The organism is Erythrobacter sp. A6_0, assembly GCF_017744235.1.
Taxonomy (GTDB): domain Bacteria; phylum Pseudomonadota; class Alphaproteobacteria; order Sphingomonadales; family Sphingomonadaceae; genus Qipengyuania.
Genome location: NZ_JAGHQR010000001.1, coordinates 221,211 through 449,753, shown reverse-complemented (window position 1 = coordinate 449,753; position 228,543 = coordinate 221,211). Strand labels below are relative to the sequence as shown.

Annotated in this window: 224 protein-coding genes and 1 riboswitch (2 of these 225 running past the window's edge); of the genes, 103 read left to right on the top strand and 121 right to left on the bottom strand. The window is 63.6% G+C overall.

The genetic code is table 11. The annotated features are described in order from the left end of the window. A protein-coding gene (locus tag J7347_RS02295) for a TetR/AcrR family transcriptional regulator (protein ID WP_209160672.1) crosses the window boundary here: on the bottom strand, positions 1–513 show its 5' portion. The gene continues 75 nt to the left of window position 1, outside the view; only the first 513 of its 588 coding nucleotides appear in the window; it begins with the start codon at positions 511–513; its stop codon lies beyond the left edge, outside the window. A gap of 102 nt (positions 514–615) precedes the next feature. Here J7347_RS02295 and J7347_RS02290 point away from each other — a divergent pair, with 102 nt between their 5' ends. Continuing rightward, a complete protein-coding gene (locus J7347_RS02290; RefSeq protein ID WP_209160671.1) occupies positions 616–3,558 on the top strand; it encodes a DUF2339 domain-containing protein in 2,943 nt (980 codons plus the stop codon). Positions 3,559–3,715: 157 nt separating this feature from the next. On the opposite strand, the gene J7347_RS02285 is transcribed toward J7347_RS02290, so the two are convergent. Beyond that, entirely contained in the window at positions 3,716–6,601 is a 2,886-nt protein-coding gene (locus J7347_RS02285; RefSeq protein WP_209160670.1) for an insulinase family protein, read from the bottom strand. A gap of 271 nt (positions 6,602–6,872) precedes the next feature. Here J7347_RS02285 and J7347_RS02280 point away from each other — a divergent pair, with 271 nt between their 5' ends. The 4 genes from J7347_RS02280 to J7347_RS02265 all read left to right on the top strand — a co-directional run bounded on the left by J7347_RS02280 (position 6,873) and on the right by J7347_RS02265 (position 11,898). Continuing rightward, complete coding sequence (locus tag J7347_RS02280) at positions 6,873–8,816, top strand: winged helix-turn-helix domain-containing protein (RefSeq protein WP_209160669.1); 1,944 nt, start codon at positions 6,873–6,875, stop codon at positions 8,814–8,816. A 59-nt stretch (positions 8,817–8,875) separates the two neighbouring features. Then, positions 8,876–9,142, top strand: a complete 267-nt coding sequence (locus J7347_RS02275) for an isochorismatase family protein (RefSeq protein ID WP_348521538.1) — start codon at positions 8,876–8,878, stop codon at positions 9,140–9,142. A 166-nt stretch (positions 9,143–9,308) separates the two neighbouring features. Next, complete coding sequence (locus J7347_RS02270; RefSeq protein WP_209160667.1) at positions 9,309–11,159, top strand: ABC-F family ATP-binding cassette domain-containing protein; 1,851 nt, start codon at positions 9,309–9,311, stop codon at positions 11,157–11,159. Between the two features lie 196 nt (positions 11,160–11,355). Further along, entirely contained in the window at positions 11,356–11,898 is a 543-nt protein-coding gene (locus J7347_RS02265) for a pseudouridine synthase (protein ID WP_209160666.1), read from the top strand. A gap of 12 nt (positions 11,899–11,910) precedes the next feature. Here the strand turns inward: J7347_RS02265 and J7347_RS02260 are convergent, their stop codons facing one another. Then, positions 11,911–13,059 (bottom strand): cupin domain-containing protein, encoded by a 1,149-nt coding sequence (locus J7347_RS02260; protein WP_209160665.1) that lies wholly within the window; start codon positions 13,057–13,059, stop codon positions 11,911–11,913. A 151-nt stretch (positions 13,060–13,210) separates the two neighbouring features. Here J7347_RS02260 and asd point away from each other — a divergent pair, with 151 nt between their 5' ends. Continuing rightward, positions 13,211–14,062 carry an archaetidylserine decarboxylase gene (gene asd, locus J7347_RS02255; protein WP_209160664.1) on the top strand — a complete coding sequence of 284 codons (852 nt, stop codon included), beginning with the start codon at positions 13,211–13,213 and terminating at the stop codon, positions 14,060–14,062. 12 nt (positions 14,063–14,074) lie between these two features. Here asd and J7347_RS02250 read toward each other — a convergent pair whose 3' ends face one another. Then, entirely contained in the window at positions 14,075–17,668 is a 3,594-nt protein-coding gene (locus tag J7347_RS02250; RefSeq protein WP_209160663.1) for a CHASE domain-containing protein, read from the bottom strand. Between the two features lie 284 nt (positions 17,669–17,952). Here J7347_RS02250 and J7347_RS02245 point away from each other — a divergent pair, with 284 nt between their 5' ends. After that, positions 17,953–19,671, top strand: a complete 1,719-nt coding sequence (locus J7347_RS02245) for a DEAD/DEAH box helicase (RefSeq protein ID WP_209160662.1) — start codon at positions 17,953–17,955, stop codon at positions 19,669–19,671. Positions 19,672–19,679: 8 nt separating this feature from the next. On the opposite strand, the gene J7347_RS02240 is transcribed toward J7347_RS02245, so the two are convergent. Continuing rightward, positions 19,680–19,949: a hypothetical protein gene (locus J7347_RS02240; protein ID WP_067685163.1), complete on the bottom strand. Its 270-nt coding sequence runs from the start codon at positions 19,947–19,949 to the stop codon at positions 19,680–19,682. A 73-nt stretch (positions 19,950–20,022) separates the two neighbouring features. Here J7347_RS02240 and J7347_RS02235 point away from each other — a divergent pair, with 73 nt between their 5' ends. Further along, positions 20,023–21,378 carry an MATE family efflux transporter gene (locus J7347_RS02235; RefSeq protein ID WP_209160661.1) on the top strand — a complete coding sequence of 452 codons (1,356 nt, stop codon included), beginning with the start codon at positions 20,023–20,025 and terminating at the stop codon, positions 21,376–21,378. Between the two features lie 3 nt (positions 21,379–21,381). Here J7347_RS02235 and J7347_RS02230 read toward each other — a convergent pair whose 3' ends face one another. Beyond that, the gene (locus tag J7347_RS02230) at positions 21,382–22,755 is read right to left on the bottom strand and encodes a M28 family peptidase (protein ID WP_209160660.1); all 1,374 of its coding nucleotides are present in this window, start codon (positions 22,753–22,755) and stop codon (positions 21,382–21,384) included. Positions 22,756–22,875: 120 nt separating this feature from the next. Between J7347_RS02230 and ettA the strand changes: the two genes are divergently transcribed. Together ettA and J7347_RS02220 are read left to right on the top strand one after the other, a co-directional pair. After that, entirely contained in the window at positions 22,876–24,549 is a 1,674-nt protein-coding gene (gene ettA / locus J7347_RS02225; RefSeq protein ID WP_067685071.1) for an energy-dependent translational throttle protein EttA, read from the top strand. Between the two features lie 247 nt (positions 24,550–24,796). Beyond that, entirely contained in the window at positions 24,797–25,234 is a 438-nt protein-coding gene (locus tag J7347_RS02220) for an FKBP-type peptidyl-prolyl cis-trans isomerase (protein ID WP_209160659.1), read from the top strand. Between the two features lie 82 nt (positions 25,235–25,316). On the opposite strand, the gene J7347_RS02215 is transcribed toward J7347_RS02220, so the two are convergent. After that, positions 25,317–25,886 carry a flavin-binding protein gene (locus J7347_RS02215; protein WP_209160658.1) on the bottom strand — a complete coding sequence of 190 codons (570 nt, stop codon included), beginning with the start codon at positions 25,884–25,886 and terminating at the stop codon, positions 25,317–25,319. A 197-nt stretch (positions 25,887–26,083) separates the two neighbouring features. On the opposite strand from J7347_RS02215, the gene J7347_RS02210 reads away from it, so the two are divergent. Then, the gene (locus J7347_RS02210) at positions 26,084–27,091 is read left to right on the top strand and encodes an RcnB family protein (RefSeq protein ID WP_209160657.1); all 1,008 of its coding nucleotides are present in this window, start codon (positions 26,084–26,086) and stop codon (positions 27,089–27,091) included. A gap of 95 nt (positions 27,092–27,186) precedes the next feature. On the opposite strand, the gene J7347_RS02205 is transcribed toward J7347_RS02210, so the two are convergent. Beyond that, the gene (locus J7347_RS02205; protein WP_067685077.1) at positions 27,187–27,738 is read right to left on the bottom strand and encodes a cytochrome b; all 552 of its coding nucleotides are present in this window, start codon (positions 27,736–27,738) and stop codon (positions 27,187–27,189) included. A 107-nt stretch (positions 27,739–27,845) separates the two neighbouring features. Here J7347_RS02205 and J7347_RS02200 point away from each other — a divergent pair, with 107 nt between their 5' ends. Continuing rightward, positions 27,846–28,535 (top strand): 2OG-Fe(II) oxygenase, encoded by a 690-nt coding sequence (locus tag J7347_RS02200; RefSeq protein ID WP_209160656.1) that lies wholly within the window; start codon positions 27,846–27,848, stop codon positions 28,533–28,535. A 30-nt stretch (positions 28,536–28,565) separates the two neighbouring features. Here the strand turns inward: J7347_RS02200 and J7347_RS02195 are convergent, their stop codons facing one another. Continuing rightward, complete coding sequence (locus tag J7347_RS02195) at positions 28,566–29,639, bottom strand: PAS domain-containing protein (RefSeq protein ID WP_209160655.1); 1,074 nt, start codon at positions 29,637–29,639, stop codon at positions 28,566–28,568. 24 nt (positions 29,640–29,663) lie between these two features. Then, positions 29,664–31,295: a lysine--tRNA ligase gene (locus J7347_RS02190; RefSeq protein ID WP_209160654.1), complete on the bottom strand. Its 1,632-nt coding sequence runs from the start codon at positions 31,293–31,295 to the stop codon at positions 29,664–29,666. 332 nt (positions 31,296–31,627) lie between these two features. Here J7347_RS02190 and J7347_RS02185 point away from each other — a divergent pair, with 332 nt between their 5' ends. Beyond that, positions 31,628–34,363, top strand: coding sequence for an ATP-dependent DNA helicase (locus tag J7347_RS02185; protein WP_209160653.1), 2,736 nt, complete (start codon positions 31,628–31,630; stop codon positions 34,361–34,363). Next, a complete protein-coding gene (locus J7347_RS02180; protein ID WP_209160652.1) occupies positions 34,360–34,881 on the top strand; it encodes a histidine phosphatase family protein in 522 nt (173 codons plus the stop codon). Before J7347_RS02185 ends, J7347_RS02180 begins: the two co-directional genes overlap by 4 nt. Here J7347_RS02180 and soxR read toward each other — a convergent pair. Then, positions 34,878–35,315, bottom strand: a complete 438-nt coding sequence (soxR, locus tag J7347_RS02175) for a redox-sensitive transcriptional activator SoxR (RefSeq protein WP_067685087.1) — start codon at positions 35,313–35,315, stop codon at positions 34,878–34,880. The genes J7347_RS02180 and soxR overlap by 4 nt on opposite strands. Positions 35,316–35,453: 138 nt before the next feature. Between soxR and J7347_RS02170 the strand changes: the two genes are divergently transcribed. Next, a complete protein-coding gene (locus tag J7347_RS02170) occupies positions 35,454–35,843 on the top strand; it encodes a VOC family protein (RefSeq protein ID WP_209160651.1) in 390 nt (129 codons plus the stop codon). On the opposite strand, the gene J7347_RS02165 is transcribed toward J7347_RS02170, so the two are convergent. Then, positions 35,834–36,178, bottom strand: a complete 345-nt coding sequence (locus J7347_RS02165) for a metalloregulator ArsR/SmtB family transcription factor (protein ID WP_067685092.1) — start codon at positions 36,176–36,178, stop codon at positions 35,834–35,836. The two genes, J7347_RS02170 and J7347_RS02165, sit on opposite strands and share 10 nt — an antisense overlap. A gap of 132 nt (positions 36,179–36,310) precedes the next feature. Between J7347_RS02165 and J7347_RS02160 the strand changes: the two genes are divergently transcribed. Beyond that, a complete protein-coding gene (locus J7347_RS02160; protein WP_209160650.1) occupies positions 36,311–37,384 on the top strand; it encodes a succinylglutamate desuccinylase/aspartoacylase family protein in 1,074 nt (357 codons plus the stop codon). Here J7347_RS02160 and dapA read toward each other — a convergent pair. Further along, positions 37,381–38,262: a 4-hydroxy-tetrahydrodipicolinate synthase gene (gene dapA / locus J7347_RS02155; RefSeq protein WP_067680460.1), complete on the bottom strand. Its 882-nt coding sequence runs from the start codon at positions 38,260–38,262 to the stop codon at positions 37,381–37,383. The two genes, J7347_RS02160 and dapA, sit on opposite strands and share 4 nt — an antisense overlap. Positions 38,263–38,357: 95 nt before the next feature. On the opposite strand from dapA, the gene J7347_RS02150 reads away from it, so the two are divergent. The 3 genes from J7347_RS02150 to J7347_RS02140 are packed head-to-tail and all read left to right on the top strand — an operon-like array spanning position 38,358 to position 41,336. Next, on the top strand, positions 38,358–40,313 hold the full coding sequence (locus J7347_RS02150) for a lytic transglycosylase domain-containing protein (protein ID WP_209160649.1): 1,956 nt from the start codon (positions 38,358–38,360) through the stop codon (positions 40,311–40,313). 20 nt (positions 40,314–40,333) lie between these two features. Next, positions 40,334–40,849 (top strand): GreA/GreB family elongation factor, encoded by a 516-nt coding sequence (locus tag J7347_RS02145; protein ID WP_209160648.1) that lies wholly within the window; start codon positions 40,334–40,336, stop codon positions 40,847–40,849. Then, complete coding sequence (locus J7347_RS02140; protein ID WP_209160647.1) at positions 40,842–41,336, top strand: hypothetical protein; 495 nt, start codon at positions 40,842–40,844, stop codon at positions 41,334–41,336. Before J7347_RS02145 ends, J7347_RS02140 begins: the two co-directional genes overlap by 8 nt. A gap of 63 nt (positions 41,337–41,399) precedes the next feature. On the opposite strand, the gene J7347_RS02135 is transcribed toward J7347_RS02140, so the two are convergent. Beyond that, entirely contained in the window at positions 41,400–42,065 is a 666-nt protein-coding gene (locus J7347_RS02135) for a porin family protein (RefSeq protein WP_209160646.1), read from the bottom strand. A gap of 278 nt (positions 42,066–42,343) precedes the next feature. Here J7347_RS02135 and rlmN point away from each other — a divergent pair, with 278 nt between their 5' ends. The 11 genes from rlmN to J7347_RS02080 all read left to right on the top strand — a co-directional run bounded on the left by rlmN (position 42,344) and on the right by J7347_RS02080 (position 51,121). Beyond that, positions 42,344–43,591 carry a 23S rRNA (adenine(2503)-C(2))-methyltransferase RlmN gene (gene rlmN, locus J7347_RS02130; protein ID WP_209160645.1) on the top strand — a complete coding sequence of 416 codons (1,248 nt, stop codon included), beginning with the start codon at positions 42,344–42,346 and terminating at the stop codon, positions 43,589–43,591. 4 nt (positions 43,592–43,595) lie between these two features. Then, complete coding sequence (locus J7347_RS02125) at positions 43,596–44,609, top strand: septation protein IspZ (protein WP_209160644.1); 1,014 nt, start codon at positions 43,596–43,598, stop codon at positions 44,607–44,609. 2 nt (positions 44,610–44,611) lie between these two features. Then, complete coding sequence (locus J7347_RS02120; RefSeq protein ID WP_209161190.1) at positions 44,612–45,217, top strand: class I SAM-dependent methyltransferase; 606 nt, start codon at positions 44,612–44,614, stop codon at positions 45,215–45,217. After that, positions 45,214–45,864, top strand: a complete 651-nt coding sequence (locus J7347_RS02115) for an MOSC domain-containing protein (RefSeq protein WP_209160643.1) — start codon at positions 45,214–45,216, stop codon at positions 45,862–45,864. The genes J7347_RS02120 and J7347_RS02115 overlap by 4 nt, the downstream gene beginning before the upstream one ends. Positions 45,865–45,995: 131 nt before the next feature. Beyond that, the gene (locus J7347_RS02110; RefSeq protein ID WP_067680433.1) at positions 45,996–46,406 is read left to right on the top strand and encodes a glycine zipper 2TM domain-containing protein; all 411 of its coding nucleotides are present in this window, start codon (positions 45,996–45,998) and stop codon (positions 46,404–46,406) included. A gap of 132 nt (positions 46,407–46,538) precedes the next feature. Beyond that, on the top strand, positions 46,539–47,300 hold the full coding sequence (locus tag J7347_RS02105; protein WP_245173764.1) for an SDR family oxidoreductase: 762 nt from the start codon (positions 46,539–46,541) through the stop codon (positions 47,298–47,300). Then, positions 47,297–47,974, top strand: coding sequence for a cytochrome b/b6 domain-containing protein (locus J7347_RS02100; protein WP_209160641.1), 678 nt, complete (start codon positions 47,297–47,299; stop codon positions 47,972–47,974). The genes J7347_RS02105 and J7347_RS02100 overlap by 4 nt, the downstream gene beginning before the upstream one ends. After that, the gene (locus J7347_RS02095) at positions 47,971–48,708 is read left to right on the top strand and encodes a molybdopterin-binding protein (protein WP_067680425.1); all 738 of its coding nucleotides are present in this window, start codon (positions 47,971–47,973) and stop codon (positions 48,706–48,708) included. The genes J7347_RS02100 and J7347_RS02095 overlap by 4 nt, the downstream gene beginning before the upstream one ends. Positions 48,709–48,797: 89 nt before the next feature. Next, positions 48,798–49,061 carry a DksA/TraR family C4-type zinc finger protein gene (locus J7347_RS02090; protein ID WP_067680422.1) on the top strand — a complete coding sequence of 88 codons (264 nt, stop codon included), beginning with the start codon at positions 48,798–48,800 and terminating at the stop codon, positions 49,059–49,061. A 148-nt stretch (positions 49,062–49,209) separates the two neighbouring features. After that, positions 49,210–50,442: an argininosuccinate synthase gene (locus J7347_RS02085; RefSeq protein ID WP_209160640.1), complete on the top strand. Its 1,233-nt coding sequence runs from the start codon at positions 49,210–49,212 to the stop codon at positions 50,440–50,442. 178 nt (positions 50,443–50,620) lie between these two features. Then, positions 50,621–51,121 (top strand): septal ring lytic transglycosylase RlpA family protein, encoded by a 501-nt coding sequence (locus J7347_RS02080; RefSeq protein ID WP_209160639.1) that lies wholly within the window; start codon positions 50,621–50,623, stop codon positions 51,119–51,121. Here the strand turns inward: J7347_RS02080 and J7347_RS02075 are convergent. Continuing rightward, positions 51,045–52,037, bottom strand: a complete 993-nt coding sequence (locus J7347_RS02075) for a hypothetical protein (protein WP_209160638.1) — start codon at positions 52,035–52,037, stop codon at positions 51,045–51,047. The two genes, J7347_RS02080 and J7347_RS02075, sit on opposite strands and share 77 nt — an antisense overlap. Before the next feature lie 19 nt (positions 52,038–52,056). Then, the gene (locus tag J7347_RS02070; protein WP_209160637.1) at positions 52,057–52,563 is read right to left on the bottom strand and encodes a hypothetical protein; all 507 of its coding nucleotides are present in this window, start codon (positions 52,561–52,563) and stop codon (positions 52,057–52,059) included. A 390-nt stretch (positions 52,564–52,953) separates the two neighbouring features. Between J7347_RS02070 and J7347_RS02065 the strand changes: the two genes are divergently transcribed. Next, positions 52,954–55,482: a hypothetical protein gene (locus tag J7347_RS02065; protein ID WP_209160636.1), complete on the top strand. Its 2,529-nt coding sequence runs from the start codon at positions 52,954–52,956 to the stop codon at positions 55,480–55,482. A 26-nt stretch (positions 55,483–55,508) separates the two neighbouring features. On the opposite strand, the gene uvrA is transcribed toward J7347_RS02065, so the two are convergent. Then, positions 55,509–58,427: an excinuclease ABC subunit UvrA gene (gene uvrA, locus J7347_RS02060; RefSeq protein ID WP_209160635.1), complete on the bottom strand. Its 2,919-nt coding sequence runs from the start codon at positions 58,425–58,427 to the stop codon at positions 55,509–55,511. Between the two features lie 245 nt (positions 58,428–58,672). Between uvrA and J7347_RS02055 the strand changes: the two genes are divergently transcribed. Beyond that, positions 58,673–59,854, top strand: a complete 1,182-nt coding sequence (locus J7347_RS02055; RefSeq protein WP_209160634.1) for a GGDEF domain-containing protein — start codon at positions 58,673–58,675, stop codon at positions 59,852–59,854. A 21-nt stretch (positions 59,855–59,875) separates the two neighbouring features. On the opposite strand, the gene J7347_RS02050 is transcribed toward J7347_RS02055, so the two are convergent. Further along, positions 59,876–60,898 carry a hypothetical protein gene (locus J7347_RS02050; RefSeq protein WP_209160633.1) on the bottom strand — a complete coding sequence of 341 codons (1,023 nt, stop codon included), beginning with the start codon at positions 60,896–60,898 and terminating at the stop codon, positions 59,876–59,878. A 223-nt stretch (positions 60,899–61,121) separates the two neighbouring features. Between J7347_RS02050 and J7347_RS02045 the strand changes: the two genes are divergently transcribed. From J7347_RS02045 to J7347_RS02025, 5 genes are all read left to right on the top strand, one after another. Then, the gene (locus J7347_RS02045; protein ID WP_245173763.1) at positions 61,122–62,033 is read left to right on the top strand and encodes a lysozyme; all 912 of its coding nucleotides are present in this window, start codon (positions 61,122–61,124) and stop codon (positions 62,031–62,033) included. A gap of 8 nt (positions 62,034–62,041) precedes the next feature. Continuing rightward, the gene (gene thpR, locus J7347_RS02040; RefSeq protein ID WP_209160632.1) at positions 62,042–62,581 is read left to right on the top strand and encodes an RNA 2',3'-cyclic phosphodiesterase; all 540 of its coding nucleotides are present in this window, start codon (positions 62,042–62,044) and stop codon (positions 62,579–62,581) included. A gap of 28 nt (positions 62,582–62,609) precedes the next feature. Next, the gene (locus J7347_RS02035; RefSeq protein ID WP_209160631.1) at positions 62,610–63,266 is read left to right on the top strand and encodes a hypothetical protein; all 657 of its coding nucleotides are present in this window, start codon (positions 62,610–62,612) and stop codon (positions 63,264–63,266) included. Positions 63,267–63,395: 129 nt separating this feature from the next. Continuing rightward, a complete protein-coding gene (locus J7347_RS02030; RefSeq protein WP_209160630.1) occupies positions 63,396–65,669 on the top strand; it encodes a M3 family metallopeptidase in 2,274 nt (757 codons plus the stop codon). A 245-nt stretch (positions 65,670–65,914) separates the two neighbouring features. After that, the gene (locus tag J7347_RS02025) at positions 65,915–67,063 is read left to right on the top strand and encodes a S8 family serine peptidase (RefSeq protein ID WP_209160629.1); all 1,149 of its coding nucleotides are present in this window, start codon (positions 65,915–65,917) and stop codon (positions 67,061–67,063) included. Positions 67,064–67,119: 56 nt separating this feature from the next. On the opposite strand, the gene J7347_RS02020 is transcribed toward J7347_RS02025, so the two are convergent. From J7347_RS02020 to J7347_RS02000, 5 genes are read right to left on the bottom strand one after another with little or no spacing between them, the layout of a single operon-like run. After that, on the bottom strand, positions 67,120–67,425 hold the full coding sequence (locus J7347_RS02020; RefSeq protein WP_245173762.1) for a GCN5-related N-acetyltransferase: 306 nt from the start codon (positions 67,423–67,425) through the stop codon (positions 67,120–67,122). 44 nt (positions 67,426–67,469) lie between these two features. Continuing rightward, positions 67,470–68,195, bottom strand: a complete 726-nt coding sequence (locus J7347_RS02015) for an ABC transporter ATP-binding protein (RefSeq protein ID WP_209160628.1) — start codon at positions 68,193–68,195, stop codon at positions 67,470–67,472. Further along, positions 68,192–69,157 carry an iron ABC transporter permease gene (locus J7347_RS02010; RefSeq protein ID WP_209160627.1) on the bottom strand — a complete coding sequence of 322 codons (966 nt, stop codon included), beginning with the start codon at positions 69,155–69,157 and terminating at the stop codon, positions 68,192–68,194. The genes J7347_RS02015 and J7347_RS02010 overlap by 4 nt, the downstream gene beginning before the upstream one ends. Then, positions 69,154–69,966 carry an ABC transporter substrate-binding protein gene (locus J7347_RS02005; protein ID WP_348521537.1) on the bottom strand — a complete coding sequence of 271 codons (813 nt, stop codon included), beginning with the start codon at positions 69,964–69,966 and terminating at the stop codon, positions 69,154–69,156. The genes J7347_RS02010 and J7347_RS02005 overlap by 4 nt, the downstream gene beginning before the upstream one ends. Further along, a complete protein-coding gene (locus J7347_RS02000) occupies positions 69,963–71,936 on the bottom strand; it encodes a TonB-dependent receptor (RefSeq protein ID WP_209160626.1) in 1,974 nt (657 codons plus the stop codon). The genes J7347_RS02005 and J7347_RS02000 overlap by 4 nt, the downstream gene beginning before the upstream one ends. Before the next feature lie 104 nt (positions 71,937–72,040). Beyond that, a riboswitch (cobalamin riboswitch) is annotated at positions 72,041–72,231 on the bottom strand. Between the two features lie 121 nt (positions 72,232–72,352). Here J7347_RS02000 and J7347_RS01995 point away from each other — a divergent pair. The 9 genes from J7347_RS01995 (at position 72,353) to J7347_RS01955 (ending at position 83,782) form a co-directional block, all read left to right on the top strand. Then, positions 72,353–73,576: a cell wall hydrolase gene (locus J7347_RS01995; protein ID WP_348521536.1), complete on the top strand. Its 1,224-nt coding sequence runs from the start codon at positions 72,353–72,355 to the stop codon at positions 73,574–73,576. Between the two features lie 753 nt (positions 73,577–74,329). Next, a complete protein-coding gene (mdh, locus tag J7347_RS01990; protein WP_067680531.1) occupies positions 74,330–75,292 on the top strand; it encodes a malate dehydrogenase in 963 nt (320 codons plus the stop codon). A gap of 110 nt (positions 75,293–75,402) precedes the next feature. Next, a complete protein-coding gene (gene sucD, locus J7347_RS01985; RefSeq protein ID WP_067680528.1) occupies positions 75,403–76,293 on the top strand; it encodes a succinate--CoA ligase subunit alpha in 891 nt (296 codons plus the stop codon). Between the two features lie 79 nt (positions 76,294–76,372). Beyond that, on the top strand, positions 76,373–79,225 hold the full coding sequence (locus tag J7347_RS01980) for a 2-oxoglutarate dehydrogenase E1 component (RefSeq protein WP_209160625.1): 2,853 nt from the start codon (positions 76,373–76,375) through the stop codon (positions 79,223–79,225). Between the two features lie 12 nt (positions 79,226–79,237). After that, positions 79,238–80,497 carry a 2-oxoglutarate dehydrogenase complex dihydrolipoyllysine-residue succinyltransferase gene (odhB, locus tag J7347_RS01975; protein ID WP_209160624.1) on the top strand — a complete coding sequence of 420 codons (1,260 nt, stop codon included), beginning with the start codon at positions 79,238–79,240 and terminating at the stop codon, positions 80,495–80,497. Between the two features lie 5 nt (positions 80,498–80,502). Beyond that, on the top strand, positions 80,503–80,853 hold the full coding sequence (locus J7347_RS01970) for a hypothetical protein (RefSeq protein ID WP_067680519.1): 351 nt from the start codon (positions 80,503–80,505) through the stop codon (positions 80,851–80,853). Further along, positions 80,853–82,271, top strand: coding sequence for a dihydrolipoyl dehydrogenase (gene lpdA, locus J7347_RS01965; RefSeq protein WP_209160623.1), 1,419 nt, complete (start codon positions 80,853–80,855; stop codon positions 82,269–82,271). Before J7347_RS01970 ends, lpdA begins: the two co-directional genes overlap by 1 nt. A 169-nt stretch (positions 82,272–82,440) precedes the next feature. Next, positions 82,441–83,148 (top strand): PepSY domain-containing protein, encoded by a 708-nt coding sequence (locus J7347_RS01960; RefSeq protein ID WP_209160622.1) that lies wholly within the window; start codon positions 82,441–82,443, stop codon positions 83,146–83,148. Positions 83,149–83,152: 4 nt separating this feature from the next. Beyond that, the gene (locus J7347_RS01955; RefSeq protein ID WP_067680510.1) at positions 83,153–83,782 is read left to right on the top strand and encodes a trimeric intracellular cation channel family protein; all 630 of its coding nucleotides are present in this window, start codon (positions 83,153–83,155) and stop codon (positions 83,780–83,782) included. 27 nt (positions 83,783–83,809) lie between these two features. On the opposite strand, the gene J7347_RS01950 is transcribed toward J7347_RS01955, so the two are convergent. The 13 genes from J7347_RS01950 to rplO form a co-directional block, all read right to left on the bottom strand. After that, entirely contained in the window at positions 83,810–84,595 is a 786-nt protein-coding gene (locus tag J7347_RS01950) for a hypothetical protein (RefSeq protein ID WP_209160621.1), read from the bottom strand. Positions 84,596–84,729: 134 nt separating this feature from the next. Beyond that, complete coding sequence (locus tag J7347_RS01945) at positions 84,730–85,293, bottom strand: hypothetical protein (protein WP_209160620.1); 564 nt, start codon at positions 85,291–85,293, stop codon at positions 84,730–84,732. Positions 85,294–85,464: 171 nt separating this feature from the next. Further along, entirely contained in the window at positions 85,465–87,570 is a 2,106-nt protein-coding gene (locus J7347_RS01940; RefSeq protein WP_245173822.1) for a prolyl oligopeptidase family serine peptidase, read from the bottom strand. Positions 87,571–87,675: 105 nt separating this feature from the next. Then, positions 87,676–89,061, bottom strand: coding sequence for a serine hydrolase (locus J7347_RS01935; protein ID WP_209160619.1), 1,386 nt, complete (start codon positions 89,059–89,061; stop codon positions 87,676–87,678). An 86-nt stretch (positions 89,062–89,147) separates the two neighbouring features. Further along, complete coding sequence (gene rplQ / locus J7347_RS01930; RefSeq protein WP_209160618.1) at positions 89,148–89,570, bottom strand: 50S ribosomal protein L17; 423 nt, start codon at positions 89,568–89,570, stop codon at positions 89,148–89,150. An 80-nt stretch (positions 89,571–89,650) separates the two neighbouring features. Continuing rightward, positions 89,651–90,706 (bottom strand): DNA-directed RNA polymerase subunit alpha, encoded by a 1,056-nt coding sequence (locus J7347_RS01925; RefSeq protein WP_209160617.1) that lies wholly within the window; start codon positions 90,704–90,706, stop codon positions 89,651–89,653. Positions 90,707–90,819: 113 nt separating this feature from the next. Then, the gene (rpsK, locus tag J7347_RS01920; RefSeq protein WP_067680150.1) at positions 90,820–91,209 is read right to left on the bottom strand and encodes a 30S ribosomal protein S11; all 390 of its coding nucleotides are present in this window, start codon (positions 91,207–91,209) and stop codon (positions 90,820–90,822) included. Between the two features lie 60 nt (positions 91,210–91,269). Then, positions 91,270–91,638 carry a 30S ribosomal protein S13 gene (rpsM, locus tag J7347_RS01915; RefSeq protein ID WP_067680153.1) on the bottom strand — a complete coding sequence of 123 codons (369 nt, stop codon included), beginning with the start codon at positions 91,636–91,638 and terminating at the stop codon, positions 91,270–91,272. 307 nt (positions 91,639–91,945) lie between these two features. Further along, entirely contained in the window at positions 91,946–93,316 is a 1,371-nt protein-coding gene (gdhA, locus tag J7347_RS01910) for an NADP-specific glutamate dehydrogenase (protein WP_209160616.1), read from the bottom strand. An 81-nt stretch (positions 93,317–93,397) separates the two neighbouring features. Continuing rightward, positions 93,398–94,069 carry an SRPBCC family protein gene (locus tag J7347_RS01905; RefSeq protein WP_245173761.1) on the bottom strand — a complete coding sequence of 224 codons (672 nt, stop codon included), beginning with the start codon at positions 94,067–94,069 and terminating at the stop codon, positions 93,398–93,400. Between the two features lie 65 nt (positions 94,070–94,134). After that, a complete protein-coding gene (locus J7347_RS01900; protein WP_209160614.1) occupies positions 94,135–94,779 on the bottom strand; it encodes an adenylate kinase in 645 nt (214 codons plus the stop codon). Positions 94,780–94,827: 48 nt separating this feature from the next. Beyond that, complete coding sequence (gene secY, locus J7347_RS01895) at positions 94,828–96,192, bottom strand: preprotein translocase subunit SecY (protein WP_067680165.1); 1,365 nt, start codon at positions 96,190–96,192, stop codon at positions 94,828–94,830. Positions 96,193–96,296: 104 nt separating this feature from the next. Next, complete coding sequence (gene rplO, locus J7347_RS01890; protein ID WP_067680168.1) at positions 96,297–96,821, bottom strand: 50S ribosomal protein L15; 525 nt, start codon at positions 96,819–96,821, stop codon at positions 96,297–96,299. Positions 96,822–97,016: 195 nt separating this feature from the next. Between rplO and J7347_RS01885 the strand changes: the two genes are divergently transcribed. Next, the gene (locus tag J7347_RS01885) at positions 97,017–98,516 is read left to right on the top strand and encodes a glycosyltransferase family 39 protein (RefSeq protein WP_209160613.1); all 1,500 of its coding nucleotides are present in this window, start codon (positions 97,017–97,019) and stop codon (positions 98,514–98,516) included. Positions 98,517–98,643: 127 nt separating this feature from the next. On the opposite strand, the gene rpmD is transcribed toward J7347_RS01885, so the two are convergent. The 25 genes from rpmD to J7347_RS01755 form a co-directional block, all read right to left on the bottom strand. Next, entirely contained in the window at positions 98,644–98,829 is a 186-nt protein-coding gene (gene rpmD, locus J7347_RS01880) for a 50S ribosomal protein L30 (protein ID WP_067680174.1), read from the bottom strand. 5 nt (positions 98,830–98,834) lie between these two features. Beyond that, positions 98,835–99,671 carry a 30S ribosomal protein S5 gene (gene rpsE / locus J7347_RS13225; RefSeq protein WP_348521570.1) on the bottom strand — a complete coding sequence of 279 codons (837 nt, stop codon included), beginning with the start codon at positions 99,669–99,671 and terminating at the stop codon, positions 98,835–98,837. Then, positions 99,671–100,015, bottom strand: a complete 345-nt coding sequence (gene rplR, locus J7347_RS01870) for a 50S ribosomal protein L18 (RefSeq protein WP_067680177.1) — start codon at positions 100,013–100,015, stop codon at positions 99,671–99,673. Before rplR ends, rpsE begins: the two co-directional genes overlap by 1 nt. Position 100,016: 1 nt before the next feature. Continuing rightward, a complete protein-coding gene (gene rplF, locus J7347_RS01865; RefSeq protein ID WP_067680180.1) occupies positions 100,017–100,550 on the bottom strand; it encodes a 50S ribosomal protein L6 in 534 nt (177 codons plus the stop codon). Continuing rightward, entirely contained in the window at positions 100,550–100,945 is a 396-nt protein-coding gene (gene rpsH, locus J7347_RS01860) for a 30S ribosomal protein S8 (protein WP_067680183.1), read from the bottom strand. Before rpsH ends, rplF begins: the two co-directional genes overlap by 1 nt. 11 nt (positions 100,946–100,956) lie before the next feature. Beyond that, the gene (gene rpsN, locus J7347_RS01855; protein ID WP_067680186.1) at positions 100,957–101,262 is read right to left on the bottom strand and encodes a 30S ribosomal protein S14; all 306 of its coding nucleotides are present in this window, start codon (positions 101,260–101,262) and stop codon (positions 100,957–100,959) included. 26 nt (positions 101,263–101,288) lie between these two features. After that, positions 101,289–101,882, bottom strand: coding sequence for a 50S ribosomal protein L5 (gene rplE, locus J7347_RS01850; protein ID WP_067680189.1), 594 nt, complete (start codon positions 101,880–101,882; stop codon positions 101,289–101,291). Continuing rightward, positions 101,875–102,195, bottom strand: coding sequence for a 50S ribosomal protein L24 (gene rplX, locus J7347_RS01845; RefSeq protein WP_160659882.1), 321 nt, complete (start codon positions 102,193–102,195; stop codon positions 101,875–101,877). Before rplX ends, rplE begins: the two co-directional genes overlap by 8 nt. Further along, positions 102,195–102,563 carry a 50S ribosomal protein L14 gene (gene rplN, locus J7347_RS01840; protein ID WP_067680194.1) on the bottom strand — a complete coding sequence of 123 codons (369 nt, stop codon included), beginning with the start codon at positions 102,561–102,563 and terminating at the stop codon, positions 102,195–102,197. Before rplN ends, rplX begins: the two co-directional genes overlap by 1 nt. A 56-nt stretch (positions 102,564–102,619) precedes the next feature. Continuing rightward, entirely contained in the window at positions 102,620–102,910 is a 291-nt protein-coding gene (rpsQ, locus tag J7347_RS01835) for a 30S ribosomal protein S17 (protein ID WP_067680197.1), read from the bottom strand. Positions 102,911–102,920: 10 nt separating this feature from the next. Further along, entirely contained in the window at positions 102,921–103,130 is a 210-nt protein-coding gene (gene rpmC / locus J7347_RS01830) for a 50S ribosomal protein L29 (RefSeq protein ID WP_067680200.1), read from the bottom strand. Next, positions 103,127–103,564, bottom strand: a complete 438-nt coding sequence (gene rplP / locus J7347_RS01825) for a 50S ribosomal protein L16 (protein ID WP_209160612.1) — start codon at positions 103,562–103,564, stop codon at positions 103,127–103,129. The genes rpmC and rplP overlap by 4 nt, the downstream gene beginning before the upstream one ends. Before the next feature lie 22 nt (positions 103,565–103,586). Further along, the gene (gene rpsC / locus J7347_RS01820; RefSeq protein WP_209160611.1) at positions 103,587–104,282 is read right to left on the bottom strand and encodes a 30S ribosomal protein S3; all 696 of its coding nucleotides are present in this window, start codon (positions 104,280–104,282) and stop codon (positions 103,587–103,589) included. 1 nt (position 104,283) lies between these two features. Next, positions 104,284–104,661: a 50S ribosomal protein L22 gene (rplV, locus tag J7347_RS01815; protein WP_067681480.1), complete on the bottom strand. Its 378-nt coding sequence runs from the start codon at positions 104,659–104,661 to the stop codon at positions 104,284–104,286. Further along, entirely contained in the window at positions 104,661–104,936 is a 276-nt protein-coding gene (gene rpsS / locus J7347_RS01810; protein ID WP_160659878.1) for a 30S ribosomal protein S19, read from the bottom strand. The genes rplV and rpsS overlap by 1 nt, the downstream gene beginning before the upstream one ends. Positions 104,937–104,942: 6 nt before the next feature. Continuing rightward, a complete protein-coding gene (gene rplB / locus J7347_RS01805; protein ID WP_067678691.1) occupies positions 104,943–105,779 on the bottom strand; it encodes a 50S ribosomal protein L2 in 837 nt (278 codons plus the stop codon). A 4-nt stretch (positions 105,780–105,783) separates the two neighbouring features. Further along, the gene (locus J7347_RS01800; RefSeq protein WP_067678694.1) at positions 105,784–106,101 is read right to left on the bottom strand and encodes a 50S ribosomal protein L23; all 318 of its coding nucleotides are present in this window, start codon (positions 106,099–106,101) and stop codon (positions 105,784–105,786) included. Then, positions 106,094–106,717 carry a 50S ribosomal protein L4 gene (gene rplD / locus J7347_RS01795; protein ID WP_067678697.1) on the bottom strand — a complete coding sequence of 208 codons (624 nt, stop codon included), beginning with the start codon at positions 106,715–106,717 and terminating at the stop codon, positions 106,094–106,096. The genes J7347_RS01800 and rplD overlap by 8 nt, the downstream gene beginning before the upstream one ends. A gap of 3 nt (positions 106,718–106,720) precedes the next feature. Beyond that, entirely contained in the window at positions 106,721–107,602 is an 882-nt protein-coding gene (rplC, locus tag J7347_RS01790; protein ID WP_067678700.1) for a 50S ribosomal protein L3, read from the bottom strand. Positions 107,603–107,848: 246 nt separating this feature from the next. After that, on the bottom strand, positions 107,849–108,160 hold the full coding sequence (gene rpsJ, locus J7347_RS01785; RefSeq protein ID WP_061924928.1) for a 30S ribosomal protein S10: 312 nt from the start codon (positions 108,158–108,160) through the stop codon (positions 107,849–107,851). 358 nt (positions 108,161–108,518) lie between these two features. Further along, positions 108,519–109,694 (bottom strand): elongation factor Tu, encoded by a 1,176-nt coding sequence (tuf, locus tag J7347_RS01780; RefSeq protein ID WP_067678703.1) that lies wholly within the window; start codon positions 109,692–109,694, stop codon positions 108,519–108,521. A gap of 125 nt (positions 109,695–109,819) precedes the next feature. Then, positions 109,820–111,955, bottom strand: a complete 2,136-nt coding sequence (gene fusA, locus J7347_RS01775; RefSeq protein WP_067678706.1) for an elongation factor G — start codon at positions 111,953–111,955, stop codon at positions 109,820–109,822. A gap of 121 nt (positions 111,956–112,076) precedes the next feature. Further along, positions 112,077–112,547 (bottom strand): 30S ribosomal protein S7, encoded by a 471-nt coding sequence (gene rpsG, locus J7347_RS01770; protein WP_067678709.1) that lies wholly within the window; start codon positions 112,545–112,547, stop codon positions 112,077–112,079. Positions 112,548–112,701: 154 nt separating this feature from the next. Further along, positions 112,702–113,073, bottom strand: coding sequence for a 30S ribosomal protein S12 (gene rpsL / locus J7347_RS01765; RefSeq protein ID WP_019831557.1), 372 nt, complete (start codon positions 113,071–113,073; stop codon positions 112,702–112,704). Between the two features lie 1,168 nt (positions 113,074–114,241). Beyond that, positions 114,242–115,591: an AAA family ATPase gene (locus tag J7347_RS01755; RefSeq protein WP_209160609.1), complete on the bottom strand. Its 1,350-nt coding sequence runs from the start codon at positions 115,589–115,591 to the stop codon at positions 114,242–114,244. A gap of 326 nt (positions 115,592–115,917) precedes the next feature. Between J7347_RS01755 and J7347_RS01750 the strand changes: the two genes are divergently transcribed. Then, positions 115,918–116,775 carry a hypothetical protein gene (locus tag J7347_RS01750; protein WP_209160608.1) on the top strand — a complete coding sequence of 286 codons (858 nt, stop codon included), beginning with the start codon at positions 115,918–115,920 and terminating at the stop codon, positions 116,773–116,775. A 394-nt stretch (positions 116,776–117,169) separates the two neighbouring features. Here J7347_RS01750 and J7347_RS01745 read toward each other — a convergent pair whose 3' ends face one another. Beyond that, on the bottom strand, positions 117,170–117,967 hold the full coding sequence (locus tag J7347_RS01745) for a LysR family transcriptional regulator (protein ID WP_209160607.1): 798 nt from the start codon (positions 117,965–117,967) through the stop codon (positions 117,170–117,172). Positions 117,968–118,091: 124 nt separating this feature from the next. On the opposite strand from J7347_RS01745, the gene J7347_RS01740 reads away from it, so the two are divergent. Together J7347_RS01740 and J7347_RS01735 are read left to right on the top strand one after the other, a co-directional pair. After that, positions 118,092–120,314, top strand: a complete 2,223-nt coding sequence (locus J7347_RS01740) for an RNA degradosome polyphosphate kinase (RefSeq protein ID WP_245173759.1) — start codon at positions 118,092–118,094, stop codon at positions 120,312–120,314. Then, positions 120,311–121,867, top strand: a complete 1,557-nt coding sequence (locus tag J7347_RS01735) for a Ppx/GppA family phosphatase (protein ID WP_348521535.1) — start codon at positions 120,311–120,313, stop codon at positions 121,865–121,867. Before J7347_RS01740 ends, J7347_RS01735 begins: the two co-directional genes overlap by 4 nt. A 10-nt stretch (positions 121,868–121,877) precedes the next feature. Here the strand turns inward: J7347_RS01735 and apaG are convergent, their stop codons facing one another. After that, positions 121,878–122,276, bottom strand: coding sequence for a Co2+/Mg2+ efflux protein ApaG (gene apaG, locus J7347_RS01730; protein WP_067678718.1), 399 nt, complete (start codon positions 122,274–122,276; stop codon positions 121,878–121,880). An 81-nt stretch (positions 122,277–122,357) separates the two neighbouring features. On the opposite strand from apaG, the gene J7347_RS01725 reads away from it, so the two are divergent. Together J7347_RS01725 and J7347_RS01720 are read left to right on the top strand one after the other, a co-directional pair. Further along, the gene (locus J7347_RS01725) at positions 122,358–122,675 is read left to right on the top strand and encodes an excalibur calcium-binding domain-containing protein (RefSeq protein WP_156501934.1); all 318 of its coding nucleotides are present in this window, start codon (positions 122,358–122,360) and stop codon (positions 122,673–122,675) included. 127 nt (positions 122,676–122,802) lie between these two features. Next, positions 122,803–123,228, top strand: coding sequence for a DUF6628 family protein (locus tag J7347_RS01720; RefSeq protein ID WP_067678721.1), 426 nt, complete (start codon positions 122,803–122,805; stop codon positions 123,226–123,228). A 7-nt stretch (positions 123,229–123,235) separates the two neighbouring features. Here the strand turns inward: J7347_RS01720 and J7347_RS01715 are convergent, their stop codons facing one another. Beyond that, a complete protein-coding gene (locus J7347_RS01715) occupies positions 123,236–124,441 on the bottom strand; it encodes an aminotransferase class I/II-fold pyridoxal phosphate-dependent enzyme (protein WP_209160606.1) in 1,206 nt (401 codons plus the stop codon). A 126-nt stretch (positions 124,442–124,567) separates the two neighbouring features. Next, the gene (locus J7347_RS01710; RefSeq protein ID WP_209160605.1) at positions 124,568–124,777 is read right to left on the bottom strand and encodes a hypothetical protein; all 210 of its coding nucleotides are present in this window, start codon (positions 124,775–124,777) and stop codon (positions 124,568–124,570) included. Between the two features lie 243 nt (positions 124,778–125,020). Between J7347_RS01710 and J7347_RS01705 the strand changes: the two genes are divergently transcribed. Further along, entirely contained in the window at positions 125,021–126,307 is a 1,287-nt protein-coding gene (locus tag J7347_RS01705; protein ID WP_209160604.1) for a phospholipid carrier-dependent glycosyltransferase, read from the top strand. 4 nt (positions 126,308–126,311) lie between these two features. Here J7347_RS01705 and J7347_RS01700 read toward each other — a convergent pair whose 3' ends face one another. The 6 genes from J7347_RS01700 to gorA form a co-directional block, all read right to left on the bottom strand. Then, positions 126,312–127,451, bottom strand: coding sequence for a glycosyltransferase family 2 protein (locus tag J7347_RS01700; RefSeq protein WP_245173758.1), 1,140 nt, complete (start codon positions 127,449–127,451; stop codon positions 126,312–126,314). Between the two features lie 31 nt (positions 127,452–127,482). Then, entirely contained in the window at positions 127,483–128,550 is a 1,068-nt protein-coding gene (leuB, locus tag J7347_RS01695; protein WP_209160602.1) for a 3-isopropylmalate dehydrogenase, read from the bottom strand. Continuing rightward, positions 128,547–129,155: a recombination protein O N-terminal domain-containing protein gene (locus J7347_RS01690; RefSeq protein ID WP_067678739.1), complete on the bottom strand. Its 609-nt coding sequence runs from the start codon at positions 129,153–129,155 to the stop codon at positions 128,547–128,549. The genes leuB and J7347_RS01690 overlap by 4 nt, the downstream gene beginning before the upstream one ends. A gap of 26 nt (positions 129,156–129,181) precedes the next feature. After that, on the bottom strand, positions 129,182–129,427 hold the full coding sequence (locus J7347_RS01685; RefSeq protein ID WP_067678742.1) for an accessory factor UbiK family protein: 246 nt from the start codon (positions 129,425–129,427) through the stop codon (positions 129,182–129,184). 43 nt (positions 129,428–129,470) lie between these two features. Then, positions 129,471–130,025, bottom strand: coding sequence for a TspO/MBR family protein (locus J7347_RS01680; RefSeq protein WP_209160601.1), 555 nt, complete (start codon positions 130,023–130,025; stop codon positions 129,471–129,473). A gap of 84 nt (positions 130,026–130,109) precedes the next feature. Next, entirely contained in the window at positions 130,110–131,477 is a 1,368-nt protein-coding gene (gorA, locus tag J7347_RS01675; protein ID WP_209160600.1) for a glutathione-disulfide reductase, read from the bottom strand. 191 nt (positions 131,478–131,668) lie between these two features. On the opposite strand from gorA, the gene J7347_RS01670 reads away from it, so the two are divergent. After that, positions 131,669–132,763 carry a mechanosensitive ion channel family protein gene (locus J7347_RS01670; protein WP_209160599.1) on the top strand — a complete coding sequence of 365 codons (1,095 nt, stop codon included), beginning with the start codon at positions 131,669–131,671 and terminating at the stop codon, positions 132,761–132,763. A 3-nt stretch (positions 132,764–132,766) separates the two neighbouring features. On the opposite strand, the gene J7347_RS01665 is transcribed toward J7347_RS01670, so the two are convergent. The 4 genes from J7347_RS01665 to pgi all read right to left on the bottom strand — a co-directional run bounded on the left by J7347_RS01665 (position 132,767) and on the right by pgi (position 137,589). Continuing rightward, on the bottom strand, positions 132,767–134,173 hold the full coding sequence (locus J7347_RS01665) for a DEAD/DEAH box helicase (protein ID WP_209160598.1): 1,407 nt from the start codon (positions 134,171–134,173) through the stop codon (positions 132,767–132,769). 202 nt (positions 134,174–134,375) lie between these two features. Then, the gene (locus J7347_RS01660; protein ID WP_348521569.1) at positions 134,376–135,044 is read right to left on the bottom strand and encodes a CDP-alcohol phosphatidyltransferase family protein; all 669 of its coding nucleotides are present in this window, start codon (positions 135,042–135,044) and stop codon (positions 134,376–134,378) included. A gap of 74 nt (positions 135,045–135,118) precedes the next feature. Then, complete coding sequence (locus J7347_RS01655) at positions 135,119–136,009, bottom strand: DUF4886 domain-containing protein (RefSeq protein ID WP_067680691.1); 891 nt, start codon at positions 136,007–136,009, stop codon at positions 135,119–135,121. Next, complete coding sequence (gene pgi / locus J7347_RS01650) at positions 136,006–137,589, bottom strand: glucose-6-phosphate isomerase (RefSeq protein WP_067680693.1); 1,584 nt, start codon at positions 137,587–137,589, stop codon at positions 136,006–136,008. The genes J7347_RS01655 and pgi overlap by 4 nt, the downstream gene beginning before the upstream one ends. 78 nt (positions 137,590–137,667) lie before the next feature. Here pgi and lepB point away from each other — a divergent pair, with 78 nt between their 5' ends. The 3 genes from lepB to era are packed head-to-tail and all read left to right on the top strand — an operon-like array spanning position 137,668 to position 140,124. Continuing rightward, positions 137,668–138,516 carry a signal peptidase I gene (gene lepB / locus J7347_RS01645; RefSeq protein WP_209160597.1) on the top strand — a complete coding sequence of 283 codons (849 nt, stop codon included), beginning with the start codon at positions 137,668–137,670 and terminating at the stop codon, positions 138,514–138,516. A gap of 10 nt (positions 138,517–138,526) precedes the next feature. After that, positions 138,527–139,198 (top strand): ribonuclease III, encoded by a 672-nt coding sequence (gene rnc, locus J7347_RS01640; protein ID WP_209160596.1) that lies wholly within the window; start codon positions 138,527–138,529, stop codon positions 139,196–139,198. After that, positions 139,195–140,124 carry a GTPase Era gene (gene era, locus J7347_RS01635; protein WP_209160595.1) on the top strand — a complete coding sequence of 310 codons (930 nt, stop codon included), beginning with the start codon at positions 139,195–139,197 and terminating at the stop codon, positions 140,122–140,124. The genes rnc and era overlap by 4 nt, the downstream gene beginning before the upstream one ends. A 26-nt stretch (positions 140,125–140,150) precedes the next feature. Here the strand turns inward: era and J7347_RS01630 are convergent, their stop codons facing one another. The 5 genes from J7347_RS01630 to plsY form a co-directional block, all read right to left on the bottom strand. Beyond that, positions 140,151–140,813, bottom strand: coding sequence for a hypothetical protein (locus J7347_RS01630; RefSeq protein ID WP_156502024.1), 663 nt, complete (start codon positions 140,811–140,813; stop codon positions 140,151–140,153). Positions 140,814–140,948: 135 nt separating this feature from the next. Beyond that, positions 140,949–141,131: a hypothetical protein gene (locus J7347_RS01625; RefSeq protein WP_067680709.1), complete on the bottom strand. Its 183-nt coding sequence runs from the start codon at positions 141,129–141,131 to the stop codon at positions 140,949–140,951. Beyond that, the gene (gene topA / locus J7347_RS01620; RefSeq protein WP_209160594.1) at positions 141,131–143,740 is read right to left on the bottom strand and encodes a type I DNA topoisomerase; all 2,610 of its coding nucleotides are present in this window, start codon (positions 143,738–143,740) and stop codon (positions 141,131–141,133) included. The genes J7347_RS01625 and topA overlap by 1 nt, the downstream gene beginning before the upstream one ends. A gap of 125 nt (positions 143,741–143,865) precedes the next feature. Beyond that, positions 143,866–144,954, bottom strand: a complete 1,089-nt coding sequence (gene dprA, locus J7347_RS01615) for a DNA-processing protein DprA (RefSeq protein ID WP_067680715.1) — start codon at positions 144,952–144,954, stop codon at positions 143,866–143,868. Continuing rightward, on the bottom strand, positions 144,951–145,535 hold the full coding sequence (gene plsY, locus J7347_RS01610; protein ID WP_209160593.1) for a glycerol-3-phosphate 1-O-acyltransferase PlsY: 585 nt from the start codon (positions 145,533–145,535) through the stop codon (positions 144,951–144,953). Before plsY ends, dprA begins: the two co-directional genes overlap by 4 nt. A 120-nt stretch (positions 145,536–145,655) precedes the next feature. Here plsY and murI point away from each other — a divergent pair, with 120 nt between their 5' ends. The 5 genes from murI (at position 145,656) to J7347_RS01585 (ending at position 150,600) form a co-directional block, all read left to right on the top strand. Further along, positions 145,656–146,459, top strand: coding sequence for a glutamate racemase (gene murI, locus J7347_RS01605; protein ID WP_245173757.1), 804 nt, complete (start codon positions 145,656–145,658; stop codon positions 146,457–146,459). Between the two features lie 127 nt (positions 146,460–146,586). Then, the gene (gene hemA, locus J7347_RS01600) at positions 146,587–147,807 is read left to right on the top strand and encodes a 5-aminolevulinate synthase (RefSeq protein ID WP_067680724.1); all 1,221 of its coding nucleotides are present in this window, start codon (positions 146,587–146,589) and stop codon (positions 147,805–147,807) included. Positions 147,808–147,844: 37 nt separating this feature from the next. Beyond that, positions 147,845–149,065 carry a cell wall hydrolase gene (locus J7347_RS01595; protein ID WP_209160592.1) on the top strand — a complete coding sequence of 407 codons (1,221 nt, stop codon included), beginning with the start codon at positions 147,845–147,847 and terminating at the stop codon, positions 149,063–149,065. Between the two features lie 59 nt (positions 149,066–149,124). Further along, on the top strand, positions 149,125–149,823 hold the full coding sequence (locus J7347_RS01590; RefSeq protein ID WP_209160591.1) for a nitroreductase: 699 nt from the start codon (positions 149,125–149,127) through the stop codon (positions 149,821–149,823). Between the two features lie 6 nt (positions 149,824–149,829). Beyond that, a complete protein-coding gene (locus J7347_RS01585; protein ID WP_209160590.1) occupies positions 149,830–150,600 on the top strand; it encodes a hypothetical protein in 771 nt (256 codons plus the stop codon). Positions 150,601–150,603: 3 nt separating this feature from the next. Here J7347_RS01585 and J7347_RS01580 read toward each other — a convergent pair whose 3' ends face one another. The 5 genes from J7347_RS01580 to J7347_RS01560 all read right to left on the bottom strand — a co-directional run bounded on the left by J7347_RS01580 (position 150,604) and on the right by J7347_RS01560 (position 155,786). Then, the gene (locus tag J7347_RS01580; RefSeq protein WP_209160589.1) at positions 150,604–151,206 is read right to left on the bottom strand and encodes an SOS response-associated peptidase family protein; all 603 of its coding nucleotides are present in this window, start codon (positions 151,204–151,206) and stop codon (positions 150,604–150,606) included. Between the two features lie 93 nt (positions 151,207–151,299). Then, complete coding sequence (locus J7347_RS01575) at positions 151,300–152,502, bottom strand: type III PLP-dependent enzyme (RefSeq protein WP_209160588.1); 1,203 nt, start codon at positions 152,500–152,502, stop codon at positions 151,300–151,302. A 156-nt stretch (positions 152,503–152,658) separates the two neighbouring features. Next, positions 152,659–153,831, bottom strand: coding sequence for a carboxynorspermidine decarboxylase (locus tag J7347_RS01570; protein WP_067680746.1), 1,173 nt, complete (start codon positions 153,829–153,831; stop codon positions 152,659–152,661). Further along, on the bottom strand, positions 153,831–154,571 hold the full coding sequence (locus tag J7347_RS01565; RefSeq protein WP_209160587.1) for a class I SAM-dependent methyltransferase: 741 nt from the start codon (positions 154,569–154,571) through the stop codon (positions 153,831–153,833). The genes J7347_RS01570 and J7347_RS01565 overlap by 1 nt, the downstream gene beginning before the upstream one ends. 3 nt (positions 154,572–154,574) lie before the next feature. After that, positions 154,575–155,786 (bottom strand): saccharopine dehydrogenase family protein, encoded by a 1,212-nt coding sequence (locus J7347_RS01560; RefSeq protein WP_209160586.1) that lies wholly within the window; start codon positions 155,784–155,786, stop codon positions 154,575–154,577. 61 nt (positions 155,787–155,847) lie between these two features. On the opposite strand from J7347_RS01560, the gene J7347_RS01555 reads away from it, so the two are divergent. Continuing rightward, positions 155,848–156,831 (top strand): threonine/serine dehydratase, encoded by a 984-nt coding sequence (locus J7347_RS01555; RefSeq protein WP_209160585.1) that lies wholly within the window; start codon positions 155,848–155,850, stop codon positions 156,829–156,831. A 48-nt stretch (positions 156,832–156,879) separates the two neighbouring features. Further along, positions 156,880–157,323 carry an MAPEG family protein gene (locus tag J7347_RS01550; protein WP_209160584.1) on the top strand — a complete coding sequence of 148 codons (444 nt, stop codon included), beginning with the start codon at positions 156,880–156,882 and terminating at the stop codon, positions 157,321–157,323. A gap of 2 nt (positions 157,324–157,325) precedes the next feature. On the opposite strand, the gene trxB is transcribed toward J7347_RS01550, so the two are convergent. From trxB to J7347_RS01515, 7 genes are all read right to left on the bottom strand, one after another. Next, entirely contained in the window at positions 157,326–158,312 is a 987-nt protein-coding gene (trxB, locus tag J7347_RS01545; RefSeq protein ID WP_209160583.1) for a thioredoxin-disulfide reductase, read from the bottom strand. Between the two features lie 66 nt (positions 158,313–158,378). Continuing rightward, positions 158,379–159,161 carry a tyrosine-protein phosphatase gene (locus J7347_RS01540; RefSeq protein WP_209160582.1) on the bottom strand — a complete coding sequence of 261 codons (783 nt, stop codon included), beginning with the start codon at positions 159,159–159,161 and terminating at the stop codon, positions 158,379–158,381. A 46-nt stretch (positions 159,162–159,207) separates the two neighbouring features. Then, positions 159,208–159,876 (bottom strand): TIGR02281 family clan AA aspartic protease, encoded by a 669-nt coding sequence (locus tag J7347_RS01535; protein WP_209160581.1) that lies wholly within the window; start codon positions 159,874–159,876, stop codon positions 159,208–159,210. Positions 159,877–159,951: 75 nt separating this feature from the next. Beyond that, the gene (egtD, locus tag J7347_RS01530) at positions 159,952–160,950 is read right to left on the bottom strand and encodes an L-histidine N(alpha)-methyltransferase (RefSeq protein ID WP_067680774.1); all 999 of its coding nucleotides are present in this window, start codon (positions 160,948–160,950) and stop codon (positions 159,952–159,954) included. Beyond that, positions 160,950–162,233, bottom strand: a complete 1,284-nt coding sequence (gene egtB, locus J7347_RS01525; RefSeq protein ID WP_209160580.1) for an ergothioneine biosynthesis protein EgtB — start codon at positions 162,231–162,233, stop codon at positions 160,950–160,952. The genes egtD and egtB overlap by 1 nt, the downstream gene beginning before the upstream one ends. Positions 162,234–162,353: 120 nt before the next feature. After that, positions 162,354–163,724, bottom strand: coding sequence for a 3-deoxy-7-phosphoheptulonate synthase class II (locus tag J7347_RS01520; protein WP_067680778.1), 1,371 nt, complete (start codon positions 163,722–163,724; stop codon positions 162,354–162,356). Positions 163,725–163,830: 106 nt separating this feature from the next. Continuing rightward, positions 163,831–166,785 (bottom strand): M16 family metallopeptidase, encoded by a 2,955-nt coding sequence (locus tag J7347_RS01515; protein ID WP_209160579.1) that lies wholly within the window; start codon positions 166,783–166,785, stop codon positions 163,831–163,833. 132 nt (positions 166,786–166,917) lie between these two features. On the opposite strand from J7347_RS01515, the gene J7347_RS01510 reads away from it, so the two are divergent. From J7347_RS01510 to J7347_RS01480, 7 genes are all read left to right on the top strand, one after another. Next, entirely contained in the window at positions 166,918–167,505 is a 588-nt protein-coding gene (locus J7347_RS01510; protein ID WP_067680783.1) for a NifU family protein, read from the top strand. A gap of 31 nt (positions 167,506–167,536) precedes the next feature. Then, complete coding sequence (locus J7347_RS01505) at positions 167,537–168,145, top strand: malonic semialdehyde reductase (RefSeq protein ID WP_067680785.1); 609 nt, start codon at positions 167,537–167,539, stop codon at positions 168,143–168,145. A gap of 55 nt (positions 168,146–168,200) precedes the next feature. Beyond that, the gene (tsaB, locus tag J7347_RS01500) at positions 168,201–168,845 is read left to right on the top strand and encodes a tRNA (adenosine(37)-N6)-threonylcarbamoyltransferase complex dimerization subunit type 1 TsaB (protein WP_067680786.1); all 645 of its coding nucleotides are present in this window, start codon (positions 168,201–168,203) and stop codon (positions 168,843–168,845) included. After that, on the top strand, positions 168,842–169,300 hold the full coding sequence (locus J7347_RS01495; RefSeq protein WP_348521534.1) for a GNAT family N-acetyltransferase: 459 nt from the start codon (positions 168,842–168,844) through the stop codon (positions 169,298–169,300). The genes tsaB and J7347_RS01495 overlap by 4 nt, the downstream gene beginning before the upstream one ends. A 118-nt stretch (positions 169,301–169,418) precedes the next feature. Further along, the gene (locus J7347_RS01490) at positions 169,419–169,859 is read left to right on the top strand and encodes a MucR family transcriptional regulator (RefSeq protein ID WP_067680788.1); all 441 of its coding nucleotides are present in this window, start codon (positions 169,419–169,421) and stop codon (positions 169,857–169,859) included. Between the two features lie 77 nt (positions 169,860–169,936). Continuing rightward, positions 169,937–170,362, top strand: coding sequence for a Fur family transcriptional regulator (locus J7347_RS01485; protein WP_067680791.1), 426 nt, complete (start codon positions 169,937–169,939; stop codon positions 170,360–170,362). 74 nt (positions 170,363–170,436) lie between these two features. Then, positions 170,437–171,279: a lysophospholipid acyltransferase family protein gene (locus J7347_RS01480; RefSeq protein WP_209161171.1), complete on the top strand. Its 843-nt coding sequence runs from the start codon at positions 170,437–170,439 to the stop codon at positions 171,277–171,279. Here J7347_RS01480 and J7347_RS01475 read toward each other — a convergent pair. From J7347_RS01475 to J7347_RS01455, 5 genes are all read right to left on the bottom strand, one after another. Continuing rightward, on the bottom strand, positions 171,276–172,160 hold the full coding sequence (locus tag J7347_RS01475) for a LysR substrate-binding domain-containing protein (RefSeq protein ID WP_082851354.1): 885 nt from the start codon (positions 172,158–172,160) through the stop codon (positions 171,276–171,278). The two genes, J7347_RS01480 and J7347_RS01475, sit on opposite strands and share 4 nt — an antisense overlap. 62 nt (positions 172,161–172,222) lie before the next feature. Beyond that, positions 172,223–173,152: a hemolysin family protein gene (locus J7347_RS01470; protein ID WP_209160578.1), complete on the bottom strand. Its 930-nt coding sequence runs from the start codon at positions 173,150–173,152 to the stop codon at positions 172,223–172,225. 23 nt (positions 173,153–173,175) lie between these two features. Beyond that, the gene (ybeY, locus tag J7347_RS01465; RefSeq protein WP_067680803.1) at positions 173,176–173,667 is read right to left on the bottom strand and encodes an rRNA maturation RNase YbeY; all 492 of its coding nucleotides are present in this window, start codon (positions 173,665–173,667) and stop codon (positions 173,176–173,178) included. Continuing rightward, on the bottom strand, positions 173,667–174,722 hold the full coding sequence (locus J7347_RS01460) for a PhoH family protein (RefSeq protein ID WP_233999293.1): 1,056 nt from the start codon (positions 174,720–174,722) through the stop codon (positions 173,667–173,669). The genes ybeY and J7347_RS01460 overlap by 1 nt, the downstream gene beginning before the upstream one ends. Positions 174,723–174,801: 79 nt before the next feature. After that, on the bottom strand, positions 174,802–175,527 hold the full coding sequence (locus tag J7347_RS01455; protein ID WP_209160577.1) for a transporter: 726 nt from the start codon (positions 175,525–175,527) through the stop codon (positions 174,802–174,804). Between the two features lie 425 nt (positions 175,528–175,952). Between J7347_RS01455 and J7347_RS01450 the strand changes: the two genes are divergently transcribed. The 4 genes from J7347_RS01450 (at position 175,953) to J7347_RS01435 (ending at position 180,068) form a co-directional block, all read left to right on the top strand. Continuing rightward, positions 175,953–176,888: a hypothetical protein gene (locus J7347_RS01450; protein WP_209160576.1), complete on the top strand. Its 936-nt coding sequence runs from the start codon at positions 175,953–175,955 to the stop codon at positions 176,886–176,888. A 148-nt stretch (positions 176,889–177,036) separates the two neighbouring features. Then, positions 177,037–177,957 carry a hypothetical protein gene (locus tag J7347_RS01445; protein ID WP_209160575.1) on the top strand — a complete coding sequence of 307 codons (921 nt, stop codon included), beginning with the start codon at positions 177,037–177,039 and terminating at the stop codon, positions 177,955–177,957. Between the two features lie 89 nt (positions 177,958–178,046). After that, positions 178,047–178,946 carry a hypothetical protein gene (locus J7347_RS01440; protein WP_209160574.1) on the top strand — a complete coding sequence of 300 codons (900 nt, stop codon included), beginning with the start codon at positions 178,047–178,049 and terminating at the stop codon, positions 178,944–178,946. A 147-nt stretch (positions 178,947–179,093) separates the two neighbouring features. Beyond that, positions 179,094–180,068 (top strand): hypothetical protein, encoded by a 975-nt coding sequence (locus tag J7347_RS01435; RefSeq protein WP_209160573.1) that lies wholly within the window; start codon positions 179,094–179,096, stop codon positions 180,066–180,068. Positions 180,069–180,079: 11 nt separating this feature from the next. Here J7347_RS01435 and miaB read toward each other — a convergent pair whose 3' ends face one another. Then, entirely contained in the window at positions 180,080–181,429 is a 1,350-nt protein-coding gene (gene miaB, locus J7347_RS01430; protein ID WP_209160572.1) for a tRNA (N6-isopentenyl adenosine(37)-C2)-methylthiotransferase MiaB, read from the bottom strand. A gap of 88 nt (positions 181,430–181,517) precedes the next feature. Then, positions 181,518–181,979: a peptidylprolyl isomerase gene (locus tag J7347_RS01425; RefSeq protein ID WP_067680821.1), complete on the bottom strand. Its 462-nt coding sequence runs from the start codon at positions 181,977–181,979 to the stop codon at positions 181,518–181,520. Between the two features lie 103 nt (positions 181,980–182,082). Here J7347_RS01425 and mgtE point away from each other — a divergent pair, with 103 nt between their 5' ends. The 3 genes from mgtE to J7347_RS01410 are packed head-to-tail and all read left to right on the top strand — an operon-like array spanning position 182,083 to position 184,246. Continuing rightward, positions 182,083–183,528 carry a magnesium transporter gene (gene mgtE / locus J7347_RS01420; RefSeq protein WP_209160571.1) on the top strand — a complete coding sequence of 482 codons (1,446 nt, stop codon included), beginning with the start codon at positions 182,083–182,085 and terminating at the stop codon, positions 183,526–183,528. A 31-nt stretch (positions 183,529–183,559) separates the two neighbouring features. Continuing rightward, positions 183,560–183,949, top strand: coding sequence for a DUF1489 family protein (locus J7347_RS01415; RefSeq protein ID WP_209160570.1), 390 nt, complete (start codon positions 183,560–183,562; stop codon positions 183,947–183,949). A gap of 51 nt (positions 183,950–184,000) precedes the next feature. After that, on the top strand, positions 184,001–184,246 hold the full coding sequence (locus J7347_RS01410) for a hypothetical protein (RefSeq protein WP_067680827.1): 246 nt from the start codon (positions 184,001–184,003) through the stop codon (positions 184,244–184,246). A gap of 58 nt (positions 184,247–184,304) precedes the next feature. Here J7347_RS01410 and J7347_RS01405 read toward each other — a convergent pair whose 3' ends face one another. The 3 genes from J7347_RS01405 to J7347_RS01395 are packed head-to-tail and all read right to left on the bottom strand — an operon-like array spanning position 184,305 to position 187,185. Continuing rightward, positions 184,305–184,988 carry a DsbA family oxidoreductase gene (locus tag J7347_RS01405; RefSeq protein ID WP_209160569.1) on the bottom strand — a complete coding sequence of 228 codons (684 nt, stop codon included), beginning with the start codon at positions 184,986–184,988 and terminating at the stop codon, positions 184,305–184,307. Beyond that, on the bottom strand, positions 184,985–185,869 hold the full coding sequence (gene nudC / locus J7347_RS01400) for an NAD(+) diphosphatase (RefSeq protein ID WP_348521568.1): 885 nt from the start codon (positions 185,867–185,869) through the stop codon (positions 184,985–184,987). The genes J7347_RS01405 and nudC overlap by 4 nt, the downstream gene beginning before the upstream one ends. Next, complete coding sequence (locus J7347_RS01395; RefSeq protein ID WP_209160568.1) at positions 185,869–187,185, bottom strand: serine hydrolase domain-containing protein; 1,317 nt, start codon at positions 187,183–187,185, stop codon at positions 185,869–185,871. Before J7347_RS01395 ends, nudC begins: the two co-directional genes overlap by 1 nt. Positions 187,186–187,319: 134 nt before the next feature. Between J7347_RS01395 and J7347_RS01390 the strand changes: the two genes are divergently transcribed. Then, positions 187,320–187,541: a hypothetical protein gene (locus tag J7347_RS01390; protein ID WP_067680842.1), complete on the top strand. Its 222-nt coding sequence runs from the start codon at positions 187,320–187,322 to the stop codon at positions 187,539–187,541. Between the two features lie 22 nt (positions 187,542–187,563). Here the strand turns inward: J7347_RS01390 and J7347_RS01385 are convergent, their stop codons facing one another. After that, complete coding sequence (locus J7347_RS01385; protein ID WP_209160567.1) at positions 187,564–188,574, bottom strand: A/G-specific adenine glycosylase; 1,011 nt, start codon at positions 188,572–188,574, stop codon at positions 187,564–187,566. Positions 188,575–188,603: 29 nt separating this feature from the next. Between J7347_RS01385 and J7347_RS01380 the strand changes: the two genes are divergently transcribed. The 5 genes from J7347_RS01380 (at position 188,604) to J7347_RS01360 (ending at position 195,211) form a co-directional block, all read left to right on the top strand. Further along, the gene (locus J7347_RS01380) at positions 188,604–189,158 is read left to right on the top strand and encodes a DUF721 domain-containing protein (protein ID WP_209160566.1); all 555 of its coding nucleotides are present in this window, start codon (positions 188,604–188,606) and stop codon (positions 189,156–189,158) included. 17 nt (positions 189,159–189,175) lie between these two features. After that, positions 189,176–189,880 (top strand): thioredoxin domain-containing protein, encoded by a 705-nt coding sequence (locus J7347_RS01375; protein ID WP_209160565.1) that lies wholly within the window; start codon positions 189,176–189,178, stop codon positions 189,878–189,880. Positions 189,881–189,962: 82 nt separating this feature from the next. Beyond that, the gene (locus J7347_RS01370) at positions 189,963–190,724 is read left to right on the top strand and encodes a thioredoxin domain-containing protein (RefSeq protein ID WP_067678283.1); all 762 of its coding nucleotides are present in this window, start codon (positions 189,963–189,965) and stop codon (positions 190,722–190,724) included. Positions 190,725–190,733: 9 nt separating this feature from the next. Continuing rightward, complete coding sequence (locus J7347_RS01365) at positions 190,734–194,177, top strand: AAA family ATPase (protein ID WP_209160564.1); 3,444 nt, start codon at positions 190,734–190,736, stop codon at positions 194,175–194,177. A gap of 176 nt (positions 194,178–194,353) precedes the next feature. Continuing rightward, entirely contained in the window at positions 194,354–195,211 is an 858-nt protein-coding gene (locus J7347_RS01360; RefSeq protein ID WP_209160563.1) for an OmpA family protein, read from the top strand. Between the two features lie 103 nt (positions 195,212–195,314). On the opposite strand, the gene J7347_RS01355 is transcribed toward J7347_RS01360, so the two are convergent. The 5 genes from J7347_RS01355 to rpmF form a co-directional block, all read right to left on the bottom strand. Then, positions 195,315–195,719: a MerR family transcriptional regulator gene (locus J7347_RS01355; protein WP_067678435.1), complete on the bottom strand. Its 405-nt coding sequence runs from the start codon at positions 195,717–195,719 to the stop codon at positions 195,315–195,317. Positions 195,720–195,741: 22 nt separating this feature from the next. Beyond that, positions 195,742–196,038: an integration host factor subunit alpha gene (locus tag J7347_RS01350; RefSeq protein ID WP_067678438.1), complete on the bottom strand. Its 297-nt coding sequence runs from the start codon at positions 196,036–196,038 to the stop codon at positions 195,742–195,744. 104 nt (positions 196,039–196,142) lie between these two features. Further along, complete coding sequence (locus J7347_RS01345) at positions 196,143–197,108, bottom strand: beta-ketoacyl-ACP synthase III (protein ID WP_348521533.1); 966 nt, start codon at positions 197,106–197,108, stop codon at positions 196,143–196,145. Next, positions 197,105–198,154: a phosphate acyltransferase PlsX gene (plsX, locus tag J7347_RS01340; protein WP_067678446.1), complete on the bottom strand. Its 1,050-nt coding sequence runs from the start codon at positions 198,152–198,154 to the stop codon at positions 197,105–197,107. Before plsX ends, J7347_RS01345 begins: the two co-directional genes overlap by 4 nt. Before the next feature lie 22 nt (positions 198,155–198,176). Then, a complete protein-coding gene (rpmF, locus tag J7347_RS01335) occupies positions 198,177–198,356 on the bottom strand; it encodes a 50S ribosomal protein L32 (RefSeq protein WP_067678449.1) in 180 nt (59 codons plus the stop codon). Between the two features lie 199 nt (positions 198,357–198,555). Here rpmF and J7347_RS01330 point away from each other — a divergent pair, with 199 nt between their 5' ends. Then, a complete protein-coding gene (locus tag J7347_RS01330; RefSeq protein ID WP_209160562.1) occupies positions 198,556–198,954 on the top strand; it encodes an MAPEG family protein in 399 nt (132 codons plus the stop codon). A gap of 4 nt (positions 198,955–198,958) precedes the next feature. Here the strand turns inward: J7347_RS01330 and J7347_RS01325 are convergent, their stop codons facing one another. The 4 genes from J7347_RS01325 to J7347_RS01310 form a co-directional block, all read right to left on the bottom strand. Further along, positions 198,959–199,600 carry an MBL fold metallo-hydrolase gene (locus tag J7347_RS01325; protein WP_067678588.1) on the bottom strand — a complete coding sequence of 214 codons (642 nt, stop codon included), beginning with the start codon at positions 199,598–199,600 and terminating at the stop codon, positions 198,959–198,961. 96 nt (positions 199,601–199,696) lie between these two features. Next, on the bottom strand, positions 199,697–199,984 hold the full coding sequence (locus tag J7347_RS01320; protein ID WP_067678451.1) for a hypothetical protein: 288 nt from the start codon (positions 199,982–199,984) through the stop codon (positions 199,697–199,699). A 96-nt stretch (positions 199,985–200,080) separates the two neighbouring features. Further along, a complete protein-coding gene (locus J7347_RS01315) occupies positions 200,081–200,467 on the bottom strand; it encodes a hypothetical protein (RefSeq protein ID WP_067678455.1) in 387 nt (128 codons plus the stop codon). Between the two features lie 107 nt (positions 200,468–200,574). Beyond that, positions 200,575–201,273 carry a LexA family transcriptional regulator gene (locus tag J7347_RS01310; protein WP_067678458.1) on the bottom strand — a complete coding sequence of 233 codons (699 nt, stop codon included), beginning with the start codon at positions 201,271–201,273 and terminating at the stop codon, positions 200,575–200,577. A gap of 126 nt (positions 201,274–201,399) precedes the next feature. On the opposite strand from J7347_RS01310, the gene J7347_RS01305 reads away from it, so the two are divergent. Both J7347_RS01305 and J7347_RS01300 read left to right on the top strand, forming a co-directional pair. Then, complete coding sequence (locus J7347_RS01305; RefSeq protein ID WP_067678461.1) at positions 201,400–201,585, top strand: hypothetical protein; 186 nt, start codon at positions 201,400–201,402, stop codon at positions 201,583–201,585. Beyond that, positions 201,578–201,946, top strand: a complete 369-nt coding sequence (locus J7347_RS01300; protein ID WP_233999170.1) for a hypothetical protein — start codon at positions 201,578–201,580, stop codon at positions 201,944–201,946. The genes J7347_RS01305 and J7347_RS01300 overlap by 8 nt, the downstream gene beginning before the upstream one ends. Before the next feature lie 43 nt (positions 201,947–201,989). On the opposite strand, the gene J7347_RS01295 is transcribed toward J7347_RS01300, so the two are convergent. The 3 genes from J7347_RS01295 to cysS all read right to left on the bottom strand — a co-directional run bounded on the left by J7347_RS01295 (position 201,990) and on the right by cysS (position 205,885). Next, complete coding sequence (locus J7347_RS01295) at positions 201,990–203,423, bottom strand: aldehyde dehydrogenase family protein (RefSeq protein ID WP_067678466.1); 1,434 nt, start codon at positions 203,421–203,423, stop codon at positions 201,990–201,992. Between the two features lie 63 nt (positions 203,424–203,486). Further along, positions 203,487–204,425, bottom strand: a complete 939-nt coding sequence (locus tag J7347_RS01290; RefSeq protein WP_209160561.1) for a D-2-hydroxyacid dehydrogenase — start codon at positions 204,423–204,425, stop codon at positions 203,487–203,489. After that, positions 204,422–205,885 carry a cysteine--tRNA ligase gene (gene cysS / locus J7347_RS01285; protein ID WP_209161168.1) on the bottom strand — a complete coding sequence of 488 codons (1,464 nt, stop codon included), beginning with the start codon at positions 205,883–205,885 and terminating at the stop codon, positions 204,422–204,424. The genes J7347_RS01290 and cysS overlap by 4 nt, the downstream gene beginning before the upstream one ends. A gap of 10 nt (positions 205,886–205,895) precedes the next feature. Between cysS and J7347_RS01280 the strand changes: the two genes are divergently transcribed. Next, positions 205,896–206,588, top strand: coding sequence for a DUF998 domain-containing protein (locus tag J7347_RS01280; protein ID WP_245173756.1), 693 nt, complete (start codon positions 205,896–205,898; stop codon positions 206,586–206,588). Here the strand turns inward: J7347_RS01280 and J7347_RS01275 are convergent. Genes J7347_RS01275 through fsa form a run of 3 tightly spaced genes read right to left on the bottom strand, consistent with a single transcriptional unit; the run spans position 206,585 to position 209,752 of the window. Beyond that, positions 206,585–207,262 (bottom strand): nitroreductase, encoded by a 678-nt coding sequence (locus tag J7347_RS01275; RefSeq protein WP_209160560.1) that lies wholly within the window; start codon positions 207,260–207,262, stop codon positions 206,585–206,587. The two genes, J7347_RS01280 and J7347_RS01275, sit on opposite strands and share 4 nt — an antisense overlap. Continuing rightward, the gene (cobT, locus tag J7347_RS01270; protein ID WP_209160559.1) at positions 207,259–209,088 is read right to left on the bottom strand and encodes a cobaltochelatase subunit CobT; all 1,830 of its coding nucleotides are present in this window, start codon (positions 209,086–209,088) and stop codon (positions 207,259–207,261) included. The genes J7347_RS01275 and cobT overlap by 4 nt, the downstream gene beginning before the upstream one ends. A gap of 10 nt (positions 209,089–209,098) precedes the next feature. Beyond that, positions 209,099–209,752: a fructose-6-phosphate aldolase gene (gene fsa / locus J7347_RS01265; protein ID WP_067678477.1), complete on the bottom strand. Its 654-nt coding sequence runs from the start codon at positions 209,750–209,752 to the stop codon at positions 209,099–209,101. 103 nt (positions 209,753–209,855) lie between these two features. Between fsa and J7347_RS01260 the strand changes: the two genes are divergently transcribed. Beyond that, positions 209,856–210,503, top strand: coding sequence for a DUF2490 domain-containing protein (locus tag J7347_RS01260; protein ID WP_348521532.1), 648 nt, complete (start codon positions 209,856–209,858; stop codon positions 210,501–210,503). 4 nt (positions 210,504–210,507) lie between these two features. Here the strand turns inward: J7347_RS01260 and J7347_RS01255 are convergent, their stop codons facing one another. Continuing rightward, positions 210,508–211,266, bottom strand: coding sequence for a DUF4197 domain-containing protein (locus tag J7347_RS01255; protein ID WP_209160558.1), 759 nt, complete (start codon positions 211,264–211,266; stop codon positions 210,508–210,510). A 65-nt stretch (positions 211,267–211,331) separates the two neighbouring features. Between J7347_RS01255 and J7347_RS01250 the strand changes: the two genes are divergently transcribed. The 4 genes from J7347_RS01250 to J7347_RS01235 all read left to right on the top strand — a co-directional run bounded on the left by J7347_RS01250 (position 211,332) and on the right by J7347_RS01235 (position 218,314). After that, positions 211,332–213,497: a primosomal protein N' gene (locus J7347_RS01250; RefSeq protein WP_209160557.1), complete on the top strand. Its 2,166-nt coding sequence runs from the start codon at positions 211,332–211,334 to the stop codon at positions 213,495–213,497. A gap of 99 nt (positions 213,498–213,596) precedes the next feature. Beyond that, entirely contained in the window at positions 213,597–215,156 is a 1,560-nt protein-coding gene (locus J7347_RS01245) for a hypothetical protein (protein WP_209160556.1), read from the top strand. A 44-nt stretch (positions 215,157–215,200) separates the two neighbouring features. Further along, on the top strand, positions 215,201–216,775 hold the full coding sequence (locus tag J7347_RS01240; RefSeq protein WP_209160555.1) for a cryptochrome/photolyase family protein: 1,575 nt from the start codon (positions 215,201–215,203) through the stop codon (positions 216,773–216,775). Between the two features lie 159 nt (positions 216,776–216,934). Then, positions 216,935–218,314, top strand: coding sequence for an NAD-dependent succinate-semialdehyde dehydrogenase (locus tag J7347_RS01235; protein WP_209160554.1), 1,380 nt, complete (start codon positions 216,935–216,937; stop codon positions 218,312–218,314). A gap of 155 nt (positions 218,315–218,469) precedes the next feature. Here J7347_RS01235 and ada read toward each other — a convergent pair whose 3' ends face one another. Further along, positions 218,470–219,528, bottom strand: coding sequence for a bifunctional DNA-binding transcriptional regulator/O6-methylguanine-DNA methyltransferase Ada (gene ada, locus J7347_RS01230; protein WP_067678491.1), 1,059 nt, complete (start codon positions 219,526–219,528; stop codon positions 218,470–218,472). An 83-nt stretch (positions 219,529–219,611) separates the two neighbouring features. Between ada and J7347_RS01225 the strand changes: the two genes are divergently transcribed. Next, positions 219,612–221,204 carry a serine protease gene (locus tag J7347_RS01225; RefSeq protein WP_209160553.1) on the top strand — a complete coding sequence of 531 codons (1,593 nt, stop codon included), beginning with the start codon at positions 219,612–219,614 and terminating at the stop codon, positions 221,202–221,204. Between the two features lie 7 nt (positions 221,205–221,211). Here J7347_RS01225 and J7347_RS01220 read toward each other — a convergent pair whose 3' ends face one another. Next, the gene (locus tag J7347_RS01220) at positions 221,212–222,051 is read right to left on the bottom strand and encodes a TauD/TfdA family dioxygenase (RefSeq protein WP_209160552.1); all 840 of its coding nucleotides are present in this window, start codon (positions 222,049–222,051) and stop codon (positions 221,212–221,214) included. A 206-nt stretch (positions 222,052–222,257) separates the two neighbouring features. On the opposite strand from J7347_RS01220, the gene J7347_RS01215 reads away from it, so the two are divergent. From J7347_RS01215 to J7347_RS01175, 9 genes are all read left to right on the top strand, one after another. Next, on the top strand, positions 222,258–222,812 hold the full coding sequence (locus J7347_RS01215; protein WP_209160551.1) for a F0F1 ATP synthase subunit delta: 555 nt from the start codon (positions 222,258–222,260) through the stop codon (positions 222,810–222,812). Between the two features lie 12 nt (positions 222,813–222,824). Beyond that, positions 222,825–224,354 (top strand): F0F1 ATP synthase subunit alpha, encoded by a 1,530-nt coding sequence (gene atpA / locus J7347_RS01210; RefSeq protein WP_209160550.1) that lies wholly within the window; start codon positions 222,825–222,827, stop codon positions 224,352–224,354. Positions 224,355–224,361: 7 nt separating this feature from the next. Further along, entirely contained in the window at positions 224,362–224,655 is a 294-nt protein-coding gene (locus tag J7347_RS01205) for a putative quinol monooxygenase (RefSeq protein WP_067678500.1), read from the top strand. A gap of 9 nt (positions 224,656–224,664) precedes the next feature. After that, entirely contained in the window at positions 224,665–225,540 is an 876-nt protein-coding gene (locus tag J7347_RS01200) for a F0F1 ATP synthase subunit gamma (protein WP_067678502.1), read from the top strand. Continuing rightward, a complete protein-coding gene (locus J7347_RS01195) occupies positions 225,537–225,935 on the top strand; it encodes a hypothetical protein (RefSeq protein WP_209160549.1) in 399 nt (132 codons plus the stop codon). Before J7347_RS01200 ends, J7347_RS01195 begins: the two co-directional genes overlap by 4 nt. A 43-nt stretch (positions 225,936–225,978) precedes the next feature. Next, positions 225,979–226,317 (top strand): hypothetical protein, encoded by a 339-nt coding sequence (locus tag J7347_RS01190; RefSeq protein ID WP_348521531.1) that lies wholly within the window; start codon positions 225,979–225,981, stop codon positions 226,315–226,317. 44 nt (positions 226,318–226,361) lie between these two features. Next, entirely contained in the window at positions 226,362–227,819 is a 1,458-nt protein-coding gene (gene atpD / locus J7347_RS01185; RefSeq protein WP_067678508.1) for a F0F1 ATP synthase subunit beta, read from the top strand. A gap of 138 nt (positions 227,820–227,957) precedes the next feature. Then, on the top strand, positions 227,958–228,215 hold the full coding sequence (locus J7347_RS01180) for an ATP synthase F1 subunit epsilon (protein WP_209160548.1): 258 nt from the start codon (positions 227,958–227,960) through the stop codon (positions 228,213–228,215). A 59-nt stretch (positions 228,216–228,274) separates the two neighbouring features. Beyond that, positions 228,275–228,543, top strand: the beginning of a protein-coding gene (locus tag J7347_RS01175; RefSeq protein WP_209160547.1) for a glycosyltransferase family 39 protein. 1,201 nt of this gene lie beyond the right edge of the window; the window shows 269 of its 1,470 coding nt (coding positions 1–269); it begins with the start codon at positions 228,275–228,277; the stop codon falls past the right edge of the window.

Below are 228,543 nucleotides of genomic sequence, written 5' to 3'. Positions count from 1 at the left end.
TGCGAAAGTTCCGCTGACGACGTAGCTGCAATGGCCATGCACCGTGGCGATCAGCGAGCGGGCGAAGCGATCGGCGCCAGGCATGTCGGGATCTGGCAACGCAGCGCGCACTTCGTTTTCCACGATAGCCGTCAGCACTGCCCGCTCGTCTTGGTCGTGCTCGCTCAGCTCCTCGCCCAGCCGGTGATCGTAGATCGCCGACCACAGGTTCGGATGGGCCAGGGCGAAATCGAAATAGCCTTCGACCAGCGCCTTGATCCGGTCGTCAGGCGCCCCTTCGAGGCGAGCGCGCAAATGGTCTGCCCAAAGCGAGAAGGTGTGCGAGTTGATCGCTGCAATCAATTGGTCGAGCGAGCCGAAGACGTTGTAGATCGTGCCGACCGAATATCCGGCGCGCTTGGCGGCTTCGCGACCCGAGAACTTTGCCAGCCCCTGCTCGGCCATAAGTGCAGACCCGTGCGCAATCAGCAATGCGCGCAGCTCATCACGCGTATGATCCGAACGGCGTCCCATCAGCGCCTCCTACCACGTAATTGAACGCTGTCTAATTTTTTAATTGAACAGTGTTCATTTGTCGGATACCCACCTTTGAACCAAGGTCGAGAGGATGGTGCGATGGAGTTCCTGCTGCTTCTGACGATTGCCGGCGCGGTGGCCTGGCTGTGGAACCGCATCGTCACACTCGAACGCCGGGTCGTCGAGCTCGAAGGCCTTGCGCGTGTTTATACCCCCGAACGGCAGGCAGCGGCCGAAAAACGGCCGGAATCGCGCCGTGCGCCATTCGAAGCGGAGGAGGCTGCTCCACCGCTTTCGCCTCTTGCGTCCCCCCTGCCGAAATCTGGCCCGGCACCCGAGCCGGTTCAGGCCGAACCAGCGGATGAACACTTTGAAGAACCCTTCGAAGAGGGAGGCCATCGGTGGCGCACCACCTTGGACTTCGAGGAAATATTCGGTCGGCTCCTGCCGATCTGGGGCGGTGGGATCGCGCTTGCCATCGCGGGATTCTTCCTCGTGCGCTGGTCGATCGAGATGGGCCTGCTCAACGAATATGTGCGGGTCGGCCTAGGCTTCCTTTTCGGTTCGGCGCTGCTCGCTGCGGCCGAACTGGCCTATCGCTTCGAAAACAGAATCGGTGACGAGCGCGTGCGCCAGGCGCTGGCTGGGGCCGGCCTCGCTACGCTCTACGCCAGTTTCTATCTTGCCGGCACGTATTATGGACTGATCGGCCCGGCGCTGGCCTTTGCCGGCCTCGCGGGTGTGACCGCGATCGCCGTGCTGCTCTCCTTCCGCTTCGGCCTACCAAGCGCCGTGCTTGGTTTGGTTGGCGGCTTCGCCGCACCTGCTCTTGCCGGCAGCACGGATCCCGACCTGCCGCTGCTGGCGACCTACCTCGCGCTGGTCACTGGCGGCTTGACGGTCACCGGGCAGCGCCAGAGCCGCCCCTGGCTTGGTCTTGCCGCACTGGCATTCGGCCTCGGCTGGGGCGCGCTCATGCTCGTCTCCGGGCCGCTCGACGATGCCTCGGTGCTGGCCGTCGGTGGATACCTGGTGGTGATCGGCGCATTACTCCCGTCGATGATGGGCGTGGGGCTGTTTGGACAGATCGGTCGCATCGCAGCCGCGGGTCTCGCCACTTTGCAGATTGCCGCGCTGGTGGACCAATCGGGATACAGCCTCCTGGCTTGGGGCTGTTATCTGCTGCTGGGTGCCGCCATCGCGGTGCTCGGCATGAAGTGGGAACGCCTGCGCGAAGCAGGAGCCATGGCAGCCGCACTTAGCGCCTGCCTGCTGGCTGCCTGGCCTGACCCGGCACACACATGGTTCGCCGCCATTGCCGCCGCGACGGTGCTGCTCTTCGCCGCAATTCCCCTGTTGCACGTCTGGCAGGGTAAAGCCCGGCCTGTCGATTGGGAGCAGCTTGCCCTTTTCCCGATCGCGCTGATCGTCGCTTCCTGCATCCAATTCGGTGTCGAGGTGGTTTACGACCAGGACGGCCTGCTGGCCCTGGCGGCAGCGGCGCTGGCGCTCTTGCCTGCGCTGGCCGCGTGGAACGCCTGGCCTCCGCGCGACGAGCATATCGCACAAGGACCGGCTGGCGCGCTCGCCTCTGCGTTCGTGCTGTCCATGCTCGGTGGATTGCTGGCCGTGCTCCAAACCGGTGCGCCCCTGGTCACTGCGGTGCTCGCCGTTCCTGCCTTCCTTCTATTGCGCGAACGGTCTGCAGAGCCTGTCGCACGCATTCTGCAATGGGCCGTTGCGCTGTCGGGACTGACATTGCTCGCAGTGACCAGTCCCTATCAAGAAATAAGCTCATTCCTCGGTGCCGGTGACGTCGCGCCCGTTTGGTTCTCGTCCCTGCGTTGGCTCGCCGCCCTGCTTCCTTTCGGTCTGCTGCTGAACGTGGAGACAGACAAGCACCCGCGGCGTGTCGCACAGTTCTTCTCCGCTGTGCTGGGTTATGGCGCGATGGCGATGCTATTCTCTGGAGAATGGATGGCACTTGCTATTGCCGCCGCCGTGCTCGGCTTTGCCTGGCGCATGGGGCATTTCGGCACCCTGCTCACCACGCTCCTGTTCATTGGCGCGTGCTGGGCCGCCGAGCCGCTGCTGATGTGGAGCGTGGCGGGTGTCGAAGCACTTTTGGGCGATCCCTTCTTGCTGGCCGACTTGCCCCCGCTGCCCGATACGCTCCGCTACGTTGCGCCGCTTGTCATCGCGCTGGCTGGAGCGATGCTGCTCAGCGGCAAGGTGTTCGCGACCTATCGCAAGACCGGCTTTGCGATTGCTTTCGCGCTTGTTGCAATGGTGGTGCACACCGCTTTCAAGGAGGTATTTGCCATCGGCGATCTCGCTCGCTTTGCCGAGCTGGGATTGTCCGAACGCACTGCCTGGCAGGCTCTCCTTGCGCTGGCCGCGATCGGTATCGCGGCCGCGCCCCAATTGTTTGCTCAGCAAGTCACGTTGGCGCGCGGCTTCGCTGTAGCCGCCCTGGCGCATTTTGGGATCTTCACACTCCTCCTTCACAATCCGCTTTGGGCCGAGCAGGCCGTGGGCGATTGGCCGATCGCGAACCTGCTGCTCCCATCCTACGGCATCGCTATCGGGTTAACCCTATGGCTGCGCGGCCAACTTGTTGGAAATCAGCTGAATTTGCGACCGATATTCGACGGAACGGCGATGGTGCTGATCGCCCTCTTGGCTCTGTCCGAATTGCGCCATGTCTTCGCCGGGACGGTCCTGATCGACCCTCCGGTGGTACCGCAGGAGGACCTGCTACGCTCGATCCTCGCCATCGCGATCGCGCTGGGGTTTCTCGGCTGGGGCGCCTGGGCCAAGCAGCGCAGCTGGCGCATCGGCTCGCTCGTTTTGATGCTCGGCGCGGTGTCGAAAGTGTTCTTCCTCGATGCCGACGGGCTTGAAGGACTGGCGCGTATCGCCTCCTTCTTTGCGCTGGGCATATGTCTCATCGGCATTGGCTGGTTCTATACCAGGCAGTTGATCGTGGCTGAGGGCGCAGATGCTGGTGATCAAGCCGTCCGGACTCCGCCTGCCGCGTGACCGTTGGTCGCCGAGGCAGGCGGAGCGGTGGAGGCAGTCGGGCGGCCGGTCCGCCAATTACATCCTTTTTTCTTCAACTCACCGATGCGTATTCCAAACAGTCTCGGCGGGGGCAAATATCTCGTTAGCGCCCCCGCCTGGACTGCATCCTTGAACCCTAGTTTGCACCGGTTTCCGGGATGACCCGGATCTCGACGCCGGGATTGTCCGCAAGATACTTCTGCGCTGCGGACCGGATGTCTGCCGGAGTGATCGATTCCAGTACGGCCAAGCGATTGCGCCTGCGATCCAACACCTCCCCATCGCTCTGGGCCATTGCAACCAGCCCCAGCCAATCGGAATTTTGGGTGGAAGCCCGCTCATAGTGCTCACGGATCGGGTTGCGGGCGCGTTCGAGAAGGTCGTTCGACACGACCGCACTGCTCAGTTCGCTGGCAATCGACCGAATAACCCTTGCGGTATCGTCCATCGACTGGATCGGTACGGTAGCAAAAGCGGTAAGATGACCGAAACCGTCGAATGTGCGCTGCGCGTAGCTGAAGGCTTCGGGCGAATAGGTCGCACCCTGTTCCTCGCGCAGCGTTTCCGTCAGCCGCAAACCCATCGTCGCAGCGAGGAGGTCGCGCGCGATATCATCGTGCAAGTCCGCCGCGTCATCGGTTTGCCAACTCACGGCAAGTGCGCCCTGATCGGCTGCGCCTTTATGCGTCAGGATCTTCGGCGATCGGTCCGCAACAAATGTAAGCGGCATCATGCCGGCCGTCTGTTCCGAACGCACTTCGCGCGCAGGGAGCGTGCCGAGCGTGCTCGCCACCGCCGCGATCGCCGCATCCTCATCGAAATCGCCCACCAGCCCGAGTGACACCGGCCCTTCGCTCAACTGCGATGCCACAGCGGCTTGCAGATCGCCGAGAGCGATATCTGCGAGACGCGATGCGTCGGGCATGCCAAGCCGAGTGTCACCTCCGCTCAGGACAGCGTTCATCGCGTTGACGAATACCTGCACGGGCGAGGAGGTGATATTCTCGACAAGCACCGGCGCTACGCCTGCCCATTGTGCCTGCGTTTCGGCGCGAAACGCGGTCGCCGTCAGACGAGCGGCCAGCAGATCGAGTTGCAGCTTGAGATCGTCGGGCGTGGTCTCGCCGGACGCGACGAGCGCGCCATTGGAGGGTGTGAGGCCCAACGACACGGCCCGGCCGGCAAGCACGCGCCGCAATTCGTCGGGATCGTGTGCTTCCAGTCCATCGACCTGCATCGCGATGGGCAACATCTCCTTCAGACCAGGCTGGTCGGAGGGAAAAGCAGACAGGCCGCTTCCCACGCGCATGGAAAAATCGACCTTGTTCGGTTCGAATTCGGTCCGTTTGAGGTTGAGCTGGAGACCGTTTTCGAAGCGGATTGTGCGAATGCCGAGATCGTCGATCCGGTCGTCCGCAACCACCTTGCCGGGCGCTCCCCAATCGGAATAGGCGAATTCGACCGCTTCGGCTTCGACCGGCGCAGCAACCGCGATTTTCGAACTTTCGCTCAGCGCCGTCGCGATCGTCGCCGGACCGCCTTCAATCGGTGACTTGGTGGAGATGTGGATCACGCTGGGTCCGCCGGCCCATACTTCACTGAAAGCGGAGCTGACGGCTTGCGGCGTCAAGGTCGGCGCGATCGCGTTGTAGAGCGCAAGGTTCGTCTCAGGCGACGTCGGAATGCTGTTGGCCAGGCTGTCCCTGACGAGTGATTCCGCGATCCCGGCATTGGTGCGGCCGGAAGCCTGCGCCGCAGCATTGGCCAGAGCGGTTTCGATATTCGATTTGGCCTCGGCGATTTCGCTTGCGGTGAAGCCATATCGATCGGCCCGACGCAATTCCTGCTCTGCCAGCGCAAGCGTATCGCGCCATTGGCCATCTTTGGCGACGACCGTGAGGCCGAAGGACCGGGCGCTGCGGAACAGGGATTGCTCCGATGCCTGCCCGCCGAGGGTCGGCGCATCTGCCGACCGGGATAGGGCGCTGATCCGATTGGAGAGCGCAATCGATGCGATCAGTCGCAGGAATTGCGCGCGCGTGTCCGCAACGGTGTTTTGCGCGGGCTCCCACGCGCTCAGGCGTTTCAGTTCGATAACCTCGGGGATCGCCGGATCGACGAAATTCGCAATCGTCGGCTGCGTCTCATCGCGCACCGGACCGGCATAGGTTTCGCGAGCTTCGCCCTTGCCTTTCCAATCGCCGAAGAGCGCGCGGATCTTTTTCTCCATATCGTCGACATCAAAGTCACCGACCACCGCCAGAGTGGAGCGCTCGGGGCGATAATATCCTTCGTAGAAGGCGCGCAGCTCCTGCGCGGATATGGCGCGGATGCGTTCGACATCGGCGCTGATCCTCTCGCCGATCCGCGACCCCGGAAGCGCAGCCTCAAAATAGCTCGCAGAGCGGCGGCGCTGCGGGTTGTTGCGCACCTGTGCCTCGCTCAGAAGGATGCCGCGCTCGCGCTCCACCGCTTCGGGCGCGATCGTCATCTCGCCTGCCATTTCGCGAATGACCATCAGGCCGGTGTCGACAGTCGCCTCATCGGTATTCGGCAGGGCGAGCTTGTAGGTCGTGTAGTCCAGCGAAGTTTCCGCATTGGTATCCGCCCCGAAGGCCAAGCCGAGACGCTCGAGCATCGGCAGCAGCTTTCCTTCGGGAATGTTGGTCGTGCCGTTGAAGGCCATGTGCTCGATAAAGTGAGCTGCACCGTTTTCCGCGTCGGTTTCATCGCGGTTGCCGACATTCACCGTGAAGCGGATTGCCGCTTCGCCTGAAGGGTTTGCATTTCGCTTCAGGGCATAGCGCATACCATTGGCGAGGACTCCGAACCGAATGCTGGCATCGGCCTCGATCTCCTGGCCGACAATGCCCCAGGCAGCGCTTTGCGCGGACCGGCTGGCTGACGCGCCTTCTTGCCGATGCGTCGACTGCGCCCATGCTGGAGAGAGTGCCGTCGAGGCGAGCCCGAGCGCCAGGGCGGTGGTGGATACGGAGCGAAATGTCTTTAGAAGGTGGTTCATGATCGTAGTCCTCTGCCGGAATTCATGCGTCAGGCGCGGCGCTGTCACCGATGGGAAAGCTCCCATTTTGGTCTTCAGCGCCGCTGACGTTCCCACTGGTTAGCCAGCAAGGCGCAGGACATCTTGAGCGAACGCTGGAAATTCGCGACCCCAGAATGTTTCCATAATCGGTCGCGCAATTCTGCGGGTTTCGCTGGTTTCCAGCATTGCCGATGAGTATACATAGCGATGCAGGTCGGGCGCTGTTACGACCGGTGAAGGGTCAATCACGATGGCAACCGAAGAAACGAAGCAGGCTGTGGCGTTCGGGGACTATGTCCTCGATCCTGCGGACGAGCGGTTGATCGGGCCGACCGGTCCTGTCCACATCGGTCACAAAGCTTTTCGTGTGCTGCAGGAGCTTTCAGCCCGTCGCGGCCTTCTGACGACCAAGGAAGCACTTCTCGATAAGGTCTGGGACGGCGCAGCCGTATCGGAATCCGCGCTTACCAGTGTCGTGAAGGAATTGCGCAGGGCTCTGGGCGACACGGCGCGCAATTCGAGCTTCATCGAGAGTGTCTACGGCCGCGGATATCGCTTCCTGCCCGAAGTCTCGCTTACGGATAGCGTGCCCGCAATACAGGCCGCCGAGGATCTCTCCGATACAGCTGCTGGCAGCGACGGTAAGAGCGGAAAGGAAGTCACCGCCAAGTCGCCGACCGGGGGTTTCTTCACGCGTTTGGTGAAGCCTTGGAAGATCGTGGCCGGGGCCGTTTCGACCGCGGCGGGAGTGGTGGCCCTGACTTCGTTTTTCTTAAATCTCGACAGCACGCCGGCGATGGCGACCGAAGCCACCGTCCGCCTCACTGACTTCAGCGCCCAGTCACCCGAAATGCCGAGTGGCGTCATTCCCTCGATCCGCGACGAGATCAGTGCCGCTTTCAGCGAGGACTATCAGAGCAAGGTTGCCTTGATCGTTGCGGACGAGGCGCAGGATAGCGACCATCCCGGTTTCTTCGTGACAGGCGGCGTGCGTCGCCAAGGTGACGATCTGATCGCAATCGTTCGCCTGCAGGATGAAAACTCGCAAAAAGTAATCTGGTCGCACACTTTCACCCATCCGGTCGATGACGCGGCAAGGCTACCGCGTCGCGTCGCGATCAGCACCGCGCTTCTCGTTCGATGCACCTTGGGAGCAACCGGCGCCGCCAGCCTGCCCACTGATGCCTTGGAAGCCTGGGCTTCGGTTTGTTCGAACGGCGGACTGATCGAGCGAGACTTCGACCGTGCTCTTCTGGAATTGCAGCGCGTCACCACTCTGGCGCCAGACTTTGCCGAAGGCTGGACGGTTCTTGGAAGCTTCAAACGGGCCGAGGCTTACGCCAATCCCGATGAATTCGATGCTCTCATAGCCGAGGCGAAGAGGCTCAACGAAAAGGCGCTTACGCTCGATCCGGACAACGGGACGGCCCTGCTCAAAGCGGCGGATCTCCTCGATCCCGACGAGCTTGTCGGACGCGAGCGACAGATTCGCAAGGCCGTTGCCGCGCGTCCGCTCGATTGCATGTGCGAAGAACTTTCGCTGGGTTCCTTTCTTCTGCTGCATGGACGGGTGGACGAGGCCCAAAAGCACCTGAAAAGAGCCACTGCAGCGGGCCCGATTTTTCCATCGGCCTTCAGCATGTCCGGTTACTACAATGCGCTGAAGGGCAATCGCGCCGCCGTGGAAGCCGATCTCCAGACCTTGCGCGACCTGCGGACGGGAGACGAAGACAGCACGGCTGGTCAGCGCCTGATGATCTCGACACTTGCCGGGGAGTATGCGCGCGCGGCGGACCTGATCGCTGCATCGGAAAAGGCGAGAGATCGACCTTTGGCACAGGCATGGCTCGCCGGTTACAAAGCCATGCTTGACGGTAGCCAAACAGACCGCGCGAAAGCCGCACAAAGAATCGTCGAAGCATCGGCTGGACCCGATACTTATCACGACATCTCGGTCATCCTGTTGGAACGCTTGGGCGCCCCGGATGCGGCGCTGGCCCTGATCAAGAGTGTCGCGTCGACATCGACTTCACGCGCGCGCGCAGGCATGGCCTTCGTTTCCAACCGAACCCGCGCCCTTCCGGGATATGAACCATTGGCTCGGAAATTGGGACTGGTCTCCTATTGGCAGGAAACAAAGCCTCCAGACTTTTGCGACGAGGCCAATGCCCCTGCCCTTTGCGCGAAGATTTAGATGAAGCTTTTGGTTGCAGCAGATGAGGAGCGGGCCATCCCTGGCCTGAACCACACGCCGTGATTTCCGCCATGCGCGACGGCTACGAAGTCTATTTCGTTTCCGACGCCTCGGGCGGTCTCAGCCCGGAAGCCCACGAGCGGGCGTGCCAGCGCATGATCCAGGCGGGCGCGATATTGATGAGCTGGTTCGCAGTCGCTGCGGAATGGACGCCCGACAACACCGCACCTGAATACCAGAACATGTACCCGATCACACTTGCGCACGGAGGCGGTGTCGGCTGGGCTGTCGAATACATTCTCGCCAATTTGCCTAAATCCGAGTGAGGGCCGATTGGCGGCGAGGACGCAAGGCAAGTGAGAGGCACGCCTCATAGGAAATCTCCCCGGCCTTGTGATATGCCAGCGATCGCCTTCAGGACTTCGGCCGATCAGCCAGCCGACTGCTTACCTGTTGGGGTCTTCGACGCTCCCTGCTAGGGGCCGCGCCCACATGATCAAGATCGACAATCTCACCGTCCGCCTCGGCGGCCGCCCCATTCTGCAGGACGCGTCTGCTGCGATCCCGAGCGGGAGCCGGATCGGGCTGATCGGTCGCAACGGGGCCGGAAAATCGACGCTGATGAAGGCGTTGATCGGCGAGATCGAGCCGGACAACGGCTCGATCGAAATGCCGCGGCGCGCGCGCGTCGGGTATATCGCGCAGGAAGCGCCGAGCGGATCGACCACCCCGTTCGAGGCGGTTCTGGCCGGGGATACGGAGCGTGCCAGCCTGCTCGAAGAAGCGGAAACCTGCAGCGACATGGATCGGCTGGGCGACGTCCACGACCGGCTGCTGGCGATCGATGCCTACGCGGCCCCATCGCGCGCCGCGATCATCCTGACCGGTCTGGGGTTCGACGAAGAGATGCAGGCGCGTCCGATCGATACGTTCTCGGGCGGCTGGAAGATGCGCGTGGCGCTGGGTGCCCTGCTGCTGTCCAATCCCGACATCCTGTTTCTGGACGAACCTTCGAACCACCTCGATCTGGAAGCCACGCTCTGGCTGGAAAGCTTCCTCAAGGCGTATCAGGGCACGCTGGTCATCATCAGCCACGAACGCGACCTGCTGAATAAGGTGGTCACTGCGATTCTGCATCTGCAGGACGGCAGACTGACAGTCTATCCCGGCGGCTACGACGCGTTCGAGAAGCAGCGCGCCGAACGCGCCGCGCAGCTGGCGGCGGCAAAGGCCTCGCAGGATGCCCAGCGCGCACGGCTGGAGGACTATGTCGCGCGCAACAGCGCCCGCGCCTCCACTGCCAAGCAGGCTCAGTCGCGCGCCAAGATGCTGGCCAAGATGCAGCCCATCGCGGCGCTGATGGAAGATCCGAGCCTCAGCTTCGACTTCCCAAGCCCCGACGAAATGCGCCCTCCCCTCATCACGCTCAATCTTGCGGCGGTGGGGTATGACGAGAAACCCATTCTCCAGCGGCTGAACCTGCGGATCGACCCGGATGACCGGATCGCGCTGCTGGGGCGCAACGGCAACGGCAAGACCACGCTTGCTCGGCTTCTGGCCGGACAACTCGCGCCGATGGACGGGGAGATGAACGTCTCGGGCCGGATGCGGGTGGGCTATTTCACGCAGTACCAGGTCGAGGAATTGTCCTCCGATGGCACTCCGCTCGATCACATGACCCGCGCGATGGACGGCGCTTCCCCCGGAGCGGTTCGTGCGCAACTCGGGCGGTTCGGGTTCTCCGGCCACCGCGCGACGGCCAAAATCGCCACGCTTTCGGGTGGCGAGCGCGCGCGTCTGGCGCTGGCTCTTATCACACGCGACGCGCCGCATCTTCTCATCCTCGACGAGCCGACCAACCACCTCGACGTGGATGCGCGCGAGGCGCTGGTGCAGGCGCTGAACGATTTCGACGGCGCCGTCATCCTGATCAGCCACGATCGGCACATGGTCGAACTAACCGCCGATCGGCTGGTGCTCGTCGATGACGGGCTGGCCAAGGATTACGCCGGGAGCATGGAGGATTATATCGACTTCGTGCTTGGCCGGAACCAGCCCAAGGAGCCGGGCAGCGCGAAGCCGAAGAAGGACAAGCGCGGCTCCGCCAAGGATCGAGAGGCCCTGCGCCTTGCCCGCAGCAATGCGAGCGCATCGGAAAAGGAAGTGACGCGGCTTCAGGACAGACTCGCAAAGCTCGACCGGGCGCTGGCCGATCCTGATGGCCCTTCCGGCACATCGCCTGCCGATCTGATGCGCGATCGGGCCAAAGTCGCTGAGAAGCTCGAAGAGGCCGAACTTCAATGGCTCGACGCGCAGGAAAGCCTCGAAAAGGCCGGGGCCTGATCGCAATGCGAACCCGGCTCAGCGTGTGCCCGCGCAAAAGGCGGTTCGGCAGCGAAAGAGAGGCGCTGACCGCGGCGATCGAAGCGCCGCTGGACCTGCGCTATTATCGCTGCGATCGCTGCCGCGCATTCCACCTTACGAGCCGCCGCAAGGGCAAACGCTTGCTTCGCCCGCCTCCGGCAGAAGGCCTCGCCCCATGAGCGGCATCATCCTGTTCAACAAGCCTTACGGCGTACTCTCGCAATTCACCGACGAGCGTCAGGGCACCCCTCGTCCCACGCTGGCCGATTTCATCGACGCACCGGGCTTTTATCCTGCAGGTCGGCTGGATTTCGACAGCGAGGGATTGATGGTGCTGTGCGACGATGGGCGCACACAGGCGCGCATCGCCGATCCGCGCTTCAAGCTTCCCAAGACCTATCTTGCGCAGGTCGAAGGCGAGCCCGACGAGATGGCGCTGGAGGCTTTGCGCAAGGGCGTGAAGCTGAAGGAAGGGCTCACGCGGCCGGCCATGGCGGACTCCATCGCCGATCCGGCCCTCTGGCCGCGCGATCCGCCCATTCGCGTGCGCAAGACCATACCCGACAGCTGGCTGCGCCTGACCATCACGGAAGGCCGCAACCGGCAGGTCCGGCGCATGACAGCGGCGGTCGGCCATCCCACGCTCAGGCTGGTCCGCTGGTCGGTGGGAGAATGGACGCTGGACGCATTGGCCCCCGGAGCATGGCGGCGGGTCTGATCGTGCCGCCGGTCAGTCGACATTATCCGGGGCGAGACAGCCGCGATTGACCAGATCGACGATCAGCTCGGCCACTTGCGGATCGGCCATCGTCTCCTCTGCCAGACAGAATCGCGTTTCCGCACAGAGCCGTTCCGCAACTCTCGCAGCGACACCCTGACACAGGCAGCCGCGGCCATCGACGAACAGCATCACGGCATCGTCGCTCTGGCGAATAAACGAAAACCGGCTTGCCGGATTGCGCTGGAACGCAGTGTCGCTCTGTACGAGATCGCCGACGGAAACCGGCTCCTCTGGCGACCAGTCGATCCGCTCGTCCTTGGGCGTCGTGACATAGGCGCCGATCCATGCCGCAAATGCGTCCCTGTCCGCCATCGCGCTGACCACCATGTCGTGCAGCCGCCCGACCGCTTCCGGTGAAATCTCGCCCGGATTGGCATCGGCGGCGAGCGCGGCATCGGTATACCGGTCGTCCTCCTGCAGCGTATCGAGCACGTGATCCGCGAAAGCCGACACCAGATCGCCGCGCGAGGGGGCGCGAAAACCGATCGAATAGGTCATGCAATCGTCGCCGACCGCCACCCCATCATGCGCGAAGCCCGGCGGCACGTAGAGAATATCGCCGGGATCGAGCACCCATTCCTCCTCCGGTTCGAAGTCCGCAAGCAGCCGCAGCCCGTCATGCGGCAGCAAAGGCGCGCTGTCGTCGCACCGTTTGCCGACACGCCAGCGCCGTCGGCCCAGCCCCTGGACGAGGAACACATCGTATTGATCGAAATGCGGCCCCACCCCGCCGCCATCCGAAGCATAGCTCACCATGACGTCGTCGATCCGCCAATCGGGAATGAAGCGGAACGGTTCGATCAGTTCGGCCACCTGGGGCACGTGATGGTCGACAGCCTGGACGAGCAGCGTCCAGGGACAATCGCCCAATCGGGCGAAGCGGTCCGGCGCGAGGGGGCCCTCTTCCAATTCCCATCGACCAGGCGCGGAATGCCGTACGAGGCGGGATTCGACCTCCGCCTCGCATGCGAGACCCGCCAGCTCGTCCGGTTCGAGCGGGTTGGACCAATCGGTCCAAGCCTCTCGGATAAGCAGCGGGCGCCCTTGCCAGGTCTCGTCGAGGAAACGCTGCGGATCGAAAGCAAGGGGGGATTCCATTTCAGGCGCGCTAGCACGGCCTGATTTCCAGGTCACTCCGGCGAAATGGCAGCGCGCGACTTTCCCCCGTCGAGACGGTGTGTCAATTGCCGCGCAGCCAGCCGCAGCAGACGCTTCGGCACATCATTCCGGGTTTTGCGTTGAACAGTCCATGCGTGATCGTCTTTTCATCCTGTCCCAGCATCTCCTTCCCAAACAATGGCTGACCCGGCTTGCGGGGCGCGTTGCGAATGCGCGGCGCGGTCGGTCGACGACTGCGCTGATCCGCTGGTTCGTCGCCCGATACGGCGTGGATATGAGCGAAGCCGAGAATCCCGATCTCGCGAGCTATCAATCCTTCAACGACTTCTTCACGCGCCCCCTTAAGTCCGGCGCCCGCCCCCTGGCCGATGCGGCTTTCGTGTCGCCGGTCGATGGCGCGATCAGCCGGTTGGGCGATATCGAGGATCACCAAATCCTTCAGGCGAAGGGCCATCATTTCACGACCACCCAGCTGATCGGCGGCGACGCAGAACTGGCCGAGTGCTTTCGACATGGGCGCTTCGCCAATCTATACCTCTCTCCGCGCGATTATCATCGCATCCACATGCCGTGCTCCGGCCGGTTGGAACGGATGATCTACGTGCCGGGATCGCTGTTTTCCGTAAATCCGGTGACGGCACGCGGCGTCCCCGGATTGTTCGCGCGCAATGAACGGACCGTGTGCGTATTTCGCTCCGAAACGCATGGGCGGTTTGTGATGGTCCTGGTGGGGGCCACGATCGTCGGCAGCATGGAGACAGTGTGGCACGGCGTCATCAACCCGAAACGGACGGGCAAGGTCGCGCAATGGGATTACGCGGATCGCGAGATCGTCCTCGATCAGGGCGAGGAAATGGGGCGGTTCCGCCTTGGTTCGACCGTCATCATGCTATTCGAAAAGGACACGATCGCGTTCAATCGGGACTGGAAGCCGGAATGCGGCGTTCGGCTGGGCGAAAAGATGGGTGAGAGTATTACCTAACGGCGTTTCCTGTCAGGCCGCCAGTGCCGCACTTTCGCGTTCAATCTTTTCGGCGATGATATCGATCATCGCGCGCATTTCTGGTTCCTGCTTGCAGGCCAACAAGGCCTTTTCCGTTTCGAGGCATTGTCTGCCGAGTTCTTCCGCGCCGAAATGCGCAGCGGTTCCGGCAATCTGGTGCAGCAGACCGCCGATTTCGGCGCGTGCGGCATCATCGATCGTTTCGTCGTCGCGCGCCGCAGCGATCGCTTTCAGGGTCATGGTCAGGCGATCCGCAAACATCTTGCGCAGTCGCGGACTGGTATTTTCTGTTTTGGCTGCGGCGGGCGGCTGGCCGCCCCCTCCTTGCGATGCCCCTGTCCATTGGCCGATCGCTTTCATCAGATCCTTCATCCGCAGCGGCTTCGCCAGATGGCCCTGCATTCCGGCGGCGCGGCATTGGCGGATATCGTCGGCATAGGCGTTGGCGGTCACCGCAATAATCGGAAGCTTCCCCGGAGAGACGCCCGCCTCGCGGATCGCCGTCGTAGCGCCAATCCCGTCGAGTACCGGCATCTGCATATCCATCAGCACCAAGTCGAACGGCTCGCCCTTTTTCTCGGCCATTCGGACCATGGCAATCGCCTCGCGGCCGTTTTCGGCCAGCTCGCAGGTATGGCCGCCCTTTTCGACCATCGCGCGCGTCAGTTCTTGATTCACCGGATTGTCTTCCGCCACGAGAATCCTGAGCGCGGTGGACGCGGCAGGCTCAGCTTCGGGCTGCGCGGGGACTTCGGCGACGTCTGGCTGGTCCGCGTCGGCCACCGAGATCGGCAGGTCCAGAATGAAGGACGATCCCCTGCCGACCTCGCTTTCGGCGCGCAATTCCCCGCCCATGAGCCGCGCGAGCCGGGCGCTGATCGGCAGGCCCAGACCCGTCCCGCCGAAGCGGCGTGCGATCGTCTCGTCGGCCTGCGTGAATTTCTCGAACACGCTGTCCAGCCGGTCTGCGGGAATCCCGATACCCGTGTCGCGCACAGTGATCCGAAGCGACCGGCCCTCGCCGCTTTCGTCGGGCAGGACCGCCAGGCCCAAAGCCACTCCGCCCTGTTCGGTGAACTTCACTGCATTGCCGAGCAGGTTCAGCACAATCTGGCGAAGACGCATCTTGTCGATCACCACCCTTGGGGGAAGAAGCGGGTCGATATCGAGGTCGAGACTGATCCGCTTGGCTTGCGAAGCCGGTTCCATCAGCCGAAGGCAGCTGCGCATTGTGTGGCGTAGATCGGTCGGCTCGCCGTTAACGCTCATCTGGTTCGCTTCGATCTTGGCGAAATCGAGCAGATCGTTGAGCAGGCGCAGCATCGCATTGCCCGAATCCGCGACCATTCCCAGGCGGCGGCGCTGGGCCGGATCCTCCGCTTCGCTCAGAGCAAGTTCGGTAAAGCCGATGACCCCGTTCATCGGCGTGCGGATTTCGTGGCTCATATTGGCGAGGAAGCTGGTCTTCGCCTCGTCGGCGGCGCGGGCGCGATCACGCGCTTCTGTAAGGTGCCGGCGCATCTGAACCTCCTCGGTTCGATCGATAATCACGCCGAACAGGGTCTTGGCCGCAGGCTTCGGGACACCCGCTATCGCTGCAGAATTCCCCTCGCCCCCTGCATGTCCGATCACTTCGACGTGCCGGATGCTGTCGTCGGCCTTCACCAGTCGCGCGGCAAACCGAAAGCCCGATCCGTTCATGGAAGCATCGGCAATCGCCTGTTCCACGATCGGGCGGTCTTCGGGATGGTAAAGCTCGATCGCGTGGTCGAGCCCGGGCGGCGTCTCCCCTTCGATGCCGTGCAGGCGATAGACCTCGTCCGACCATTTCACGGTCCGTGTTTCAAGATCGACATGCCAGTGACCGACATGCGCCGTCGCCTCGGCAAGATTGAGCATGCGATTGCGTTCGGCCACTTCGGCGGTGGCCTCTTCCACCTTGCGGACCACCAGCGCCTCGCGCCGGGAAAAGGATATCAGCAGGACCCCGAGCAGGATCGTCATCATGACGCCCGCCAGCAGGACGACGAGCGGTTCGTTGGACGTGACACGCTCTTCGAAGGCGGGGAGCGAGCGCCAACGCAGCGTGATGGGCTCGTTCGCCATCTCGATCGTGCGTACGATTTCGAAGTGCGACGTGCGCGTCTCGTCTACATTGTTCGCATACATGAGATCGGCTTCGTCCGTGCCGCTTCCGAAGAAGACTTCGAGCGAGAAGTCGCTTCCCTGTCGCGGCGTAAGTTCGGCGAGAAAATCCGCCGCGATCAAAGGCGAATAGGACCAGCGCCGACCATATTCGGGATCGTCTTCCGCGATCGGACGCATCAGCAGAAAACCGACGCCGTGTCCTGAATCCTGTACCAGCGCGATCGGACGCGTGATGGTCGCTTCGCCGGTCGCTTCGGACAAGGCAATGGCTTCGCGCCGCCCTTCCTCAAAAGACAGATCGAGGCCGAGGGCGGCGAGATTGTCTTCCAGCGGTTCGATGCGATCGATGATGAAATGGTGTTCCCGTACCAGCTTGGGATGGACTTCGAACCGATTGCCGAATTCGCGCCCGAACTCGGCACGGAAATCATCCATCTTGTCGGCGCCGACATGGCGGAAGATGCCGAGGCCGCGCATGCCTGGATAGGACTGATCGAGATCGATACGGCTTACATAATCGTTCCATTCTGCCGGCGAAACATGGTCGCTCAGCGCCGCGAAGGCACCTGCGGCCTCTATCGCGCGCGAGTAATTTCCAAGACGGTAGGCAAGAGCCTGTTCCGTATCCGTCGCCAGAGCGGCAAAGCTCGCCTCGGACTGGACGTATTGATTTTCCGCAGCATGGCGCGTGGCGTAAAAGGTCAGGAGCAGCGTGGTGGTCAGACACGCGGCGATCAGCGCGCTCGGCCCGCGCAGCGGCGATCCACGCCACAGGATCCTGACCGGGGACAGGCGCGAAAAGAGCAGGATCGGAACGACGAAGGCGATGCCCAGCATATCGCCGAAAGCCCAAGTCGACCAGTTTTCTAACAGATTTTCCGGCCTGACAATTCCGGCCGCCCATAATGCTCCGACACCGATCGTGCCCGATATCAGGCAGGGGGTGACAAGGGCACCGATCAACGCCGACAGCTGGCGCACTTCGCGCGCGTCGATGTCCGGACAGAGGCGTCGCATCAGCGCACAGCCTGCCAGCGCCTGAAGGGCCGCACCGATGCCGACAGTCGCCGCGATCGCGAGCGGAATCATGGCCTCGCTTACCGTGCCGACGCCTTCGAACCCCTGCAGCATATTGATCGCTGCAGACCCCATCCAGACGCCGATCCACATGCGCGGACCGCGCAGCATCAGCGCCGCCAGCGCCACGCCGGATGCCGGCCAGACGAGCGTCGCATAACCGGGCGGCACGGCCAGCGAGAGCCCGATATACCCGGCCATGAAATAGCAGACGGCGAGCAGCATCGCATCGAGCAGCCAGCGAAGGCGAGCGATCGGTCCCAAGCCAAACCTGCGTTCCGCAAGTGCGTGCGGACGCACGCTTTCGAGCGCGACAGGGCCCGGTGCGTTTTCGTCCGGCACGAGTTCGGAATGGATCACATTAACCACCTAAGCACTTCGCAACACACCGGATCGAGTGATGGAAGGCCTACGTGGCGCAGGTAAAGATATCGCGAATGGGCAAAACCGCGCGCGATCGGGCACAGATCCCTGGAGTGCGAACGAATGGCGAGCAAAATAGAGCGCGCATTTCGGCGCGCGATCGGCTAAGGGGGCTGCAAGCTCGTGCGCCCGCAGGCGCTCGCTCCCCGCTCCCATCAGCGAATCACCGTCTCCGCTCCCGGCCGCAGCGCCGCGCGCGCCGCCTGAAAGTTCCTCCCCCCATGCCGTTTCCCGAATCCCCCGCCCCGCTCGCCCAGGCTCTCACTGCCCGCGGTTACGATACGCCCACTTCTGTCCAGCAGGCCGTGCTGGAGCCCGAAGCGCATGGCCGCGACCTCGTCGTCTCCGCGCAGACCGGTTCGGGCAAGACGGTCGCCTTCGGGCTCGCTTTCGCCGATCAGGTGCTCGGCGATGATGGCCAGCTCCTGTCGCGCGGCGCGCCCTCGGCCCTCGTGATTGCGCCGACGCGCGAGCTGGCGCTACAGGTCAGCAAGGAACTGCACTGGCTGTACGAAAAGACCGGCGCGCGGATCGCGTCCTGCGTCGGCGGTATGAACCCGCAGGCCGAACGCCGCGCGCTGAAGGCGGGCGCCACCATCGTGGTCGGCACGCCCGGCCGCCTGCGCGATCATATCGAACGCGGCGCGCTCGACCTGTCCGGCCTTGCAGTCGTGGTGCTCGACGAAGCGGACGAGATGCTCGACATGGGCTTTCGCGAAGAGCTCGAATACATCCTCGAAGCGACGCCCGATGGCCGACGCGTGCTGATGTTCTCGGCCACCATGCCGCGGCCGATCGAAGCGCTAGCCCGCCGCTATCAGCGCGATGCGCTGCGCATCGCTACCGGGGGCAAGGATCGCGGACATGGCGATATTGCCTATCAGGCCGTCGCCATTCCCCCGTCCGCGACCGAGAACGCGGTGGTCAACCTGCTGCGCTTCCACGAGGCGGAAACGGCGATCCTGTTCTGCGCCACGCGCGAACGCGTGCGGCAATTGCACAGCGCGCTTCAGGATCGCGGCTTCGGCGTGGTCGCTCTTTCCGGCGAACATTCCCAGTCGGAGCGCAATCAGGCGCTCCAGACGCTTCGTGACGGACGCGCGCGGGTCTGCGTCGCCACCGATGTCGCGGCGCGCGGTATCGATTTGCCCACGCTCACGCTCGTCATCCATGTCGATCTGCCGCGCGATGCGGAAACCCTGCAGCACCGCTCGGGCCGCACCGGGCGCGCGGGTCGCAAGGGGACGGCGGTGATGGTGGTGCCGTTCAACCAGCGCCGCCGCACCGAAAGCATGCTGCGCCATGCGGGTATCGAAACCGCGTGGATCGACGTGCCCGACCGCAAGGCCGTGCTCGCGCAGGATCGCTCGCGCATGCTCGAATCCCTGATGCAGCCGATCGATAACGACACGGTGGACGGGGCCGACCGCGAACTCGCCGATACGCTGCTGGCCGAACGCAGCCCGCAGGACATCGCGCTGATGCTGGTGCAGGCCCATCGCGCGAAGATGCCGCAGCCCGAAGAGTTTTCCGCGCAGACGATCGATGCCCATCGCGCCGCGCAGAAGGAAAGGCATCGCGCCGGGTTCGAGGATACGGTCTGGTTCCGGCTCGACGTGGGCCGCCGCCGCAATGCCGATCCGCGCTGGATCCTGCCTATCCTGTGCAAGCGCGGCGGTATCACTCGTAACGAGATCGGCGCGATCCGCATCGCGCAGAACGAAACGCATTTCCAGATCCCCCGCGCCGTCGCCGACAGCTTCGCGAAGACTGCGGCCCAGACTGCCGGGCAGGATGAAAAGGGCGGCGAATTTACGATCGAGCGCGCGCCGGAGGGACCGCGCGTCCAGGCGCGAGAGAATGGCCGCAAGAAGCGGCATAAGGATTTTCACGCCAAGCCGTCCAACCGGCACGACGCTAAGCGCAAGCGCAAAGCATAAGAGGGCGGTCAATCCTCCGGAACGGTGCTCGCCTGTGCCATCAAGTCCATAAGGTTGCGCGCGGCCTCCCGATCCTCTTCGTGCTCGAACGCAACGTCGAGATCGGGGGCCGCATCGAACATGTGCAGTAGCGTCCAAAGCGCGAAGCGCCGCCCGCGATCCTTTTCCAATCCGAAATCGACTCGCATTCGCTCGACTCCGGCGCGGGTGGCATCTGGTTCGATCGCGGCGAGGTCGCGCGTTCCGAAATAGTTCTGCATGAGGTCGGCTAGGTCCATCATCATGCGCTAGCCGACCGGGGCGACGATGCAAGCGCTTGCCCCAAGCCGTCGCGCCCCGCATGCAACCGCGATGCAGTCCCGTTCCAGTCCCATCGCATCCCGCATAGATAGCCGCGCCATCTGGGCGATCGCCCTGCCCGCAATGGTCACGAACGTCGCCACCGCGCTCATCGGCGTGGGCGATATGTGGATCGTGGGCCGATTGGGCGACGCGCCGACGCAAGGTGCGGTCGATATCGGCGCGCGGCTGTTTGCCACGCTGTTCGTCGTCATGAACTTCCTCAAGACCGGCACGACCGGCCTCGTTGCACAGGCCGGGACGCGCGGCGCGGGCAGTGCCGGCGGCGAGGCGCAGGCCGCCTTGTTGCTGCGGGGACTGGCAGTCGGGACTGGCATCGCGCTGGTTCTGCTGATCGCGAAACCGATCCTGCTTCCCTGGCTGCTCGATGTCCTGGGCGCAGAAGGCAGGGTGCTGGAAGCCGCACGAATCTACGCCGATATCCGCTATTGGAGCGCGCCCGCCGTGATGGCGAATTTCGCCTTGGTCGGCTTTCTCGTCGGACAGCGGCGGATGCGCGCGGTGCTTGTTTTCGAGGTCGCTTACAATCTCCTCAACCTCGCGCTCGGCCTGTGGCTGGCGCTCGGCCTCGACTGGGGCATTGCGGGGATCGGCTGGTCGAGCTTCGTGGCCGAATACGCCAAGCTGCTGGCAGTCTCTCTGTTTGTCATGCGCGGGGAGACGGTGCGCGCGATACGGGCCGCCGCCCGGAACGCCGCGATCCTCTCGCCTGCGAAATTGCGCCCCTTCCTTTCGGTCAATCGCGACCTGTTCCTGCGCACGGTGGTGCTGATGATCGCGCTCGCCGCGCTCACCCGGCTCAGCGCCGAGCGCGGCCCGGTGGTGCTGGCGGCAAACGGGATTTTCCACCAGCTCTTCTTGCTGATGGCGCTGCTGCTGGACGGGTTCGAGAATGCCGCACAGGTCCTGAACGGAGAGCGGCGCGGGGCCGACGACCGGGCAGGCTTCACCGGCTATATGCGCGCGATCCTATGGCGCGGCTTCGCGCTCGCTGCGGGAGTATCGATCGCTCTGGCGCTGTTTGCCGGGCCGCTGATCGACACCTTCGCCGCAACGCCCGCCGTGGCCGAAACCGGGCGGTCCTATGCGCTTTGGCTCACGATCATGCCGTTTGCAGGCGTCGCGGCCTTCGTGTTCGACGGCGTATTCGTCGGGGCGAGCTGGACGCGCGCCCTGCTCGTTTCCATGATCGGCGCAGCGGCGGTCTATGCGGCGTCGCTATGGCTGACGTGGCCGCTGGGCAACGACGGGCTGTGGCTGTCCTTCGTCCTGTTCCTGGCGCTCAGAGCGGTGTTCCAGATGATGCTGGTGCCCCGCCTGTTGCGCCAGGAATTCGGAAGCGATTGAACCTCAGCGCGGCAGGATCGCGCCCGGCTCGTTCGCCAGAATGCCGACCACCTGCGTCCATACCGCCACGTTCTGGCGCAGCTGGACCGGGTCGATCTTGTCCAGCGTGTCGTCGGGCGTGTGATGCAGGTCGAAATAGCGTGTGCCGTCCTGCTGCAGATCGATGATCGCGGTCTTCTGGTCGCGGGCGATGTCGATATCCGCGCCGCCGGTAGCCACCAGCGCGCCATTGGCAACGCCGAAGCGCGCAACCGCGCTGGCGATCCGGGCGTGCAGCGTCGGATTGGCTTCGCGGAAATTGCTTTCGAACCGCCAGATGCGGTCCGCGCCGAAATCGCTTTCCAGCCCGACCGCGATCGGCTCGTCGATATGGGCTGCGCTATAGGCTTTCGAGCCCCACAGGCCGGTTTCCTCCGCTCCCGCCATCAGCACGCGAATGGTGCGCAGCGGCTGCGCGCCCGAAGCCGCATGCTTCGCCGCTGCCGCGACAATACCGCACCCCGCCGCATCGTCGAATGCGCCGGGGCTGTTCCACCAGCTGTCGAGATGACAGGCGACGAGGACAGGCGGCAGTGACGGATCGCGTCCGACGATCTCGCCGACGACATTGCCGCTGGTCGTCATGCCCAGATTGCGCGGCGTCAATGTCAATTTCATGCGAATGGGCGTGCCCTGCGCCCGATCGAACATGCGCTCCAGATTGGCAGCGTCCGGCAGGCTTAGTGCGCCCGCTGGCGTCGGTGCGACTCCGTCGGGAAAGCTGGTGCCACCGGTATGCGGATTGCGGTGATAATCGGTCCCCACAGCCTTGATCACCGTCGCGATCGCGCCCTTGCTCGCCGCGATCCCGGCGCCGACCCAGCGAGCGGGGCCTGCGAAGCCGTATTGCGAGCCGTCCTGCGTCGGCGTCATCGCGTGGCTGATATAGGCGATCTTGCCTGCAAGGCTGCCATCGGGCGCGGCGCGCAGGGCGTCGACATTCTCGAATTCGACCACTTCGGCCTCTATTCCCTCAGGCCCGGTGGAGGCGCTGTTGCCGAGCGGCTGGATCACCAGCGGCTGGGGGAAAGGGCTCAGAATCTCGGCCTTATGGGTATCGCCCGGGATCCAGGTCTCCATTCGGAAAGGTTCGTCCGCGACGTTCGTGAAGCCATTGCGCGTCAACCACGCCATCGCCCAATCGCGTCCGCGCTTTTCGGCTTCGGTCCCCGCCTGACGTGGGCCGACCTCGGTGGTGACGCCTTCCACGAAGTCCCAGGCATAGCGGTCCTCAGTCAGCGCGGCATCGGCAGCCGAGGCGACAGGATCGCTTTGCGCCATAACGGGCGCGGCGACGGTGGACAGGAGGGCGGCGGCGAGGATGGATGGTCTGATCATGTGCGCTGAGCTATCGTTCTCGCCCCGCCCTGCCAAGCGTCAAACTTGCCCCCTCCCCCGCCAGCCCCTATCTGGCGCGCATATTTTTCCCGAATCTCAAGATCTGAAGGAACGCCGCCCGTGTCCGCCCAATACGCCTATGTCATGAAGAACATGACCAAGACCTTCCCCGGTGCCCAGAAGCCGGTGCTGTCGAACATCAATCTGCAATTCTACCAGGGCGCCAAGATCGGCATCGTCGGCCCCAATGGCGCGGGTAAATCGACGCTGATCAAGATCATGGCCGGGATCGACAAGGATTACACCGGCGAAGCCTGGGCAGGCGAGAACATCACCGTCGGCTATCTGGAGCAGGAGCCGGAGCTCGACGAGAGCAAAACCGTGCTCGAAAACGTCAAGGACGGCGCGCGCGACACCGCCGACATGGTCGAACGCTTCAACCAGATCGGCATGGAAATGGGCGAGGAAGACGCCGATTTCGACGCGCTCAGCACCGAGATGTCCGACCTTCAGGACAAGATCGACGCGGTCGATGGCTGGACGCTCGACAACCAGCTCGAAGTTGCGATGGAAGCGCTGCGCTGCCCTCCGGGCGACTGGCCGGTCACCGATCTTTCGGGCGGTGAGAAGCGCCGCGTGGCGCTCACCCGCCTGCTGATCCAGAAGCCGTCGATCCTGCTGCTGGACGAGCCGACCAACCACCTCGATGCCGAAAGCGTCCAGTGGCTGGAAAACCACCTCAAGGAATATGCCGGCGCGGTGCTGATGATCACCCACGACCGCTACTTCCTCGACAATGTGGTGGGCTGGATCCTCGAACTCGATCGCGGATCGTACTACCCCTACGAAGGCAATTATTCGACCTATCTGGAAAAGAAGGCCAAGCGCCTCGAACAGGAAAGCCGCGAGGAATCGGGCCGTTCAAAGGCGCTCAGCCGCGAACTCGAATGGATCCGGCAGACGCCCAGCGCGCGCCAGACCAAGTCCAAGGCGCGTATCCGCAAGTTCGAAGAGCTTCAGGACAGCCAGAACGATCGCAAGCCCGGCAAGGCGCAGATCGTCATCCAGGTGCCCGAGCGCCTGGGCGGCAAGGTGATCGAGGCGAACAACATCTCCAAGGCCTATGGCGACAAACTGTTGTTCGAAAACCTCTCCTTCATGCTGCCGCCGGGCGGCATCGTCGGCGTGATCGGGCCGAACGGCGCAGGTAAATCGACGCTGTTCAAGATCCTGACTGGCAAGGAAGAGCCCGATAGCGGCACGGTCGAAATCGGTTCGACCGTCCATCTCGGCTATGTCGACCAGAGCCGAGATCATCTCAATCCGTCGAACAATGTCTGGGAGGAAATTTCGGACGGGCTCGATTACATGAAAGTCAACGGCCACGACACCAGCACCCGCGCCTATGTCGGGGCGTTCAACTTCAAGGGCCAGGACCAGCAGAAGAACGTCGGCAAGCTGTCCGGCGGCGAACGCAACCGCGTCCACATGGCCAAGATGCTGAAGGAAGGCGGCAACGTCCTGCTGCTGGACGAGCCGACCAACGATCTCGATGTCGAAACCTTGGGCGCTCTCGAAGAAGCGATCGAGAACTTCGCTGGCTGCGCCGTGGTCATTTCGCACGACCGCTTCTTCCTCGATCGCCTGGCGACCCACATCCTCGCCTTCGAAGGCGATAGCCATGTGGAATGGTTCGAAGGCAATTTCGAAGCCTACGAAGAAGACAAGCGCCGCCGCCTCGGCGATGCGGCGGATCGGCCTACGCGACTGGCTTACAAGAAGCTGACGCGCTGAATTGAAGAGGGCGGACGGTTTGTCCGCCCTTTTTCTTTGCAAGCCTGCGATTTGCGGCATCGCTGGCTTCGTTGCGATTACGCCGTCGTCACCTATCTCCAATTTGCCATCGCGCTACTTCGTTTGACACATCGCGGTATGGTTCCCACATTGGAGAGGACGCGCTCGATACGCGGGCGCATTTCCCGACGGCGCGCTTGGGCTCGCTCCCGCAGCGTCGCGAACACGAAATCCCAAAAGGATATTCATGACCACTCCCACAAACGGCGACACCGTGACCATCGATTACGTCCTCAAGCGGGGCGACGGCCAGGAGGTCGGCAACACCGCGCAGAGCGGGCCGCAGGACGTGCAACTTGGCGCCGGTCAGATCTTTCCGCAGATCGAAGCTGCGCTTACCAGCATGACGGTGGGCGACGAGGAAAGCGTCTCGATCCCCTGCGACAATGCCTTCGGCGAGCGTCAGGAAGCGCTGGTCGTCGATATTCCGCGCGAAAACCTGCCGCCCGAGCCTGCGCCCCAGCCGGGCATGGCCTTGCAGGCGCAGCAGCAGGATGGCTCGCCGATCACGCTCTATGTCGTCGAAGTCGGTGACACGACGGTCAAGGCCGACGGCAACCACCCGCTCGCGGGCGAGGATCTGACCTTCGACATCACTCTGCGCGACATCAAGCAGGCCGCGTGATGCACGAGCGGCGGGCGATCGGATAGACGATCGCCCGCCGCATCGATTTTCAAGGCCGCGTGACGCGGTCGGGAAGCCAGCGCTACGGCGCCACCCATCGGCCTTCGCCGCGCAGGAATTGCGCGCGCACATGGCCGTCATTCGACAGATAAAACCAGTCCGCTTCCTCGACCGTCAGGAGCAGAACGGCGAAATTCGCGCGCGCAGGTTCGAGTTCTTCATCGCTAGGCTCGACGCCTTCGAATTGTGCGGGCAATCCACTGGTCGGTTCATCCGAAACGGCACCCGGACCCGCCCCCAGATAGCAGCGACGGGCGAAATTGGTCGCCTCCTCCCATGCCGTGTCCGCAGTCGGGCCGTAATGCTCGATCCGCCCGATCCCGCGACACCGGATCTGGACCTTCGCGTCTTTATCGTAGAACAGCGCACCCACCGGCGCCCCTTCGCCGATCGCCGCCACTTTCGGCGCGCGCGCATCGGTGTTGAAGCGCAAAATCCAGTTTTCCTCGTCAAACGCGCGCAGGACCATGATGCGCGCATCAGCATCCGCAGTGGCGATAGCGGGGAGATGGAAGGCCGAGCGACGATCGGACGCGCCCTCCTTCAACCGCTTGGCAATATCCTTGCGAACGTCATCGAGAGTGTCGAACATGGTCCCGGTGAGACAGCGTCGCGGCGCTGCTGTCAATCGCGAGATCGTTCAGGCAAGAGCACTCCAACATGAACAAAGCACCGCCCGAGCGGTTCAGTTTCGCGTCATGGCCCAAGCTCTATTCCTGCGGTATCGCTTAGGCGTTCAATCGAGCCGCAATGGTGGGGCGGCTTTCCAAGGGGAAGGACGATAGCTCCATGACGAACAATTTCTTGAAAGGCAGCGCATTGGGCGCCCTGGCAGCGGCGCTGGGATTGACGGCGCTGCCCGCTGCGGCTGCACCCACCGTCGATTTCGACGCGCCGATGACCGCCATCGATGTCGGCACGGGGAACGATGATGCGAAGCTGGCGCAGGATCGTGACCAACACCAGCGCTCACGCGGTGAGCGTGGCGAGCGTCGGCAAGTGTTTCGCCAGCAGCGCCCTTCCGCGCCCGATGCGGCGGTAGCGCCTCCACGAGCGCAGCGTGCGCAGGAAACGCGGCGTGCCGAACGGACCGAGCGTGCGCAAAGGTCGGAGCGGCGCGACGCCAATAGCGGCAATGTCTTCCGCCGTGCGAACGAGGCTCTGCGCGAACAGGCACAGGCCGACAGGGACCGCCGCGAGGCGCGTCGGGAACGTCGCGAGGACTGGCGCGAAGATCGGCGCGAACGCCGGGAAGATGCGCGCGAACGGCGGCAGGACCGCCGGGAGGATTGGCGCGAACGCCGTGCCGACCGCCGCGAGACCTGGCGCGACAATCGCCGCGATGCCTATCGCGATCAGCGCAATTACCGCGACCAGCGCGACCAGCGGAACTGGCGTCAAGACCGCTATCGCGACCAGCGCCAGGCCTATCGCGGCGGCCATTACGGTCGTTATTACGATGGACGTCGTTGGAACGATTATCGCGTCTGGAACCGCTCCGACTGGCGGCGCAATCAGCGCTATGACTGGCACCGCTATCGCGCGGCCAATCGCAGCCTGTTCAATATCGGGCGGTATTATTCGCCCTATCGCAATCACCGATACAATCGGCTTTCGATCGGCATCACGCTCGGGAGCGGGTTCTATTCGAACCGCTACACCATCAACGATCCGTGGCGCTATCGCCTGCCCGAAGTCTACGGCCCATATCGCTGGGTACGCTATTACGACGACGTGCTGCTGGTCGATATCTACAGCGGTGAAGTGGTCGACGCGATCTACGACTTCTTCTGGTAAATCGGTTTGCTTTGTCCGGCGGCTTTGAGAGTGGTCCGCCGGACATCTGGCCCCCGCAGCGCAAATTGCGTTCGCGGGGGCTTTTTATGTCAGCGTCAGACCTTGCCGAAGGGCAGCATCCGGAAGATGCCGCCATTCTTATCGAAGAAGGTGTGCTTCAACGCGCCCAGAATATGCAGGCCGATCAGATAGATGAAAATCGATCCGCCGGTTGCATGGGCCGAGAAGATCGCGCTGCCCAAGGATTTGTTCTCGCCCAGCGGGAGCGGCGGAATCGTGAACAGGCCGAACATGTCGATGCTGCGTCCGGTCAGCGAGTTGGCGATCCATGCCCCCAAGGGGAGAGCGATCAGCAGGACGTAGAAAACAACGTGCACCGTGCGTGCAAGAACCTTTTCCCATTTTGCGAGATCCGACGGCAAGGGCGGCACGGGGTGCGTCCAGCGCCATATCAACCGACCGAGCGTAAGCACCAGAATGAGAATGCCAAGCGCCTTGTGATTGGCAAAGATAGCGCCCTTCGCCGCCCCTTCGGCGTGGTGCGCCGCTTCGGCGATCCGCCAGTTCACGATGACCGCCACTGCAATCGTCCAGTGGAAAATCATGGCGCCCACGGAATAGCGGCGGGCGTTTCGAGTGTCGGACATACCTATCTCCCAAAGGCCCAGCGGGCCGATCGTCGTGGGATACCGCGTTTCGCCATTGCTTCAAGCGGCTCCTTGCAGCAGGCCCGTGGTTTGCTAAACCGGCACGCATGGCTTCCAGCGCGACTTACGACACTGCCGCCCTCCCCAATCCCGATCGCGCTGCACTGAAGCGCGTGGGTGCCGCAGTTCGGGCACGCCTGGCGAAGGACAGCGGGCTTTACAAATTCCCCACCGAGGAAGCGGAAATCTTCGCGCTCGGCGGGTTCCTGTCCCCTTCGGAATGCGAACGCCTGATTGCGATGATCGATGCGATCGCCAAGCCGAGCCAGCTGCACGACCAGGATTATGCCAAGGGCTTTCGCACATCCTATTCAGGCGATCTCGATCCGGCCCACGCCTTCGTCAAAAGCGTCTCGCGCCGGATAGACGACCTGTTGGGGATCGATCCGCGGTTCGGGGAATCGATCCAGGGCCAGCGGTATCTGCCGGGCCAGGAATTCAAACCGCACAATGACTGGTTCTATACCGACCAGCCCTATTGGAAATTCGAAAGCGAACGCGGCGGGCAGCGCAGCTGGACCGCCATGGCGTTTCTCAACAAGGTGGAAGAAGGCGGACACACTTATTTTTCCGAGATAGGCTCCGCAATCGAACCGGAGCCGGGCGTCCTGCTGATCTGGAACAACGCCCTACCCGACGGAACGCCCAACGAAGCGACGCTGCACGCCGGAACACCGGTGCTCAAGGGCGAGAAATACGTGCTGACGAAATGGTATCGTACCCGCGAATGGACCTGACCGCCCAGCCCCGATAGCCGGCGCGCACGGTCAGTCCGTGCTTTTGCGCGGCACCCGGAGCGTGGCGCGCAGGCCGCCTGGCTCCAGGCTGCTGTCGACCGATCCACCGATCCCGCCCAGCACACCTTTCATCAGCCGGGTTCCGGTACCCTGGCTGATCGCGTCGCGGCCCCCTTCGGCCATGCCGATATCTTCTCCCAACCGCTCGATCCAGTGGATCACGACCATATCGTCCTCGATTTCCCAGTCGATGTGGACACGGCCGTCGCCGCGCGACAAGGCGCCGTATTTGAGCGCATTGGTCGCCAGTTCGTGCAGGCTGAGACCCATTGGGGTGACGTGCTTGCGCGGTAATTCAATCGTCTCGCCCGCGATGTCGATCCGGTCGGCATTGGAGCTGCGATAAGGCTTCATGATCGCTTCGACGAGCGTGCGAAGATCGGAGCTGTCGGTTTCGAGCCCGCCGCCCGATAGCGAGACACGGTGCGCCGCCGCCAGCGCTTCGACGCGGCGCTGGATCTTTTCCGACAGCTCTTCGACCTCCTCGGCCCCGCGCGCGGACAGGCGCACGATCGCGGTCAGCACCGCGAAGAGGTTGTCGGTGCGATGCCGCAATTCGTCCGCCACGCGGTCGCTCTCGACGATGGTCTCGCGCGCGGCCAGCAATTCGGAAATGTCCCATTGCGACCCGAAGAAATATTCGAGTTCGCCGTCCGCATTGTAGATCGGGCCGATATGCACGGCGTTCCAGAAAGCGGTGCCGTCCTTGCGATAATTCAGAATGTCGACGACCGTATAGACCTGCCGGTCCACCGCTTCCCTCAACCGGGCGATCGAGGATTGCTGGGTCTTCTCGCCCTGCAGGAACCGGCAATTGCGTCCGATGATCTCGTCGATAGGGTAGCCGGTCAGTTCGACGAAGGCTTCGTTGCAATAGACGATCGGGCAATCGGGCTGATGGGGATCGGAAATGCATTGCGCCATCCGCGTCTGCGCGGTGGTCTGGAGGAACAATTGGTCGGCACCCAGGCGCAAAGAGGCCAGACGCGAGGGATGCCCCGCATCGTTGCGTTGCCGTTTTATCGAATTGCTACCATCCGCCAAATTGCGAATCCCTTCCGCCCGCGCTCAATCCTCGAGCGCATCCTTTATCAAAGCACGCGTGTTGTCGATCCCGTAAAGCGCGACGAAGCTTCCCATACGCGGGCCTTGGTCACTGCCCAATAACGTTTGATATAATGCCTTGAACCAGTCGCGTAGGGATTCGAAGCCGAGGCTCTCGTCCTTGCCGATTTCATAGATCGCGGTCTGGATGTCTTCGGCCGAAGTTCCGTCTGCCATCGCAGCCAGCTCTTCGTCCAGGCGGCGAAGGGCAGAGGCCTCGTTCGCCTCGGGCTTGCGGCGCTGGAGCGACGGGGCGACGAAATCGCGGTTATAAGCGAGCGCCTTGTCCACCAGCGCATCGAGATCGGGATGGGCCGCAGGGTCGGGATCGGCGATGTAATTGCCGAGATAGGACCACACCTGATCCCGATCCGCCTGCGCGCCGAGCACGCCGACGAGATTCAGCAACAGCGCGAACGTAACCGGCAGGCTGTCCCCCGCGCCGGGCGCTTCGCTGCCTTCGAACCCGCCATTCGCGCGCGCCAGATGCCAGACCGGATTGCCGAGCTGCTTGTCCAGATCCTGCTCCGCCAATCGCTCGCGGAACTGCCAGTAATCGTCCACTGCGCGCGGGATGACGCCGCCGTGCAATTGCTTGGCGCTCTTAGGATTGGGGAAGATGTAAAAGCCGAGCGATTCCTCGCTGCCATATTCGAGCCATTGCTCGATCGTCAGCCCGTTGCCCTTGGACTTGGAGATCTTCTCTCCCTTCTCGTCCAGGAAAAGCTCGTAGATCAGCCCGTCCGGCTTCCTGCCGCCGAGGACCTGCGCGATCTTGCCCGACTGGACGCCGGTATCGGTCAGATCCTTGCCGTACATCTCGTAATCGACGCCCAGCGCCACCCAGCGCATGGCGAAATCGACCTTCCACTGGAGCTTGGCCATGCCGCCCAGCGCGGATTGTTCGACTTCCGTCCCATCCTCGTCGGTGAAGCGGATCGTTCCGGCTTCGGCATCGATCACCTGCACCGGCACTTGCAGCACCCGGCCCGTGTTCGGGCTGATCGGCATGATCGGCGAATAGGTCGCCGCGCGCTCTGCCCGCAAGGTCGGCAGCATGATGTCGAGGATCGCCTGATCCTTCGCGAGCACCGTCTTCAACGCCTCGTCGAACGCACCGGAATTGTAACGGTCCGACGAAGCGACGAATTCGTAATCGAAGCCGAACCGGTCGAGGAATTCGCGCAGCATCGCATTGTTGTGCGCGGCAAAACTTTCATGCGCGGTATCGAAGGGATTGGGCACGCGGCTGAGCGGCAGGTGTAGATTGTCCTCCAGCAATTGCCGGTTGGGCACATTGTCCGGCACCTTGCGCAGGCCGTCCATATCGTCCGAAAAGGCGACGAGGCGCGTCTTGCCGTCTTCCGGCTTCGCCCCGATCAGCGCTTCGAATGCGCGGCGCACCAGCGTGGTGCGCAGCACTTCCTGAAACGTCCCGATATGCGGCAGGCCGCTGGGGCCGTATCCGGTTTCGAAAAGGACCGGCGATCCGTCCGGCTTCGTGCCATCGGGATAGCGCTTCAAAAGCCGTTGCGCTTCCTGAAAGGGCCAAGCCTTGGAGGAACGAGCGGCGGACATCAAATCGGTCATGGTCATAAGCGGGGCTTTCGCGGATGGACTGCGGTGTTGCAAGTGCGAAGCGCGCCGATCGGGGGCGGCACGTTGACACGCTTGGCGGTTGTAGGGCGAAGCAAACGCTTCGTTTTTCTCTTAACATTCAGCGGCCTGCCATCCGCACCTGCCAAACCGCTGTGGCCTTCGGATTTCGAAAGGTCACGCCGCGCCGCAACCACGCTCGCGGGACGTAAAGCACGGGGCATTGCGCGGTGGCGGTTCACTCCCCCGGATCTGGCAAATTCCGCGCCTGTAGGAAACCGGTTTCGCGCGCCTCTGTTTACTTTTCGTTCCCGGCTTGGAATAGCGCTCCGGTGAGCGAGCCCCTGCCCCTCCCCGCGATCCATGCCAGCCACGCAGGCACGTGGTTGCGCGATTCCAACGGCAGCACGCGCGGCTGCTCCAAGGGCGAGGCGGTGATGGCCGCCGCCGACACGCCGCTGCTGCTGCTGAACGCCCCGTTGGTGGCCAATCGCCTCGGCTATCCCGACCTGTCGGGCCTCGATCTTCTGGAGCTGTTCGCCTTCGTGCGCCCGGCCCGTTTCTGTGTGCCCACGCCGAAGGGGCTGGCCGAAGCGCTCGACCTCGCCGTGCCGGACAGCGACGATGAAGTGCCGCTGCTGCTGCAACGCGCCGCGGCGCGGATGATGGAGATCTGCGAAAGCACCGACTGGGCCGAGCGTGACGTAGCATGGTCGACCCTGCAATCGCTGGCGCGCCTGCGCTGGCCCTGGGCGCAGGTGCTGGCTCCACACGTCAGAAAGCCCGAGCGCGCGGAAAAATGGCTGTTCTCGCGCCTGCCCGAATGGGAAGAAGCGCCCGAGCGCGCACAGCCGCAACAGGTCGCGCTCGACGAGCTGGCGGTCGAAGGCCATCTGGAACGCCTGACCGGCGAAGGCGCGGAAAAGCGCGAGGGCCAACGCCTGTTCGCGCGCGGCGCGGGCAGCGTGTTCGCCCCGCGCGCGCAGGACAAGCGGCCGCATGTCCTGCTGGCACAGGCAGGCACCGGGATCGGCAAGACGCTGGGCTATCTCGCCCCCGCCTCCCTCTGGGCGGAACGGTCCGGCGGCACGGTCTGGGTATCGACCTATACCAAGAATCTGCAGCGCCAGTTGCGGCGCGAAAGCACCCGCGCTTGGCCCGAACGGCGCGCCGACGGATCGCGCCCGGTCGTGGTCCGCAAGGGGCGCGAGAATTATCTCTGCCTGCTCAATCTGGAAGACGCGCTGCAAGGCGGCTTTTCCGGCCGCCCCGCCATTCTGGCGCAGCTGGTCGCCCGCTGGGCCGCCTATTCGCAGGATGGCGACATGATCGGCGGCGACCTGCCCGGCTGGCTCGGCACCCTGTTCCGCAAGCGCGGGATCGCGGCGCTGACCGACCAGCGCGGCGAATGCGTCTATGCCGGGTGCCCGCATTACCGCAAATGCTTCATCGAACGCAGCGCACGGGCAAGCGCGCAGGCCGATCTCGTCATCGCCAATCACGCGCTGGTCATGGTCAACGCCGCGCGCGGGCGCGATCATGCGCAGCGCCCCACCCGCATCGTCTTCGACGAGGGGCATCATGTTTTCGATGCCGCCGATTCGACCTTTTCCGCCGCGCTGACCGGGCAGGAGACGATAGAGCTGAGGCGCTGGATCGTCGGCCCCGAACGCGGCAATCGCGGACGGCGGCGGGGCCTCGCTGCGCGCCTCGCCGATATTGCGAGCTATGACGAGGCCGGCGGCGAAGCAATCAAGGCTGCCGTCGCGGCAGCGCAGGATCTGCCTTCCGACGGCTGGCTCGCCCGGCTGGCGGATGGCACGCCGATGGGGCCGCTCGAAGCCCTGCTCGCCCAGGTTCGCGCCACCACCTATGCCCGCGACGAGAGCGGGCAGGAAGCGGGCTACGGGATCGAGACCGAGACCGCCTCGCTTCCCGGCGAACTGGTCGAGGCGGCGGGCACGGCGGCGCAGGCGCTTGCTGCCATCCGTACCCCGCTGATGAAACTGGCCGGGCGATTGGAAGCGGTGATGGCCGACGCGCCCGACTGGCTCGACGGACAAGGCCGTGCGCGCATCGAAGGGGCGCGCCATTCGCTCGCCTGGCGGATCGATCTGCTGGCCGCGTGGGAAGCGCTGCTGTCGCGTCTCGGCGGCCCGGCGGACGCGGATTTTGTCGACTGGCTGGCGGTCGATCGCAACGATGCGCGCGAATTCGATATCGGCCTGCACCGGCACTGGGTCGATCCGATGAAGCCCTTCGCCCACACCGTTCTGGAGCCTGCGCATGGCGTGATGCTAACCAGTGCCACGCTGACCGATCGGGGCGAGGAAGGGCCGGACTGGCCGCACGCGGTCGCGCGCAGCGGTGCCACCCATCTCGAAATCGCGCCGCGCACCAGCCAGTCGGACAGTCCGTTCGATTATGCGAACCGTGCCGAAGTGCTGATCGTGACCGACATCAGGCGCGGCGATATCGCGGGCCTTGCGGGCGCCTATGCGCGGCTGATCGAAGCGTCGGATGGCGGCGTGCTGGGCCTGTTCACGGCGATCCGGCGGATGCGGGCGGTGCATGGGCGCATCGCGGACCGGTTGGCGCGCGCGGGCCTGCCGCTCTATGCCCAGCATGTCGATCCGATCGATACCGGCACGCTGACCGATATTTTCCGCGACGATCCGCGCGCCAGCCTGCTGGGCACGGACGCGCTGCGCGATGGAGTGGACGTGCCGGGGCGCAGCTTGCGCTGCGTCGTCATGGAAAGCGTGCCCTGGCCGCGCCCGACCATTCTCCACCGCGCCCGCCGCGCCGCCGCGGCGGATGAACCGGGCGGCGCGAAGGGGCATGACGATCGCATCATCCGCGCCCGGCTTGCCCAGGCTTTCGGGCGGCTGATCCGCACGCGCGAGGATGCGGGCCACTTCGTCGTCCTCTCCTCCGCCTTCCCCTCGCGCTTCCTCTCCGCCTTCCCCGACGGCACGCCCGTCATCCGCCTGACGCTTGCGGAAGCTTTACAGCGCGTCGCCCACGGTGTTCATGCCGTCACGGGTAGCGAAACGGAGAGCGCGTGAAGATTCTCGGCCTGATGCGGCATGCGAAATCGGACTGGAACGATGGCGACACGCGCGATTTCGATCGCGGGTTGAACGCGCGCGGTCGCAAGGGCGCGCGGCTGATGGGCGATCATATTCGCAATCACGGGATCAAGTGGGACACGCTCATCGCCAGCCCCGCCCAGCGGGTCAAGACCACGCTGGAAGAGGCTTTGCCCGATCGGGAGCCCAATTGGGACCGCCGCCTGTATCTGGCCGGGACCGACACGATAATGGACGTGCTGCACGAAGCGACCGGCAAGGCCGTGCTGATCGCAGCCCACAATCCCGGCCTTGGCGACATGGTCCTTGAACTGGTCGCGCCGGCGCACGAAAACGCGCTGTTCGACGAGGCGAAGGTCAAATTCCCGACCGCGAGTTACGCCGTGTTCGAACTGGATATCGACGATTGGGCGGAGCTTGGGCCGGAATGCGGCAAGCTGGTCCACTTCGCGCGGCCCCGCGATCTCGACCCCGAACTGGGGCCGGAGAGCTAGCGCAGGATCCGGGGCCCCGCCCCGCTTTCGCCCGCCACGTCCTGCGGATTGTAGATCTGGCAGGTCTTGAGGCTCAGGCAGCCGCAGCCGATACACCCGTCGAGATTGTCGCGCATCGCCTGCAATTGCGCGATGCGCTCGTCCAGCCCGCCACGGATCGCTTCGCTGATCTTCCACCAGTCGAAACTGCTGGGTGTGCGGCCCTTGGGCAGCGCGCGCAGATGCTCGCCGATCTCTTCGAGCGAGAGGCCGAGCTTCTGGACGATCAGGATGAAGCTCAAGCGCCTGATATCGCTGCGCAAAAAGCGGCGTTGATTGCCGCCGGTGCGCATCGGTTCGATCAGCCCCTTGTCCTCGTAAAAACGGATCGCCGAGACGCTGAGCCCCGTGCGGCGGGCGAGTTCGCCTATGGTGAGTGTATCGTTCGGTCCCATCGATCACAGTCATAGCGACGTTGCAGCTTGACCTCAAGAGAACTTGAGGTTGCATCAATGCGGGCACCGGACCTGCCGCAAGGGAAGCTTGCCTCACTGTCGAAGCGGGCGCACGCGGCGGTTCGGATGGAGATTTCCATGCCCGATCAAGCCCCTGTTTCGGCCCGGCTCGAACACGTCAATATCTCGTCGCGCGACCCGGACCGGCTCGCCGATCTGATCGCCCGGATCACCGGATGGACCCGCCGATGGGAAGGCCCGGCCATGGCTGGCGGGCGCACCATCCGTCTCGGCGATGCGCAGGCCTATCTCGCCATCTATACCAATCCGGGCGTCGCCGCCGGGTTCGGCAAGGGAGCGCCGATGAACCACATCGGCATCGCGGTCAGCGATCTCGATGCGGCGGAAAAACTGGTGAAGGAGGCCGGTCTTCGTCCCTTCAATAAAGGCCAGTACGATCCAGGTCCGCGCAGCTTCTATTTCCTCGACTGGGACGGGATCGAATTCGAGGTGGTCAGCTATGAATGAGCCGCAGCTTCGCGAGCCGATGTTCTCCCACCCTGCCCGTAGGCGCCCTGAAACCCCGCCATCGAACCGAGCGGCACATCTTCGAACCGGCCCAGCCACCGGCGCGCCATCTTCGCCAGCGGGATCGGGTTGAGATAATGCCGCTTGCAGCGCCCGTCGCGCTCGGAAGCGACCAGTTCGGCCGCTTCCAGCACGGCGAGGTGCTTGGCTACCGCCTGGCGCGTCATCGGCAGGTCCTCAGAAAGGTCCGACAAAGTCATCCCGCCCCGCTCGCTCAAGCGATCGAGCAGCAGCCGCCGCGTGGGGTCGGACAGGGCGGAAAACGTGTCGGTCATGCGCGGCAGGCTATTGCGTGCCCGGCGAGTCGCGCAAGCTGATGGTCGACGTGCAGGCCGATTTGTCCACGATCGGGATTCCCGGCGCTTTTTCGCTTGCGCGCGACGGCCCCGGTGCCCCTAGAACGCTGCATGAGTTCCGACGACACGCCCGCCCCCTTCGCCATCCACGATCGCAGCATCGCACCGGGCACGGCGGAAATCCTCACGATTCCCGTCAGCCAGCAGGTCACCGGCCTCGATTCCTCGCTCGCTCTCAAAGTGCTGCACGGGGCGAAGCGCGGGCCTTGTGTCTTCGTGAGCGCGGGCATCCATGGCGACGAGATCGTGGGTGCCGCCATCGTCCAGCGCCTGCTCGACCACCTGATGCCGGAAACCCTGTCGGGCACGGTAATTCTGGCGCCCGCCGTCAATATCTACGGCTTCGCCGCGCACAGCCGCTATCTGCCCGACCGGCGCGATCTCAACCGCAGCTTTCCGGGGAACGAAGGCGGCAGCCTCGCCGCGCAGCTTGCGCATTGTTTCCTCACCAATGTGATCGAACGCTGCACGCTCGGCATCGATATGCACACCGCTGCGGTCCATCGTTACAATCTGCCGCAGATCCGGATCGCATCGGGCAGTCCCTATCTCGTCGAACTGGCGATGGCCTTCGGCGCGCCGATCATCGTCGAAAGCCCGTTGCGGCCCGGCTCGATGCGGGCGCTCGCCGCCGAGCGCGAAGTGCCCATGCTCCTCCTCGAAGCGGGCGAGGCGCTACGCTTCGATCGCTATTCGATCGGTGTCGGCGCCGCGGGCGTGCTGCGCGTGCTCGCCCATATCGGCATGATCACGGCGAGCGACGGGCTGGAGAATGTCGCAGTCCCGATGCGCGCCAATCGCTCCACCTGGGTACGCGCACCGCGCGGCGGCGTGTCGCGCCGGGTACGCAAATCGGGCGATATCGTGCGGCAGGGCAATCTGCTGGCCGTGGTCGGCGGCTTGTTCGGCGAGGACGGGATCGAACTCGTCAGCCCGATCGATGGCGTGATCATCGGCCACGCGACGCTGCCCGTGGTCAATCAGGGCGATGCGCTGTTCCACATCGCCGAAATCGACTCGCTCGACCATGTCGGCGAAAACGCGCACTCCATCGTCGAGGCGATGGCCGTCAGCGATCCACCCTTCGCACCCGCGCCGATCCTCGACGAGGACGAATTGCTCTAGATCAGCCCTGCAATCTCCAGCGCCTCGTCCACCGCCTTGCGGCTGGCCTCGCTCGCGCGGCACAGCGGCAGGCGGACTTCGTCGGAGAACCAGTCGTGCACGCGGCTCAATGCGTATTTCGCCGGCGCGGGGCTGGCGTCGGAAAACATCGCGTAATGCAGCGGGAACAGGCGGTCGTTCAGTTCGCGCGCCTTGGCCAGCTCGTTCGCGGCGATCGCCTCGTGGAATTCGGCGCACAGCGCAGGCGCGACATTGGCCGTCACCGAGATACAGCCCGATCCGCCCGCCGCCGCATGGGGCAGCCACAATTCGTCATTGCCCGATAGCTGGCAGAAATCCTTCGACAGGCCCATGCGATGATCGGCCACGCGCGACAGGTCGCCGCTCGCATCCTTGATCGCCACGATCCGGTCGGGGAACATGCGGACCAGCTCCACCACCGTCTCGTCCTCGATATCGGTCACGGTGCGTCCGGGCACATTGTAGAGCACGATCGGCAGATCGCTGTGTTCGGCGAGATAGCTGAAATGCGCGATCAGCCCGGCCTGGCTGGGGCGGTTGTAATAGGGGGCCACGCACAGGCCCGCCGCCGCCCCGGCCTTCCTCGCGAACTGCATGTGGAGCAGCGCGTTCTTGGTATCGTTACTGCCGCAGCCCGCGATCACCGGCACGCGGCCCGCCGCCTGTTCGATGCAGACTTCGATCACCCGGTGATGCTCCGCATTCGACAGCGTCGATGCCTCGCCCGTGGTGCCGCAGGGGACGAGGCCCTTGCTGCCATTCTCGATCTGCCAGTCGATCAGCTTGCGATAAGCGACCTCATCGAACGTCCCGTCGCGAAAAGGAGTCGCCAGAGCGGGAATCGAACCTGTGAACATTTACCCGTATCCTGCGTTAGGGGCATGACAATGCGAGCGAATTCGCCGCATCGACGCGATTTCATTCAGCGCCTGATAATGAGCGGGGGGACACTATGTCCAGCATGGTACTCAAAACAGTTTTCAAGACCGCAATTCTCGCCGGCACCGCTCTGGCAGCCCCTTCGATCGCAACCGCGCAGGACGGATCGAGCTGGGATCGCGCGCGCAGCAATCTCGTCGCCGAACAGCCGGGCCGGATGGCGCCCGCGATCGAGCGATGGGAATATCTGATCGGTCAAGACGGGTTGCCGTTTTCGACCTATGCCAATTTCATCACGACCTATGAGGGATTTCCCCAACAGGACCGGTTGCAGCGCCGCGCGGAAGCCGCGCTCGATCGCGATCCAGTGTCGCCGGAAGAGCTTGTGGCCTTTTTCGACCGCAATCCGCCGATCACCAACAGTGCGAAGGCTCGCTATGCCCTGGCGCTGGGGACGCAGAATCGGCCCGAAGCCTATGACGTGGCACGCGCGGCATGGCGTGGCGGCACGATGAGCGGCACGTCGGAGGCCTATATCCAGGGTCTTTACGGTACGCGCTTCTCCGCCGAGGATCAGGATGCGCGCATGGACGCGCTGCTGTGGCAGGGCGACAGCGAAGGTGCCGCGCGCCAGACGGTCCGCGTCTCGCCGCAAAATCGCGGCCTCGCGATGGCGCGCCTGTCGCTGCTGCAGGGCTCGATGCCGGACACCTCCGCCCTCGCCCCGAATATCGCGCGCAGCGATCCGGGCTATGTCTACAATCTCGTGCGCCACTATCGCACTTCGCGCCAGCTTCCGCAGGCCGTGGCCCTGCTGACCAGCCGTCCGAGCTTCGAGGAACCCGCGTTCGATTCCGAAGCGATGATCGGCGAAATGCTGAGCGTCGCGCGCGGTGCCAGCTCGGGCCAGGCGGCGGAGATCGCCGGATCGGTCGACGATCTGTTCGCGCCGGGCTTCGATGTCAGCACGGGTAGCTATCGCCTGCGCGACGATTACACGTCGCTGATGTGGCTCGGCGGCACGTCCGCGCTGTGGGATCTGGGCGACGGACGCCGCGCCGCGCCGCTCTTCTACCGTTACGGCGCCGCCGCACAGACGCCGCAGACGCGGTCCAAGGGGTTCTACTGGGCCGGTCTCGCCGCGAAGCGCGCCGGAATGGCGGACGAGGCGAACCGCTATTACGAAATGGCGGCGGAATATCCGGACCGGTTTTACGGCCAGCTCGCGCTAAAGGAACTGGGCCGCCCCGTGCCGAAGCTCGCCGCCGACAATCTGACCGTGCCCAGCCCGGAAGCGCGCCAGGCCTTCGCCTCGCGCCCGATCGTCGCGGCGGTGCGCGAAGTGGCGCGCGATGCGCCGTGGCGCACCGGCATCCAGTTCTATCGCGAGCTCGCTCAATCGGCGGACACGCTGGAAGAACACCAGATGGTCGCCGACCTCGCTCGCGAGATCGGTCGCCGCGATCTGGCCGTGAACGTCGCCGAAGCCGCCGGGGCCGACGGGCACGACGAATTCGTGACGCAGGGCTTCCCGGTCCTGCCGCTGCCGCCGGGCGCTGAATTCACGCTGGTGCACGCCATTGCGCGACAGGAAAGCCAGTTCGCCCAGAACGCGATCAGCCATGCGGGTGCGCGTGGCCTGATGCAGCTGATGCCGCCCACTGCGCGCGAAGAAGCGCAGAAGGCCGGCATGACCTACATGACATCCTCGCTGATCGACGATGCGAGTTACAACATCCGCCTCGGCTCGAACCACATCACCCGGCTCGTCAGCTATTACGACGGCAGCTATCCGCTGGCCTTCGCGGCCTACAATGCGGGGCCCGGCAATGTGAACAAGTGGCTGCGCGCGAACGGCGATCCGCGCACCGGATCGATCAGCTGGGTCGAATGGATCGAGAAGATCCCGTTCTTCGAAACCAAGAACTACGTCCAGCGCGTGATCGAAAACGCCGCCGTCTACGAACAGCTCTATCCCGAGCGGACGGCCTATGGCCGCGCACGCTCGGCAGGTGACTTCCTGCGCTGATATCGGATAGGAGGCGGGCAATGCCTGCCTCCTCTTCGCCATCGAACCCGGGCGCTCCCCCGCGCAAGACCAATCCGATCAGCCCGGCGGGTTATGCCGCGCTGAAGGCGCGCTACGATCACCTGCTCGGCACCGAACGCCCCGCCATCGCGGAGATCGTGAACTGGGCCGCGGGCAATGGCGATCGCAGCGAGAACGGGGACTATCTCTACGGTCGCAAGCGCATGCGCGAAATCGATCGCGAGCTGGGCCATCTTGCGCGTCGGATGAAGGCGGCGCGCGTCATCGAACCGCACGAACAGGTCGATCGCTCGCGCGCATTCTTCGGCGCGACGGTCACGCTGGCCGACGAGGATGACGAACGCCGCACCGTGACGCTGGTGGGCGATGACGAGCAGGATGCGGGGACCGGCAGGATCGGATGGACCAGCCCTCTGGCGCGCGCCTTGCGCGGTGCGGCGATCGGCGATCTGCGCACCGTTCGCCTGCCGGGCGGCGCCAAGGAATGGGAAGTGATGGAGATCGCTTATGATTAGGCTGGCGGTTCTTTTCCTGCTGGCGGTCGCCGCGCCGCTCCAGGCCAAGCAGAGCCTCGGCGTTTTCGGCGATTGGGGCGCATTTCGCGACGCGCTTCGCTCTGAGGGCGGCCCGCGCTGCTATGCCATCGCCATGCCCGCCCCGAGCCGCCTGCAGCGCGATCACGAACCCTATGCCACGATCGCCAGCTGGCCGCGCCGCAATATCCGGGGCCAGGTCCATCTGCGCCTGTCGCGCACTATCCGCGCCAACGCCGCCATCACCCTGATCGTCGGCGGCAAGAGATTCGCGCTGAGCGGAAGCGGGGCGGACGCCTGGGCGCAGGATCGCGGCGGGGATGCCGCCATCGTCGCCGCCATGCGTTCCGCGGGCAGTATGACGGTCTCTTCCACCGATACGAGCGGGCGGCGTTTTTCGAACACCTACACGCTCGACGGCGCATCTTCTGCCATGGACGCCGCCACCATCGCCTGCGCCCGGCGCTAGACACGAAAAGGCCGGAGGCGCACGATGCGCCCCCGGCCCGTTTTTTCGTCGATCAGGCTGCGATCAGAAACGCAGACCGTAACCCACCATCACCTGGTGACGGTCGAGGTCGATCTCGCCCAGATCCTGGTCGGGCGTGTCGCCTTCGAAGTCCAGCTCGGCATCGCTGTAGTTCGAATAGCGGTATTCGATCTTGGCGAAGCTGTTGCCGCTCAGCGCGTATTCCGCACCGGCGCCGATCCGGAAGCCGTCGGTGTCGATCTTGGCGCGATATTCGTCACCGTCGAACGAGCTTTCGATGTTGTAGCGAGCGTTGGTGTAGCCGCCCTTACCGTAGATCAGGAGATCCGGCGCCGCGAGGAAACCGGCACGCGCACCGACATAGATGTCGCGGCCCGTCTCGACGTTACCGAGGCCGAAGCCTTCGAAATCGCCATCGGTGAATTCGGTCTTCGCGGTGGAATCGCTCAGTTCAGCTTCGACACCGAGGACCACGCCGCCGGCATTGAAATCGTAACCGGCGCCGATGCCGTAATTGAAGCCGTCGATCGACTGATCGTCATCTTCGTTCACGTCGTTATCCGCATCGCTGCCCGCTGTGCTGACGTCGTAACCGGCGAGGCCTTCGACGCGGAAGCCGGTGAAGGGATCGTCGGCGCTCTGCGCCATGGCGGGGGCTGCAACCGCAAAGGTGGATGCGGCGGCGAGGAGGACAGTAATCTTCTTCATTGGTATTCTCCGTTATTCGCACGACCCTCGGCATCGGTTGTCATCCGGTGCGTCGCGTCGGGCACGGTAGGGAAACGGCGGTCGGAGCCGTGTGGTTTCATTAACGTCACACAACATGAAAGTGTTGCAGATTTGAAACATTCTTGCGGCCAGATTAACGGTGTCCGACCCGTCGCGTCGCCCCGCCAGCGCTAGTCGCCGACTTACCGAGCCACCTTGCACCCCTCGCCTGCCGCCGCTTTCAAATTGGTCCGGACATCGCTATATGCGCGGTTCCCATGGCCGATACGAACCTCATGAGCATCCCCGGGCAAGTGGACCCGGTTCCCGTCGCACGCGACATCACCCCGCGTGCCGATGGCCGCACCGATCTGCTCGGCCTGCCGCGCGAGCGGATCCGCGACCTGTTCGCCGAAGCCGGGCTCGACGCGAAACAGGCGAAGCTGCGCGCCAAGCAGGTGTTCCACTGGCTCTATCTCCGCGGCGTCACCGATTTCGACGCGATGACCGATATCGCCAAGACGATGCGCCCCTGGCTCGCGGAACGCTTCGTGATCGGGCGGCCCGACGTGGTCGAGGCGCAGCATTCCACCGACGGCACGCGCAAATGGCTGCTCAAGACCGATGACGGCCACGAATTCGAAATGGTCTTCATCCCCGATGCGGATCGCGGAACGCTGTGCGTTTCCAGCCAAGTCGGCTGCACGCTCAATTGCCGCTTCTGTCATACGGGCACGATGCGCCTGGTCCGCAATCTGACGCCGGGCGAAATCGTCGGCCAGGTCATGCTGGCGCGCGATGCGCTGGGCGAATGGCCCAAGGGAGCGATGGACGATCTGGGCGAGGAGAGCGAGAGCGCCTACACGTCGGACGGACGCCTACTCACCAATATCGTGATGATGGGCATGGGCGAGCCGCTCTATAATTTCGACAATGTCCGCGATGCGCTGCGGATCGTGATGGATGGCGACGGGCTTGCCCTGTCGAAGCGCCGGATCACTCTGTCGACCAGCGGCGTGGTGCCGATGATGGCGCGCTGCGGCGAGGAAATCGGCGTCAATCTGGCCGTATCGCTCCACGCGGTCACCAAGGATGTCCGCGACGAGATCGTGCCGATCAACAAGAAATACGGTATCGAGGAATTGCTGCAGGCCTGCGCCGATTATCCCGGTGCGTCGAATGCGCGGCGCATCACGTTCGAATACGTAATGCTGAAGGACAAGAATGACAGCGACGAGGATGCACGCGAGCTCGTCCGCCTGCTGCGCCAGTACGACCTGCCCGCCAAGGTGAACCTGATCCCCTTCAATCCCTGGGGCGGCGCGCCTTACGAATGTTCGACCCCGGAACGGATCAAGCGGTTTTCGAACATCGTCTTCGAAGGCGGCATCAGCGCACCCGTCCGCACCCCGCGCGGCCGCGACATCGATGCTGCCTGCGGCCAGCTGAAGACCACCGCGGAAAAGAAAAGCCGCGCGCAACGTGATCGCGAGGCGGCGGAAAAAGCGCAGACCGTCGAGGCTTGATCGCATGACCGATAAGGGGGGCGGGCTGACGATGTGGCGCTATCGCCGTCGCTTCAAGCTCGCTGGCCAGTCCGGCCGCGTCACCCTTCGCTCGCGCACGGACGGGCTATTCAGCACGCTCGAACTGGAAGGGCGACCGATCGCCGAGGACTGGACCCCCGCGATTGGGCCCGGCGCGATAAGAAATCACCTGCTGGAAACCACGCTGCCCGATGGATCGGCGCTGGCGGTCGAAGCGGGCTATATCAGCTCGCTCAATATGGGAATCGCGGTTCGCCAGGACGGCCGCCTGGTCCATGAAAGCCACCCCGGACGTGCCATCGCCTATCCGGAAAAATATCGCGAACAGATGGCCGCCTTTACAGACGGGTCGATGCGCGATGCGTTCAAACAAAACGCGACAGGCGGCGCGCATTCCGACATCGATTTCGGCGCGTTCAAACGAAATCGCATCCCGCTCGCCGTCGATATCATCCTGGGACTGCTCTTCTTCGTCATTGCCAAATACACCGACCTGACGACCGCCGCCATCATCGGGGCGGGTCTCGGTCTGGTGCTGCTCGTCGCACAGAGGATCACGAAGATCGACCTGCTCGGCGGGCTGGCGCTGTTCGGGATCGCATTGATGCTTGCATCGGCAGGTCTTGCCCTGCTGTTCCAGTCGGACGACGCGGTGAAATACCGCACCACAGTGATCGGCCTGATCAGTGCCGGCCTGTTCCTGGCGGACGGATTGCGCGGCGGAAACGGTCTGGCGATCCGGCTGAGGAACTATCTCCCCTATCGCGGTATCGATGCCGGGCGGCTGGGGATCGGCATGGGACTGATGGGCGCGGTCATGGCCGCCCTCAATCTCCTCGTCGCCCTCTACACCTCGACCGATGTCTGGCTGTTCTACAGCACTTTCGCCGATTTCGTGGTGTCGATGGGCCTGATCCTGCTGGTCTTTCAGTATGCGCAAGGCAAAATCTGGCGCGATGCCTATCCGCCATACCGGCAGCCGGAACCGGCGGAGTGACGATGGGCGGAGGCGATCCCGCCACGCTCGCTTTCTATCAGGCGCAGGCACCGCGCTACACGCTGAGCTTCGGCCAGGCGCCCAGCCGTCATCTCGATCCCTTTCTCGACCGGTTGGAACCGGGTGCCCGCATACTAGAATTGGGCTGCGGCGGCGGGCGCGACGGGGCGCGGATCGTCGAACGCGGCTTCGATCTGGACGCGACCGACGGGGTTCCCGCAATGGTGCGAAAGGCGAACGAACGCTTCGACCTCGGCGCGCGGGTAATGCGCTTCGACGAACTGGATGCGGTTTCGGCGTATGATGCGGTATGGGCGCATGCCTGCCTGCTCCATGTTCCGCGCACGGACCTGCCCGGCGTGCTCGCCGCGATTAGGACCGCGTTGAAGCCGGGGGGCTGGCATTACGCCAGCTACAAGCTCGGCTCCGGCGAAGGGCGCTGCCTGCTCGGTCGGCTGCATAATTTTCCCGACGCCGCATGGATCGAAGCCGCCTATCGCGATGCGGGCTTCGCAATCGTCGCCAGCGATATGTTTCGCGGCGAAGGCGCCGATGGCACCGTTCGCGATTGGATCGCGCTCACGGTCAGGGTAGAAGATCGCTCATGAGCATTCCTACCCTGACCGCGATCTGCATCGGCCAGCCCAAACCTTTTCGCGGGGAAGAGAGCAGCGCGATCGACAAGCATCCGGTCGAAGGCCGCGTCGCGATCGGTCGGCTCGGCGTGGCGGGCGATGCGGTGGCGGATCACAAGCATCATGGTGGGCCCGAAATGGCGGTGCACCATTACCCGCACGATCACTATCCGATGTGGCGCGATGTTCTGGGCGGTCACAAGCTTTTGGAGCGACCCGCAGCGTTCGGCGAAAACATCGTCGCCACCGGATGGACCGAGGACGCGGTTCACATCGGCGATCGGTTTCGCATCGGCACCGCGCTCCTCGAAATCAGCCAGCCGCGCCAGCCCTGCTGGAAGATCGAACACCGCTTCGGTCGCAAGGGAATGATCAACCAGATCCCCAAGACCCATGCCTGCGGATGGTATTATCGCGTGCTGGAAGAAGGCGAGGCCGCAGCGGGCGACGCGATCGAGCGTGTGGGGCGCGGCCACGAGGAGTGGAGCGTCGCACAGGTCTTCGCTGCGCTGTTCGACCCTGCCGCATCGACCATGCCGGACGATCTGCGCGCTATCGTCGGGCTGGAACGACTCTGCCCGCAATGGCGCGAAAAGGCGCGCGAATTGCTGGAGGTGTGACGTCTCGTCACTAAAATCCTCACGGCCTGTCGCGAATTTTCGAAGACAACGCTGCGTTCACCTGAGGTTGTGGCCGAACTCGCAAACGTCCGCACTGTAATTGACAAGACCGCAGTCGTGAGGACGTGACTATGAAAAAACTCGCTCTGGCTTTTGCCGCTTCGACCATGGCCGTGACTGGCATCGGAACCGCCGCACCGGCGCTCGCCGATCCGCCGTCCTGGGCGCCCGCCCACGGCAAGCGCGCCAAGGATCGCGCCGCCTATTCGCGCTATGACAATTCGCGCTATGACCGCCGAGGCTATTACGTGCAGCCGCAGCGCATCACGCGTTCCGACCGCATGTGGCGCGGCGATGACGGGCGCTATTATTGCAAGCGCGACAATGGCACGACCGGCCTCGTGATCGGCGCGGGCGTAGGCGCGCTGGCCGGACACGAACTGGCGGGCCGTGGCGACCGGACGCTGGGCGCGATCCTGGGCGGCGCGGTCGGCGCGCTGATCGGACGCGAAATCGACCGTGGGAGCCTCAGCTGCCGCTGATCGATTTTCGACATTGCAAGCAAGAGAAAGGCGCGTCGTCCCTCCTCGTTATAGCAGGAGGGAGACGCGCCTTTTCTTTATCCGCCGTCCCGCTATGGTCGCCTGAAGATGGCCGATAGAGACAGACCAAGCATGCTCGTGACCGGCGGCGCCAAACGCATCGGCGCCGCGATCGCCCGCCGCTTCGGCGAGGCCGGCTGGCACGTCGTCATCCATTATGGCCAGTCCGAAGATGCCGCCGAAAAACTCGCTGCCGACCTCCCCAGTGCCGAGACCGTGACCTGCGATCTCGAAGATGGTGACGCCTCGGTCGCGATGGTCGAAAATCTCGCCAAGCGCCTCAGTGATTGGCGCGTGTTGGTGAACTGCGCCAGCGTGTTCGAGCCGGACGATGTGAAAGCCCTCGATCCCGAAACAGGCCGCCGCACCATGCAGATCAACGCCCGCACTCCGACGCGGATGGCGCAGGCCTTTCTCAATCACGCGAAGGCGGCTGGTGGGCGCCGCGCGATCCACGTCCTCGACCAGAAATTGCGCAATCCCAATCCCGATTTTTTCAGCTATACGATGAGCAAGCACGCGCTCGGCTCCACCGTCGCCATGTTGACCAAGGGCCGCGATCTGGCGGGCTGGCGAACGGAGGATCGGATCTACGGCCTGGCGCCCGGCGCCATCTTAGCCAGTCACGATCAGGACGAGGAAGAGACCGAAATCAGCCACCGCCTCAATCTGCTCGGCCGCAAGACGGGGAAGGACGAGATCGCCGATGCTGCCCTGTTCCTTTCCAACGGCTGGCTCGCCAGCGGACAGACGCTGTTTGTCGATAGCGGGCAGCATCTGTGCGATCAGGATCGCGACGTGATCTATCTGGCGCGCGAAAAGGCGGCGTCATGACCAAACCGGCCAAGCGCCACGCACTGACCACTCGCATCTGGCACTGGGGCAACCTCGTCGCCGTGGTGGTCCTCTTCATGTCGGGCCTCACCATTTCGAACGCGCACCGCTATCTCTATTGGGGCGAGTGGGGGTTCGAGGCGAAAGACGCCTGGCTCGCCGTGCCGCGCTTTCCCGACTGGATGACGATCCCCGGATATTACAGCCTCGCGGTGGCGCGCGACTGGCATATCCTCGCCGCGTGGTTGTTCGCACTGACGCTTCTGTTCGGCTGGGTCGCGATGCTTCTGAACCGCCACTTCAAGCGCGACATCGCCACCAATCGCGAAGAATGGCGTCCTGCCAACATCAAGGCCGACATCGCCGCGCATCTCAGGCTCGATTTCGATCACGGCAAGGGCAAGTACAATTTCCTCCAGAAGATCACCTACGGCCTCGTGCTCGGCGTGATCCTGCCGGGAATGGTGCTCACCGGGATCGCGATCAGTCCGGGCATGGAGCCGACGTTCGGCTGGATGGTCGATCTGATGGGCGGGCGGCAATCGGCGCGCAGTTTCCATTTCATCTTCGCCGCGCTCCTCTTCGGCTTCTTCGTGGTTCACGTCCTGCTGGTGATCCTGTCCGGCCCGATCTGGCAATTGCGCAGCATGATTACAGGCAGGGATACGCGATGAAACGCCGCAACTTCCTCGTCGCGGCGGGCGCGGCATTCCTCGCCGGGTGCAACAAGATCGCGGACAGCGCGCCGGGTGCGAAGCTGCTTTCCGCTGCTGAGAGCTGGCACAAGGCCGCGCATCGCTTCCTGCGTGATCGCGAGGCGCTGGTGCCTGAATATCCGCGCAGTGCGATCAGCCCCTACTTCCGCGGCAATGGTTCGATCGATCCTACGAACGGCGACTATCAGGCACAAGCCGCGGCCGGGTTCGCCGATTGGCGGCTGGAGGTTCGCGGCCTCGTCGAAAACCCGCTCAGCCTGACGCTCGACAATATCCGCCGCCTGCCGCAGCGCACGCAAGTGACGCGCCACGATTGCGTCGAAGGGTGGAGCGCGATCGGCGAGTGGACAGGGCCGCAGCTCTCCCTCCTGCTCGACGCCGCGAAGCTGCGGCCCGAAGCGCGCTATATCGTCTTCCGCTGTGCCGACGAGCTGTCGGGCGCGCGCTATTACGAAAGCGTCGATCTGATCGATGCGTATCACCCCCAGACCATCATCGCCCATCGCCTCAATGGCGAGGCGCTTCCGATCAAGAACGGTGCGCCGCTGCGCATGCGGATCGAGCGGCAATTGGGCTATAAGCACGCCAAATATCTGACCGCGATCGAGGCGGTGGCGAGCCTGGACGATCTCTACGGCGGCAATGGCGGATATTGGGAAGATCGCGGCTATCAATGGTATGCCGGGATCTGAGGCGGAGCTCTGAGGGAAGAGGCGCGGCTTGCATTTAGCTGTGCGCGACCCCACCTTACACCTTCGCAACCAATTGAAAGGACGCGGGAATGGCCGGTGGATGGGCGCGCGATGGCGCGGTGCAGGATCAGATCGACGACACCGTGTCCGATGCGGTCAGCGCCGCGCGTGCGCGCATGCCCAGCGGCGAGAGCGAGCGCTGGTGCGTGGAATGCGGCGAGGAAATCCCCGAAAAGCGCCGCATCGCCCTTGCCGGTGTTAAGCGCTGCGTCGAATGCCAGTCCGGCCAAGATGCCTCGGCCCGCAGCAGCGGCTTCAACCGGCGCGGCAGCAAGGACAGCCAGCTGCGCTGAAGCTGGCGCCCCCGGCTTACCGCGCCTATCCGCGCCTTCACCAAAACCATTTTCCCACCTGTACGTCACGGTGCTAGCACCCGCGCGACTCGCGAGAGCCCCGCTCTTCGCATCCCGCAATTCCCGCGCAATCCCACAGGTGCCACCCATGTCCGATATCAAGAAGGTCGTCCTCGCTTATTCGGGCGGTCTCGACACGTCCGTGATCGCCAAGTGGCTCAAGGTCGAACGCGGGCTCGAAGTCGTCACCTTCACTGCCGATCTCGGCCAGGGCGAGGAGATCGAGCCCGCGCGCGAAAAGGCACGGGCGATGGGCATTCCGGACAAGCACATCTTCATCGAGGATCTGCGCGAGGAATTCGTGCGCGATTTCGTCTTCCCGATGATGCGCGCCAATGCCCGCTACGAAGGCGATTACCTGCTCGGCACCAGCATCGCGCGGCCGCTGATCTCCAAGCGTCTGGTCGAAATTGCGCGCGAGACCGGGGCCGATGCGATCGCTCACGGCGCCACCGGCAAGGGCAACGATCAGGTCCGCTTCGAACTCAGCGCCTATGCGCTCGCACCCGACATCAAGGTGATCGCCCCGTGGCGCGAATGGAACCTCACCAGCCGCACTGCCCTGATTGCCTGGGCGGAACAGCACCAGATCCAGGTGCCCAAGGACAAGCGCGGCGAAAGCCCGTTTTCGACCGATGCGAACCTCCTCCACACCTCGTCCGAAGGCAAGGTGCTGGAAGACCCGTGGGAAGAAACGCCGGATTACGTCTATTCGCGCACCGACCATCCCGAGGATGCGCCCGATACGCCCGAATACATCACCATCGATTTCAAAAAGGGTGACGGGACCGCGCTGAACGGTGAGAAAATGAGCCCCGCCGAGCTGCTCACCGCGCTCAACGATCTGGGTCGCAAGCATGGGATCGGGCGGCTCGATCTGGTCGAGAACCGCTTCGTCGGTATGAAATCGCGCGGGATGTACGAAACGCCGGGTGGAGAAATCTACTCCCGTGCCCATCGCGGGATCGAACAGATCACGCTCGATCGCGGCGCCGCGCATCTTAAGGATGAGCTGATGCCGCGCTATGCGGAGCTGATCTATAACGGGTTGTGGTTCAGCCCCGAGCGGCTGATGCTGCAGGCGGCGATCGATCTCAGCCAGGAAAAGGTCGACGGCACGGTGCGGCTGAAGCTTTACAAGGGGCAGGCGATGGTGGTCGGCCGCAAATCGCCGCACTCGCTCTATTCCGAAGCGCATGTCACCTTCGAGGACGATGCCGGCGCCTACGATCAGAAGGACGCGGAAGGCTTCATCAAGCTTAACGCGCTGCGTCTGCGCCTGCTCGCACAGCGGGACGGAGGGCCTGAAACCGCCTCCTGAGGAGCGCGCGATCGCAGTGCCCGCAATCGATTCGTTCGGAGAAAAAAGGCCTCGCGCGGGGCTTGCCGCGCTTGAACCACGACGAAGTGTGGCAAGATCGGGGCAGGTTCCGCTCGCGTAAACGACTCCCGCGTTCCACTCGGCTATCAGGCTGAGCGAAACAACGGAGGACACTTAAATGTCCAAACGCGTATTTCGTTCCTTTGCCCTGGCCGCAATTATCGCCAGCCCCGCCACCGCCGCCACGCCTGCCGAGCGTGTGAGCGAGGCGCATTTCGCCGCCACCTTCACCGCGCATGCCGCCCTGCCCCAGATGGCCGCTCCCGCACCGGGCGCGGTCGATCTCGACACGTTCGATCCGCCGATCGAGGAAGCGCAGGTCGCGCGCGTCATCGGTAGCGGCACGGCATCCTATTACGGCGCGAAGTTCCAGGGCCGCCGCACCGCCAGCGGTGAAAAGTTCGACATGCACGCGATGACCGCGGCGCACCGCACCCTGCCCTTCGGCACGCTGGTCGAAGTGACCAATCCGCGCAACGGCAAGTCCGTGACCGTCCGCATCAACGATCGCGGACCCTTCCACGGCAACCGCATTCTCGACGTCAGCCGCGCCGCTGCGACCGAGCTTGGGCTGATCCAGCGCGGCAGCGGGACGGTGGAGCTCGCCCTGCTGGACTGACCGCGGGGTTGACACTTGCGGCACGGTTCCGGCCCGCCGCCTCCCTTTCCTTATCGCCCGCTCCATTCAGCGCCGCCCCATCCGGCGCCGCCCCATCTAGCGCGGCATCGACCAGCGCGTGGCCCGCTTCGGCCGCCCGGTCCCATGCCTCGCCCGCGCGGGCAGAGGCGCTGTCCACCCCGTCTTCGCCCATATCCTCGCCCGCATCCCCGGCCCATAGTGCTTCGCCCGCCGCGTGGCGCATCACCTCCTCGCGCGTCGGCGGCAAGGTTCCGAGCGATGCCCGCTCCGCCGTGGAGCGCGCCTCCACCGTCTCCTCCATCAGCGCGTCCGCCTCCTGCCCCAGATGCGCGGCGAGCAGCGCGTCGAACCGCGCCGCGGCGTGGACGGCGCGCGGATTGGCCTCCGCAAACCGGTCGAGCCGCGCCATATGGGCGAGCAGCAGGCGCGCATCGATCCGCCGCCAGGTGGCGACCAGCTCGCCCCGCACCAGCACCGGCTGCGGCACGCCGTCGAGCGCATAGGACGCCAGCTCGCCCCCCGCATGCGCGCGCGCCTCCACCAGCGCCGCGTCCCACAATTGCGCGAAATCGGGATAGCGCCGCCGCGCGCGATAGGCGGTTTCGCGGCTGACCCCGACCCGCGCCGCACTGGCGCGGACATTGCCGCTGGTGGCCAGCGCATCGAGGAAGCGCGCACGGGCGGACGCATCGAACTTGGCCGCCGGAGGCGCGCTCACCGTGGCCCAGCGTGCCGGCATCCCGTCCCCCTCCTCATCCGGCAAAAGTTTTGAAGGGGGCTCGGAATAGGGCGCGCAATAGGGATCGGGCGCTTCGAGCGCGTAGGCGAGCGGCGGATCGCCGGGCTGCCATCCGGCGGGAAAGGCGGATGCGCGCGACCCGCCAGCCCCACCCATCCCGCCGCGAAAGCCCGCCTCATACTCCACCTCGCAAAAGGGTCGCGCCTGCTGCGCCGGATCGAGCGCGGAAGTATGGGAGGGCAGTTCTGCAGGCAATCCGCCATTTGATGCACGGGGCCGGGCGGCGGGCAGACTCGGCGCGCCGCCGCCATCCGGGGCCGCCTCCCACCCCCGCCCCCGCCGGATGCTTCAACCCGCGCGAGAGCCAGTCCTGCGTCGGCACGCCATGCCGGGGCCTGTCATCCTGGCCGTAGTCCTGCGCCTCCACCTCGCTGTCGGGGGAGGCGCCGGAGGGAAGCTCCGCAAGCGCGCCCTCCTCCACCTCCGGATATCGCCAGCGGACGAAGTTCGGATTGTCGGGATCGACCTCCTCGTACGGGCCATAGAGCGCTTCCAGGACGAGATCGTCCACCACATCGCCCACATCGGGCACCCCACCCACCGCCGCGACCATCCGCAGATAGCGCTGCGCGGCAGCGGGATTGTCGGCGAGGATCTTCGGCATTTCGGGTGTGTCGGCCATGGTTCCATGCTCCGTGTGAGGAAAGGAACCGAGGCAGGTATGCCATTTGGGGGGCTGTAGGACAGGGGTTTTACCGTCGTGAGTATGCGAGCATACTAATGGTAGGGGATATCAGAACCTCTGCCTGCCCCGCCTTGAATGCCAATGCGCCATCCAACCTCGTCGAAAAGGGAAGAAAAAAAGCTCGCCTAACTACTGACCGTAGAGACCGGGATTGAGCTAGAAGCCAGCTCTTTGTCAGGCCAAAATCAACCAGTGTAGGCGCATTCTTAGCCTTGAAAATTCCACGTTACCGCATTGTTGATTGGTCCGACAATCTATGTAGAAAAGGCATGTGAACTTCAATAATCGCCGGCATGTCGAACTGTTTGGCGAGATAGGAGAAAATCTTTGCCCAGCCTACAGAGAATTGCCCTCTACGTTTTGTTCGACTCAATCGAAAACGACCTAGTAGAATCCTTACGTGCGATCCCGCCGGATGAATTGAATCTTACTGACAATGAGATGCAAAAGGCAAAAAGTATTCTTATTCGTAGGCTGGAGGGCAATCTTGACCCCGATGACCCCTTTGATCTCGTCTATGGACTAGACTTAGGGCAGAAATACGATATCCTTCTTCGAAATTCTTCTAATCTTCGAGAGGATTATGTTCCTTATCTGAAATCTATAAGAGATGATATTGGACAGGCTTTGCCGGTCAGAAATGCGATAATGCATGGCCGCCCACTTACAATAGACGAGTACAGCTTGGGGTTTTCTTTCGCTCAAGATTTGCTTCGTCGACCGGGGTTCTGGCCAATCCTCTCCAGATCTTATTCCGAATACAATCAAAATCCAGAACGCGTATGGTCTAAGTCAATCAGTCTTTTGGATGACCCAACCGATTTTGGTGTTCTCCACAATCTGCCTATTCCAGACTATGAGGATACTGGATTTTTAAAACGCCCCGATCTCGAGCGAGAATTAAAACAGAGGATACTGGGTCGATATCCTGTAATTACTGTTCAAGGCGACGGCGGAAATGGCAAGACAGCTTTGACACTTCAGACGGTTTGGAATCTCGTCGAATCCGACGATCACACCTTCGATTTAGTACTTTGGTACTCTGCAAAGACATCATCCTTGACATCCAAAGGGATTCAAGAAATCGAATCGGCGTACGTTGATTCATTATCTATAGTAAGCGAAATAGCGACGTATGGAGACGAGGCAATTGACCCGTTTTCTGGTCTTATGAAGCTTTTGGCTGAGAACAAAATTTTGCTAATTATTGACAACCTTGAAACGGTGACAGGTCCACATATCGAAAAGCTCGTCCAAAATGTACCTGGTGAAAGCAAACTGGTTCTTACCTCGCGCGTACCAATTTCCGGCGATCTACCCATATCGGTTGCAGAGTTTTCGGAGGCTGAGGGTCTCCGGTACCTTCGGTCCCTAATTAGAGCACATAGTCTCAAGAGTATTGAGGCGAAGTCGAATGCCGATTTGCGCTCCATTGCCCGTAGACTAGCTTGCAAACCATTGCTTTTGAAATGGTTTGCGTTGGGTGTTAAAAGCGGCGCATCTCCAGAGAGAATTCTGGCAGACCCTAAAGATGCTGTTCAGTTTTGCTTAGAAAACGTCATGAATCGCCTTTCAGACAGTGCCAGAGATGTCGTCGACATTTTGGCATCGATTTCGGACGGCCTATCACCTTCAGTTATCGTCGCCATCGGAGAGCACAATCCACAGAGGACTGAAGACGGCCTTGCGGAACTATCTCGCTATACCTTGGTCGATGTTAAAGACCTGCCGAATTCGGAGCGGGTTTTCCGATTGCGTCCTTTCGTCAGAACGTACGTAATAAGGATTTTGAAGCCAGACCGAGATCTTTTGAGTACTTACCTGAAGAAATACCAAAAGATAAAAGCGAACTTTGAATCTAGTCGAGCTAAACAAAAATTTAACAAATACGAGCCGACCAACTTAGTTGTTAGAACTCACGGCGAGTCAGTTGCTGCGGAGCGAATTCGTCGGCTAGTTAAAAAGCTTCACAGGGGCGCTTGGTCTGATGTTGAAGAAGGAATATCAGCACTTAAACTAACCGATCCAGGTTATTTCGAAGTTTACAGATTCGAAGCATTCGCGGCATTCACTTGGTCGGATATACCCCGATCAGTTGATGCCTATGAGGCCGCGCTTGAGTATGGCGAAAGTCAGCCTCAACTTCACTTCTTTTTCGCTGGAATGCTTGCGAGGTCAGACGACACTGAAAGAGCTGCCATCGAGTTTGCTAAAGCGCTAGAAATTGACCCAGAGGCTTCGCCCGTATTGAGAGAAGCTGCACGTTGTGAAATGCGCCGCACCAACTTTGACATCGCTGAAAACTATCTTGTCAGAGCTGAAGAATTATCCGGCGACTCTATGAAAGAAGCGATTTTAATTATTGACCTTTGGATCCAGTATTTTCAGCGCCGCATTGACTATTTTGTAAGAAACAGCGCAATGCTTCGCGCTAATGAACTCTGCGGAAAGATGCTGGATTACCTTAAAGAATCGGATCTTCGATTTTTTGACAACGTAATTGTGGATCATGTTCTTAAAATAGAACCGTCAGTTAGAACACTCCGCCTTGAGTCGCGTATTGATAATACTAGCGCTGTAGAACTTGCCGCATGGATCGATAAAAATATCGTTCACGCTAATGAATTCGGCTTGGAGGATGGCGTGTTTATTGGGAGTTTGAAGGCTCGTGGACGAAGGGAAAGCTTTGGCTTTCTTCTGGACAGCACCGGCAGAGAGTTTTTCATTGCCGCCGCTAATACTAGTCCGGACGTCTGGATCTGGTTGAATGAAAACAAACCCGTCGAATTTTCGGTACGAACCAAGAGCGATGGTCGGAAAGAAGCATTTAATGTCACGAAGGTAGAACGTGCTTGAGCTTTTTACCTTTTGGGCGTTCGCTGTCACCGCGTACTTTTCGCTAGCATGGTTTTGAGATAGGCACCCGTAAAACTCCGCTCCTCACGCGCAACCTCTTCCGGCGTGCCTTCGGCCACGATCTCGCCTCCGCGCACGCCGCCGCCCGGCCCCAGGTCGAGCAGATAATCCGCCGTCTTGATGACATCCAGATTGTGCTCGATCACCACCACGGAATTGCCCTGGTCCACCAGCCGGTGCAGCACTTCGAGGAGCTTGCGCACATCCTCGAAATGCAGCCCGGTGGTCGGCTCGTCGAGGATGTAGAGCGTCTGTCCGGTGCTGCGGCGGGACAGTTCCTTGGCGAGCTTCACCCGCTGCGCCTCGCCGCCCGATAGCGTGGTCGCCTGCTGGCCGACCTTGACGTAGCCCAGCCCCACCTCGTTCAGCATGTGCATTTTATCGCGGATTGGGGGGACGTTTTCGAAGAAGGTTTCCGCATCCTCCACCGTCATGTCGAGCACGTCGGCGATGGAGTGGCCCTTGAACTTCACCTCCAGCGTTTCGCGGTTGTAGCGCTTGCCGTCGCATTCCTCGCAGGTGACGTAGACGTCGGGCAGGAAGTGCATCTCGATCTTGATCAGGCCGTCGCCTTGGCACGCTTCGCACCGGCCACCCTTGACGTTGAAGCTGAAGCGGCCCGGCTTGTAGCCGCGCGCCTGCGCTTCGGGGAGGCCGGCGAACCAGTCGCGGATCTGGGTGAAGGCGCCGGTATAGGTGGCGGGGTTCGATCGCGGCGTGCGGCCGATCGGGGACTGGTCGATCTCGATCACCTTGTCGCAATGGTCGAGGCCGGTGACCTTGTCGTGCGCGCCCGCCACGATGCGCGCGCCGTTCAAGGTGCGCGCGGCGGCGGCGTAGAGCGTGTCGATGGTGAAGCTCGACTTGCCGGAGCCCGATACGCCGGTGACGCAGGTGAAGGTGCCGAGCGGGATCGAGGCGGTGACGTCGTTCAGATTGTTCGCGCGGGCGCCATGGACGGTGATTTGCTTGCCATTGCCCTTGCGGCGTTCCCCGGGCACCGCGATCTCGCGCCGCCCGGTAAGGTAGTCTGCGGTGAGCGATTTCTTGGATTTGAGCACCTGCTTCAGCGTGCCTTCGGCCACCACCTCGCCCCCGCGCACGCCTGCGCCGGGGCCGAGATCGACGACGTAGTCCGCGGCGCGGATCGCATCCTCGTCATGCTCCACCACGATCACCGTGTTGCCGAGATCGCGCAGGCGCTTGAGGGTTTCCAGCAGCCGGTCGTTGTCGCGCTGGTGCAGGCCGATGCTGGGCTCGTCGAGCACGTAGAGCACGCCCGACAGCCCGCTGCCGATCTGAGAAGCGAGGCGGATGCGCTGGCTCTCCCCGCCCGACAGCGTGCCGCTGGTCCGGTCGAGATTCAGGTAATCGAGCCCGACATTGTCGAGGAAGCCCAGACGCTCGTTGATTTCCTTGAGGATGGCCTTGGCGATCTGCGACTGCTGGTCGTTCAGATGCTCGGGCAGGCCGAGGAACCAGGCCTTGGCATCGGCGACGCTCATCTTGGTGGGGGTGGCGATGTCCGTCACTCCCGAAGGCCCCGGGATCTTCACCGCCAGCGCCTTTTCGTTGAGGCGCTTGCCGTTGCAGGTCTCGCACGGCTGCGCGGTCTGGAACTTGGACAGCTCCTCGCGCATCCAGGCGCTTTCGGTCTGGAGCAGGCGGCGGTTCAGATTGCCGATCACGCCTTCGAAGGCCTTCTTGACCGTGTAGCTCTTGCGCCCGTCCTTGAAGGTGAGCGGGATGGCGCGCCCCTTGGTCCCGAACAGAATGATGTCGCGGATTTCCTTGTCGAAATCCTCCCACGGGGTTTCGAGGCTGAACTCGTATTCCTTCGCAAGGCTGGCGAGCACCTGCATGTAATAGGGCGATGGCGGGTTGGACTTCGCCCACGGCACCACCGCGCCCTTCTTCAGGGTCAAAGCCTCGTTAGGAACGACAAGCTGCGGATCGAACAATTGCTTCTCGCCGATCCCGTCGCAGGTCGGGCAGGCACCCTGCGGCGCGTTGAAGCTGAACAGGCGCGGCTCGACCTCTTCGATGGTGAAACCGCTGACCGGACAGGCGAATTTTTCGGAGAAGACGATGCGATTGGCGGGCAGGCCCGCACCCTTCATCGCACCCCCACCCTCACCTTCATTCTCGCGCCCCGGCACCACGCCATCGGCCAGGTCGACATAGGCCAGCCCGTCGGCGAGCCGCAGCGCCTGTTCGAAACTGTCGGCGAGCCGCGTTTCGATGCCCTCCTTCACCGCCAGGCGATCGACCACGACTTCGACGTCGTGCTTGAATTTCTTGTCGAGCGCGGGTGCTTCCTCGATCGGGTACATCTCGCCGTCGATGCGCACGCGGGTGAAGCCCGCCTTCTGCCATTCGGCAAGCTCGCGGCGGTATTCGCCCTTGCGCCCGCGCACCACCGGGGCGAGCAGATAGAGCCGCGTGCCTTCGGGCAGGGCCATCACACGATCGACCATGTTCGACACCGTCTGTGCCTCGATCGGGAGGCCGGTGGCGGGCGAATAGGGCACCCCGACACGCGCCCACAACAGGCGCATGTAATCGTAGATCTCTGTCACGGTCGCCACGGTCGAGCGCGGATTGCGGCTCGTCGTCTTCTGTTCGATCGAGATCGCCGGAGACAGCCCGTCGATATGTTCGACATCGGGCTTCTGCATCATTTCGAGGAATTGCCGCGCATAGGCGCTGAGCGATTCCACATAGCGCCGCTGACCTTCCGCATAGATCGTATCGAAGGCGAGGCTGGACTTGCCCGAGCCCGAAAGTCCGGTGATCACGATCAGCGCATCGCGCGGCAGATCGATGTCCACACCCTTGAGATTGTGTTCGCGCGCACCGCGCACGGAGATTTTGGTAAGAGCCATGGGTCGGGCGTGTTCCGCAAATGTTCGTTATCGTCAAGGCGAGGCTTAGCGCGCGTCGAAAACCCTAACGGTCGAGCGGCTCGCATCGGTCCCATCTGGGTAGGATCGCGGTGAATTTAAGGGTGTTGCGCAATTTGCGAACGTACCGTTAACCTTTATTGCCTTAGGATCGTCTCGTTTCCGCCAAAAAAAGAGCGACCTCGGTCCGGGTGTAAACGAAGAGCAAATCGCGGAGGGAGACCGGGATGGCAGACGAAGCGCAGACTTTGCCGAATGGCACCTCCACCGATCAATCGGTGCCAATCAGCGAGCGCGCGGTCCGGCGTCAGAAACTGAGCCTGGTGCTCGAAATCGAGAAAAAAGCGCAGATCGCCAATGCGGTATGCTGGCTGATGATGGTCTTCGCGGTCTTCCAGCTCGACGATCCGAACGCCTTCGCAATCCCGCTCTTGAGCCGTTTCATCGCCAGCCCGCTTACCCATTTCAGTTTCAAGCGCGCCCGCGCCACTCTGGCGGCGGGCGGCACGGGGTCGGAAGCGATCCGTCCGGTCGCCGTCGCGCTTGTCGTGGGCGGTGCCAGCTGGGCAAGCATGCTCCCTCCCCTGTTCGACGTATCGCTGAACCACCCTGCGGCGCTGTTGATTTTCGGCGCGCTGGTGGCCGGGATCACGATCATCGTCAGCATGCTGGCCCCGGTCCCGATCCTGGCCTTGACCTTTGCGGTTGGATTTCAGGTGACTGCCACGGCGCTGTTGTTTCTCGACCCGCCGGATAGCCACGATTGGGGCAGCCTGATGGCGATCGACGCGCTGTTCCTGGTCTTTCTCGCTTATGCCTTTGCCGCCACCAATCGCCAGGAAGAAACCGCGCGGACGCTGGTGACGAACCGTATGCTGACGCAGCGCCTGGAAGCATCGCTACGCGAGGTCGAGCAATTGGCGTATCGCGATCACCTCACCGGCCTTATGAACCGCCGCTCGTTCTTCCGTTTCGCCGAAAAGCTCGATCCCGACCGGACACGACATGTGCTGACGATCGATCTCGACCACTTCAAGGCGATCAACGACACGTTCGGTCATGCGACCGGCGATCTGGTCTTGGAACGGGTGGGTGCGGCCTTGCGCGACGTGGTATCGGGGCTGGACGGCGACGACCATTGCGCGGCGCGGACCGGAGGCGAGGAATTCGTCATGATCCTGGACATCGACGACATGGAACGGACCGCCAGCGTGGCCGAGCAGATCCGCTTCGCGATTGCGGGCCTGTCCGCCGGAATGCCCCATGCCGAGCTTAAGACCTCGGCCTCGATCGGTGTCGGGGAATGGGCAGCCCGCGACGATCTCGACGAAGTCCTCGCGCGCGCCGACAGGGCAACCTATCGCGCCAAGGCGGCGGGCCGCAATCGCGTGGAGCGCGCGGCTGCCTGAGGTGGTCGCCAGGATGGCGAGCTAGAACAGCGTCTGGGGGCGCGGCACGTCCAGCCCGGCCTGCTGCGCGATCATGCCGATCCACTGGCCGACCTGCGCGATCTCCTCTTCGGTGACGGCACTGCGCGAGCGGGCCGCATCCGCCGCTTCCTTCGCGGCGAAATCCTCACCCGATTTCGCGTGGCTGGTAAAGAGCTTGCCGGTGGCGATTGTCTCGGCGGTGCCCTCTTCCATTGCGATTCCCAAATGCTTGGACACGGCGCTGAGCGTGCGTGCCTTCTCCCTGCCGAACACATCGCCATCCAGCACGGCCAGCCGCTCTCCGAAACGCTGCTGCTGGAGGGCAAACCAGCGTTGCGCCAGAAACCAGGCGAGCGCCGCCGCCTGAAGATCGGTCATCGCGAATTGTTCGCGCCCGTCCATGCCCAGATCCATGCCGGCATAGGATTGCATTTCGAGATAGAGAAGCCGCCCCCAGCGCCGCCCCATCATGCCCTTGCGGATGACTGCCGCCAGGAAAGATGGCAGCGGATTGGTCATCAGCACAGCGCGCGCCTGCGGCAGAGCGGTCAGTATCGCCGGGATCAGCGCATTGGCATGATTGGTCGGCTTGACCACCACGGCGCTTTCGCCGGGAAAGCTGCGGGCCAGCAGTTTCAGCACCGGCGCGAGCAGCGCCGCGCCCGGCCGGCCCGGTTCCACACCCGCCCCCGCCAGAGCGGCCAGGATATGCGGTTCGTTCAGGCTCGCCATCGCACCCGGTCGATCTAGCGCGCGCGCCAGCAGGGTCGACCGGCAAAAGGCGGTGTGGAAGATGAAATGGATCGGGCCGGTTTCGGGCTGCATTGCCGCGACACGGTCGAGCGCAAGCCATGCCTCGCCTTGCGGACCGCTCGGCTCGCGATCGGCGAGAAACCCCGCATCGCCGAGGGATGATCGTTCCAGTTTGAGGAACTGCATCCGGTTCTGCGTCCAGTCGATCCGGTGCGGGATCCAGCTCGGATCGCGAGCGATTTCGGCGGCTTCGAGGGCGGGATTGCTCATATCGGCCTGCCTAGCGCGGCTGAAACGGCGCGCAAGAGTGCTTTCGAAGCCGCTCACCCCCGAAGCGTGGTCGAACAACGGTGAAGCGAGGACCTTCGACCCCTTTCACCCGTTGATCAGGTATACAGGGGGCCTAATGTTCGTGCCGAGCGACGAAACCGTCGCATCAGCCGTTCGTATCTAGGCTCCCGAACTCAGAACGTTTTCGGAGCACCCCAAGCCCATGTCCGCCATTCCCAGCCATAGCGCGCCCGACAGGCAAAAGCCATCGCGCACGCCGTCCGATTCCGCCGATCGGGTCCGCCGGATGCTACAGGATCTCGACATGCCGCTCGACGGTCTGCCGACGAACCGCGTGCCCGAAGCGGACAGACGTTTCGCCGCCGCGCGGCGCGAACGCGAACGCCGGATCGAACAACAGCAGCGCAACGATCTGTCCCGCGCCCGGCGCGCGGCCAGCAAGGTCTTCGGCGTGAAGCCAAGCAAGTCCTCGCGCAAAGCCGCGACGGCCATGTTGACCGCAGGCGCCGTCGGTCTTGCCGCATTCACCAATCCGTTCGGGCCAAGCCGCCCCTTCGGCGGCACGGCCGATACGCACGAAGTGTTCGAAGACCCGACCCAGTCGCGGCTCGCCGCGCACAAGATCGGGACCAGTGCCGAATTCAAGCGCGCGCTGATCGAAGAAGAGGGCGTGCGGTACATCGTCTATCGCGATGTCGCAGGCTACCCCACGGTCGGCGTCGGTCATCTGATCGACCCCCAGGACGGCTTGCGGGTCGGCGACCGCGTATCGAAGCAGCAGATCCTCGAATTTCTCGAAATCGATCTGGCCGACGCGGAGCGCCATGTGCGCGAACTCGTCGGAGACCTGCCGCTTTATCAGCACGAATTCGATGCGCTGGTCGATCTCGTCTACAATGTGGGTCCGGGCAATGTCGCCGAAGACGAAAGCCCCCGCCTCAACGCTGCCATTCAGGCGCGTGACTACGATGCAATTGCGGCCGAGCTGAATTACACCCACGCCGCCGGACAAGTCGCGCGCGGTCTGGAGTTCCGGTCCGAGCGCCGGGAAAAGATGTTCAGCGAGGCGTCCTATGAGGATCCGCGCGAAAGCGCCGCCCGCTCCACCGTCTGAGGCAATTCGTGAGCCATCGCCTCTTCGTCGGCATCCGGCCCCCTCCCCCGATCCGCGACATGCTGATCGACCGGATGGAAGCGCTGGACGGCGCGCGCTGGCAGGATGACGACCAATTGCATGTCACTCTGCGCTTCGTCGGCGAAGTGGATGCGCGCCAGGCCGACGATCTGGTCGCAGCGCTGGCGAGCGTTCACGGCGATCCCTTCCCGCTCTCGCTGGCCGGGATCGGGCATTTCGAGCGCAAGGGCCGGGCGCATACTTTATGGGCCGGTCTCGGCGAGAGCGAGGCGTTGCGACAATTGCAGAGCCGGGTCGAAATGGCCTGCCGCCGAGCCGGGCTTGCTCCCGAAACGCGAAAGTTCGCACCGCACATCACCATCGCGCGCCTCAACGGCGGCACAGCGCCGATCGGCCCCTGGATCTCTGAGCATGGCGATCTCGCCAGCCAACCCTGGATCGTCGATGGATTTACTCTGTTCGAAAGTCACCTAAGTGCCGCCGGCGCACTCTACGAACCCGTCAGGCGTTATGCTCTGACCCGCTGAAACCCCTCCTGCGATTGCTACCGTCCCGATGCCGAAATATCTGCTCCTTCTTCTTTCCACTTTCGCCATGGCCTGCTCGCCCGTTCCCGACGGGGAGAATGCCGAACATGCGATGGCGATGCGTGCGCAATCGGGGGGCGGCGCCGATGCTTCGCTACTCGATGCCATGAACGAGGAGCCGGAAGACTGCCTGCTGATGGTCTGGTCGAACCAGCAAAGCCGCGACATCGAATTCGATCGCGCCAACGATCTGGTCGATGGCGGCGCGATCTCCTGTGCGACCAATACCAGCGCCAGCCAGTTCCAGGCCGCGATCGATGCGCTGCGCGCCGCGGCCCGCTCGGGCGACAAGGCGCGCATGCTCGAACAATTAGGCCTGCCGCTGCTCTATATCGACCGCGATGGCGAGCAGGTCGAACTGGACGACGACCAGATCGACGCGCTTTACGACGAGGTGTTCGACGCCCGCCTGATCGGCGCGATCGAACGCCTCGATCTGTCGAGAATGACCGTGGTCCCGGAACGCGGCGGGTTCTTCGAGCTGGGATCGATCTGGCTGGTGGTGGACAAGGCTGGCGGACGCCCCCGGCTCGTCACCGTCAATCGCCAGGCGCTGGACGAGGCGGCAGGCGCGGCGCGGCGCAAGGCGCAGGACCGCCAGGGCGAACCCGTCCCCGATTTGTGAACCGCTCCGCTCGTCCGCACGCTTGCAATCGCCATCAATCCGCTGTTCAAGCGCGATCAGATACAAACGTAACCATCCTCGCCTCCGCGATCCGCGCCGGGGCGCCCTATTCGAGTTGGAGAGATATGTATGAAGGCCCAGATCCTGGCCACCACCGCCGCAGCAGCCATGCTGGCCGGTTGCAGCACGACCATGACCGATAGCGCGATGGCCCCGGCGGGCGATGCCGCGATGGCGAATGCGGACATCCCCGAAGGCACCGGCTATTTCGCTTCCGACAGCACCCTGCCCTTCCTCGCCCCCGATTTCAGCGCGATCTCGGAAGACGATTACATTCACGCCTTCACGCAGGGCATGGCGATCCAGAAGGCCGAAGTGCAGGCCATCATCGACAATCCCGCTGCGCCGACTTTCGCGAACACCATCGTCGCGCTCGAAAAGTCGGGCCGCATGCTTGACCGCGTCGGCAACGTTTTCTTCGCGCTGACGGGCTCCAACACCACCGATCGCCTGACCGAGATCGAGACCGAGATCAGCCCCAAGCTGACTGCGCATTACGACAGCATCACGCTGAACCCCGCGCTGTTCCAGCGGGTGAAGGCGGTCTACGACAATCGCGCGGCGATGGCGATGACGGTCGAGGACGCCAAGCTGCTTGAAAACACCTATGATGGCATGGTCCATGCCGGCGCTTTGCTGACCGATGCGCAGCGCGAACAGGTCAAGTCGATCAACTCGCAGCTTTCGACGCTCACCACCGATTTCTCGCAGCGGGCGCGCAACGCCATGGCGGATCAGCCGGTGATCTTCGACACCCGCGCGGAACTGGCCGGCCTCAGCGAGGGCGACATCACCGCCGCCGCCAATCTCGCCACGGAAAAGGGCTATGACGGCAAGTTCGCCATCGCGCTCCAGAACACGACGCAGCAGCCGCTGCTCCCTGCGATGGAAAACCGTGCCGCGCGCGAAGAGCTGTTCAACGCCAGCTATCACCGCGCCGACGGCACCACCGATATCGATACGCGCATGCTGATCGCCCAGATCGCGGAATTGCGCGCGCAGAAGGCCGCCCTGTTCGGCGAGCCCGACTGGGCGAGCTACGCGATGTGGGACCGGATGGCGGAAACGCCCAAGACCGCGCTCGACTTCATGGAACAGATGGTCCCCGCCCTGGCCGCAACGCAGCGGCGCGAGGCGGCGATGCTGAACACGGCGATCGCGGCCGATGGCGGTGACTACACCGTAAAGCCGTGGGACTGGTATCGCTACGCCAACAAGATCAAGGCGGAGCAGTACGATCTCGATGAAGACGCGGTCATGGAATATTTCCAGATCGACAAGGTGCTGGAAGATGGCGTGTTCTACATGGCCAACCAGCTTTACGGCCTGAACTTCGAGCGCCGGACGGACCTGCCGGTCTACCACCCCGACGTGTCGGTCTACACCGTGTTCGATCGTGACGGATCGGAACTCGGCCTGTTCTATTTCGACCCGTATCAGCGCCCCTCCAAGCGCGGCGGCGCGTGGATGAGCAATTTCGTCGAACAGAGCGATCTGTGGGGCACCAAGCCGGTGATCTACAACGTGCTGAATATTCCCAAGGCGCCGGAAGGCGAGCCGCAGCTGGTCAGCTTCGACTGGGTGAACACCGCCTTCCACGAATTCGGCCACGCGCTGCACGGCTTCTTCGCCGATCAGCGTTACGAGAGCCTGTCGGGCACCGCCACGGCGCGCGACTTCGTGGAATATCCCAGCCAGGTCCATGAAATGTGGGCCACCTGGCCGAGCGTGCTGTCGAACTATGCCAAGCACTACAAGACCGGCGAGACCATCCCTGCCGAAATGATCGAGAAGATCGAAGCGGCATCGAAGTTCAACCAGGGCTACGATTTCGGGGAGACGGTGGAAGCCGCGCTGCTCGATATGAAGTGGAGCGCGCTGACCCCGCAAGAGGCCGCCGCGCTCGACACGCCCGAAAAGGTCGATGCGTTCGAGCGTCGTTCGCTTGAGGAACTGGGTCTCGAAATCGATCTGGTGCCGCCGCGCTATCGCAGCACCTATTTCAACCACATCTTCAGCGGGCCGACCGGTTATTCGGCGGGCTATTACAGCTATCTGTGGACCGAAATGCTGGATCGCGACAGCCGCAAGTGGTTCCGCGAGAATGGCGGTCTTACGCGCGAGAATGGCGATCACTATCGCGACACCGTGCTGAGCCGTGGCGGGACAATGGATTATTTCCAGATGTTCCAGAACTTCGCCGGGCGCCAGCCGGACGTAACGCCGATGCTCGAAGCGCGCGGATTGATACCGGGTGACGAGGCGGCGGACAGCGAAGTCGCCGATGACGGCCCCGCCACGGTCGGCGATGCAGGCGGCGCGGGCGGCGACGTCGTGCGCTAAGCCGTCATTAACAATTCAAATGGGAAAGGGCGGGCTTCGGTCCGCCCTTTTCGTTTGATAGCGAATGATTTGGACAGAATATTTTGCCATGGTGATCAATTCGATTGACAACTATCGCCGACCGTAATTTTGCGACATCAAACGTATAAACTGTTTTAACTTTGCGAATAATTGATTTGGAGCAGACCGCTCCTCACGGTACCAATCCCATAACGGGTAAAAGCCCGTTTCTTGGGAGAGTACTGATGAGAAAATACCTGCTTGCGGCGGCTGTCATCGCCGGCGTCCCCGTCGCGATCGTGGCGCAAAGCGCGCAGCTCCAGCCCGGTGAAGAACCGACAAAGGCCGTCTCCGTCGCCGATACGGGCGGCAAAAAGATTCCCAACACCTGGATCTGCGTGCTCAAGCCCGGCGCGGCCAGCGGCAATCCCGCCGCGCAGGCGGCCCGGTCCGCCAATGTCGGTGGCGGGCGCGTAACGCACGTCTTCGAAGGTGCCTTCGAAGGGTTCACCCTGCGCATTCCCGATCGCGCCATCGCCAAGGTCCAGGCGAACAACCCCAACATCTCCTATTGCGAACAGGATCAGGTGATGGCGATCGCAAGCGAGGGAAAGGCCTCGATCGCAGCGGTTTCGGCGCAGGGCGATACGCTGCCCTGGGGCGTGTCGCGCGTGGGCGGCGGCAGCGGGTCGAACTTCCGGCGGGCCTGGGTAATCGATAGCGGCATCGCCAGCCATCCCGATCTCAATATCGACACCAGCCGTTCGCGCAGCTTCGTCTCCGGCCTCGGCTATACCGACACCAACGGCCACGGAACGCACGTCGCAGGCACCATCGCGGCGCGCGCCAATGGCGGCGGCGTCGTGGGCGTGGCGCCCGGCGCACCGGTCGTCTCGCTGCGCGTCTTCGACGGCAGCGGCAGCGGCTCGAACTCGGCGGTGCTGTCGGCGGTCAATCACGTCTACAATTACGGATCGGCAGGCGATGTCGTGAATATGAGCCTTGGCGGCGGGATCAGCACCACGCTCGACAATGCCGTCCTGCGCGCGTCCAATCGCGGGATCTATTTCGCGCTTGCCGCCGGGAACGAAAGCCAGAATGCGAACAATGTCTCGCCGGGCCGCGTCAATGGCAGCTATATCTGGACGGTATCGGCCTTCGACATCAACGACCGGTTCGCCAGTTTCTCGAACTTCGCGAACCCGCCGATCGACGTGTCGGAGCCGGGTGTCGAGATCGTTTCCACCTATCTCAACGGCAGCTACGCAACCCTTTCGGGAACGTCGATGGCCACGCCGCATCTCGCCGGGCTGATCCTCCAGCGTTCGGTCCGCAATGGTGGGCGCGTGACGGGGGACCGGGACAACAATCCCGACATCATCGGCATCAGATAAGCCGAACCTCGGATAAAAGCGGCCGGGTCTCCCTCGGGGGATCCGGCCGTTTCGCGTCAGCGCCCCGGCTCTCCCTTGCCCCGCCAGGCGAGGGAATTGCGGTTCAGATCGGCAAGGTCTTCTGTCCCGGCGATCGCGCCTTCGCCCAAAGCCATGGCGCGTTCGAGCAGCTCGTCCGATGCGTTGCGATAGGCGGGCGCGGGGATTTCGAGGTCCCATTTATCGCCGACCGCATTGTCCAGCAGGATACGCTGGAAGCAGTGGTCCTCGAAGACCGGCCAGCCGCGCTGGCGAGCGAGGTCCGGCATGCGATCGCGGGTCAGGGCGAACCAGCGCCGGGCGGTGTTTTCTGATGCCATCATCGCCTAACGCTCGATCGGCGAACGGGTGCCAAGCACCCGCAAGATCAGGCGGAAAAGGCGAGCCGCCCGGCCTCCCCCACCCATTCTCCGCTGACACCGAAGACGCGGGCGATGGCTTGGGGCGACAGCGCCTCGGCAGGCGGTCCGTCCTCGACGATCCTTCCCCGGTCCATCACGATCACCCGGTCGGCATGATTTCGCGCGATCGCAAGATCGTGGAGGACCAGTGCGACGCCGCGCCCCTGCCGCGCCTGCTCCACGAGATGGCGGACGAGCACGCGTTGATGCGAAAGGTCGAGCGCAGCGAGCGGTTCATCGGCGAGGATCCAGTCTGGCTCGCCCGCCAGCACACGCGCCAATAGAACGCGCGCGGCCTCCCCGCCCGACAGGGTCTGCGCGCGGCGATGGACAAAATCTTCGAGATCGAGCGCCTTCAGCGCCGCCTCGACCGGGGCCTGCGCGCGATCGCCATGCGGCATCCGTCCCAGCTCCACCAGGCGCCGCACCGGCACGTCCCAAGCGATCTCTGGCGCCTGCGGCAGATAGCCGATCCGTTGGGCGCGCTTTCTGGGGGGCAGGCTCGTCAGCGAGGCGTCGTCCATCAGCACCTCTCCCGCATCGGGTCCGAGCAGACCCGCCAGCGCCTCGAGCAGGCTTGACTTGCCCGCCCCGTTCGGTCCGCAGATTGCCGTGATCGTGCCGGGTTCGAGCGACAGGGTGACGCCCGAGAGCCGCCCGTCCAGCGTGAGATTGCGCGCGGCGAGCGTCATCCCATCGCTCCCGGCAGGCCGCGCCGCATGCGCAGCAGCAGCGCGAGGAAGAAGGGCGCGCCAAGCAGGCTCAGCGCGATGCCCAGCCTCAGTTCGGTAACCAGCGGGAGGATGCGGACCACGCTGTCCGCCACCAGCACCAGCAGCGCACCCGCCAGCGCGCTCGGCAGCAGCAGCGAGGACGGGCGCCGGTCGGTCAGCGGACGCACGAGATGCGGTACGATCAAGCCGACGAAGCCGATGATCCCCGCCACCGCTACGCTCGCGCCCACTGTCAGCGCCACGCCGACGATCAGCAGCCATAGCAGCCGGTTGGGATCGACGCCGAGCGAGCGGGCGACGGCGTGTCCCAAGGTCAGCGCGTCGAGCGCCGGTCCGGCTCGCCAGAGCACCGCGATGCCGAGCGCGACCAAGGGCGCGGCGATCCAGACTTCGCGCCAGCCGCGATCGGTCAGCGCACCGTTCAACCACAGCACGATCTCGCTCATCGCGAAGGCATTGGGCGCGAGGCTGATGGCCAGCGCAGTGAGCGCTCCGGCCAGGCTCGCGACCATCAGCCCGGCCAGCGTAAACAGGGCGATCCCACCAGTGCGACCAGCGATCAGCGCGAGCAATGCCATCGCCCCGCCTGCGCCCACCAGCGCGAAAGCGGGCAGCAAATAGGGCGAAACGGTATAGCCTAACCACAGCGCCGCCACTGCGCCCAGAGCCGCGCCCGGCGCGATGCCGAACAGGCCCGGATCGGCCAGCGGATTGCGCAGATAGCCCTGCATCGCCGCTCCCGATGCGCCCAGCCCTGCGCCGACTACGATGGCAAGCACGCCGCGCGGCAAGCGCAGTTCGGCAAGGATGAGCGCGGCGTTGGGCGTGCTCGCCGGATCGATCCAGACTCGCCCCGCAAGCAGCGAGAGCGGTAATGCGATGGCCACCAGCGCCGCCAGGATCAACGTGGCGCGCGTCACGACGCGGCGCTCCTGCGCAAGGCGCGCATTCTCGCCATCGCACGCGGGATCGTCGGCCCGCCGCAATAGACCAGGTTCGGATCGAGCCGGGCGACCTGCGTTTCCGACAAGGCAGCAAGCGCGGGATGATGTTGCGACCGTTCGCTGCCGGCCACCAGCAGCAATTCGGGCGGATCGGCCAGCACGTTCTCGAGCGGGAGGAAATCGGCCTGGGCAAGTCCGCGCGTGCGCGCTCCGTTGGCGAGACCCGCGCGCGCCATCAGATCGGTGATCAGCGTCGCCTCGCCCGGAACGATGCCGCCCGATTGCCACAGCACGGTATCGACCGGCGCGGCTTTGCTCGGCGCGGCGGATTTTGCGATGCGCGAGACCAGCGCTTCGCCAGCATCGACATTGCCGGCCAAAGCCGCCAGCTGCCGCACCTGCGCCACGCTATCCTCGACGCTCGCGACGCTGCCGACCGTCTCGACCCTGATAGCGAGATCGGTCAGCGCCGCTCGCGTGGCGGGTGCGATGAAGCTGCTGGCGACCACCACGTCCGGATCGAGCGCCAGAACTTCCTCCACCGTGCCCCCGGTCGCGCGATAGCGGCGCGCGTCATCGGCGTTCATCGAGTTGGCGCGCGGATCCTTGCTGTAATGCGATATCGCCAGCAACTGACCCGGCTCCGCGACCTCCGCCAGAATGGCATCGGCGCAGGGGTTCAGGCTGACGATACTGGGCCGGCCGTTATTAACGGGGCCGGGCGGCGCCACCGGCGCCGAGCATCCGCCCAGCGCCAGCACCGCTCCGGCCAGCCAGCGGATCACATCCGCGTCCTCACTCCGACGAAGGCTCCCCGCCCCGCCTGGGCATAGCCCCTCGCGGTCTGGTAGTTCTCGTCGAACACGTTCTCGACCCGCCCGAACAATTCGACGCCGGTCGTCACCGGTACCGAAGCGCGCAGGTCGAACACCGTGTATCCGTCCAGTTCCACGCTGTTCGACGCATTGTCGAAACTGTCGCCGACCAGCCGCAGATCGGCGCCGAAGCTCGCACCGAAAGGCGCGGTGTAATCGGCGAAGATCGTCGCGGCATGGCGCGGGCGGCGGGCAAGCTCGTTACCGCTCGCGCGATCTTCGGTATCGATCAGGCTGTAGAGGCCGGAGATGCGCAAGCCTTCCGTCACGATCGCGCTGCCTTCGACCTCGATCCCCTGCGCGCGGGCGCGATCGGTGTTCTCGTAATAGCCGAACGGACGCGAGGCGCAGATCGGCGCGGGGTTCTGGAAGCAGGAGGCGAAGCCGATCAGATCCTCGCTGTCGCGCCGGAAACCCGTCACTGCAAAATAAAGCGGCGCATTGCGATCGCCCAATGCGATGCCGAGATCGTAGCTGGTGCTGCGTTCGGGCTGCAGATCCTCGTTCCCGAAATCGGAGAACAGCTGGAACAGGGTCGGCGCCTTGAAGCCTTCGCCCACGCTGCCCCGGACACGCCAGCCGCCGCCGAGGGCATAGCTGATGTCACCGCCGAAGCTCACTTCGCTGCCGAACAATTCGTGATCGTCGACGCGCGCACCGGCATGCGCGGCCAGCCCGCCCAGCACCCAGCCCGCCTGAAGATAGCCGCCGGTGATCGAAACGTCCGCACCCGCATCGCTGTCGGTCGCATAGCTCGACCAGTATTGTTCGCCCCCGAAGGCCAGCGTCAGGCCGCCGATCGCGCGATATTCGCCGCGCACCTGCAGGCTGTCGGTATGGCCGTCGCTTGCAAAGCTGGGGCCGGTGACGGGGTTGTCGTTGCTGCGCTCGGTATCGGACAGGCCGTAGGATCCCCGCAGGGTCAGAGCCTGCCCGTAATAGGTCGCGCCGATCGCGCCCGAATATTGCCGCGTGTGCTGGGTGTCGAGCGTATCGCCGAGGGCGAAGGTCGGCGGCGCGAACCCGTCGATCTCGAGGTCGCTTTCGGCATAGCGGGCATTGGCGAAGAGTTCGACCGCATCGGTGACGTCGAAGAAGGCGCTGCCTCCGAGGCCGAACTGGTTCACGCCGTCCTTCTCGGTGCCGTTCGCGGCCGCCGAAAAACCGTCCGTGCGCAATGCCGATCCGGTCAGGCCGACGAAATAGCGATCCCCTTCGAGCCCGCCCGAAACGGACGATGTCAGCGTGTCGCGCGCGCCGTATTCGAGCGAGGTGGAAAGGCCGGACGTGCCGCGCGTCGATACGTTCAACACACCGCCCAGCGCATCCGCGCCCCAGATCGTGCTGTTGGCCCCGCGCGTCAGGTCGAGGCCGGACGTGTTGGTCGCGAGCAGCGTGCCGAAATCGAACCCGCTGCCGGGCGAGGCTTGGTCGGCCACCCGCACTCCGTCGATCAGGACGAGCAATTGCTCGGACGCCGCGCCGCGCACATTGAGGCCGGTAAAGCTGCCGATCGGCCCGTTGCGCACGAAGGTGACGCCGGGAAGCCGCGCAAAGACGCGGGTCAGGTCCGCGCCCTGGATCTGCACAAGCTCGTCGCGCCCGATCACGGTCACCGACTGACCGGTGTTCTCCGGATCGAGCGAGAAGCCCGTGGCGGTCACGGTGATCAGATCGGGGCTCGTCTCTCGCTCTGCGAACACGATTTCGCGGCGCTGTTCGGGCGGCACGGGGGCAGTGCCATCCTGCCCGGCGATGATCTCCGCCAGAGCGTCTTCGCCCGCATCGTTATCGGGCTGCGCTTGCTGGGCCGAAGCGGGGGCTGCGGCAAACGACAGGGAAAGACAGGAAACGGACAGGGAAAACAGAAATTTACGCATGATACCTCCGAAAATGAACGAATGCCGCTCATCACGGAGGGAGCGCCGCGTCCCATCGGGATCGCGCGGCTCTCGCCCGTCTGCCATCGGTACACCCCGCCCGCGGCCGAACGACACGCATGGGCAGGTCTCCTGGCTCCCGGATCGTCGCTTTCCCGCCGCCTTCCCGTGTCTTACGACGCAGTGGCATATGGCGGGATCGCTCCCCGGTCACAGTTGCGGGGGCAGCCGGGGCATTGGACCCCGTTCCCTCTTAGGCCGGCGCGAACCGGCAACCCATGACGCTGGCGGCGCCCTTAGGCGCGGCGCGGAGTGCTGGCAAGCGCCGCTGGCATTCCTTCCTGTCCATGCTTACTTCCTGTGCCGCTTGCGCATTAGTGCTAAGGCAAGATTTGCGCTGCTAAGGCGGCGGATCGGTGGATAAGGACACACGCAATCCCATGACCGGGCTCGAGACCGCAAAGCGATCACGGGGCACTGCCGCGCAGGAGCGCAGGCGGGGCCACCTTGGTCGTGGGCGCGGTCGTGCGCGCGTGGGAGCTACGGAGGAACCGGGCCCTACCGAAGACAAGCCGATCTCGCGCCGCCGGATCGCGGCTGTCAGCGCGCTGCTGGTCGCTGTCGCAGTGCCCGCGCTGGCGCAACCGATATCCTGGGATACGCTGGCGAAACGGGCATTCGGGATCGACCGGGGGGCCACCGCGATCACGCCGATGCCGTTCGAGCGTCCCGGATACAGCTTCCCGGGCTCCGCCTTCTACTATCTCGAAGAAGCGCCGCGCCTCGCGCTCGATTTCGACGAATTGCGCGAGACCGGCGACCGGGAAGGCACGGTGCAATTCGCCGCCAGCCGCCTGCCCGCCGATGCCAGCGCCGCCGCCCCGCCCGCCTTCCAGTCCGCCGGATCGGGCATCGACAAGGCGCGCGCGCTGCAATGCCTGTCCATGGCGGTCTATTACGAAGCGGCGAGCGAGAGCTATGCGGGCCAGCAGGCGGTGGCCCAGGTGGTCCTCAACCGCGTGGCCCACCCCGCTTATCCGGCAAGCGTGTGCGGTGTCGTGTTTCAGGGGTCGGAGCGGCACACGGGCTGCCAGTTCAGCTTCACCTGCGACGGTAGCCTGAAGCGGCGCCCCGCCGCACGGCCCTGGGCGGTGGCGCAATCGGTCGCGCTGGCGGCCCTGTCCGGTCAGGTCTTCGCCCCCGTCGGCACGGCGACCCATTACCACACCCATGCGGTCAATCCCTATTGGGCGAGCAGCCTCGACATGATCGGATCGATCGGGGCGCACCGCTTCTACCGCTGGAAGGGGCGCGCGGGCCTCGCCGATGCGTTCTCGATGAGCTATCGCGGCGGCGAACCGCTTGCCGCGCCGAAACCGCGCCTTGCGGGCGATCCCGATCCGATGGTCCCGAGCGAACTGGATCGCGAGCTGGCGGGGTCTCCGCCGGCCACGCCGCCTACAGTCGCCGGACGCACCCTGTCCGAACCGCCCTCCCCCGCCGAAGCCTTTGCTCCGCCGCGCGGGGCCGGGCCGGTCGAAACCGAGCAGCCGAAAGTGGACGACAATCTGCCCAGTGGTGGCACGGTGAAGCCCGAATATGCGCGCAGCGGCCAGTGGATCCGCAAGCCCGGCAGCTGACCGGGAATTTTCCCCGATCGCAGTGGTTTACGCCTTGGAAACCCTGCCACGGAACGGATGATTAGCGCTCCTGTCCCCATACGCGGCGAGCCCCAAAGGGAGGTCGCACATCCAAATATCCAATCCTTTCGCCGCCGCACGTTTCAACTGCCGATCGCCGCTGTTGCGCCCTTGCGCCTCCGGCTCTCGCCGGAGAGCGGCCAACGATAACGGTTCGGCCTCTCCCGAACCGGACGCGCGCTCGGACCGACTGCTGGCGGCGGCCCTCCACTGTTTGTCGGAGCATGGCCTGCGCGCTGCCCGGGAAGCCTCCGACCGAGCAGAGCATGCGTTCCGCAATGGCGACCGCACCAGCTGCGATTGGTGGCTCGGCATCTGCCGGATGCTCGACCGGCGGCTGGCGACCGACTTGGCGCACAGGCTCGAAGCGCGTTCTGCCGGGTAGTCCTCACTGGACGGGAACCGCTCGCGAGCCTCCGCGTAGAAATAGCGCTGCCGTAGCGGCGCGCTCATCCCCGAGCATAAATCAGAGCCTTTATTGCGATTGCGAACCAATCGCAAAGATAGTTCTGAGGCACAGATCGTTAGCGGTTGCAATCGCCGTTTCCACGGCCTAGGTCGCAGGGCGAATTGCCGAGCGCGATGCCTTTGCGGGATGCGGGGTTGCGCCGGTTCGATCGACCGCTCCGGCAAGCATGCCGGATGATCGATCGAAGGCAGGCCGGTCCCGCGTTTTTACAAGGACGGACATAGATGGCCCGCAAGAAGATCGCCCTTATCGGTTCCGGCATGATCGGCGGCACGCTCGCCCATTTGGCCGCGAAGAAGGAAATGGGCGATATCGTCCTGTTCGACATCGCCGAAGGGATGCCGCAGGGCAAGGCGCTCGACCTCAGCCAGTGCGGCCCGGTCGAAGGCTTCGATGCCAAGATCACCGGCACGAACGACTATGCCGACATCGCCGGTGCCGACGTCGTGATCGTCACCGCGGGCGTGCCGCGCAAGCCCGGCATGAGCCGCGACGATCTGCTCGGCATCAATCTGAAAGTGATGAAGGCCGTCGGCGAAGGCATAAAGAACAACTGCCCCGACGCATTCGTGATCTGCATCACCAACCCGCTCGACGCGATGGTCTGGGCGCTGCGCGAATTTTCCGGCCTGCCGCACAACAAGGTCGTCGGCATGGCCGGCGTGCTCGACAGCGCGCGCTTCGCCACCTTCCTCGCCTGGGAATTCGACGTGTCGGTGAAGGATGTGAACGCATTCGTCCTCGGCGGCCACGGCGACACCATGGTCCCCGTCACCAGCTACACCACGATCAACGGCATTCCGGTTAAGGACTTCGCCAAGATCAAGGGTGTTTCGGAAAGCCGCATCGACGAGATCGTCGATCGCACTCGCAAGGGCGGCGGCGAGATCGTCGGCCTGCTCGGCAACGGCTCCGCCTATTACGCCCCGGCCACCAGCGCGATCGCGATGGCCGAAGCCTATCTCGGCGATCAGAAGCGCATCCTCCCCTGTGCCAGCTATGTCGAAGGCAAATACGGCCTCGACGGCCTTTATGTCGGCGTGCCAACCATGATCGGCGCAGGCGGTACCGAAGACGTGATCGAGATCGAGCTTTCGGACGAAGAGAAGTCCAACCTCAAGGTCAGCACCGACGCGGTCGAGGAACTGCTCGAAGCCTGCAAGGGCCTGGACGAGAGCCTGAAGTAACCACTCGCAAGATTATCCGTCGCCCCAGCGCAAGCTGGGGCCTCGTGCCGGAAGGCGCGACCTAGCAGAGGGAGATCCCAGCATTTGCTGGGATGACGAAAGGACCAACGATGAGCATCCTCGTAGACAAGAACACCAAGGTCATTACTCAGGGGATGACCGGAAACACCGGCACCTTCCACACGCAGCAGGCGCTCGATTACGGGACGCAGATGGTTGCGGGTGTGACGCCCGGTAAGGGCGGCACCGATCATATCGGCCTGCCGCAGTTCAACACCGTCAAGGAAGCCAAGGCCGAAACCGGCGCGACCGCATCGTGCATCTACGTGCCGCCGCCCTTCGCCGCCGACGCGATCCTCGAGGCGATCGACGCCGAGATGGACCTGATCGTCGCGATCACCGAAGGGATTCCGGTGCTCGACATGGTCAAGGTGAAGGCGGCGCTGACGGGTTCCAAGTCGCGCCTCATCGGCCCGAACTGCCCCGGCGTCCTCACGCCCGGCGAATGCAAGATCGGCATCATGCCCGGCTCGATCTTCCAAAAGGGCAGCGTCGGCGTGGTCTCGCGCTCGGGTACGCTGACCTATGAAGCCGTGCATCAGACCACGATGGTCGGCTTGGGCCAGACCACGGCGGTCGGCATCGGCGGCGACCCGGTCAACGGCACGAACTTCATCGACGTGCTCGATCTCTTCCTCGACGACGACGACACCAAGTCGATCATCATGATCGGCGAGATCGGCGGCAGCGCGGAAGAAGAAGCCGCTGCCTTCATCAAGGAACAGCGCGCCAAGGGCCGTTACAAGCCGATGGTCGGCTTCATCGCGGGCCGCACGGCGCCTCCGGGCCGCCGCATGGGCCATGCCGGTGCCATCGTTTCGGGCGGCCAGGGCGGCGCGGACGACAAGATCGCAGCGATGGAAGATGCGGGCATCCGCGTCAGCCCCTCGCCCAGCGAGCTCGGCACCACGCTCGACGCGATGCTCAAAGAGCTGGCGTAAGCGCGACTGAACGATAACTGGCGGTTCGGGGGGGCCGTCTACTCCACCCGGGCATTGGTGGTGTGAGAGGCGAGTGACAATGGGTAACGAGAACCAGTCCTTCATCCCCGAACTGAGCGATCAGGAAGGGCCGCAACCCGGCCCGAGCTGGGCCAATCCGAACTGGCTGTCCGAAGTGGCCGACAGCGGCGCGGATCTGGTCCAGGCGCTCGATCCCACACAGATGAAGCTCGCGGTCCAGCAGGCCGCGAAGGCGGCGGGCAAGCCGGTGGACGACAAGGCGCTCGAAAAGGCGTCGGACGATTCCAACCGCGCCATGATGCTCGTGCGCAGCTTCCGTGTGCGTGGGCATCTGGCCGCCAATCTCGATCCGCTCGGCCTTTCGCATCGCGAATTGCCGGACGATTTGACGCTCGCCTGGCACGGGTTCGAAGGGCAGGAAGATCTCGAAGTCTTCGTCGGCGGCGTGCTCGGCTTCGGCTGGGTCACCGTGGGCGATCTCTATGATCGGCTGCGTGAAGTCTATTGCGGCGATGTCGGCCTCGAATACATGCACATCGCCGATGTGGAGGAGCGCCGCTTTCTCCAAGACCGCATCGAATCTCCCGGCGAAACGATCCAGTTCACCGACGAAGGCAAGCGCGCCATCCTGGCCGCCGTGATCCGCGGCGAGGAGTTCGAGAAGTTCCTCGCCAAGAAATATGTCGGGACCAAGCGTTTCGGGCTCGATGGCGGGGAATCGATGATTCCGGCATTGGAAGCCGTCATCAAATATGGCGGCCAGTCGGGCGTGCGCGAGATCATTTACGGCATGGCGCATCGCGGCCGGCTGAACGTGCTCGCGAACGTGATGGCCAAGCCTTACAAGGTCATCTTCCACGAATTTTCGGGCGGAAGCGCCAATCCCGACGATGTCGGCGGTTCAGGCGATGTGAAATACCACCTCGGCACCAGCACCGATCGTGAATTCGACGGAATTTCGGTGCACATGTCGCTGGTCCCCAACCCTTCCCATCTCGAAGCGGTCAATCCGGTCGTGCTCGGCAAGGCGCGCGCGCAGCAGGCCATTCGCGACGATTTGAAGAAGCACGAGCAGGTCCTGCCCGTGCTGATCCACGGCGATGCCGCCTTTGCCGGCCAGGGCATCGTGTGGGAATGCTTCGGCCTGTCGGGTGTGCGCGGCTACAATACCGGCGGCTGCATCCACTTCATCATCAACAACCAGATCGGCTTCACGACCAGCCCCCAATTCGCGCGGTCGAGCCCCTACCCCTCGGACGTCGCCAAGGGCGTCCAGGCGCCGATCCTGCACGTCAATGGCGACGATCCCGAAGCGGTGACTTTCGCCTGCAAGCTGGCGATCGAATACCGCCACACTTTCGGACGCGATATCGTGATCGACATGTGGTGCTATCGCCGCTTCGGCCACAACGAGGGCGACGAGCCGAGCTTCACCCAGCCGCTGATGTACAAGGAAATCCGCCAGCATCCCAAGGTCAGCGAGCTCTACAGCACGCGCCTCAAGGACGAAGGCGTGATCGACAGCGGCTACGCCGACGAACTGCGGGGCGAGTTCACCGACCGGCTGGAAGACGATTTCGCCACCGCCAAGGATTACGAGCCCAACGAGGCGGACTGGTTCGGCGGACGCTGGGCGGGCCTCAACAAGCCGGTCGATCCCGAAACCGCGCGCCGCAATGTCGAGACCGCGATCGAGAAGAAGCTGTTCGACAGTCTCGGCCGCACGCTCACCACGGTGCCCGACGATCTGACGATCCACAAGACGCTGGGCCGCGTCCTCAAGGCCAAGGAGGAGATGTTCTCCAGCGGCGAAGGATTCGACTGGGCCACCGCAGAAGCGCTCGCTTTCGGCAGCCTCGTCACCGAAGGATATGGCGTGCGCCTGTCGGGCCAGGATTCGGGGCGCGGCACGTTCAGCCAGCGGCACGCCATCTGGGTCGATCAGGAAAACGAGGAGAAATACGTTCCCCTCGCCACGCTGCCGCACGGCAAGTTCGAAGTCTATGACTCGATCCTGTCCGAATACGGCGTGCTCGGCTTCGAATACGGCTTCGCCATGGCGGACCCCAAGACGCTGACGATGTGGGAAGCGCAGTTCGGCGATTTCGCCAATGGCGCCCAGATCATGATCGATCAGTTCATCGCCAGCGGCGAGGTCAAGTGGCTGCGCGCCAACGGCCTCGTGATGCTGTTGCCGCACGGTTATGAAGGACAGGGGCCGGAACACAGCTCCGCGCGTCTCGAACGCTTCCTGCAGCTGTGCGCGAACGACAATATCCAGGTCTGCAACATCACCAGCCCGGCGAATTACTTCCATGTGCTGCGTCGCCAGATGCTGCGATCGTTCCGCAAGCCGCTCGTCATCATGACGCCCAAGAGCCTGCTGCGCCATCCGCTCGCCAAGAGCGAAGCGCGCGAATTCACCGGCGAGACGCATTTCATGCGGATCAAGTCCGACATGACCGAAATCGCGGACGAGAAGGTCAAGCGCCTCGTCCTGTGTTCTGGCAAGGTCGCCTACGATCTGATGCAGAAGCGCGACGAAGAAGGCCTCGAAGACGTCTCGATCGTTCGGATCGAGCAGCTCTATCCCTTCCCCGGCGAACCGCTGGCGACCCGCCTCGGCCGGATGCCAAACCTCGAAGAGGTGATCTGGTGCCAGGAAGAGCCGAAGAACAACGGCGCCTGGTTCTTCGTCGATCGCCTGATCGAAGACGCGCTGACCGCGTCCGGCCATCAGGGCAAGCGCCCGATCTACGCCGGGCGCGAAGTCGCCGCATCGCCTGCCACGGGCCTCGCCAAGAGGCACGAGGAACAGCAGCGCTGCCTCGTCTCGATGGCATTGGGCCTCAACGATGGCGGCGCCGCGCTTCGCGACAAATCTCAAGACACTTCCAGCAACAAGGCCTGAGGACCGATACGCATGTCCAAGGAAATCACTGTCCCCACCCTGGGTGAATCGGTCACCGAAGGCACGATCGGCGAATGGCTGAAGAAGCCCGGCGACGCGGTCGCGGTCGATGAACCGATCGCCAGCCTCGAGACCGATAAGGTCGCGGTCGAGGTGCCTTCCCCCGTCGCGGGTGTGATGGGCGAATTGAAGGCCGAAGTCGGCGAGACGGTCGAAGTCGGCGCGGTAATCGCGGTCATCGAAGAAGGGGGCGCGCCCGCCGCCAAGGGCGAGGAAGCGGGCCGCGCGAAGGAAGAACGCGAGGAAGGCCAGCAGGAACGCTCCGGTGACACGCCGAAGACGCAGGCGAAGGATGCGCCTTTGGATGCGGTCAAGGCGCTGAACCCGGCAGTGCGCCGCGCCGTGCTCGAACACGGGCTCGATCCGTCGACCATCAAGGGCACGGGCCGCGATGGCCGACTGACCAAGGAAGACGTCGAAGCCGCGGCGAAGGCCAAGAAGAGCGGATCGGACACGATTGCCGACGACGCGCCAGCGCAGGCCGCGACCTCTTCGGCTCCCGCTTCCGGCGAACGCCAGGAAGAGCGGGTCAAGATGACCCGGATGCGCCAGACGATCGCCAAGCGGCTCAAGGGCGCGCAGGACAATGCCGCGCTGCTCACCACTTTCAACGATTGCGACATGAGCGCGGTCATCGAAGCGCGCGAGAAGTACAAGGACCTCTTCGCCAAGAAGCACGATATCAAGCTCGGCTTCATGGGCTTCTTCGCCAAGGCGGCCTGCCTGGCCTTGAAGGATGTGCCCGCCGCCAACGCCTATATCGAGGGCGACGAGATCGTCTATCACGATTACGTCGATATCTCGGTGGCGGTCAGCGCGCCCAACGGCCTGGTCGTCCCGGTCATCCGCGATGCGCAGGAAAAGGGCTTCGCACGCATCGAGAAGGACATCGCGGACTTCGGAAAGCGCGCCAAGGACGGCACGCTCACGATGGACGACATGAAGGGCGGCACCTTCACCATCTCGAATGGCGGCGTGTTCGGATCGCTGATGTCGACGCCTATCATCAACCCGCCGCAGAGCGCCGTGCTGGGCCTGCACCGGATCGAGGACCGTCCGGTCGTCGTGAATGGCGAGATCGTGATCCGCCCGATGATGTATCTCGCGCTCAGCTACGATCACCGCCTGATCGACGGGCGCGAGGCCGTGACCGCGCTCAAGATCATCAAGGAAGCGATCGAGGATCCGACCCGGATGCTCATCGACCTGTGATATCCATGGCCGGTAATCGCATTCTCTCCAGGCTCGGCCTCCTTGCCCTGCCCCTCGCTCTCGCTGCCTGCGGCGAGGCGGGCGTCGGCGCAGGCGAGTCCGGGACGGAAGGCAGCGGCGGCCTGACCGCACAGTTGAAGGCGCGTTGCGTCGAGCAGGTCGAAGGCATGGGCGCGGGCGATTACACCGCGGTCAGCGAGCAGATCTGCGATTGCGCCAGCCGCCGGGCCCAATCCGAATTGAGCGTCGTCGATCTCGCCCAGGGCGATACAAGCGCGCTCGAAACCATCATGACGCAATGCGCCGACGAGGCACTCGGTATCGGCGCCACCACGACTAACGAGGCAGACATCTGATGAGCGATACCCAGTACGATTACGACGTTCTTGTCATCGGAGCGGGCCCGGGCGGATACGTCGCCGCGATCCGCGCCGCGCAATTGGGCCTCAAGACCGCGTGTGCGGAAAGCCGCGAGACGCTGGGCGGCACCTGCCTCAATGTCGGCTGCATCCCTTCGAAGGCGATGCTACATGCCAGCGAGTTCTTCGATGCCGCCGCGAACGGCGCGATGGCCGACATGGGCATCGAAGTCAGCCCCAAGCTCGACCTAGAAAAAATGCACGGCCAGCGCCGCGACGCGGTCAAGGGCCTCACCGGCGGGATCGAATTCCTGTTCAAGAAGAACAAGGTCGACTGGAAAAAGGGCCGCGCCACCTTTCAGGACGCGCACACTGTCAAAGTCGGCGAAGAGACCGTCACGGCGAAGGACGTGATCATCGCCACCGGCTCCTCGGTAACGCCGCTGCCCGGCGTGGAAATCGATAACGACAAGGGCGTCGTGGTCGACAGCACCGGGGCGCTGGAGCTTCACAAGGTCCCGCAGAAGATGGTCGTCATCGGCGGCGGCGTGATTGGGCTCGAAATGGGCTCGGTCTGGAACCGCCTGGGTGCCGAAGTTGTGGTCGTCGAATTCCTCGACCAGCTGCTCCCCGGCATGGATGGCGAAGTCCGCAAGGAAGCGGGCAAGATCTTCAAGAAGCAGGGCATGGAACTGCGCCTCGCGACCAAGGTTACCGGCGTCGAAGTAAAGGGCGACAAGGCCGTGCTGACGCTGGAGCCTGCCGCTGGCGGCGACAGCGAAACGCTGGAGGCCAATTGCGTGCTCGTTTCGATCGGGCGGCGTCCCAATACGGACGGGCTCGGCCTCGAAAACATCGGCATCGAAACCAATAAGCGTGGCCAGATCGAAGTCGATCACGATTTCCGCACGCCCGTCGACGGCGTTTGGGCCATCGGTGACGTCGCGCCCGGCCCCATGCTCGCCCACAAGGCCGAGGATGAAGGCATTGCCTGTGCCGAGAACATTGCGGGCCATACCGGCATCGTGAATCACGATCTCATTCCGGGCGTAGTCTACACCCTGCCCGAATTCGCCGGTGTCGGCCTGACATCCGAAGAAGCGATCGAGCAGGCGGGTGGCGACAAGTCCAAGGTCAAGATCGGCAAATTTCCGATGATGGCCAACAGCCGCGCCAAGACCAATCACGAGCCCGACGGCTTCGTGAAAGTCATCGCCGATGCAGAAACCGACCGCGTGCTGGGCGTCTGGGCGATCGCCACCGTGGCGGGCACGATGATCGCACAGGCGACGCAGGCCATGGAATTCGGCGCGACCAGCGAAGATATCGCCTATACCTGCCACGCGCACCCGACCCATTCGGAAGCGATGAAGGAAGCGGCGATGGCGGTTCAGGGCAAGCCCATCCACATCTGATCGGTTTAGGCGCATGCGCGGCAGCGATTTTCTGCAACGCATGCGCTTTTCGTCCGCGCTACCCTTTCCGTCTCAACGGATATGACGCAGTGCCGCTGCTCGGCTTCGGGCTTGCGTTCGCGGCTCTGGCCCGCTTTGGGGCGCGCGTGAAACAGAAGGGATTCGCGCCATGAGACGTCTCGCCCGTTGGCATATCTGGCTCGGCTGGCTGATCGGCCTGCCGCTCGTCATGTGGACCGTGACCGGCCTCGTCATGGTCGCGCGCCCGATCGAAACCGTGCGCGGTACCCATTTGCGCGCGGATACGTCCCAGATCGACAAGAGCCTGCCCGCGCAGTTCGCGCTCCCCGCAGCGCTCGACCTGAGCGGACGCACGATCGAGCGGATCGAGATCGCCGCGCCCGACGGCGTTCCCCTCGTATGGGCGACGCAGGCCGACGGCAGCGTCCAGCGCTACGATGCGCGGACCGGGCGCGCCCTGCCCCGCCTTTCCATGCGCGAGGCACAAGGCATCGCGGTTGCGGGCACCACGATCCCCGGCGTTCAAGCCGGATCTCCGCCTCCGGCGCGCTTCTTCGAAGCCGATGACGTACCCTTCGATTTCCGCCGCCCCATGCCGGTGTGGCAGGTGGCGATGCCGGACGGGACGCACGTCTATGTCGGCGCCGACACGGCCCGGATCGAAGCAGTGCGGACGCGCTGGTGGCGGCTGTTCGATTTCGTCTGGAGCCTCCACATCATGGATCTGGAGACGCGCGAGGATACCAGCCATCCCATCCTGATCCTGTTCGCCGCGCTCGGCGCGATCGGATCGGTCATCGGCTGCGTGCTGCTGTTCAGGCGGCGCAAGGCGCGAATCAAGGTTCCGCGTGGCTGACACGATGGACCAAATCATCCTCACGCCCCTGCTCGACTGGCTCGACATCGCCGGTGTCGCGATCTTCGCGCTTACCGGCGCGCTAGTCGCTGCCAAGGAGAAGCAGACCTTCGTCACCATGGCGTTCTTCGCGCTCGTCACCGGCGTCGGCGGCGGGACGGTGCGCGACCTGCTGATCGGGGCCCCGGTGTTCTGGATCGACCATCCGCTGGTGGCGTCCGCCTGTCTCGCCACGGCTCTGCTGACATGGTTCACACCCACGCGCTGGTGGGAGGGACGCCTGCTCGACCTTGCCGACGGATTGGGATTGACCGCCTATGCCGTGCTCGGGGCCGCCAAGGCGATGAGCTATGGCGTCCCGCCGATCCCGGCGGTGCTGATGGGCGTGGTGACGGGGACGGTCGGCGGCATCATCCGCGACGTAATCGCAGGCCGCCCGTCGATCATCATGCGGCCCGAACTTTACGTTACGGCAGCCGCCCTGTCGGCGACGCTGGCCGTGATCGGCGAGATGCTGAACCTGCCGCGCGTGCCGGTGTGGATCATTGCAAGCGCGGCCGGCTATGCCCTTCGCGCGGCGGCGATCCAGTGGCAGCTGGCCCTGCCCGCCTATCGCGATCGCGGCGAGGAATAGGCGGCGCGCCGCAAAGGCGCGAAAGCGTCAGTCGCCGTAATCGGGGTCGCCCGGCAGCGGACCGCCGGGATAGGACGGAACCGGGCCGTCGGGCGGCGGGCTCTGCAAGACGGGATCGGCATTCGATACGACGGCATAGCCCCCGCGCGCCTCGATATCGGCCCGCGCGGCACGATAGCGATCATCGTCCAACTGATTGTCCGGCCCGGAATAGGCGCGCGCTTCGTATCCGGTGGCTTCATAGCCGGTTCCGTAGGGTCTCGCGCTCGCGCCGTAGTCCACGGCATCGATCCGCCCATCCGCGCCGATCGAGCAGGTGAAGCCCTGCCCGTCGAACAGGCGACCGCTTACCGTCCAGCCTGCTGCGGTACGATCCACGCTGTCGACCGCTTCCACCCGCGCATCGCGTTCGATGGCGGATACGCACATAGATGCGGCGCGGTCGATCCCAGTCACGTCCGGATCGCGATAGGGATAGTCGCGATCCCGATTGTCGCGGTAATCGCGATTGCGATAGCGCTCGTTGCGGTTGGAATCCTTTACCGCATTGGCGACTGCGGCGATCCCGCCGAGGATCAGCACACCGGCAATCACGTCGCCCGCATCCACGCGATTGCGGCGATGGCGATAGCGGTAGGGATCGTAATAACGCCCGTAATAGGCCGTGCTCTCCGCATCAGGGGACCAGTTGGCGGAGGCGGCGACGGCGGATGAACCGAACGCGGGCGCCATGTCCGCCGCGCTAGCCGGACTGGCGGAAAGCGAAAGCGCGGCAATCAGCGCCGCACCGCAAGCTGTCTTCGATTTCATCATCGTGCCGTTGCCCTAACCTCTTCGCGCCCCACAGCGCGCATTTCGAAATGCAAATGCTTGTGCGAATGGGCGGTTCGGGCTGGATAATGCCTGAACCGCCTCGCTCGCGCCATAGGTGTCAAGTCCGCGCCGGATCAGCGCAGTCCGCGGATGCCGCTATAGTCGATGTCGACCACTCGCCCGCGCGAAACGTCGCATTTGAACTTACCTTCGTCACCACGACGATAATTGCGACGGTCGTAACGATCATAGCGACCGTAGCCACGCTGCCCATCGACGACCAGACGGCCCTTAACCTCGTAACCGTACCGTTCGCGATCGACATCGCGGATCTCGGTCACATTGGCGTAGCGATAGCCATAGCGGCGCACATCGCGCTGGACGGCGGCGGCGCAAAGCTGAACTGCGCGCTGGCCGTTGTCATACCCGCGATTGTAACGGCGGTCGTACCGGTCGTCATACTGGCGATCGTAATCGTAGCCATAGCCGCGCGTGCGATAGCGATCGTCGTAACGATCCTTCTTGGCGGCCGAAGCGACGGCGGCGATCCCACCGATGATGAGTGCACCCGCGATGACGTCGCCCGCATCGATGCCGCGATCGCGCTCGCGATACTGGGCGGCGGCGGGGGTAGCGGCGGTCAGGGCCATCGCACCGGCGACGGCGCTGCCGACCAGGGCTTTGGTAACGGTCTGCATCGGGGAGCTCCTCATGCTCGGCCGCTGCACAACTGCCTCGGCTTCACATAAGGTTCTAGGCGACCGGCCGTGAGGCGAGCCTGAATTTCGCTGTCAGCCAGCGTTCAGTTAAAGCGCGATGTTTCTGAACGATCGAGGAGGAAGGGCCGAACCCTCCCTCCCCGACATCAATCAGTTCGCCGGAGGCACTTCGAGACCGGTGTGATAGGCGAGGAAGGCGAGAATATCGCCGTATTCGTCGATCACCTTGTCGGTCGGCTTGCCCGAACCGTGGCCCGCGCGGGTTTCGATGCGGATCAGATGCGGTTCGTCGCCAGCGTCGGCGGCCTGCAGGGCAGCGGTGTATTTGAAACTGTGCCCCGGCACCACGCGGTCGTCCGTATCGGCGGTCGTCACGAGCATCGCCGGATAATCCACGCCGGAACGGATGTTGTGATAGGGCGAATAGGCACGCAGCACGGCGAAATCGTCCTCGCGATCGGGATAGCCGTAATCGTCGACCCAGTACCGGCCCGCCGTCCAGCGATCGAAGCGCAGCATGTCCATCACGCCGACCGCCGCATTGGCGGCGTCGACCAGATCGGGACGCTGATTGGTCACCGCGCCGACGAGCAGTCCGCCATTGGAACCACCCTGGATCGCGAGCCCCTCGGGCGTCGTATACCCCTCCGCCTTCAGATACTCACCCGCCGCAATGAAATCGTCGAACACGTTCTGCTTGTTGGCGAGACGTCCTGCATCGTGCCATTCCTTGCCGTATTCGCCCCCGCCCCGGATGTTGGCGAGCGCGAAAGTGCCGCCCGCCTTCAGCCATGCAAGGCGCGTGGCGGCAAAGCTCGGCGTCAGCGAGATATTGAACCCGCCATAGCCATAAAGCAGCGTCGGCGCGGGGCCGGTCGAATCCTTGCCCCGCACGATGAACATCGGCACCCGCGTTCCATCCTTGGAGGAATAGAACACCTGCTCCACCCGGTAATCGTCGGGCGAAAAAGCGACTTCGGGCTCGGCGAAGACCTGGGTCTCGCCGCTATCCACGTCGAGGCGATAGATCGCGCCGGGCTGGTTGAAGCTGGTGAAGCTGTAGAAGGTTTCGCTGTCGCCCGGCTCCCCGCCGAAGCCCGCGATCGAGCCTATGCCGGGCAGGTCGAGTTCGCCGGTGCGACTGCCGTCGAGGTCATAATAGACCGCGCGGCTGCTCGCATCCTTCATGAATTCGACCACCAGGCGATCTCCGATGATGGAAGCGCCGGAGATGGGATTGTCGCCCTCAGGGATCACTTCTTCCCACGTCAGCGTAGGCTCGGTCAGATCGGCGCGCACGATCCGATAGCGCGGCGCGTCCTTGTTGGTCATGAAATAGACCGTGTCGCCCGTCGATGCGATCGGGCTCCATTCGTTTTCGAACCCGGTCACGATATCGCGCGTCTGCCAGCTGCCGTCGCTGCGGTTCGCAAGGTCGATCACGCGCAATTCGTTGCGATTGTCGGTCCCGGTGGAGGAATAGATGAAGGCCCAGCGCCCGTCATCGGTCACGCCCAGGCCGTGGCCCTGTTCCTTGAACTGCGGCGTTTCGTAGACCAGCTCGTCCTCGCTCTGCGGCGTGCCGAGGCGATGGAAATAGACTTTCTGATTGTAATTGAGCGACTGGAAATCCTGGCCTTCTTCCGTTTCGGGGAAGCGCGAATAGAAGAAGCCTTCATCGCCGACCCAGGAAATGCCGGTGAACTTGGCCCAGCGGATCTCGTCGCTCATTTCCTCGCCGGTCGCCACATCGAGAACCTTGATGGTGCGCCAGTCGCTGCCGCCATCCTGAATGGCATAGGCGAGATAATCGCCCGATTTGGACGGTGCGGTATCCGCGAGCGCGGTGGCATTGTCCGCCGACCACTCGTTGGGATCGATCAGCAAGCGCCCTTCGCCATTCCACCCGTCGCGCACGAAATACTGCGACTGATTCATCAGGCCGGAATTGTAACTGTAGAAATAGCGGTCCCCCGCCTTGGTCGGGATGCCATAGCGTTCGTAATCGATCAGCTTGGCAAGCTCGGCCTTGAACCAGTCTGTGCCCGGAAGCTGTTCGAGATAGGCATCGGTAACGACATTCTGCGCCTCGACCCAGTTCGCCACTTCGCTGTCGCTGCGCACGTCGTTTTCCAGCCAGCGATAGGGATCGGCGATCTGCTGGCCGAAAATGGTCTCGACCGTGTCAGTGGCGCGGGTTTCGGGATAGTCGGACATGGTCTGGGCAACTCCGGGCGTCGCGGCGAGCGCGACCATGGCGGCACCGGCCATAGCGGCGGCAGTGATACGGTTCATGCGGATGGATCCTCTCCGTGGAAAAATCGTGTTTTCAATGTAGGTCGCGGGCGTTCGCGTTCAACGTCAATCCAGCGCCGCCAGCACGTCGCGCGTAAAGGCGGCAATGTCGAAGCGTGCGCCCACCGGATCTTCTCCGCGGCGCACGATCACGACGTTTCGGCTTGGCACGATGACGACATATTGGCCGCGATTGCCGAAAGCCGCGAAAGTGTCTGCGGGCACGCCCTCGGACCGGTTCATCAGCCAGAACCCGGCGCCATAGCCGAACGGCCCATCGGGCTGCGGCCCGCTGGGCGCTGCGACGTAGTCCACCCAGCCCTCAGGCAGAATGCGCGTGCCATCGGGCAACACCCCTCCGTCGAGATAGAGCTGACCGAATTTCGCCAGATCGCGCGCGGTCGACCAGACCTGGCTCGAAAAGATGTAGTCGCCCGCCCAATCCGTTTCGGCCACGGTATGCTCCATGCCGATCCGCGCGAACAGATCGGCAGGCGAATGATCGGCAAAGGTCGGCTCGATAGCTCGCACGGCGGCCAGCGTGTCGTTATTGGCATAGCGATAGACGGTGCCCGGCCGATCCAGCAGAGGCAAGGCGAGCGCAGATTCCTTTACGGTAGCGCCTCCGAAATAGAGCGGATCGGTGCGATTGCCCGGCGTATCGGAATACCGGCCAGAAGCCATCCGCAAGAGCTGGTCCACCGTGATACGCGCGCGCGGATCGTTCGCTGACAGGCCCAGCCCGGCTTCCGCCTGCACATCCGCTTCGCCCCGTTCCACCGCCGCACCGATGATCGTCGCGGCAAGGCTCTTCGCAACCGACCAGGTTCGCTGCGGGATCAGAGGTCCGAAATCCTGGGCATAGGCTTCCGAAACCGGAGAGCCGTTGCGCATGACGACCACAGCGGTCGTGCGCGTACCCTGCCCATAGCGCGCCTCCATCCCGGTTTCGGCCAGGTCGTCACCCGCCATCGGCTGAGCCGTCAACGCGCGACCCAGATCGTGGAGTTCGGGCTCGCCGATATCGAGCGCGGTGCCGACATCCATCCCTATAGGCGCGAGGCGGCAGCCATCCGCCCCCGTGTTTACAGCGAAGCGCGGTGCGAACCCTTCCGCCCACTCGACCGCGAAGGCAGCCAGAGCGCCCCGTGCCGGCGCACCATCGCTCGAGACTGATTGTATGCGGATCGGCCTTGCACGCATCTCTGCGACCAGGCTGTCGAGCGGCGCCTGAATGCCGGTCAATTCCCAGCGCTCGACGCTTTCCACGCTGCGTGTCGCGCCGTTGCGCTCCGCTCCGGCAATGGCACCGCAAAGGAACAGCGCCTTATAGCCTGCAGCCAGAGCCCGGTCGTAGCGCGCATCGAGCCGCTCCTGCGAGACGGTCTGAGCAAGCGCAGCGGTCGGAAGAAAGGCGCAGAGCGCGGCGGCGGCGAGAAGCGAGCGGAGCATGCCGCCTCTTGTGCCAGAGCCCGCCCAAAAGAAAAGGGCCGGAAGGCATCCCTCCCGACCCTTCGGTCTCGTGATGCGAAAAGCGCTTACGCGTCTTCGTATTCTTCTTCGTCGTTCATGACGGGGCCGCTGTCCTGACCCTTGGCGTCGACGTCGCGGTCGACGAATTCGATGATCGCCATCTGCGCCGCGTCGCTGCCGCGATAGCCGGCCTTGATGACGCGCGTATAGCCGCCCTCACGATCGGCAAAGCGCTCGGCCAGAACGTCGAACAGCTTCTTGAGCTGGGTCTCGTCGCCGAGACGGCTCATGGCGAGGCGACGATTGGACAGGCCGCCGCGCTTGGCGAGCGTGATCAGCTTTTCGATATAGGGGCGCAGTTCCTTCGCCTTGGGGGCGGTAGTCAGGATCTGCTCGTGCTTGATCAGCGCAGCCGACATGTTGCGGAACAGGGCGGTGCGGTGGCCCGACTTGCGGCCGAGCTTACGCTGGCGAATACCGTGACGCATACTTCATTCCTTCGTTCGTTAGAGGCCCGTTCTAGGTAGCCCATAGCTGGCGGCGCTCAGGGTGCGCCGCCGGAACCCGTTCAGCCCAGAAGTTCCTGTTCGAGCTTCTTGGCCATTTCCTCGATATTCTCCGGCGGCCATCCAGGGATGTCCATGCCGAGGCGCAGGCCCATGCTGGACAGCACTTCCTTGATTTCGTTCAAGGACTTGCGGCCGAAGTTCGGAGTGCGCAGCATCTCGGCTTCGGTCTTCTGGACCAGATCGCCGATATAGATGATGTTGTCGTTCTTGAGGCAGTTGGCCGAACGCACGCTGAGTTCCAACTCGTCCACCTTCTTGAGAAGGTAGCGATTGAGCTGGTTGGTGTCGCTTTCCTGCGGCTCAGCGGCCTGGCCGATCATCGCGGAGGACGGCTGCGGAATGCCTTCCTCGAAGTGGACAAACAGCGTGAGCTGGTCCTGCAGGATGCGCGCGGCATAGGCCACCGCGTCTTCCGGCGTGACGGTGCCATCGGTTTCGACGGTCAGCGAGAGCTTGTCGTAATCGAGTTCCTGCCCGACGCGGGCGTTCTCGACCTTGTAGCTCACCTGGCGAACCGGCGAATACAGGCTGTCGACCGGGATCAGGCCGATCGGCGCATCGGCCGGACGGTTGGCGACGGCGGGCGAATAGCCCTTACCGGCGTCCGCGGTCAGTTCCATGTTCAGCGTCGCGCCTTCGTCGAGATGACACAGGACCAGGTCCTTGTTCATCACTTCGATGTCGCCCGAAACGGCGATGTCGCCTGCCTTGACCTCGCCCGGGCCGGTCGCGGAAAGCTGCAGGCGCTTGAGCCCTTCGCCTTCCATCTTCAGCGCGATCTGCTTCACGTTGAGGACGATGTCGGTGACATCCTCGCGCACACCGGCAAGCGAGGAGAATTCGTGCAGCACGTTCTCGATCTTGATCGAGGTGATCGCCGCACCCTGCAGCGAGGAGAGCAGCACGCGGCGCAGCGCGTTGCCGAGCGTGAGGCCGAAGCCCCGCTCGAGCGGTTCGGCGACGAAGGTGGCCTTGCGCTTCTTGTCGCTGCCTTCCTTGATCTCGAGAGTGTTGGGTTTTTTCAGTTCCTGCCAGTTCTTGTTATTGACGGACATGGATATCCCCTGGTTCGAATACGGACGGGACCGGCGCTCTGGGCAGAGAGCGTCCGGTCCGTGAATGTGGTGTCGGCGGCCCTAACGAGAAAGGGCCGCCAGGCAGGCACGGATCAGACGCGACGGCGCTTGGAAGGCCGCACACCGTTGTGCGGGATCGGCGTGACGTCGCGGATCGAAGTGATCGTGAAGCCCACTGCAGCAAGACCGCGCAGCGCGCTCTCGCGGCCCGAACCCGGGCCCTTCACTTCGACTTCCAGCGTGCGGACGCCGTGTTCGGCGGCCTTCTTGCCGGCATCGTCGGCGGCAACCTGGGCCGCATAGGGAGTCGATTTGCGGCTGCCCTTGAAGCCCATCATCCCCGCGCTGGACCAGCTGATCGCATTGCCCTGAGCATCGGTGATGGTGATCATCGTGTTGTTGAAGCTGGCGTTGATGTGCGCGACGCCGCTCGTGATATTCTTCTTGTCGCGCCGCCTGATCCGGCCGGGTTCGCGTGCCATGGTCTTGGTATCCTTATATCAAACTCAAGAAGGGAAAAGCGTATTGGGAAAACCCGACGCTTACTTCTTCTTGCCGGCGATCGGCTTGGCCTTGCCCTTGCGGGTGCGGGCGTTGGTGTGGGTACGCTGACCGCGCACGGGCAGGCCCGCACGATGGCGCAGACCGCGATAGGAACGCAGGTCCATCAGGCGCTTGATGTTCATCGCGGTTTCGCGGCGAAGGTCGCCTTCGACCCGATGTTCCTCGTCGATCGTCTCGCGGATACGCAGCACTTCCTCGTCGGTGAGGTCCTGCACACGGCGCGAATGGTCGATGCCGAGCTTGTCGGCGATCTCGACGGCCGTGGTCCGGCCGATACCGTGGATATAGGTGAGCGCGATGATCACGCGCTTGTTGGTGGGGATGTTCACCCCGGCAATACGAGCCACTTACTTCTCCATGCTCCACAGGGACTTACGACCGTCGGGCCAACCCTATCTCATCGCTCAATACATTCGCCTGACGGACGGCACCAAAGCCGAAAGTGCGGATGCAGCACCTTTTAACACAAAGCCGCTACGTGCCGGACCGATCCGTGATTGTCGAATGAACCGCGCGCTTAGGGCGATTCGCCCACGGCGTCAACCGCCAGCCTCGCGCAACACCGCGCGACCGCCATATGGGCGGCGCGGGCGTGTGTTCAAGACTTTCTATAGCGCCGGGATCGAGGCGCGTCAAAACCCGCGCCGCGAGCGATCACATAACGCCGAAGGCCAGCATCGCAGAGGCGACCTTTTCGAAGGCGGCGATATTGGCGCCGCGCGCGTAATCGACCTTGCCGTCCTCCCCTTCGCCATGTTCGGCGCATTTATCGTGGATTTCCGCCATCAGATCGGTGAGTTGACTGTCGAGCTTTTCATGGTTCCAGCTCACGCGCTCGGCATTCTGACTCATTTCTAGACCCGAAACCGCGACCCCACCCGCATTCGCCGCCTTTGCGGGCGCGAACAGAATGCCGGCATCGCGGATGGCGCGCCCGGCGGCATGGGTCGTCGGCATGTTGGCTCCTTCGACCACCGCCATGACGCCGTTCTTCACGAGCGCCTTCGCATCGTCCTCGTCGATCTCGTTCTGCGTGGCGCAGGGCATGGCGATGTCGCACTCGACATGCCAGGGACGCGCCCCGTCGCCGTGATATTCGGCGTCCGGATATTCCTCGACATACTCCTTGATCCGCCCGCGCCGCTCCTGCTTCAGTTCCATAACCCAGTCGAGCTTGTCCTGATCGATCCCGTCTGGATCGTGAATGAAGCCGTCCGAATCCGACAGGGTGAGCACCTTGGCGCCGACATCGATCAATTTCTGCGCCGCGTGCAGCGCGACATTGCCCGCACCCGAAAGGACGACCGATTTGCCCTCGATCGTATCTCCGGCATGGTCGAGCATCCGACGCAGGAAATACACCGCGCCGAATCCTGTCGCCTCGGGTCGCAGTTCCGATCCGCCCCATTCCAGCCCCTTGCCCGTGATCGCGCCTTCCCAACGGTTCACGATGCGCTTGTACTGACCGAACAGGAAGCCGATCTCGCGCGATCCGACGCCGATATCGCCTGCGGGCACGTCGGTATGCGGTCCGATATGGCGATAGAGTTCCGTCATGAAGCTCTGGCAAAAGCGCATGATCTCCTCGTCGGACTTGCCCTTTGGATCGAAGCTCGATCCGCCCTTCCCTCCGCCCAGCGGCAGTCCGGTGAGCGCGTTCTTGAAGGTCTGTTCGAAGGCGAGAAATTTGAGCACGCTTTCGGTTACGCCCGGATGGAAGCGCAGACCGCCCTTGTAGGGGCCGATCGAATTGTTGTTCTGGACGCGCCACCCGCGCTCGACGCGAACCTGGCGGTCGTCATCCTCCCAGCAGACGCGGAAGCTGACCACGCGATCGGGTTCGGTCAGACGGCGCAGGATCTGCGCGTCGGAATATTCCTGTTTGTCGCCGATATGGTCGAACACGTCGCGCGCTACTTCGCCGACGGCCTGGACGAATTCGTCCTGCCCCGGATTGCGTTCGCGCAATTCGTCCATGAAGCTTTCGAAATCCGACGCTGCGTCGGATCGCTCGGTATTCGGCATGATTCAATCCCTCCGGTCTCGGGGACTAAATCCATGCTAGCCGCGCATCGTTCCCCCCGAACCGCCCGCTGGTAGGCGGCTTCAATCCTCGTCGGTGAGGGATTCGAATTCTTCGTCGAAAGTGGACGCTTCAGGTTCGTCGGCAGTCGCCTCTTGCGGAGCGGACGTTTCGGACGGCACCGACCGCGTGTCGTCACCCAGAGGGCCAAGATGCGCTTGCAGTCCCGTGAGCTGCTGGCTCATCACCTGGTCGACCGCGGCGGCGATCACCGGTATCTCGAAGCGCATCGGGCCACCAACATTGTATTCCCACAGCACGCGCGTACCGCCGGGTATTTCCTTCAACGTGATGGTGAGTACGCCTTCCGCCGGTTCGCCCTGAAGCGGGCCGAGGCCACCGCGCAGGCGCAGCACTTTGAGCGGAAATGCCTGGACCACAATGGCATGGCGCGCACTGCCGTTCATCGCCGATGCGTCGCCCGCATCGTCACCGGGAATCGTTTCGCAGAAGCATCCGCCCGCTTGCGGCGTCAGCGTCAGATTGCCGGCGTCGCCCGACCAGGTGTGCTCGTCGGTCCACCACTCGCCCGGCTTGGTCAGCGCCAGCCAGACCGTCATCGGCGGCGCCGCGATCTGCGCGGTGTCGCGCGTGACGAAGCCGTTGGGTGAGGTCGAAACCACTTCGGCCCGCGCCGAAACGCTCGTCATCGCAGCCAGCAGCCCGGCCATGGCAAAAGCGGTAATCGGTCGCATCGTGATCATTCCCCCGTTTGTCGCTCGTCATAACCCGGCGACCCGAGGGTGGAAAGACGCCGTATTCAGCCCAGGATCGAATCGATCGCGTGGGTGACGTCCTCGATGCTGGCCATCCCGTCGACACGACTAACGATCCCGCGCGCCTCGTAGCCCGGAAGGATCGGTGCGGTTTCCGAACGATAGACCTGCATGCGATGACGCACGGTTTCCTCGTTATCGTCGGGACGGCGCTTGAATTCGGTGCTGCCGCACTTGTCGCACACACCTTCGGTCTTGGGCTGGTTGAACGTGTCGTGATAGCCCGCGCCGCACTCGGCACAGGTGAACCGACCGGTGATACGCTCGACCAGGGCATCCTCGTCGACGCCCAGTTCGATCACATGGTCGAGCTTGCGCCCATGCCGTTCGAGGATTTCATCGAGCATGCGCGCCTGCGGTTCGGTGCGCGGATAGCCGTCGAAGATCGCGCCGGTCTCGCTGCCCATCGCGGTCAGTTCCGCATCGATCAACTCGCTGACGATATCGTCCGAAACGAGCTCGCCCTTGTCCATGATCGCCTTGGCCTTGATGCCCACCGGTGTTCCGGCGCTGACCGCCCCGCGCAACATGTCTCCGGTCGAGAGCTGGCGCATGCCGTGATGCTCGACCAGGCGATGCGCCTGCGTGCCTTTGCCCGCGCCCGGAGGGCCAAGAAGGATGATGTCCATCGTTCGAAAGTCCCCTTTGCCCGAAATCCTTATCTTCGGGCGCGTAGCCTAGCGCATCCGGCCTTTCAACTTGGCCTTTTTGATGAGGTCGCCATACTGGTGGGCCAGCAGGTGCGACTGGATCTGGCTGATCGTATCGACCGTGACGTTCACGACGATCAGCAGGCTGGTCCCGCCAAGGAACAGCGGAATGCCCGTCTGCGCGATCATATATTCCGGAATGACGCAGACCAGCGCGAGATAGATCGCGCCCACCACGGTGATGCGCGTCAGCACGTAATCGAGATATTGCTCGGTCCGCTTGCCCGGACGGATGCCGGGAATGAAGCCGCCGTTCTTCTTCAGGTTTTCCGCCGTCTCTTCGGGGTTGAATACCACCGCGGTGTAGAAGAAGCAGAAGAAGACGATGCCCGCCGCATACAGCGTCATGTAGATCGGCTGTCCGTGCTGGAGATATTGCAGCAGCGTTTGCAGCCAGGCGCCCGTCGTGCTGTTCGTATCGAGCGAATTGCCCGCGAACTGCGTGATGGTGAGCGGCAGCAGCAGCAACGAACTGGCGAAGATCGGCGGAATGACGCCCGCCGTGTTGAGCTTCAGCGGCAAATGGCTGCGATCGGCCTGCATCATGCCGCGCTGGGTCGCGCGCTTGGGATACTGGATCAGCAGACGCCGCTGCGCCCGCTCCACGAAGCTGATCACCAGAATCAGAATCACGATCATAGCGATGAAGCCGACGATGATCACCGGCGAGATCGAACCGGTACGCCCGCCTTCGAACAGGTTCGCGGCGAAACTCGGAAACTGGGCGACGATGCCCGCCATGATGATCAGGGAAACGCCGTTGCCGATGCCGCGACTGGTGATCTGTTCGCCCAGCCAGAGCAGGAACATCGTCCCGCCGACGAGGCTGATCACCGCACCGATCCGGAACATGTAGCCGGGATCGACCACTGCCTGGATACCGCTCTGCGCACCGTAGCTTTCGAGGCCTGCGGCCAGGAACCAACCTTGCACCGTGCACAACAGCACCGTGCCGTAGCGGGTGTACTGATTCAGCTTCTGGCGACCGGTCGTGCCTTCCTTCTTCAGCGCGGCAAGCGAAGGATGCAGCGCCGCAGCGAGCTGGATCACGATCGAGGCGGTGATGTACGGCATCACGCCCAAGGCGATCAGGCTCATCCGTTCGAGGCTGCCGCCGGTGAACATGTTGAACATGTCGAGGATGCCGCCGCGCGCCGTATCGGCGAGCGATTGCAACACCAGCGGGTTCACACCCGGCAGCGGAACGAAGCTCAGAAAGCGGAAGACGACCAGGGCACCGATGGTGAACCAGATTCGCTGGCGCAGTTCGGTTGCCTTGGAGAAATTGGCGAGGCTTAGATTGCTCGCGATATTATCGGCGCGTGATGCCATCTCGAAAAGTCGATCCTAGCTTGGTGCCGGCCCCTCCCGGCGATGGAGGGGTAGATAGGGTGGGGTTCGCCCAATGTCGAACCCCCGCCCCATGATTTTCCCGCTTACTTGGCCTTCTTGGCCTTGTTCGCTTCGGTACGGGCAGCCTTCTTCTCGTGCTCGGGCTGCGCTGCGGCGATCACTTCGACCTTGCCGCCGGCCTTTTCGACCGCTTCGATCGCGCCCTTGGACGCACCGGCAACCTTGAAAGTGACCTTGGCAGTCAGTTCGCCCTTGCCGAGCAGACGCACGCCATCCTTGCCGCCACGGGCGAGGCCAGCGGCCTTCAGCGTTTCGTGATCGAGCGTGGTCTTGGCGTCGAGCTTGCCCGCGTCGATGAACTTCTGGACCATGCCCAGGTTCACTTCGGCGAAATCCTTGCCGAACGGATTGTTGAAGCCGCGCTTAGGCAGACGCATGTGAAGCGGCATCTGGCCGCCTTCGAAGCCCTTGATGGCGACGCCCGAACGGCTCTTCTGACCCTTCTGGCCACGGCCGCCGGTCTTGCCCTTGCCCGAGCCGATGCCACGGCCGACGCGCATGCGCTCTTTACGGGCGCCGGGATTGTCGCGAATTTCATTCAGTTTCATAGTGCACTCGCTTTCGCTTTCTAGGCCCCCTGAAGGGGTGCGCGCTGTTGGAAGGGGCGGCCCCTATCCAAAACCGAAGCGATTGTCACCCCCTGTCTGCGAGTTTGCGAATTCCGTCGCGATGCATGGTTAACCGTTCCCCAATGTCTCGGATGTAGGGCGCTAAGTGAAGCGCGACGGTGATCGGGATATAGAATGCTCAATTTCAGTCTACCCGCTGCGAATCTGCGGATCGAGCGTTCCGGCAGGCTGTCGCTGGCATCGGGTCATGCGTGGCGGCTGGGCGTGTGCATTCTTATTGCGCTCGGCCTTCGCATGGCCACCTTCGGCAATCCCAATCTCTTCGTCGACGAGGCCTTCTATTTCGCCGCCGGGATAGAGATGACGCAGGGCGCCCTACCCTTCGTCGACATATGGGACCGCAAGCCGTTCGGGCATTTCGCCCTTTACTGGGCGATGGCCGCGATCTCCTACGATCCGATCGTCTACCAGATCGTTGCGGCAATCTTCGCCGGCTTCACAGCTTCCTTGATCTGGGAAATGGCTAGAAGGGAATTCGGCTCGCGCGCAGGCTGCACAGCTGCGATTCTCTATCTGTGCGCGCTTCCCATGTTCGGGGGATATGGCGGGCAAAGCCCCGTCTTCTACAATGCTTTGGTGGCGACGGCGGCCTGGATCGTCCAACGCCACTCCGATAAATCGAGCGAAGCCGGCTCGGCAGCCTATCTGGTCCTCGCCATGGGCCTTGGCGGCCTGGCCCTTACCATCAAACAGACGGCCGTATTCGAAGTCGCCGCGTTCGGACTGTGGGCCAGCTGGAAGCTCTTCAGAGAGTCGGGAAGCGCACAGCGCACGGTCAAATGGATGGCTGTCTGGATCGCGATCGGCGCTGCGCCGACTCTCGCCATCGCAGGCTTTTACGCGGCGTCAGGTCATTGGAGCGAATTCTGGCAGGCGATGGTCCTCTCCAATCTCTCGAAATCATACGAGGCGTCGAACTCTCTCTTCGGAGCGGCGATTATGGGGATTCTTATCACCCCGCTCATCGCTCTGGCTTTCTTCGGGATGCGCAAAGCACCATCTTCGGACATGAAGGCGTTCATTCTGGTCTGGCTGGCGGCGGCGGTACTGGGGCTGCTCGCAGTGCCGAACTTCCATCTGCATTACGCGCTCCCGCTTCTGGTGCCGCTATCGCTCGCATCGGCGCCGATCCTTGCGCGGCCAGTCGCGGGATCGATCGGGCTGGTTCTTGTGCTGACGATCAGCTTCGCTATCCACTCTCCGCTAGATTTCGACCGTACGGAGCATACGAGCGTGTCGATGGACCGTCTGGCCGACGCGATCCGGAAGCATGACGATGGCCGATCCATGGTGATCTTCGACGGTCCGCCGATGCTCTATCATCTGGCAGGCCATCATTCGCCGACCCCCCTCGCCTTCCCGCCCCATCTCAGCCACGGAGCGGAGCGCAATGTCAGCCATCTCGATACCGAACAGGAAGTCCGACGCCTGTTGGCACAACGCCCCGGCGTGATCGTCGACGTGGCCGATTTCAAGCATAGGCCGCCCAACGCGGAGACGGTCGCGCTGATCAACGCTTACACCAAAGCGAATTGCCGCCTGGTCGAACGTCGGATCGTGCAGGACCGAACGGTCGATTTCACGGTGCAGATCCATGGAGACTGCGCCGCCTGATCGAGCATGCGTGGCGGTAAGGACATCCTCTCCAGACAAACGAAAACGGCGAAGAAGCCGCCAAGCTTCTCCGCCGTTATCGAATGTGTAGCAACCGAACAGGCAATCGCCTGAACTCGGGCGCGTGTCAGTCCACGATCGTGACCAGATGCGGAACCTTGGCAATTGCACCGCGCACCTCGGGGGTGTCCTGGCGCGTCACGGTCTTGTGCATCTTGTTGAGACCCAGCCCGATCAGAATCTTGCGCTGGCTCTCGGGCCGGCGCATCGGCGAACCGATCTGCTTGATAGTGATGGTCTTTTTATCTGCCATCTGACTTACTCCGCCATGGCCGCGGCGTCGGCTTGCGCCTCAGCCTCGGTCGATCCGCCACGACCCAGCAGGTCGGCGACCTTCTTGCCGCGACGCTGCGCCACCGACTTCGGCGACGTCTGGTCCTGCAGCGCATCGAAGGTGGCGCGGATCATGTTGTAGGGATTGGACGTGCCGACCGACTTGGTCACCACGTCGGCAACGCCGAGGCTCTCGAATACGGCACGCATAGGACCACCGGCGATGATACCGGTACCCGCGGGCGCCGTGCGGACGGTGACCTTGCCTGCACCGAACCGGCCATTGCCGTCATGGTGCAGCGTGCGGCCGTCCTTCAGCGGAACGCGGATCATGTGCTTGCGCGCAGCGGCAGTCGCCTTGCTGATCGCTTCCGGCACTTCGCGGGCCTTGCCCTTGCCGAAGCCGACGCGGCCCGAACCGTCACCCACCACGACCAGTGCGGCGAAGCCGAAACGCTTACCACCCTTCACGGTCTTGGAGACGCGGTTGATGTGGACCAGCTTCTCGATGATGCCGTCGTCTTCTTCCTCGCGACGTCCACCACGACGATCGTCGCGACCACGGCCACGGCCACGGCCGCCACCATCGCGTCCGCCACGGCCGCCACGCTGACGCGGCTGACCTTCCGCACCCTGAGCCGGCGACTGGTTGTCGGCAGCTTCAGACGGCGTATCGGCCACTGCGGGCTTTTCATTGGTCACGGCATGCTCGGTCTCGGCAGTCGCGACACCGGCATCGGCCTTGGCTTTCGCGACTTCGGGAGTCTCCGCCACGGCGGGAGCCGAATTGTCTTCGGGGGTCTTGTTCTCGTCGGCCATAATCAGAACTCCAGCCCGCCTTCGCGGGCGGCATCGGCCAGCGCCTTGACGCGGCCATGGAACAGGAAGCCACCGCGATCGAACACGACGGTGGTCACGCCGGCCTTCTTGGCGGCGGCGGCGATGTCCTTGCCAACCTGCTGCGCGGCATCGACATTGGCACCCGAGCCCGAAGCCCCCAGCGTGGAAGCTGCGGCGACGGTCTTGCCGGCGGCATCGTCGATGATCTGCGCATAGATATGCTTGCCGGTGCGATGCACCGACAGACGCGGCTTGCCACCGGAGCGGCTGCGAAGCGCCGTGCGAACACGGCGGCGGCGGCGTTCGAAGAGGGAAAGCTTGGCCATCTTACTTCTTCTTCCCTTCCTTGCGGAAGATATACTCGCCCTGGTACTTGATACCCTTGCCCTTATAGGGTTCGGGCTTGCGCCAGCGGCGGATTTCTGCGGCGAACTGGCCGACCTTCTGCTTGTCGATACCCGACACGATCACGGTCGTCTGGTCCGGGGTCTGCACGTCGAGGCCTTCAGGCACATCGAGATCGACGTCATGCGAATAGCCGAGCTGAAGCTTCAGCTTCTTGCCCTGCGTGGACGCACGATAACCGACACCGGAAATCTGCAGCGTCTTGGAAAAACCTTCCGTGACGCCTTCGACCAGGTTCGACACCATGGTGCGCTGCATACCCCAGAAGGCGCGGGCCTTCTGCGTGTCGTTGGCAGGCTGAACCGAGATGCCCTCATCTTCGACCTTGTAGTCGATGAGGTCGGACAGACCCATGGTGAGAGTGCCCTTGGGCCCCTTCACCGACAGCGTCTTGCCATCGATATTGGCGGTGACCCCGCTGGGGATCGCCACCGGACGTTTGCCGATGCGGCTCATCAGAACACCTCCGCCAGCACTTCGCCGCCGACGTTTTCGCTGCGCGCTTCGTTGTCAGAAAGCACGCCGCGCGGCGTCGAGACGATGGTGATACCGAGGCCGTTGCGCACGTTCGGGAGTTCTTTCGAACCCGAATAGACGCGGCGGCCCGGCTTGGAGACGCGAGCGACGTGCTTGATCGCAGGTTCGCCCTCGAAATACTTCAGTTCGATCCGCAGCGCCTTGTGCTTGCCGCTGTCGTCTTCGCTGTAGCCACGGATGTAGCCTTCACGCTGGAGCACTTCCAGGACGTTCGCGCGCAGCTTGCTCGCGGGCGAGAGGACGCTGTCCTTCTTCGCCTGCTGGCCGTTGCGGATGCGGGTGAGCATGTCACCCAGGGGATCGGTCAATGCCATGGTCTAGATCCTCACCAGCTCGACTTGGTCAGGCCGGGGATCAGGCCCTTATTGCCCAGATCCCGCAGCTCGATGCGGTTGATGCCGAACTTGCGGTAATAGCCGCGCGGGCGGCCGGTGGTGGAGCAGCGGTTGCGCACACGCGTGGGATTCGCGTTACGCGGCAATTCCGCCATCTTCAGGCGCGCCATCAGCCGATCGCTTTCGTCGGCCGACTTGTCGTCCGCGATTGCCTTCAGCTTCTCGTACTTGGCAGCGTACTGCTTGACGAGCTTCTTGCGCTTCTCGTTCTTATTGATCGAACTCAGTTTCGCCATTGGACTTAAGTTCCTCTCTTAGCGGCTCACGCCGCTTCCTTCTCTTGCGACGCACCCTCGGCCTGCTCGGCCGGGAACGGGAAACCGAACAGACGCAGCAGCTCGCGCGCTTCGTCGTCGGTCTTCGCCGTGGTGGTCACGATGATATCCATGCCACGGACCTTTTCGATCCGGTCGTAGCTGATCTCGGGGAACACGATCTGTTCCTTCATGCCCATCGCATAATTGCCACGCCCGTCGAAACTCTTCGGATTGACGCCGCGGAAGTCGCGGATGCGGGGCATTGCGATGGTGACCAGACGGTCCATGAATTCGTACATGCGATCGCGGCGCAGGGTAACCTTCGCACCGATCGGCATGCCTTCGCGCAGCTTGAACTGGGCGATCGACTTCTTGGCCTTGGTGATGACCGGCTTCTGACCGGCGATCAGCGCCATTTCCTCGGCGGCCGTCTGAACTTTCTTCTTGTCCTGGCTCGCTTCGCCCACGCCCATGTTGAGCGTGACCTTTTCGATCCTAGGCACTTCGAGGCGGTTCTTGTAACCGAACTTCTCGGTCATCGCCTTGACGATTTCGTCCTCGTACTTCTTCTTGAAGCGCGGCGTGTAGCTATCAGCCATCGATTGTCTCCCCGGACTTCACGGCGACGCGCACCTTCTTGCCGTCCTTCTCTTCGAAACGGACGCGAGTGGGCTTGCCGTCCTTCGGATCGGCCAGCGCGACCTTGGAGATATGCATCGGAGCCGGAAAACGGTCGATGCCACCCTGCGGGTTCTGCTGGTTCGGCTTGCGGTGACGGGTGGCGACGTTCACACCTTCGACAACGATCTTACCATCCTTGGGCATGACCTTCTCGACCGTGCCCGTCTGGCCCTTGTCCTTGCCGGACAGGACGACGACGGTGTCACCCTTCTTGATCTTGGCGGCGGCCATTACAGCACCTCCGGAGCGAGCGAGATGATCTTCATGAACCCGCGGCCGCGCAGTTCGCGCACCACCGGGCCGAAGATACGGGTGCCGATCGGCTCTTCGCTCTTGTTCACGAGCACGGCGGCATTGCTGTCGAAGCGGATCACGCTGCCGTCGGGACGGCGCACGTCCTTTTTCGTACGCACGATGACGGCGCGATGAACATCGCCCTTCTTCACCTTCGCGCGCGGCTGGGCTTCCTTCACGGAAACCACGATCACGTCCCCAACACTCGCGGTGCGGCGCTTCGAGCCGCCCAGTACCTTGATGCACTGGACACGCTTGGCGCCGCTATTGTCCGCGACGTCGAGATTGGATTGCATCTGGATCATCGATCCGGTTCCTTCTCTTGGCTTGCCGGGACAGGTGCCCGGCAGTTCCGATTACGTCAATTTCCTGCGGCTTCGACTTCGAGGTCGGCCTCGACAGCCTGCGTGCCGCCCGCCGTCACCCGGTCCTTGACCTGCCAGGTCTTGGTCTTCGAGATCGGCTTGGTCTCTTCGATGCGCACGACGTCGCCGAGCGTGTACTCGTTCTGCTCGTCATGGGCGTGATACTTCTTCGAACGGCGGATGATCTTCCCGTACAGCGGGTGCTTCACCTTACGCTCTACGAGCACGGTCACGGTCTTGTCGGTCTTGTCCGAGGTAACCGTGCCGATCAGGATACGCTTTGGCATAATCTGTTCCTTAAGCCTTGGCAGCCGCGGTGCGGGCGCGCTCGCCCTGCAGCGTCTTGATCGTAGCGATCGAACGGCGCACTTCGCGGATGCGGGCCGGCTTTTCCAGCTGGTTGGTCGCCGCCTGGAAGCGCAGGTTGAACTGCTCGCGCTTGAGCGAGGTCAGCTCTTCGGCGAGCTGATCGTCCGACTTCTGGCGGAGGTCTTCGGTCTTGCTCATGCTTCGCCTCCCAGGTGCGAGGTGTCGCCGAGCCGGGCAACGACCTTGGTCTTCACGGGCAGCTTCATCGCAGCACGCTCGAACGCTTCGGCGGCAAGCGGACCCGCAACGCCATCAAGTTCGAACAGGATGCGACCCGGCTTCACGCGGGCTGCCCAGTATTCGATCGACCCCTTGCCCTTACCCTGACGGACTTCGGCGGGCTTCTTCGAAACCGGCACGTCCGGGAAGACGCGGATCCAGAGACGACCCTGACGCTTGATGTGACGCGTGATCGCGCGGCGAGCCGCTTCGATCTGACGCGCGGTGATCCGCTCGGGCTCCAGCGCCTTCAGGCCGTACGACCCGAAATTCAGCACGGTGCCGCCCTTGGCGTTGCCGTGGATACGGCCCTTGAACGCCTTGCGGTACTTGGTTTTCTTCGGTTGCAGCATGGTTCTTTCCTATGTCCTGCAATCAGCGCGCGGGGCGCACGCCCGAGGTCTGCGATTCCATCATCAGACGGTCGTGCGCAGTCGGATCGTGGCCGAGGATCTCGCCCTTGAAGACCCACACCTTGATGCCGATGATGCCATAGGCGGTAAGCGCCTCGGCTTCGGCATAGTCGATGTTGGCCCGCAGTGTGTGGAGCGGCACGCGGCCTTCGCGATACTGTTCGACACGCGCAATTTCAGCGCCGCCGAGACGGCCGCCGCACACGATCTTGATGCCTTCGGCACCCAGGCGCATAGCGGACTGGATCGCACGCTTCATCGCCCGGCGGAACGCCACGCGGCGGATCAGCTGATCGGCGATACCCTGAGCGACGAGCTTGGCGTCGACTTCCGGCTTGCGGATTTCGACGATGTTCAGCTTCACTTCGCTTTCGGTCATCGACGCGAGCTTGGTGCGCAGCTTTTCGATGTCCGCGCCCTTCTTGCCGATGATGACGCCGGGACGCGCAGCATAGATCGAGATGCGACACAGCTTGGCCGGACGCTCGATCACCACCTTGGAGATCGCGGCCTGCGGCAGCGTGCTCACGATGTGCTTGCGGATCTCGATGTCCTCGCTGAGCAGCTTGGCATAGTCGCGCCCTTCGGCGTACCAGCGGCTGTCCCAGGTGCGGTTGATCTGCAGACGCAGACCGATCGGATTGCTCTTATGACCCATCTTACGCCTCTTCCTGCTCGCGAACCACGATCCGAAGCCGGCTGAACGGCTTCAGGATGCGGGTGGACTTGCCACGGCCGCGCGTGTGGAAACGCTTCATGGTAATCGACTTGCCGACCGAAGCTTCCGCAACGACCAGGGCATCGACATCCAGATCGTGATTGTTCTCCGCATTGGCGATCGCCGAAGCGAGCACCTTGCTGGCATCGCGAGCCATCGCCTTCTTGGAGAAAGCGAGGATGTTCAGGGCCTCTTCGGCCTTCTTGCCGCGGATCAGACCGGCGACGAGGTTCAACTTCTGCGCCGAACCACGGATCGTGGTGCCGACGGCCAGAGCCTCGTTCTCGCCGACGCGGCGGGGTGCCTTCTGCTTGCTCATCAGCGCTTGCCCTTCTTGTCGGCGGCGTGACCCGGGAAGGTGCGCGTGGGCGCGAATTCACCGAGCTTGTGGCCGACCATCTCTTCCGAAACGGAGACCGGGATGAACTTGTGGCCATTGTAGACGTTGAACGTCAGGCCGACGAATTGCGGGAGGATCGTGCTGCGCCGCGACCAGGTCTTGATCGGCTTGGTGCTGCTCGCATCCTGCGCGGTTTCTGCCTTCTTGAGAAGGCTGAGTTCCACGAACGGACCCTTCCAGACGGAACGTGCCATGTGCGCTTACCTCTTCTTCTTCGCGTGGCGCGAACGGATGATCATCTTGTCCGTCTGCTTGTTGTTGCGCGTACGGGCGCCCTTGGTGGGCTTGCCCCACGGAGTGACCGGGTGACGACCGCCCGAAGTCCGGCCTTCACCACCACCATGCGGGTGGTCGACCGGGTTCTTGGCGACACCGCGCGTCAGCGGCTTGACGCCCATCCAGCGACGGCGACCGGCCTTGCCCAGGTTCTGGTTCTGGTTGTCCGGGTTCGACACGGCGCCAACGGTGCCCATGCAGTCGGCGCGCAGGTAACGCTGCTCGCCGCTGTTGAGACGCACGATGACCATGCCGCGATCGCGACCGACCAGCTGAACGTAGGCCCCGGCGGAACGAGCGATCTGCCCGCCCTTGCCCGGCTTCATCTCCACATTGTGGCAGATCGTGCCGACCGGCATCTGACCCAGAAGCATGGCATTGCCAGGCTTGGTATCGGTCTTCTCACCAGCCACGACCTTGTCGCCGACAGCGAGACGCTGCGGAGCGATAATGTAGGCCTGCTCGCCATCGGCGTAGCTCACGAGAGCGATAAAGGCGGTGCGGTTGGGATCGTATTCGATCCGCTCGACAGTGCCTTCGACGTCCCACTTGCGACGCTTGAAGTCGATGAAGCGGTACTTCTGCTTGTGACCGCCACCCATGCCGCGCGAGGTCTTGTGACCTTTGTTGTTGCGGCCGCCCGTCTTGCGCTTGCCTTCCGTGAGCGACTTGACCGGCTTGCCTTTATACAGGCCGGACTTGTCGACGAGGATGAGGCCGCGGCGCGCGGGGCTCGTCGGATTGTAATTCTTCAGTGCCATGGGATCAGCTCACACCTTCCGTGATGTCGATCATCGACCCTTCCGCGAGGGTAACGATCGCCTTCTTCACGTCGTTGCGCTTGTAGGGCTTGCCCTTCCAGCGCTTGGTCTTGCCCTTCACGTTGATCGTGTTGACAGCGACGACCTTGGCCTTCTGGCCGGAGTAGATCGCTTCCACCGCTTCCTTGATCTGCGGCTTGGTGGCGCCGCCCGCAACCTTGAACACAACCGCGTTATGTTCCGAAGCCATGGTCGACTTCTCGGTGATGTGCGGCGAGAGGATCACGTCGTAGTGACGTGCATCGATGTCCTGCTTAGCCATTGAAACGGGCCTCCAGCTTTTCGACCGCGTCCTTGGTAAGGACCAGCGTGTCGTGCTTCAGGATGTCGTAAACGTTGGCACCCATGGCCGGCAGCACGTTGATGCCCGGCAGGTTGCGTGCGGCCTTCTTGAAACCGTCGTTCACTGCGTCGCCATCGACGAACAGGACCTTGCCGTTCCAGCCATTGCTGTCGAACTGGGCCTTGAGCGCCTTGGTCTTCGCATCGCTCAGCTCGAGGCTGTCGACGACGATGAGGCCGTCTTTCGCCTTGCTGGACAGAGCCATCTTCAGGCCAAGCGCACGAACCTTTTTGTTCAGCGACTGGTTGAAGTCACGCTTGCGCGCACCATGGGCCTTGCCGCCGCCGATGAAGATCGGAGCGCCGCGATCGCCGTGACGAGCGCCGCCCGAACCCTTCTGGGGGCCGAACTTCTTGCCGGTGCGCGCCACGTCCGAACGCTCGCGCGTCGGGCGGGCAGTACCGCGGCGGTTTTCGAGCTGCCACGTCACGACGCGATGCAGGATGTCGGCGCGCGGCTCGACCCCGAACACGTCGTCGTTGAGCTCGACGTCGCCAGCGGCCTTGCCGTCGATTTTCTGGACCTTCACCTTCACGGATCAGCCCTCCTTGTTCTCGCCGGCGTCCTTGTCGACGCTCGGCGTGGTGCTGTTGTCTTCGGCGGCGCCGATATCGGCATCCGCACCCGCATCCTGCTGCTGCAGAAGCTTTTCCTGCTGCTCGGCGGAGACCTCGGGGTTCACGCTGCTTTCGGCAGCGCTCTCGATGAGACCGGCATCCGCTTCCTGGTGCTCGAACTCGTCGCGATTGCGATACATCACGCCCGGGAACGGAAGGTCTTCATGCTTCACCTTCACGGCGTCGCGAACGAGCATCCAGCTGTTCTTCGCGCCGGGCACCGAGCCCTTGACGAAGAGCAGGCCGCGATCGGCGTCGGTGCGCACGATTTCGAGGTTCTGCTGGGTGCGCTGACGGTCGCCCATGTGGCCGGCCATCTTCTTGCCCTTGAACACGCGGCCCGGATCCTGGCGGTTACCCGTCGAACCGTGCGAACGGTGGCTGAGCGAGACGCCGTGCGTGGCACGAAGACCACCGAAGCCCCAACGCTTCATGGCGCCGGCGAAGCCCTTGCCCTGCGTGTGACCGGTGATGTCGACCTTCTGGCCTGCGATGAAATGTTCGGCGGAGATGCGTGCACCGACCGGCAGAAGCCCGTCTTCGCTCTCAACGCGGAATTCCGCGACCTTCATCTTCAGGCCGACATCCGCCTTGGCGAAGGCTTCGCGCTGCGGCTTGTTGACGTTCTTTTGCTTGGCTTCACCCGCGCCGAGCTGGACAGCGAAATAGCCATCACGGTCGCCCGTGCGGTGAGCGGTAACCTGGCAGTTCTCAAGAGCGAGAACGGTCACGGGAACGTGACGTCCATCCTCCTGGAACAGGCGGGTCATCCCGACTTTCTTTGCGATCACGCCGGTGCGCATCGTCAAAACTCCTTCACAGAGGCACATCGGCGAAATCCGAAGTGCGTGTCAGCCCGTTTTTCGATGCGTCGCCCCGTCCGGGCTGAACTGCCCTCCCCTAGGGAAGAGCGAGACGGGGGACGCAGGCCCGGATGAAATCCGGCGGTATCCCGATGTCTTGTCTAGCCTCGCGGCGAGACGGGCCTTCGGGGGCCCTTAACTATCCGGTGCGCTTAGCGTCCTTCCGGCAGGACGGAAACCCCTCGCTTAGGCGAGCTTGATTTCGACGTTCACGCCCGCAGCAAGGTCGAGCTTCATCAGCGCGTCGACCGTCTGGGCGTTCGGCTGCACAATGTCCAGCAGCCGCTTATAGGTGCGCACCTCGAACTGCTCGCGCGACTTCTTGTCGATGTGCGGGCCGCGGTTCACGGTGAACTTCTCGATACGCGTCGGCATGGGAATGGGCCCGCGAATCAGAGCACCCGTGCGACGTGCGGTTTCTGCGATTTCGCCAGTCGCCTGGTCGAGAACGCGGTGATCGAACGCCTTGAGGCGGATGCGGATGTTCTGAGCTTCCATTACCTATACCGATGCGAAAGAGCCAAGGGACTTTCCCGAAGTGTCCGGGTTATCCCCAAAAACAAAGGCCTGCCTCGCTTTAGCCCGGTTTCCCGGAACGGGCGGCCTCGTGAAATTGGTGCAGCAAGGGACGAATCCCCTGCTGGAGGCGCGCATATACGGGGAAGGCGGTTGGCTGACAACCCCCTAATCCGGTCGATTTTCGACCCAGACGTCTCGATGCGACGAACCGTGCCGCTCGCCAGTCTGGGATCGCAAATCGCGCCTCCATAAAACGAGGCCCGGCCTCCCTGACGGGAAACCGGGCCCACGTTTCTAAGCTTACAGCCCCTCTAACGGGAGGAAGCCGCTAGCGCGCTTACTTCGTGATGTTGGCCACGACGCCCGAGCCGACGGTACGGCCGCCTTCGCGGATTGCGAAACGCAGACCTTCGTCCATGGCGATCGGTGCGATCAGCTTGACCGAGATGGTCACGTTGTCGCCCGGCATCACCATTTCGGTGCCTTCGGGAAGGATCACTTCGCCGGTCACGTCGGTGGTGCGGAAGTAGAACTGCGGGCGGTAGTTGGCGAAGAACGGCGTGTGACGGCCACCTTCATCCTTCGACAGCACGTAAACTTCGGCGCTGAATTCGGTGTGCGGCGTAACCGAACCCGGCTTCGCGAGGACCTGGCCACGCTCGACGGCTTCACGGCCGACACCACGGATCAGGGCGCCGATGTTGTCGCCGGCTTCACCGCGATCGAGCAGCTTGCGGAACATTTCCACGCCGGTGACGGTGGTCTTCTGCGTGTCCTTGATGCCGACGATTTCAACTTCGTCGCCAACGTTCACAACGCCGGTTTCGACACGGCCGGTGACGACGGTACCGCGACCCGAGATCGAGAACACGTCTTCGATCGGCATCAGGAAGCTCTGATCGACCGGGCGTTCCGGCTGCGGGATGTAGCTGTCGACAGCGTCCATCAGTTCCTTGATCGACTTTTCGCCGATTTCTTCGTCGCGGCCTTCGAGAGCGGCCAGAGCCGAACCCTTGACGACGGGGATTTCGTCACCGTCGAAGCCGTATTCGCTCAGCAGTTCGCGAACTTCGAGTTCGACCAGCTCGAGCAGTTCCTCGTCGTCGACCTGGTCGACCTTGTTGAGGTACACGACGAGCTGCGGCACGCCGACCTGGCGAGCGAGCAGGATGTGCTCACGCGTCTGCGGCATGGGGCCGTCGGCGGCGTTCACGACCAAGATCGCGCCGTCCATCTGGGCAGCACCGGTAATCATGTTCTTCACGTAGTCGGCGTGGCCCGGGCAGTCGACGTGCGCGTAGTGACGCGCGTCGGTTTCGTATTCCACGTGCGCGGTCGAGATGGTGATACCACGCTCACGCTCTTCGGGGGCCTTGTCGATGTTGGCGAAATCGACGGCCGAACCCTGGACCTTGGTGATCGCGGCGGTCAGCGTGGTCTTGCCGTGGTCGACGTGACCGATGGTGCCGATGTTGCAGTGCGGCTTGTTCCGCTCGAATTTTTCCTTCGCCATTGTACTCTTAACCTCTGTCTAAGATTGAATCTCTGCGGGGGAGAGAGACGGCACCCGCCGAAACAGGCGCCGCCCCTAGCTGTATCGCTCGCCTTAAGCAAGCTACTCGTTTACCCCATTCGCCGTCAGGCGAGCTTTTCCTTAACTTCCGCCGCCACGTTGGCGGGGACTTCGTCGTAGTGGCTGAACTGCATCGAGTACTGCGCACGGCCTTGCGTGAACGAGCGCAGTTCGTTGACGTAGCCGAACATGTTCGCGAGCGGCACGTTCGCCTCGACCGCCTGCGCGTTACCGCGGCTGTCGGTGCCCTGGATCTGCCCACGACGGCTGTTCAGATCGCCGATGACGTCGCCGAGATAGTCCTCGGGGGTCACGACTTCCACCTTCATGATCGGTTCCAGCAGCTTGATGCCGGCCTTCTGGGCCACTTCGCGCATCGCACCGCGACCGGCGATTTCGAACGCGATCGCGCTCGAGTCAACGTCGTGGTACTTACCATCGACCAGCCGGATCGCGAAGTCGATGATCGGGAAGCCGACCAGATGGCCGCTTTCGGCCTGCTCGCGCATGCCCTTCTCGATCGCCGGGATGTATTCGCGCGGAATGTTACCGCCCTTGATCTGGTCGTCGAAGGTGACGCCCTCGCCGCGCTCACCGGGGGTGACCACGACCTTGACCTCACCAAACTGACCCGAACCACCCGACTGCTTCTTGTGGGTGTAGGTCACTTCGACTTCGCGGCCGAGATATTCGCGATACGCCACCTGCGGTGCGCCGACATTGGCTTCGACCTTGAACTCGCGCTTCATGCGATCGACGAGGATGTCGAGGTGAAGCTCGCCCATGCCCTTGATGATCGTCTGGCCCGATTCGTGGTCGGTGCTGACGCGGAAGCTGGGATCCTCGGCGGCCAGACGATTGAGCGCGACGCCCATCTTTTCCTGGTCGGCCTTGGTCTTCGGTTCCACCGAAAGCTCGATCACGGGGTCCGGGAACTCCATGCGCTCGAGAATGATCGGCTTGGCCGGGTCGCACAGCGTGTCGCCCGTGGTCGTGTCCTTCATGCCCGCCAGCGCAACGATGTCGCCAGCGAATGCTTCTTCGATGTCCTCGCGGTTGTTGGAATGCATCAGCAACATGCGGCCGACCTTTTCCTTCTTGTCCTTCACCGAGTTCAGAACCGAACCCTTGGAAAGCTTGCCGGAATAGATGCGCGTGAAGGTGAGCGAGCCGACGAACGGATCGTTCATGATCTTGAACGCGAGGGCCGAGAACGGCTCGTCATCGCTCGACGGACGGGTTTCTTCCACGTCGCTGTCGGGCAGGACGCCCTTAATCGCCGGAACGTCGAGCGGCGACGGCATGTAGTCGACAACCGCGTCGAGCAGGGGCTGGACGCCCTTGTTCTTGAAGGCCGAGCCACACAGCACGGGAACGAACGCGCGCGCCATGGTGCCTTTGCGAATCAGCTTCTTGAGCGTTGCGGCGTCGGGCGCCTCACCGCTTTCAAGATAGGCTTCCATCGCGTCGTCGTCCTGCTCGACCGCCATCTCGACCAGCTGCTCACGATATTCCGCAGCCTTGTCGGCGAGGTCTTCGGGGATGTCGACGAATTCGTACTTGGCGCCGAGGTCTTCGGCCTGCCAAACGATGCCGCGCATATTGACGAGGTCGACAACGCCCTTGAGGTCGCTTTCGGCACCGATCGGAAGATAAAGCACGAGCGGCGTAGCACCAAGACGATCGACGATCGACTTCACGCAGTAATAAAAGTCCGCACCAGTGCGATCCAACTTATTAATGAAGCACATCCGGGGCACGCCGTACTTATCGGCCTGGCGCCATACTGTTTCGGACTGCGGCTCTACTCCGGCGACACCGTCGAATACTGCGACAGCACCGTCGAGTACGCGCAGCGAGCGTTCGACTTCGATGGTGAAGTCGACGTGGCCGGGGGTGTCGATGATGTTGATGCGGTGCTTGGGCTGGTCGGCGCGCAGCGCTTCAGGGTCCGAGCGCGGGTCCATGGTCGCGTCTTCGGCGGTCCAGAACGTGGTCGTCGCGGCGGACGTGATGGTGATGCCGCGCTCCTGCTCTTGCTCCATCCAGTCCATGGTCGCAGCGCCGTCATGCACTTCGCCGATCTTGTAGGACTTGCCGGTGTAATAGAGGATGCGTTCGGTCGTGGTGGTCTTGCCGGCATCGATGTGGGCCATGATGCCGATATTGCGATAGCGCTCCAGCGGATAGTCGCGGGCCATGTGGAATTCCTCGTGAATGCGAGAGGGTGGTCGGGGGACGAGCGAGCTCTGCCCCTATGTAGGATTTAATGTGACAGGTTGAAGGCCGGGACGCACCGCCCCGGCCTTCAAACCGAACGCTCTACCAGCGGTAGTGCGAGAACGCGCGGTTCGCGTCGGCCATGCGGTGGGTATCTTCCCGCTTCTTGACCGCGTTGCCGCGATTGTTGGCCGCATCCATCAACTCGCCCGACAGGCGTGCCGACATGGTGGTTTCCGGGCGACCGCGCGCGGCGGTGATCAGCCAGCGGATGGCGAGAGCCTGGGCACGCTCGGGGCGCACTTCGACCGGGACCTGATAGGTCGCACCGCCGACGCGGCGCGAACGCACCTCGACCTGCGGCTTGATGTTGTCGAGCGCGGCATGGAACAGCTCGACCGGATTGGCCTTGGCCTTCGTTTCCACCACGTCGAGCGCGGTGTAGACGATGCCTTCGGCGACGGCCTTCTTACCGTCCAGCATGAGGTTGTTCATGAACTTCGACAGGACCTGATCCCCGAACTTGGGATCCGGCAGGATTTCGCGCTTCTCTGGGCGACGACGACGTGACATATTTCTAACTCCTTCGGAGTGGCCGCTCACCTCACCAAATTTCTTGGCGTGAGCGTCCTGCGGCACCAGCCCACTTCCCCTCCCGGCCACCCAGAGACTACCGCGAAGGGCAGCTGGGAGGGGGAGCGGTCCAGAGCCGGACCCGCGCTAAACCTTACTTCGGACGCTTGGCGCCGTACTTGGAACGGCTCTGCTTGCGGTCCTTGACACCTTGCGTGTCGAGCACGCCGCGAAGGACGTGGTAGCGCACGCCGGGAAGGTCGCGCACACGGCCGCCGCGGATCAGCACGACGCTGTGTTCCTGGAGGTTGTGGCCTTCGCCGGGGATGTAGGAGATGACTTCGCGCTGGTTGGTCAGGCGCACCTTGGCCACCTTGCGCAGAGCCGAGTTCGGCTTCTTCGGAGTCGTCGTATAGACGCGCGTGCAGACGCCGCGCTTCTGCGGGTTCTGCTCCATCGCAGGGACCTTGGACTTGGCCTTCTGCGGTTCGCGGCCCTTGCGGACCAGCTGGTTGATTGTCGGCATGTGAGTTCTTTCTCTTCACCTGATGATCCGAGCGCGCGCATCTGCGCGCTCGGGGCGCCCCTTCCGGGCGGGAGTCGAAGACGGCGCGAAGCGCCAAAACCGGCTCCCATACCCATCGCGGGCTGGTGACAACTAGCGGACGGGGTCGGATTGTTCGGCTTAGTCCGTCATCCCAGCGAAAGCTGGGATCGCTCTCCACCCAGCGCGTTGCGAGGCAGTCAAAGCGTCCAGCCTTCGCTGGAATGACGACTAAGCTGAAACGCTCCACCCCCGGCCCACACGGCCACCGGGTTACTCTGACGGCTGCCCCGAGCCCCTCCCCGTCGTCGCCCGGTTAAAAACCGGGATCGCGTCGAGGCCTGGAACCCAATAGAAAAGAGCCACGCCGCACCTGGCGACTGGCCCCCGGGACATGACCGGCAATGTTCAGCTCTATCTGACCGGCGTTGGACGAGTCCTACACCGGATGGAGGCGCGCTTAGCGGGGGATGGGGGTTGGGTCAAGGGTGCGGGGGCTATCTAAGGAACCCATGAGTCTGCATTGTGGAACGCAGCTCGGCTTCGAAATTCCGATAAGACCGCGCTCTTCGTAGCTCAGATAATCTCTGAGTCTGAGCGATAAGAGGCAAAAGGCGGCCAGGGCGGATCTTCCGACGACCAGATGCCTCCACAATGGCGGCGGATAGCGCTGCTTTTGGGTCCGTGAGTGACTCAGCTTGTCGAGGTGTTTGGGGAAGTCCAAGATCAGTTGCGGGCCCCCGATAACCAAGGACAGAGCAAATCGCCGCTGGATCTGTTAACGCCCACGCCTCCGTTTCATGTTGTGGGCAAATACGCACCGCACGACTTGCTTCGAAATCGCATTTTCTCGCGGCGGCGTCGATATATGCATCACATCTCGAACTAAGCGTCGAAGCGAGATTTCTTCCACCGCAATCGGCATGCACGAACATAATATCAAAAGCTTCTTTACCGTCGCAGATCTCTTGCCCGACATATTCTACATCGCGGGACCGCACGCCCGCCCTAAAAGCCGGGTAGTCGCCAATAACAATCGGCAGTCGGCCACCATGCGAACGAGCGAGATCGTCTAAAATTCGTGGGATTAATACACGGAAATAGGTATCGTCCGCATTTCCTTCATAGAACGCTGCCCACGCGAGATACATCAAGCGTGACCTTGCCTACGCTTTAAAATACGATCAATTTCGCTTCTCGTTAAAATTCTTTCGGGATCTAATTCCAAAGTTCCGTCGACAACACCGCTCCGCATTCTTGTCCGGTGAGTCGACGCTCCGTCTGTCGCTACCACCCTCACAGTGTCTGAAACGATGACTTCTTGATCATCAAGCGACCTCAACACCGCCGGAGAATGGGTGTTTATGAGTATTTGAAAAGGCGGATGCCCTTGGCCCTCAGGGTAAGTTGCATCGCGAAGAAGGTCTATTAATGATTCTACTCGTCCTTCGTGCACACCGTTTTCCGGCTCCTCAAAACATAATACGCCAAATTTAAAGGGGTCGTCGACAATAGCCAATAAGGCCAAAAGGCGCAGCGTGCCATCTGAGATGACTCTAGAGCTCCACTCTACACCATCCGACATTCGGATCGAAAAATCGTACTCTTTAACGTCGCGGCTATCCTTAATTTCAACTTTACTGACAGAAGAAATCAGAGATGATAAATCCATCGAAATATCATTGAGGCATCCATCAGGCTGAATATCAGAGGAGGTTGCATCCTTCAAATAAGCAAGGACTGCCGCGAGATTTGACGCATCAGGTCGCAACTTTTTCTCTTCGAAAATATCACTTGGCTTACGCGCAGAATTCGGATTTATTTCAAGAAAGTTGATCGAAGAAAGTAGTTCTTTGAGAGCGAAAAGATGAGGAAACTCCGCATTGGACACAGCCGAAAGTGCAGTCCGCGTCGACTCGCCTGCAGAGATTTTCAGCGGCCGACCTCTTCTGGAGGTTCCAGTTTCTGTTACGCCATCTTGTCGAACCTCAATAACCTTCATACCACCTTCTGAAATTGTATTCATGAAGGGATTTTTCCGGTATGAGTAATTATATGAGCCTTCAATAACGTAATCTAGAGTTTCATTCTTTTTGTGAATTTGCTCGCATTTCTCACTGAGTAGGCGAATTCCAGAAAGTCGCGAATGGCTATCTTTTTTCAATCCCAAAGCAACTTCGTATCTAATTCTTTGCGCTGATATGTAAAAAGAAGTGCCGAAAGGGTCTAATCCTTCGCGCGGAAGGATAACCTCTATAGCAAGTTTCATCGTGTCAACGGAGCCATTGGTCGTAATGCGGAAAAGCTCTAGGGGCTCTCCTCGGAGCGCTTGCATCGCTGATCTTATGTCATCCTGTGCGAGGGCAGAGAGGAAACGGAGAGCATCGAACAAATTTGATTTGCCGCTCGCGTTCGGCCCAACCACCGCTGAAAAAGGGCGAAAATTCAATTCGAATTTATCAAAGCTTTTGAAGCCGTCGATCTCAATGCGGGTGATCATAGGGCTTCCATAACCTCAACCGGTAAGTCTGGAAAGTGATCACCTCAGCTTCAATTCAATCTCGAAATACCATTTTCCTACACGGGAAAAATCTGCAAACTGAGCGTGGTCATGCTTGGCCACACCCCTCCCCGCTTCGCCCCAGAGACCTTTTTTAGCCCTGCCGAGGGAGTCGTTTGTTTAGCCACTCAAGCGCCGGGCGGCGGACATCCGTCCGCCTTGGCTTCCTCCGCGCGTAGCGCTCCGGGCGGCCAGTCGGCCTTGCGGTCCGCTGGTCGCGGACCGGGCTTTTCCTACCCCTATGACCTGGGACCGGAGACGGGCGCGTGAGCGCCCGCAAGCGCACAGCGCGCCCCGCAGGTGCCGCGGCGCGTAGCGGCGCGAACAGCACCGAGGACGAGCTCGCGGAGGCGGGCTTGAAAGACAAAAATTCCCGCAAGCGCACGGCGCGCCCCGCAGGTGCCGCGTCGCAAAGCGGCGCGAACAGCACCGAGGACGAGCCCACGGAGGTGGGCTCGAAACGCAAGGGCACCACCCGTCTCACCCCCACCCGCGCCATTGCGCGGCAGGCGACCTCCGCCGTCGCTTTCGTCGGGCCGGAGCCGGGGGCGGACGATCCGTTGCTCGGCTTTGCGCCCTTCATCCACAAGCAACCGCGCCGCAATTCGATCACGCCCGACAAGCAGCGCGCCTTCATCGCCCATCTCGCCGCCACCGGCATCGTCAGCAAGGCGGCGCGGCATATCGGGCGGAGCATGGAGGCGCTTTACAAGCTGCGCGCCCGGCCCGGCGCGGAAGGCTTCGCCAATGCCTGGGACGCGGCGGTGGAGCGCGGGGTCGACCATCTCGAACACAGCGCCCTCGCCCGCGCGATCGAGGGCACGCCGGTCTGGAAGGCCATGCCCGATGGCGGGATGATGAGCTACGGCACCAAGCATAACGAGGCGCTGGTGATGTTCTTCCTGCGCAATCGCCGCCCGGACAAATACGCGGCGCACGTCACCGCCGGCCATCCCTTGTACGAACGCATCCGGGCCGAAATCCTAGAGGAAATGTCCGGCGCAATCCGCCACCGCGCGGAGCTGGACGAGCTGCTGGCGCGAGCCAGAAGCGAAGGGCGCAAGGAGGGGCGTGCGGAGGGGTTGGCGTTGGCTTCGGGGGACCGGGCCGAGAGCGCGGACTAGGTCTCGGGGACCAGGCCGAGAGCGCGGGTGCCAAGAGCTGGCGTTGAGGTTTTTGTTTTCCGCACGCCATCCGGCGCGCGATGTCCTCGCGCCTAGCGGCGCTGCGGGCGGCCGGTCGGCCTTGCGGTCGGCTGGTCGCCGACCGAGCGTTTCTTGTTTTCCGCACGCCATCCGGCGCGCGATGTCCTCGCGCCTGACGGCGCTGCGGGCGGGCGGTCGCCCTTGCGGTCGGCTGGTCGCCGACCGAGCTCCGCCGCAAAGTCTCTAGGCCGGGAATGGCCCAGTCCGCGACCAGCGGACCGCAAGCGCACGGCGCGCCCCGCAGGTGCCCCGGAGCAAAGCGGAGGGAACAGCACCGAGGACGAACCCGCGGAGGCGGGTTCGAAACACAAACTCAACTACTCAAAAAATCCACCAGGCTCTTCACCTTGCGCGTCCGCCATTGCGGCGTGGGCGCGACCAGCCAGTAGGCCCGGCGGCCCGGCTCCGGCCCGGCGAGCGCTTCCAGACGGCCATCCTCGACCGCATCCTTCACCAGCAATTCGGGCAGCATCGCCCGGCCCAGCCCGGCCAGCGCGCTCGACAGGGCTTGCCCTGCGTTCGAGACGGTGATCGCGGCGCTCTCGCCTTCCGGCAGGGCCACGCCCCAGTCGATCCAGCGGTCCGGCGCGCCGCCATGCGCTTCGGCGCGGGCCACGGTCATCCGCGCGGCGGGGGCGAGTTCCACGCCCTCCAGATCGCCCGGCCCGTCCACCAGCCGGATCGCGCAGTCGAGATTGGCTTCGGTGAAGTCGGCATGCTCGTCCGCGACGAAGGTAAAGCGCGTCTCCGGCTTGTCGGCGCCGAATTCCGCCAGCCGGGGCGCGAGCCACTGGGCGTAGAATTCGCGCGGGACGGCGATGGTGAAGCTGTCGCTCGCCTGCCCCGCCTGCATCGCGCTGACGCTTTCTTCGAATTTCAGGAACCCTTCGCGCAAGGGATCGAGCCCGGCGGCGCCTTCCGCCGTCAGCTCCAGCCCCTTGCTGGTGCGGCGGAACAGGACCGTGCCGAGATGGTCCTCCAGCGCTCTGATCTGCTGGCCGACGGCGGCGGGCGTCACCGCCAGCTCGTCCGCGGCGCGGGTGAAGGAGAGGTGCCGGGCGGCCGCGTCGTAGACGCGCAGGGCGTTCAGGGGCAGATGGGTGCGCTTCATGATGGAAATGGCGAATAGGCAGAGCGGCGCGCTCGCGCAATATGCGAGCATTTCCAAGCGAACGGTTTGACAGGGCGATACCTCTGCCACATTTCCGTAGCACAGCGCCTCTAGCGCCGAGCAGATGGACGATACGCCGATGAACGCCTCCGACCCCGTCGACACCTCGGACACCGCTTCGGCGACGCCCGTGACGCTGGACGAGGCGGCGGAACGTTACACCAACCGCGAATTGTCCTGGCTGAGCTTCAACCGCCGCGTGCTGGCAGAGGCCGAGAACCCGGCCTATCCGCTGCTCGAACGCCTGCGCTTCCTGTCGATCTCCGCCAGCAATCTCGACGAATTCACCATGGTGCGCATCGCGGGGCTGGAAGGGCAGATGACTCGCGGGATCGATACGCATGCGATCGACGGGCGCACTCCGCGCCAGCAATTGACCGCGATCCGCGAACAGGTGCTGAGGCTGGAGCATCGCCAGCAGCGCAGCCTGCTCGCCTTGCGCGATCTGCTGGCGGAGACAGGCATCCTGATCGCCGATACCGACCAGCTCGACGAAGAGCAGGCAAAATGGGCGGAAGAGTACTTCACCACTGATATCCTGCCGCTGATCACGCCGCAGGCCATCGATCCGAGCCACCCCTTCCCCTTCGTGCAGACCATGGGGCTGGGCCTGATCTTTCGCCTGAAGCGCGGCAAGCGCAAGGCGGATCTGATGGAGATGGTGCTGATCCCCAGCGGCGCGCCGCGCTTCGTGCGCGTGCCGGGAGACAAGGCGGTCTATATCGCGATCGAGAAGCTGGTGACGCGCTTTGCCACCCTGCTCTTTCCCGGTTTCAAAATCCTGGGCGACGGGGTTTTCCGCGTCCTGAGGGATAGCGACATCGAGGTCGAGGAAGAGGCCGAGGATCTCGTCCGCTATTTCCGCACCGCGATCCAGCGCCGCCGCCGCGGCCGCGCTGTCCTTCTCGAACTGGACGACGAGTGCGACGACAAGGCGGAAGCGCTGCTGCGCGAACAGTTCGACGTCGATGCCGCCATGATCGTGAAGACAGAAGGGATGCTCGGCCTGCGCAATCTCGATGCGATCTGCGACGAGCCGCGCCCCGATCTCAAATTCTCGCCCTTCAGCCCGCGCTATCCCGAGCGCATTCTGGAGCATGACGGCGATTGCTTTTCCGCCATCCGCGAGAAGGACATCGTCATCCATCACCCCTTCGAAAGCTTCGATGTGGTGGTCGACTTCCTCGCTCAGGCGGCGAACGATCCCAATGTCGTCTCGATCAAGCAGACGCTCTATCGCGCGGGCGACCAGTCCCCGGTGATCGCCGCGCTGGTCGAGGCGGCACAGAACGGCAAGGCCGTGACCGCCGTGGTCGAATTGAAGGCCCGCTTCGACGAGGAGCGCAATATCCGCTGGGCGAGCGAGCTGGAGCGCGCGGGCGTGCAGGTGATCTACGGCTTCACAGAGTTGAAGACCCACGCCAAGGTCAGCCTGGTGGTCCGCCGCGAAGAGGATGGGTATCGCACGTACTGCCATTTCGGCACGGGCAATTATCACCCGATCAACGCCAAGATCTATACCGACCTCAGCTTCTTTACCGCCGATCCGGCCCTGGGCCGCGATGCCGCGCGGCTGTTCAATTTCGTCACCGGCTATATCGAGCCCGAAAAGCTCGAAGCGCTGTCGATATCGCCCGGCGGCATCCGCGAAAAACTCTACGAACTGATCGATGCGGAAATCGCCGCCGCGCGCGCAGGTGAGCCGTCCGGCATCTGGGTCAAGCTCAACGCGATCACCAATCGCGGGATGATCGACAAGCTCTACGAAGCCAGCGCAGCGGGCGTGGAAATCCGCATGGTGGTGCGCGGCATCTGTTCGCTGAAGGCGGGGATTCCCGGCCTGTCAGAAAACATCCAGGTCAAATCGATCATCGGGCGCTTTCTGGAACATGGCCGCATCTGGGCCTTCGCCAATGGCAAGACGCTGCCCAGTCGTCAGGCCAAAGTCTATATCACCAGCGCCGACGCGATGAGCCGCAATCTCGATCGGCGGGTGGAGGTGATGGTGCCCATCACCAACAAGACTGTGCACGATCAGGTGCTGGGCCAGGTCATGCTGGCCAACATCCTCGACACCGAACAGAGCTGGGAATTGCATGCCGACGGCCAGTACGAGCGCATGGGATCGGACGATGCCGACACTGATGGGGTGGAAGCGGAAGGCTTCAACTGCCATCGCTATTTCATGAGCAATCCTTCCCTATCCGGTCGCGGCCAGGCGCTGGAAGCCGATGCCGTGCCACGCCTGCGGCTGGGCCAGCATCCCGAGCAGGAGGCCGCATCGTGAGCGAAGCGTTTGGCACACGGCGCGAGAAGCGCATCGTCCACCTGCCGCGCGCAGTGATCGACATCGGATCGAACACGGTGCGTATGGTCATCTACGAAGGATCGCCTCGCGCACCGCGCACCGTCTGGAACGAGAAAGTGGCCGCACGGCTCGGGCGCGATCTGTCGGAAACGGGGCGGATACCCGAAGAGGCCAGCGACGAAGCGCTCGGCGCACTCGCCCGCTATGCGCGCATCCTCGAAGATCTCGGCGTCACGGATATACAGACCGTTGCCACGGCGGCGGCGCGCGATGCGGAAAACGGGCCGGAATTTCTTGCCGCCGTCGCCGCACTCGGCCTCGAACCGCGCCTGCTGACGGGCGAGGAGGAGGCACGCATCAGCGCGACCGGCGCGATCGGCGCCTTCCCCGGCGCGCGCGGAGTGGTGGCGGATCTTGGCGGCGGAAGCCTCGAACTGGTCTCGATCGTGGATGGCGAATGCCATCAGGCGTCCAGCCTGCCGCTCGGCACTCTGCGCCTTCCCGCGCTCGACCGGTCCGACAAGAAGGGTTTCGCCAAGCGCGTGCGCGCGCAGCTCGATCGGGTCGGCTGGGCGGCGGCGCATCCCGGACCGCTCTATATGGTCGGCGGTACATGGCGGGCCTTTGCCGCCTACGCGATGATGCGGCGCGATTATCCCTTGAGCGATCCGCACGGCTTCCGGCTCGACGTGGAAGAGGCCGATACCCTGGCGCAGCGGCTGATTTCCGCCGATCCCGAAAAGCTGGCTCAATGCCCCGGCATCAGCCAGATGCGCGCCGAATATCTGCCCGACGCCGCGGCCCTGCTGCGCCCGCTGCTCAAATCGCTGGAGCCGGACGAGCTGGTCTTTTCCAGCTGGGGCATTCGCGAAGGGCTGCTGTTCGACCGGCTCGATCCCGTCCAGCGCGCCAAGGATCCCTTGATTGCGGGCGTCAGCGAATTCGCCACAATGCTGGGCGCAGCGATCACCGATGCAGCTTTGGTCGCAGGCTGGAGCGTCGATCTGGCGGGCGATGGCGGACGGTCCGACGGATCTGCGAATACCGAGCGCCTGCGGCTGGTCGCAGCGCAATTGTCCGATGCCTTGCAGCGGGTCGAGCCCAATCTGCGACTGTCGCACGCCATCGCCTGGGCGCTCGACAAGCGCTGGATCGACTGCACGCCGCGCGAACGCGCCCAGATCTGCGCGGCGCTCCATGCCAGCATCGGGCGGACCGATTATCCCGAGCGACTGCTGGCACTGGCCGATCGCGATACCTTGCATGAAGCCGTGACCTGGGGGCTCGGCTTTCGGCTGGCGCGCAAGCTCGGCGGCGGATCGCGCCCCGCGCTCGCGGCGTCACGCCTGCAGTGCAAGAAAAAGCGACTTGTGCTGCGGATCGACCCGTCGCGTGCCGAACTCGCCCATTATCCGGTCACGCGCGACTTCGAGAATTTGGCCGCCTGGCTCGGCCTCGAAGCGAAGCTGAAGATCGCGCCGACCGACACCGATCCGGAAGACGATTCCGAGGCGGACGCGCCCGGAATCTAGTCCCCGTGCCTCAATGCGTCGTCGCGGGCGCAGCGAGCGGGAAGAAGGGGATGCGCACCTCCATCGGCGATCCGTCCTGACGGTGAAAGGTGTAGAAACCTTCCATCGACCCGTGCGGCGTTTCGAGCGGGCAGCCCGACACGTAATCGTGCGACTGGCCGGGCGCGAGCGTGGGCTCTTCGCCGACCACTCCGTCGCCATCGACGATGCTGATCCGCCCTTCGCCATCGGTGATCCGCCAGTGTCGGCGCCTGAGCGTCACGGTCTCGTCCGATCCGTTCTCGATCCGGATGTGATAGACCCAGAACCACTTGCCGACCTCGGGCCGCGATTGTTCGGGCATATAATTGACCGAGACCCTCACGGTGATGTCGTGCGTGATGGCGGCATGGGGGAAGAGAAATTTCATCGCGCTTCAGAATAGGCATAGACGCGCCGAGGGCAAGGGCGGGCAGGGAATTGGCAAGAAACATGGCCTAGGGCTCGGCCGATGCGAAGGACATTCCTCACACTGCTGGCCCTTGCCGGGGCAGCGGCCACTCTCCCCTGGGCCGGACCGGCCATCGCCCATCCCGGCGGGCTGAACGGCGAAGGCTGCCACAACAATCGCAAGACGGGCGGCTATCACTGCCATCGCAGCGGGCGCGCGTCACAGCCGGTTGCCACCGCGCAATCGATCGACGGGCGCGTCTATTACGCCAATTGCGCCGCCGTGCGAGCCGCCGGAAAGGCGCCGCTGCGGCGCGGCGATCCCGGCTATCGCGCCGGTCTGGACCGCGACGATGACGGGATCGCCTGCGAGGTCTGATTACGACAAGCCGCGGGATTGGCTGCAAGCAGAACTGGCTTGGGAATAACTGCCTCCTGCGTCCGATCACCTGTTGCGAATGATTTGCATTTGCATATTATGGTGGGACCGAAACAAGGAGGATTCGATGTCCAACGCCGCTCCCACCCCTGCTCCCGCGCCCGGTCGGCCCGAAACCGCCCTGGTGCTGCCGATGCCGGAGAACCGCGGCAGGCGCGTCGCGATGGTGCTGATTCGCCGCATGGTCGGCTGCGGATTGCGCGACGCCTCGGCGGCGCTGCTCGCTCTCGATACGTTCGGATCGGGCTTCCAGCGCCCGCTGACGCTTGCGCGCAGTCTCGTAGTCGAACTCGCGGGCAGCTCGCGCCGCAAGATCCGCCTCGCCCCCTGCTGCGCGCCGGGCATGACGCGCGACGAGGGTCTGATTCTGGCCATGATCGATGGCGAAGGCCTCGCCGCGCATGCCGCGCTGACAGACGATGCGCCCTGCAACCGCGCGTGGTCGACCGCCGCCGCGCTTGGCGCAGCGCTCGACGATTGCTGCCCGGCCTGACCGGGAGTTACAGCCCCGCCGTGTCGAGCGCGCGGTCGAGATCCTCGATCAGATCCTCGACATCCTCCAGCCCGACATTGATCCGTAGCAGGCCCTCGCTAACGCCCATTTCGTCACGCGCTTCGGCCGTCATCCCGGCATGGGTCGTGCTGGCGGGGTGACACATGAGGCTGCGCGAATCGCCGATATTGTTGGACAGGTCGATGAGCTGGAGCGCGTCGAGCACGGCGAAGGCAGTTTCGCGACTGCCGACATCGAAGGCGAAAACCGGCCCGGTCGCGGCCATCTGCCGCATGGCGAGCGCGTGGCGCGGATGGCTGGAAAGGCCGGGGTGGCGCATTTCAAGCTTGCGCCCCTCGATCGCCTTGCCGAGCGTGACGGCATTCTCGCTCTGCCGGTGGGCGCGCAGGCTGAGCGTTTCGAGTCCCTTCAAGACCACCCAGGCGTTGAACGGCGCGATATTGGGCCCCGTATTGCGCTGGAACGGCAGCAGCACCTCGTCGATCCATTCCTTCGATCCGCACACCGCGCCCGCCAGCACCCGGCCCTGCCCATCCATCAGCTTGGTGGCCGAATACGCGACCACGTCCGCGCCGAAATCCATCGGTTTCTGCAAGGCGCTGGTGGCAAAGGCGTTGTCGACCACGGTCACGATGCCGCGATCCTTCGCAAGGCGGCACACGTAATCCATATCCACGATATCGAGCGTCGGATTGGCGGGCGTTTCGAAAAAGAAGACCTTGGTGTTGGGCCTGATCGCCCTTTCCCACGCATCGTTATCGGCGCTGTCGACCACTGTCGTCTCGATCCCGAAACGGGGCAGCAGGCTGTCGAGTAGCCAGCGACACGAACCGAAGGCAGCGCGTGCGCCGACGACATGGTCGCCCGCCGACAGCTGGCACAGAAGCGCAGTCGACATCGCCGCCATCCCGCTCGCCTGCGCGCGGCAGGCTTCCGCCCCTTCGAGCAGCGCGATCCGCTCTTCCAGCATCGCAACGGTCGGATTCTGGAGGCGCGAATAGGTCATGCCCTCGGCCTCGCCAGCGAAGCGATCGGCCACGGTCTGGGCATCGTCGTACGTATAGCCGGACGTCAGGAACAGCGCCTCGCTGGTCTCGCCATGCTCTGACCGCCAGGTGCCGCCGCGGACGGCCTGTGTGGCGGGGCGCCAAGTCTGCGTGATCGAGCGGTCGGTTCCGGTGGTCTTTTTCATGCCTGCACGCTTAGGCAAGGGTGCCGCAGCTCGCAACAAAGCTGACGGGGCGCGCGATAAAAAGGGCGCAGCAAAAAGGGGCGGGAAGTCGCCTTCCCGCCCCTTTTTATTCATATCGTGGAGGCCTCAGGGGCTGACCGCTTCGTCCTCATTGTCATCATTGGCGATGAGGATGACGGTGACCAGGGCGGCTGCGACGCCGACCAGCAGGAGGCCGCGGTTCGCACCGCCGATTTCCGATTCGCTGTCCACCGGAGCGGACATGCGATCGGCAGCGGCAAGCGGAGCCGCGATCATGGCGGCTGCGGCTGCGCCGAGTGCAAGAGCACGTTTCATAACAAATTCTCCATTTCTTCGATCATCGAAGGCGACCGGGCGATTGCGACTTTTTCCACCAAACAGGCCCGAAAGTTCGGTAGGTTTCCGATAGCATAGCATGATGCCGACGCAACACCGGGCCTGATTGCGCGATCCGGGCGCTTCGCACAATGGCTGTGGCGGGAACGCAACTGTGGCGGGCAGGATCCAGGGCAAGCACCGGACTTGTCAAGCGCGCGAGCCGACCGTACCGGGCCCGGAATGAAATCAGCGCGCACTGCATCGCAGGATCCCATCGGCTGGTGCGCGCTGCTGGCAATCGCATTCCTGGCCCTGTGCTGCGTGCGGCTGACAATCCCCGGCATCGCCTATTTCGACGAGGTCCATTACGTCCCCGCCCTGCGCGAGTGGCTGTCGCTCGGCGAGTTCACCAATCGCGAACATCCGCCTTTCGCCAAGCAATTGCTGGCCTTGAGCGTCCTGGTTTTCGGCGACACTCCCCTGGGCTGGCGCGCCCTTCCGGTGGTGGCCGGTGCGGCCGCACTGTTCGCTTCCATGCGCGCGTTGTGGTTCGCCACGCTGAGCCGGTTCGCCACGCTCGCCTATGGCGTCCTGCTCGCGACCGGTTTCCTGCTGTTCGTGAATGCGCGCATCGCGATGCTCGACATTTTCTATCTCGCCTTCCTCGCGCTCGCCTTCTGGCAGAGCGTAGCCGCCATGCGCGAGCCGGAGACAGGCCGCCGCCGCCTCGCAATCGCAGGCGTAATGCTGGGCCTCGCTATGGCGTCGAAATGGAACGCGCTGGTTCTCGCGCCCGTGCCCGGTCTCGTCTTCCTGGCCCTGCGCTGGGCGGCGGGGCGGCGGCGTCTGTTCCTCAGCCGTCGCGGCCTGCCGGTGCCGGGGATCACGCTGGTCGAAGCCGCATTCTGGCTCGGCCTGCTCCCGCTGATGGTATACGCCGCGACCTATCTGCCAGCCTATCTCTTCAGTGAGGGCGCAATCGGCAGCGCGGGCGCACCTGCCAACATTCTCGACCTGCACCGTACCATGCTGACAATGCAGGAAAACGTGGTGAAGCCCCATCCCTACCAATCGGTGTGGTGGCAATGGGTGCTGAACTGGCGGGCGATCTGGTATCTCTACGAACCGGTCGATGGCGCCTATCGCGGTATTCTGCTGATCGGCAATCCACTGACCATGCTGCTGGGCCTGCCCGCGCTCGTCTGGTGCCTTTGGCGCGGTCTGGCAAAGCGCGATCCCGCCGCGCTGTCGGTCGCGCTGCTCTATCTGCTCACGCTCGGCTTCTGGATCGTGGCAGCCAAGCCCATCCAGTTCTATTACCATTATCTGTTGCCGAGTATGTTCCTGCTGGCTGCGCTGGCGCTGGCGCTCGACGCGCTGTGGCAGAGCGGCAGGCGCTGGCTGGCATTGGGTCCGCTCGCGATCAGCGCGGCGCTGTTCGCCTGGTTCTACCCGATCCTGTCCGCCGCCCCGCTCGATGGGAAAATGGCGTTTCTCGAATACACCTGGCTGAAAAGCTGGCAGTAGACGCTTAGAAGCGGCCCCAGACGAAGCGGCTCGACAGGGCATAATTCCAGACCGACCCGATCCCGATCCCGACCAAAGCGGCCGCGATTTCGTGAAGTCCGCGATCGTGCAGCGTGGTCGCCACCGCGACATTCGCGAAGGCGCCGATCGAACAGGCGGCGATGAAGCTGACCCAGCCCCAGAACACTGCCTTCGATTCGGTCAGGCGCCGGTCGCGATAGGTCAGGAAATTGTTGAGCCAGAAATTGAACGTCATCGCGCCGAACGTCGCCACGGCCTGGCCGATGCTGAACTGGGTGCCCGCAGCGAGGAACAGATACAGCAGAGCCATGTGGACGACCACGCCGATCAGGCCGACCGTTCCGAACAGGGCAAACCGGGTAGGTATCACGCGTCCGAAGCTCTTATCGTAAAGCCCGGCGAGGAAATCGAACGCGATCGCGCGATCGAGCTTGCTTTCGCCGGAGCGGCGGGCGGAAAAGTTCATCGGGAAATCCTTGACGCGCAGAGCCTCTTCGCTGGTGGCGAGCAGGTCGAGCAATATCTTGAAGCCGATCGCCGACAGTTTCGGCGCGAGTTTGCGGGCAGTGGCGGTTTCGAGCAGGAAATACCCGCTCATCGGATCGCTGAGATCCACGCCCGTCAGCTTGCGGGCCAGCGTGTTGGCCACACCCGACAGCTTTTCGCGGTCCGGGCGGTTCCATTCGGCCATGCTGGCCCCTTCGGCGAAGCGGCTGGCGACGGCGACATCGGCCTCGCCCGCCTTGACCGCGGCCAGCATCGGCACGAGCAGCTTGGGATCGTGCTGGTGATCGGCGTCCATCACCGCGGCATAGGGTGCGGCGGTGGCGCAGAAACCTTCGATCGCCGCGCTCGACAGGCCGCGCCTGCCGATCCGTTCGATCACGCGAATGCGCGGGTCGGACAGAGCCAGGCGGCGCGCCTCGTCGGACGTGCCGTCGGAAGAGTGGTCGTCCACCACCACGACTTCCCAGCCCACCGGGCCGAGCGCGTCGGCGATCCGGTCCATCAGGGGCGCGAGATTGTCGCGTTCGTTGAATGTCGGCAGCACGATGGCGAGTTCGAGCGGCGCTGCCACCGACTGGCTCACTATCGTCTCTTCGGAAAGGGTCGAAGGCGTCATGTCCATGCCATGTTCGCCTAAGCCGCAATTCTCAAGATATGGTTTCCAGCGCCCTAATAACGGCATCGCAGATTGCTTCGGTCGAGGCAGTGCCACCCAGATCCGCTCCGTGCACACCGTCCTTCAGCACCTGTGCCACCGCGCGTTCCACCCGGCCCGCATCCGCCTCGCGCCCCAGCGAATGGCGCAGCAGCATGGCGAGGCTGAGGATCGCGGCGAGCGGGTTGGACTTGCCCTCACCAGCAATGTCCGGCGCGCTGCCATGGATGGGCTCATACAGGCCGAACGTGCCGTGTTCTGTCGTGCGTTCGCCGAGGGAGGCGCTGGGCAGGAGCCCGATCGAACCGACGCAGGCGCTCGCCTGATCGGACAGGATATCGCCGAACAGGTTTCCGGTCAGGATCACGTCGAACCGGCCGGGGCTCTTGACGAGCTGCATCGCGGCATTGTCGACATACATGTGGTCGAGCGTGACATCGGGATAGTCGCGCGCGACATCGATCACCGTTTCGCGCCAGATGCGGCTGGTTTCGAGCACGTTGGCCTTATCCACGCTGGTCAGGCGCTTGCGGCGCGACTGCGCGGCACGGAAACCAGTATGGGCGATGCGGCGCACTTCGGCTTCGTTGTAGGACATGGAATCCCACCCTTCGCGCCCGCCATCGCTGTCGCGCTCGCCCTTGGCACCGAAATAGACATCGCCGTTCAACTCGCGGACCACCAGCAGATCGATCCCGCGCGCGAGCTGCGGCTTCAGGGGCGACAGATCCTCCAGCCCCGGCCAGCCCGCCGCCGGGCGCAGATTGGCGAACAGGCCGAGTTCGGCGCGTAGGCCCAGGATCGCCTGTTCCGGGCGGTGTTCGCGCGGCAGATCGTCGCATGCCGGATCGCCGACCGCGCCGAACAGGACCGCATCGGCGGCGCGCGCCATCTCCAGCGTTTCAGGCGGAAGCGGATGGCCGTGGCGCTTATAGGCGATGCCGCCCACATCGCCTTCGAACAATACCAGGCCGGGCAGCGCCAGCGTGTCGAGCACGCGCAGCGCCGCTGCGGTCACTTCTGGGCCGATCCCGTCGCCGGGCAAAACTGCGATCTTCATGCCAAAATCCTCGCCAACCGGTCGCGCAATTGTCTGCGAGCGGCCATAACATCGGCGCGCATGTCGGCAATCAGATAGGTCGCGATCGGGCCCTCCAGCCGGTCGAGAATTTCGAGGCCCCGGCCTAGATCGGCTATCTCGGGCCGGGTCGTGGCGCTTCCGCCATAGCCCGCCTCGCGCAGCAGCAGGGTCTCGTATCCGATCAGCGCTTCGACCCAGCCGCGCGCCGACGGGGCATGGCAGACCGCGTCGAGCAGCGCGCCGAGCGCGGCGTGGAGTGCGGGATAGGGATTGCGTTCGGGCAGGGTCGCGGCCGTCACCGCACAGGCCCAGGCGATGGCGGCGGATGGCAGCGGCTCGCTCAACCACGGGCCGCGGCTGACGGAAAGTTCCAGCCGCGCGAACGGCAATTGGCTGTCCGATTTGGCGCGGATTTCCGCCGCGACGATATTGCCGGGTATCACCACCGGGCGCAGCTGGCGCCCGCGCCCGCCCGCCACATAGGCCGCGACCACGCCCGCTTCGTGCGTGAACAGTCGCGCGATCACCGCCGTCTCGCCATGCGGGCGCGCAGCGATCACGATAGCGGGAGCGGACAGGTGCATGGGCAGCCCCTAGTCCGGGGCGAAAGTCACGAAGACTTGGCTTCCAGGGCTGCGACGCGCGCGGCGAGATCGTCGGCCTGTTCGCGCGCCTTGGCGGCCATCGCCTTGACCGCGTCGAATTCCTCGCGCGTCACGAAATCCATGCCGCCGAACGCTTCGCGCGCCCGTTCGCGCGCGGTCTCGCGCGCCTCGCGGGTCATTCCGGCAAAGGTTCCGGCCGCCGAATTGGCGAGCTTGACGAAATCGGCGATCAGCGGGTTCTGGCTCTGCATGACGCCTATCTAGGCGCAGCGCGGCCCGGCTTCAATTGCCGATTCAGGTGCCGATCCGCACCCGCTCCACCGGAGCATCGGGAAGGCCGCCGTCGAGATCGGGATTGAGCTGAAGAAACTGCCAGTTCAGCACGAAGGCGAACAGCACCCAGGCGAGATAGGGCAGCAACAGAACGCCCGCCAGAACGCGGATCTTCCAGAACAGCACGATGGTGGCGATCAACGTTGCGATCACGAGGCCCAGCACCACGAGCCCGCCGGTCATCTCCTGCATTCCGAAGAAAACCGGCGTCCAGGCGAGATTGCAGAGGAAATGCACCGCGAACACGACCAGCGCGATCGTGCGTCCGCGCGCCCCCCACGCCGCGCAGATCAGCGCCAGCGACAGGCCGACCATGACGTAGAGGATCGACCACACAATCCCGAACGTGGCAGGCGGCGGATAGATCGCGGGCTTGTCTAACGTCTGGAACCACAAGGAATCCGGCCCGCCAGCCTGACCGGCGAGGAAACCCAGCAACACGATAAGCGGCACGGTAAACAGCGCCCAGCGAATGAAACTGGCGCGCAATTGTCCGCGCGAGGCAAGCATGGTCATTACGGTTCTCGTCCCCCGATACCGATTCGCGACACCGCCCGCTTGTGGCGGGTCGCGCATCGCTTGCCAATCACAGAGCGCAGATCACCGCATCAGCACCAGTTCTTCCGCCATGGTCGGGTGGATCGCAACGGTGGCGTCGAAATCGGCCTTGGTCAGCCCGGCCTTCACCGCGATCGCGGCGGCCTGCATCATTTCGGGCGCCTCGGGCGCGATCATGTGGATGCCCACGATTTTGCCGTTCTCTCCATCGCAGATCATCTTCATCAGGCTGCGTTCGTTGCGGCCTGCCAGCACGTTCTTCATCGGGCGGAAATCGCTGAGATAGACCTTCACGCTGCCGAGCTGGTTCTTCGCTTCGCCCTCGGTCATGCCGACCGCCGCGATCGGCGGATGGCTGAAGACGGCGCTGGGAATGCAGCTGTGGTCTACGGCCACCGGATCGCCCTTGCCGAAAACGGTATCGGCAAAGGCCTGGCCTTCGCGGATGGCGACAGGCGTCAGCTGAACGCGATCGGTCACGTCGCCCACCGCATAGATGTGATCGACATTGGTCTTGCTGAAGCGATCGACCTTGATTTCGCCCGAATCGCCCAGCTCGACGCCCGCATTTTCCAGGCCGAGCCCCTTGATGTTCGGCACGCGGCCGACCGCGAACATCACGAGATCGGCCTTCTCCTCGTCGCAATCCGACAATTTGACGAAATAGCCACCCTCGTCGCACGGCTTGATATATTCGAACGTGGTGTTGAAGCGGAACTTGATCCCCTTCATCGTGCTGATCTGCAACAGGCGATCGCGCACCGCCTCGTCATATTGGCGCAGCAGCACCTCGCCGCGATTGACGATGTGAACGTCGCAGCCGAACTCGTTGAAAATACCTGCGAACTCGTTGGCGATATAGCCCCCCCCCGCAATGATGATCTTCTTGGGCAATTCGTCGAGATGGAACGCCTCGTTCGAACTGATCGCGTGTTCGGCACCCTGGCATTCGGGCATGCGCGGATGCGCGCCGGTGGCGATCAGGATATGTTTGGCCGTCACGGTCTTGCCGCTGGCCAGCGTGATCTCGTGCGGGCCGGTGATCTCGGCGCGTTCCTTGAAGATCGTGACGTCGTGATTTTCGAGCGTGTCGGTATAAGCCCCCTCGATCCGGGTCACATCGTCGAGCACATTGTCCCGCAGGGTCTTCCAGTCGAACTTGCGCTCGCCGATTTCCCAGCCGAACCGCTGGCAATCTTCCAGATCCTCGGCGAAATGCGCGCCGTAGACGAGCATCTTCTTGGGCACGCAGCCACGGATCACGCAGGTTCCGCCCACCCGGTGCTCCTCCGCGATCGCAACCTTCGCACCATGCGCGGCGGATACCCGGCTGGCGCGCACGCCCCCCGATCCGGCACCGATGGTGAAAAGGTCGTAATCGTATTCGTTCGTCTCGCTGTTCGCGGCCATCGGGTGCTCCAATCGGGGGGGAGAAAGAGAATGAGCGGGCGATATGGAGGCCGCTGGCGCGATTGCCAACCGCGAGAGCCATCGAAGTTTGGCGGGAAACGGGCGGGAACCGCGCGCCGCGCTCAGCCATTGGTCGGGTATCCCCCGGGAGGGATGCTGCACCGATCACGTCCTTCCGAACGGGAGACAGCATGAAAGACCCCATTACCGATCGCGTTGTCCAGACCGCCGGGCTTCTGCCCTACCCCTGGAACCTCGTCGCCTATGCCACCATCGCGATCCTTGCCGCGCTGGCCGTGCACTGGATCGCCTTCACCATCCTGCGCCGGCTGGCGCGCCGATCGCACAGCGAATCGGACACTGTGCTGGTGCGCCGCCTCGCCCGTCCGACCCGCTATGCGCTGATCGGATTGGCGCTGGTGATGACGGCGCGCGAGATACCCGCTTTCGACACGATCTGGCAGAAGGTCGCCGGCTTCGTGATGCCGGCGCTGGTCGGCTGGATCGCGCTTTCGATCCTTCACGCGCTGGTGGAAGCGATGAAGCTGCGCGCGGACATCACCGTGGCGGACAATCTCGCCGCCAGGCGCCGCCGCACCAAGCTGACGATGCTGAACCGCATCGCCACTTTCCTGATCGTGTTCGTGACGGTGGGGCTGGTACTGCTGTCGATACCCGGCGTGCGCGATGTCGGGCTGACGCTGGTCGCCTCGGCGGGTCTCGCGGGTCTAGCGGTGGGCGCTGCGGCCCAGCCCGCGCTCAAGAACCTCATCGCGGGCGTCCAGATGGCGCTGACCGAACCGATCAATATCGACGATGTCGTCATCATCGAAGGCGAATGGGGCTGGATCGAGGATATCCGCACGACTTACGTGGTGGTGAAGATCTGGGACGAGCGGCGCCTGATCGTGCCGACCACCCATTTCCTCGAAGGCGCGTTCCAGAACTGGACCAAGAAGACCTCGCAGCTTCTCGGCACAGTGTTCCTCTATCTCGATCCCGCGACCAGGATCGGGCCGATCCGCGCGGAATTCGAACGGCAGGTGCGCGTCAATCCGCGTTGGGACCAGCGCGTACAGGTAACGCAGGTGACCGAAACCAAGCGTGACGCGATCGAGGTCCGCCTGCTGATGAGCGCGAAGGATTCGCCCACCCTGTTCGACCTGCGCTGCGATATTCGCGAAGGAATGCTGGAATTCCTGGCGGACAATCAGCCCGAAGCCTTCGCCAAGCTGCGGATCGTCTCGCCCGAGCCTGAAGAGCGGGACGCCGAAGCGCCCCGCTGAAGATCAGCCGCGCGGGGCCCCGCCGCCACCACCACCGCCACCGCTCCTGCGGCGACGATTGCGGTTTCCACCGGACTGGCCGGACCCTTGGCCCTGACCACCCGATCCGCCACTCTGGCCCGAACCCTGCGGACGGCCCTTGCGTGCCGGATGCTTGGCCTTGCGCTGCTTGGCGGCATCGCCGGTGGGCGTGACGCGCGGGCGGGCCATGCGCTGCTGCTTGGGCGCGGGCTTGGTCGGGCCGACACCTTCGACCACGGCGCGGAAATTGTCGGGCAGCGGCAGACGCTCGAATTCGGCATCGGTCGTCTTGCGGATATCCTTGAGATAACTCCGCTCGTCCTCGGCACAGAAAGCGATCGCGATCCCGTCCGCCCCGGCGCGCGCGGTGCGCCCGATGCGGTGGACATATTGTTCGGGCACGTTGGGCAGCTCGTAATTGATCACGTGGCTGACGCCGGGAATATCGATCCCGCGCGCCGCCACGTCGGTCGCGATCAGCACCGGCGTCTTGGCGCGCTTGAACTCGTCGAGCGCGCGTTCGCGCTGCGGCTGGCTCTTATTGCCGTGGATCGCATTGGCCTGGATACCGGTCTGCGCCAGCTTCTTCACCACGCGGTCGCAGCCATGCTTGGTGCGCGCGAAGATCAGCACGCGCTCGATCTTGCCCGGCACCTGATGGCGGCCCGACAGGATCAGTTCGAGCAGGCTCTGCTTCTCGTCCTGCTGGACCATGAAGAGATATTGCTCGATCCGCTCGGCGGTCGTGCTTTCCGGCGTCACGCTGACCTGGACCGGGTCCTTGCAATAGGCGCCGACCAGTTCCTTGATCTGCTTCGGCATGGTGGCGCTGAAGAACAGCGTCTGGCGCTCTTTCGGCGCGAGCTGGTGGATCTTGCGCAGCGCGTGGATGAAGCCGAGGTCCAGCATCTGGTCCGCTTCGTCCAGCACCAGCACTTCGACGCCGTTCAGATTGAACGCCTTCTGATCGATCAGGTCGAGCAGGCGGCCCGGCGTCGCGACGAGAATATCGGTGCCGCGATGCAGCTTGTTCCGGTCCTTGTTGACCGAAGTGCCGCCGACGATGGAATGGACCTTGAGGCCCGCCAGCGCGCCGTAATCCTTGGCGCTCTGGGCGATCTGCCCGGCCAGTTCGCGCGTCGGGGCGAGCACCAGCATGCGGCAGGATTTGAACGGAGTCTGCTTGTCCGCATCGCGCAGCCGATCGATGCTGGGAAGCATGAAGGCGGCGGTCTTGCCGGTGCCGGTCTGCGCGATGCCGAGCAGGTCGCGGCCCGAAAGGACGGGCGGGATCGCCTGCGCCTGAATCGGCGTCGGCGTGGTGTAACCCTTGAGGTCGAGGGCCTGGAGAACCGGCTGAGAGAGGCCGAGATCGGAAAACTGTGTCATGAAAACTCGCATGAAATGCGGCGCGCGCGGAAAATGGGCGCACGGTCGCGGGGTTTGGAAACCACCCGCGTGAAAAGGGGAGTCTGGGAATTTCCGAGGCGCGGCCGGGGCGCCGGCTATCTCGCCCTGCGCCGCTTCACGCTGGCTAGCGCGCTTCGGTGACCGCCAAGTGGGCGCGCCCGCGCCTAAAGTCAAGCACGGCTCAACTGCGCCCGCGCCATTCCGCGTTGCGCGCGGGCTCTTCCACCGCCAATCGCCGCGCAGTCACGAGGGTCTGATGGACGAACAGGACGATCATGATCGTGCCCGCAGACGCGGTAAAAATATCGAAGCCGGAAATCCGCCCGAACCAGCCCTGCCCTTCGCTGCCGAACGTCATCATCGCCAGCGTGAAGCCGATCAACAGGAAGCGCAGCTCGGTTGGCCCGGCGGCAAGGTAGGACAGTTTCATCTCGCTCAGCACCCGAACGCGCAGGAAGGCGTGGATCGAGAGTAGGAGATAGCCCGCCAGCGCGACGAGTGCCGCTTCCAGTTCGACGTAAGGCGACAGGCCGATCCCCGCGAGCACCAGCAGCGTCGCCAGTCCGTCGCAGCTATGGTCGAGGAAATAGCCGTAGCGCGGGCGTTCGATCTTGCGGAAGCGCGCCAGGCTCCCATCCGTGGAATCGCCGAACCATTGCACCGCATAGCCCGCGATGGCGAGGAACAGCCAATTTTCGCCCAGATTGCTGAGCAGATAGCCCGCGAAGACGAGCACCGCCCCCACCATGCCGAGGAAGGTCATCATGTCGGGCGTAACCCAGCCCGGCAGGCGGGCGCAGATCGCGTTCAGCAGCTTCCTCTCGCTGCGCGCCAGCACGTTTTCCTGAATCCGAACGGGCGGCGGCGCGGCGGGTGCCTGCTCGCCGGTATTGGAGCCGCTGTTTCCTTCGTCGGGTCCTTGAGTCACTCGGCCATGCCCACCTGGGCTGCCGCGATGCGCTGCAAGGCTTCGGCCACCTTGCCTTCGATCCCGAGTTCGTGAGCGGCGCGCTCGCTCCCGCCGAATTGACGCACATCGTAGCCGGTCACTTGCGCGAACACCGTCAGCGCTTCGAGATATGACCCTTCCGCGCTGGCATGGTAGTGATCGTAGCTCCACAGATCGATCGTGTCGTAATCGCGCCCGTCATAGGGGTTGGGATCGGCGATTCCCGCTGCCATCGCGGCATTCCACGCTTCGCCCACGGGTATCACCGCATCGATATCCTCGCTCGCCGCGTCGACCGCGTCCAGTTCGCGCCTTAGGTCGAGCGCCATGGTCTCCACCGGCTTTCCATACCAGTGGCCGTTCGGCTTGTAGGTCTGGTCGGCGCGGCTCCAGGTCGACATCAGATAAACGCGCACGTCGGGCTTCGCGGCAGTAAACAAAGCGGCGAGCGCGGGGGCATCGCGGCGCGTGTCGGTGGCATCGAGCGGACGTTCGGGATTCAGCGTCGAATATTGCTGCATCACCACCACGTCCCAGCCCTGATCGATCGCCTCGCGCTTTTCGTTGAGGTGGAAATCGAGCGTCGTGCCGCCGCGCAATTCGTGGTGGACCGACCATTCCATGCCCGCCTGCTCGGCGAATTTGGCGAACAGAGCGGGGATGCCGCCGACGCGATCTTCGGGCTTTTCGGCGTTCAGATCCTCGACGCTGTCGGGGCGATATCGCAGCACCGCACTGTTCGCGCCCTGCGTGAAGCTGTTGCCGATGAACAGGATGCGGTCGGGCCCATGGGCCGCGAGCGGCGCGGCGAGCGCCCCCGTGACGAAAGCCGCGACAGACAGGGCCAAACGGGCGGCGCGGTTCATTGTGCCATCCCTGCCGCGTCAAGCAGGGCTTCGGTGCTGGCGTCGAAACTTTCCCCGCCGCGCTCGATTGCCTTGGCCATGCTCTTGCCCAGCTCCACGCCGAACTGGTCGAACGGATTGATCCCCATCAACACGGCATTGGCGAAGGTGCGGTGTTCGTGGAACGCGATCAGCGCGCCCAGGCTCGCCGCGTCGAGATCGTCGGCCAGCATGGTGGCGCTCGGCCGGTCGCCGGGGAAATGGCGCGCGGGATTGTCGCCCGGATCGCCTTTCATCAAGGCGGCCCCTTGCGCGAAGCAATTCATCAGCAGGATTCGGTGATGCGCCGGGTCGAGCGCATCGCCCGGCGCGATGCTGGCGATGAAATCGACCGGGATCAGATGTGTGCCCTGATGCAGCAATTGGAACACCGCATGCTGCGCATCGGTGCCCACGCCGCCCCAGGTGATCGGCGCAGTCGGCTCGTTCACCGGTTGCATGTCGGTTGTGACCCGCTTGCCGTTCGATTCCATTTCGAGCTGCTGGAGATAGTCGGGAAACAGGCCGAACCGCTCGTCATAGGCAAAGACGGCGCGGGTCTGGCAGCCCCGGACGCGGGCGTAATACCGATCGGCGAAAGCGGCGAGGAGCGGGAGATTGGCCCGCCCTTCCTGTTCGGCGAAATGCCGGTCGACCGCCTGCGCACCTGCCAGCATCGCTTCGAAATCGTCCCATCCCACCGCGATCGCGACCGGAAAGCCGATCGAGGACCACAGCGAATAGCGCCCGCCGACGCTTTCCATGAAGGGCAGCACCCGCGTCTCGTCGACACCCCATTCGACTGCCTTTTCCGGGCTCGCCGTCAGTGCGACCACTCTGCCCGAAGGATCGGCGACGCCATTATCCTTGAGCCACGTGAGCGCGCTCTGCGCATTGGTCATGGTCTCGATGGTGGTGAAGGTCTTGCTGGCCACCGCGATCATGGTCGTCGCCGGATCGCAGGCTTCGAACGCCGCTTCCAGCGCCACGCCGTCGATATTCGAGACGACATGGACGTCCACCAGCGGGAAGTCGCGGGCCAGTGCGTCGATGGCGAGCGCGGGGCCCAGCGCGCTACCGCCGATGCCGATATGGATCAGGTGCTTCACCTCGCCCAGAGCACCCTGGTGGATCGCTTCGACCAGCATTCGCATCCGGTCGTGGAGCGCCGCGGCCTCCTCCACATCCGCATCCGCCCCGGTCCCGCGTTCCGCAGTGTGGGTTACGGCGCGGTTTTCGGTGACGTTGATCCGCTCGCCCGCCAGCAGCGCCGCCCGCCGCCCGGCGAAATCGCAAGCCTTGGCGAGATCTTCGAATGCATCGAGAAGCGCGCTGTCGAGATGCGTCTTCGACCAGTCGAACAGGATGCCGCCCGCCGATTCCTCTTTGCCCCAGCCGATCCGGCCCGACAGCATGGCGACTCGCTCCGCCCCGGCCGGTTCGTCCGCGCCCTCTCCCCCGTCGCGCTTGCTACTGAAAAGCTCGCCCAGCGTGGGGCGCGGCAGCGCTTCGATACGCGTCCAGATATCGACAGCGGCGGCATGGTCGGGTGCGGCGGACATATGCGAAAATCCTTTCGTGGCGATCCGCCTGCGCCTAGGGATCGCTGCGATGATCGACAAGCCCGAAGCCTGGCCGGAATGACAACGAGTGCCAAGCTCGAACCGTCGGATGCCCGGCGCGACGGGGACCAGGCGGACGGCCGATCCGAGAAGGACGAAAGCTGGGGGAGTTTTATCGCCTTCGTGCTCAAGCTGGTATTGGCGGTCATCCTCTTCCGCACGCTGTTGTTCGCGCCCTTCACCATCCCCAGCGAAAGCATGCTGCCTTTGCTGCGGAACGGCGATTACATCGTGGCGGCGAAATGGCCCTATGGCTATTCGCGCCTGTCGTTGCCCTTCGATGCGCCCTTCTTGAAAGGTCGCATCTTCGCGCGCCTGCCGGAACGCGGCGACGTCGTGATTTTCAAGCATCCCTATGACGAGGTAGATTACATCAAGCGGGTGATCGGCCTGCCCGGCGATATTGTGGAACTGCGCGGCGGGCGTCTGCTGCTGAATGGTGCGCCCGTGCCGCAGGACGGGGCGGCGCCGCTCGCAATTCCGCTGTCCGCGAATACGGGCTGCCACCCCGCGGCGCACGAACGGACGACGCAGGAAGGCCCGGTCTGCGACTATCCCAGCACGATCGAAACCCTACCCAACGGTCGCTCCTATCGCGTGCTCGACCTGGGCTATGGGCCGGCGGACGATTTCGGCCCCATCGCAATTCCCGATGGCCGTCTGTTCGTAATGGGCGACAACCGCGACAATTCGCAGGATAGCCGCTATGCCGCGCAACCCGGCGGCGGAGTCGGTCTGGTGCCTGCGGATCGGCTCGTGGGACGCGCGAGCATGATCCTTTTTTCCACCGATGGCAGCGCCGAATGGGTCAAACCCTGGACCTGGTTCACCGCCGCGCGGTGGGACCGCATCGGAAAAACCCTATGAGGCCACGATTATGAGCGAATTGACGCCCGAAGCGAGGCAGTGGCTGGAAGCGACCGGCTATACGGTCACCGATCAGGCCCTGTGGCAGGCCGCGCTCACCCATGGCAGCATGGGAGAAAAGCGCGATTACGAACGGCTGGAATTTCTGGGCGACCGGGTACTGGGCCTCGCCATTGCGGACTGGCTGTTCGAACGCAGCGAAGCGCCCGAAGGCAAGCTGTCCCAGCGCCTCAATGCTCTCGTCAGCCGCGCCATGTGCGCCGAGATCGCGCGCGGCATCGGCCTTGCGCCGCATGTCCGCATCTCGAAACAGGCCATGGCCGATGGCGGGCGCGACAGCGACAACATTCTGGGCGACGTAATGGAATCGCTGCTGGGCGCGCATTTCATCGAACACGGCTTTGCCGCAACGCGCGATCTCGTGCACCAATTGTGGCGGCCCGCGCTGGAAAGCGGCGCGGGCAAGGCCAAGCATCCCAAGAGCGCGCTGCAGGAATGGGCAGCGGGCAATCAACGCAAGCCGCCCGAATATGAAGTCGTCGACCGGTCGGGCCCCGATCACGCGGCGAAATTCACCGTCCGGGTCAAGGTCCACAAGGTCGGCGAGGCGCAAGGCACCGCCGGCAGCAAGGGCGAGGCGGAAAAGGCGGCGGCGAAAAAATTCATGGAGAAATACGGGTGAGCGACAATCAAATCAAAGGCGGCCAGACCAAATGCGGCGTCGTCGCCGTGATCGGCGCGCCGAATGCGGGCAAGTCCACGCTGGTGAACCAGCTGGTCGGCCAGAAAGTGGCGATCACCAGCGCCAAGGCACAGACCACGCGCGCCCGCATGATGGGCATCGCGCTGCACCCCGATACCGATCCCGACACGCAGATGATCCTCGTCGACACGCCCGGCATCTTCGCTCCCAAAAGGCGCCTCGACCGCGCAATGGTGAGCGCGGCCTGGGAAGGCGCGGAAGCGGCGGACGCGGTGCTGCTGATGGTCGATCCGATCAAGCAGCGCAGGCACGAACTGGAACCGCTGATCGAACAGATTGCCGGTCGGCCCGAACGCAAGATCCTGGTTCTGAACAAGGTGGACCGGGCGAAGAAAGAGCCGCTGCTCGCCCTGGCGCAGGAGCTGGGCGAAAAGGTAGACTTTGCCGAAATCTACTTCGTCTCCGCCCTGACGGGCGATGGCGTCGCGGAGATGAAAGCCGCCCTCGCCGCGCTGATGCCGGAAGCGCCGTGGATGTATCCCGAAGACCAGGTCAGCGATGCGAGCGAGCGCCTGCTGGCCTGCGAGATCACGCGCGAACAGCTCTACAAGCAGCTGCATGAGGAACTGCCTTATGACAGCGCAGTGCGGCCCGAGAAATATGTCGAGCGCCAGGACGGCAGCGTCGAAATCCACCAGCAGATCGTCGTCATGCGCGACAACCAGCGCGCAATCGTCCTCGGCAAGGGCGGCAGCCGCATCAAGGAAATCGGACAGGCCGCGCGCGAAGAGCTAAGCGACTTGCTGGGCCGCAAGGTCCACCTCTTCCTGCACGTGAAGACCGACGAGCGCTGGAGCGAGGACAAGGAGATGTTCGAGGAGATGGGGCTGGACTGGGTGCGGTGAAGGATTTTCCTTCACTACTCGAACGGTCACTGCGCTTGTGACGTAAACCTCGCGCTCAGGTTAGTGACATACGGCACCGCCTGTCCGCTCTGAGAGGTCATCACGCCGAAATTACCATCCTCGATCCGGGAACAGACAATTTTTTTCAGCACCTCGGCAATTTCAGGCGAGCCGTCGCATTCGGCGACGTTACCCTGATCGTCGACCGCCACGACAAGAGAAAGGTTGTACGGGCCATCGGAACCCTCAGGAAATTTGTTCAAAACAATTTCGACATCGGGAGACGTTGTAGCGTTTCTGACTTCCCTCTCGTTCTTTTGACCGTGACTGACGATTTTCAACATGGTTATCAGACGTCCGAAGGTCGGCTCGTCCTCATGATTTTTTGCCGGAACCAATTTTACCTGCTCGTAACTCGCGCAGACTTCATCGACCTTGTTTATCTCTCCGGCGAAAAGCGAGGAGGAGCACTTGTAGATCTTCCCGCTAGGATCGACCCACAGATCCACGGTGACGGCAAAGGCCGAAACGCGATCAGCGCTGGCCGATAATGGTCCTGAGGTGAGCATGTTGAGCGATCTTCGGTCGAATGAAGGCGCCGTAGTCTCTGCCAAAGATGGTGATGCAACGAATCCGAGCACACCCATCATGAGAAGAAGCATTTTTCTCCTTGGCATTTTGCGCCGCATAGCAGTGACTCCTCCCTTTCGGGGTTTTTCCGAATTCGAATCCTCAAGATTTTTAAATCGCGATTTTGAGACTGTCTACAGCGACCTTGCTCATCAGATTTGAGCGTCGCCTCATTAAGAGAACCGACAAACTGCTTACCGCTTCTTCAAAATTTCGATCTTGTTCTTCTTCGCGAAATCCTTGGTCGACTCCTCGCTCCGCCCGATTGCCTTGGCGATTTCCTTGAGGCCCTTGCCCTTGCCGGCCAGCATGCGCAGCTGGCCTGCCTCTTCGGCTTTCCAGGGCTGTTTGTGGCGTTCGAAAAACTCCTTCGCCATCACTCGGCCTCCGTCTTCTTAGGCGCCGCCTTCTTCTTCGCGGCAGGCTTCGTGGCGGCGGCTTTCTTCGCCGGAGCCTTCTTCGCAGCGGCTTTCTTCGCCGGAGCCTTCTTCTTCGCCGGAGCCTTGCGCTTCTTTTTCGCCGGGCCCTTGGCCGCTCGCGCGTCGATAAGTTCGATCGCCTGCGCTTCGGTCACGTCCTCGGGCTTCATGTCCTTGGGGATCGTCGCATTTGTCGTCCCGTCGGTGACATAGGGACCGTAGCGGCCCGGCATCACCTTCATTTCGCCGCCGCTGGTCGGATGTTCGCCCAACGTCTTGATCGGTTCCGCCTTGGCGCGTCCGCCGCCGCGATTGGCCGACTGGGCGAGGATATCGACCGCCCGGTTCATGCCGACTTCGAACACTTCGCGCGTGTTCGACAGCTTGCCGTATTTGCCATCGTGCCTGAGATACGGCCCGTAACGCCCTATCGCGGCTTCGATATCTTTGCCGGTTTCGGGATGCTGGCCGACGATGCGCGGCAGGTTCAGCAGCTTGATCGCCCATTCGAGATCGAAATCGTCGAGATCCTTGGGAATGCTCGCGCGCTTGGCTTCCTTGCCCTCGCCGAGCTGGACATACGGCCCGAAGCGTCCACTCTTGCGCTCGACCGGCAGACCGGTCTCCGGGTCCTCGCCCATCACGCCGTCATCGGCAGGATCCTCGCCATCCGCGCCCGGCTGGGCGAAGCGGCGCGTGTATTTGCAGTCGGGATAATTGGCGCAGGCGACGAACGCGCCATAGCGCCCGCCGCGAAGCGCCAAGCGCCCGCCATCGCGCCCCTCCTGTTCGCATAACGGGCAGAAGCGCGGATCCTTGCCATCGGCGCGTTCGGGGAAGAGGAAGTCGGAAAGATATTCGTCCAGCACCTCGGTGACTTCGGACGGCTTCTTCTCCATCACCTCTTCGGTTTTGGGCTTGAAGTCTTTCCAGAAGGCTTCGAGCAATGTCTTCCAGGCCTCGTTCCCGGCACTCACCTCGTCGAGCTCGTCCTCCATCCCGGCGGTGAATTCGTAGGCGACGTAGGTCGGGAAGAACCGCTCGAGAAATGCCGTCAGCAATCGGCCCGATTCCTCTGCGAAGAAACGGTTTTTCTCCATCCGGACATAGGCGCGATCGCGCAGGGTCTGGATGGTGCTGGCATAGGTGGAGGGCCGTCCGATGCCGAGTTCTTCCAGGCGTTTCACCAGCGAGGCTTCGGAAAAGCGCGGCGGCGGCTGGGTGAAATGCTGGTTCGCCTCGACCGCGCTCTTGCTCGGCGCATCGCCCTTGCGAAGGACGGGGAGCAGGCCCTCGTCCTCGTCGTCGTCGTCGGTATCGTCCCTACCTTCTTGATAAACTGCGAAATATCCGGGGAATTTGACCACCTGGCCGGTCGCGCGCAGCTCGTGCTGGCCGGTCGCATCGCGCAGCGTCACGGTGGTGCGCTCCAAAAGCGCGGTCGCCATCTGGCTCGCCATGGCGCGCTTGAAGATCAGGTCGTAAAGCTTGGCCTCGTCGCCCGATCCGGCGCGGTCCTTGCGGAAATCGGTCGGCCGGATCGCTTCGTGCGCTTCCTGAGCATTCTTCGCCTTGGTGCTGTAAAAACGCGGTTTTTCCGGACGGTAATCGTCGCTGAACCGCTCCACGATGGCATCGCGCGCAGCCATGATGGCGCTCATGTCCATCTGCACGCCGTCGGTCCGCATATAGGTGATCGCGCCCGCCTCGTAGAGCGACTGGGCCAGTCGCATCGTGTGGCTGGCGGAGAAGCCGAGCTTGCGGGCTGCTTCCTGCTGCAGGGTGGATGTTGTGAAGGGAGGCGCGGGATTGCGCTTCAGCGGCTTGGTCTCGACCTCTTCGACCGTGAAGCGCCCTTCCTCGACCGCCTTCCTGGCGGCCATCGCGCTGCCCTCTTCGCCGAGCGTCAGCTTCTCGAGCTTCTTGCCGTCATACCGGACCAGCCGGGCATCGAAGGCGGTGCCGTCATGCTGGAGCTTGGCGAGCACGCTCCAATATTCGTCGGGCCGGAAGGCTTCGATCTCGCGCTCGCGCTCGCACACCAGGCGCAGGGCGACCGACTGGACGCGGCCCGCGCTCTTGGCGCCCGGCAGGCGCCGCCAGAGGACGGGCGAGAGCGTGAAGCCGTAAAGATAATCGAGCGCGCGGCGCGCCAGATAGGCGTCGATCAAGGGCTGGTCGAGCTCGCGCGGGGATTTCATCGCCTCTGTCACCGCGCCTTTGGTGATCGCGTTGAAAGTCACGCGGTCGACCTTGGTCGGCAGGGCCTTGCGGTTCCTCAGCAGCTCGCGGACATGCCAGCTGATCGCCTCCCCCTCGCGATCGGGGTCGGTGGCGAGGACGAGGCGATCGGCCTTCTTGGCGGCGTCCGCGATTTCCTTGAAGCGGCTCTGCTTGTCGCGATAGAGTTCCCAGTCCATCGCGAAATCCTCGTCAGGTCGCACGCTGCCATCCTTGGGCGGCAGATCGCGGACATGGCCGTAACTGGCGAGAACCTTGAAGTCCTTGCCGAGATATTTCTCGATGGTTTTGGCTTTCGCCGGTGATTCAACGATGACGAGTTGCATGGATGTGAGAGCCGTCCCTTAGGTGTGCCTATACGTGCACGTGTGCGTATACGCGCGAAAATGGGGATCGGGTGAGAGCGGCGTCAAGCGGGATAGTTATCCAGCGAGAAAAGATGGCGCGGCGCTTACCTGAGCGAGACCCGCCCTGCGGCGTGCCGCTCCAGCCTTCCGGCGATTTCCAGTTCCAGCAGCGCCAATTGCACCGCCGCCGCGCCTGCGCCCGACTGGCGGATCAGCTCGTCCACCGAAACGGGTGCGGTCGTGAGCAGGGCGGCGATGTCAGCCGGTTCCGCTTCCGCCAGCTCTTCGGGTGCGTGATCGAACGTGCCCACCGGCTCGCGGAAGGTCGATCGCGGGCTTCCGTCGAAGCCGCTCAGCAGTTCCACGACATCCTCGGGCGAATTGACCAGCACCGCGCCTTCGCGGATCAGATGGTTGCAGCCGTGGCTGCGCGGCTCCAGCGGGCTGCCGGGGATCGCCATGACCTCGCGCCCCGCCTCGCCCGCCAGCCGCGCGGTGATGAGGCTGCCGGATTTCACTGCCGCTTCGACGACGAGCGTCCCCGAGGCGAGCCCGGCGATGATGCGGTTGCGGCTGGGGAAATGGCTGCCGCGCGGTTCGGTGCCGGGTGGCTGTTCGGCGATCAGCAGACCTTCGCTCGCGATCCGGTCCTGCAAGTCCCGATGCTGCGGCGGATAGGCGATATCGATCCCGCTGGCGATCACGCCGATGGTCTGTGGAAACGCGCCTTCATGCGCCGCGCCGTCGATCCCGCGTGCCAAACCCGAAACCACCGTGAAGCCCGCTTCCGCCAACCCTTGCGAGAAATCGCGCGCCAGCTTCACCGCCGCCGCACTGGCATTGCGCGCGCCGACCACGGCGACGCAGGGCCGCGCGGCCAGAGCGAGATCGCCGCGAAAGGTCAGGATCGGCGGCGCTCCGTCGATTTCGCGCAGCGGAGCGGGGTAATCCGGCCGATCGTGAAACAAGTATTTCGCGCCCGCCCGGCGCACCGCCTCGACCTCGCGCTCCACCTTTTCGCGTGGCACCGCGCTGTAGGAACCGCCGCCGCTTCTGCCGATCGTCGGCAGGGCTTCCAGCGCCGTCTCGGCATCGCCGTATCGCGCCAGCAATTGAGCGTAGCTGACCGGGCCGATGCGCGGGGACCGCAGCAGGCGAATGCGCGCAAACGCCTCGGCCTGGGTCAATGTCACGTCTTGCCGCCCACCTTCGGCTCTTCACCCTTCAACAGCCGGGCGATATTGGCGCGGTGGAGATAGATCACCAGCACGGCGATCGCGGCAAGCACCGGGAAGAATTGCGGATAGCCGAACAGCGGCGCCGCCGCCGCAGCCGCCACCACCGCGCATAGTCCGGCGAGCGAGGAGATGCGGAACGCGGCCAGTACGCCCAGCCAAACCGCTGCGTAGACCAGCCCGATGGGCCAGGCGAGGCCGAAGCTGACACCCGCATTGGTCGCCACGCCCTTGCCCCCCTTGAAGCCGAGCCAGACGGGATAGCAATGGCCGATCACCGCCGCACCGGCGGCGAACGCCATCGCCACCTCGCCCCAGATCGCGCCCGCCAGCGCGACCGGCACGAATCCCTTCGCCAGATCGAGCAGCAAAGTCGCCGCCGCCACTTTCTTGTTGCCGGTGCGCAGCACGTTGGTGGCGCCGATATTGCCACTGCCCTGCTGGCGCACATCGCCGAGCCCGGCAGCTTTCGTCAGCAGCAGGCCGAAGGGTATCGATCCGATAAGATAGCCGAGCAGCGCGGCGAGAATATTGTCCACCTGGAACTCCGTTCGTCCCCACCTCGTGACCGCGAAGGCGGTTGTCGGGGGACCGCTTTTTTGTCTAGCGCAGGGTCTACGGTGAAGGACGGTCCTTCGGCAAGCAGAGGACGAACGGTTTTGGAAGAAAGCGCAGGCCCCGCCCCCATCCTGCTGTTCGATTCGGGCGTCGGCGGACTGACCGTGCTCGCCGAACTGCGCGCGCTGATGCCGCAGGCGCCGGTGATCTATGCCGCCGATATCGCAGGCCTGCCCTACGGCGCGAAGACCGAAGCGGAGATCGCCGCGCGCGTCTCCGGCCTGCTGGGCCGCATGGCCGAACGCTTCCAACCGCGCCTCATCTGCATCGCCTGCAACACCGCCAGCACGATTGCGCTCGGCATGGTGCGCGATGCGCTGGAAACGCCGATCGTAGGCACCGTGCCTGCGATCAAGCCCGCCGCCGCCATGACGAAAACCGGCACGATCGGCCTGCTGGGCACCGAAGCGACCGTGCGCCAGCGCTATGTCGACGACCTCGAGCGCGAATTCGCCAAGGGCAAGACGCTGCTGCGATACGGCGCAAACGATCTGGTTGCGCTGGGCGAGGCCAAATTGCGCGGCGACACGGTCAGCGTCGATGCGGTGGCGGACGCAGCCAAGGGGCTGGTGCTTCAGGAAAACGGCCAGGATCTCGACACGGTCGTGCTGGCCTGCACCCATTTCCCCCTGCTCGAGCCCGAGCTGCGCGAGGCGTTTGGGCCCGAAGTGCGGTTCATCCACGGGGCGGACGGTATCGCGCGGCGGATCGCCAGCCTGGTCGAGGGCCAGGCGTTCGAGCGCGCAAAGCCGGATTTCGCCGTCACGACCGGACCGGCGGATGATTTCGACCGCCTGGCCCCTGCGTTCGCACGGCACGGGATCGAGCATCTGGTGCAGTTCTAGCGGCGCAAGCGCCCGCAGGCCCTTGCGAATCGTTCGCAAAGATCGCGGTGGCGAAAGCGCGCTTTAAGGATTAGATGGCGAGCCTATGACGGCCGCTCGAAAGGCGGCGTGGATAGCGGTGTTACGCGTGAATTACGGACACATCTTCGACCAGGCGATCGATCGGCTCCATTCCGAGGGCCGCTATCGCGTCTTCATCGACATCATGCGCAACAAGGGCGCGTTCCCCAATGCGCGCTGCTTCCACGGGCATAACGGCCCCAAGCCGATCACCGTGTGGTGTTCCAACGATTACCTCGCCATGGGCCAGCATCCCAAGGTGATCGAAGCCATGGAAGAAGCGCTGCACGATGTCGGTGCGGGTTCGGGCGGCACGCGCAATATCGGCGGCAACACGCATTTGCACGTCGCGCTCGAACGGGAACTGGCCGATCTCCACGGCAAGGAAGGCGCGCTGCTGTTCACCAGCGGCTACGTCTCGAACGATGCCACCTTGTCCACGCTCGCCAAGCTGCTGCCGGGCTGCGTGATCTTCTCCGACGAGCTGAACCATGCCAGCATGATCGCCGGCATCCGCAATTCGGGCTGCGAGAAGCGGGTGTTCCGCCACAACGATCTCGATCACCTCGAACAGCTTCTCGCTGCCGAAGACGCGGACGTGCCCAAGCTGATCGCATTCGAAAGCGTCTATTCGATGGATGGCGACGTCGCGCCGATCCACGAAATCTGCGACCTTGCCGAAAAATACAATGCGCTGACCTATATCGACGAGGTTCACGCGGTCGGCATGTACGGCCCGCGCGGCGGCGGCATTTCGGAACGGGACGAAGCGGCGCACCGCATCGACATTATCGAAGGCACGCTGGGCAAGGCGTTCGGCGTGATGGGCGGCTATATCGCCGCCGACACCCGCGTGATCGACTGCATCCGCAGCTATGCGCCGGGCTTCATCTTCACCACTTCGCTGTCTCCGGTGCTGGTCGCCGGCGTGCTGGCGGCGGTGAGGCATCTGAAAAGTTCGAGCGAGGAACGCGATGCGCAGCAGGCCAATGCCGCCATGCTGAAGGCGATCCTGCGCGAACGCGGCCTGCCGGTAATGGATTCGACCACCCATATCGTCCCGCTGATGGTGGGCGATCCGGTGCGTGCCAAGAAGATCAGCGACATCCTGCTCGCCGAATACGGCGTCTACGTGCAGCCGATCAATTTCCCCACCGTGCCGCGCGGGACGGAGCGTCTGCGCTTCACCCCCGGCCCGGCCCATACGGTCGAAATGATGCACGAACTGGGCGATGCGCTAGTCGAGATCTGGGACCGCATGGAACTGGAACTGCGCCAGGCGGCGTGACAGCCCGCGCCGTTCGCAAGCCTGGCGGCGGCAGACGATGACAGCACCGTCCTCTTCCGCCTCGCGCTGGCGCGATAACGCTCCGCTCTATGCGATCGGGGCGCTTCTGATCGCAGTGTTCGCAGCTCTGGCTATCTGGAGAGCGGGTTCGCCCGCACCGCCCGCTGAAGTTGAGCGCCCAATCGCAGCGTCCCCAAGAACCGGCGCTCCGCCTGCGCTCGACGCCCTGCCCGCCGATGCCGACGATGCGGCAGTGGTCTGGTCGCGGCTCGGGCCGGAGGAAGCGCGGGCGCGCAATGCGTCCGTGCCGCTGGCGGCGGGCGGTGTCGGAACCGCGCGTCCCTTCGCCTTCACCGGCAACGGCGTCGACCGCGAACGCGCGACCGGGTGCCTCGCACTGGCGGCATTGGCCGAAGCGGGCCAGGGGGATTCGGACCAGCGCGCCGTCATGCAGGTGGTGCTCAACCGCGTACGCCACCCCGCCTTCGCGAACACCGTCTGCGGCGTCGTCTTCGAAGGATCGGAGCGCGCGACCGGGTGCCAGTTCAGCTTCACCTGCGACGGATCGCTCGCGCGGACCTATCCCGCCGCCGCGATGCAGTCCGCCCGCCGCCGCGCCATCGAAGCGCTAGGGGGTTATGTCCACGCGCCCGTCGGCAATGCGACCCACTACCACGCCGATTACGTCTGGCCGTGGTGGAGCCCCCGCCTCGACAAGGTCGCCGTCGAAGGCCCGCATATCTTCTATCGCTGGCGCGGCTTCTGGGGCACGCCCCAGGCGCTGAGCGCGCGCTATCGCGGGAGCGAACCCGACCCGCTCGGCCTCGAAGCCACCGCCGAAGCGGTCGAGCGCCCCACCCTCCCCACCCGCAGTTTCGCCGAGGACGGCGCGGCGATGCGCACGATTACTGCAGGCGCGCAAGATAGCCCCCGTGTGATCGAACGCCGCGAGGACAGGCCGCTCCCCAGCTCCGGCGATCCGCGCGTTCACTTCGTGCTGGTCGCCCGCTCGGACGATCCCGCCGCCCTCATCGAACGCGCCCGCGCGCTGTGCCCGGGCGAGGGTTTTTGCCAGGTCTATGGCTGGACCGAGAGCGAGGCCATTCCCGATGCGCTCCCGCTGTCGGATCGGGCGCGCCGAAATCTGCGTTTCAGCTTCCTGCCAGCCCGGTCCGGCAATGGAGAAGCGATCTTTTTCGATTGTCAGCTTTTCCCCACTCCATCGCAGGGTCGTTGCATGCCGCGTGCACGGCCATGATGGCGCGCGGGTGCCGTAAGGGATTTGGCGGCGCGGCCAGCGGCGGCTAGAGAACGGCCATGAGCGGAAACCCGAACCAGACCTACGCCGACATCGTCACCTCCCGCCGATCGATCCGCGGCTATCTCGAAAAGCCCGTGCCGCGCGATCTGATCGAGGAAATCCTGGCGCTCGCCATGCGCTCACCCACCTCGATGAACACGCAGCCGTGGCATTTCCACGTCATCACCGGCGAACCGCTCGACCGGATCCGCAAGGGCAATACCGAGCGCATCCTTGCGGGCGAGCCCGACAGCCGGGAGTTCCGCCGGGGAGAGCCCTTCGCAGGCGTCCATCGCGAGCGGCAGATCGGCGTAGCCAAGCAATTGTTCGGCGCGATGGGGATCGAGCGTGACGACAAGGATGCGCGGCAGGACTGGGTGCTGCGCGGCTTTCGCCAGTTCGATGCGCCGGTCTGCGTGATCGTGACCTACGACCGCGAGCTGAGCGGCAGCGACGACACCGCCTTCGATTGCGGCGCGGTCACCACCGCGCTCGTCAACGCGGCCTGGTCGCGCGGGCTCGGCTGCGTGATCAATTCGCAGGGCATCATGCAAAGCCCGGTCGTGCGGGAACATGCAGGCATACCGGACGACCAAGTAATCATGAAAGCGGTCGCCATGGGCTGGCCGGACGAGGATTTCCCCGCCAACGCGGTTGTCAGCGAACGCAAACCCGTGGACGAAGCGGCACGCTTCGTGGGCTTCGAAGAAGGATAAGGCGCGATGGCCGAAACGATCGAACAATTGGCGGATGGGTTCTGGCGCATTGCCGGTGAAATGAAGATCGGCGGTGTGGTCGATTTCGGCACCCACGCGTCGCTGGTGCGGCTCGCCAACGGCAATTTCGTGTTCCTCGACAGCTATACGCTGCCGCCCGACCTGCATCGCGAGGTCATGGGATTGACGAAGGGCGCGACGATCGAAGCGATCCTCAATCTCCATCCCTTTCACACGCTCCATTGCGAATGGATGCACGCGGCGTTTCCGGGCGCGGCGCTCTATGGCACGGCGCGGCATCTCGAACGGTTTCCCGAACTGCCCTGGCAAGAGACGCTGTGCGAGGACGCGGCCTTGGCGGAGCGGTACGGAGCCGATTTCGCCTTCTCTACGCCCGAAGGCGTGCCGCTCGTGTGCTCGGACGAGAGCGTCCATTTCTCGTCGGTCCTCGCCCTCCACCGCGCGAGCGGGACGCTGCATGTCGACGACACGCTGGTCTATCTCGACAAGGGCCCGCCGCTTTCCCTGCTGCCGATGAACCGGCGGCTCGGCTTCCATCCGACACTCGAGAAGGCGCTTCATGCCGAGGCCGGGGCGGCCGACCAATTCCGCGAATGGGCGATCGCGCTGGGTATCGATTGGGCCGATACGCGCCGCATCGCCGCTGCGCACAACGCCGTGCTTGAGCTGGACAGCGGGGAATTTCCCGAACTGATCGGAACGGCACTTGGGCGGATCAAACCGGTGCTCGACGCGCATCGCCGCACCTACGGATAAGATTTACCGCTTGGTCCACGCCTCGTCGGTTCGGTCCATCGTCAGTTCGCGGCGCCACGGTACGCACAGTCCCCGCGCCGCTTGGGGCGATGCATCGGTCCACTGCGCCCAGTCTTCTTTCGCCAGCAGCACCGGCATGCGATCATGGCATTCGGCGGCCAGTCCGGCGGCGTCGGTCATGACCATTGAATATACCTCGCCCCATTCGTCGCTCGATCGCCAGAGTCCCGCCACCGCGATAATCTCCGCATCGGGTCGCGCGAACCATGTGCGGGTCTTGCCGCCCTTGGGCCCCTCCGCTTCCGCCCAGGCGGTGAGCGGGATCAGGCAGCGCCGTTCTTCGAAGCTGTAGCGCCAGAAGAAGCTGTCGAGCTTGTCCGCCCGCGTGTTGTTGACCGGGCGGGGTTTCAGCGTCTGACCGGCCTTGCCCTTCATCTTCAGGGGGAAGCCCCAATTCATCGTGCGAACGCGTCCCTCGGCGACGACAAGCCCCGGATAGCCGGGATAGACCTCGCTGCCGAAATTCGCGCCGCCGACAGCGTCCACAGCGTCGAACCAAAGCGCGACCTCATCGACATTCCTGGTCATGCGATAAAGATTGCACATGACCCGACCCTGCCGCGCGGCGCGCTCTACCGCAAGCTCACCACGCCTTTGTGCGTGCTCTACCGCAAGCTCACCACGCCTTTTGCGCGCGCTCTACCGCAAGCTCACCACGTTATCGCTCGCCACGCGCGTGCGGCTGCCGTCGTAAAGGCTGGCCATGGGCTCGTCCTCGACCACCACGTGCCGCGTCGCGCCGAAGCCGTTGAAATCGGTCTTCATCGCCGCGCCATAGGCGCCGAGCATGCCGATCTCGATATAATCGCCCGCCTGGATGTCGGACGGCAGCGGGAACGGGCCCTGCATGTAATCCGCATCGTCGCAGGTCGGGCCGTAGAAGGCGAAGTCCATTTCGGGCTTGATGAGATCGTCTTCCAGCGCGCGGACCGGGAATTTCCACGCCACATGCGCGGCATCGAACAGCGCGCCATAGGCACCGTCGTTGATGTACAATTCCTCGCCCCGGCGTTTTTCGACGCGCACGATCAGGCTGCTGTATTCCGCACACAGCGCACGACCGGGCTCGCACCACAATTCGGCGTTGTAGGCGATGGGGAGCGCATAGAAGTGCTGGTGGATCAACGCGAAATAGTCTTCAAGCGGGGGCGGTTCGAGCCCCGGATAGACGCTCGGAAACCCGCCGCCGACATCGATCATGTCGATCACGACCGAAGCCTCGGCAATCGCGGCGCGCGTGCGGTCGAGCGCCTGCACATACGCGAAGGGCGTCATCGCCTGGCTGCCGACATGGAAGCACACGCCCAGCCAGTCCGCATATTGCCGCGCCTCGCGCAGCAGGGTCGGCGCTTCGGTTAGGTCGCAGCCGAATTTCGATGCGAGGCTCAATTCGGAATATTCGCTGGAGACGCGCAGACGGATGCAGAGGCGCAGGTCGCGCGCCGCCGTGCCGTCTTCCGTGCGGGTCGCCGCGACGATCTTCGCCAGCTCTTCGGAGGAATCGAGGCTGAACGTGCGGACGCCGTGTACGAAATACGCTTCGCGGATTGCACCGGGGGCCTTGATCGGGTGCATGAAGCACAGCACCGCATCGGGCAGCAGACCGCGGACCAGCCGCACTTCGGCGATCGAGGCGACGTCGTAATGCGTCACGCCATTGTCCCACAATACGCGAATGAGATCGGGCGAGGGATTCGCCTTCACCGCATAGAGCGACTTGCCGGGAAACTTTTCGACGAAGAACCGCGCCGCCCGCGCCGCTGCATGCGGCCGGTTGAGAATGACGGGCTCGTCCGGCGAAAAGGCGCGAACTACAGACCGGGCGTCAGGAAAATGCTGCAATTCAAGGGACCCCCAAAACGGTTAGGTTTCAGACAAGGCTGCCTTGCGGTTCGAGTCCCCTTGGGGCAGCGGAGCGGCGCTTCTAGGGACTGCGCCATGAACTGCAAGTGAAATCCGCGATGCGGCAACTCGCAGGAGTGCAGGGATTCAACGCTGTCAGGAAAGACGGTTCCGAAATTCCTCGTAGCCGAATTCGCGCACCAGTTCGAGCTGGTCGCTTTCGCTGTCCCATAGCCAGATCGACGGGAGCGGCACCCCGTTGAACGTGTTGGTCTTCACCATCGAATAATGCGCCTGGTCGAGGAAGGCGACCCGCTGGCCCGGTTGGTTGGGAACGGGCAGCGAATAATCGCCGATCACGTCGCCTGCGAGGCAGGACGGTCCGCCAAGCCTGACGGGAGCCTCGCCCGGCTGTTCGCCCAGCATCGCGGGGCGGTACGGCGCTTCGATCACGTCGGGCATGTGGCAGGTGGCCGACACGTCGAGAATCGCGAAGGGCACTTCGTTCGTGCCATTATCGAGAATGGTGCCGACGAGGATACCGGCATCGAGCGCCACGGCCTCGCCCGGTTCGAGATAGATCTCGGCCCCCGAATCCTCCTTCGCATCCTTCAGGAATTCGACCAATTCGTCGCGCTGGTAATCGGCGCGGGTAATGTGGTGGCCGCCGCCCATATTGATCCATTTGAGCTGCCCGAACCACGGCTCGATCGCGTCGAACACCTTGTCCCAGGTCCGGTGCAGCGGCTCGAAATCCTGCTCGCACAGATTGTGGAAATGGATCCCGTCGATCCCCTCCATCATTTCGGGCGTCAATTGGTCGATCGGGAAACCGAGGCGGCTGCCCGGGCTAGACGGGTCGTAGCGCGGCACCTCCCCGGTGGGAACCTGCGGGTTGATACGCAGGCCGACATCGAAATCCTGCCCCGCCGCACGCGCATTTTCGAGGATCAGCGTGGCGCGCTCGATCTGCTGCGGCGAATTGAAGATGACGTGATCGGACAGGCGGATGACCTCGTCGAGGTCTTCGGGCTTGTAGGCCGCGCAATAGGTGCTGATCTCGCCATCGTAGAATTCGGACGCCAGCCGCGCTTCGTACAATCCGGAGGTGCAGACCCCGTCGAGATATTCGCCGACGATCGGCGCGGCGGAGAACATGCTGAACGCCTTCAGAGCGGACAGCATCTTGATATCCGCCGCATCGCGAATATCCGCCAGCACCTGACAATTCGCGCGCAGCTTCGCCGCGTCGACGACGAAAGCGGGGCTGTCGACGCGGTTCAGATCGAATTGGGCGAAAGCCCCCGGATCGCCGGCTCTTGTTTCCATCAGTCTTTGTACCCCCACACCCCGAACATCAGATCGGCGAGATAAATCCCCTCAATTGATTGCTCTTTCTCAAGCCGTTCGAGCAATTCTTCGTACTCCTGGCGGGATAACAGCGATGCTGCGTCGATCCGCGATTTCGACATTCGCAACATATCCGCAAGCGGATACGGATTGTCGGGAGTATGGGTTAACACTGCGGTGCGCGCATTGCGCCGGGTCAAACCCGCCTCGTCGAACATTTCGAAAAGCTTAGGCCCCAGCCGGGTCTGCGCTCCTTCATGTTCCAGCATGGCTTGAGCAAGGTCTCTGCCACGATCAAAGGCAGGATGATCGTGGTTGCCGGAATAACGAAACGCGAAGTCGTGTTCGTGTGCGATGAAAACGCCGCCGGGCTTCAGGTGCTCGGATAACGCTTTCACCGCTTCCAGCGGATTCGGGAGGTACATCAGCACTCGCCGCCCGAACATCGCATCATATCTACCGAGGTCTTCAGGCAAGGCAGTAAGATCTATCTGGCGGAACTTCACATTTGCAACGCCCCTCGCCTCGGCCTCAGCTCTCGCATTTTCGATCGATTCGGGGCCGCTATCGACGCCCGTCACCGAACCTTCGGAGCCGACGATCTTTGCCAGTTCGAAGGTGACAGCCCCCGCACCACAACCGAAATCGAGAACGGCTGCGCCTTTCTTTATCCCGATAGATCGAAGAATCCGACGCGTGAAATCACCGCTAATGTCCACCGATTAGAAATCCACCGGCCCGTCGAGCTCCTTGACCTGCCAGGGCAGACCGTGATCGTTGAGCATGTCCATGAAGGGATCGGGGTCCATCTGCTCCATGTTGAAGACGCCATCGCCTTCCCATGTGCCCTGCACCATCATGGCCGAGCCGATCATCGCGGGCACACCGGTGGTATAGCTGACCGCCTGATTGCCGGTTTCCTCGTAAGCCTTTTCGTGGCTGCAGATATTGTTGATGTAGAAGGTCTTCTCGCCCGAACCGTCCAGCGCCTCGCCGGTGGCGATGACGCCGATATTGGTATTGCCCTTGGTCGTCTCGCCCAGCGTTTCGGGCTTGGGCAGCACGGCGGCGAGGAACTGGAGCGGGATGATCTCCTTGCCCTGATACTTGACCGGATCGATCCGCGTCATGCCGACATTCTGCAGCACGGTCAGATGCTTGATATATTCATCGCCGAACGTCATCCAGAAGCGCGCGCGCTCCAATTCCGGATTGAACTTGGCGAGGCTTTCAAGCTCCTCGTGATACATCATGTACATGTTCTTCTTGCCGACCGCCTCGAAGTCGAACTCGACCTTCTTAGCCATGGCGGGCGTCTCGACGAATTCGCCGTTTTCCCAGTGGCGGGCAGGCGCGGTCACTTCGCGGATATTGATCTCGGGATTGAAATTGGTGGCGAAGGCCTGGCCGTGATCGCCGCCATTGCAGTCCAGAATGTCGAGCTGGCGGATGCTCTTCAGCTTATGCTTCTTGAGCCACATGGTGAAGACGCTGGTGACCCCCGGATCAAAGCCCGACCCGAGCAAGGCCATCAGCCCCGCTTCCTTGAAACGGTCGTGATAGGCCCACTGCCAGTGATATTCGAACTTGGCCTCGTCCTTGGGCTCGTAATTCGCCGTATCGAGATAATCGACGCCCGCCTCGAGGCAAGCATCCATGATCGGCAGGTCCTGATAAGGAAGCGCCAGATTGACGACGAGGCTGGGTTCGATCTTGCGGATCAGATTGACCATCGCCGGGACTTCTTCGGCGTCGATCTCATAGGTCGCGACATCGACGCCGGTGCGCTCTTTCACGCTCTTTGCAATGCTGTCGCATTTCGATTTCGTGCGGCTTGCAAGGTGGATGTCCGAAAAGATGCTCGCGTTCATCGCCATCTTGTGGACGCACACGCTGCTGACGCCGCCCGCGCCGATTACCAGGACTTTCGACATTTTGCGCTTCTCCGTATTCGAATCTTGCCGGCTCCCTAGCGAAATGCGCTAGGTGCGCCAAATGATCCAAAGCGAAGATTTGCCCGTCGCCCCCGTTTCCGAGCAGATGCCGACCCGTGTCGGCGTGCTGGCCGCCGCACGCTCGATCGCCGAAATTCTTCCGCCGACGCCTCTGCTTCCCATCGAAATCGGCGGCATTCGCTGCCATGTTAAGGCGGAGAGCCTGCAACCGATCGGCGCTTTCAAGATCCGCGGCGGGTGGTGGCGGCTCGCCAATCTTTCCAGCGAAGAACGAGCGCGTGGCGTGGTCGCGGTGTCGAGCGGCAATCATGCGCAGGGCGTCGCCTGGGCGGCGCGGCGGTTGGGGATCAAGGCCACAATCGTGATGCCACGCAACGCGCCCCAGGTGAAACTGGACGCGACGCGCGCTCTGGGCGCCGAGATCGTGTTGTACGAGCGCCCCGGCGAGGACCGTGACGAGGTTGCAGCCCGACTGGTCGAGAAGAGCGGCGCGACGCTGGTCCATGCTTTCGGGGATCCGTGGGTGATCGAAGGCCAAGGCAGCGCGGGCATAGAGATCGCGTCGCAGCTCAGTCGGATGCCCGACCGCATCCTCGTATGTTGCGGCGGCGGCGGCCTTGCGGCGGGGCTGTCGCTCGCCTGCCCCGACAGCGCGATCCATATCGTCGAGCCTGAAGGCTGGGACATGGTCGGACAAGCACTGGAAGCAGGCGAGATCGTGCGCGTGGGCGACAGTCCGCCCTCCACCATCTGCGACGCGCTCCAGCCCGATGCGACCAAACCGATCAATCTCGCGGTCCTGAAGGATCGCGCGGAACCGGGCGTGACGGTGACCGATGCCGAAATCCGCGCAGCGCAGCGGTTCGCCTTTTCCAATCTCAATCTTGTCGTCGAACCCGGCGGCGCGGCGGCGCTGGCAGCGGCGCTCGTGGGGAAAGTGCCACTGAGCGAGGATACGGTGATCATGGTCACCGGCGGCAATTGCGACCCGGCGCGGTTCGCCGAAACTCTCACCAGCGATTGACAGCCCTTCGCGTGGCCCTAGTTTCGCGCGCAACAGGGAGGAAATTCAATGCAGGCTCAAATGCTCGCACCCGCCGCCGTGCTGGTCGCTTGGTCGCTGGTCATGCTGTTCTGGATGGCGTTCACGCGTCTGCCGGCGATGTCCAAGGGCGGCGGATTGAAAAACGCCAAGCCCGGCGGGCGTGGGCAGGATCTCGAAGGCGTGATTCCGGACAAGATCAATTGGAAGGCGCATAATTACGCCCATCTGATGGAACAGCCGACGATCTTCTACGCTGCCGTGGTCATCATCGCGATCATGGGCCCCGGCGCGCTCGATCCGGTGTTCGCCTGGATTTATGTCGCGATCAGAGTCGTGCATTCGATCTGGCAGGCAACCGTCAATATCGTCTCGGTGCGTTTCCTGCTGTTCCTGCTCTCGACGCTGGCGCTGATCTGCCTCGCCTGGCGCGCGGTGGCGCTGACGCTGTTCGCGGACCCCACGCTGCTCTAGCGCTACTCCGCCGCTTCGACCTCTTCCACATGACCGTCGAGCTCGATTTCGAGCCCGGCGAGGAAGCGTTCGGCGTCGAGGGCCGCCATGCAGCCGGTGCCCGCCGCGGTGACGGCCTGGCGATAGGTGTGGTCCATCACGTCTCCGCAGGCGAACACGCCGGGGATTTCGGTGCGCGGCGTGCCGGGTTCGACGACGACATAGCCGCCATCGTCGAGCGGCAGCTTGCCCTTCACCAACTCGGTCGCAGGGGCATGGCCGATCGCGACGAAGGCGCCGTCCACCTTCAGGTCGCTGCTCGACCCATCGACCGTGTCGCGCAGGGCCAGATGCGTGAGCCCGCCTGCCAGCGGATCGCCTTCGAAGCTCTCGACCGCCTTGTTCCACATCACCGTGATCTTCGGATGCTTCAGCAGCCGGTCCTGCAGGATCTTCTCGGCCCGCAATTCGTCGCGGCGGTGGATCAGCGTCACGTCGTCGGAATGATTGGTGAGGTAAAGCGCTTCCTCGACAGCGGTGTTGCCCCCGCCGATCACCGCCACTTTCTTGCCGCGATAGAAGAACCCGTCACACGTCGCGCAGGCCGACACGCCCTTGCCGCCCAGTTCCTGTTCACCCGGAACGCCCAGCCATTTCGCCTGCGCGCCCGTAGCGATCACCAGCGCATCGCCGATATATTCGTCCCCGCTGTCGCCGATTGCGCGAAAAGGGCTGCCGTTTTCGAGATCGATCTCGACGATCGTGTCCCACAGCATCCGCGTGCCGACATGTTCGGCCTGCGCCTTCATCTCTTCCATCAGCCAGGGGCCCTGCACCACGTCGCGAAAGCCGGGATAATTCTCGACATCGGTGGTGATCGTCAGCTGTCCACCGGGCTGGAGGCCCTGGACCACGATCGGCTCCATCATAGCCCGCGCGCCATAGATCGCGGCGGAATAACCCGCCGGGCCGGAACCGATGATGAGGAGCTTGGTGCGATGGGTAGCCATGGAAAATCTCTTACGAAAGTCTGTCGGAATGTCTCGGCCGCTATATGGGAAGCGGGGCCGCGCTTGTCACGTCAGGTAGCGTTCTCGAAGCGCTTCGCGCAATGCATCGTCCACACCTATCTCGGCTTCGAGCCAGGCGTCGAGCGATCCGTATGACTCGGTCACGATCGCACGGAAGCGGTCGAGATAGTCGCCATGCACTTCCAGAAGCGCGCGAATGCCCTCCTCGTCCAGCGTACGCCCAAGGCGCGCCTCGATCCCCGGTACGGACTGGCGGCGCAGAACATCGATGGTCGGTGCGTCGTTGGTGCGCAGGAATTCGGCGCGCTGGTCCGCCTCGCTAACGCCGAGAATGTGCAGGACCAGCGTCGCCGCGATGCCGGTGCGGTCCTTGCCAGCGAAACAGTGGACGAGGCTCGCCCCGTCGCGCTCCACCAGCGCGCGCAGATACCGAGCAAACATGGTCTGCATCGCCGGATTGACGGGCATGCGGGTATAAACCGCCAGCATGCGCTCGCGCGCGAATTCGGCAGTGGTGGTCTCGGGCGTGATGTCCATATGCGGCGGGCTGGAACTGGTCTCGCCTTCGTAGAACAGGACGTCGCCGTCCCACCCCTCGACCCGACGGCAGGGATTGCGCGCGCGTTCGCCCTCCCCCCGCAAATCGATCACGGTGCGGATGTCGAGCGCATCGATGGCGGCGAGATCGGCGTCGCTCGCCTCGACATGCTGACCGGAACGGTAGAGCAGGCCGGTGCGGACCTGTCTGCCGTCTGCTCCGAGCCAGCCGCCGAAATCGCGGAAATTGTGGATGCCTTCGGTGATGAGAAAGGGATCGGGATTCTGCATGGGTAGCGCGTGGCAGGTCGAAGCCGCGCGGACAAGCGCAGCGCGCCTATTCGCCCTCGCCGCGATCCTCTTCGTCCGGAACCAGGATCAGCGTGTTGTCCTCCACCCGCCAACTGGAAAGGCGCGACAAAACGTTCATTCCCAGCACATTGGTGCGGCCCAGATTGGGCGCGATCACCACGTCGATCCCGCGAGCCTCGACATTGCCGAAGCTTAGGGATTCGGCGCTGGAGATGGAGGCGTTGATCGGGCCGTTGGCAGTGGTGATCCGCACCGGAATGCCGCCCCGGCGCGCCTCCAGCCCCGCAGCGGCCGCGACGTCCTGCGACACGGCGGTCACCGTCGCGCCGGTGTCGACGAGGAAGTTTGCGGGCACGCCGTTCAATTCGGCTTCCAGCCAGAAATGTCCGTCGGGCGAAAGCGGCACGCGCGTCTCCCCTCCCGCGACCACCTGTTGGGGCAGGCCGAGTTCGGGCACGGCGATGTCGAGGCGCGGATCCATGCGGGAAAGCTGCAGGACGACCGTCACCAGCACTCCGACGAGAGCGAAAGTCGACGCAGTGCGGACGAGGCGCCCGCCCGGCACGCGATTACGCACCAGCATCGACCCGATCCACCCGCCGACCATCGCGGCGAGCGCGATCATCAGCAGCTCGAAACGCGGGATGGCGCGCACGATCTCGGCAAGGGCATCGAAAGCGGCGGAAAAATCCATGTCCAATTCCTAGCCCATAATGCCTGCCGAAACTCTGAACGAAGCCCCCGTGATCACGGCGTAATAACGGCGCGATCAGGGCGCGTTGCGCGGCTCGGTCGCCTCGGCGAGGATCAGCGAGAAGCGCTTCTTGCTGTCGCGCCAGCGCTTGCGCGGCGACCAGCCTGCCGCCTGCAACAGGAGATGCGAGCTGCGCCGGGTGAATTTGTGGCTGTTCTCGGTGTGGATGCTCTCGCCCTCGGCCATCTGAAACGACCTGCCGGAAACTTCGAACGCGATGTCGCGGGTGGCGACAAGGTGCATCTCGACCCGCGCCATCCGGTCGTTCCAGCGCGCTTCGTGGCGCATGGCGTCGAGCGGGATCGTCCCGCCGAGTTCGCGATTGATCCGGCGCGCAAGATTGTAGTTGAATTCCGCCGTCACGCCGCCCGCATCGTCGTAGGCGGCTTCGAGCACATCCGGATCCTTCACCAGATCCATCCCGATCAGCAGCATGGGCTGAACCCCGTGATCGGCCTGCAAGGTCGCCCGCATCGAGCGCAGCAGATCGACCGCAGTGCGCGGGACCATGTTGCCGATGGTCGATCCGGGGAAAAAGCCGAGCTTGGGCAGGCTATGCACCGCGCGCGGAAGATCGACCTCGCGCATGAAATCGGCTTCTATCGGATACACCGGCAGACCCGGAAACTTGGCCGAGAGATCGTCCGCCGCCTGGCGCAGGAAATCGCCCGAGATATCGAGCGGGACGTAAGCCGCCGGGTTGATCGCGTTGAGCAGTAGCGGCGTCTTGACCGAGCTGCCCGATCCGAATTCCACCACAGCCCGATCCTTGCCGATCGCTTCGGCGAATTCCGCGCCGCGCCGGGTCAGGATCTCGGTTTCGGCGCGGGTCGGGTAATATTCGGGGATTTGGGTGATATCCTCGAACAATTGCGAGCCGGCTTCGTCGTAGAGCCAGCGGGCGGGTATCGCCTTCTGGTCGTAGCCCAGCCCGTCCAGCACGTCCGCGCGGAAAGCCCGGTCGACTCCCTGTTCGTCCAGATCGACGAGCGCGATGCCCCCTTCGCTTGCCATCAGATATCCTTTGCGAGCCTTAGGCCGGTGAATTGCCAGCGTTGATGCGGGTAGAAGAAATTGCGGTAGGAACTGCGCGAATGCCCCCGCGCGGTCGCGCAGCTCGCCCCCTTGAGGACGAACTGACCGCTCATGAACTTGCCGTTATATTCGCCCACCGCGCCTTCGGCAGGCTGGAAACGTGGATAGGGCAGATAGCCCGATCGCGTGAATTGCCAGCAATCGCCGAACAGATTGGTGCCGCCAACGGGAAGCGGCGGCGCGGCGCAATCCAGCTGATTGCCACCTGCTGGATCGTGCGAGGCCGTTTCGCCTTCCTGACCACGCGCAACCGCTTCCCATTCGAACTCGGTCGGCAGGCGATGGCCCGCCCAGCTCGCATAGGCATCGGCTTCGTAATAGCTGATATGCGTGACAGGCGCGTTCGGGTCGCGCTCTTGCCAGCCGGAATGGGTGAAGTGGCGATCCCCTTTCCAATATGACGGCGCGCGAACGCCGTTTTCGTTGACCCAGCCCCACCCGTCCGACAGCCAGAGCGCGGCGGTCTCGTATCCGCCATCGGCGATGAAATCCGCCCATTCGCCGTTCGTTACGAGCCGATCGGCCAGAGCGAAGGGTTCGAGCAGAACGCGGTGGACCGGGCCTTCATTGTCGAAGGCAAATCCGCCCGTCTGATGGCCGATCTTGGCGATTCCGCCGGGATGGCTGTGCCAGCCCAGATCGGATGCACCCGTTTCCGGCCCTGCACCATCGCTCGGCCACATCGCCGGGCCCAGCGGGTTCTGGAACAGGGCGTGCTTGATATCGGTCAGCAGCAATTCCTGGTGCTGCTGTTCGTGCGCGATGCCGAGGCGGATCAGCGGCTCGTGCTCGGGGTTTTCCAGCAGAACGTCCATCGCCTGCGTGACATGCGCGCGATAGGCGAGGATCTCGTCCAGCGTCGGGCGCGAAAGCATTCCGCGGGAAAAGCGCGCGATCCGCTCGCCTTCGGCCTCGTAATAGCTGTTGTGGATGAAGGGCCAGCGTTCGTCGAACAGAGTGTAGCCGGGCCCATGTTCGCGCAGCAGAAAGGTTTCCCAGAACCAGGTCGTGTGCGCCAGATGCCATTTGGCGGGCGAGGCATCTTCCATCGACTGGATCGTCGCGTCCGCATCGCTCAGCGGCTCGACCAAAGCCTCGCTCAGCGCGCGTGTGCTGGCGAAAGCGCTGCCCAGTTCAGGCGCGCTATCAGGCGCATGGGCGCCCCGGTTATCCGGTTGGGAACGGGTCTGGATATGGGCCATGCTCGTGCCCCCTTCGCATATCTGCGCCCGCAGGATTCGCACAGGCCGCCACCTACATGGCGAACGGAACCCGAACGCGAAAGGGAAAGCACGGATTTTCTTCGCAAACCTTAACCTAGATTAAGCGGCGGCGCGGCGCTCCGCCTCCTCCTCGTTCAACATCTCTGCAAGCAGGAAGGCGAGTTCGAGCGATTGCGCCGCATTCAGGCGCGGATCGCAATGGGTGTGATAGCGATCGCCCAGCGCATCGTCGGTGATGGCGACCGCGCCGCCGACGCATTCGGTCACGTCCTGACCGGTCATCTCGACATGGATGCCGCCAGGATGCGTCCCTTCCGCGCGGTGGACCGCGAAGAAATCCCTCGCTTCGCGCAAAATGCGGTCGAAAGGCCGGGTCTTGTAGCCGCTTTCCGACTTGACGACATTGCCGTGCATCGGATCGCAGCTCCACACCACCGGGTGCCCTTCCCGCTTGGCGGCACGCACCAGCGGGGGAAGGCCCGCTTCGACCTTCTCGTGCCCGAAGCGCGCGATCAAAGTGATCCGCCCCGCCTCGCGATTGGGGTTCAGTGTGTCGAGCAGGCGGAGCATCGCATCGGGCTCAAGGCTCGGCCCGCATTTCATGCCGAGCGGATTACCGATCCCGCGGGCAAATTCGATATGAGCGCTACCGTCGAAGCGCGTGCGATCGCCGATCCAGACCATATGCGCGCTGGTATCGTACCAGTCGCCGGTCAGGCTGTCGCGCCGCGTCAGTGCCTGCTCGTAAGGGAGCAGCAGCGCCTCGTGGCTGGTGTAGAAGCTGGTGCGCTGCAATTGCGGCATGGTTTCGGGGTCGATCCCACACGCTTCCATGAAGTCGAGCGCTTCGCCGATGCGGTCGGCCACGTCCTTGAACTTGTCCGCCCACGGGCTGCGGCCCATGAAATCGAGCGTCCACTGGTGGACCTGCCGCAGATTGGCGTAGCCCCCGCCTGCGAAAGCGCGCAGCAGATTCAACGTGGCGGCGGCCTGCGAACAGGCGCGCACCATGCGCTGGGGATCGGGCGCGCGACTGGCTGCGTCGAATTCGATGCCGTTGATATTGTCACCGAAATAGCTGGCCAGCGTAATGCCGTCCTGCGTTTCGGTCTGCGCGCTGCGCGGCTTGGCGAACTGGCCCGCCATCCGGCCGACCTTCACCACCGGGCGCTTGCTGGCAAAGGTCAGGACGACCGCCATCTGCAACAGCACGCGGAAGGTATCGCGGATATTGTTGGGGTGGAATTCGGCGAAGCTTTCGGCGCAATCTCCGCCCTGCAACAGGAACGCCCGCCCTGCCGCGACCTCGGCCAAGTCCGCCTTGAGCGCGCGCGCTTCTCCGGCGAACACGAGCGGCGGGTGCGAGGCCAGCGCCTCTTCCGCTGCTGCCAGCGCGGCGGCATCCTCGTACACGGGCAGATGCCGCGCTTCGGCCTGCTTCCAGCTATCGGGGCTCCACGCCTCTGTCATCGTATCGTCCCTCACATCAGGTTTGGCCTATTACGCAAGACCAGTGCACCCCGTGGCGCAAACAGGTTTTGCTTGGCCAGCCCAAAAGCCCGATTGCCGTGATCGGTTATCGGCCCTTCGGACGCGAGGCGAGCGCCTGTCCCTCGGGGATCACCGCCAACCGCCAGCCTTCGCGCCCACCGAAATATTTCTGCGCCAGCGCCTGCATCGCCTGGGGGGTGGTGCGCGAAAAATCGTTTAGGAGCGATCGAAGCAGCGCGATCCGCCTTGGATCCTGCGTGCCGCCTTCCAATTGGAACAGCCAGAACAGATTTCCGGTCGAAGCGCGCGAGATATACTGACGCAGCGGCTCGGTAACGCGCTCGAGTTCGTCCGCGCTCGGCGGAGCCGTCGAAAGATCGCGCGCGATCCGGTCTGCCTCTTCGAAGAAGATCGGCACGTCCTTGGGCTGCAACTGAGCGAGCGCGCTGATCCGTCCGCCCCCGTCGATGTCATTCGGCCATTCGCTGCGCACATTTGGCGCATAACTGGCACCGGCACGCTCGCGCATCGCATCGAGCAGGCGGTTGTTGAACACTTGGACGAGGATTTCGAGCTGGCGCGATTCCCGCAGGTCCGTCACGCCGCCCCCGCTCGGCCAGGCGATCACCGCCGCCGCCTGATTGGCATCGCCGCGATGATACAGCACTTCGGTCTCGCCCGCTTCGGGAAAACCGGGAATGCGCGCAGTGACGTCCGGCGACAGCGCACTGCGCGGTTCCAGCGCGCCGAAGCTCTTCGCCAAAGCCTCGACCGCCGCGTCGCGTTCGAAATCGCCGAAGACCAGCACTTCGATCGGACCCTGCGCAAGGATAGGCTCCCAGAACGCGCGGAAGCCTTCCGGCGTCGCCGCTTCCAAAGCCGCCAGATCGGGCGTCGCATAGCGCGGATCGCCATCGCGGATCAGACTGTCGAGATCGCGACCCAGAACGCCTGCCGGGCTGGTCGCATAGCTTTCGTAAGCCAGCCGCGCCGCCGCCTTGGCGCGCAGGACCGGGTTCGGATCCCAGCGCGGCATCGCCAGCTTCGCGGCAAACAGGTAAAGCTGATCCGCAAGATCCTCCGCACGGGTCTGCGCGAAGAAGGTGAAGCCGCCCTCGTCGATACCGAAATCGAAGCCCATCTTGCGGCCCGTCGAGATGCGATCGAGTTCGTCCTGGCCGAGTTCGCCGACACCCGAACCGACAAGCGCCATCTGGCCGAGCCTGGCATAGACCGCATCTTCCGGCCCCACGGCACGATATCCGCCGCCGAAGCGAACCTTTACCGCCACGCGGCCCGGTTCCGCGTCGTTCGACCACAGGATCGTCTTGACCCCGTTCGCGAAGTCGACCCGCTCGATATCGAGCACGCCGATCGGCTGCGCGGAAGCGACCTCGCCCGGCTCGCCGATGGCGGGCTGATCCGCGAAGGATATCTCGCTTGTCGTGACGCGGGCGCTCGCATCCGGCTCAACCGGCGCGGACAGCGCGGCGCGCAACGCGGCGGCGTCCGCTTCGCCGGAGGCGGGCGTGGTATAGGAAGCGCGGATCACTGCGCCATCGAACAAGGCGCGAGTGTGATCGAGGATCTGTTCGGGCGTAATCGTATCCTTCATGCCGCGGAACACCGTCAGCACGGTTTCGGGCGCGGCGACCGCTTCGCGAATGTCGACGGCCTGAACGATATCGTCGGCAAGTCTGCCACCGGCGAGCACGGCACGTTCTTCCACCGAGCTGACGAAGACCTGCTCGAATTCGGCGATTTCGCGCGCCAGCTCTTCCTCGCTCGGCGGGGTGGCGAGGGCATCGGCGATGACCGCGCGTACATCGGTCAGCGCGCCGCGCCAATCCTCACCGATCGGCGCGAAACTGACGAAGGTCGCATCTGTCGAACGGCTGACATCGTCCTGCTGAACCTGGGCGTAAAGATAGCTGCCTCCGCCTCGTGCTCGCGCTTCGAGCCGCCGATTGATGAGCTGTTGCGCCAGCGAATCGCGCAGCAGGCCCTGATTATAGGCAATCGTGTCCTGCACCGGACGCCAGGGCCGCAGGACCGCATACGTGAAGGACCGCGGCAGATCGGATTCGACCGTTACCGAGGTCTCGCCCACCGGATTGGCCGGATCGGCTCCTACGGGCGCGACCGGATCGCCGAAATCGGGAGCAGCCACGGCCTTGCCGCTGCCCTTCCATTCGCCGAACCACTTCTCGATTTCGGCGGCGAGGATCTGCGGATCCATGTCGCCCACCGCCACAATCACGGTGTTCTCGGGCCGATACCAGCGCTTGTAGAAGTTAGACACGCTGCGACCGCGCGCCGCGCTCAAGGTTTCCAGCGTTCCGATCGGGCTGCGCGTGGCAAGGCGTTGTCCGGCGAACAGTGTCTTGCGCGTCGCATCGCCGCTGCGCTGCGCTGCGCCGCCCCGCTCCCGCATTTCGGCGAGCACGATCGGCACTTCGGCGCGCACATTCGCATCGCTCAGGACAGGCGCGCGCACCATGCCCGACAGCAGTTTCATGCTCTCGTCGAGCTTCGCCGCATCGATATTGGGGAGGTCGAGCTTGTAGACGGTGTGGGTCGGCGTGGTTTCGGCATTGGTATCGCTGCCGAAGGTCGCGCCAAGCCGCTGCCATGTCGGGATCGCCTGGGCCGGCCCCAGATATTTGCTTTCGCGGAACAGCATGTGTTCGAGCAGATGGGCATAGCCCCGCTCCTTGTCGCTTTCATGAAGCGAACCGGCATCGATACGAACGCGAATCGAGACCTGATCGGGCGGCACGCCGTTGCGGCGCACCGCGTAGCGCAGGCCGTTCTTCATCTTGCCGAACAGCCATTCGGGATCGCGCGGCACATCGCTGCCCTCGTAGATCCACGGCGTCTCGTCTCCGGTCTGAAGCGCAATCGGATCGTGAAGCGCGACCGCACCGCTCGCAGGCGCAGTTGCCACGGCGGATGGCTGCGCCGCCGCATGCGGAACGGCGAGAGCGGAAAGAGGGGCGAGAAAGGCGAGGCGCCGGAATGCGCGCGCGATGAATGTCATGTTGCCTCTATAGGGATTGCGGCGCTGAAGCGCGAGTGAATGCCCGATAATTCCGATAGAGCGCGCGCGAATTGTCCCTTGCCAGCCAGCTCCGCCTTGTAGGCGCTCCGCCTCCTGCCTATCTCGACAGCCATGTTCATAGAGACCGAAACCACGCCCAATCCCGCCAGCCTCAAATTCCTTCCCGGTCGCCCGGTGATGGATAACGGCACGCGCGAATTCTCCGATCCCGAAGCCGCCGAAGCGAGCCCGCTGGCCCAGGCAATCTTCGATACCGGCGACGTGGTGAACGTGTTTTTCGGCAGCGATTTTATCACCGTCACCGCCGCACCCGGCGTCGACTGGACGGACCTGAAGCCGATGGTCCTGTCGATCCTGCTCGACCATTTCGTCAGCGAAGCGCCGTTGTTCGTGGCAGCGCCCGGCACGGCCGGGGGCTTCTCGGTCCCTCCCGAAGAGGAGGCGATGCTGGTCGAGGACGATCCCGTTAATGCCGACATCGTGGCCCAGATCAACGAACTTCTCGAAACCCGTGTCCGCCCTGCGGTCGCCGGCGATGGCGGAGACATTCGCTATCGCGGATTCAAGGACGGGATCGTCTATCTGACCATGCAGGGCGCCTGTGCCGGCTGCCCGTCTTCCACAGCGACGCTCAAGCACGGGATCGAGGGGCTCTTGAAGCACTACGTTCCCGAGGTCGAAGAAGTTCGCGCCGCCTGAGCGCACCATCCTCCAGTTACGAGGTTCATCCATGCCCAAGCAGTTTCACGATACGCATTTGTCCGACGATGCGCTCGACCAGATTTTTCGCGAAGCGCGCAGCTATAATGGCTGGCTCGACAAGGACGTGTCGGACGAACAGCTTCACGCGATTTATGAATTGATGAAGATGGGGCCGACCTCTGCCAATATGCAGCCCGCGCGGATCGTCTGGGTCAAGTCGGACGAAGCGAAGGCGAAGCTTGTCGAATGCGTGTCCGACGGCAACAAGGACAAGGTGAAGGCTGCGCCCGTCACCGCGCTGGTCGGCTACGATATCGACTTTCACGAGGAACTGCCCTGGCTGTTTCCGCACACCGACGCCAAGAGCTGGTTCGAAGGTGACGAGGAAGGGCGCAAGGAAGGCGCCTTCCGCAATTCCGCGCTGCAGGGGGCCTATCTGATTATCGCCGCCCGCGCACTCGGCCTCGATACCGGCCCGATGTCCGGCTTCGATGTCGAGGCAGTCGAAAAGGCGTTCTTCGCCGACGATCCGAAGCATAAGGTCAATTTCATCTGCTCGATCGGCTATGGCGATGCGGAGAGCATTTTCGAGCGCAGTCCGCGCCCGGATTTCGACAAATTCACGCGTATAGCCTGACCGGTCTCGCGACGGTGCCTTGAAGCCTGCCCCCGGCTGAGGCATCGCGCATTCGATGCAAACCGATAAGCGATTACTGGCGATCGAATGCGCGACCGAAGCGTGTTCGGTCGCCCTTTTCGAAGATGATGGCATGCAACTGCTCGATCATCGCCACGAAACGATCGGGCGCGGCCATGCCGAGCGCCTGATACCGCTGATTGCCGAATTGCCGGATCGGGGCCGCGCGGCGCGCATTCTCGTCTCGCTCGGCCCCGGCAGCTTTACCGGAACCCGGATCGGCCTCGCCGCCGCGCGCTCGCTTGCGATCGCCTGGGGTGCCGAAGTGTTCGGATATCCGACGCTGGCACTGATCGCTGCGATGGCCAGGAGCTTTGACGAAAAGCGCGATATTCTCGTCGCGATGACCGGCGGGCATGGGGAGATCTTCGTCCAGCCCTTCGCCGCCAGCGGAGAGCCGATCGAGAGCCATTCTTCGCTGGCTCCCGAAGCTGCAGCGGCCCGGTTCGACATCGATCTGGTCGCGGGAGCGAAAGCATCCATGCTGGTCGAACAGCGCGGCTTCGGCGAAGCGCACGACATCCTTCCCGATGCGCGGTACGCAAACGCGCTGCCGCAAGCACTGTTCACCGACAGGCTCGCCCCGATCTACGGCAGAGCACCCGACGCGAAACTCCCGCAAGGGAAGCTTCGCTCGTGACCACGCTCGATCAGATCATGGCAGTCATGGACGAAGCGTTCGAGCCGCATTGGGGCGAAGCCTGGACTCGCTCACAAGTCGCCAATTCTCTCGCCATGCCGCACACCTATGCGCTGATTATCGACAGCACAGGCAGCCTCACCCTTACGGCGGGCGTACGGGAGCCTGCGGGTTTCGCGCTTATTCGCCGTGCGCCGGGAGAGGAGGAATTGCTGCTTATCGGAGTGCGCCCCCGGTTTCGCCAGCACGGTCTTGGCCGAAAGCTTCTCGAAGCCTTTTTCAGCCAGGCCCGCCAGTCCGGTGCCGATCGCGTGTTTCTGGAAATGCGGGCGAACAATCCGGCGCGCAGTCTCTATGCAGCACTCGGCTTCGAACAGATCGGACGCCGTCCCGATTATTACCGACTGGGCGACGGATCGCGCATCGATGCGATAACTTTCGGCAAAAGCGTCTGATTTTGGGACTTTAATCGTTCCTTTAGGTAAAAGGCTACAGTTTTTGTGTCGAAACCGGTTGTTCGACTGGACATTCACTATATCGAGGGTCTAGGGGCCCAAAAAAAGGAGAAAATCCATGGAAGATTTCCAGACCGACATGTCGGAAACGCTCATCACTCTCACGTCGGACATCGTTGCGGCACATGTTGCCAACAACAATGTCGAAGTCGCCGACGTCCCTACGCTGATCGAAACCGTCTATTCCGCTCTTTCGGGCCTCGGCGGCGAAAAGCAGCAGGAAGAAGAACGCCCTGAGCCGGCGGTGTCCGTCCGCGCTTCGGTCAAGCCCGATTACATCGTCTGCCTAGAAGACGGTAAGAAGCTGAAGATGCTCAAGCGCTATCTTCGCACCAATTACGACATGTCGCCGGAAGAATACCGCCAGCGCTGGGATCTTCCGTCCGACTATCCGATGGTCGCTCCGAACTACGCTGAAAAGCGCCGCGAACTCGCCAAGCAGATCGGTCTCGGCCGCAAGCCCGGCCAAAAGCGCGGCCGCAAGAAGAAAGTCGACTGATCATACAGGTCTTCGACTTGAGCCAAACGCCCCGCCCCCCTATGGGTTCGGGGCGTTTTGTTTAGCCGGAGCCAGTCTTGCCGCATCGGATCGATCTCGAACAGCTTTGCGCCGACAAAGGTCTGCGCATCACCGAACAGCGCCGCGTCATCGCGCGCGTCCTGTCCGACGCGGATGACCATCCCGATGTCGAGATGGTGCATGAACGCGCGAACAAGATCGATCCGGGCATTTCGATCGCCACCGTCTATCGCACGGTGCGCTTGTTCGAAGAGGCCGGCATTCTCGACCGGCACGATTTCGGTGACGGCCGCTCGCGCTACGAAGCTGCGCCCGAAGCGCATCACGACCATCTGATCGATGTCGAGACGGGCAAAGTGGTCGAATTCGTCGATCCCGAACTCGAAGCCCTACAGAAACAGATCGCGGAAAAGCTGGGATACCGCCTCGTCGATCACCGTATGGAGCTTTACGGCGTTCGTCTGGAACGCGACGAGAAGTGAGCGAGGCGCCGGTGGATAGACCGGCTTTGAGCGATCGGGCCCGCCGCCGGGCGGAGAAATACGGGCGCAAGCGCATGGCCGCGATGCGCGGCGAAACGGTGCCCCTGACCGTACCCAGTTGGATCCGCTTCACGATACGGGCGATCGGCATTCTCGCTTTGCTGATCGTATTCGTACCGCTCCATTATCTCTATCGCATCTTCGCATACGGATCGCCCTTCCCCATGCTGTTCCTGCGCTACACCGCGCGCGTGGTGGGTGCGAAGGTCCATCGGATCGGCACTCCGTTGCGGCGCGACGTGTTCTTCGTTTCCAATCACCTGTCATGGATCGACATTCTGGCGCTAGCCGGAGCGAGTGGGACTGCCTTCGTCGCCAAGCAGGAATTGTCCGAAGTGCCCGTGATCGGCTGGCTATGCAGCCTCAACCGCACCGTGTTCGTGAAGCGCGAAAACCGGATGGGCGTGGCCGAGCAGATCAATGCATTGAAGGAAGCGCTGCAGGACAATTGGTCGGTCACGGTCTTTCCCGAAGGCACGGTGACCGACGGCCAGTCTCTCCTCCCCTTCAAATCCAGCATGTTGAGCGTGCTCGAACCGCCGCCTTCCGGCGTCCTGGTCCAGCCGGTGGTGATGGATTACGGCGCGGTCGCCGAAGAAATCAGCTGGATCGGCGAGGAAAGCGGCCTCCACAATGCGATGCGCGTGATGGCGCGGCCCGGAACGTTCCGACTGGATATCCACTTCCTAGACCCGTTCAGCCCCGAAGACCATCGCGGCAGAAAGGCCATCGCCGCCCAGGCGCGCACGCAGATCGTCGAGCGCCTGGAGGAGGTGCTCGGCAAACCCCTGCGCGATTACCAGCATACGGTCGAGGCGATCCGGTATCGCCCTCCCGCCTCCACAGAAAAGACTTAAAGCTCGGCCCTGACCAGCCAGTCGTGGAAGATGCGCACCGGTCGTTCTTCCAGCGCCGTGGGCTTGCAGACGAACCAATAGCTATACGGGCTTTCGACATCGACGCCGAAGAGGTTTGTCAGCCGATCGTCGGCCGCGCGGCGCATGTGATCGTCATGCATGATTGCGATGCCGAGGCCCTGCTTGGCCGCCTCGAGCATCAGCTGACCCGAATCGTAATGGTCGATCGCCGCCGGTTCGAGATCGTGCATTGCCAGCGCCGCCTTCCACGCTTCGAAACTGGCGGGCAATTCGTTGTGGATGAGGAAAGTCTGCGCTTCCAGCCTTGCCCGATCGGGTTCGTCGCCCACTGCCGCGGCGATATCGCGACTGGCGATCGCGTGGACGCGATTATGGTCGAGCCGCACCGCATGAAGCCCGCTCGCCGGGCCGCGCGACAGGATGATCCCGGCATCGAGCGTATCGCCGACCCGGTCCTCGATATGCGGACCGGTATCGATGTCGATATGCAGGAGGGGATGCGAACGACGCAATTCCGCAAGGCGCGGAAACAGACGCTGGCTGCCGAACAGCGGGAGGACGCCGAGACGCAGGCGAAGAAGCGACAGGTTTTCGGACTGGCTTTCCACCGCGCGCGCAAGCGATTCAAGATGCGGATTGACCGCTTCGTAGAATGCCTGCCCCTCGTCGGTCAGCTGCATCGACTGGCGGGCGCGCGTGAACAGCTTCTTGCCCACAAAGCTTTCGAGATTCCCGATCCGGCGCGACAGGGCCGAGGGGCTTAGGCCCAATTCATCCGCAGCGGCACGTGCGGACCCCATGCGCACCGTGCGCACGAAAGCTTCCAATGCGCGCAAGGGTGGAAGACGACGAACGGCCATGGGGCCTACTCGTATTCACCGCCCCACTTGCTGTCGAGCGGGAATTGCAGATTTCGCAACCTTTAATCTTCTTCCAGGCTTTCTTGCGGCGCATGCAACCGCAAGCGTGTGACGTGGGTTTCGTCGCCCTCGGTCACTTCGATGCGCCAGCCGCTGGGATGATCGACGATCGTGCCCACCGGCGGCACCTGTTCTGCCAAAACGAAAGCCAGGCCGCCCAGCGTATCGACCGATTCCTCGACTTCGGCGAGGCGTGCATCGATCAGCTCGGCGACATCGTCCAGTTCGGCACGCGCGTCGCATTCCCAGATCCCGTCGCCCATCGGACGGATCATTTCGAGCGGCGCATCGTCATGCTCGTCCTCGATTTCGCCGACGATCTCCTCGACCAGATCCTCGATCGTGATAATCCCGTCCGTGCCGGAAAACTCGTCCAGCACGATGGCGAGGTGCATCCGTTGCGAGCGCATATCCGCCAGCACGTCGAGCGCGTTGCGGGTCTGAGGCACGTAAAGGGGCTGCCGCATCAGCGCGGTCCAGTCGCTGGGCGGCGGATCGGCCTTGGCGAGATAGGGGAACACGTCCTTGATGTGAATCATCCCGATCACATCGTCCAACTGGTCGCGATAGACCGGCATGCGCGAATGGCCGTTATCCGCGAAGATCGCGATCATCTCGTCCCAGCTGGCATCGGCGCGGATCGCCACGATCTCGCCCCGCGGCACGGCAACGTCGTCCGCGTCGTGCTCGCTGAAATGGAGGAGATTGCGCAGCATCTGCCGCTCGACCGGGCTGAGATCGCCCTTCGCCTTCTCTTCGGGCGAATCCTCGTCCACGCTCTGGTCATGGCCGTGTTCGTGTTCGTCGATAGCCTCTTCGAGCTGCGCGCGCAGCGAGCGCCCGCCCTCTCCGGCTCCGAATATGCGTTTGAAAGCGGACACCAGTCCGCCGTTACTTTCCGCGTCTCCCGCGGCGGTGTCAGGATCGGGCATGGCCCTCTTGCGTGCTCCTTAAGCTAGTCGCGGTCCCCATATGGGTCGGCGATGTCCAGTTTGGCAAGCGCCGCAATCTCCAATCGTTCCATCGCTTCGGCCTGATCGTCGCTTTCGACATGATCGTGACCCGCCAAATGCAGCAGACCGTGGACGATTAAGTGGGCGGTATGCCGGGCGAGCGGGATGCCTTTTTCCTCCGCCTCGCGCGCGCAGGTCTCGTAAGCGAGAGCGAGATCGCCCAGCATTTCCGGAGCGCCTTCCTCAGCCAGACCGGTCAGCGCATCGCGCGACAGCATGGGGAAGGACAAAACGTTCGTCGGCTTGTCCTTCGCCCGCCATTCCTTGTTCAGCGCCCACACTTCCTCGTCCAGCGTGAACAGGACGCTAGCCGTCAGGCGCGGATTGGCGAGCGCGGGTTCGACCGATTCGGCGGCGGAATACGCACGCTCGGCAAGGTCCGCCCAATCCGCTTCGTCCGCAGGCCAGCCGTCGACCTCGATATCGAGATCCATCAGGCGGCAGGCCCCTCATAGGCCTCGACGATCCGCCCCACGATCGGGTGGCGCACGACATCGGCCGCCGTGAACCGGATCGTGCCGAAACCATCGACGCCTTCGAGCTTGTCGACCGCATCGGCCAGCCCGCTCATCCGGTCGCCGCCGGGAATGTCGACCTGGCGCGGATCGCCGCAGATGACCATTCGGCTGTTCTGCCCGAAGCGCGTCAGGAACATCTTCATCTGCTCGCGCGTGGTGTTCTGCGCCTCGTCCAGGATCACAAAGGCATCGGCCAGCGTGCGTCCGCGCATGAAGGCGATCGGCGCGATCTCGATCTCTCCGGAAGCGAGCCGCCGCTCGACCTGTTCGGGCGGCATGCAATCGTAGAGCGCATCGTAGAGTGGGCGCAGATAGGGATCGACCTTGTCCTTCATGTCGCCCGGCAGGAAGCCGAGCTTCTCGCCCGCCTCGACCGCCGGGCGCGACAGGATCAGGCGCTGGACGCTTCCGGTGATGAGCTGCGCGACGGCCTGCGCCACGGCGAGATAGGTCTTACCCGTCCCCGCCGGGCCGAGAGCGAAGATGATATCGTCGCGCACCAGGCTGCGCATATAAGTCGCCTGCGTGGCGGAGCGCGGCACGATCGTCTTGCGCCGGGTGCGGATCATGATCGGCGGCATACCCGCCCGCTCGCCCGGCTCGCCCTCGACGATCCCGTCGAGGGTCGGCTCGTCCGACATGGCGATGATCGATTCGATCAGACCCGCATCGAGATCCTGACCGATGGCGAGCTTGTCATACATCGCTCTCAATACATCGCGCGCCCGGGCGACGCTGTCTTCCGGCCCTTCGAGATGCAGCTCGTTCCCCCGCGCCGAGATGAATACGCCGAGGCGGTTTTCCACCTGCACCAGATTGGCGTCGAACTGTCCGAACAGGGCACCCAGAAGGCTCTGATTATCGAAGCTCAGATCGAGCTGGGCCCGTCGTACCTCGCGCTGAGGGACGGGAGGCTTGCTGAAGCCGATGCGCTGATCACGCTCCGGCCGGTTTGCGGGTTTTCGAGCCATGCGCTCCTTTCGTGTTCCGAAAGGGAATTTAGGAGCCTTCGCGCCGAGAGCAAGCGTCCTGCGTTGCTATTTCAGTGGATTACCGCGCCAGGCGCAGCGCGGCGAAAACATGGAAATCGCCGCTCCCGTCGCTATCGCCCAGAACTGCCTGGCCGGCTGCGGCCAGGGTCAGTCCGGGGGCGAAATCCCACGCCAGACCAGGTCCGAACAGATAAAGCTTCTGTCCGCCAAGACCTTCGCCCTGCGCGTAGAATTCTCCACCTAGCGACAGACTCGGTATTATCCGCTTGCTGACGACGGCGCCGATAAAGGGCAAATCGCCCCCATCTTCGTCGCTCGAGAAGGAATAGCCTCCCCCACCATAAAGCGACCAGTCTCCGATATCGGTCCCGATCCAGATCGGCAGGTCGAAGCCCGTCTTGCTCCTTCCCTCGCTCGCCATCCCCACGGCCAGGGTCGGCGCGATGGCGAGCGACACTTGGCCGGGTTCTCCCGCGATCAACCCGATCTTGGCCTGTATCGTCGTATCGCCGATGGCGAAGCGATCGGTTTCCAGCTGCGGCCCAAAATTCGCCACCGGCACAGTAACGCCGAGTTGAAAATTATCCGCGATCCCGACGCTCACATCGATCCCGGCTTCGCCTTCGAAATCCATGCTGGTGATGGTGCCGTCCGAATAGGCGAGGATTTCGTATTCGCCAGCCGCCAGCGTCCCCGGATCGTCCGTGGTAAAGGGAATATCCGCCAGCGCCGGCGCGGCCAGCGCCGCCAGCCCCAGGGGCGAGGTTCTTACAATGGCCTGCATGAAGCGCGGCAATCCAGACAGAGCGATGCGCTCGCTCCTGCCGAAGTGAGGCAAAGAAATTTTGTTGAATTCCATAAACGTCGCAGCCCCGAACACGCGGCGAAGATACCGCGTAACATGTGCTCGGTCGGCCCCGCGCACGTCACAAGGTGAGCGTACGATTCGACGGATGGCGAGCCGATACCGGCTACGACGAAATAGTGAAAATCCGCTTGCCGCGTTGGCGCCGTCGGAAAGTTCGCTTCCAACTGTTCCGATTGCCCCGAACCATCAATGCCGAGGCAATCTTCAATTCGCAAGATTAGGCCATTGATGGAGCAGCGTCGTCTGCCGCGAAGTCAGGACATCAACATTTGATTGGTTTTCGCTTTACACGAGGCTCTCTAAATGTTTGCAATGAATGAATTGCTTGCGAAAGGCTCGGAATGAAAAAAGCATTGTCCACCCTCATCCTTAGCTCGGCAGGCATCTTCACTTCTGCAGCAGCGCAATCGCAGTCGGTGGACGGAGCAGGAGAACAATCCTCGGCAGTCGAACCGAAATCCAATAATGACGATACGATTGTCGTTACCGGTGAATCCGACCGTGAACGCGTCAAAGAACTTGGAAAGGTCATCACCCGCCCGGCGCGTGCGAACAAGGCGATCGCTCGGTTCCACAAGCCCATCTGTTTAAAAGTTTCGGGATTACCTGCCGAAATGGCAGAACTCGTCGCCACACGCATCAAAGAAAACATTTCCTCTATTCCCGCACTCCGAATTGGGGACGAGGGATGCAAGCCGAACGCCTTCGTTGGCATTCTAAACAATGTGAACGAGACCTTCGACAGTCTTCTTGTCGAGGAAAAATGGCTTTTTACCGGTTTGTTCATTTACCAAAAGAAACGGATTTCCAAGGGTTCGGAAGCGGTTCGTGCTTGGCATGTCTTCGGCGAGCGCAATATCGACGGTACGGAAATTCCCGGGAAGCAACGCGGCGCCAGCGACGCGCAATCGATCGCCAGTTCCGCCAACAGAGTTCATTACACCGGGCGTTCCAACAGAACTCCGGTCGAGATCGCGGGAGCCGTGGTTTTGGTGGAGACGGCCGCTCTGCAAGGCAAGACTTTCCGACAGCTCGCCGATTACGCGACGATCCGCATCCTTGCTTCGGTCACCGACGAAATCGACGGTTCGCGGCCAAGTCTGCCTACAATCCTCACGCTGTTCGACCCTTCATCTGCGTACCAGCCGCCAGAGCTGAGCGAGTTCGATCGGGCCTATCTCGATGCGCTATACGAACTTCCCATCAATAGTCGCGATGCTCAAGTTATTGCCGCTGCAGGCAGGCGATATCGCGCGGCCGATCGAGTGGAAGAATAATCCGCGAAACTCTTTGCAGATATGTCCCGGAACTTTCGGATTTTGAATCGCGCGAGCACAGATAAACGCATTTACGTTCGTCGAGCAAGGATCGCGCTACGTCGTATTCGTCCTTGTTTTGAACAATTTGTCTGCAATAGGTCTCGCCATGAGACAAACGATCCAAGCCTTCGCCCTCGGCACCGCCCTGATGTTCGCTCCCGCTGCCGTTCATGCGCAGGCGGAGGTCGAACAGACCCAAGACGCCGTCGCCGATCCTGAAAATACTATCATCGTTACGGGCGAGAGCGATCGCGAAGTGGTCGAGGAGCTCGGAAAAATCATCACCCGGCCCTCGCGCGCGGGCAAGCCGATCGCTCGTTTCGATGATGCGGTCTGCGTAAAGGTATCGGGATTGCCGGACGATATGGCCGAACTGGTCGCGCAACGTATCCGCGACAACGTATCCTCCATCCGCGGCGTGTCGCTCGGCGAAGAAGGTTGCAAGCCGAATGCGTTTGTCGGGGTTCTCAACAACGTCACCCAGGCCGTCGATAATCTGCGTACCGATGAGCCGTGGCTGTTCGAAGGCCTGTTAAGCTATCAGCTTGACCGGATCTACGACGGATCGGAGGCTGTGCGCGCTTGGCATGTCTTCGACGAACGCAATATGGACGGATCGCAGATTCCGGGCAAACAACGTGGGACCAGCGGCGAGGATTCTATCGCAAGCACTATCAACATGATCGAAAATGCAAGCCGGTTCGGCAGGACGCGCGTCAATCTGACGGGCGCCGTGGTGCTGGTCGAAACGGGCGCACTCAGGGAAAAGACTTTCCGCCAGCTCGCCGATTACGCCACGATCCGCATTCTCGCTTCGGTCAGTGACGAGATCGACACGGCGCGTTCCAGCCTTCCGACGATGCTGACGCTGTTCGGTCCGCGTTCGCCCTATCAACCGACCGAGTTGAGCGAGTTCGATCGCGCCTATCTCGAATCGCTTTACGACTTGCCTGCCAATAGCCGTGACGGGCAGGTCATTGCGGCAGCCGTTACTCGGTATCGCACCAATCTCGGCATGGAAGACTGAGACGATCGATCTTCGTGTTTGACTGACGATCCTTGATTCGTGCGCTTGAATAAGTCATTCTTCCCAAAATATTTGGGGAGGAATATTCGATGCGCCGGTCCCGCTTCATTTGCCTGGTTTCGATCATTCTTTTTGGGACAGCCCCTCTCTCGGCGCAGGACACCTCGCCCGAGGACGAGATCGTCGTTATCGGCAAAGGCGAGGCCGAAGCGGTCAGGGATCTCGCCGAAAATATCACTCGCAAGTCTCGCATCGACAAACCGATTTCGCGTTTCCAAAGTCCGGTTTGCGTCAAGGTGAACGGCATGCCCATGGACATGGCTGCCATGGTCGAAGAACGCATCAGGCAGAATGTCGAGCGAGTGGGCGCAAAGGTTGGGAAGCCGGATTGCGCGATCAACGCGCTGGTGGCTTTCGTCAACGACGCGCCGGATCTCCTGACCCATCTTCGCGCCGAAGAACCTTGGCTTTTCAACGATATGCTCGAGCACGAATTCGCGCTTCTGGCTGACGAAAAAGACGGCGTGCGCGCCTGGCATACGCAGATGCTGCGCGACAAGGATGGGCGCGAAATACCAATACAGAAGATCAAACTGCCGCGTTACGGACGTGACGTCTTCATGCGCAATCTGAGAAGCTATGATTCGAGTCGGCGCCTCATTCCGATCAGCATGGAGCTCACAGGCGCGGTGGTCCTCTTCGATCTCGCTCGGATCGAAAGCAAGACTTTCCGGCAACTTGCCGATTACGCCACTTTGCGCATCCTGGCGCTGAGCGGCAGCGAGAATGTGAGCGCTGAAAGCCAGTCCATCCCTTCGATCACGACCCTGTTTGATGATCCAGGCTCGACACCTTCTGCGCTTTCGACTTTTGATGAAGCCTATCTTACCGCGCTCTATGGCGCGCCTTATTACGCCATGAGCGGTTCGCTTCAGAACGCGACACTGCGGCGCTATCGGTCAGCGAAAGGGCAGGATCTCGATCGGTAGGGCGGTGTTTTGCAGGCTCGCGCCGAAGCCAAACCGGCATCCCGCGCGTCGATCGCAATACTATTCGTAAAAATTTGAGAAGTCGTCCCGATCAACTTTTGGATCATGGGATCAAAACAAGTCAATTTCGATAATACATGATCGGACTTGCCTATCGTGAGATTCTCTATACCTTTTGATTTATCAATCTTTCGGAAGGAGAAAATGATGCGTGGATTTGGCCTCAAGCGTGTTCTTCTGGCGAGCGCCCTGATCGCTTCTCCGCTGACAGCACAGGATGCTCCTTCCGACGATGAAATCGTCGTAGTCGGCAAAACGGAAGCCGATGCGGTCAAGGATCTCGCCGAAACCATCACCCGCCGCTCGCGCGTCGACAAGCCGATTTCACGCTTCCAGGATCCGGTCTGCCTCAAGGTCAGCGGCATGCCCGAAGAAATGGCGGCGCTGGTCGAGGATCGGATCGAAGCGAATGCGAGACAGGTCGGCGCAAAGCTGGCTGAACCGGACTGCAAGATCAATACGCTGGTCGCCTTCGTGAATGACGCACCCGGCCTGTTCGAGCGTCTGCGCGAGGACGAGCCGTGGCTGTTCAACGACATGATGCGCCACGAGTTTGATCGCGTGGCCAAAGAAGACAGCGGCGTGCGCGCCTGGCACACACAGATGATGCGAGACAGCGCCGGACGGGAAATCCCGTACGAAGTGGTCTTAATCAATGGCAGACACATCGAGATGCCCGTTCTTCGCGTTTACAAAGCCAGTCGGCTTCAGATCCCTATCAGCATGGAACTCACCGGATCGGTCGTGTTGATCGATCTTGCCCATGTTTCCGGTAAGACATTCCGCCAGCTCGCCGATTACGCTTCGATGCGGATTTTGGGCATGACCGGTAGCGAACGTGTCGAAGGTTCCGATACGCGGATCCCCACGATCATGATTCTGTTCGACGAAGGTGAAACCGCTCCCGCCGGATGGACGGAATTCGATCAGGCTTATCTGACGGCTCTTTACGATACGCAGTATTATGCCCGAAGCGGTTCGGTGCGGAATATGACCCTGCGGCGCTATCGCGGCCTGATTGCAGACAAGGGTCGAACCGGCGACGAGATAGAACCTTCATGAGGCAATAGCGATCAGGCGGAGACTGGCTGTTCCTGATTAAGCTGACCGGCCATCGAATTCGGCCCAGCCTCGCCCAGCGTCACATCGATCAGATCGCCGATCGCGCAGTCTCCCTGAAACCACACACTCTGGAGCCAGGGCGACTTGCCGAGCCATTGGCCGGGGAGCTTGCCCTTGCGTTCAACCAGGACCTGGCAAGTCCGGCCTTCGGTGGCGCGATTGAAGGCGAATTGATCGCGGTTGAGGGCGGCCTGGAGGCGCTGGAGGCGCTCGTCCATGACTTCCGGCGCGATCTGGCCATCCATCGACGCGGCAGGGGTGCCGGGGCGCGGCGAGTATTTGAAGCTGAAGGCCTGCGCGTACCCAACCGTATCGACCAGCTTCAGCGTCTCTTCGAACTCGACCGCGGTCTCGCCGGGAAAGCCTACGATGAAATCGCCGCTGAGCGCGATGTCGGCGCGCGCCGCGCGGAAGCGTTCGAGCAGTTTGAGATAGCTTTCGGCGGTGTGCGAGCGGTTCATCGCCTTCAGCACCCGGTCGCTGCCCGCCTGTACCGGCAGGTGGAGGAAGGGCATCAGCTTGTCGATCTCGCCGTGCGCAGCGATCAGGGCATCGTCCATATCGGCAGGATGGCTGGTGGTGTAGCGGATGCGTGCAAGGCCATCGATCTTCGCGAGATCGCGGATCAGGCCTGCGAGGCCGACCGCATGACCGCGCTCGTCCTCGCCGCTCCACGCCGAGACGTTCTGGCCGAGCAGCGTGATCTCCTTTGCGCCCGCATCGACCAGCTTGCGCGCTTCGGTCACGAGGTCCCGATAGGGTCGGCTGATTTCCGCGCCGCGCGTATAGGGCACTACGCAATAGGTGCAGAACTTGTCGCAACCTTCCTGCACGGTGAGAAAGGCGTTCGGCGTCACGCGCCTGCGCTCTGGCAGGGCCGCGAATTTCGCGATCGCGGGCATGTCCGTATCGGTCGCCCGCTCGCCCTTCACTGCCCGGTCGAGCATATCCGGCAGGCGGTGATAGGCCTGCGGGCCGACCACCATGGAAACGGCGGGCGCGCGCGCCATGATCTCCTCGCCCTCGGCCTGCGCGACGCAGCCCGCGACCGCAATCAGCGGTTCCTTCCCCGCCGCCCGGCCCGCCTTGGTCAGGCGACCGATGTCGGAATAGACCTTCTCCGCCGCCTTTTCGCGGATGTGGCAGGTGTTGAGGACGACGAGGTCGGCCTCCTCCCCTTCCGGCGCAGGAGCGATGCCGCGCTCGGCCAGCATCTCGGCCATGCGCTCGCCGTCATAGACGTTCATCTGGCAGCCGAAGGACTTGACCCGGTAGGTCTTGGGGGAATTTGTCTGTTTCATGAGTGGCGCGCCAATACCCGAGGGAGGCGCTCCTTTCAACGAAAAGGGCGGCACCTGGCCGCCCTTCCCTCGTCGCTATTCGTGAGGCTTACGAAACGGTCGCCTTCACGATCTTGCCCGGCTCCTTGGGCGGCTCGCCCTTGGGCAGGGCGTCGACGTGTTCCATGCCGCTCTCGACCTGGCCCCAGACGGTGTACTGGCCGTCGAGGAAATGCGCGTCGTCGAAGCAGATGAAGAACTGGCTGTTTGCGCTATCGGGCACCTGCGTGCGGGCCATCGAGCAGGTGCCGCGTACATGCGGTTCGGCGTTGAATTCGGCCTTCAGGTCGGGCTTGTCGCTGCCGCCCATGCCGGTGCCGGTCGGATCGCCGCCCTGCGCCATGAAGCCGGGGATCACGCGGTGGAACACCACGCCGTCGTAAAAGCCTTCGCCGACGAGTTCGGTGATGCGCTCGACATGGCCGGGCGCGAGATCGGGCCGCAGCTTGATGACCACGTCCTTGTTTTCGCCGTCTCCGGTGTCGAGCGTGAATGTGAGAGTGTCGGCCATCGTGTGTGTCTCCTGATGAATATGTGGCCGCCTACATAGGCGCTCGGGCCCTGATGTCACCCTCTCGCTTGCCATCCGCGTCCGACTGCCTAGAGCGGGCCGCATGGCAGACGATGCTCTCCTCGACGACGACCGGCTGACGGACGACCTGCCCGAGGATGGCGGCCGTCCGGACGACCGCATCGACGACGAGCGGATGGACGAGGAGAACACGCTCAAGCCGCAATTCGTCCGCCGGGTGGAGGATGCGCTCGAGGAAGGCGACGATGGCGCGGTCTACGACCTGGTCGAACCGCTTCACCCCGCCGATGTCGCCGATCTGCTCGAACTGTTCGACCGCGAGGATCGGCGCAAGCTCGCCTCCGCCATCACCGATCTGATGACCGGCGACGTGGTCGCCGAATTGAACGATTACGTCCGCGACGACATGATGGAGGATCTGCCCGCGGCCAGCGTGGCGCAGATCGCCGAACAGCTCGAGACCGACGACGCCGTCCAGCTGATCGAGGATCTGGACGAGGAAGACCAACAGGCGATCCTCGCCGAGCTGGACGACGAAGATCGCATCGCGATCGAAAGCGCGCTCGCCTATCCCGAGGAGACCGCCGGGCGCCTGATGAGCCGCGAACTGGTCGCGGTGCCCGAGCATATGAGCGTGGGCGATCTCATCGATTTCCTGCGCGACGGGCGCGATCTGCCGCAGGATTTCTTCGAGGTTTTCGTGGTGGACGAACGGCATCACCCGGTCGGCACCTGCCAGCTCTCGTGGATATTGCGCACGCCGCGCAGCGTCGCGCTCGCCGACGTGATGAAGCGCGACCAGACGCTGATCCCCGCCATGCTCGACCAGGAAGAGGTCGGCAATATGTTCCAGAAATACGCTCTCATTAGCGCCGCCGTGGTGGACGAGAGCGGGCGGCTGGTCGGCCAGATGACAGTGGACGACGTGGTCCACATCATCGCCGAGGAAGCCGGCGAGGACGCGCTGCTAATGTCCGGCGCAGGCGATGGCGACATCAACGAGCCGATCCGCGACGCCTATTCCGCGCGCGTGCGCTGGCTGGTCGCCAATCTGGGCACGGCCCTGCTCTCCAGCTTTATCATTGCCCTGTTCGGCGCGGCTATCGAACAATTGGTTGCGCTCGCCGTGCTCATGCCGATCGTCGCCAGTATCGGCGGCAATGCGGGCACCCAAACCATGGCGGTGACGGTCCGCGCCATCGCGATGAACCAGCTCACCCGATCCAACACGAGGCGGATCCTGTGGCGCGAACTGCGCGTCGCGATGCTGAACGGCGTCACCATCGCGGTGCTGATCGGGCTGGCGACGGGGGTATTCTTCACTCCCCTGCTGGGCGGTGTGATTGCGGCGGCGATGGTGGTGAACGTGCTGGTGGCAGGGCTTGCGGGCGTCCTCGTCCCTGTCATCTTCGATCGGCTGGATCAGGATCCGGCGGTTGCGTCGAGCGTGTTCGTGACGATGATTACCGATTCCATGGGCTTCTTCGCGTTTCTCGGCCTGGCGGTCGCGAGCGGCGTGGTGGGATGACAATCGGTCGTCAGTTCCCATATCGGACTCGATGCCGCTCAACCTCACCAAGATCGCCTTTGGCGCGAAAAGCTATGCCGATATCGAAAGCTGGTTCGCCAATCGCCCGCGCATGAGCGTGAACACCCGCTATCGCCCCACGCGGTGGGAGGAATGCATCGGCGGATCGCTGTTCTGGATCCACGAGCACAATCTCGTCGCGCGCAGCCCGATCATCGGCTTCACCGAACAGGACAATGGCCACTGGTTCATCGACCTCGAACCCAAGCTGATCCCGGTGCTTCCGAAGCCCAAGCGCGCGCATCAGGGCTGGCGCTATCTCAAGGGCGAGCCTCCTCGCGATCTCAAGGATGGCGAGGAAGTGGGCGACGTGATCCCCGGCAAGATCGCGACCAAGCTGCAAAGGCTCGGACTGATTTAATTGGAACGGGACCGCTCCCTTACCCGTTGAAGGGAAAAGGAGATTTGAAAAATGCCCGAACGCCAGTCCCGCCATCCAGACAACGAATTGATCGCCGACATCACGGAAGGCGCAACGCCTTCGCAGTCCGGTTCGTCCGGCGGCGAGGTTAATCGCCGGGTCGGCAAGCGTGCCGAATTGAACGGTGCAACGGATCCCGCCAATCGCGAACCCGAAGTGGGATCGGATAATCCCGCTCAGGACGCGCAGAAGGGCCCGAAGACCCGCGCGGCGATCCAGGAAAACCGGAACAGCTGATTGTCGACAGGATCGACGATACAACGCCCCGCCCTCACTCGGCGGGGCGTTTCGCATGTCAGGCGGGAATTTTCTCCGCCACGCGCTTCAGCGCATCGCGATAGACTTGCGGCGACTGCGCGCCGGGGATCATGAAGGCGTTCTCCACCACCATGGCGGGCACGCCGGTTACATTGAGATCGTAGGCCGCGTGTTCCTCGGCCCGGACCTTGTGCGCCCATTCCTTGCTGTCGAGTGCCTCTCCGGCGGCCCCGCGATCGAACCCGGTTTCTTCCGCCACGTCGAGCAGGACGTCCGTTTCCCCGATCGGACGGCGCGCGTTGAAGTGCGCTTCGAACAGAGCGAGTTTGAGAGCGGTCTGGCGGTCATGACCATGCACTTCGCCCGCCCAGACCAGCAGCTTGTGCGCGGCGAAGGTGTTCCACATCATCGCGTCCGGTGCGGGCTCCTCGCCCTCGTAATCGAGCGACACGCCAGCCGCCTCGGCCGCTGCGCGCATCTGGCCCTGCACGTCGCGCGACTGTTCCAGCGTGCGGCCGTATTTGCGCGCGATATGCGCAGTGCGCTCCTCGCCCTCTTCCGGCATGTCGGGGTTCAGCTCGAAAGCATGCCAGCGCAGGTTCGCCGCGATCTCGCCTTCGAGGCTATCGAGCGCCTGTCTGAGATTGCCCCAGCCGACCAGACACCACGGGCACATGACATCGGACCAGATGTCGATCGTCAGCGTGCGGGGTTCGGTCATTTTTCGCTCCACCAGGTCAGCAAATGCGTCGCGATCGCCTCGCGCGGAGGCTTGGCGAAGGCCGCGTCGGGCCCGCCTTCGAGCGCGGCCTTGACCTCGCCGCGCGTGAACCAGCGCAGTTCGGCCAGCTCGGTCTCGTCCATCGTCAACGCGTCATCGTCGGCAAAGGCGTGGCAGCCGATCATCAGCTGGCTCGGAAACGGCCAGGGCTGGCTGGCAACGTAAGTGACATCGCGCACCACGACGCCGCTTTCCTCCAACACCTCGCGCGCGACCGCCTCCTCGATGCTCTCGCCCGGCTCCACGAAACCGGCGAGCGCGGAGAAGCGGCCCTCGCCCCAGCCGAGCCCACGCCCCAGCATCAGGCGGTCTTCATGTTCCACCAGCATGATCGTGACGGGATCGGTGCGCGGAAAATGCTGCGCGCCGCAATTCGTGCAATTGCGCTGCCAGCCGCCTTTGGCGATTTGCGTCGCCCCGCCGCACTGGGCGCAGAAGCGATGCCGCGCGTGCCAGTCCACCAGACTGCGCGCGCCGCCATAGACCGCGAGGTCGTCGGCCGAGAGCGCGGCCATCGCCGCCCACAAAGCCGGATTGGCCATGCGCGGCGCGCTGTCGCCCCGGGGCGGGACACAGGCGAAACAGGGCCGGTCTCCATCCAGCCCGAGAAAGACCAGTTCGGCATCTTCGGGAGCCTCGGCGAGGCTGGTCCAGGCAAGCGCGCCTGTATCGTCCACGCCCGGCATCAGGCCGTCGAGCGCGAGCAGCCGCGCGCGCCAGCCCATAATGCCTGCCAAGCGCTCGGGATCGGCCCGAACGTGGTCGGCGCGGTCGATCCGCGATCCGGTGAAGGCCAGAGGAGACGAAGCCGCCACCGCGATCAGGCCGCCGCCCGCATGGCAGTAAGGTCAGACACCACCGCGGCGGGGAAGCCTTCATGGATCGGATAGGCTTCGGACGGCATATACTGCGTGAACAGGGCCGCGCGCAGATCGGCGGCGAAATTCACGAAGGCGACCGTACCCGCCGCGCCGCCCCAACCGTAGGAGCCTTCGCTAACGCGGCCGCCCGCGCCATAACCTTGGCCAGCGACCCACGTGCCTTCGGTAGTGGCGGTTTCAGGCAGGATGTTCGACGTGCCGAGCTTGACCGCCGCCTCGCTCATCACGCGCGTCCCGTCGATCGCGCCGTATCCCAGCAGCATGCGCAGGAAGCGGTCGTAATCGCGGGGCGACGAGACCAGGCCAGCCCCGCCGAAGGGGAAGGACGGCTCGTCCAGATAGATGGAGGCGCGTGCGGGATCGATCGGAATCGGCACACCGTTGACGATACCGTAATTGGTCGTGAAACGCCCGATCTCGCTCTGCGGGACGCGGAACCAGGTGCTGGTCATGCCGGTAGGCTGGAAAATCCGCTCGTCGAGGAAGCGATCGAACGGCATCCCGCTAGCGACTTCGATCACGCGGCCCATCAGGTCGAGCCCGACCGAATAGCTCCATTTCGATCCCGGCTGAAGTACCAGTGGCATCTCGGCCAGCCGGTCCGCGAAAGTGTCGAGACCTTGTACCGCAGGCGCGCGCCCGAGCCCCGGGATCGGCAGGCGGCTTACCTGGCCGGGCACGATCCCGTGCTGGACGTAGGCCTGCGAGATCGGGCCTTTCTGAACGATATTGTAGCCGAGCCCGGCAGTGTGGGTCAGCAATTGGCGGATGGTGATCGGGCGTTCGGCGGGCACGGTATCGGTCAGCGATCCGTCATAGGTCCGCTGAACGCGCATATCGGCGAATTTCGGCAGGATTTCAGCGAGCGGCTGGTCGAGGCCCAATTTGCCCTCGTCGATCAGGATCATCGCAGCCATGCCGGTGATCGGCTTGGTCATCGAATAGATGCGATAGAGCGAATCGATATCGGCGCGCTGGCTCTGCCCGATGGCCAGCGTGCCCTTCGCAATCGTGGTCGGTGCCTGTTGCCCCCAGCCGAGCGTGGCGACCATGTTGGCGACCTTGCGCTCGTCGACATATTTATCGACCATTGCGGCGACCGACGGCCACATCGCGCGCATCGCGTTGCTTGCCGCCGCCTTGTCCTGCGCGAACAGCGCCGGTGCGCCGGAAAGGGCAGCGCCCGCGCCGAGAAGAGCTCCTCCGCGCAGCAGCGCGCGGCGGGAAAAGGCAGTGTCGAAGTCGCGATAGGCCAAGTCGTGTTCCTCTCTGACGGTCAGGGCTTTTGCCCTCTACGCGCGGCACTGTGAACGATGGATTGCGGATTGCAACCCGTTCGACCGGGGTATCGAGCCCTTGCGCCGCGCGCCGTGTTGCCTATCTACGACACATGCTGAACATCATTTCTTTCCTGCTCGGACTTCTCTCGCTGGTCATCGTGATCCCTTCGACCATTCCTCTGCTTGGCTGGGGAAACTGGTTCGCCCTGCCGCTGATCGTGGCGGGCGTGGTGGCCGGGCAATTGTCATCCAAGCGCTCGGGCCGCAATTTCTGCCTGATCGTGCTGCTCGTCGCGGTGATCCGGCTGTCGCTCGGCGGCGGGATTATCTGACGCGGGATTTTCAGGCGCGGAGTCAGGCCAGCGCGAGCCGCGCGGCCTTTGCATAAAGCGTCGGTAGGCCGGCAGCCTCGATCCGGTCGATCGGCCACCATTCGCCTTCTCCCAGAGGGACGGACCCGCGCACGACCGACAATTCCAGGTCGAAATGCGTGAATCCATGGCGCACCAGGCCGAGCATCTCGCCCTCTTCCCCTCCGAGGCCATCGCCCCGCGCGGACCAGCCGTCATCGGGCAGAGCGCGCATGCCGCCGAGCATGCCCTTGCCCGGACGCGTTACCAGCCAGACCACCGGCCCTTCCGGTCCCTCACGCTCGATCCACCAGGCGCGGCCCTGTCTCAGCGGTTTCGCTTTCTTCGCCGGTTTGACGGGAAAGCGCGCCGGATCGCCTGCGATCCTGCCCTCGCAATCGCCCGCCAGGGGGCAGAGCAGGCATTTCGGATCGCGCGTCGTGCAGATGGTTGCGCCCAAATCCATCATGCCTTGCGCAAAATCGCCCGCGCGCCGGTCGGGCGTGATCATATCCGTCTTGGCCCGGATCGATTTGCGCGCGCCGGGCAGAACCTCGTCGATCGCGAACAGGCGCGAAACCACGCGCTCGACATTGGCGTCCACCACAACGGCACGCTGCCCGAACGCGATCGCCGCCACCGCAGCCGCGGTATAAGCGCCGAGCCCCGGCAATTCGCGCAGGCCCTTTTCCGTCTCGGGAAAGCCGCCGCGCTGCGCCACCGCGCGCGCCGCCTTCACCAGATTGCGCGCCCGCGAATAATATCCCAGCCCCGCCCACGCGGCCATGATCTCCTCTTCCGGCGCGGCGGCCAGATCGTCGATGGTGGGCCAGCGATCGGTAAAGGCGTGGAAATACGGTTTCACCGCCGCGGTGGTGGTCTGCTGCAGCATGACTTCCGACAGCCAGACGCGATAGGGATCGTTCGGCGGCTCACCCGGCTGCGCTCGCCACGGCAGCACGCGCGCATGATCGTCGTACCAGGCGAGAAGATGGGCTGCGATGCTGGAGGTCACGCCGGTCCTATGGCATAAGCCATTGCGTAATGGAAAGCGACGACACCCCGGCCAAGACGCCCACTCCTCCGCGGACCGATGCCAAACCGCGCAAGAAAGCCAAATTCCGCGAATATCATCGCCCGCGCGGCGGGCCGGCGCGCGCCGTTTCCGACCTGATGCCCCAGATCGGGCGCACTGCCTTTCGCCGCTTCGGCTTCGTCCAGTCCTCGGTCGTCACGCGCTGGCCGGAAATCGTCGGTACGACGCACGCGAGGGTCTGCGCGCCCGAATCGATCCGCTTCCCTCCCGGTGAAAAATCGGAGGGCGTGCTCCAGCTCGTCGTCAGCCCAGCGCACGCTCCGCTGATCCAGCACGTGATTCCCGAAATCATGGAGCGGGTGAACACCTTCTTCGGCTATCGCGCAGTGGCGCGGGTCAAGATGCGGCAAGGTACGGTTAGGCCACCCGAAGACATGGCAAAGACCAAGGCGCCGCCTTCGCTCAAGCCCATTCCGATGGAATTGGGCGAAAGCCTGCGCGATATCGGCGATCCGGAATTGCGCACTGTGCTCGAATCGCTGGCGCGCAGTTTCGGCGATTGAACAGGATGATGCGAGATATGACGACGAAATTTCGCGGTCGCAAACTGGCCGCCCGGATCGGATCGGCACTGGCCGCGCTGGCTCTGGTGGGCACCGGCGCGGCGGCGCTGGCGCAGAATTGGGGGGCCACAATTGTCGAAAGCGATAACGGGCATCGCATCGGCAACCCCAAGGCCAAGACCAAACTCGTCGAATTCATGAGCTACACCTGCTCACACTGCGCAGATTTCGCGCGCGAAGGCGATGCGGCGATCAAGCTTGGTTATCTGCCCAAGGGCGATGTCAGCTACGAGATCCGCCATCTGCTGCGCGATCCCTTCGATCTGACCGCAGCGCTGCTGACGCATTGCGGCGATCCGAAGAAATTCGCGGGCAATCACAACGCCATCATGCTGAACCAGGACGCCTGGTTCGAAAAGGGCCGCAAGACCACGCGCGCTCAACAGGCGCGCTGGCAGTTCGGATCGAACGGGGCACGGCGTCAGGCCATCGCCAGCGATCTCGGCTTTTACGAGCTGATGGAAAATCGCGGCTATTCCCGCGCCGAACTCGATCGCTGCCTGACCGACGAAGCGAAGGCCAACGCGCTTGCCGAAGCGAGCCAGGCCGATGTCGAGAAATACGGGCTGCAAGGCACGCCGAGCTTCGTGATGAACGGAACGCTCCTCGATGGCGTGCACAATTGGGCCGCGCTTCGCCCGGTGCTCGACAAGCGGCGCTAGTCGGGGCTTCCCGCTCTTTCCAGCGGAGCCATCGCTGGCTAGAAGCGGCCTGCATTTCGTATTTCACATTTCAGGACTTCGTATGACTCGCATCCGCTCCTTCGCTCTTGCCGCCCTCGCCGCTCCGCTGACTCTCGCGATCGCCGCCTGCGATTCCACCGATGCGGCCGACGAAGAAGCGCTGTCGGGCGAACCGGTCGCCGCGGTCGAAGCGCCAGCGGGCACGAACTGGGTGGACACCGTGCAGGTGACGGATTCCGACGGGTATCTGCTCGGCAATCCGGATGCGCCGATCAAATTGATCGAATACGCTTCGCTGACCTGTCCCGCCTGCGCAGCCTTTGCGCAGAACGGGGCGGATCAGCTCAAGGAAGATTACGTCGCCACCGGCAAGGTCAGCTACGAATTGCGCAACCAGATTCACGGTCCGCACGATCTGATCCTGGCTCAGATGGTCCGCTGCGGTGCGCCCGAGACCTATCACCCGCTGTCCGATCAGGTTTGGAAGAACCTGGAGGAAGTGCTGAATCCGGTATTCGAACGTCAGGAGCAATTCGGTCAGGCGCTCTCGCTGCCCGAAGATCAGCGTTTCGTTCAGGCTGCAGGTGTCGCGGATTTCTACGATTTCTTCGCCGCGCGTGGCCTCAGTGAGGACCAGGCGCGCACCTGCCTTGCCGATTTTTCCGCTATGGAAGCTATCGCGGAACGCTCCGAAACCCAGTCGCGTGAGCTGGATGTGACCGGCACGCCGAGCTTCTTCCTCAACGGTCGCAAGCTCGAACTCGAACCGACTGCTCCCTGGCCCCAGATCGAACAGCGGCTCCAGCAGGCCGGCGCGCGCTAAGCGGGATCGATGCAGCTCGGCAAGCTCAGGCTCAGCGGCTTCAAGAGCTTCGTCGAGCCTGCCACGCTGAGCATCGAGCCGGGGCTGACCGGCGTCGTCGGCCCGAATGGCTGCGGCAAGTCCAACCTTCTCGAAGCGATCCGCTGGGTCATGGGCGAAAACTCGCCCAAGAGCATGCGATCGGGCGGGATGGAGGATGTCATTTTCGCCGGCACCGCCACGCGCCCGCCGCGCGATTTCGCGGAGGTCGTCCTGTCGGGGACGCGCTCGGATGGCGACGAGCTGGAAGTCGTGCGCCGGATCGAACGCGGTGCGGGATCGGCCTATCGCCTGAATGGGCGCGACGTGCGCGCGAAGGACGTCGCACTGATCTTCGCCGATGCGGCCACCGGGGCGCATAGTCCCGCACTCGTCAGCCAGGGCAAGATCGCGCAGGTCATAGCCGCCAAGCCGACCGAGCGGCGGCAGATGCTGGAAGAAGCGGCGGGGATTGCGGGCCTCCATGTCCGCCGTCGCGATGCCGAGAGCAAATTGCGCCAGACCGAGGCCAATCTGGCGCGCCTCGAAGATTTGATGGCGGGGCTCGACAGCCAGATCGCCTCGTTGAAGCGACAGGCGCGTCAGGCCGAACGCTACGGCGAATTGTCCGAACAAATCCGCACCGCCGAAGCGCGGCTGGTCTTCGTGCGCTGGCGCGATGCCGCGCGGGCGGCGGACGAGGCGAAAAAGGCCGCGAAGGGCGCCGAAGCGCAGCTTCTGGCGGCGCAATCCGATAGCGACGCGGCGCAGAAGGCGCAGCGTCTTGCCGCCGAAAAGCTGGCGGCGGCGCGCGAGGAACTGGCCGACCGGCGCGACGATGCCACTGCGCATGGCCACCGGATGGCGGCACTCACCAACCAGCTCGAAACCGCCGAACAGCGCCTCGCCGATCTGGACCGCCAGACGGCACGCCTCGAAGAGGATCGCGGCGAGGCGGACCGCTTGACGCGCGATGCCGCCGAGGCGCTGGCGCGGCTCGACAAGGAACTGGCAGCGAACGAGAAAGCGCTGGCCGAGGACGAGGCGATGCGCCCGACCCTCGCGGCGCGCGCCGAAGATGCCGAACGTGCCAGCCGCGCCGCCGAACTGGCTTTGGCGAATGCGACGGCGGATCTGGCCGGCGTCGAGGCCGAATGGCGCGTGGTCGAAGCGGAAATCGCACAAGCGCGCGTCCGGCTTGATCGCACTCTAAGCGAAGGACGCCGCATGGCCGACCAGCGCGCGGCGCTTGCCCGGCAGGATGGTACGGATGCGGTGGCCCAAGCCCGCGAAGCTGCCGAAGGCGCTGCAACGCAACTGCAAGCGCATCGCAAGGCGCTCGAAGCCATGCGGGAACGCAAGGCAGCGCTCCAGACCGCGCGCGACGAGGCCGCCAGTGCCCTTTCGGAAGCGCGTGCCGAACTATCCGGAGTGGAGCGCGAATGGCAGGCGCTGACTCGCGATCGCGAGGCACGTCAGCGGGCGGCGGCGAAGCGATCGGGCCGCGGGCCGGCAATCGATTCGGTGCGCGCCGAACCGGGATTCGAGCGTGCTTTGGCAGCGGCATTGGGCCGCGATGGGAGGGCCCTGCTCGGATCGCCCGAGGGGGAAGAGGGGCGCTACTGGACCGGGGGCGAGACACAGCACCGCCTCGACGATGCCTTGCTCGACCATGTGGCGGACTGCCCCAGCGAGCTCGCGGCGCGCCTGGCTCTGGTGCACGTTGCGCAAAGCGACGATGGCCGCGCGCTGGAGCCGGGAGAATGGCTCGTCACTCTCAAAGGGCATTTGCGGCGCTGGGACGGTCTGGTTGCGCGCGGCGAAGGGGCGGCGGATGCGGCGCGGCTGGAAGCGGAAAATCGCCTGGCCGAGCTTGACGCCGCGCTCCCGCCCTTGCGCGAGACGGCCAGGGAAGCGGAAACGCGCGAGGCCGCAACGCGCGATGAGCTGGCGCAGCTGCAGCGCGATCTGGTCGCCGCCGAACGCCAATCCGCCGCCGCTTCCGACGCCGAACGGCAGGCCCTGCGCGCGCTCGACCAAGCCGAAGCGGCACGTGAGCGCGTGACGGCGCGCCTTGCCGAATTGGACGCCGCGGCATCCGAACACGAGGAGCGGCTCGACAGCGCGCGCGCCGATCTTGCCGAAGCGGAGGCCAAGCGCAGCGCCCTGCCCGATCCATCTGCGGGGCGGGACAAGCGCGATGCCGCACGCGATCGCAACGAAGCTGCGCGCGCCGCGATGCAGGGCGCCGCTGTAGCGCTCGCCGCGCACGATCAGGCGCTGGCAGTCGCGCGCGAGCGGACGGCGGGGCAGCGTTCCGACATGGCGGGCTGGCAGGCACGATCGGGCGATGCGGCGCGGCGCCTGTCCGACATGGCGCGGCGGCTGGAGGAGATCGGCGAGGAGCGTGCGGCGATCGCCGTCAAGCCCGAAGGCCTGATGCGCGAAATCGAGCAGGGCGATGCCGTGCGCGCCCGGCTTTCGGAAGAGCTGGACAAGGCCGAAGCCGCCCTGTCGCAGGCGCAGGCGGCGGGCGAGGAAGCGGACCGCGCCTTCGCTGCTGCCAACGAAGCGCTGGCCGCCGCCCGCGAAGAGCGCGCCGGGCTTTCCGCGCGTGCCGAAAACCAGGAATTGCGCCGGATCGAAATGGGCCGGGTTTCGGGCGAGCGTTTCCAGTGCCCGCCCCCGCTCCTGCCCGAACGGTTCCAGTTCGAGGAGGAGTCCCTGCGCTCCGCCGAGACGGAGAGCGAGGAGATGGACCGCCTCAGCGCCAGTCGCGAACGCATCGGCCCGGTCAATCTGGTCGCCGCCGACGAGCTTGCGCGGATCGAGGGCGAGCACGGTGCCAATGCCGAGGAACAGGCCGAGCTGGCCGAAGCGGTCGCACGGTTGCGTGGCTCCATCGGCAGCCTCAATCGCGAAGGTCGAGAGCGGTTGAAGGCGGCGTTCGAGGAAGTGAACGAACATTTCCAGCGCCTGTTCGCGCAGCTTTTCGATACGGGCAATCTGCCCGGCGACAGCGGCGGCAAGGCGCATCTGGCCCTGATCGACAGCGACGACGTGCTCGAAGCCGGGCTTGAAATCTTTGCCCAGCCGCCCGGCAAGCGCCTGCAATCGCTGACGCTGCTTTCAGGCGGAGAGCAGGCGCTGACAGCCGTGGCGTTGATCTTCGCCCTGTTCCTGACCAATCCGGCCCCGATCTGCGTGCTGGACGAAGTCGACGCGCCGCTGGACGATGCCAATATCGACCGGTTCTGCGACCTGCTTGACGCCATGGTGAAGCAAACCGACACCCGTTACCTGATCGTGACGCACAACGCCGTGACGATGAGCCGGATGCATCGCCTGTTCGGCGTCACCATGATCGAGAAGGGGATCAGCCGCCTCGTCAGCGTCGATCTCGGCGGCGCGGAAGATCTGCTGGCGGCGGAATAGAGACCTTTGCCACGCTCCCCCGAGCTCCATTGATCGCAGCACTCGACCCGCCCGCCCCCCGATGCCTCATTTTTGACAGATTCGTTCATCCGGGCGACAGGCCGCGATGGCACCCGGCCCCCTTTCTCTCGAAGCACGGCCCAGGCGCCGCATTTCCGTTCGTGAAGGAGCAAGCCATGAACACACTCACCGCCGCGCCCCGCGCGCTTGCCATCGCCGCCGCGATCGCCCTTCCCGCCACCGGGCTTCACGCCCAGCAGCAGAGCGTCCAGCCCGAAACGGTCGATGTCTATGGCTCGGCCCTCGTGGAAGGGCCCGATGTCGAGGGGATCATCTCCGCCCGGCGCGACAATCGTATCCGAATCACCGCCGATGACGGCACGAACACCGTGGTCACGATCGACCAGGAAACGCGGGTCAAGGGCAAGGGCGGCTTTCTGGGCCTCGGCAACAAGGACATGGCCGCCGATGCGCTGGTCAACGGCCTGCCGGTCAGCGTCGAAACCCTACAGACCGCGGATGGCGAGCTGGTCGCGAGCGCGATCGATTTCCGCAACGAGGATCTCGAATTCGCCTCGATGATCCAGCGCGGCACCGCTCAGGGTTTCGCCGAGCAGACCGCCGCCACCGATGCGCTGCGCAGCCGCGTGGGCGACATCGACCAGTATAATGTGAAGGGCACGACCAATGTGTTCTTCGACACCGGCAAGGCCCAGCTTTCGGGGCAGGCGCAGGCCGATCTTTGTGCCGCCGCCGCGCAGGCCGACAGCACGGACAACGCCCTGCTGCTGGTGGTGGGATACACCGATTCGACCGGCGATTACGAATTCAACCAGGAATTGAGCGAGAAGCGCGCCGCGCGCGTGGTCAATTATCTCCAGCAGCAATGCGGCTGGAAGCCCTACCGGATGCTGACGCCGACCGGCATGGCCGAAGCCGATCCCCTGGCCGACAATTACACCGAGCAGGGCAAGGCACAGAACCGCCGCGTGGCGGTGAACATCCTCGTGAGCAAGAGCGTCGACGGGCTGTAAGACGGTTTCAAGACCGGACTGGCGGGGGCGGAAGCGATTCCGCCCCCGCTTCGTATCCGGATCTCTGTCGAAAGGCCGCGCGCGCAGCCGGGGCCGGGTGGGATCAGGCCGCCAGAGCGGCGCGCAGATCGTCCCGTATGGCCTTGAGGCGCGGGAGGATTTCGGACACGTCCTCTGCGCCCTTGCTCGCAGCCGCGCTTTCGCCCCGCGGGGCCGATGAGGTATCTTCAGCCGAACGATTGCCCTGCTCGCGAAGCGCCGCCTGCGCACCTTTCAGCGTATAGCCGTCACGATTGACCAGCCGGTCGATCCGCTCGATCAGGGCGATATCGGCAGGGCGGTAATAGCGGCGATTGCCGCTGCGCTTCAGCGGCTGAAGCTGCGCAAACTGCTGCTCCCAATAGCGCAGGACGTGTTGCTTGATGCCGAGCGCGCGGGCGACCTCTCCGATGGTGCGCAGGGCGCCGTCATCCTTGCCGTCTTCGAATGTGGCGTCGAATTCAGCCATGCGTCCCTCCCGGCAAGCGCGATCACCCTTGGGCGATGCGGTCCTTCAACAATTGGCTGGCGCGGAAAGTCAGCACGCGGCGCGAGGTGATCGGAACTTCGACCCCGGTCTTGGGATTGCGGCCGACGCGCTCGTTCTTGTCGCGCAGCACAAAACTGCCAAAGCCGGAGATCTTCACGTTCTCGCCATCGCTCAGCGCGTCGCACATATTCTTCAGGATCGCTTCGACCATGTCGAGCGATTCCGCACGGCTGAAACCCATCTTGCGATTGATGGTCTCAGCCAGATCGGCGCGGGTTAATGTGCCCACGGAGCGCATGTCGCTTCCTTTCCTAACAGGTGCGACCCTGTATCGATTAACCTAAGTCTATAGGCGCAGGGTACGAAAGCTGCAACCAAAGGGGCCGAAGCGTCCCGAAATGGTCACATGCGTGCGAGCGCGGCACCCCAGGTGAAGCCGCCGCCCATCGCTTCGAACAGGACGAGATCGCCCTCTTTCACACGCCCGTCGCGCACCGCCACATCGAGCGCGAGCGGAACCGAGGCGGCCGAAGTATTGGCGTGGCGATCCACGGTGACGACCACCCTTTCCGCCGGCAGGCCCAATTTGCGCGCCGTCGCATCGAGGATGCGCGCATTCGCCTGATGCGGGACCACCCAGTCGATCTGGTCGACCGCGATACCGGCCTCCTCGATCGTTTCCCTCAGGACTTCGGCGAGATTGACGACCGCGTGGCGGAAAACTTCGCGCCCGCGCATTCTGAGCTTGCCGACCGTGCCGGTGGTCGACGGGCCGCCATCGACATAGAGCAATTCCTTGTGCGCTCCGTCGGCATGCAGCTTGCTGGCAATGATGCCCGGGCCGTCTTCCGCGACCTCGCGCGCCTCTAGAACGACTGCCCCCGCCCCGTCGCCGAAGAGGACGCAGGTGGTGCGGTCCTCCCAGTCGAGAATGCGGCTGAAGGTTTCCGCGCCGATCACAAGCGCCTTTTTCGCCATGCCCGTGCGCAGCAGCGAATCGGCCGTCGCCAGTGCGTAGAGGAAGCCGGAACAGACCGCCTGCACGTCAAAGGCCACGCCGCTATTGCAGCCCAGCGCGTGCTGGACCTGCGTGGCGGTGGCGGGAAAGGTGTGGTCGGGCGTTGCCGTGGCAAGGACGATCAGGCCGATCTCGCTCGCTTCGACACCCGCAGCGTCGAGCGCACGGCGCGCGGCTTCGGTGGCGAGGCTGGAGGTGGTCTCGTCCTCTTCGGCGAGATGGCGCTGGCGGATGCCGGTGCGCTCGACGATCCACTCGTCGGACGTGTCGATCCGCTCCGCCAGATCGGCATTGGTAACGACCTGGCGCGGCAGAGCCGAGCCGGTGCCCGTCAGAACCGAGCGAATCACTTCGCGTTTCCGGTCGCCGCGAAGCCGGTGTCCGACACTTCGCCCAGATCGTGGGCGATGCGGTTGACGATATCGTCTTCGAGCAGGCGTGCAGCGACCTTCACCGCATTGGCCACGCCCTTGGCATTGGCGCTGCCATGGCTTTTGACGACCACGCCATTGAGGCCGAGGAAGACGGCACCGTTGTGATTGTTCGGATCGAGATGGTGCTTCAGCAACTCGGTCGCCGGGCGCGAGACGAGGAAACCGACCTTGGACCGGATCGAGGAGCTGAAGGCCTGCTTCAGCAGATCGGTGACGAAGCGCGCCGCGCCTTCGATGGCCTTGAGGGCGATATTGCCGGAAAAGCCATCGCACACCACCACGTCGCACTGGCCGCGATTGATCTTGTCGGCTTCCACGAAGCCTTCGAAATCCATCGCCAGGCCGGTCGCCGCCCGCAGGCGGTTGGCGGCTTCCTGGATATCCTCGGTGCCCTTGGTCTCTTCGGTGCCGATATTGAGCAGGCGCACGCGCGGACGCTCGCGCCCCGTCACGATGCGCGAATAGGCGGCGCCCATGATCGCGAACTGGACGAGATTGCGCGCGTCGCATTCGCGATTGGCGCCCAGATCGAGCATAATCACGTCGTCGTCGGTCAGCGTGGGAAGCAGCGCGGCCAGCGCGGGCCGGTCGAGCCCCGGCATGGTGCGCAGGGCAAGCTTGCTCATCGCCATCAGCGCGCCGGTATTTCCGGCGCTGACGGCGGCGCCCGCCTCGCCCCGCTTCACCGCGTCGACGGCGAGGCCCATGCTGGTGGTCTTGGCTCGGCGGAGCGCGCGGCTGGGCTTTTCGTCGCCCGCGACGACATCCTCGCAATGGAGGATTTCGGACGCGCCGCGCATGTTGGGATGCTCTTCGAGCGCGGCTTCGATCCGCGCCCGGTCACCCACCAGCAGGAATTTGAAGCTGTCGTGGTCGCGACGCGCCAATGCGGCGCCTTCGACCATGACGCGAACGCCCTCGTCGCCGCCCATCGCGTCAACGGCGATACGCGGCAAGCTCATGGCGTTCTCCGGTCGCTAACGGTCAGAGACCGACGGCGATGACTTCGCGGCCGTTGTAGAAACCGCAATGCGGGCACAGATTGTGCGGACGCTTCAGTTCGCCGCAGTTCGAGCATTCGTGATGTGCTTCGACCTTGAGCGAATCGTGCGAACGGCGATTGCCGCGGCGGTGGGGCGATACTTTTCTTTTGGGGACGGCCATGGCGGCACCTGTTCCTCAATCAATTCGAATGGTTGGTGGCCGCCCTAGGGGAAGGTCCGGGACCGCACAAGAGCGCGGCAGACCGAAAATTCCAACCCGTGACGGTGAAGGCGGGCGCTATAGCGATATTTTCGCACGTTGCAAGCACACTGGCCGGGCCCTAGCAGAGCGTCTCACGCAAAACCGGGGAACCTGCCGCATGGATATCGTCCTGCCGATCACGCTTACCTCCGCCGCTGCCGCGGCGCTGATCAATATCTGGCTCGCTTTCAGAGTCGGCCAGCTGCGCCTGGCGACCAAGACCAGCCACGGGGACGATGGCGGCGGACCGCTGACGCGGCGGATGCGCGCGCAGCTCAATTTCGTCGAGAACACCGCCTTCGTCCTGATCCTTATCGCGGGGATCGAACTGGCCGGGCACGGCGATCTGTGGCTGTCGGCCACGGCGGGCATCTATCTGCTGGCGCGTGTGGCCCACGGGATCGGCATGGACGGCGAAAACCCCACCCTGCCCCGCAAGGTTGGCGTGATCGTCACCTTCGTGACGCAGCTCTTCCTGGCGGGCTATGCAGTGGGGATTGCGCTCGCCGTGATCTGATCCGTCAGGCCAGCGCCGCGTCGCTTACGAAGGCGTTGGTCTTGCGCTCCTGCCCGAATGTGCTGGTGGGGCCGTGGCCGGGGATGAACGTCACATCGTCCCCCAGCGGCCAGAGCTTGGTCACGATCGCATCGATCAGATCCTGGTGGTTGCCCATCGGAAAATCGGTCCGACCGATACTGCCCTGGAACAAAACATCGCCGACCAGAGCGAATTTGCTGGGGCGATGGTAGAAGATGACATGGCCGGGCGTGTGGCCGGGGCAGTGGAAGACTTCCAGCTCCAGATCGCCGACCGTGACCGTCTCGCCCTCTTCCAGCCAGCGATCGGGTTCGAAGGTCTGGCCGTGGACGCCGAACCGCGCCCCGTCGTCGTCGAGCCGGGCGATCCAGAACCGATCCGCTTCGTGCGGGCCTTCGATGGGAACGCCCAGTTCCTTGGCGAGAATGCCCGCTTCGCCGCAATGGTCGATATGGCCGTGCGTGAGCAGAATCTTTTCAAGCTCCACGCCGGAATTCTTCAGCGCCGCCTTCACCTTGTCGAGATCGCCGCCCGGATCGACCAGCGCGCCCTTATTGGTGGCGGTGCACCATATCAGCGAGCAATTCTGCTGGAGCGGCGTGACGGGGATGATGCCCGCCTTCATCGGCGGATTGCGGGGCGGTGTAGTCGTCGTTTCGGTCATGCCGCGGAGATGGCCCAGCGCCCCCGGCTTTGCAATGCCGCCCCGATCGGGTGGCCGTTACGCGGCCTTCGAAAGCCGCCGCCGATTGGCGCGCACGGTCTTGCCGAAATGGGATAGGCCGCGCCGGGTGACGGTGGCGGCGCTATCGGTGGGCGAGGACCAGAGGGCGAAGGGCAGCATGACCATGGCGAGCATCTTTTCCTCGACCATGCGCTGCGCCTCGCGATCGCCCAACGCGCCACCCTGCGCGATCCGCATGGTGCGAAGCCCGATGACAGTCATGGCGTCGAGGGAAAGGAGCCAGGCATCGAACCCGATGCCTGGCCAGGGATTCTTGGTGAACATAGCGGCTCCTTCATAGCGAGCGCGAAAGGAAGGGAATTTCCGAGGCCGCAGGACCGGCTCGCCCACCACTACGTCGAAATGAGAGTCGGCTTGAAGTCAGCCCAAGCGGAAATCGACGATCCGCCCATCACTGCGGAACGTGCAGCCGAATTCATCGCGGCGCGAATCGCGCGAATCGATCCGGCCGATCACGCGCACGGCATTGCGGTCGATCTGCTCAACCCGGTCGATCGCCACGCGGCCATATTGCGAGGCCTGGCGTCCGCAGGCGTTGAAGGCCGCGCGCTCGAAATCGTTGCTGTAATTGGTCCCGTAAAGATCGTCCCCGCGATAGGGTTCGTACCCGCCCGAGCCGCTGCGATATGTGTCGCCGCCGAGAATTCCGCCAAGCCCGCCGAGGCCGCCATAGGCCGAACAGCCGCCCAACAGGACGGTCGCGGCGAGAGCGGGGATGAGGCGGATGGGGATAAGGGACGTCTTCATGGCGATGCTCCTGCAAGATCAAAGATTTGCGTGCCCACTCACGCAGTCGATGAAGCTCATACGAACGCACGCGCCTCTCGTTCCAGCGCACGCCAAACCAGGCGCATTCACATCCGCCCGCCCTTCCACACCACGCGGCCGATCACTTCGACCTCGTCCCGCGCAAGCTCGATCGGTGCATAGGCGTCGTTGGCGCTGACCAGAGCGATCCGGCCCGGCGCGCTGGCCTGGATCTGCTTGACGTGGAGCGCATCTCCGATGCGGACGACGAACACGCCCTCGCCCGTGCGCCGCGTGCGGTCGACGAAGATTTCGTCACCCGAACGCAGCAGCGGCTCCATACTGTCGCCCTCGACCCGGATGGCGGACAGATCCGCCCCGTCCAGCCCCATCTCGCGCAGCCAGCGCTTGGAAAATTGAAAGGTGTCATAGGAAATTTCCTCCGCGCCTACCGATCCCGGCCCCGCCGACGCTTCGAGCGGAAGGCGCGGCACCGAGATATACGCGTCTTCGCGCGAAGCGACCGGCGGATTGGCGGAGGACTGCCCGGCTGGACGAGCAAGCGAGCGAGTGGCGATGGCGTCGCGCGCGACTCCGAGAAACTCCGCGATCCGCAGCAGGTCAGGCTCGTCGAGATGGCGGGGGCTGCCGCGATTGAGATATTGATGGAGATAAGCGGGATTGCGCCCGATCAACCGCGCCAGCGCGCTCAGCGTGTGGCCCTGCTCCTTGGCAATGGCAGCGAGCCGCGCGCGCGCATGGCGCTCCTCGGGATCGAAACGGTCGAGCGGTTCCTGCCTGTCCATGAGCGGTCCTTTCCGAGTGCCGCGTTATATTTTTCCTATAGCTTAGTATTTTTCCTAGACAAGTAGGATTTCGACTGGAACGTATCGTGAACATCAAGCGACTCGTCACCTGCCACAGAGGGAAACATGCTGCTTCGCAAAGTCGAGAAATTCCTCCGCCGCCACCGCATGGCCGCCACCACCTTCGGACGCCTCGCGGCGCGCGATCCGCGATTCGTGCTCGATCTGCGGCGCGGACGCGAACCGCGCGGGCGCACCGAACAGCGCGTCACGCGCTGGATGAACGATTACGAGGAGCCGCTGTATGTCTGACGTTATGACCTCCGCGCTCGTGGTCGCGAAACCGCCGAAACGCGCTCGCAAGACTGCGGCAGACCGACTTCGCGACGCGTTACTGGCTCTGAGCGAGCATCGGGGCCAGCTTCTCGCGCAGTCCGAGCGTGCCTGGGCCAGCATCACCTTCGCAGGCGCGCGGCATGGCTTCATTCTGCTGTTCGCAGGCGAGGACGCGGTCGCGGCGGGCGAGCGCTTCATAGCCGCCCTGCCCGATCACGAATTCGCGCTCGCCGGCCAATTGGTGGCGGATGCGACCGTCACCGAAGTCGAACACCGGCTTTTGCCGAGCCCGCGCCTGATCGTGACCTGCGAGGTGTTGTTGCTGGAAGAAGGATGACGGTCGGGCGGGAGGGGATAGGTCCCCCACCGCCCGATCACGATCAGTTCCGCCTGATCACCATGTTCCGGATCTCGGTCATGTCCTCCATCGAAAAGCGGATGCCTTCGCGTCCCAGGCCGGAGTTCTTCACCCCGCCATAGGGCATGTTGTCGACGCGGTAGCTTGGGATTTCGTTGACCATCAGCCCACCGACATCGACTCGGTCCCAGGCTTCGAGCACCTTGAACAGATCGCGCGTGAAGATGCCCGCCTGAAGGCCGAACTCGCTGCGGTTCACTTCGGCCAGCGCATCGTCCCATTCGCGGAATTTCATCAGCACGGCGACCGGGCCGAACGCCTCTTCGTTGACGATCTTCGCCGCGCGATCGACGTTTTCGAGCAGAGTCGCTTCGACCAGCCGCCCGTCGCGCCCGCCGCCGCAGAGCACTGTCGCGCCGTTATCGACCGCCTCGCCGATCCAGCTTTCCAGCCGCTCGGCCTCGTCGTCGTCGATCATCGGGCCGATGAAGGTGTCGCGCTGTTTGGGGTCGCCAACCTTCAGTTCCTTCGCCGCAGCGACCAGTTTTTCCCGGAATTCGTCATAGACGTCCTCGTGGATCACGATCCGCTGGACGCTGATGCAGCTCTGGCCGGACTGGTAGAACGTGCCCTTGATCACGCGCTCGCACGCATCGTTGAGATCGGCGTCGTGGTCGATGACGACAGCGGCGTTGCCGCCCAGTTCGAGCACGACCTTCTTCTTGCCCGCCTTGGCCTTGAGCGCCCAGCCGACCGTGTCCGATCCGGTGAAGCTCAAGAGCTTAAGGCGCTCGTCCTCGGTGAATAGATCCGCGCCGTCGCGGCTGGCGGGCAGGATGCTGAACGCGCCCTCAGGCAGATCGGTTTCGGCCAGAATTTCCCCGATGATCAGCGCGCCCAGCGGCGTCTTGCTGGCAGGCTTGAGGACGAAGGGGCAGCCCACCGCGAGAGCGGGCGCGATCTTGTGCGCGGCGAGGTTGAGGGGGAAATTGAACGGCGAAATGAAGCTGCACGGACCCACCGGCACGCGCTTCCACATCGCCTGATAGCCTGCCGCGCGCTCCGATATGTCGAGCGGCATGACCTCGCCGCCCATCCGCACGCTTTCCTCCGCAGCGATTTCGAACGTGTCGATCAGGCGGTCGACCTCGCCCTCGCTATCGCCGATGGGTTTGCCCGCTTCAACGCAGAGCGAATAGGCCAACTCGTCATAACGTTCGCGAAACCGCTCCACGCAATGCATCAGCACCGCCTTGCGCTGATAGCTGGCGAGCCGTGCCATCGGCTCTGCGGCGCGGACGGTGCCGGCAATGGCCTTGTCGATGATCTCGGGCGTGGCGAGCGCAGTCTTGAACGCGACCTCGCCGGTGAACTTGTCGGTGACTTCGAGATCGGTGTTGGGCTGCTCCGCCTTGTTGCAGAGGTAGAGCGGGTACGTGTCTTTCAAGGTGGGCATAGTGGTCTCCGTTTCGAGACATTAACGGCGGCCCACCGTGTGACGTTCCGGGTTACGGTCCGCTCAATAACCGAGCGTCAGATCCATCTGCGGCGCGACTTGCTCGCCATCGTGCCAGCGCTGAAGATTCTCGATGAAGCGATCGGCGGACCGCATGAACATCTTCGTCTGCGCGCGGCCCGAAAGGTGCATGGTGATCTGCGCGTTATCGAGCGCCCAGAGCGGGTGATCCTCGGGCAGCGGTTCCGGATCGGTCACGTCGAGCAGCGCAGCCTCGATCCGCTTTTCTTCGAGTGCGGCAAGGAGCGCGGGCTGATCCACCACGTCGCCGCGCGCGATGTTGACGAGGACGGCGGTGCTTTTCATCGCCGCGAGTTCCTCCGCGCCGATCATGCCGACCGTTTCGGGCGTGGAGGGGACGGCAAGCACCACCCAGTCGAAATTGCCGAGCTGGCCGCGCCATTCGTCCGGCGCGAGCGAATTTTCGTGGCGCGAGCGGCGCACCGGCACGACGTCCATGTCGAACGCTTCCAGCCGCGTCTTCACCAGCGATCCGATCGCGCCGAGGCCCAAGAGCAGCACCCGCTCGCCCGCCAGTTCGCGTTTGCCGGGGCTGTCCATCAGCCATTCGCGCCGGTCCTGCGCACGCACCACGTCGCGGTAACCCTTAGCGTGCGCCAGCATCAGCATGACCGTGTATTCGGCGATCGTGATCGCATTGATGCCGACCCCGTTGGTGACCGTGACGCCGCGTTCATCGAGCAGGTCGAGGGGGAGGAAATCGAGCCCCGCATAGATCGAATTGAGCCATTTCAGCGACGTTGCGGCCTTCACCACCTCCACCATCGGTTCGGGATGGGTGAAATCGAACCAGCCGATTTCGGCCTGCGGCGCAAGCTCCAGCGCCTCGTCCTTGCTGGCGAACCACAGCGGCTCGACCCAGTCGGGCAGGCGCGGCTCGACCAGCGGGCGGATCATGGCGGAGAGGACGGCTTTGGTCATGCGAGCTTCCATTCCCAGCCTAGCGGATCGCCGTCCATCACTTCCACGCCCTTGGCGGAAAGGCTGGCGCGGATCGCGTCGGAAGTGGCGAAATCCTTGGCAAGGCGCGCTTCTTTGCGGCGGAGCAGATCGGCCTCGATCTCGGCTTCGGTGATCTGGGCGTTCTTTGGACGCAGGCGCAGGTCGGTGCGCTTCAGCCGAAGCAGATCGAGGCCGAGCACCCGGTCCATCTCTTCTACAACGGCGCGTTTCATTCCGGCATCGACCTTCTTCACCGCCAGCGCGTCTTCCAATGCCGTGAGGACGACAGGGGTGTTGAGATCGTCGGCAATCGCATCCTCGAACCTCGTCAGGATGGGTGCGAATTTGGGATGCTCGGCGACCGCCTGCGAAGGTTCGTCGCGCAGCTTTTCGACCGCCATCACCAGCCGCTTCAACCGGGTCAGCGCGGCCCCCAGCCCTTCCCAGCTGAATTCCAGCTCGCTGCGGTAATGTGCCTGGAGGCACATCATCCGATAGGCGAGCGGATGGTAGCCCTTGTCGATCAGCAGCTGGAGCCGCAGAAACTCGCCCGACGATTTGCTCATCTTGCCGGAACGCTCGACGAGGAAGTTGTTGTGCATCCAGATCTTGGCGCCCGAATGCGTCGCCTCGCCCAAGCCCCCGGAACCTTTGGCACAGCCGCAGAAGGCCTGATTCTGCGCGATTTCGTTGGGATGGTGGATTTCGCGGTGGTCGATCCCGCCCGTATGGATGTCGAAGGGGAAGCCCAGGAGCTTCTCCCCCATCACCGAACATTCCAGATGCCAGCCCGGCGCGCCCCTGCCCCAAGGGCTGTCCCATTCCATCTGCCGCGTCTCGCCCGGCGGCGTCTTGCGCCAGATCGCGAAATCGGCGGCGTTGCGCTTGCCTTCGACCGTATCGATCCGACCCTCACCCTCTTCGGTAACGGCCCTCGCCAACCGGCCGTAATCCGCGATGGTCGAAACGTCGAAATAGAGCCCGCTGTCGAGTTCGTAGCAATGCTTGTCCGCGATGCTCTTCGCGAAATCGATCATCGGCTCGATGTAATCGGTGGCGACCGACCATTGCGATGGCTGGCGGATATTGAGAGCGCGCACATCCGCCTTGAACGCCTCGGTATAGTGCTTTGCGATGTCCCAGATGGACTGCGATTTCTGCGCCGCGGCCTTCTCCAGCTTGTCCTCGCCCGCATCGCTATCGTCGGTCAGATGGCCGACATCGGTGATGTTGATGATGTGGGTGAGATCGTAGCCCTTCCAGCTGAGCGTCCGGCCCAATACGTCCGCGAAGACATAGGCGCGCATATTGCCGATATGCGGGTAGTTATAGACCGTCGGCCCGCAGCTATAGACCCGCGCCTCACCCGGATGGACGGGAACGAAGGGCTCAACCTGCCTGTTAAGAGAGTTGAACAGGCGCAAGGGAGCGTCGGTCAGGGCTTCGGTCATGACGCGGCAAATGGTCGAACCGACCGGCAAGCGCAAGCGGGGCATTCCAATGAGCAAGAATTCGCGAAGCGACGCCACGTCGCGCATTCTGGGCGGCCTGGCCGTTACCGGCAGTCTCGCCACGGCCGTCACCGATCTGCTGGGCGTGGCGCTGTCCGACCGTATCGGACTGGCAGCCGATACCATATCCGACATGGCCGCGGGAGAATACGACCTGCTGGCGGATCTCGGCCTTTACGCCTTCGTCCTCGGCGTTCTGGCCGCGACCGCGGGCCTGCTGCGCTGGCGGATCGACCGCAAGGACTGGAAGATCGGCGCCGCTCTCCTGGTCGTCTATGCCGCCGCAGTTACTCTGATTGCCGCGTATGAGGCCTATTCCACCGGCGATGGTCCGGTGATCCATATCTATCTGGTCTATACGCTGGGGGTCGCGTTTCCCCTCGCCGCGCTGCTGACGGCGGGCCAGATTTACGAGATCGACAAGCGGATCGGCATCGCCTGCTATCTGCTGGGCGGAACATTCGCTCTGCTGGGGCCGGGCCTGTTCATGATGCCCACGGGTTGGGACGGCCTCTATGAGCGGTTTCTCGCCTTCCTGATGCTGGCATGGTTCGTGATCATGGGCGTGATGATCTGGCGCGATCCCGATATCGCGCACCAAGTCAGCGCCGAACAGCAGGGCAAGGACTAGGCGCCCCACCCCTCGAAGCGTACGCTTTCGTCTAGACCGGCGCGCTTCACCTCGAAGCGGTTCACCGCCGCCTCTTCGTCGCGGTAGCCGATCGCCATGCCGCAGAAGAAGATATGATCCTCAGGAATATCGACCACCTCGCGGATCTGCGGGGAATAGACGGCCCACGCTTCCTGAAAGCAGCTATCCAGCCCCTCCTCGCGCAGCAGCAGCGCGACGGTCTGCAACCACATGCCGATATCGCTCCATTGCGGCGGGCCCATATATTTGGGCGTATGAACCAGCATCAGCACCGGCGCACCGAAGGCGCGGAAATTGCGCGCGAACCATTCGAGCCGCTTGCCCTTGTCCTCGCGCGCGATGTCGAGCGCGCCGTACATGTCCTCGCCGACGCCGAAGCGGCGCTGTTCATAGGCACCGTCGAGTTCCGGCGGATAGATGTCGTATTCGGGCTTGTGCGCCGCGCGGCCCTTGGGAAATTCCTCGGCGATGCGGTCGAACAGTGCCTGCATCGGCTCGCCGGTGAGGACGATGCCATGCCAAGGCTGCGTATTGCCGCCCGAAGGCGAACGCTGCGCCTTTTCGAGAATGCGGGTTAGGATTGCGCGCTCGACCGGCTGGTCGGTAAAGGCGCGGACGGAACGGCGGGTAGCGACGGCTTCTGAAACCTTCACCCTTTTTCCCCCTCGAATAGCCCAGCCAACTGCTCGATGATCGTGCCGCCCAATTGCTCGACATCCATGATCGTCACCGCGCGTTTGTAATAGCGCGTAACGTCATGACCGATGCCGATCGCGACCAATTGCACCGGCGATTGCTTCTCGATCCAGCCGATCACCTTGCGCAGATGTCCTTCGAGATAGCCTGCCTGATTGACGCTCAGCGTGCTGTCGTCGACCGGGGCGCCGTCGCTGATGACCATCAAGATGCGGCGATCCTCTGGTCGGGCGAGCAGGCGGGTGTGCGCCCACAACAGCGCCTCACCGTCGATGTTTTCCTTCAGCAATCCTTCGCGCATCATCAGGCCGAGATTGCGGCGCGCGCGGCGCCAGGGTTCGTCCGCTTTCTTGTAGATGATGTGCCTCAAATCGTTGAGGCGGCCCGGATCGGCGGGGCGACCGTCCGCCAGCCATGCCTCGCGCGATTGGCCGCCCTTCCAGGCGCGGGTGGTGAAGCCGAGGATTTCGGTCTTCACCCCGCAGCGTTCCAGCGTACGCGCCAGAATATCCGCGCTGATCGCGGCGATGGAGATCGGACGCCCGCGCATCGATCCGGAATTGTCGATCAGCAGCGTGACGACCGTGTCCTTGAACTCGGTATCCCGCTCCACCTTGTAGCTGAGCGCATGGCCGGGGCTGATGACCACGCGGGTCAGGCGCGCGGCGTCGAGCAGGCCCTCTTCCTGGTCGAAATCCCAGCTGCGGTTCTGCTGCGCCATCAGGCGGCGCTGCAACCGGTTGGCGAGCCGGGTGACGATGCCCTGAAGGCCCGCCAGCTGGCTGTCGAGATAGCTTCTCAGCCGGTCGAGTTCCTCGTGGTCGCACAGCTCGGGTGCCTCGACCACTTCATCGAACTTGTCGGTGAAGTGCTTGTAGTCGAACTCTTCTGGCAGATCGGTCCAGGGGCGGTTCGGGCGGACGGGCTGCATCCCCTCCTCGCCATCGTCGGCGGGATCGCCCTCGCCCATTTCCTGCTCGCCGCCCTCCTCGCCATCGGTGTCGGCATCGCTTTCGCCCTGCGCGGGCTCGCCCGCGATCTCGCTCGACTGCGGCTCGGCATCGCCTTCGTCCTGCTCGTCCTCGCCGGTCTCGTCCTCTTCGGGCGCTTCGCCCTCGTCCTCGCCGGTGTCGTCGCCCGAATCCTCGGCATCCTCCGGCAAGGTCAGGTCGAGATGGCGCAGCATGTCGAGCGCCAGTTTCTGGAAGGCGGACTGGTCTTCGAGATTGTCGGCCATGGAAGCGATGTCCATGCCCGCCTTTGCCTCGATTTCCTCACGCACCATGTCGACGCCTTCGCGGGCCCGCTCGGGGATCGGATCGCCGGTCAGCGCCTCGCGCAGCATCAGCGACAGCGCGGTCGGAAGCGGCACTTGCGAGGCTTCGGTGGCGCGCGCGATCGGGTCCGAGGCCGTGCGCATCTCGACCGCCGAGGTGAGATTGGCGCGGATGCCCGAATAGCGCGTCGCGCCCAGAGCTTCGTAGCGGGTCTGTTCGATCGCGTCGTAACAGGCGCGCGCGATCGGCTCGCGCGGGGCGCCGCTCGAATGGACCCCCTCGTCGTGATGGCGCAGCCGCAGCGCGAAACTGTCCGCAAACCCGCGCGCCTGCCGCGCCTGATCGTGCGGCAGCGTGCGGCCCGGCAGGGGAACGCGAAAGTTCTTGCCCGCCTGAGACGGGGTGTCCGCGCTCCAGGCGACTTCGACCTCATCCTCACGCGCGAGAGCGCGGGCCGTGCAGGTCAGGGCCTGCTTGAAACGGTCGAGGGGCGTCTGTTCGGTCATGTATGGAAAATCACAGGATCGACTGACCCGTTCCCGCCCAATCCTTCAGGAAGCCTTCGATCCCCTTGTCGGTGAGGACGTGATTGAACAGCGCCTTGATCACTTTGGGCGGCATGGTCGCCACATCGGCACCGATGCGCGCGCTTTCCAGCACGTGAGTCGCATGGCGGATACTGGCAGCGAGGATTTCGGTTTCGTACCCGTAATTGTCGTAGATCAGGCGGATGTCGCGAATGAGGTCCATCCCGTCGAAGCCGTTATCGTCGTGGCGACCGATGAAGGGCGAAATGAACGTGGCTCCGGCCTTTGCGGCCAGCAGCGCCTGATTGGCGGAAAAGCACAGCGTGACATTCACCATCGTGCCGTCTTCTGCCAGCGCCTTGCAGGTCTTCAGCCCGTCGATCGTCAGCGGCACCTTGATGCACACATTGTCGGCAATGGCGCGCAACTTGTCCGCTTCCTTCATCATGGTGGGATGATCGAGCGCCACGACCTCCGCGCTCACCGGCCCGTCCACCAGCGCGCAGATTTCCTTCGTCACCTCCATGAAGTCCCGGCCCGACTTGGCGATCAGCGACGGGTTGGTGGTAACCCCGTCCAGCAGGCCGATATCGATCAGTTCCTCGATCTCGGCGATCTCGGCGGTGTCGGCAAAAAATTTCATCTGGCGAGCGCTCCTGTCACGAACCGGTCATAAAAATCCGGCTGAGGAAAATTTCATTTTTGTGTCGTAATTACGACTGCTTTCCAACCGAAGGATTCAATCCGTGTCGAACACCCTTCCGGTCCTTGCGATCGGCTTTGCCGCTCTGGGCGCCATTATGCAACCGAGTGCCGCGCGCGCCGCCACCAGCGATGACGAGCTGTGGATCGAAACCGGCATCAAGGGCGATATCGCGCCCGGAACCGACTTCAAGCTGGAGCTTGAAACCCGCCGTCGCGACGGGCCGAACGAATATATCCTCGGTGCGGAATTCAACACCGATGTTTCCGATGCGGTCGCCCTCGGCGGCGGGATCGAGATCCACGACGAAGACGGCTTCACCGAAGTGCGCCCCTATCAGCAGCTGACCTTCGGCGTGGGCAAGTTCGATTTCCGCAGCCGGATCGAGGAGCGCTTCTATGACGGTGCCGATCGCATGGCCCTGCGCCTGCGCCAGCGCGCGCGCTTCCGCACGCCGATCGCCAACAAGGTGACGGGATTCGCTTCGGGCGAACTGCTCTATCAATTGCGCGACCGCAACGAAGGCGGCCCGCAGCGGATCGACCAGTGGCGCCTCAACGCCGGCGCGACTGCGCGCATTACGCCCACGCTCGATCTGACCGGCGGATATCTGTTCCAGATCCGCCCGCGCGACAATGGCAACACCCGGCACACCCATGTGAGCCAGGTGTCGCTGTTCTACCGCTTCTGACGCTCTAGAACGCTGCTTCCGCTCCGAAGACGCCAGCGATCAGGGGATCGTTGGCGCTTCGGGGATTGGCGCGGATCAGGCTCTCCTCGCGTCCGATCTCGTTCCAGATCGTGTCGTCGATCCGGCTCGCGAACGTGGTCGCGATGCGCGGCACGTCGACACCGGTGAGGCCGGCCAGCAGTTCGCCCACCAGCGGATCCTGTGCGACGCGCATGGCTTGTCCGAGTTCGGGCACCATCGCGTCGATCAGGCGCGAACCCATGCTGCCGCGCAGATAGGATGTCGCGGCAGTCGGCCCGCCGCGTACCAGATCGATGGCGTTGGAAAAGCCGATCACCCGCACCGCATCGGTCACGATCGGCGCAGCGCGATAGGCCGCGTCGTAGGCGAAATTGGCAAAGGCCCCTTCGAGACGGTTCTTGAACGGCGCTGAGGTGAGGATCCGACCGAGCACGTCGCCGCGCGCGCCGAGCAATCCGCCCAGCCCCAATTGCGCGACCTGCTCGTCCCAGAACCCATCTGGCTGGAGCATGCGCGTGAAGGCGCGCTCGCTCGACAGGAACAGCAGCCGCTCGACCGCATCGACCAGGCTGAAGCCGCCGCCGCCGAAGCTGGTACAGGCGGGCAGAGACAGCAGGGCAGCGCCCGCGCCCAGTCCACTGCCGATCTTGCCCAGAAAGCCGCGCCGCCCGGTCGGTCGATCGAGCGATGATGCGCCCGCGGATGATGCTCTGCTATCGGAAAGGATGAGAATATCGGTCATTTGAAGTCTCCTTTAAGGTCCCACCCTTGTTTTCCTGAGCGTGCCCCGCCCATATTGACGCGTTCATGAACCGCGTGCGCTGCCTCGTCCTCAATGCCGCCCTCGGCCCGCTCGATTACAAGGTCCCCGAAGGGATGATGGTCGAACCGGGCCAGGTGGTCGAATGTCCGCTGGGCCCGCGCGCGGTGATCGGAATCGTCTGGGAGGCGGAACGGCTGCCCGGGGCCGAGGTTCCGGCGGAAAAACTACGCGCGCTGAGGGGCTTGCTGCCGATTCCACCCCTCCCCGCACCCCTGCGACGGCTGATCGAATGGACGGCGGATTATTACTGCGCCCCCCTCGCCAGCGTGGCGCGGATGGCGCTGAGTTCGGGCGGTGCCTTGAAAGGTCCGGCGACCACGATCGAATACCGCCTCACGGGTGGCCTCCCCGAACGCATGACGCCGCAGCGACAGGCCGCTTTGGAAGCGCTGGAGGGGGAACAGGCGACGATCCGCGAGCTGGCGGGGATTGCGGGCGTATCGGAAGGCGTGCTGCGCGGCCTCGTCAATCAGGGCTGCCTCGAACCGGTTGAGGTCGATTGCGACCGCCCCTACCACCCCGCGCGTCCCGATTTCGCCGAGATCGATTTGTCCGATCAGCAGCAGGCCGCTGCCGGAACGATCGCTCAGGCGGTGAGGGAAGGAAAATTCGCGCCCTTCCTGCTCGACGGCGTGACCGGATCGGGCAAGACCGAGACGTATTTCGAACCCATCGCCGATGCGCTCAGGATGGAACGGCAGGTGCTCGTCCTCCTGCCGGAGATCGCGCTGACCGAAGCGTTCCTGTCGCGGTTCGAGGAGCGGTTCGGGGCCAAGCCGGTTCTGTGGCATTCCTCGCTCAAATCCACCGAACGTCGCCGCGCGTGGCGCGCCATTGCGAACGGGACCGCGCAGGTCGTGGTTGGCGCCCGGTCGGCGCTGTTCCTGCCCTATGCGAAGCTCGGCCTGATCGTGGTGGACGAGGCGCACGAGGTGAGCTTCAAGCAGGATGACGGCGTGCGCTACAACGCCCGCGACGTGGCGGTGATGCGCGCCGCGTTCGAGGAAATCCCTGTCGTCCTCGCCAGCGCCACGCCCGCGCTCGAAAGCCTGGCGATGGTGGAGAGCGGCACTTACGCCAAGCTCGACCTGCCCAGCCGCTTCGGCGGAGCGGAGCTGCCCGAGATCCGCACGGTCAATCTCACCGAACATGTGCCGGGGCGCGGATCATGGCTCGCACCGCCGCTGGTCGAAGCGCTGGAGGAGCGGCTGGCGCGCGGCGAACAGTCGCTGCTGTTCCTGAACCGGCGCGGCTATGCGCCGCTGACGCTGTGCCGCAATTGCGGCTTCCGCTTCCAATGCCCCAATTGCAGCGCCTGGCTGGTCGAACATCGCTTTTCCCGCCGCCTCGCCTGCCACCATTGCGGTCATGAGACCCCGCCGCCCGAAACCTGCCCCGAATGCGGCGAACCCGATTGCCTGGTCGCCTGCGGGCCCGGCGTGGAGCGGATCGCTGACGAGGTGGCCGAGCGCCTGCCGGATGCGCGCGTGTTCGTCGCTACGTCCGATACGCTGAATTCACCCGGCCGCGCGGCGGAATTCGTCGCGCTGGTCGAAAATGGCGGCGTGGACGTGATCGTCGGTACCCAATTGGTAACCAAGGGGTTCCATTTCCCCGAGCTGACGCTGGTCGGCGTGGTCGATGCCGATCTCGGCCTCGAAGGCGGCGATCTGCGCGCGGCAGAGCGGACCTATCAGCAGGTCGCGCAGGTCGCGGGTCGTGCGGGGCGCGGGTCCAAACCCGGCGAAGTGCTGATCCAGACCCGCCATCCCGATGCGCCGGTGATCGCGGCGCTGGCCGCAGGCGATCGCGACGCCTTTTATGAAGCGGAAACCGAAGCGCGCCGCATGGCGGGCGCCCCGCCCTTCGGCCGCTGGGCCGCGATCATCGTGTCGAGCGAGGAGGAAAGCGAAGCACGCGACGCCGCCCGCCGCATCGGCGACGCCCGCCCGAGAAGCGACGACATGGCGATCTACGGCCCGGCCCCTGCCCCCTTGAGCCTGCTGCGCGGGCGCTACCGCTATCGCCTGCTCATCAACGCGAAGCGCAGCGCCAGACTTCAGGACACGATCCGCGAATGGCTGGGCGCTTTGAACCACCCGGACGGCGTCCGGGTGGGTGTGGATATCGACCCGTACAGTTTCGTGTAAATAGCTGCTGGACCCTGCGGCCATCTTTGATAGTCTGTATTGACTACCGGGACGTTGGGGTCAGAAATGAAATCGGTTCTTTATCGCAAGAGCATCGCAATGCTCGCAGTATTTTTGAGCGTTGCAGGGGCAAATGCTGTTTCTGCGGCAGAAACGTGGCATCGCGCCGATTCGCATCACTTCACCATCTATTCGGATGGAAGCGCGGGCCAGCTTGAAGATTTCACGCACGAGGTCGAAAAATTCGACGCGCTGCTGCGGATGATATTCAGCCGACCGGCGAAGGATGATCCCGCCAAGCTGACGATCTATCTGCTGAGGAATTCCAACGCGGTCGATGCGCTGCACAAGGGTGCGGCGGGCTTCTATTCCGTGCGCCTTGGCCAGACCTTTGCCGTGGGCAATCGCGAATTTGGCGGCGATCGCACCGATCTTAGCGGCAAGCGCGTGCTCTTTCACGAATACGCACACCATTTCATGTTCCACAATTTCGCCATTCCGGCCCCCGCCTGGTTCGTGGAAGGGTTTGCGGAGTACGTCTCGACCGCCGAGTTCAAGCGGAACGGCGACTGGACGTTCGGATTTCCCGCCCATCATCGCGCCTACTCGGTCCAGAACGGTCCGAACATTCCGATCGAACGGCTGCTGTCCGACACGTATTCGGGAATGAACGGAGCGGAGACATCGGCTTTCTATGGCTGGGCTTGGGCGCTGACCCACATGCTCTATTCGGATCCGGACGAGCGTGGCAATCAGATCATGCGGTATCTGCGCGACATCAATTCGGGCATGGACAATCTGGCCGCCGCAGAAAAGAATTTCGGCGATCTGGGCGAACTCGAACGATCGCTGCGCGGATATGTGCGCAAATCGATGGGATATTCGAAATCGGACAAGTCGATCCCCTATCGCGACGCCATAACCGTCACCACGCTGGACGACCAGGCTTCGGAACTGGTCGAATTGACGCTCGACCGGCTGGCCTCGCCCGAACCGATGAAGGTGCGCGAACGACTGGTGCGCTTTGCCGCCGAACGTAACTCGGCGCTCGCATGGCTGCAGCTTGCCGAACTCGACTACCGCCTCGCGCATCGCAGCGAGGGCGAGGCGGAACCGTCCTACGACTTCACCGCGGCGCAGGGATCGATTGATCGTGCCCTTGCCATTGATCCCGATCTGGCGCGCGCGCATGTCCTGAACGGCCGCATCCTTCTCGAACCGTTCGATCATGGCGAAGAAGCCGACGAGGCCGACGAAAGCCTGTGGGGAGAAGCACGCGCGTCCTTCCTTGCAGCGAACCGGCTCGACCCGCGCGATCCTCTGGCGCTTTACCTTTATGCGCAGACCTTCCAGCGGACTGGCGAGCGTGACGCGATGGTCGGTCCGGCGCTGGAAACCGCATTCGGTTTCCGGCCTGAATCGACCGAGTTCCGATCCGCCCTCGCCATGCATTACGCGTCCGAGGGTCGCTACGATTCCGCGATCGCCCTGCTCAAGATCATCGCCAACAACCCCCACTCCGACAATCGTTCGGCCAAGGACGCGATCGCCCGGTTGGAACAGGCCAAGGCCGGTGGCGGCCCCGTCCCTGTCGGCGCCATCGCGATCGAGAGCGAAGAGGATGAAGAGGAAAGCGGCGCGAGTACGAAGGCCGGGTAATTTTCCGTCCGGAAACGCCTGTGCCCATGAACCGTTAGGCGCGCATGGCATCTGACAGCACCGGCCCCGTCCTCGTTCCCATTCTCGGCGATCAGCTGACCCGCACCCTGGCTTCGCTGCGCGGGCGGACCAAAGACGATACGGTCGTCCTGATGATGGAGGTCTGGGACGAGGCGACCTACGTCAAGCATCACAAGCAGAAGATCGTCCTGATCTTTTCCGCCATGCGCCATTTCGCCGCCGAGCTGGAGGATGCCGGCTGGACGGTCGATTACGTGAAGCTGGACGCCGAGGACAATGCTGGCAGCTTCACCGGCGAAACCGCCCGCGCGATCGAGCGGCACGAGCCGCGCCTCGTCAGCGTGGTCGAAGCGGGCGAGTGGCGCGTGCGCGAGGATATGGAGCAATGGGCGGACAAGTTCGCCTGCGAGGTCGAAATCCTGCGCGACGATCGCTTCATCTGCTCGCAATCCGAATTCGAGGACTGGGCCGAGGATCGCGACAGCCTCCGCATGGAATTCTTCTACCGAAAGATGCGCCGCAAGACCGGGCTCCTGATGAAGGAGGACGGCAAGCCCGAAGGCGGCGAATGGAATTACGACAGCGAGAACAGGAAGCCGCCCAAGGAAGGCCTCTCCGCGCCCGAAAGACCGAAATTCGAACCCGACGAGATTACGCAGGCCTGCATCGACCTGGTCGAGGATCGCTTCGGCGATCACTTCGGCAGTCTCGAGAACTTCCGCTGGCCCGTCACGCGAGACGAGGCCGAGAAAGCCGCCGATGCCTTCTTCGCCGAGCGGATCGAGAAATTCGGGCCGTTTCAGGACGCGATGGTCTGCGGCGAGGACGATCTGTTCCATTCGATGCTGTCGACCAGCATCAATATCGGCCTGCTAGACCCTCTCGAACTGTGCCAGCGCGCCGAAAAAGCGTATGAGGATGGAAACGCACCGCTCAACAGCGTCGAAGGTTTCATCCGTCAACTGATCGGCTGGCGCGAATATATCCGCTGCTTCTACTGGCATCAGATGCCGCATCTGCAGAAGGCCAATGCGCTCAACGCCCAGCGCGGCCTGCCCGAATTCTACTGGACGGGCGAGACCGACATGGCCTGCCTTGCCGATTGTATCCGGTCGGCGCGCGACAACGCCCACGCGCATCATATTCAGCGTTTGATGGTGCTCGGCAATTTCGCCCTGCTGGCGGGGATCAATCCGCGCGAGGTGCAGGACTGGTATCTGGTCGTCTATGCCGACGCCTATGAATGGGTGGAACTGCCCAACGTTGCCGCGATGATCCTCTATGCCGATGGCGGTAAGCTGGCGTCCAAGCCCTATGCGGCGAGCGGGAATTACATCAACAAGATGTCGAACTATTGTTCGAACTGCACCTATTCTCCCAGCAAGAAGACCGGCGAAGGCGCCTGCCCGTTCAATCCGCTCTACTGGCATTTCATGGACCGCCATCGCGACCGGCTGGAGAGCAATCACCGCATCGGACGGATCTATTCGACCTGGGATCGGATGGATGACGATCGGAAGAAGGAATATCTCGACAGCGCGGATAGCTTCCTCGCCACGCTGGATCCGGCCGGCGGCGGCTGGGCGCGCGAGGAATGATCCGGCCAGTTCAGGCGGCCTGAGACGAAGCCTGTCGAACGGGTGGCCCTATGCAGGCTGCAACCCGTCGCCCAACAGCCGGAAACCCGGTTGCGAAACGGAACCGATCGGCCCTCTCGCCCCTTATTCCTGTAACTCCAACAGGAAAGAACCCCATTCATGGCCACTGTCACAACCGTCAACCCCGCCACCGGCAAGGACATCGAAACCTATACGCAGATGACGAAGGACGAAGCCTTCAAGAAGGTCGCTGCCTGCCACGAGGCGTTCACGAAATGGAAGACGCGCAGCCTCGAAGAGCGCGCCGAAATCATCAAGGGCATTGGCAAGGCCCTGCGCGACAACAAGGAAGAGCTGGCCCAGCTGATGACCGCGGAGGTCGGCAAGCTGATCGGCGACAGCCGCGACGAAGTCGAACTGTGCGCAGGGATTTGCGACTATACCGCGAAGACCGGGCCCAGCGAGCTGGCCGACGAGAAGCGCGATCCTAACAACGCGGCGCGCGGCATCGTCACCTATTCGCCGATCGGCGTCATCTACGGCATCCAGCCCTGGAACTTCCCGTCCTATCAGGTCGTCCGCTACGCCATCGCCAGCCTGATGGTCGGCAATGGCGTGCTGCTGAAGCACTCCTCGCTCTGCGTCGGCAGCGGGCTGATGCTGGAGAAGATCTTCAAGGAAGGCGGCCTTCCCGACAATGTCTTCACCGTGCTCGTCATCGATCACGATACCTCGGACGAGATCATCGCGCACGACAAGGTGCGCGGCGTGACGCTGACCGGTTCGGATGGGGCGGGCCGTCACGTGGCGGAAAAGGCCGCAAAGGTCATCAAGAAGACGGTGATGGAGCTGGGCTCGAACGATGCCTACATGGTGCTCGAAGACGCCGATCTCGATCTCGCCACCAAGGTCTGCGCGCAGGCGCGCCTTTATAATAACGGCCAGACGTGCATCAACGGCAAGCGCTTCATCGTTACTGACAAGGTCTACGATGCCTTCATCGAGAAATTCGTCGCCCGCTTCGAAGGCGTCGAGACCGGCGATCCGACCAAGGAAGGTACCGATATGGGCCCGATGTCCTCGGTCGATCAGCGCAAGGATCTGCACGAACAGGTCGAAAAGTCTGTTTCGAAGGGCGCCAAGATCGCGTGTGGCGGTAAGGTGCCGGACGGTCCGGGCGCCTTCTATCCCGCCACCGTGTTGACCGATGTCGAGCCCGGCCAGCCCGCCTATGACGACGAATTGTTCGGCCCCGTGGCCAGCGTCATCCGCGCCAAGGACGACGAGGACGCGATGCGTATCGCCAATGACAGCCGCTATGGCCTTGGCGGCGGTATCCTGTGTGGCGACACCGAACGCGCGATCGAACTCGCGTCGAAGCATTTCGACACCGGCATGGTCTATATCAACACCTATGGCGTCGCGGATCCGTCCATGCCCTTCGGAGGCGTGAAGGATTCGGGCTACGGCCGCGAACATGGCGGCTTCGGTGTCAAGGAATTCGCCAACGCCAAGGCGATCTTCATCGGCAGCGATTGATTGCCATATCAGGGGCGAGCGTCCGTTCGGGATGATCCCTAGCGAATTGCTCGCCCCGATCTATCGATACGGTTCGACCGCGCTGTTGCGACGCCTCTCGACGACCTGAGACGCGCGTAAAATGCTCGATACGATTGACCACGCGCAAGCGAAGCTCAGGCCCGATCGGGCCTTTCCCGCTTGAGCAATTCCGCCTTGATCTCGGTCCCATAGGCATAGCCACCCAGCCCGCCATCCGCCGCAATCACGCGGTGGCACGGGATCAGAACTGCGACATGGTTCGCTCCGTTCGCGCCGCCGACCGCGCGGCTGGCCTTGGGGTTGCCGAGCGCGGCGGCCAGTTCGCCATAGCTGCGGGTCTCGCCCGCCGGAATTTCGCGCAGCGCCTGCCAGACGCGCTGCTGGAACGCAGTGCCCTTCACGTCGAGCGGTATGTCCGCGCCGGTGCCCGGGCGTTCGACCGCTTGAGCGACGCGCGCGAACAGGGCGCGGAAATCGTCTCCAGCCGCGACGAGGTCGGCCTCGGGAAAGCGAGCGCGCAGATCGGCTTCACCCTCCCCGAAAGCGAGGCAGCACACGCCTTTGTCGGTCGCGGCGACCAGCATCGCTCCCAGGCTCGTTTCGACCACGCTCCAGGCTATGCGCACACCCCGTCCACCGTGCCGCCAATCGCTTGCAGCCATGCCCAATCGTCCTTCCGTATCGGCGTAGAAACGGCTCGGCGCCTTATACCCCGCATCGTAGATCGCGTCCGTCACGCTGTCCGCCCGGCCCAGCGCGCTGCATGCCCGCTCTGCGCGAAGGGCGCGTGCATAGGCGGCAGGAGACAGTCCGGTGGCCCGCGAAAACAGCCGCTGAAAATGCGCGGGCGAGTAGTCGACCCGTTGTGCAAGCTCGCCGAGCGAGGGCGTGGTATCGCCAGCCTGCGCTGCGGCCTTGATCTCCGCGATCGCGGCACGCAACGCCCTATCCTCGCGGCTGATCTGGTCTGGCGCGCACCGTTTGCAGGCGCGAAGGCCTGCCGCCTCGGCTTCGGGAGGGGAGGAATAGAAGCGGACATTCTCGCGCTTCGGCGCCCGCGCCGGGCAGGATGGGCGGCAGTAAATGCCCGTCGAATGCACGCCGGTCACGAAGTGCCCGTCATAGGCGCGATCCTTCGCCAGCGCGATCCGCCAGCACTCGTCGTCGGTCAGGGGAATCGTTTCGCTCGCCATGAGACGGGGCGATAGCGCGCCCCGCCGAACCGCGCATCCCGAAGCTTGCGGTCAATGTCCGCCGCGCGGTAGAGGCTGCGGCGATGGCCCGCTTTCTCGCCCTGCTTTTCGGTCTGGCCGCGCTGGTCGCGATGCTCCAATCGCCTCTCCACGCAGAACCCGCCGATATCGACGCGGCGGCGCGCGGCGTGGTGCGCGTGGTGATCATCGGCATTGAGGATACGCCCGACGGCGAAGAGGTCTATCCCATCGGTCACGGCACCGGCTGGGCGGTTGCGCCGGACCGGATCGTGACCAACGCCCATGTCGTGCGCGATGCGATGATGGACGATCGCCTGCGCATCGGGATCGTCCCCTCGGACGGGGCGGACGCGGGCTATGCAAAAATCGTGGCGGTCGATCCGCGCAGCGACCTTGCGCTGCTACGCATCACCAGCGGGCTACGCCTGCCGCCGCTGACGCTGGCGGGCGGGACGGTTTCGGACAGCGGCGAGGCTTTCGCGGTCGGTTATCCGATGAATGTCGACCGGGCGCAGGGACTGGAGATCGGCGACATCTTCAAGAGCCAGCCGCCGGTGAAAAGCCGCGGCTTCCTTGCCGGAATGCGCCCGAGCCGGAATTTCGACACCGTGCTGCACACCGCCCCCATCGCGCGCGGCAATTCGGGCGGTCCGCTGCTCGACGGATGCGGGCGCGTGCTCGGCGTCAACAGCTTCGGCGCAGATTCGGGCGGATCGGACGCGGAATTCTTCTTCGCGGTCTCGAACCGCGAGCTGATCCCGTTTCTGCGCGCCCACGACGTCACCGCCCGCACCAACGACACCGCCTGCCGCAGCCTCGCCGATCTGGAAGACGAGGAGCGTGACCGGCTGGAACGCGAACAGGCGGCGGCGCGCCAGGACATGGCGGCGCGCGGCGAGGAACAGCGCGAACGATTGGATCGCGCGCGCTTAGAGGCGGAAATGCAGGTGCGCGACGAGCGCGACGACCGGATGCTGGCGAGCATGGTGCTGCTGCTGATCGGCGCGGGCGCGATCTGGTGGGCGTTCGAAAAGCGCCGCCCGCCCCAGCCCGACGAAGATGAGCCGACTCCCAGCGGCTGGCCAGTTCGCAACCGCGTGGCGTTGGCCTTCGGCATCGGCGCGATCGTTATCGCCCTTCTCGTCCATCTCACCCGGCCGGGGATCGACGAGATCGACCGGCGCGTCGCCAATGTCATGCAGGACCGCGACTCCGGCAATCCAACGAAAGGCGGCACGGCATCGCCCGAAGCGCGCAGCTTCGTGTGCCGTCTCGACACGCAGCGCAGCCGCGTGACCAACGCCCAGACCGGCGAAGTGCGCTTCGATTGGTCGCCCGAAGGCTGCGTCAACGGTCGGACCCAGTACGGCAGATCAGGCGGAACATGGTCGCGCGCGCTTGTGCCGAACGACGAGATGGCGGTGGCGGTGAACAGCTTCGATCCCGAGCGCGGCATTTTCCGGACCGAGCGCTATCTCCTCGCGCGCAACGCCATGGCCGCCGCCCGCTCCGCACGCGGCGAATACAATGCCCCGAGCTGCGAGGCGGACGACGCGGCGACCACGCTCGGCGAAATGCAAAGCGGCGTGCTCGCCGCCCTGCCCTCCAGCCCAAACGAACGGCTGGTCTATGAATGCGAGGCGGTCACCGACTGAGTGCGGATCACGCCGCCAGCTTTTCGCCCGTCAGAGTGATGCGGTGCATTTCGCGCGCGTGGCCTTGATAATCGTTCAGCGCATTGTGCCAGGTGGTGCGATTGTCCCAGATCGCGACCGTGCCCGGCTCCCACACGACGCGCGCGTGGTGGTCCGGATTGCGCGCTTCGGCGAAGAGACGTTCCAGCAGCGGGAGACTGTCTTCGCGGCTGCGCCCGACGATGGTGACGGTGAAGGACGGATTGACGTAGAGCAGCTTTCGCCCGGTCCGGGGATGGCGCACCACGACCGGGTGAGTCGCGCCGGTCTGAAGATCCTGGCCGCGTAACTCACCGCCGATATCGGTCCGGGCATAAATTCCGCCCTCCTTGTAGACATGGTCTGCGGTGTGGAACGCTTCCAAGTCTTCGATCTCGCGCTTGGTATCCTCGTCCAGCGCATCGTAGGCCGCGCCCATATGGGCGAACAGTGTGTCGCCTCCTTTCGGCGGAAGCGTGCGCGCGACCAGGATCGATCCCATGGCCGGAACCTGATCGTAGCTGTGATCGGTGTGCCAGGCACCGCCGATATTGGTCTGCTGTTCGGCAGCCTTTCGCACCACCGCGATTTCGGGATGAGTGTCCGTAAGCGGGAAATAATTGTTGATGTCGATCCCGCCCCAGCGCTTCGCCAGATCGATGTGCTGTTCGGGCGAGAGAGACTGGCCGCGAAACACCGCCACACCATGTTCGAACACCGCTTGCCGAATCGCATCGAGCGTTTCGCCCTCCGCTTCGGCCAGCTGGACATCGTGGACGGTCACGCCGCATTCGGGCGCCAACGGTTCGCTTCGCAGGATGGTGGACATGGTCTCTCTCCCCACATCCACGCGAATATACCCTATTGCCGGAGGTCGGCAAAGCAGGGCGACCGCATTCGCGAAGGACAGCCGGTTGCCAATTTGCAGACCCGGTGCTAGTCGCGCGCCAGCCTGGCCGGGGTGGCAATAGCCCACTCGACACGGCCGGCGTTTCGCATCGGTATTTTTTCCGTCACCCGAGAGGACGAGAGCGCGTGGAGACTTCCGCCGGTATACAGGCAAGCCTAGCAGGGCGCTATGCGTCCGCCCTGTTCGATCTGGCGAGCGAGAGCGGGACCGTGACTGCGGTCGAATCGGATCTCGACAAGATCGAGGCCGGCCTTTCCGAATCGTCCGAACTGGCGATGCTGACCACCAGCCCCAAAGTGTCGCGCGATGCCGCGAACAAGGCGCTATGGGGCGTGTCCGCGATCATGGGCCTGTCGGAACTGACCCAGAATTTCCTCGGCACGCTGGCGCAGAACCGCCGCCTGTCGAAACTGCCCGCCATCATCCGGTCGTTCCGCGCCATCGCCGCTGCCCAGCGCGGCGAAGTCAGCGCCGAAGTCGCCAGCGCGCACGCCCTCACCGACACGCAGCTCGACCAGTTGAAGGCCAAGCTGACCGCTCGCGAAGGTCGCACCGTCAAGCTTACGACCAAGGTTGACCCCGAGCTGCTCGGCGGCCTTGTCGTCACCATCGGATCGAAGCGGATCGACGGCTCGATCCGCACCCGTCTCAATTCGCTTTCCCAGGCAATGAAGGCCTAAAGGACTTACATCATGGATATCCGCGCCGCAGAAATCTCCAAGGTCATCAAGGACCAGATCGCCAATTTCGGCACCGAAGCCGAAGTCAGCGAAGTCGGCACCGTGCTGTCGGTGGGTGACGGGATCGCCCGCATCCACGGCCTCGACAAGGTGCAGGCCGGCGAGATGATCGAATTCGCCAACGGCGTGCAGGGCATGGCCCTGAACCTGGAAGCCGACAATGTCGGCGCGGTGATCTTCGGGTCGGACAACGACATCAAGGAAGGCGACAGCGTCAAGCGCACGCAGACCATCGTCGACGTGCCGGTGGGCAAGGCCCTGCTCGGCCGCGTCGTGGACGCGCTCGGCAATCCGATCGACGGCAAAGGCCCGATCGCGACGACCGAACGCCGCCTCGTTGAACAGAAGGCTCCGGGCATCATCCCGCGTGAATCCGTTTCGGAACCGGTCCAGTCGGGCCTCAAGGCGATCGACGCGCTCGTTCCCGTCGGCCGTGGCCAGCGCGAGCTGATCATCGGCGATCGTCAGACCGGCAAGAGCGCGGTGGCGATCGACACCTTCATCAACCAGCGCGAAAACAACCAGTCGGACGACGAAAAGAAGAAGCTCTACTGCATCTACGTCGCCGTCGGTCAGAAGCGTTCGACGGTCGCGCAGATCGTCAAGTCGCTCGAAGAAAACGGCGCGATGGACTACACGATCGTGGTCGCCGCGACCGCGTCGGAGCCCGCTCCGCTACAGTATCTTGCGCCCTATACCGGCGCCGCGATGGGGGAATTCTTCCGCGACAACGGCATGCACGCCGTGATCGTGTATGACGACCTTTCCAAGCAGGCCGTCGCCTATCGCCAGATGTCGCTGTTGCTGCGCCGTCCGCCGGGCCGCGAAGCCTATCCGGGCGACGTGTTCTACCTCCACAGCCGCCTGCTCGAGCGTGCGGCCAAGATGAACGAGAGCGAAGGCGGTGGCTCGCTGACCGCGCTGCCGATCATCGAAACGCAGGCGGGCGACGTTTCGGCCTATATTCCCACCAACGTGATCTCGATCACGGACGGGCAGATCTTTCTCGAAACGGACCTGTTCTATCAGGGTATCCGCCCGGCCATCAACGTCGGCCTGTCGGTCAGCCGCGTCGGCGGTGCCGCGCAGACCAAGGCGATGAAGAAGGTCGCCGGCTCGATGAAGCTCGACCTTGCGCAGTACCGCGAAATGGCAGCCTTCGCGCAGTTCGGTTCGGACCTCGACGCCGCAACGCAGAAGCTGCTCAACCGCGGTGCGCGCCTGACCGAGCTTCTGAAGCAGCGCCAGTTCTCGCCCATGCCTGTGGAAGAACAGGTCGTTTCGATCTATGCGGGCACCAACGGCTATCTCGACACAATCGAGACCAACCGCGTGACCGAATACGAAGCCGCCATGCTGAGCTATATGCGCAGCGAGCATGCCGACGTGCTGGAAACGATTCGCACCACCGGCAAGTTCGAAGACGACACGAAGAGTAAGGTGGTGAGCGCGCTCGACACCTTCGCTAAGCAGTTCGCCTGATCGCCGAATGAGTTATACCGTCTTCGCCACGATCCCGGTCAAAAAGGAGCACATGGACGCCGCGTGCAACGCCGTGGCTGCCATCGTTCCCGCGACCCGTGGCGAAGAAGGGTGCATCGCGTTCGAACCGCGCCGTGCAGCTGACGGTTCGAGCACGATTATGATTTTCGAAGAGTGGGCGGATCGCGATGCTTTCGATTTCCACCATGCTCAGGATTATACGAAAGACGTTTTCGCCAAATATGAGAACTGGCTGCAATCCGCGCCGGAACTCGTGGAAGTAAAAGCGCTGGAAGGCTGAACTCAGGACATGGCAAGCCTCAAGGAACTCAAGGGCCGGATCAACTCGGTCAAGTCGACCCAGAAGATCACCAAGGCCAAGCAGATGGTCGCAGCGGCCAAGCTGCGCCGTGCGCAGGCTGCGGCCGAAGCGGCGCGCCCCTATTCGGAGCGGCTGGCGGGCGTCATGGCCAGCCTCGCCTCGCGCATTTCGGGCGGCTCCGCCCCGCGCCTGCTGGCAGGCACGGGCATGGACAAGCGTCATCTGTTGGTCGTGGTCAACACCGACAAGGGATTGTGCGGCGGTCTCAACGCCAACATCGTCAAGGCCGCCAAGGTCAAGGCGCGCGCGCTTCTCAACGAAGGCAAGGACGTGCAGTTCTACCTCGTCGGCAAGAAGGGCCGCGCGCCGATCAAGCGCGACTATGCCGACCGGATCGAAAAGCATTTCGACACGTCCGAGGTCCGCACCCCCGGTTTCGACGAAGCCGAAGCGATCGCCGACGATCTGATCGAACGGTTCGAGAAGGGCGAATTCGACGTCGCGCACCTCGTCTATCCGGTGTTCCAGAGCGCTCTGGTGCAGGATCCGACGGTCGACCAGCTGATCCCCGTCCCCTCGATCGAGAGCGACGCGCCGAAATCCGGCGATGCCGTGGTCGAATACGAGCCGGACGAGGAAGGCATTCTCGAGGAATTGCTGCCCCGTTACGTCAAGACGCAGCTGTTCGGCGCGCTGCTCGAGCGCGAGGCGAGCGAACAGGGCGCCTCGATGACCGCGATGGACAATGCCACGCGCAATGCGGGCGATCTGATCAAGGATCTGACCATCCAGTACAACCGCAGCCGTCAGGCCGCGATTACAACCGAACTGATCGAAATCATCGCCGGGGCGGAAGCGCTGTGATCGCGATCCGCGCCTCGCTTGCCCGCGGCGCCGCAGCGCTCGCTTTCGCGGCGTACGGTTTGTCGGCCTGCGCCGAGCCGGTCGAGGATGAACCGGTGGAGGCTTATGCGACCGGAACACTCGACGATCTCGGTGAGACCGATCCTGCCGCGCAGGTCGTCGGTGCGGATGGCAATGTGCCCAGCATTGCGGAAGTCCAGCTGGCGCTCGCACAGTGCCAGGAAGCGCCCGAAGTCGTCGAAGCGCAATGCACTGCCGAAGCCGATGGCACCTCGTTCACCTGCCGTTACACGCTCGATGGCGATACGCCTGAAACGGAGCGGCAATCGATCATTGCCGCTCGCGGTGATGGATACGCTCTCGTCGATATCCCTGAAGATTGTACGGTCGAATAAGCGACCTTTCCCCCCTCACCCGTTTCCCTAGGATTTGATACCTGTGAAAAAGTTCGCTCTGCTTCTTCCCCTCGCCCTCCTCGCCGCCTGTGGTGAAGAGCCCGCGCCGCAGCCGGTTGACGAAGCCGCTGCGCCGGTTGCAGAGGCGGCCCCTTCGCTGCCCGCGCCCGATCAGGCTCTCTTCACTGCGAAATACGCCGAAGCCTGCCCCGAGGAAGAAGCCGTCAACACCGCAGTGTGCAAGCGCGCCGGGCTGGGCTCGGAAGACGTCATCTGCGAATTCGGCCTCGGCGAGGACGAGTATCTCCGCAATTCCGCGACCCTTACCGCCGGCGACGGCGACTGGGCCTTCGCAGAACCGGACAATGTCTGCGTCGGCTGACGCGCCCCGTTCAAGCATTTCAGGACCAAGTCAGGATAGACATCATGGCCACCGCACCCGTACTCAACCAGTCGCCTAACGGCACGATTTCCCAGGTCATCGGCGCCGTCGTCGACGTCGCTTTCGAAAGCGAACTGCCGCCGATCCTGACCGCGCTCGAAACGAAGAACGGCTCCAACACGCTGGTTCTCGAAGTCGCCCAGCACCTCGGCGAAAACACCGTGCGTACCATCGCGATGGACGGGACGGACGGGCTCGTGCGCGGGCAGGAAGTCATCAACACCGGCGCGCAGATCAGCGTTCCGGTCGGCCCGAAGACGCTGGGCCGCATCATGAACGTGGTCGGCGAAGCGATCGACGAGCGCGGCCCCATCGGCGCCGATCAGACCGCTCCGATCCACGCCGAAGCTCCGCTGTTCGTCGACCAGTCGACCGAAGCGGCCATTCTCGTCACCGGCATCAAGGTCATCGACCTTCTCGCTCCCTATGCCAAGGGCGGCAAGATCGGCCTGTTCGGCGGCGCAGGCGTCGGCAAGACCGTTCTGATCCAGGAACTGATCAACAACATCGCCAAGGGCCATGGCGGCGTGTCCGTGTTCGCGGGCGTGGGCGAGCGCACCCGCGAGGGTAACGATCTCTATCACGAATTCCTCGACGCGGGCGTCATCGCCAAGGATGCGGACGGAAACGCGATCTCGGAAGGCTCCAAGGTGGCGCTGGTCTTCGGCCAGATGAACGAGCCGCCGGGCGCGCGCGCCCGCGTTGCCCTGTCGGGCCTGACCATGGCGGAATATTTCCGCGATCAGGAAGGCCAGGACGTGCTCTTCTTCGTCGACAACATCTTCCGCTTCACGCAGGCGGGCTCGGAAGTGTCGGCACTGCTCGGCCGTATTCCTTCGGCGGTGGGCTATCAGCCGACGCTGGCGACCGACATGGGCAACCTTCAGGAGCGCATCACCTCCACGAACAAGGGCTCGATCACTTCGGTGCAGGCGATTTACGTCCCCGCGGACGATTTGACCGACCCGGCGCCCGCCACCTCCTTCGCTCACTTGGACGCGACCACCACGCTGAACCGCGCGATTTCCGAACTCGGCATCTATCCGGCTGTCGATCCGCTCGATTCGACCAGCCGCGTGCTCGAACCGCGCGTCGTGGGTCAGGAGCATTACGAGACGGCCCGCCGCGTCCAGGAAACGCTGCAGAAGTACAAGTCGCTTCAGGACATCATCGCCATTCTCGGCATGGACGAGCTGTCGGAAGAGGACAAACTGACGGTCGCGCGTGCGCGCAAGATTCAGAAGTTCCTCAGCCAGCCCTTCCACGTCGCGGAAGTCTTCACCAACATTCCGGGCCAGTTCGTGCAGCTCGAAGACACGGTGAAGAGCTTCAAGGCAGTGGTCGACGGCGAATACGATCACCTTCCCGAAGCCGCCTTCTATATGGTCGGCGGCATCGATCAGGCGGTCGAAAAGGCCAAGAAGCTCGCGGAAGACGCGTAAGCGATAACCCTCCCCCTATTCGCGGGGAGAAAACTCAGAGAGAGGGGCCGCGCTTGGCCCCTCTCGACTGCGACTGGCGGGCAAGCTCGCAAGTCGCGTTGTCTCTCCTCTTAATGGGGAGAGAGATGTGAGGAACAGATGGCACTGCATTTCGAACTCGTGACCCCCGCCAAGCTCGTCCGTTCGGAGGAGGTGCATATGGTCGTCGTGCCCGGAACCGAGGGCGAGTTCGGCGTGCTCGAAGGCCATGCGCCCTTCATGTCCACGATCCGCGATGGCGCGGTACAGGTCTACAAGACCGAAGGCGGCACGCCCGAGAGCATAGAAGTGCGCGGCGGCTTTGCCGAAGTGGGCGAAAAGGGCCTGACCGTTCTGGCCGAACACGTCGAGGGCTGATCCAGTCCTAAGGGCGGTGCACACCGCTCCTTAACCATGATCGGGCATGGCGGCGGACGATGTCCGCGCCGCAAGCCCTTCCTCTTGCTACCCATCGCACAAAGAGCGAGGCTCGTTGGCTGGCGCCCTTGGTGCTGGCGCTCGCCGTCGTCGCGACACGTGCGATCTGGCTTGGTGATCCGGCGGCGGATTACGACGAGCAGCTCTATTCGCTGATCGGTCTACGCTGGCTCGACGGGGCGCTGCCCTATGCCGATCTGTGGGACCGCAAACCCGCAGGGCTATTCGCGCTGTTCGCCATGGCGCACGCGGTCGGCGGACCGTCACC

Coding starts and splice junctions, on each gene's coding strand:
- J7347_RS01480 (WP_209161171.1), top strand. CDS start 170,437: ATGGCCGCGATGCGCGGCGAAACGGTGCCCCTGACCGTACCCAGTTGG.
- J7347_RS02115 (WP_209160643.1), top strand. CDS start 45,214: ATGAGCATTCCTACCCTGACCGCGATCTGCATCGGCCAGCCCAAACCT.
- J7347_RS01370 (WP_067678283.1), top strand. CDS start 189,963: ATGACTCGCATCCGCTCCTTCGCTCTTGCCGCCCTCGCCGCTCCGCTG.
- J7347_RS01625 (WP_067680709.1), bottom strand. CDS start 141,131: ATGGCGAAGGAGTTTTTCGAACGCCACAAACAGCCCTGGAAAGCCGAA.
- J7347_RS02160 (WP_209160650.1), top strand. CDS start 36,311: ATGAGTTCCGACGACACGCCCGCCCCCTTCGCCATCCACGATCGCAGC.
- rplO (WP_067680168.1), bottom strand. CDS start 96,821: ATGAAACTGAATGAAATTCGCGACAATCCCGGCGCCCGTAAAGAGCGC.
- atpA (WP_209160550.1), top strand. CDS start 222,825: ATGGATATCCGCGCCGCAGAAATCTCCAAGGTCATCAAGGACCAGATC.
- J7347_RS02260 (WP_209160665.1), bottom strand. CDS start 13,059: ATGGAATCCCCCCTTGCTTTCGATCCGCAGCGTTTCCTCGACGAGACC.
- J7347_RS02265 (WP_209160666.1), top strand. CDS start 11,356: ATGAGCGGCATCATCCTGTTCAACAAGCCTTACGGCGTACTCTCGCAA.
- dapA (WP_067680460.1), bottom strand. CDS start 38,262: ATGTTCACAGGTTCGATTCCCGCTCTGGCGACTCCTTTTCGCGACGGG.
- J7347_RS02240 (WP_067685163.1), bottom strand. CDS start 19,949: ATGGACCTAGCCGACCTCATGCAGAACTATTTCGGAACGCGCGACCTC.
- J7347_RS01520 (WP_067680778.1), bottom strand. CDS start 163,724: ATGACAGAGGCGTGGAGCCCCGATAGCTGGAAGCAGGCCGAAGCGCGG.
- J7347_RS01470 (WP_209160578.1), bottom strand. CDS start 173,152: ATGCCCGATCCTGACACCGCCGCGGGAGACGCGGAAAGTAACGGCGGA.
- J7347_RS01925 (WP_209160617.1), bottom strand. CDS start 90,706: ATGTCCGTCAATAACAAGAACTGGCAGGAACTGAAAAAACCCAACACT.
- J7347_RS02165 (WP_067685092.1), bottom strand. CDS start 36,178: ATGACCGACACGTTTTCCGCCCTGTCCGACCCCACGCGGCGGCTGCTG.
- J7347_RS02090 (WP_067680422.1), top strand. CDS start 48,798: ATGGCCGGTGGATGGGCGCGCGATGGCGCGGTGCAGGATCAGATCGAC.
- J7347_RS01245 (WP_209160556.1), top strand. CDS start 213,597: ATGCTCGCAGTATTTTTGAGCGTTGCAGGGGCAAATGCTGTTTCTGCG.
- J7347_RS01240 (WP_209160555.1), top strand. CDS start 215,201: ATGGCATCTGACAGCACCGGCCCCGTCCTCGTTCCCATTCTCGGCGAT.
- J7347_RS02125 (WP_209160644.1), top strand. CDS start 43,596: ATGACCGATAAGGGGGGCGGGCTGACGATGTGGCGCTATCGCCGTCGC.
- rpsG (WP_067678709.1), bottom strand. CDS start 112,547: ATGTCACGTCGTCGTCGCCCAGAGAAGCGCGAAATCCTGCCGGATCCC.
- asd (WP_209160664.1), top strand. CDS start 13,211: ATGCGTGATCGTCTTTTCATCCTGTCCCAGCATCTCCTTCCCAAACAA.
- secY (WP_067680165.1), bottom strand. CDS start 96,192: ATGGCATCACGCGCCGATAATATCGCGAGCAATCTAAGCCTCGCCAAT.
- ada (WP_067678491.1), bottom strand. CDS start 219,528: ATGGCGAGCGAAACGATTCCCCTGACCGACGACGAGTGCTGGCGGATC.
- rpsK (WP_067680150.1), bottom strand. CDS start 91,209: ATGGCACGCGAACCCGGCCGGATCAGGCGGCGCGACAAGAAGAATATC.
- J7347_RS01950 (WP_209160621.1), bottom strand. CDS start 84,595: ATGATGAAATCGAAGACAGCTTGCGGTGCGGCGCTGATTGCCGCGCTT.
- J7347_RS02150 (WP_209160649.1), top strand. CDS start 38,358: ATGTCCAGCATGGTACTCAAAACAGTTTTCAAGACCGCAATTCTCGCC.
- J7347_RS02270 (WP_209160667.1), top strand. CDS start 9,309: ATGATCAAGATCGACAATCTCACCGTCCGCCTCGGCGGCCGCCCCATT.
- J7347_RS01590 (WP_209160591.1), top strand. CDS start 149,125: ATGAGCGGAAACCCGAACCAGACCTACGCCGACATCGTCACCTCCCGC.
- J7347_RS01365 (WP_209160564.1), top strand. CDS start 190,734: ATGCAGCTCGGCAAGCTCAGGCTCAGCGGCTTCAAGAGCTTCGTCGAG.
- J7347_RS01280 (WP_245173756.1), top strand. CDS start 205,896: ATGACGCGGCAAATGGTCGAACCGACCGGCAAGCGCAAGCGGGGCATT.
- J7347_RS01350 (WP_067678438.1), bottom strand. CDS start 196,038: ATGCGCTCCGTGGGCACATTAACCCGCGCCGATCTGGCTGAGACCATC.
- rplE (WP_067680189.1), bottom strand. CDS start 101,882: ATGGCTGATAGCTACACGCCGCGCTTCAAGAAGAAGTACGAGGACGAA.
- J7347_RS01900 (WP_209160614.1), bottom strand. CDS start 94,779: ATGGACATCATCCTTCTTGGCCCTCCGGGCGCGGGCAAAGGCACGCAG.
- J7347_RS02230 (WP_209160660.1), bottom strand. CDS start 22,755: ATGATCAGACCATCCATCCTCGCCGCCGCCCTCCTGTCCACCGTCGCC.
- cobT (WP_209160559.1), bottom strand. CDS start 209,088: ATGACCGAACAGACGCCCCTCGACCGTTTCAAGCAGGCCCTGACCTGC.
- J7347_RS01905 (WP_245173761.1), bottom strand. CDS start 94,069: ATGCGACCGATTACCGCTTTTGCCATGGCCGGGCTGCTGGCTGCGATG.
- J7347_RS02170 (WP_209160651.1), top strand. CDS start 35,454: ATGCCCGATCAAGCCCCTGTTTCGGCCCGGCTCGAACACGTCAATATC.
- rpsS (WP_160659878.1), bottom strand. CDS start 104,936: ATGGCACGTTCCGTCTGGAAGGGTCCGTTCGTGGAACTCAGCCTTCTC.
- J7347_RS01755 (WP_209160609.1), bottom strand. CDS start 115,591: ATGATCACCCGCATTGAGATCGACGGCTTCAAAAGCTTTGATAAATTC.
- J7347_RS01250 (WP_209160557.1), top strand. CDS start 211,332: ATGAACCGCGTGCGCTGCCTCGTCCTCAATGCCGCCCTCGGCCCGCTC.
- gdhA (WP_209160616.1), bottom strand. CDS start 93,316: ATGCCGAATACCGAGCGATCCGACGCAGCGTCGGATTTCGAAAGCTTC.
- J7347_RS01670 (WP_209160599.1), top strand. CDS start 131,669: ATGAAAGACCCCATTACCGATCGCGTTGTCCAGACCGCCGGGCTTCTG.
- J7347_RS01700 (WP_245173758.1), bottom strand. CDS start 127,451: ATGACGCCTTCGACCCTTTCCGAAGAGACGATAGTGAGCCAGTCGGTG.
- J7347_RS01505 (WP_067680785.1), top strand. CDS start 167,537: ATGCCCAAGCAGTTTCACGATACGCATTTGTCCGACGATGCGCTCGAC.
- J7347_RS02035 (WP_209160631.1), top strand. CDS start 62,610: ATGCCGAAATATCTGCTCCTTCTTCTTTCCACTTTCGCCATGGCCTGC.
- J7347_RS01255 (WP_209160558.1), bottom strand. CDS start 211,266: ATGACCGATATTCTCATCCTTTCCGATAGCAGAGCATCATCCGCGGGC.
- J7347_RS01425 (WP_067680821.1), bottom strand. CDS start 181,979: ATGGCCGACACTCTCACATTCACGCTCGACACCGGAGACGGCGAAAAC.
- apaG (WP_067678718.1), bottom strand. CDS start 122,276: ATGAAATTTCTCTTCCCCCATGCCGCCATCACGCACGACATCACCGTG.
- J7347_RS01955 (WP_067680510.1), top strand. CDS start 83,153: ATGGACCAAATCATCCTCACGCCCCTGCTCGACTGGCTCGACATCGCC.
- rpsN (WP_067680186.1), bottom strand. CDS start 101,262: ATGGCGAAACTGAGTTCGATCAATAAGAACGAGAAGCGCAAGAAGCTC.
- J7347_RS01940 (WP_245173822.1), bottom strand. CDS start 87,570: ATGGTCGCGCTCGCCGCGACGCCCGGAGTTGCCCAGACCATGTCCGAC.
- J7347_RS02205 (WP_067685077.1), bottom strand. CDS start 27,738: ATGTCCGACACTCGAAACGCCCGCCGCTATTCCGTGGGCGCCATGATT.
- atpD (WP_067678508.1), top strand. CDS start 226,362: ATGGCCACCGCACCCGTACTCAACCAGTCGCCTAACGGCACGATTTCC.
- J7347_RS02055 (WP_209160634.1), top strand. CDS start 58,673: ATGGCAGACGAAGCGCAGACTTTGCCGAATGGCACCTCCACCGATCAA.
- egtD (WP_067680774.1), bottom strand. CDS start 160,950: ATGGCAAGCGAAGGGGGCATCGCGCTCGTCGATCTGGACGAACAGGGA.
- J7347_RS01475 (WP_082851354.1), bottom strand. CDS start 172,160: ATGGCCGTTCGTCGTCTTCCACCCTTGCGCGCATTGGAAGCTTTCGTG.
- J7347_RS01200 (WP_067678502.1), top strand. CDS start 224,665: ATGGCAAGCCTCAAGGAACTCAAGGGCCGGATCAACTCGGTCAAGTCG.
- rpsQ (WP_067680197.1), bottom strand. CDS start 102,910: ATGCCAAAGCGTATCCTGATCGGCACGGTTACCTCGGACAAGACCGAC.
- rplR (WP_067680177.1), bottom strand. CDS start 100,015: ATGGCCAAGCTTTCCCTCTTCGAACGCCGCCGCCGCCGTGTTCGCACG.
- J7347_RS01630 (WP_156502024.1), bottom strand. CDS start 140,813: ATGCGGCGCAAAATGCCAAGGAGAAAAATGCTTCTTCTCATGATGGGT.
- J7347_RS01540 (WP_209160582.1), bottom strand. CDS start 159,161: ATGCAGAATCCCGATCCCTTTCTCATCACCGAAGGCATCCACAATTTC.
- fusA (WP_067678706.1), bottom strand. CDS start 111,955: ATGGCCCGCGACTATCCGCTGGAGCGCTATCGCAATATCGGCATCATG.
- J7347_RS01220 (WP_209160552.1), bottom strand. CDS start 222,051: ATGTCCACCATCCTGCGAAGCGAACCGTTGGCGCCCGAATGCGGCGTG.
- J7347_RS02215 (WP_209160658.1), bottom strand. CDS start 25,886: ATGTTCGACACTCTCGATGACGTTCGCAAGGATATTGCCAAGCGGTTG.
- rplV (WP_067681480.1), bottom strand. CDS start 104,661: ATGAGCAAGCAGAAGGCACCCCGCCGCGTCGGCGAGAACGAGGCTCTG.
- gorA (WP_209160600.1), bottom strand. CDS start 131,477: ATGGCCGCGAACAGCGAGACGAACGAATACGATTACGACCTTTTCACC.
- J7347_RS02190 (WP_209160654.1), bottom strand. CDS start 31,295: ATGACCATGACCGATTTGATGTCCGCCGCTCGTTCCTCCAAGGCTTGG.
- J7347_RS02000 (WP_209160626.1), bottom strand. CDS start 71,936: ATGCGTAAATTTCTGTTTTCCCTGTCCGTTTCCTGTCTTTCCCTGTCG.
- J7347_RS01415 (WP_209160570.1), top strand. CDS start 183,560: ATGCCGCTCAACCTCACCAAGATCGCCTTTGGCGCGAAAAGCTATGCC.
- J7347_RS02110 (WP_067680433.1), top strand. CDS start 45,996: ATGAAAAAACTCGCTCTGGCTTTTGCCGCTTCGACCATGGCCGTGACT.
- J7347_RS02145 (WP_209160648.1), top strand. CDS start 40,334: ATGCCTGCCTCCTCTTCGCCATCGAACCCGGGCGCTCCCCCGCGCAAG.
- rpsC (WP_209160611.1), bottom strand. CDS start 104,282: ATGGGTCATAAGAGCAATCCGATCGGTCTGCGTCTGCAGATCAACCGC.
- J7347_RS01225 (WP_209160553.1), top strand. CDS start 219,612: ATGGCCCGCTTTCTCGCCCTGCTTTTCGGTCTGGCCGCGCTGGTCGCG.
- odhB (WP_209160624.1), top strand. CDS start 79,238: ATGTCCAAGGAAATCACTGTCCCCACCCTGGGTGAATCGGTCACCGAA.
- tsaB (WP_067680786.1), top strand. CDS start 168,201: ATGCAAACCGATAAGCGATTACTGGCGATCGAATGCGCGACCGAAGCG.
- J7347_RS01325 (WP_067678588.1), bottom strand. CDS start 199,600: ATGAAGGCGGGCATCATCCCCGTCACGCCGCTCCAGCAGAATTGCTCG.
- J7347_RS01290 (WP_209160561.1), bottom strand. CDS start 204,425: ATGACCAAAGCCGTCCTCTCCGCCATGATCCGCCCGCTGGTCGAGCCG.
- J7347_RS02210 (WP_209160657.1), top strand. CDS start 26,084: ATGACGAACAATTTCTTGAAAGGCAGCGCATTGGGCGCCCTGGCAGCG.
- J7347_RS02025 (WP_209160629.1), top strand. CDS start 65,915: ATGAGAAAATACCTGCTTGCGGCGGCTGTCATCGCCGGCGTCCCCGTC.
- J7347_RS01800 (WP_067678694.1), bottom strand. CDS start 106,101: ATGGCTAAGCAGGACATCGATGCACGTCACTACGACGTGATCCTCTCG.
- J7347_RS02140 (WP_209160647.1), top strand. CDS start 40,842: ATGATTAGGCTGGCGGTTCTTTTCCTGCTGGCGGTCGCCGCGCCGCTC.
- J7347_RS02290 (WP_209160671.1), top strand. CDS start 616: ATGGAGTTCCTGCTGCTTCTGACGATTGCCGGCGCGGTGGCCTGGCTG.
- J7347_RS01300 (WP_233999170.1), top strand. CDS start 201,578: ATGTCTGACGTTATGACCTCCGCGCTCGTGGTCGCGAAACCGCCGAAA.
- fsa (WP_067678477.1), bottom strand. CDS start 209,752: ATGAAATTTTTTGCCGACACCGCCGAGATCGCCGAGATCGAGGAACTG.
- rplN (WP_067680194.1), bottom strand. CDS start 102,563: ATGATCCAGATGCAATCCAATCTCGACGTCGCGGACAATAGCGGCGCC.
- J7347_RS01315 (WP_067678455.1), bottom strand. CDS start 200,467: ATGAAGACGTCCCTTATCCCCATCCGCCTCATCCCCGCTCTCGCCGCG.
- J7347_RS01295 (WP_067678466.1), bottom strand. CDS start 203,423: ATGCCCACCTTGAAAGACACGTACCCGCTCTACCTCTGCAACAAGGCG.
- J7347_RS01550 (WP_209160584.1), top strand. CDS start 156,880: ATGCAGGCTCAAATGCTCGCACCCGCCGCCGTGCTGGTCGCTTGGTCG.
- J7347_RS01410 (WP_067680827.1), top strand. CDS start 184,001: ATGCCCGAACGCCAGTCCCGCCATCCAGACAACGAATTGATCGCCGAC.
- J7347_RS01445 (WP_209160575.1), top strand. CDS start 177,037: ATGAGACAAACGATCCAAGCCTTCGCCCTCGGCACCGCCCTGATGTTC.
- J7347_RS02285 (WP_209160670.1), bottom strand. CDS start 6,601: ATGAACCACCTTCTAAAGACATTTCGCTCCGTATCCACCACCGCCCTG.
- mdh (WP_067680531.1), top strand. CDS start 74,330: ATGGCCCGCAAGAAGATCGCCCTTATCGGTTCCGGCATGATCGGCGGC.
- tuf (WP_067678703.1), bottom strand. CDS start 109,694: ATGGCGAAGGAAAAATTCGAGCGGAACAAGCCGCACTGCAACATCGGC.
- J7347_RS01690 (WP_067678739.1), bottom strand. CDS start 129,155: ATGCACCTGTCCGCTCCCGCTATCGTGATCGCTGCGCGCCCGCATGGC.
- trxB (WP_209160583.1), bottom strand. CDS start 158,312: ATGGCTACCCATCGCACCAAGCTCCTCATCATCGGTTCCGGCCCGGCG.
- J7347_RS01970 (WP_067680519.1), top strand. CDS start 80,503: ATGGCCGGTAATCGCATTCTCTCCAGGCTCGGCCTCCTTGCCCTGCCC.
- topA (WP_209160594.1), bottom strand. CDS start 143,740: ATGCAACTCGTCATCGTTGAATCACCGGCGAAAGCCAAAACCATCGAG.
- J7347_RS01960 (WP_209160622.1), top strand. CDS start 82,441: ATGAGACGTCTCGCCCGTTGGCATATCTGGCTCGGCTGGCTGATCGGC.
- J7347_RS01305 (WP_067678461.1), top strand. CDS start 201,400: ATGCTGCTTCGCAAAGTCGAGAAATTCCTCCGCCGCCACCGCATGGCC.
- J7347_RS02085 (WP_209160640.1), top strand. CDS start 49,210: ATGTCCGATATCAAGAAGGTCGTCCTCGCTTATTCGGGCGGTCTCGAC.
- J7347_RS01440 (WP_209160574.1), top strand. CDS start 178,047: ATGCGCCGGTCCCGCTTCATTTGCCTGGTTTCGATCATTCTTTTTGGG.
- J7347_RS01595 (WP_209160592.1), top strand. CDS start 147,845: ATGACAGCACCGTCCTCTTCCGCCTCGCGCTGGCGCGATAACGCTCCG.
- leuB (WP_209160602.1), bottom strand. CDS start 128,550: ATGAAGATCGCAGTTTTGCCCGGCGACGGGATCGGCCCAGAAGTGACC.
- rpsL (WP_019831557.1), bottom strand. CDS start 113,073: ATGCCGACAATCAACCAGCTGGTCCGCAAGGGCCGCGAACCGCAGAAG.
- J7347_RS01205 (WP_067678500.1), top strand. CDS start 224,362: ATGAGTTATACCGTCTTCGCCACGATCCCGGTCAAAAAGGAGCACATG.
- J7347_RS01745 (WP_209160607.1), bottom strand. CDS start 117,967: ATGAAGCGCACCCATCTGCCCCTGAACGCCCTGCGCGTCTACGACGCG.
- J7347_RS01235 (WP_209160554.1), top strand. CDS start 216,935: ATGGCCACTGTCACAACCGTCAACCCCGCCACCGGCAAGGACATCGAA.
- J7347_RS01355 (WP_067678435.1), bottom strand. CDS start 195,719: ATGGCTGAATTCGACGCCACATTCGAAGACGGCAAGGATGACGGCGCC.
- sucD (WP_067680528.1), top strand. CDS start 75,403: ATGAGCATCCTCGTAGACAAGAACACCAAGGTCATTACTCAGGGGATG.
- J7347_RS01405 (WP_209160569.1), bottom strand. CDS start 184,988: ATGACCGAACCCCGCACGCTGACGATCGACATCTGGTCCGATGTCATG.
- J7347_RS01375 (WP_209160565.1), top strand. CDS start 189,176: ATGACGACGAAATTTCGCGGTCGCAAACTGGCCGCCCGGATCGGATCG.
- rlmN (WP_209160645.1), top strand. CDS start 42,344: ATGGCCGATACGAACCTCATGAGCATCCCCGGGCAAGTGGACCCGGTT.
- lepB (WP_209160597.1), top strand. CDS start 137,668: ATGACAACGAGTGCCAAGCTCGAACCGTCGGATGCCCGGCGCGACGGG.
- rplB (WP_067678691.1), bottom strand. CDS start 105,779: ATGGCACTGAAGAATTACAATCCGACGAGCCCCGCGCGCCGCGGCCTC.
- J7347_RS01390 (WP_067680842.1), top strand. CDS start 187,320: ATGCTGAACATCATTTCTTTCCTGCTCGGACTTCTCTCGCTGGTCATC.
- rnc (WP_209160596.1), top strand. CDS start 138,527: ATGAGCGAATTGACGCCCGAAGCGAGGCAGTGGCTGGAAGCGACCGGC.
- rpsH (WP_067680183.1), bottom strand. CDS start 100,945: ATGGCATTGACCGATCCCCTGGGTGACATGCTCACCCGCATCCGCAAC.
- J7347_RS01450 (WP_209160576.1), top strand. CDS start 175,953: ATGAAAAAAGCATTGTCCACCCTCATCCTTAGCTCGGCAGGCATCTTC.
- J7347_RS01725 (WP_156501934.1), top strand. CDS start 122,358: ATGCGAAGGACATTCCTCACACTGCTGGCCCTTGCCGGGGCAGCGGCC.
- rplP (WP_209160612.1), bottom strand. CDS start 103,564: ATGCTGCAACCGAAGAAAACCAAGTACCGCAAGGCGTTCAAGGGCCGT.
- J7347_RS01945 (WP_209160620.1), bottom strand. CDS start 85,293: ATGCAGACCGTTACCAAAGCCCTGGTCGGCAGCGCCGTCGCCGGTGCG.
- rpmF (WP_067678449.1), bottom strand. CDS start 198,356: ATGGCCGTCCCCAAAAGAAAAGTATCGCCCCACCGCCGCGGCAATCGC.
- J7347_RS01705 (WP_209160604.1), top strand. CDS start 125,021: ATGAAATCAGCGCGCACTGCATCGCAGGATCCCATCGGCTGGTGCGCG.
- J7347_RS01320 (WP_067678451.1), bottom strand. CDS start 199,984: ATGTTCACCAAGAATCCCTGGCCAGGCATCGGGTTCGATGCCTGGCTC.
- J7347_RS01460 (WP_233999293.1), bottom strand. CDS start 174,722: ATGGCTCGAAAACCCGCAAACCGGCCGGAGCGTGATCAGCGCATCGGC.
- J7347_RS02080 (WP_209160639.1), top strand. CDS start 50,621: ATGTCCAAACGCGTATTTCGTTCCTTTGCCCTGGCCGCAATTATCGCC.
- J7347_RS01655 (WP_067680691.1), bottom strand. CDS start 136,009: ATGAACCGCGCCGCCCGTTTGGCCCTGTCTGTCGCGGCTTTCGTCACG.
- J7347_RS01360 (WP_209160563.1), top strand. CDS start 194,354: ATGAACACACTCACCGCCGCGCCCCGCGCGCTTGCCATCGCCGCCGCG.
- J7347_RS01180 (WP_209160548.1), top strand. CDS start 227,958: ATGGCACTGCATTTCGAACTCGTGACCCCCGCCAAGCTCGTCCGTTCG.
- J7347_RS01555 (WP_209160585.1), top strand. CDS start 155,848: ATGATCCAAAGCGAAGATTTGCCCGTCGCCCCCGTTTCCGAGCAGATG.
- J7347_RS01715 (WP_209160606.1), bottom strand. CDS start 124,441: ATGAAAAAGACCACCGGAACCGACCGCTCGATCACGCAGACTTGGCGC.
- J7347_RS02015 (WP_209160628.1), bottom strand. CDS start 68,195: ATGACGCTCGCCGCGCGCAATCTCACGCTGGACGGGCGGCTCTCGGGC.
- J7347_RS01710 (WP_209160605.1), bottom strand. CDS start 124,777: ATGAAACGTGCTCTTGCACTCGGCGCAGCCGCAGCCGCCATGATCGCG.
- J7347_RS01935 (WP_209160619.1), bottom strand. CDS start 89,061: ATGCTCCGCTCGCTTCTCGCCGCCGCCGCGCTCTGCGCCTTTCTTCCG.
- mgtE (WP_209160571.1), top strand. CDS start 182,083: ATGGCAGACGATGCTCTCCTCGACGACGACCGGCTGACGGACGACCTG.
- J7347_RS01580 (WP_209160589.1), bottom strand. CDS start 151,206: ATGTGCAATCTTTATCGCATGACCAGGAATGTCGATGAGGTCGCGCTT.
- rplX (WP_160659882.1), bottom strand. CDS start 102,195: ATGGCCGCCGCCAAGATCAAGAAGGGTGACACCGTCGTCGTCCTGTCC.
- J7347_RS01720 (WP_067678721.1), top strand. CDS start 122,803: ATGTCCAACGCCGCTCCCACCCCTGCTCCCGCGCCCGGTCGGCCCGAA.
- J7347_RS01490 (WP_067680788.1), top strand. CDS start 169,419: ATGGAAGATTTCCAGACCGACATGTCGGAAACGCTCATCACTCTCACG.
- J7347_RS01515 (WP_209160579.1), bottom strand. CDS start 166,785: ATGACATTCATCGCGCGCGCATTCCGGCGCCTCGCCTTTCTCGCCCCT.
- J7347_RS01980 (WP_209160625.1), top strand. CDS start 76,373: ATGGGTAACGAGAACCAGTCCTTCATCCCCGAACTGAGCGATCAGGAA.
- lpdA (WP_209160623.1), top strand. CDS start 80,853: ATGAGCGATACCCAGTACGATTACGACGTTCTTGTCATCGGAGCGGGC.
- J7347_RS01510 (WP_067680783.1), top strand. CDS start 166,918: ATGTTCATAGAGACCGAAACCACGCCCAATCCCGCCAGCCTCAAATTC.
- miaB (WP_209160572.1), bottom strand. CDS start 181,429: ATGAAACAGACAAATTCCCCCAAGACCTACCGGGTCAAGTCCTTCGGC.
- ybeY (WP_067680803.1), bottom strand. CDS start 173,667: ATGGATCTCGATATCGAGGTCGACGGCTGGCCTGCGGACGAAGCGGAT.
- rplF (WP_067680180.1), bottom strand. CDS start 100,550: ATGAGCCGCATCGGCAAACGTCCGGTGGCGATCCCCAGCGGGGTCACC.
- J7347_RS01455 (WP_209160577.1), bottom strand. CDS start 175,527: ATGCAGGCCATTGTAAGAACCTCGCCCCTGGGGCTGGCGGCGCTGGCC.
- rplQ (WP_209160618.1), bottom strand. CDS start 89,570: ATGCGTCACGGTATTCGCCAGCGTAAGCTCGGCCGCAAGTCGGGCCAC.
- uvrA (WP_209160635.1), bottom strand. CDS start 58,427: ATGGCTCTTACCAAAATCTCCGTGCGCGGTGCGCGCGAACACAATCTC.
- rpsJ (WP_061924928.1), bottom strand. CDS start 108,160: ATGGAAGCTCAGAACATCCGCATCCGCCTCAAGGCGTTCGATCACCGC.
- J7347_RS01740 (WP_245173759.1), top strand. CDS start 118,092: ATGGACGATACGCCGATGAACGCCTCCGACCCCGTCGACACCTCGGAC.
- J7347_RS01535 (WP_209160581.1), bottom strand. CDS start 159,876: ATGGATTTTTCCGCCGCTTTCGATGCCCTTGCCGAGATCGTGCGCGCC.
- J7347_RS02235 (WP_209160661.1), top strand. CDS start 20,023: ATGCAGTCCCGTTCCAGTCCCATCGCATCCCGCATAGATAGCCGCGCC.
- rpmC (WP_067680200.1), bottom strand. CDS start 103,130: ATGAGCAAGACCGAAGACCTCCGCCAGAAGTCGGACGATCAGCTCGCC.
- rplC (WP_067678700.1), bottom strand. CDS start 107,602: ATGCGCACCGGCGTGATCGCAAAGAAAGTCGGGATGACCCGCCTGTTC.
- J7347_RS02030 (WP_209160630.1), top strand. CDS start 63,396: ATGAAGGCCCAGATCCTGGCCACCACCGCCGCAGCAGCCATGCTGGCC.
- J7347_RS01685 (WP_067678742.1), bottom strand. CDS start 129,427: ATGCAGAGCCAGAACCCGCTGATCGCCGATTTCGTCAAGCTCGCCAAT.
- J7347_RS01680 (WP_209160601.1), bottom strand. CDS start 130,025: ATGACCATGCTTGCCTCGCGCGGACAATTGCGCGCCAGTTTCATTCGC.
- soxR (WP_067685087.1), bottom strand. CDS start 35,315: ATGGGACCGAACGATACACTCACCATAGGCGAACTCGCCCGCCGCACG.
- J7347_RS02105 (WP_245173764.1), top strand. CDS start 46,539: ATGCTCGTGACCGGCGGCGCCAAACGCATCGGCGCCGCGATCGCCCGC.
- J7347_RS02100 (WP_209160641.1), top strand. CDS start 47,297: ATGACCAAACCGGCCAAGCGCCACGCACTGACCACTCGCATCTGGCAC.
- J7347_RS02200 (WP_209160656.1), top strand. CDS start 27,846: ATGGCTTCCAGCGCGACTTACGACACTGCCGCCCTCCCCAATCCCGAT.
- J7347_RS02095 (WP_067680425.1), top strand. CDS start 47,971: ATGAAACGCCGCAACTTCCTCGTCGCGGCGGGCGCGGCATTCCTCGCC.
- J7347_RS02020 (WP_245173762.1), bottom strand. CDS start 67,425: ATGATGGCATCAGAAAACACCGCCCGGCGCTGGTTCGCCCTGACCCGC.
- J7347_RS02075 (WP_209160638.1), bottom strand. CDS start 52,037: ATGGGTGGGGCTGGCGGGTCGCGCGCATCCGCCTTTCCCGCCGGATGG.
- J7347_RS02280 (WP_209160669.1), top strand. CDS start 6,873: ATGGCAACCGAAGAAACGAAGCAGGCTGTGGCGTTCGGGGACTATGTC.
- J7347_RS01310 (WP_067678458.1), bottom strand. CDS start 201,273: ATGGACAGGCAGGAACCGCTCGACCGTTTCGATCCCGAGGAGCGCCAT.
- J7347_RS01665 (WP_209160598.1), bottom strand. CDS start 134,173: ATGACACAGTTTTCCGATCTCGGCCTCTCTCAGCCGGTTCTCCAGGCC.
- pgi (WP_067680693.1), bottom strand. CDS start 137,589: ATGTCCGCCGCACCCGACCATGCCGCCGCTGTCGATATCTGGACGCGT.
- J7347_RS02220 (WP_209160659.1), top strand. CDS start 24,797: ATGACCACTCCCACAAACGGCGACACCGTGACCATCGATTACGTCCTC.
- J7347_RS02050 (WP_209160633.1), bottom strand. CDS start 60,898: ATGAGCAATCCCGCCCTCGAAGCCGCCGAAATCGCTCGCGATCCGAGC.
- egtB (WP_209160580.1), bottom strand. CDS start 162,233: ATGGCCCATATCCAGACCCGTTCCCAACCGGATAACCGGGGCGCCCAT.
- J7347_RS01585 (WP_209160590.1), top strand. CDS start 149,830: ATGGCCGAAACGATCGAACAATTGGCGGATGGGTTCTGGCGCATTGCC.
- J7347_RS02245 (WP_209160662.1), top strand. CDS start 17,953: ATGCCGTTTCCCGAATCCCCCGCCCCGCTCGCCCAGGCTCTCACTGCC.
- J7347_RS02135 (WP_209160646.1), bottom strand. CDS start 42,065: ATGAAGAAGATTACTGTCCTCCTCGCCGCCGCATCCACCTTTGCGGTT.
- rpmD (WP_067680174.1), bottom strand. CDS start 98,829: ATGGCAGATAAAAAGACCATCACTATCAAGCAGATCGGTTCGCCGATG.
- J7347_RS01560 (WP_209160586.1), bottom strand. CDS start 155,786: ATGTCGAAAGTCCTGGTAATCGGCGCGGGCGGCGTCAGCAGCGTGTGC.
- J7347_RS01885 (WP_209160613.1), top strand. CDS start 97,017: ATGCTCAATTTCAGTCTACCCGCTGCGAATCTGCGGATCGAGCGTTCC.
- J7347_RS02070 (WP_209160637.1), bottom strand. CDS start 52,563: ATGGCCGACACACCCGAAATGCCGAAGATCCTCGCCGACAATCCCGCT.
- J7347_RS01570 (WP_067680746.1), bottom strand. CDS start 153,831: ATGGAAACAAGAGCCGGCGATCCGGGGGCTTTCGCCCAATTCGATCTG.
- J7347_RS01380 (WP_209160566.1), top strand. CDS start 188,604: ATGGAAAGCGACGACACCCCGGCCAAGACGCCCACTCCTCCGCGGACC.
- J7347_RS02120 (WP_209161190.1), top strand. CDS start 44,612: ATGGGCGGAGGCGATCCCGCCACGCTCGCTTTCTATCAGGCGCAGGCA.
- J7347_RS02045 (WP_245173763.1), top strand. CDS start 61,122: ATGTCCGCCATTCCCAGCCATAGCGCGCCCGACAGGCAAAAGCCATCG.
- plsX (WP_067678446.1), bottom strand. CDS start 198,154: ATGAGCTTGCCGCGTATCGCCGTTGACGCGATGGGCGGCGACGAGGGC.
- J7347_RS01330 (WP_209160562.1), top strand. CDS start 198,556: ATGGATATCGTCCTGCCGATCACGCTTACCTCCGCCGCTGCCGCGGCG.